Origin of the sequence: Streptomyces tibetensis, assembly GCF_040647715.1 — a bacterium.
Taxonomy (GTDB): domain Bacteria; phylum Actinomycetota; class Actinomycetes; order Streptomycetales; family Streptomycetaceae; genus Streptomyces; species Streptomyces tibetensis_A.
In genome coordinates, this window is the sequence record NZ_JBEZCR010000006.1 from 171,887 (window position 1) to 397,720 (window position 225,834).

209 protein-coding genes, 7 tRNA genes and 2 pseudogenes (2 of these 218 only partly in view) are annotated in these 225,834 nt (G+C 71.1%); 84 read left to right on the plus strand and 134 right to left on the minus strand.

Annotated elements, in window-relative coordinates:
• Window positions 1–97 carry the 3' portion of a hypothetical protein gene (locus AB0B29_RS17855; protein WP_362240325.1) on the plus strand. 110 nt of this gene lie to the left of the window's left edge, so the window shows 97 of its 207 coding nt (coding positions 111–207); its start codon lies off the left edge, out of view; its stop codon occupies window positions 95–97.
• 39 nt (window positions 98–136) lie between these two features.
• Here the strand turns inward: AB0B29_RS17855 and AB0B29_RS17860 are convergent, their stop codons facing one another.
• The 4 genes from AB0B29_RS17860 to AB0B29_RS17875 form a co-directional block, all read right to left on the minus strand.
• Window positions 137–2,308: an MMPL family transporter gene (locus AB0B29_RS17860; protein WP_362240328.1), complete on the minus strand. Its 2,172-nt coding sequence runs from the start codon at window positions 2,306–2,308 to the stop codon at window positions 137–139.
• A 5-nt stretch (window positions 2,309–2,313) separates the two neighbouring features.
• Complete coding sequence (locus tag AB0B29_RS17865) at window positions 2,314–2,586, minus strand: hypothetical protein (protein WP_362240331.1); 273 nt, start codon at window positions 2,584–2,586, stop codon at window positions 2,314–2,316.
• 147 nt (window positions 2,587–2,733) lie between these two features.
• Window positions 2,734–3,417 carry a response regulator transcription factor gene (locus AB0B29_RS17870; RefSeq protein WP_362241005.1) on the minus strand — a complete coding sequence of 228 codons (684 nt, stop codon included), beginning with the start codon at window positions 3,415–3,417 and terminating at the stop codon, window positions 2,734–2,736.
• 8 nt (window positions 3,418–3,425) lie between these two features.
• Window positions 3,426–4,616 (minus strand): sensor histidine kinase, encoded by a 1,191-nt coding sequence (locus AB0B29_RS17875; protein WP_362240333.1) that lies wholly within the window; start codon window positions 4,614–4,616, stop codon window positions 3,426–3,428.
• Between the two features lie 176 nt (window positions 4,617–4,792).
• On the opposite strand from AB0B29_RS17875, the gene AB0B29_RS17880 reads away from it, so the two are divergent.
• Entirely contained in the window at window positions 4,793–5,218 is a 426-nt protein-coding gene (locus AB0B29_RS17880) for a hypothetical protein (RefSeq protein ID WP_362240336.1), read from the plus strand.
• A 148-nt stretch (window positions 5,219–5,366) separates the two neighbouring features.
• Here the strand turns inward: AB0B29_RS17880 and AB0B29_RS17885 are convergent, their stop codons facing one another.
• The 7 genes from AB0B29_RS17885 to AB0B29_RS17915 all read right to left on the minus strand — a co-directional run bounded on the left by AB0B29_RS17885 (window position 5,367) and on the right by AB0B29_RS17915 (window position 13,225).
• On the minus strand, window positions 5,367–8,102 hold the full coding sequence (locus AB0B29_RS17885; RefSeq protein ID WP_362240338.1) for a Tat pathway signal sequence domain protein: 2,736 nt from the start codon (window positions 8,100–8,102) through the stop codon (window positions 5,367–5,369).
• 136 nt (window positions 8,103–8,238) lie between these two features.
• On the minus strand, window positions 8,239–8,829 hold the full coding sequence (locus AB0B29_RS17890; RefSeq protein ID WP_362240341.1) for a hypothetical protein: 591 nt from the start codon (window positions 8,827–8,829) through the stop codon (window positions 8,239–8,241).
• 7 nt (window positions 8,830–8,836) lie between these two features.
• Complete coding sequence (locus tag AB0B29_RS17895) at window positions 8,837–9,715, minus strand: carbohydrate ABC transporter permease (RefSeq protein WP_362240343.1); 879 nt, start codon at window positions 9,713–9,715, stop codon at window positions 8,837–8,839.
• Window positions 9,712–10,713 carry a carbohydrate ABC transporter permease gene (locus tag AB0B29_RS17900; protein WP_362240345.1) on the minus strand — a complete coding sequence of 334 codons (1,002 nt, stop codon included), beginning with the start codon at window positions 10,711–10,713 and terminating at the stop codon, window positions 9,712–9,714. The genes AB0B29_RS17895 and AB0B29_RS17900 overlap by 4 nt, the downstream gene beginning before the upstream one ends.
• The gene (locus AB0B29_RS17905; protein ID WP_362240348.1) at window positions 10,713–12,002 is read right to left on the minus strand and encodes an ABC transporter substrate-binding protein; all 1,290 of its coding nucleotides are present in this window, start codon (window positions 12,000–12,002) and stop codon (window positions 10,713–10,715) included. The genes AB0B29_RS17900 and AB0B29_RS17905 overlap by 1 nt, the downstream gene beginning before the upstream one ends.
• Before the next feature lie 646 nt (window positions 12,003–12,648).
• Window positions 12,649–12,720 (minus strand) — tRNA-Val (locus tag AB0B29_RS17910).
• A gap of 46 nt (window positions 12,721–12,766) precedes the next feature.
• A complete protein-coding gene (locus tag AB0B29_RS17915) occupies window positions 12,767–13,225 on the minus strand; it encodes a TIGR02611 family protein (protein ID WP_362240350.1) in 459 nt (152 codons plus the stop codon).
• A 191-nt stretch (window positions 13,226–13,416) separates the two neighbouring features.
• Here AB0B29_RS17915 and AB0B29_RS17920 point away from each other — a divergent pair, with 191 nt between their 5' ends.
• Window positions 13,417–13,830 (plus strand): SsgA family sporulation/cell division regulator, encoded by a 414-nt coding sequence (locus AB0B29_RS17920; RefSeq protein ID WP_004002642.1) that lies wholly within the window; start codon window positions 13,417–13,419, stop codon window positions 13,828–13,830.
• A gap of 353 nt (window positions 13,831–14,183) precedes the next feature.
• Window positions 14,184–14,744 (plus strand): CGNR zinc finger domain-containing protein, encoded by a 561-nt coding sequence (locus AB0B29_RS17925; RefSeq protein WP_362240353.1) that lies wholly within the window; start codon window positions 14,184–14,186, stop codon window positions 14,742–14,744.
• A gap of 114 nt (window positions 14,745–14,858) precedes the next feature.
• Here the strand turns inward: AB0B29_RS17925 and AB0B29_RS17930 are convergent, their stop codons facing one another.
• Window positions 14,859–15,077 (minus strand): hypothetical protein, encoded by a 219-nt coding sequence (locus AB0B29_RS17930; RefSeq protein ID WP_362240355.1) that lies wholly within the window; start codon window positions 15,075–15,077, stop codon window positions 14,859–14,861.
• A gap of 157 nt (window positions 15,078–15,234) precedes the next feature.
• Window positions 15,235–15,672 carry a hypothetical protein gene (locus AB0B29_RS17935; RefSeq protein ID WP_362240357.1) on the minus strand — a complete coding sequence of 146 codons (438 nt, stop codon included), beginning with the start codon at window positions 15,670–15,672 and terminating at the stop codon, window positions 15,235–15,237.
• A gap of 177 nt (window positions 15,673–15,849) precedes the next feature.
• Here AB0B29_RS17935 and AB0B29_RS17940 point away from each other — a divergent pair, with 177 nt between their 5' ends.
• Entirely contained in the window at window positions 15,850–16,374 is a 525-nt protein-coding gene (locus AB0B29_RS17940) for a DsbA family protein (protein WP_362240360.1), read from the plus strand.
• Between the two features lie 79 nt (window positions 16,375–16,453).
• Here AB0B29_RS17940 and AB0B29_RS17945 read toward each other — a convergent pair whose 3' ends face one another.
• Genes AB0B29_RS17945 through AB0B29_RS17955 form a run of 3 tightly spaced genes read right to left on the minus strand, consistent with a single transcriptional unit; the run spans window position 16,454 to window position 19,194 of the window.
• A complete protein-coding gene (locus AB0B29_RS17945) occupies window positions 16,454–17,278 on the minus strand; it encodes a GNAT family N-acetyltransferase (protein ID WP_362240363.1) in 825 nt (274 codons plus the stop codon).
• Window positions 17,279–17,332: 54 nt separating this feature from the next.
• Window positions 17,333–18,154 (minus strand): aminotransferase class IV, encoded by an 822-nt coding sequence (locus tag AB0B29_RS17950; RefSeq protein WP_362240365.1) that lies wholly within the window; start codon window positions 18,152–18,154, stop codon window positions 17,333–17,335.
• A complete protein-coding gene (locus tag AB0B29_RS17955) occupies window positions 18,151–19,194 on the minus strand; it encodes a chorismate-binding protein (protein WP_362240368.1) in 1,044 nt (347 codons plus the stop codon). Before AB0B29_RS17955 ends, AB0B29_RS17950 begins: the two co-directional genes overlap by 4 nt.
• 178 nt (window positions 19,195–19,372) lie before the next feature.
• On the opposite strand from AB0B29_RS17955, the gene AB0B29_RS17960 reads away from it, so the two are divergent.
• From AB0B29_RS17960 to AB0B29_RS17980, 5 genes are all read left to right on the plus strand, one after another.
• A tRNA-Gly gene (locus tag AB0B29_RS17960) sits at window positions 19,373–19,445 on the plus strand.
• A 37-nt stretch (window positions 19,446–19,482) separates the two neighbouring features.
• Window positions 19,483–19,556 (plus strand) — tRNA-Cys (locus AB0B29_RS17965).
• Window position 19,557: 1 nt separating this feature from the next.
• Window positions 19,558–19,629, plus strand: a tRNA-Val gene (locus AB0B29_RS17970).
• A 23-nt stretch (window positions 19,630–19,652) separates the two neighbouring features.
• A tRNA-Val gene (locus tag AB0B29_RS17975) sits at window positions 19,653–19,724 on the plus strand.
• Window positions 19,725–19,767: 43 nt separating this feature from the next.
• Window positions 19,768–19,839: transfer RNA gene (locus tag AB0B29_RS17980), tRNA-Val, on the plus strand.
• A 55-nt stretch (window positions 19,840–19,894) separates the two neighbouring features.
• Here the strand turns inward: AB0B29_RS17980 and AB0B29_RS17985 are convergent.
• The 4 genes from AB0B29_RS17985 to AB0B29_RS18000 form a co-directional block, all read right to left on the minus strand.
• On the minus strand, window positions 19,895–20,182 hold the full coding sequence (locus AB0B29_RS17985) for a zf-TFIIB domain-containing protein (protein WP_362240370.1): 288 nt from the start codon (window positions 20,180–20,182) through the stop codon (window positions 19,895–19,897).
• 79 nt (window positions 20,183–20,261) lie between these two features.
• The gene (locus AB0B29_RS17990) at window positions 20,262–21,200 is read right to left on the minus strand and encodes a phosphotransferase family protein (protein ID WP_362240373.1); all 939 of its coding nucleotides are present in this window, start codon (window positions 21,198–21,200) and stop codon (window positions 20,262–20,264) included.
• A 201-nt stretch (window positions 21,201–21,401) separates the two neighbouring features.
• Complete coding sequence (locus AB0B29_RS17995; protein WP_362240376.1) at window positions 21,402–21,611, minus strand: hypothetical protein; 210 nt, start codon at window positions 21,609–21,611, stop codon at window positions 21,402–21,404.
• Window positions 21,612–21,846: 235 nt separating this feature from the next.
• A complete protein-coding gene (locus AB0B29_RS18000) occupies window positions 21,847–22,086 on the minus strand; it encodes a hypothetical protein (RefSeq protein ID WP_362240378.1) in 240 nt (79 codons plus the stop codon).
• Between the two features lie 195 nt (window positions 22,087–22,281).
• Between AB0B29_RS18000 and AB0B29_RS18005 the strand changes: the two genes are divergently transcribed.
• A complete protein-coding gene (locus AB0B29_RS18005; RefSeq protein ID WP_362240380.1) occupies window positions 22,282–23,730 on the plus strand; it encodes a serine/threonine-protein kinase in 1,449 nt (482 codons plus the stop codon).
• A 228-nt stretch (window positions 23,731–23,958) separates the two neighbouring features.
• Here AB0B29_RS18005 and AB0B29_RS18010 read toward each other — a convergent pair whose 3' ends face one another.
• The 9 genes from AB0B29_RS18010 to AB0B29_RS18050 all read right to left on the minus strand — a co-directional run bounded on the left by AB0B29_RS18010 (window position 23,959) and on the right by AB0B29_RS18050 (window position 36,889).
• Window positions 23,959–24,777, minus strand: coding sequence for a TrmH family RNA methyltransferase (locus AB0B29_RS18010; RefSeq protein WP_104778730.1), 819 nt, complete (start codon window positions 24,775–24,777; stop codon window positions 23,959–23,961).
• Window positions 24,778–24,840: 63 nt separating this feature from the next.
• Window positions 24,841–26,082: a uroporphyrinogen-III C-methyltransferase gene (gene cobA / locus AB0B29_RS18015; RefSeq protein WP_362240383.1), complete on the minus strand. Its 1,242-nt coding sequence runs from the start codon at window positions 26,080–26,082 to the stop codon at window positions 24,841–24,843.
• Between the two features lie 222 nt (window positions 26,083–26,304).
• Complete coding sequence (gene cobT, locus AB0B29_RS18020; RefSeq protein WP_362240385.1) at window positions 26,305–30,726, minus strand: nicotinate-nucleotide--dimethylbenzimidazole phosphoribosyltransferase; 4,422 nt, start codon at window positions 30,724–30,726, stop codon at window positions 26,305–26,307.
• Window positions 30,727–31,105: 379 nt separating this feature from the next.
• Window positions 31,106–32,326: a precorrin-6y C5,15-methyltransferase (decarboxylating) subunit CbiE gene (gene cbiE, locus AB0B29_RS18025; protein WP_362240388.1), complete on the minus strand. Its 1,221-nt coding sequence runs from the start codon at window positions 32,324–32,326 to the stop codon at window positions 31,106–31,108.
• Window positions 32,327–32,471: 145 nt separating this feature from the next.
• On the minus strand, window positions 32,472–33,104 hold the full coding sequence (locus AB0B29_RS18030; protein ID WP_362240391.1) for a GNAT family N-acetyltransferase: 633 nt from the start codon (window positions 33,102–33,104) through the stop codon (window positions 32,472–32,474).
• 140 nt (window positions 33,105–33,244) lie between these two features.
• On the minus strand, window positions 33,245–34,063 hold the full coding sequence (locus AB0B29_RS18035) for a MetQ/NlpA family ABC transporter substrate-binding protein (protein WP_362240394.1): 819 nt from the start codon (window positions 34,061–34,063) through the stop codon (window positions 33,245–33,247).
• Window positions 34,064–34,125: 62 nt separating this feature from the next.
• Window positions 34,126–34,833, minus strand: a complete 708-nt coding sequence (locus tag AB0B29_RS18040; protein WP_362240397.1) for a methionine ABC transporter permease — start codon at window positions 34,831–34,833, stop codon at window positions 34,126–34,128.
• The gene (locus tag AB0B29_RS18045) at window positions 34,830–35,864 is read right to left on the minus strand and encodes a methionine ABC transporter ATP-binding protein (protein ID WP_362240401.1); all 1,035 of its coding nucleotides are present in this window, start codon (window positions 35,862–35,864) and stop codon (window positions 34,830–34,832) included. Before AB0B29_RS18045 ends, AB0B29_RS18040 begins: the two co-directional genes overlap by 4 nt.
• A gap of 374 nt (window positions 35,865–36,238) precedes the next feature.
• Window positions 36,239–36,889, minus strand: coding sequence for an HAD family hydrolase (locus AB0B29_RS18050; protein ID WP_362240404.1), 651 nt, complete (start codon window positions 36,887–36,889; stop codon window positions 36,239–36,241).
• A 69-nt stretch (window positions 36,890–36,958) separates the two neighbouring features.
• Between AB0B29_RS18050 and AB0B29_RS18055 the strand changes: the two genes are divergently transcribed.
• Window positions 36,959–37,318 (plus strand): hypothetical protein, encoded by a 360-nt coding sequence (locus tag AB0B29_RS18055; protein ID WP_362047885.1) that lies wholly within the window; start codon window positions 36,959–36,961, stop codon window positions 37,316–37,318.
• Window positions 37,299–37,727 (plus strand): hypothetical protein, encoded by a 429-nt coding sequence (locus AB0B29_RS18060; protein ID WP_362240406.1) that lies wholly within the window; start codon window positions 37,299–37,301, stop codon window positions 37,725–37,727. Before AB0B29_RS18055 ends, AB0B29_RS18060 begins: the two co-directional genes overlap by 20 nt.
• Before the next feature lie 70 nt (window positions 37,728–37,797).
• Here AB0B29_RS18060 and AB0B29_RS18065 read toward each other — a convergent pair whose 3' ends face one another.
• The 3 genes from AB0B29_RS18065 to AB0B29_RS18075 form a co-directional block, all read right to left on the minus strand.
• Entirely contained in the window at window positions 37,798–38,295 is a 498-nt protein-coding gene (locus AB0B29_RS18065) for a GNAT family N-acetyltransferase (protein WP_362241008.1), read from the minus strand.
• Between the two features lie 44 nt (window positions 38,296–38,339).
• Window positions 38,340–38,846 carry an RNA polymerase sigma factor gene (locus AB0B29_RS18070; RefSeq protein WP_362240408.1) on the minus strand — a complete coding sequence of 169 codons (507 nt, stop codon included), beginning with the start codon at window positions 38,844–38,846 and terminating at the stop codon, window positions 38,340–38,342.
• A gap of 92 nt (window positions 38,847–38,938) precedes the next feature.
• On the minus strand, window positions 38,939–40,108 hold the full coding sequence (locus tag AB0B29_RS18075; protein WP_362240411.1) for a glycerophosphodiester phosphodiesterase: 1,170 nt from the start codon (window positions 40,106–40,108) through the stop codon (window positions 38,939–38,941).
• Window positions 40,109–40,493: 385 nt separating this feature from the next.
• On the opposite strand from AB0B29_RS18075, the gene AB0B29_RS18080 reads away from it, so the two are divergent.
• Window positions 40,494–41,168, plus strand: a complete 675-nt coding sequence (locus AB0B29_RS18080) for a lysophospholipid acyltransferase family protein (RefSeq protein WP_362240414.1) — start codon at window positions 40,494–40,496, stop codon at window positions 41,166–41,168.
• Between the two features lie 176 nt (window positions 41,169–41,344).
• On the opposite strand, the gene AB0B29_RS18085 is transcribed toward AB0B29_RS18080, so the two are convergent.
• The 4 genes from AB0B29_RS18085 to argH form a co-directional block, all read right to left on the minus strand.
• Window positions 41,345–42,880: an MFS transporter gene (locus AB0B29_RS18085; RefSeq protein WP_362240416.1), complete on the minus strand. Its 1,536-nt coding sequence runs from the start codon at window positions 42,878–42,880 to the stop codon at window positions 41,345–41,347.
• Window positions 42,877–43,428 carry a TetR/AcrR family transcriptional regulator gene (locus AB0B29_RS18090; RefSeq protein WP_362240418.1) on the minus strand — a complete coding sequence of 184 codons (552 nt, stop codon included), beginning with the start codon at window positions 43,426–43,428 and terminating at the stop codon, window positions 42,877–42,879. The genes AB0B29_RS18085 and AB0B29_RS18090 overlap by 4 nt, the downstream gene beginning before the upstream one ends.
• Before the next feature lie 90 nt (window positions 43,429–43,518).
• Complete coding sequence (locus AB0B29_RS18095; RefSeq protein ID WP_362240420.1) at window positions 43,519–44,490, minus strand: aldo/keto reductase; 972 nt, start codon at window positions 44,488–44,490, stop codon at window positions 43,519–43,521.
• 169 nt (window positions 44,491–44,659) lie between these two features.
• The gene (gene argH, locus AB0B29_RS18100) at window positions 44,660–46,096 is read right to left on the minus strand and encodes an argininosuccinate lyase (RefSeq protein ID WP_362240423.1); all 1,437 of its coding nucleotides are present in this window, start codon (window positions 46,094–46,096) and stop codon (window positions 44,660–44,662) included.
• Between the two features lie 224 nt (window positions 46,097–46,320).
• Here argH and AB0B29_RS18105 point away from each other — a divergent pair, with 224 nt between their 5' ends.
• The 6 genes from AB0B29_RS18105 to AB0B29_RS18130 all read left to right on the plus strand — a co-directional run bounded on the left by AB0B29_RS18105 (window position 46,321) and on the right by AB0B29_RS18130 (window position 52,064).
• The gene (locus AB0B29_RS18105; RefSeq protein ID WP_362240426.1) at window positions 46,321–47,208 is read left to right on the plus strand and encodes a hypothetical protein; all 888 of its coding nucleotides are present in this window, start codon (window positions 46,321–46,323) and stop codon (window positions 47,206–47,208) included.
• Window positions 47,209–47,348: 140 nt separating this feature from the next.
• The gene (locus AB0B29_RS18110) at window positions 47,349–47,936 is read left to right on the plus strand and encodes a pyridoxamine 5'-phosphate oxidase family protein (RefSeq protein ID WP_362240429.1); all 588 of its coding nucleotides are present in this window, start codon (window positions 47,349–47,351) and stop codon (window positions 47,934–47,936) included.
• Between the two features lie 3 nt (window positions 47,937–47,939).
• On the plus strand, window positions 47,940–48,638 hold the full coding sequence (locus AB0B29_RS18115) for a L,D-transpeptidase family protein (protein ID WP_362240431.1): 699 nt from the start codon (window positions 47,940–47,942) through the stop codon (window positions 48,636–48,638).
• A gap of 127 nt (window positions 48,639–48,765) precedes the next feature.
• Window positions 48,766–50,148, plus strand: a complete 1,383-nt coding sequence (locus AB0B29_RS18120; RefSeq protein ID WP_362240434.1) for a ferredoxin reductase family protein — start codon at window positions 48,766–48,768, stop codon at window positions 50,146–50,148.
• Between the two features lie 40 nt (window positions 50,149–50,188).
• The gene (locus tag AB0B29_RS18125; protein WP_362240437.1) at window positions 50,189–51,268 is read left to right on the plus strand and encodes an FMN-binding protein; all 1,080 of its coding nucleotides are present in this window, start codon (window positions 50,189–50,191) and stop codon (window positions 51,266–51,268) included.
• Complete coding sequence (locus AB0B29_RS18130) at window positions 51,261–52,064, plus strand: FAD:protein FMN transferase (RefSeq protein WP_436845854.1); 804 nt, start codon at window positions 51,261–51,263, stop codon at window positions 52,062–52,064. Before AB0B29_RS18125 ends, AB0B29_RS18130 begins: the two co-directional genes overlap by 8 nt.
• A gap of 258 nt (window positions 52,065–52,322) precedes the next feature.
• On the opposite strand, the gene AB0B29_RS18135 is transcribed toward AB0B29_RS18130, so the two are convergent.
• From AB0B29_RS18135 to argC, 7 genes are all read right to left on the minus strand, one after another.
• Window positions 52,323–54,047, minus strand: a complete 1,725-nt coding sequence (locus AB0B29_RS18135; protein ID WP_362240440.1) for an acyl-CoA dehydrogenase family protein — start codon at window positions 54,045–54,047, stop codon at window positions 52,323–52,325.
• Window positions 54,048–54,124: 77 nt separating this feature from the next.
• The gene (locus tag AB0B29_RS18140; protein ID WP_362240443.1) at window positions 54,125–54,682 is read right to left on the minus strand and encodes a PadR family transcriptional regulator; all 558 of its coding nucleotides are present in this window, start codon (window positions 54,680–54,682) and stop codon (window positions 54,125–54,127) included.
• Window positions 54,683–55,020: 338 nt separating this feature from the next.
• A complete protein-coding gene (locus AB0B29_RS18145; RefSeq protein ID WP_362240446.1) occupies window positions 55,021–55,566 on the minus strand; it encodes an arginine repressor in 546 nt (181 codons plus the stop codon).
• 7 nt (window positions 55,567–55,573) lie between these two features.
• Window positions 55,574–56,773, minus strand: coding sequence for an acetylornithine transaminase (locus AB0B29_RS18150; protein WP_362240449.1), 1,200 nt, complete (start codon window positions 56,771–56,773; stop codon window positions 55,574–55,576).
• A complete protein-coding gene (argB, locus tag AB0B29_RS18155; RefSeq protein ID WP_362240452.1) occupies window positions 56,770–57,684 on the minus strand; it encodes an acetylglutamate kinase in 915 nt (304 codons plus the stop codon). The genes AB0B29_RS18150 and argB overlap by 4 nt, the downstream gene beginning before the upstream one ends.
• A complete protein-coding gene (gene argJ / locus AB0B29_RS18160; RefSeq protein ID WP_362240454.1) occupies window positions 57,681–58,832 on the minus strand; it encodes a bifunctional glutamate N-acetyltransferase/amino-acid acetyltransferase ArgJ in 1,152 nt (383 codons plus the stop codon). Before argJ ends, argB begins: the two co-directional genes overlap by 4 nt.
• Window positions 58,829–59,857 carry an N-acetyl-gamma-glutamyl-phosphate reductase gene (gene argC / locus AB0B29_RS18165; protein ID WP_362240457.1) on the minus strand — a complete coding sequence of 343 codons (1,029 nt, stop codon included), beginning with the start codon at window positions 59,855–59,857 and terminating at the stop codon, window positions 58,829–58,831. The genes argJ and argC overlap by 4 nt, the downstream gene beginning before the upstream one ends.
• Window positions 59,858–60,552: 695 nt before the next feature.
• Between argC and AB0B29_RS18170 the strand changes: the two genes are divergently transcribed.
• From AB0B29_RS18170 to AB0B29_RS18200, 7 genes are all read left to right on the plus strand, one after another.
• Window positions 60,553–62,781, plus strand: coding sequence for a hypothetical protein (locus tag AB0B29_RS18170; protein WP_362240459.1), 2,229 nt, complete (start codon window positions 60,553–60,555; stop codon window positions 62,779–62,781).
• Entirely contained in the window at window positions 62,778–63,203 is a 426-nt protein-coding gene (locus AB0B29_RS18175) for a hypothetical protein (protein WP_362240462.1), read from the plus strand. Before AB0B29_RS18170 ends, AB0B29_RS18175 begins: the two co-directional genes overlap by 4 nt.
• 342 nt (window positions 63,204–63,545) lie before the next feature.
• A complete protein-coding gene (locus AB0B29_RS18180) occupies window positions 63,546–64,772 on the plus strand; it encodes a hypothetical protein (RefSeq protein ID WP_436845855.1) in 1,227 nt (408 codons plus the stop codon).
• Entirely contained in the window at window positions 64,769–64,942 is a 174-nt protein-coding gene (locus tag AB0B29_RS18185; protein WP_362240467.1) for a hypothetical protein, read from the plus strand. The genes AB0B29_RS18180 and AB0B29_RS18185 overlap by 4 nt, the downstream gene beginning before the upstream one ends.
• An 84-nt stretch (window positions 64,943–65,026) precedes the next feature.
• On the plus strand, window positions 65,027–66,055 hold the full coding sequence (locus tag AB0B29_RS18190) for a TniB family NTP-binding protein (RefSeq protein ID WP_362240469.1): 1,029 nt from the start codon (window positions 65,027–65,029) through the stop codon (window positions 66,053–66,055).
• Window positions 66,056–66,069: 14 nt separating this feature from the next.
• A complete protein-coding gene (locus AB0B29_RS18195) occupies window positions 66,070–67,905 on the plus strand; it encodes a TniQ family protein (RefSeq protein ID WP_362241014.1) in 1,836 nt (611 codons plus the stop codon).
• Window positions 67,906–68,293: 388 nt separating this feature from the next.
• Window positions 68,294–69,118: a hypothetical protein gene (locus AB0B29_RS18200; RefSeq protein ID WP_362240472.1), complete on the plus strand. Its 825-nt coding sequence runs from the start codon at window positions 68,294–68,296 to the stop codon at window positions 69,116–69,118.
• 40 nt (window positions 69,119–69,158) lie between these two features.
• Here the strand turns inward: AB0B29_RS18200 and AB0B29_RS18205 are convergent, their stop codons facing one another.
• Window positions 69,159–70,274 (minus strand): helix-turn-helix domain-containing protein, encoded by a 1,116-nt coding sequence (locus AB0B29_RS18205; RefSeq protein ID WP_362240474.1) that lies wholly within the window; start codon window positions 70,272–70,274, stop codon window positions 69,159–69,161.
• 243 nt (window positions 70,275–70,517) lie between these two features.
• Here AB0B29_RS18205 and AB0B29_RS18210 point away from each other — a divergent pair, with 243 nt between their 5' ends.
• The 6 genes from AB0B29_RS18210 (at window position 70,518) to AB0B29_RS18235 (ending at window position 75,222) form a co-directional block, all read left to right on the plus strand.
• Window positions 70,518–71,426: an AAA family ATPase gene (locus tag AB0B29_RS18210; protein WP_362240477.1), complete on the plus strand. Its 909-nt coding sequence runs from the start codon at window positions 70,518–70,520 to the stop codon at window positions 71,424–71,426.
• 46 nt (window positions 71,427–71,472) lie between these two features.
• Window positions 71,473–71,892: a hypothetical protein gene (locus AB0B29_RS18215; RefSeq protein ID WP_362240480.1), complete on the plus strand. Its 420-nt coding sequence runs from the start codon at window positions 71,473–71,475 to the stop codon at window positions 71,890–71,892.
• Window positions 71,889–72,392 (plus strand): hypothetical protein, encoded by a 504-nt coding sequence (locus tag AB0B29_RS18220; protein ID WP_362240483.1) that lies wholly within the window; start codon window positions 71,889–71,891, stop codon window positions 72,390–72,392. The genes AB0B29_RS18215 and AB0B29_RS18220 overlap by 4 nt, the downstream gene beginning before the upstream one ends.
• A 24-nt stretch (window positions 72,393–72,416) precedes the next feature.
• Window positions 72,417–73,283: a CBASS oligonucleotide cyclase gene (locus tag AB0B29_RS18225; RefSeq protein ID WP_362240486.1), complete on the plus strand. Its 867-nt coding sequence runs from the start codon at window positions 72,417–72,419 to the stop codon at window positions 73,281–73,283.
• The gene (locus AB0B29_RS18230; protein WP_362240489.1) at window positions 73,280–74,248 is read left to right on the plus strand and encodes an S-4TM family putative pore-forming effector; all 969 of its coding nucleotides are present in this window, start codon (window positions 73,280–73,282) and stop codon (window positions 74,246–74,248) included. The genes AB0B29_RS18225 and AB0B29_RS18230 overlap by 4 nt, the downstream gene beginning before the upstream one ends.
• 296 nt (window positions 74,249–74,544) lie before the next feature.
• The gene (locus tag AB0B29_RS18235) at window positions 74,545–75,222 is read left to right on the plus strand and encodes a DUF6215 domain-containing protein (protein ID WP_362240492.1); all 678 of its coding nucleotides are present in this window, start codon (window positions 74,545–74,547) and stop codon (window positions 75,220–75,222) included.
• A 62-nt stretch (window positions 75,223–75,284) separates the two neighbouring features.
• Here AB0B29_RS18235 and AB0B29_RS18240 read toward each other — a convergent pair whose 3' ends face one another.
• Window positions 75,285–77,771 (minus strand): alpha-L-arabinofuranosidase C-terminal domain-containing protein, encoded by a 2,487-nt coding sequence (locus tag AB0B29_RS18240; RefSeq protein WP_362240494.1) that lies wholly within the window; start codon window positions 77,769–77,771, stop codon window positions 75,285–75,287.
• Between the two features lie 134 nt (window positions 77,772–77,905).
• On the opposite strand from AB0B29_RS18240, the gene AB0B29_RS18245 reads away from it, so the two are divergent.
• Window positions 77,906–78,352 carry a DUF6314 family protein gene (locus AB0B29_RS18245; protein WP_362240497.1) on the plus strand — a complete coding sequence of 149 codons (447 nt, stop codon included), beginning with the start codon at window positions 77,906–77,908 and terminating at the stop codon, window positions 78,350–78,352.
• Between the two features lie 59 nt (window positions 78,353–78,411).
• On the opposite strand, the gene AB0B29_RS18250 is transcribed toward AB0B29_RS18245, so the two are convergent.
• From AB0B29_RS18250 to AB0B29_RS18260, 3 genes are all read right to left on the minus strand, one after another.
• A complete protein-coding gene (locus AB0B29_RS18250; protein ID WP_362240499.1) occupies window positions 78,412–79,008 on the minus strand; it encodes a histidine phosphatase family protein in 597 nt (198 codons plus the stop codon).
• 73 nt (window positions 79,009–79,081) lie between these two features.
• Window positions 79,082–79,522 carry a GNAT family N-acetyltransferase gene (locus tag AB0B29_RS18255; RefSeq protein WP_362240502.1) on the minus strand — a complete coding sequence of 147 codons (441 nt, stop codon included), beginning with the start codon at window positions 79,520–79,522 and terminating at the stop codon, window positions 79,082–79,084.
• A 49-nt stretch (window positions 79,523–79,571) separates the two neighbouring features.
• Complete coding sequence (locus tag AB0B29_RS18260; RefSeq protein ID WP_362240505.1) at window positions 79,572–81,008, minus strand: PLP-dependent aminotransferase family protein; 1,437 nt, start codon at window positions 81,006–81,008, stop codon at window positions 79,572–79,574.
• Between AB0B29_RS18260 and AB0B29_RS18265 the strand changes: the two genes are divergently transcribed.
• The gene (locus AB0B29_RS18265; protein ID WP_362240507.1) at window positions 81,007–81,927 is read left to right on the plus strand and encodes a DMT family transporter; all 921 of its coding nucleotides are present in this window, start codon (window positions 81,007–81,009) and stop codon (window positions 81,925–81,927) included. The genes AB0B29_RS18260 and AB0B29_RS18265 overlap by 2 nt on opposite strands.
• A 92-nt stretch (window positions 81,928–82,019) precedes the next feature.
• A complete protein-coding gene (locus AB0B29_RS18270; RefSeq protein WP_104778697.1) occupies window positions 82,020–82,220 on the plus strand; it encodes a DUF1918 domain-containing protein in 201 nt (66 codons plus the stop codon).
• A 237-nt stretch (window positions 82,221–82,457) separates the two neighbouring features.
• On the opposite strand, the gene AB0B29_RS18275 is transcribed toward AB0B29_RS18270, so the two are convergent.
• Window positions 82,458–83,693: a glycoside hydrolase family 10 protein gene (locus AB0B29_RS18275; RefSeq protein WP_362240509.1), complete on the minus strand. Its 1,236-nt coding sequence runs from the start codon at window positions 83,691–83,693 to the stop codon at window positions 82,458–82,460.
• A 174-nt stretch (window positions 83,694–83,867) separates the two neighbouring features.
• Here AB0B29_RS18275 and AB0B29_RS18280 point away from each other — a divergent pair, with 174 nt between their 5' ends.
• Window positions 83,868–84,743, plus strand: coding sequence for a 3-hydroxybutyryl-CoA dehydrogenase (locus tag AB0B29_RS18280; protein ID WP_362240511.1), 876 nt, complete (start codon window positions 83,868–83,870; stop codon window positions 84,741–84,743).
• Window positions 84,744–84,766: 23 nt separating this feature from the next.
• On the opposite strand, the gene AB0B29_RS18285 is transcribed toward AB0B29_RS18280, so the two are convergent.
• A complete protein-coding gene (locus AB0B29_RS18285; RefSeq protein ID WP_362240514.1) occupies window positions 84,767–84,994 on the minus strand; it encodes a hypothetical protein in 228 nt (75 codons plus the stop codon).
• 221 nt (window positions 84,995–85,215) lie between these two features.
• On the opposite strand from AB0B29_RS18285, the gene AB0B29_RS18290 reads away from it, so the two are divergent.
• Window positions 85,216–85,473 (plus strand): hypothetical protein, encoded by a 258-nt coding sequence (locus tag AB0B29_RS18290; RefSeq protein WP_362240517.1) that lies wholly within the window; start codon window positions 85,216–85,218, stop codon window positions 85,471–85,473.
• 16 nt (window positions 85,474–85,489) lie between these two features.
• On the opposite strand, the gene AB0B29_RS18295 is transcribed toward AB0B29_RS18290, so the two are convergent.
• The 10 genes from AB0B29_RS18295 to infC form a co-directional block, all read right to left on the minus strand.
• Window positions 85,490–86,035, minus strand: coding sequence for an NUDIX hydrolase (locus AB0B29_RS18295; RefSeq protein WP_362240520.1), 546 nt, complete (start codon window positions 86,033–86,035; stop codon window positions 85,490–85,492).
• Between the two features lie 106 nt (window positions 86,036–86,141).
• Window positions 86,142–87,482, minus strand: a complete 1,341-nt coding sequence (locus AB0B29_RS18300; RefSeq protein ID WP_362240523.1) for a transcriptional regulator — start codon at window positions 87,480–87,482, stop codon at window positions 86,142–86,144.
• Between the two features lie 362 nt (window positions 87,483–87,844).
• Window positions 87,845–88,864, minus strand: a complete 1,020-nt coding sequence (locus AB0B29_RS18305; RefSeq protein ID WP_362240525.1) for a PP2C family protein-serine/threonine phosphatase — start codon at window positions 88,862–88,864, stop codon at window positions 87,845–87,847.
• A 222-nt stretch (window positions 88,865–89,086) separates the two neighbouring features.
• Window positions 89,087–91,600 (minus strand): phenylalanine--tRNA ligase subunit beta, encoded by a 2,514-nt coding sequence (gene pheT / locus AB0B29_RS18310; RefSeq protein WP_362240527.1) that lies wholly within the window; start codon window positions 91,598–91,600, stop codon window positions 89,087–89,089.
• Entirely contained in the window at window positions 91,600–92,727 is a 1,128-nt protein-coding gene (gene pheS, locus AB0B29_RS18315) for a phenylalanine--tRNA ligase subunit alpha (protein WP_362240529.1), read from the minus strand. Before pheS ends, pheT begins: the two co-directional genes overlap by 1 nt.
• A 166-nt stretch (window positions 92,728–92,893) precedes the next feature.
• A complete protein-coding gene (locus tag AB0B29_RS18320) occupies window positions 92,894–94,036 on the minus strand; it encodes a sensor histidine kinase (protein ID WP_362240531.1) in 1,143 nt (380 codons plus the stop codon).
• A gap of 53 nt (window positions 94,037–94,089) precedes the next feature.
• The gene (locus tag AB0B29_RS18325; RefSeq protein ID WP_362240534.1) at window positions 94,090–94,950 is read right to left on the minus strand and encodes a TrmH family RNA methyltransferase; all 861 of its coding nucleotides are present in this window, start codon (window positions 94,948–94,950) and stop codon (window positions 94,090–94,092) included.
• An 87-nt stretch (window positions 94,951–95,037) separates the two neighbouring features.
• Window positions 95,038–95,421: a 50S ribosomal protein L20 gene (rplT, locus tag AB0B29_RS18330; RefSeq protein ID WP_003989074.1), complete on the minus strand. Its 384-nt coding sequence runs from the start codon at window positions 95,419–95,421 to the stop codon at window positions 95,038–95,040.
• Window positions 95,422–95,519: 98 nt separating this feature from the next.
• Complete coding sequence (gene rpmI / locus AB0B29_RS18335) at window positions 95,520–95,714, minus strand: 50S ribosomal protein L35 (RefSeq protein ID WP_003977225.1); 195 nt, start codon at window positions 95,712–95,714, stop codon at window positions 95,520–95,522.
• A gap of 107 nt (window positions 95,715–95,821) precedes the next feature.
• Window positions 95,822–96,472 (minus strand): translation initiation factor IF-3, encoded by a 651-nt coding sequence (gene infC / locus AB0B29_RS18340; protein WP_344454850.1) that lies wholly within the window; start codon window positions 96,470–96,472, stop codon window positions 95,822–95,824.
• A gap of 395 nt (window positions 96,473–96,867) precedes the next feature.
• Here infC and AB0B29_RS18345 point away from each other — a divergent pair, with 395 nt between their 5' ends.
• Window positions 96,868–97,224 (plus strand): DUF1844 domain-containing protein, encoded by a 357-nt coding sequence (locus AB0B29_RS18345; RefSeq protein ID WP_062925865.1) that lies wholly within the window; start codon window positions 96,868–96,870, stop codon window positions 97,222–97,224.
• 20 nt (window positions 97,225–97,244) lie between these two features.
• Here the strand turns inward: AB0B29_RS18345 and AB0B29_RS18350 are convergent, their stop codons facing one another.
• The 3 genes from AB0B29_RS18350 to AB0B29_RS18360 form a co-directional block, all read right to left on the minus strand.
• Window positions 97,245–97,973 carry an SseB family protein gene (locus tag AB0B29_RS18350; RefSeq protein ID WP_362240537.1) on the minus strand — a complete coding sequence of 243 codons (729 nt, stop codon included), beginning with the start codon at window positions 97,971–97,973 and terminating at the stop codon, window positions 97,245–97,247.
• A 75-nt stretch (window positions 97,974–98,048) separates the two neighbouring features.
• Window positions 98,049–99,194, minus strand: a complete 1,146-nt coding sequence (mycP, locus tag AB0B29_RS18355; RefSeq protein ID WP_436845863.1) for a type VII secretion-associated serine protease mycosin — start codon at window positions 99,192–99,194, stop codon at window positions 98,049–98,051.
• A gap of 59 nt (window positions 99,195–99,253) precedes the next feature.
• Window positions 99,254–100,663 carry a hypothetical protein gene (locus AB0B29_RS18360; protein WP_362240539.1) on the minus strand — a complete coding sequence of 470 codons (1,410 nt, stop codon included), beginning with the start codon at window positions 100,661–100,663 and terminating at the stop codon, window positions 99,254–99,256.
• 747 nt (window positions 100,664–101,410) lie between these two features.
• Here AB0B29_RS18360 and AB0B29_RS18365 point away from each other — a divergent pair.
• Window positions 101,411–102,613 (plus strand): amino acid deaminase/aldolase, encoded by a 1,203-nt coding sequence (locus tag AB0B29_RS18365; protein ID WP_362240542.1) that lies wholly within the window; start codon window positions 101,411–101,413, stop codon window positions 102,611–102,613.
• A 75-nt stretch (window positions 102,614–102,688) separates the two neighbouring features.
• Here AB0B29_RS18365 and AB0B29_RS18370 read toward each other — a convergent pair whose 3' ends face one another.
• From AB0B29_RS18370 to AB0B29_RS18380, 3 genes are read right to left on the minus strand one after another with little or no spacing between them, the layout of a single operon-like run.
• The gene (locus tag AB0B29_RS18370) at window positions 102,689–103,474 is read right to left on the minus strand and encodes a 3-oxoacyl-ACP reductase (protein WP_362240544.1); all 786 of its coding nucleotides are present in this window, start codon (window positions 103,472–103,474) and stop codon (window positions 102,689–102,691) included.
• Window positions 103,471–104,844, minus strand: coding sequence for an aldehyde dehydrogenase family protein (locus AB0B29_RS18375; protein ID WP_362240547.1), 1,374 nt, complete (start codon window positions 104,842–104,844; stop codon window positions 103,471–103,473). The genes AB0B29_RS18370 and AB0B29_RS18375 overlap by 4 nt, the downstream gene beginning before the upstream one ends.
• Window positions 104,845–104,852: 8 nt before the next feature.
• Window positions 104,853–106,217: a glutamine synthetase family protein gene (locus tag AB0B29_RS18380; RefSeq protein ID WP_362240549.1), complete on the minus strand. Its 1,365-nt coding sequence runs from the start codon at window positions 106,215–106,217 to the stop codon at window positions 104,853–104,855.
• 98 nt (window positions 106,218–106,315) lie between these two features.
• On the opposite strand from AB0B29_RS18380, the gene AB0B29_RS18385 reads away from it, so the two are divergent.
• The 3 genes from AB0B29_RS18385 (at window position 106,316) to AB0B29_RS18395 (ending at window position 109,368) form a co-directional block, all read left to right on the plus strand.
• Entirely contained in the window at window positions 106,316–107,053 is a 738-nt protein-coding gene (locus AB0B29_RS18385; RefSeq protein ID WP_362240551.1) for a FadR/GntR family transcriptional regulator, read from the plus strand.
• A gap of 155 nt (window positions 107,054–107,208) precedes the next feature.
• Entirely contained in the window at window positions 107,209–108,654 is a 1,446-nt protein-coding gene (eat, locus tag AB0B29_RS18390) for an ethanolamine permease (RefSeq protein WP_362240553.1), read from the plus strand.
• 39 nt (window positions 108,655–108,693) lie between these two features.
• A complete protein-coding gene (locus AB0B29_RS18395; RefSeq protein WP_362241020.1) occupies window positions 108,694–109,368 on the plus strand; it encodes a gamma-glutamyl-gamma-aminobutyrate hydrolase family protein in 675 nt (224 codons plus the stop codon).
• A gap of 406 nt (window positions 109,369–109,774) precedes the next feature.
• Here AB0B29_RS18395 and AB0B29_RS18400 read toward each other — a convergent pair whose 3' ends face one another.
• Window positions 109,775–110,704, minus strand: a complete 930-nt coding sequence (locus tag AB0B29_RS18400) for a LysR family transcriptional regulator (RefSeq protein ID WP_362240556.1) — start codon at window positions 110,702–110,704, stop codon at window positions 109,775–109,777.
• 70 nt (window positions 110,705–110,774) lie between these two features.
• Here AB0B29_RS18400 and AB0B29_RS18405 point away from each other — a divergent pair, with 70 nt between their 5' ends.
• Window positions 110,775–111,926: a TDT family transporter gene (locus AB0B29_RS18405; RefSeq protein ID WP_362240559.1), complete on the plus strand. Its 1,152-nt coding sequence runs from the start codon at window positions 110,775–110,777 to the stop codon at window positions 111,924–111,926.
• Here AB0B29_RS18405 and AB0B29_RS18410 read toward each other — a convergent pair.
• Both AB0B29_RS18410 and AB0B29_RS18415 read right to left on the minus strand, forming a co-directional pair.
• On the minus strand, window positions 111,838–112,557 hold the full coding sequence (locus tag AB0B29_RS18410) for a helical backbone metal receptor (protein WP_362240561.1): 720 nt from the start codon (window positions 112,555–112,557) through the stop codon (window positions 111,838–111,840). The two genes, AB0B29_RS18405 and AB0B29_RS18410, sit on opposite strands and share 89 nt — an antisense overlap.
• Complete coding sequence (locus AB0B29_RS18415; RefSeq protein WP_362240563.1) at window positions 112,554–113,123, minus strand: helix-turn-helix domain-containing protein; 570 nt, start codon at window positions 113,121–113,123, stop codon at window positions 112,554–112,556. Before AB0B29_RS18415 ends, AB0B29_RS18410 begins: the two co-directional genes overlap by 4 nt.
• A gap of 443 nt (window positions 113,124–113,566) precedes the next feature.
• Between AB0B29_RS18415 and AB0B29_RS18420 the strand changes: the two genes are divergently transcribed.
• Together AB0B29_RS18420 and AB0B29_RS18425 are read left to right on the plus strand one after the other, a co-directional pair.
• Window positions 113,567–114,496, plus strand: coding sequence for a 5'-3' exonuclease (locus tag AB0B29_RS18420; RefSeq protein WP_362241023.1), 930 nt, complete (start codon window positions 113,567–113,569; stop codon window positions 114,494–114,496).
• A 122-nt stretch (window positions 114,497–114,618) separates the two neighbouring features.
• Window positions 114,619–115,461 (plus strand): siderophore-interacting protein, encoded by an 843-nt coding sequence (locus AB0B29_RS18425; protein ID WP_362240566.1) that lies wholly within the window; start codon window positions 114,619–114,621, stop codon window positions 115,459–115,461.
• Window positions 115,462–115,569: 108 nt separating this feature from the next.
• On the opposite strand, the gene AB0B29_RS18430 is transcribed toward AB0B29_RS18425, so the two are convergent.
• Entirely contained in the window at window positions 115,570–116,151 is a 582-nt protein-coding gene (locus tag AB0B29_RS18430) for a GNAT family N-acetyltransferase (RefSeq protein ID WP_362240569.1), read from the minus strand.
• Between the two features lie 80 nt (window positions 116,152–116,231).
• On the opposite strand from AB0B29_RS18430, the gene AB0B29_RS18435 reads away from it, so the two are divergent.
• Window positions 116,232–117,233: an RluA family pseudouridine synthase gene (locus AB0B29_RS18435; protein ID WP_362240572.1), complete on the plus strand. Its 1,002-nt coding sequence runs from the start codon at window positions 116,232–116,234 to the stop codon at window positions 117,231–117,233.
• Here the strand turns inward: AB0B29_RS18435 and AB0B29_RS18440 are convergent.
• The 17 genes from AB0B29_RS18440 to AB0B29_RS18520 all read right to left on the minus strand — a co-directional run bounded on the left by AB0B29_RS18440 (window position 117,227) and on the right by AB0B29_RS18520 (window position 134,684).
• Complete coding sequence (locus AB0B29_RS18440; RefSeq protein ID WP_362240575.1) at window positions 117,227–118,765, minus strand: cytochrome P450; 1,539 nt, start codon at window positions 118,763–118,765, stop codon at window positions 117,227–117,229. The two genes, AB0B29_RS18435 and AB0B29_RS18440, sit on opposite strands and share 7 nt — an antisense overlap.
• A gap of 66 nt (window positions 118,766–118,831) precedes the next feature.
• Window positions 118,832–119,452: a GTP-binding protein gene (locus tag AB0B29_RS18445; RefSeq protein ID WP_362240578.1), complete on the minus strand. Its 621-nt coding sequence runs from the start codon at window positions 119,450–119,452 to the stop codon at window positions 118,832–118,834.
• The gene (locus tag AB0B29_RS18450; RefSeq protein WP_362240580.1) at window positions 119,433–119,831 is read right to left on the minus strand and encodes a DUF742 domain-containing protein; all 399 of its coding nucleotides are present in this window, start codon (window positions 119,829–119,831) and stop codon (window positions 119,433–119,435) included. Before AB0B29_RS18450 ends, AB0B29_RS18445 begins: the two co-directional genes overlap by 20 nt.
• Entirely contained in the window at window positions 119,828–120,235 is a 408-nt protein-coding gene (locus AB0B29_RS18455; RefSeq protein WP_104778667.1) for a roadblock/LC7 domain-containing protein, read from the minus strand. The genes AB0B29_RS18450 and AB0B29_RS18455 overlap by 4 nt, the downstream gene beginning before the upstream one ends.
• A complete protein-coding gene (locus tag AB0B29_RS18460) occupies window positions 120,232–121,875 on the minus strand; it encodes a sensor histidine kinase (RefSeq protein ID WP_362240584.1) in 1,644 nt (547 codons plus the stop codon). The genes AB0B29_RS18455 and AB0B29_RS18460 overlap by 4 nt, the downstream gene beginning before the upstream one ends.
• Before the next feature lie 369 nt (window positions 121,876–122,244).
• Complete coding sequence (locus AB0B29_RS18465) at window positions 122,245–125,094, minus strand: DEAD/DEAH box helicase (RefSeq protein WP_362240587.1); 2,850 nt, start codon at window positions 125,092–125,094, stop codon at window positions 122,245–122,247.
• A 40-nt stretch (window positions 125,095–125,134) separates the two neighbouring features.
• Window positions 125,135–126,025, minus strand: a complete 891-nt coding sequence (locus AB0B29_RS18470; RefSeq protein ID WP_362240590.1) for a diacylglycerol kinase — start codon at window positions 126,023–126,025, stop codon at window positions 125,135–125,137.
• A gap of 31 nt (window positions 126,026–126,056) precedes the next feature.
• Window positions 126,057–127,019 (minus strand): twin-arginine translocase subunit TatC, encoded by a 963-nt coding sequence (tatC, locus tag AB0B29_RS18475; RefSeq protein ID WP_362240593.1) that lies wholly within the window; start codon window positions 127,017–127,019, stop codon window positions 126,057–126,059.
• Between the two features lie 47 nt (window positions 127,020–127,066).
• Entirely contained in the window at window positions 127,067–127,348 is a 282-nt protein-coding gene (gene tatA / locus AB0B29_RS18480) for a Sec-independent protein translocase subunit TatA (RefSeq protein ID WP_033311911.1), read from the minus strand.
• 260 nt (window positions 127,349–127,608) lie between these two features.
• Window positions 127,609–127,803, minus strand: a complete 195-nt coding sequence (locus AB0B29_RS18485; protein WP_362240595.1) for a hypothetical protein — start codon at window positions 127,801–127,803, stop codon at window positions 127,609–127,611.
• Window positions 127,804–127,860: 57 nt separating this feature from the next.
• Window positions 127,861–128,157 (minus strand): hypothetical protein, encoded by a 297-nt coding sequence (locus AB0B29_RS18490; protein WP_362240597.1) that lies wholly within the window; start codon window positions 128,155–128,157, stop codon window positions 127,861–127,863.
• 100 nt (window positions 128,158–128,257) lie between these two features.
• A complete protein-coding gene (locus tag AB0B29_RS18495; protein ID WP_362240600.1) occupies window positions 128,258–129,331 on the minus strand; it encodes a helix-turn-helix transcriptional regulator in 1,074 nt (357 codons plus the stop codon).
• A gap of 17 nt (window positions 129,332–129,348) precedes the next feature.
• Window positions 129,349–130,326: a helix-turn-helix transcriptional regulator gene (locus AB0B29_RS18500; RefSeq protein WP_362240603.1), complete on the minus strand. Its 978-nt coding sequence runs from the start codon at window positions 130,324–130,326 to the stop codon at window positions 129,349–129,351.
• Between the two features lie 129 nt (window positions 130,327–130,455).
• On the minus strand, window positions 130,456–130,827 hold the full coding sequence (locus AB0B29_RS18505; RefSeq protein WP_030243994.1) for an FKBP-type peptidyl-prolyl cis-trans isomerase: 372 nt from the start codon (window positions 130,825–130,827) through the stop codon (window positions 130,456–130,458).
• Window positions 130,828–130,883: 56 nt separating this feature from the next.
• Window positions 130,884–131,864, minus strand: a complete 981-nt coding sequence (locus tag AB0B29_RS18510) for an FKBP-type peptidyl-prolyl cis-trans isomerase (protein ID WP_362240606.1) — start codon at window positions 131,862–131,864, stop codon at window positions 130,884–130,886.
• 189 nt (window positions 131,865–132,053) lie between these two features.
• Entirely contained in the window at window positions 132,054–133,415 is a 1,362-nt protein-coding gene (gene pafA, locus AB0B29_RS18515; protein WP_104778656.1) for a Pup--protein ligase, read from the minus strand.
• A 9-nt stretch (window positions 133,416–133,424) separates the two neighbouring features.
• Window positions 133,425–134,684 carry an MFS transporter gene (locus AB0B29_RS18520; RefSeq protein ID WP_362240608.1) on the minus strand — a complete coding sequence of 420 codons (1,260 nt, stop codon included), beginning with the start codon at window positions 134,682–134,684 and terminating at the stop codon, window positions 133,425–133,427.
• A gap of 46 nt (window positions 134,685–134,730) precedes the next feature.
• Here AB0B29_RS18520 and AB0B29_RS18525 point away from each other — a divergent pair, with 46 nt between their 5' ends.
• Window positions 134,731–135,783, plus strand: a complete 1,053-nt coding sequence (locus AB0B29_RS18525; protein WP_362240611.1) for a LacI family DNA-binding transcriptional regulator — start codon at window positions 134,731–134,733, stop codon at window positions 135,781–135,783.
• Between the two features lie 206 nt (window positions 135,784–135,989).
• Here the strand turns inward: AB0B29_RS18525 and prcA are convergent, their stop codons facing one another.
• The 6 genes from prcA to arc all read right to left on the minus strand — a co-directional run bounded on the left by prcA (window position 135,990) and on the right by arc (window position 142,152).
• Window positions 135,990–136,730 carry a proteasome subunit alpha gene (gene prcA / locus AB0B29_RS18530; protein WP_362240614.1) on the minus strand — a complete coding sequence of 247 codons (741 nt, stop codon included), beginning with the start codon at window positions 136,728–136,730 and terminating at the stop codon, window positions 135,990–135,992.
• A 67-nt stretch (window positions 136,731–136,797) separates the two neighbouring features.
• Window positions 136,798–137,643: a proteasome subunit beta gene (prcB, locus tag AB0B29_RS18535; protein ID WP_362240617.1), complete on the minus strand. Its 846-nt coding sequence runs from the start codon at window positions 137,641–137,643 to the stop codon at window positions 136,798–136,800.
• Window positions 137,595–138,206: an endonuclease VII domain-containing protein gene (locus AB0B29_RS18540; RefSeq protein WP_362240619.1), complete on the minus strand. Its 612-nt coding sequence runs from the start codon at window positions 138,204–138,206 to the stop codon at window positions 137,595–137,597. Before AB0B29_RS18540 ends, prcB begins: the two co-directional genes overlap by 49 nt.
• A gap of 44 nt (window positions 138,207–138,250) precedes the next feature.
• On the minus strand, window positions 138,251–138,469 hold the full coding sequence (locus AB0B29_RS18545) for a ubiquitin-like protein Pup (RefSeq protein WP_031108679.1): 219 nt from the start codon (window positions 138,467–138,469) through the stop codon (window positions 138,251–138,253).
• A 178-nt stretch (window positions 138,470–138,647) separates the two neighbouring features.
• A complete protein-coding gene (dop, locus tag AB0B29_RS18550; RefSeq protein ID WP_344517937.1) occupies window positions 138,648–140,159 on the minus strand; it encodes a depupylase/deamidase Dop in 1,512 nt (503 codons plus the stop codon).
• A 226-nt stretch (window positions 140,160–140,385) separates the two neighbouring features.
• Complete coding sequence (gene arc / locus AB0B29_RS18555; protein WP_362240623.1) at window positions 140,386–142,152, minus strand: proteasome ATPase; 1,767 nt, start codon at window positions 142,150–142,152, stop codon at window positions 140,386–140,388.
• A 245-nt stretch (window positions 142,153–142,397) separates the two neighbouring features.
• On the opposite strand from arc, the gene AB0B29_RS18560 reads away from it, so the two are divergent.
• Complete coding sequence (locus AB0B29_RS18560; protein ID WP_362240626.1) at window positions 142,398–142,703, plus strand: ferredoxin; 306 nt, start codon at window positions 142,398–142,400, stop codon at window positions 142,701–142,703.
• A 59-nt stretch (window positions 142,704–142,762) separates the two neighbouring features.
• On the opposite strand, the gene AB0B29_RS18565 is transcribed toward AB0B29_RS18560, so the two are convergent.
• The 3 genes from AB0B29_RS18565 to AB0B29_RS18575 form a co-directional block, all read right to left on the minus strand.
• A complete protein-coding gene (locus AB0B29_RS18565) occupies window positions 142,763–143,341 on the minus strand; it encodes a hypothetical protein (RefSeq protein WP_362240629.1) in 579 nt (192 codons plus the stop codon).
• Between the two features lie 329 nt (window positions 143,342–143,670).
• Window positions 143,671–144,573, minus strand: a complete 903-nt coding sequence (locus AB0B29_RS18570; protein WP_362240632.1) for a tRNA (adenine-N1)-methyltransferase — start codon at window positions 144,571–144,573, stop codon at window positions 143,671–143,673.
• Between the two features lie 39 nt (window positions 144,574–144,612).
• Window positions 144,613–146,421 carry a site-2 protease family protein gene (locus AB0B29_RS18575; RefSeq protein ID WP_362240635.1) on the minus strand — a complete coding sequence of 603 codons (1,809 nt, stop codon included), beginning with the start codon at window positions 146,419–146,421 and terminating at the stop codon, window positions 144,613–144,615.
• 188 nt (window positions 146,422–146,609) lie between these two features.
• On the opposite strand from AB0B29_RS18575, the gene AB0B29_RS18580 reads away from it, so the two are divergent.
• Both AB0B29_RS18580 and AB0B29_RS18585 read left to right on the plus strand, forming a co-directional pair.
• Window positions 146,610–147,737 carry a RecB family exonuclease gene (locus AB0B29_RS18580; RefSeq protein WP_362240637.1) on the plus strand — a complete coding sequence of 376 codons (1,128 nt, stop codon included), beginning with the start codon at window positions 146,610–146,612 and terminating at the stop codon, window positions 147,735–147,737.
• A gap of 54 nt (window positions 147,738–147,791) precedes the next feature.
• The gene (locus AB0B29_RS18585) at window positions 147,792–148,463 is read left to right on the plus strand and encodes a response regulator (protein ID WP_020141342.1); all 672 of its coding nucleotides are present in this window, start codon (window positions 147,792–147,794) and stop codon (window positions 148,461–148,463) included.
• Window positions 148,464–148,534: 71 nt separating this feature from the next.
• Here AB0B29_RS18585 and AB0B29_RS18590 read toward each other — a convergent pair whose 3' ends face one another.
• The 4 genes from AB0B29_RS18590 to metH form a co-directional block, all read right to left on the minus strand.
• Window positions 148,535–150,118, minus strand: coding sequence for an ABC transporter substrate-binding protein (locus AB0B29_RS18590; RefSeq protein WP_362240640.1), 1,584 nt, complete (start codon window positions 150,116–150,118; stop codon window positions 148,535–148,537).
• Between the two features lie 107 nt (window positions 150,119–150,225).
• Window positions 150,226–151,830 carry an ABC transporter substrate-binding protein gene (locus tag AB0B29_RS18595; RefSeq protein WP_362240643.1) on the minus strand — a complete coding sequence of 535 codons (1,605 nt, stop codon included), beginning with the start codon at window positions 151,828–151,830 and terminating at the stop codon, window positions 150,226–150,228.
• Between the two features lie 409 nt (window positions 151,831–152,239).
• Entirely contained in the window at window positions 152,240–152,941 is a 702-nt protein-coding gene (locus AB0B29_RS18600) for an HAD family hydrolase (RefSeq protein ID WP_362240645.1), read from the minus strand.
• A 170-nt stretch (window positions 152,942–153,111) separates the two neighbouring features.
• Complete coding sequence (gene metH, locus AB0B29_RS18605; RefSeq protein ID WP_362240647.1) at window positions 153,112–156,627, minus strand: methionine synthase; 3,516 nt, start codon at window positions 156,625–156,627, stop codon at window positions 153,112–153,114.
• A gap of 304 nt (window positions 156,628–156,931) precedes the next feature.
• Between metH and AB0B29_RS18610 the strand changes: the two genes are divergently transcribed.
• From AB0B29_RS18610 to AB0B29_RS18635, 6 genes are all read left to right on the plus strand, one after another.
• Entirely contained in the window at window positions 156,932–157,705 is a 774-nt protein-coding gene (locus AB0B29_RS18610; protein WP_362240650.1) for an IclR family transcriptional regulator, read from the plus strand.
• A gap of 262 nt (window positions 157,706–157,967) precedes the next feature.
• Window positions 157,968–158,762, plus strand: a complete 795-nt coding sequence (locus AB0B29_RS18615; protein WP_362240653.1) for an MIP/aquaporin family protein — start codon at window positions 157,968–157,970, stop codon at window positions 158,760–158,762.
• 83 nt (window positions 158,763–158,845) lie between these two features.
• Window positions 158,846–160,384 carry a glycerol kinase GlpK gene (glpK, locus tag AB0B29_RS18620; RefSeq protein WP_362240655.1) on the plus strand — a complete coding sequence of 513 codons (1,539 nt, stop codon included), beginning with the start codon at window positions 158,846–158,848 and terminating at the stop codon, window positions 160,382–160,384.
• Between the two features lie 8 nt (window positions 160,385–160,392).
• Complete coding sequence (locus AB0B29_RS18625; RefSeq protein WP_362240657.1) at window positions 160,393–162,009, plus strand: glycerol-3-phosphate dehydrogenase/oxidase; 1,617 nt, start codon at window positions 160,393–160,395, stop codon at window positions 162,007–162,009.
• A gap of 123 nt (window positions 162,010–162,132) precedes the next feature.
• Window positions 162,133–162,804 carry a FadR/GntR family transcriptional regulator gene (locus AB0B29_RS18630; RefSeq protein ID WP_362240660.1) on the plus strand — a complete coding sequence of 224 codons (672 nt, stop codon included), beginning with the start codon at window positions 162,133–162,135 and terminating at the stop codon, window positions 162,802–162,804.
• Between the two features lie 160 nt (window positions 162,805–162,964).
• The gene (locus AB0B29_RS18635; RefSeq protein WP_352098228.1) at window positions 162,965–163,948 is read left to right on the plus strand and encodes a PAC2 family protein; all 984 of its coding nucleotides are present in this window, start codon (window positions 162,965–162,967) and stop codon (window positions 163,946–163,948) included.
• A 92-nt stretch (window positions 163,949–164,040) separates the two neighbouring features.
• On the opposite strand, the gene mshC is transcribed toward AB0B29_RS18635, so the two are convergent.
• The 4 genes from mshC to AB0B29_RS18655 form a co-directional block, all read right to left on the minus strand.
• Window positions 164,041–165,270: a cysteine--1-D-myo-inosityl 2-amino-2-deoxy-alpha-D-glucopyranoside ligase gene (gene mshC / locus AB0B29_RS18640; protein ID WP_362240663.1), complete on the minus strand. Its 1,230-nt coding sequence runs from the start codon at window positions 165,268–165,270 to the stop codon at window positions 164,041–164,043.
• Window positions 165,271–165,364: 94 nt separating this feature from the next.
• Complete coding sequence (locus AB0B29_RS18645) at window positions 165,365–166,195, minus strand: SCO1664 family protein (protein WP_362240665.1); 831 nt, start codon at window positions 166,193–166,195, stop codon at window positions 165,365–165,367.
• Window positions 166,159–166,746 (minus strand): DUF3090 domain-containing protein, encoded by a 588-nt coding sequence (locus AB0B29_RS18650; protein ID WP_248507471.1) that lies wholly within the window; start codon window positions 166,744–166,746, stop codon window positions 166,159–166,161. The genes AB0B29_RS18645 and AB0B29_RS18650 overlap by 37 nt, the downstream gene beginning before the upstream one ends.
• 78 nt (window positions 166,747–166,824) lie before the next feature.
• Window positions 166,825–167,511: a histidine phosphatase family protein gene (locus AB0B29_RS18655; RefSeq protein WP_362240668.1), complete on the minus strand. Its 687-nt coding sequence runs from the start codon at window positions 167,509–167,511 to the stop codon at window positions 166,825–166,827.
• A 61-nt stretch (window positions 167,512–167,572) separates the two neighbouring features.
• Between AB0B29_RS18655 and AB0B29_RS18660 the strand changes: the two genes are divergently transcribed.
• Entirely contained in the window at window positions 167,573–168,568 is a 996-nt protein-coding gene (locus AB0B29_RS18660) for a magnesium and cobalt transport protein CorA (protein ID WP_362240670.1), read from the plus strand.
• Window positions 168,569–168,578: 10 nt separating this feature from the next.
• On the opposite strand, the gene AB0B29_RS18665 is transcribed toward AB0B29_RS18660, so the two are convergent.
• Together AB0B29_RS18665 and AB0B29_RS18670 are read right to left on the minus strand one after the other, a co-directional pair.
• Complete coding sequence (locus AB0B29_RS18665) at window positions 168,579–169,367, minus strand: ferritin-like domain-containing protein (RefSeq protein ID WP_362240672.1); 789 nt, start codon at window positions 169,365–169,367, stop codon at window positions 168,579–168,581.
• Between the two features lie 266 nt (window positions 169,368–169,633).
• Window positions 169,634–170,689, minus strand: coding sequence for an LLM class F420-dependent oxidoreductase (locus AB0B29_RS18670; RefSeq protein ID WP_352098235.1), 1,056 nt, complete (start codon window positions 170,687–170,689; stop codon window positions 169,634–169,636).
• Window positions 170,690–170,899: 210 nt separating this feature from the next.
• Between AB0B29_RS18670 and AB0B29_RS18675 the strand changes: the two are divergent.
• From AB0B29_RS18675 to AB0B29_RS18685, 3 genes and pseudogenes are all read left to right on the plus strand, one after another.
• A pseudogene (locus AB0B29_RS18675) lies at window positions 170,900–172,000 on the plus strand (pectate lyase family protein); the annotation flags it as partial.
• 145 nt (window positions 172,001–172,145) lie between these two features.
• Window positions 172,146–173,132 carry an aldo/keto reductase gene (locus AB0B29_RS18680; protein WP_362240675.1) on the plus strand — a complete coding sequence of 329 codons (987 nt, stop codon included), beginning with the start codon at window positions 172,146–172,148 and terminating at the stop codon, window positions 173,130–173,132.
• The gene (locus tag AB0B29_RS18685) at window positions 173,129–175,528 is read left to right on the plus strand and encodes a helix-hairpin-helix domain-containing protein (protein WP_362240678.1); all 2,400 of its coding nucleotides are present in this window, start codon (window positions 173,129–173,131) and stop codon (window positions 175,526–175,528) included. The genes AB0B29_RS18680 and AB0B29_RS18685 overlap by 4 nt, the downstream gene beginning before the upstream one ends.
• A gap of 57 nt (window positions 175,529–175,585) precedes the next feature.
• On the opposite strand, the gene AB0B29_RS18690 is transcribed toward AB0B29_RS18685, so the two are convergent.
• Window positions 175,586–176,284: a hypothetical protein gene (locus AB0B29_RS18690; protein WP_362240680.1), complete on the minus strand. Its 699-nt coding sequence runs from the start codon at window positions 176,282–176,284 to the stop codon at window positions 175,586–175,588.
• Window positions 176,285–176,331: 47 nt separating this feature from the next.
• On the opposite strand from AB0B29_RS18690, the gene AB0B29_RS18695 reads away from it, so the two are divergent.
• Window positions 176,332–176,520 carry a DUF5703 family protein gene (locus AB0B29_RS18695; RefSeq protein WP_030244084.1) on the plus strand — a complete coding sequence of 63 codons (189 nt, stop codon included), beginning with the start codon at window positions 176,332–176,334 and terminating at the stop codon, window positions 176,518–176,520.
• 77 nt (window positions 176,521–176,597) lie between these two features.
• On the opposite strand, the gene AB0B29_RS18700 is transcribed toward AB0B29_RS18695, so the two are convergent.
• The 3 genes from AB0B29_RS18700 to AB0B29_RS18710 all read right to left on the minus strand — a co-directional run bounded on the left by AB0B29_RS18700 (window position 176,598) and on the right by AB0B29_RS18710 (window position 179,250).
• Window positions 176,598–177,404: a chaplin gene (locus tag AB0B29_RS18700; RefSeq protein WP_362240684.1), complete on the minus strand. Its 807-nt coding sequence runs from the start codon at window positions 177,402–177,404 to the stop codon at window positions 176,598–176,600.
• A 130-nt stretch (window positions 177,405–177,534) separates the two neighbouring features.
• Window positions 177,535–177,768, minus strand: a complete 234-nt coding sequence (gene chpH / locus AB0B29_RS18705) for a chaplin ChpH (protein ID WP_030608446.1) — start codon at window positions 177,766–177,768, stop codon at window positions 177,535–177,537.
• A 156-nt stretch (window positions 177,769–177,924) separates the two neighbouring features.
• Window positions 177,925–179,250 carry a M20/M25/M40 family metallo-hydrolase gene (locus AB0B29_RS18710; protein ID WP_362240687.1) on the minus strand — a complete coding sequence of 442 codons (1,326 nt, stop codon included), beginning with the start codon at window positions 179,248–179,250 and terminating at the stop codon, window positions 177,925–177,927.
• Between the two features lie 196 nt (window positions 179,251–179,446).
• Between AB0B29_RS18710 and AB0B29_RS18715 the strand changes: the two genes are divergently transcribed.
• Together AB0B29_RS18715 and AB0B29_RS18720 are read left to right on the plus strand one after the other, a co-directional pair.
• Window positions 179,447–179,531 (plus strand) — tRNA-Leu (locus AB0B29_RS18715).
• A 63-nt stretch (window positions 179,532–179,594) separates the two neighbouring features.
• The gene (locus AB0B29_RS18720) at window positions 179,595–179,969 is read left to right on the plus strand and encodes a YchJ family protein (protein WP_362240690.1); all 375 of its coding nucleotides are present in this window, start codon (window positions 179,595–179,597) and stop codon (window positions 179,967–179,969) included.
• An 85-nt stretch (window positions 179,970–180,054) separates the two neighbouring features.
• Here AB0B29_RS18720 and AB0B29_RS18725 read toward each other — a convergent pair whose 3' ends face one another.
• Entirely contained in the window at window positions 180,055–180,756 is a 702-nt protein-coding gene (locus tag AB0B29_RS18725; RefSeq protein WP_362240692.1) for a FadR/GntR family transcriptional regulator, read from the minus strand.
• Window positions 180,757–180,894: 138 nt separating this feature from the next.
• On the opposite strand from AB0B29_RS18725, the gene AB0B29_RS18730 reads away from it, so the two are divergent.
• The 4 genes from AB0B29_RS18730 to AB0B29_RS18745 are packed head-to-tail and all read left to right on the plus strand — an operon-like array spanning window position 180,895 to window position 184,690.
• Window positions 180,895–181,413 carry a gluconokinase gene (locus AB0B29_RS18730; RefSeq protein WP_362240697.1) on the plus strand — a complete coding sequence of 173 codons (519 nt, stop codon included), beginning with the start codon at window positions 180,895–180,897 and terminating at the stop codon, window positions 181,411–181,413.
• A gap of 55 nt (window positions 181,414–181,468) precedes the next feature.
• Complete coding sequence (locus tag AB0B29_RS18735; protein ID WP_362240699.1) at window positions 181,469–182,866, plus strand: GntT/GntP/DsdX family permease; 1,398 nt, start codon at window positions 181,469–181,471, stop codon at window positions 182,864–182,866.
• Between the two features lie 10 nt (window positions 182,867–182,876).
• Window positions 182,877–183,641 (plus strand): SDR family oxidoreductase, encoded by a 765-nt coding sequence (locus AB0B29_RS18740; RefSeq protein WP_362240701.1) that lies wholly within the window; start codon window positions 182,877–182,879, stop codon window positions 183,639–183,641.
• Between the two features lie 17 nt (window positions 183,642–183,658).
• Complete coding sequence (locus AB0B29_RS18745; RefSeq protein ID WP_362240704.1) at window positions 183,659–184,690, plus strand: L-idonate 5-dehydrogenase; 1,032 nt, start codon at window positions 183,659–183,661, stop codon at window positions 184,688–184,690.
• Between the two features lie 76 nt (window positions 184,691–184,766).
• Here the strand turns inward: AB0B29_RS18745 and AB0B29_RS18750 are convergent, their stop codons facing one another.
• The 4 genes from AB0B29_RS18750 to AB0B29_RS18765 all read right to left on the minus strand — a co-directional run bounded on the left by AB0B29_RS18750 (window position 184,767) and on the right by AB0B29_RS18765 (window position 188,733).
• Window positions 184,767–185,390 carry a cytochrome b/b6 domain-containing protein gene (locus tag AB0B29_RS18750; protein ID WP_362240707.1) on the minus strand — a complete coding sequence of 208 codons (624 nt, stop codon included), beginning with the start codon at window positions 185,388–185,390 and terminating at the stop codon, window positions 184,767–184,769.
• Complete coding sequence (locus AB0B29_RS18755) at window positions 185,374–186,123, minus strand: molybdopterin-dependent oxidoreductase (RefSeq protein WP_436845856.1); 750 nt, start codon at window positions 186,121–186,123, stop codon at window positions 185,374–185,376. Before AB0B29_RS18755 ends, AB0B29_RS18750 begins: the two co-directional genes overlap by 17 nt.
• 87 nt (window positions 186,124–186,210) lie before the next feature.
• The gene (locus AB0B29_RS18760; protein WP_362240709.1) at window positions 186,211–187,746 is read right to left on the minus strand and encodes an APC family permease; all 1,536 of its coding nucleotides are present in this window, start codon (window positions 187,744–187,746) and stop codon (window positions 186,211–186,213) included.
• Window positions 187,747–187,782: 36 nt separating this feature from the next.
• Window positions 187,783–188,733: a hypothetical protein gene (locus AB0B29_RS18765; protein ID WP_362240712.1), complete on the minus strand. Its 951-nt coding sequence runs from the start codon at window positions 188,731–188,733 to the stop codon at window positions 187,783–187,785.
• 364 nt (window positions 188,734–189,097) lie between these two features.
• Between AB0B29_RS18765 and AB0B29_RS18770 the strand changes: the two genes are divergently transcribed.
• From AB0B29_RS18770 to AB0B29_RS18785, 4 genes are all read left to right on the plus strand, one after another.
• Window positions 189,098–190,003 (plus strand): DMT family transporter, encoded by a 906-nt coding sequence (locus AB0B29_RS18770; protein WP_362240715.1) that lies wholly within the window; start codon window positions 189,098–189,100, stop codon window positions 190,001–190,003.
• 164 nt (window positions 190,004–190,167) lie between these two features.
• The gene (locus tag AB0B29_RS18775; RefSeq protein WP_362240718.1) at window positions 190,168–190,683 is read left to right on the plus strand and encodes an NUDIX hydrolase; all 516 of its coding nucleotides are present in this window, start codon (window positions 190,168–190,170) and stop codon (window positions 190,681–190,683) included.
• A 37-nt stretch (window positions 190,684–190,720) separates the two neighbouring features.
• Window positions 190,721–191,113, plus strand: coding sequence for a YidH family protein (locus AB0B29_RS18780; RefSeq protein WP_104778612.1), 393 nt, complete (start codon window positions 190,721–190,723; stop codon window positions 191,111–191,113).
• Complete coding sequence (locus tag AB0B29_RS18785; RefSeq protein WP_362240721.1) at window positions 191,110–191,445, plus strand: DUF202 domain-containing protein; 336 nt, start codon at window positions 191,110–191,112, stop codon at window positions 191,443–191,445. Before AB0B29_RS18780 ends, AB0B29_RS18785 begins: the two co-directional genes overlap by 4 nt.
• A 151-nt stretch (window positions 191,446–191,596) precedes the next feature.
• Here AB0B29_RS18785 and AB0B29_RS18790 read toward each other — a convergent pair whose 3' ends face one another.
• Window positions 191,597–192,547, minus strand: a complete 951-nt coding sequence (locus tag AB0B29_RS18790) for an NADP-dependent oxidoreductase (protein WP_362240724.1) — start codon at window positions 192,545–192,547, stop codon at window positions 191,597–191,599.
• 199 nt (window positions 192,548–192,746) lie between these two features.
• On the opposite strand from AB0B29_RS18790, the gene AB0B29_RS18795 reads away from it, so the two are divergent.
• The 3 genes from AB0B29_RS18795 (at window position 192,747) to AB0B29_RS18805 (ending at window position 195,415) form a co-directional block, all read left to right on the plus strand.
• Window positions 192,747–193,781 carry a phosphotransferase family protein gene (locus AB0B29_RS18795; RefSeq protein ID WP_362240726.1) on the plus strand — a complete coding sequence of 345 codons (1,035 nt, stop codon included), beginning with the start codon at window positions 192,747–192,749 and terminating at the stop codon, window positions 193,779–193,781.
• Between the two features lie 5 nt (window positions 193,782–193,786).
• Window positions 193,787–195,001: an acyl-CoA dehydrogenase gene (locus AB0B29_RS18800; protein WP_362240728.1), complete on the plus strand. Its 1,215-nt coding sequence runs from the start codon at window positions 193,787–193,789 to the stop codon at window positions 194,999–195,001.
• A 276-nt stretch (window positions 195,002–195,277) separates the two neighbouring features.
• On the plus strand, window positions 195,278–195,415 hold the full coding sequence (locus AB0B29_RS18805; protein ID WP_362240731.1) for a hypothetical protein: 138 nt from the start codon (window positions 195,278–195,280) through the stop codon (window positions 195,413–195,415).
• Window positions 195,416–195,435: 20 nt separating this feature from the next.
• Here AB0B29_RS18805 and AB0B29_RS18810 read toward each other — a convergent pair whose 3' ends face one another.
• The 3 genes from AB0B29_RS18810 to AB0B29_RS18820 are packed head-to-tail and all read right to left on the minus strand — an operon-like array spanning window position 195,436 to window position 198,492.
• On the minus strand, window positions 195,436–196,029 hold the full coding sequence (locus AB0B29_RS18810; RefSeq protein ID WP_362240733.1) for a TetR/AcrR family transcriptional regulator: 594 nt from the start codon (window positions 196,027–196,029) through the stop codon (window positions 195,436–195,438).
• Window positions 196,030–196,057: 28 nt separating this feature from the next.
• Window positions 196,058–197,722, minus strand: coding sequence for a class I adenylate-forming enzyme family protein (locus tag AB0B29_RS18815; RefSeq protein WP_362240736.1), 1,665 nt, complete (start codon window positions 197,720–197,722; stop codon window positions 196,058–196,060).
• Window positions 197,719–198,492, minus strand: coding sequence for an SDR family oxidoreductase (locus AB0B29_RS18820; protein ID WP_362240739.1), 774 nt, complete (start codon window positions 198,490–198,492; stop codon window positions 197,719–197,721). Before AB0B29_RS18820 ends, AB0B29_RS18815 begins: the two co-directional genes overlap by 4 nt.
• 244 nt (window positions 198,493–198,736) lie before the next feature.
• On the opposite strand from AB0B29_RS18820, the gene AB0B29_RS18825 reads away from it, so the two are divergent.
• Window positions 198,737–199,972, plus strand: coding sequence for an exo-beta-N-acetylmuramidase NamZ family protein (locus AB0B29_RS18825; protein ID WP_362240741.1), 1,236 nt, complete (start codon window positions 198,737–198,739; stop codon window positions 199,970–199,972).
• A gap of 105 nt (window positions 199,973–200,077) precedes the next feature.
• Here the strand turns inward: AB0B29_RS18825 and AB0B29_RS18830 are convergent.
• Window positions 200,078–201,044 (minus strand): annotated as a pseudogene (locus tag AB0B29_RS18830) (helix-turn-helix domain-containing protein).
• A 147-nt stretch (window positions 201,045–201,191) separates the two neighbouring features.
• On the opposite strand from AB0B29_RS18830, the gene AB0B29_RS18835 reads away from it, so the two are divergent.
• Together AB0B29_RS18835 and AB0B29_RS18840 are read left to right on the plus strand one after the other, a co-directional pair.
• On the plus strand, window positions 201,192–201,623 hold the full coding sequence (locus AB0B29_RS18835) for a YybH family protein (protein ID WP_362240744.1): 432 nt from the start codon (window positions 201,192–201,194) through the stop codon (window positions 201,621–201,623).
• Window positions 201,624–201,665: 42 nt separating this feature from the next.
• Entirely contained in the window at window positions 201,666–202,058 is a 393-nt protein-coding gene (locus AB0B29_RS18840; protein ID WP_362240747.1) for an MmcQ/YjbR family DNA-binding protein, read from the plus strand.
• 112 nt (window positions 202,059–202,170) lie between these two features.
• Here AB0B29_RS18840 and AB0B29_RS18845 read toward each other — a convergent pair whose 3' ends face one another.
• Window positions 202,171–204,969, minus strand: coding sequence for a penicillin acylase family protein (locus tag AB0B29_RS18845; RefSeq protein ID WP_362240750.1), 2,799 nt, complete (start codon window positions 204,967–204,969; stop codon window positions 202,171–202,173).
• Between the two features lie 264 nt (window positions 204,970–205,233).
• Between AB0B29_RS18845 and AB0B29_RS18850 the strand changes: the two genes are divergently transcribed.
• Window positions 205,234–205,836 carry a hypothetical protein gene (locus AB0B29_RS18850; protein ID WP_362240753.1) on the plus strand — a complete coding sequence of 201 codons (603 nt, stop codon included), beginning with the start codon at window positions 205,234–205,236 and terminating at the stop codon, window positions 205,834–205,836.
• 75 nt (window positions 205,837–205,911) lie between these two features.
• A complete protein-coding gene (locus AB0B29_RS18855) occupies window positions 205,912–206,628 on the plus strand; it encodes a 3-keto-5-aminohexanoate cleavage protein (RefSeq protein ID WP_362241027.1) in 717 nt (238 codons plus the stop codon).
• Window positions 206,629–206,679: 51 nt separating this feature from the next.
• Here AB0B29_RS18855 and soxR read toward each other — a convergent pair whose 3' ends face one another.
• On the minus strand, window positions 206,680–207,153 hold the full coding sequence (gene soxR / locus AB0B29_RS18860; protein WP_362240756.1) for a redox-sensitive transcriptional activator SoxR: 474 nt from the start codon (window positions 207,151–207,153) through the stop codon (window positions 206,680–206,682).
• A gap of 108 nt (window positions 207,154–207,261) precedes the next feature.
• Here soxR and AB0B29_RS18865 point away from each other — a divergent pair, with 108 nt between their 5' ends.
• Complete coding sequence (locus AB0B29_RS18865; protein ID WP_362240758.1) at window positions 207,262–207,723, plus strand: MaoC family dehydratase; 462 nt, start codon at window positions 207,262–207,264, stop codon at window positions 207,721–207,723.
• 71 nt (window positions 207,724–207,794) lie between these two features.
• Here the strand turns inward: AB0B29_RS18865 and AB0B29_RS18870 are convergent, their stop codons facing one another.
• The 3 genes from AB0B29_RS18870 to AB0B29_RS18880 form a co-directional block, all read right to left on the minus strand.
• The gene (locus AB0B29_RS18870) at window positions 207,795–208,430 is read right to left on the minus strand and encodes a TetR/AcrR family transcriptional regulator (RefSeq protein WP_362240761.1); all 636 of its coding nucleotides are present in this window, start codon (window positions 208,428–208,430) and stop codon (window positions 207,795–207,797) included.
• 70 nt (window positions 208,431–208,500) lie between these two features.
• Window positions 208,501–208,746 (minus strand): YiaA/YiaB family inner membrane protein, encoded by a 246-nt coding sequence (locus AB0B29_RS18875; protein ID WP_362240764.1) that lies wholly within the window; start codon window positions 208,744–208,746, stop codon window positions 208,501–208,503.
• Window positions 208,747–208,806: 60 nt separating this feature from the next.
• Window positions 208,807–209,958 (minus strand): acyl-CoA dehydrogenase family protein, encoded by a 1,152-nt coding sequence (locus AB0B29_RS18880; protein WP_362240767.1) that lies wholly within the window; start codon window positions 209,956–209,958, stop codon window positions 208,807–208,809.
• Window positions 209,959–210,040: 82 nt separating this feature from the next.
• Here AB0B29_RS18880 and AB0B29_RS18885 point away from each other — a divergent pair, with 82 nt between their 5' ends.
• The 3 genes from AB0B29_RS18885 (at window position 210,041) to AB0B29_RS18895 (ending at window position 212,647) form a co-directional block, all read left to right on the plus strand.
• Window positions 210,041–210,682 carry a TetR/AcrR family transcriptional regulator gene (locus tag AB0B29_RS18885; protein WP_362240770.1) on the plus strand — a complete coding sequence of 214 codons (642 nt, stop codon included), beginning with the start codon at window positions 210,041–210,043 and terminating at the stop codon, window positions 210,680–210,682.
• Between the two features lie 35 nt (window positions 210,683–210,717).
• Window positions 210,718–211,440 (plus strand): ArsR/SmtB family transcription factor, encoded by a 723-nt coding sequence (locus tag AB0B29_RS18890; protein WP_436845857.1) that lies wholly within the window; start codon window positions 210,718–210,720, stop codon window positions 211,438–211,440.
• 238 nt (window positions 211,441–211,678) lie between these two features.
• Window positions 211,679–212,647 carry a DMT family transporter gene (locus AB0B29_RS18895; protein WP_436845858.1) on the plus strand — a complete coding sequence of 323 codons (969 nt, stop codon included), beginning with the start codon at window positions 211,679–211,681 and terminating at the stop codon, window positions 212,645–212,647.
• Here AB0B29_RS18895 and AB0B29_RS18900 read toward each other — a convergent pair.
• From AB0B29_RS18900 to AB0B29_RS18940, 9 genes are all read right to left on the minus strand, one after another.
• Window positions 212,636–214,054, minus strand: a complete 1,419-nt coding sequence (locus AB0B29_RS18900) for an MFS transporter (protein WP_362240776.1) — start codon at window positions 214,052–214,054, stop codon at window positions 212,636–212,638. The genes AB0B29_RS18895 and AB0B29_RS18900 overlap by 12 nt on opposite strands.
• Window positions 214,055–214,245: 191 nt before the next feature.
• On the minus strand, window positions 214,246–215,328 hold the full coding sequence (locus tag AB0B29_RS18905; RefSeq protein ID WP_362240779.1) for a Zn-dependent alcohol dehydrogenase: 1,083 nt from the start codon (window positions 215,326–215,328) through the stop codon (window positions 214,246–214,248).
• A gap of 19 nt (window positions 215,329–215,347) precedes the next feature.
• Window positions 215,348–216,736 (minus strand): aldehyde dehydrogenase family protein, encoded by a 1,389-nt coding sequence (locus AB0B29_RS18910; protein WP_362240782.1) that lies wholly within the window; start codon window positions 216,734–216,736, stop codon window positions 215,348–215,350.
• 145 nt (window positions 216,737–216,881) lie between these two features.
• A complete protein-coding gene (locus AB0B29_RS18915) occupies window positions 216,882–218,225 on the minus strand; it encodes an ABC transporter ATP-binding protein (protein WP_362240785.1) in 1,344 nt (447 codons plus the stop codon).
• Between the two features lie 321 nt (window positions 218,226–218,546).
• Window positions 218,547–219,764 (minus strand): class F sortase, encoded by a 1,218-nt coding sequence (locus tag AB0B29_RS18920; RefSeq protein WP_362240787.1) that lies wholly within the window; start codon window positions 219,762–219,764, stop codon window positions 218,547–218,549.
• A gap of 454 nt (window positions 219,765–220,218) precedes the next feature.
• Complete coding sequence (locus tag AB0B29_RS18925) at window positions 220,219–220,806, minus strand: hypothetical protein (protein WP_362240790.1); 588 nt, start codon at window positions 220,804–220,806, stop codon at window positions 220,219–220,221.
• A 100-nt stretch (window positions 220,807–220,906) separates the two neighbouring features.
• Entirely contained in the window at window positions 220,907–222,229 is a 1,323-nt protein-coding gene (locus AB0B29_RS18930; protein ID WP_362240793.1) for an MFS transporter, read from the minus strand.
• A gap of 23 nt (window positions 222,230–222,252) precedes the next feature.
• Entirely contained in the window at window positions 222,253–223,704 is a 1,452-nt protein-coding gene (locus tag AB0B29_RS18935; RefSeq protein WP_436845859.1) for a CitMHS family transporter, read from the minus strand.
• Between the two features lie 135 nt (window positions 223,705–223,839).
• Window positions 223,840–225,834, minus strand: partial view of a molybdopterin oxidoreductase family protein gene (locus AB0B29_RS18940; RefSeq protein WP_362240799.1) — the 3' portion only. Its footprint extends 273 nt past the window's final position; the window shows 1,995 of its 2,268 coding nt (coding positions 274–2,268); its start codon lies off the right edge, out of view; the stop codon is at window positions 223,840–223,842.

A 225,834-nucleotide genomic window follows, 5' to 3' on the forward strand; every position in this document is an offset into this window, starting at 1 on the left:
GGCGGTGCTGGCCGGCCACGTGTGGCCGGTCGCGGTGAGCGTCGGAGGCGGAGTGGTGGCCCCGGCCGTCCTGTTCTTCAACCAGATCATCGACTAGTACTCCGGTCTGACTGTGCGATCTCCGGTCATCCATCGGTCAGCTTTCCAGTGGCACCTTCTTTTCCAGTGGCACCTTCGGCAGGTGGCGGGCCAGTGGGGCGGGCAGCCACCAGGCGCGGGTGCCGAAGAGTTGCATCACGGCCGGGACGATCAGGCAGCGGATCACCACGGCGTCGAGGAAGACGGCGACCGCGAGGCCGAGACCGAACTGCTGGAGCATGCGATCGGGGCTGATGACGAAGGCGGCGAAGACCACGATCATGATGGCCGCCGCGGCCGTGATGACCTTGCCCGTGGTGGCCAGGCCCTCGCGGACCGCGAGTGAGTGGTCGTGTGTCTCCTCCCATTCCTCATGGATGCGGGAGATGAGGAACACTTCGTAGTCCATGGAGAGCCCGAAGACGATCGCGAAGATCATCACAGGGATGAACGCCTCGACGGGTCCCGGCTGCACCCCGAACCAGCCGTGCTGGAAGACCAGAGTGATCACGCCGAGCGCGGCGGCGATCGCCAGGAGGTTGAGCAGGGCGGCCTTCAGGGGGATCAGGACGGAACGGAAGACCAGCATGAGCAGCAGCGCGGACAGACCGACGACGATGGCGAGGAAGAGCGGTATCCGGGCCGAGACGGAGTCGGCGAAGTCCTGGGCGGCCGCGGTGGGCCCGCCGACCAGGTAGTCGGCGCCGGTGCGTCCGGCGAGCCGGGGCAGGACGTCGTCGCGCAGGGTGTGAACGAGACCGGCTGTGCTCGCGTCCTGCGGTGAGGTCGTGGGGTAGGCGATGACGGTGAACACGGTGCCGTCCGTGGAAGGCAGCGGTGGGGTGGCGGCGGCGATGCCCTCGGTATCGGTCAGGGTGGTCCGCAGTTGCTCGGCGGCGTCGGTGTCGCCCCGGCTGACCACGAGCAGGGGACCGTTGAAGCCGGCGCCGAAGCCCTCGGCCAGCAGGTCGTAAGCCCTTCGGCTGGTGGACGACGCCGGGTCGTTGCCCGCGTCGGCGAAGCCGAGGCGCATGCCGGGAGCAGGGGCGGACAGGGCCAGGAGGGCCACGACGGCAGTAAGAAGGGCGGGCAGGGGGCGCCGCTGCACGGCGGAGGCCAGCCGCCGCCAGCGCCCGCCCTCTTCCCTGCCCTTGGCCCTCGCCTTGGCGGCGCGCGTGAGTACCTGTCGCTGGATGCGGTCGCCGAAGAGCGCGAGGAGAGCGGGCAGCAGCGTCAGCGAGGCGGCCAAGGTGACCAGGACGGTCAGCGCGACGGCGACGGCCACCCCTTGGAGGGAGCCGAGGCCCAGGGCGACGAGGCCGAGCAGGGCGACGATGACGGTGCATCCGGCGAAGAAGACCGTACGGCCCGCCGCATCGAGGGCGGTTCGGGTGGCGGTCCGCCGGTCCGCGCCGCGGGTGAGTTCGTGCCGGTAGCGGTAGAAGATCAGCAGCGCGTAGTCGACGCCGACACCGAGGCCGACCAGCATCATGATCGGCGGAGTGAAGTCGGCGACGGTGAAGACGTGGGAGGCCAGCGTGATCAGGCCGATCGCGCCGCCGACCGCGAAGAGCGCGGTGACCAGCGGCAGCGCGGCAGCCACCACCGATCCGAAGAGCAGTACGAGGATGACCAGGGCGGCGAGCATACCCGCGCCTTCGGCGCCCCCGCCGCTCTCCTCCTCCGCGCCGCGCACCGCGTCCCCGCCGAGCTCGACCCGCAGGCCGTCCTGGGCGGCCGACTCGGCGGTGTCGACGATCCGCGCGATGTCTCCTTCGGAGACGTCCTCGGCCTTGGCGTCCAGGACGACGGTGGCATAGCCGATGGTGCCGTCCTCGGAGACGGCGGAGGCGTCCGCGTAGGGGCTGCGGACGTCGGCGACGCCGGGCAGGCCGCGCACCCGGTCGAGGGTCCGCACGATGGCCGGGCGATCACCACTCAGCCCGTCGGTGTCCTGGAAGACGATCTGGACGCTGCCGCCCGCCTGCGCGGAGCCGTGCCGCTTCAACAACTCGGCGGCGGCCTGGGAGTCGGTGCCGGGCAGGGTGAAGTCGTTGCGGTAGGCGCTGCCCGCGCTCTGGGCACCGACGGCGACGACCCCGACGGCGAGGATCCACAGGAGCAGAGCGCTCCAGCGGTGACGCTGGGACCAGAGAGCCAGACGTCCGAAGACACCCGCGCGGTCGGCGGTAGGTCCGGTGGTCGCGATCACATCGCGTGCTGGTGACATGGGGTTCACCGGTCTCGGTGGTGCGAACGGCGGTTCTGCCCGGCGCGGCGGACGGCGATGACCGCACCGAGCACGGCGCAGATCAACGGCACGGCGACGAAGGCGGTCAGCAGCACGCCGCCGGTGCCGGCCACGTCGAGGGTGCGGCCGAGTACGAAGGCGGAGAAGGCGCCCACGGTCTCGGTCAGCAGGAAGCCGGCGGCGCCGCCGGCGAGGAGGCCGACGAGGGCGGCCGGGGCCTTGGCGGAAGGCGGGTGGGCAGGGGAGCGTGTACTCATGTCTCGCAGCGTCCGGCTGCGGCACGCGCCGGCGCATCGGCCTGCGGCGGGCACCTGCCCTACACCGCCGGTTGCGGTCCCGGCGCCCGGCCTACGCCGCTGGTGGTTGTCCCCCGCCGCGCTCCGCTCTCCCGGTGGTGGCGACGGCTATGCCAGTGGTGGCCGGCCGTTCAGCCAGCGCGGGCGGACCATGCCGGACTCGTACGCCAGGACCACCAGTTGGGAACGGTCACGGGCGTCCACCTTGGTCATGATGCGGCTGACGTGCGTCTTGGCCGTTGCGGGGCTGAGGACGAGGCGGGCGGCGATCTCGTCGTTGGTCAGGCCGGCGGCGACCAGCTCCATGACCTCCCGCTCGCGCTCGGTCAGGGCCTTGATGCGTGGGCCGGGTTCAGGTGCCTCGACCCGTACGGCGAACTCCGCGATCAGCCGACGGGTGACGGAAGGGCTGATCAGCGCGTCACCACGCGCCGCCACCCGTACGGCGTGCACCAGCTCCTCCGGCTCGGTGTCCTTGACCAGGAAGCCAGTGGCACCGGCGCGCAGCGCTCCGTACACGTAGTCGTCCAGGTCGAAGGTCGTCAGGATGACCACCTTGATGCCGTCGAGGCGTGGATCACCGGCGATCCGCCGGGTCGCCTGAAGACCGTCGACGCCCGGCATGCGGATGTCCATGAGCACCACATCGGGGTGCAGCGTGCGACAGGCGGTCACGGCCTGCTCACCGTCGCCCGCCTCGCCGACCACCTCGAAGTCGTCCTCGTCCTCGAGGATCGAACGGAACCCGGCACGCACCAGGCGCTGGTCGTCCGCCAGCAGGATCTTGATCATGGCCTGGGTCATGAAGGGGAACAGGCTCCGTTCGTGTGGGGGTTCGTGCAGGGAATCCGGCCCCGCACGGTGAATCCGCCGTCCGGCCCGGGCCCCGCGATCAGCTCGCCGCCCAGCGCGTGGGCCCGCTCGCGCATCCCGCGGATGCCGCTGCCCGGCGTTCCGCCGTCCGCGGCCGCCGGTCCATGACCATTGTCGGTGATCTCGACCGTGACCTGCCGCGCCTCGCGATGGATGCCGACGGTGACGGCTGTCGCGTGGGCGTGCCGGTTCACGTTGGTGAGCGCCTCCTGAATGATGCGGTACACGGCCAGGTCCACTTCTGTGGGCAAGTGCTCCTGCTCACCGCTGGACCGCACACGGACGTCGAGGCCGGTGAGCCGTGCGGATGCCACCAGCTCGCCGAGACGGTCCAGTCCGGCCGTGGGCGCGACGGGCGCCGTCTCGTCGACCTGCCGCAGCACCCCTAGGGTCGCCCGCAGCTCCCGCAGGGCGTCCCGGCTGGTGCCCTTGATCGCTCCCAGCGCTTCCTCCGCGCTCTGTGTGCCCTTGTCCGGGTGCTTGCGCAGGCGGCGCAGGGCAGCAGCGGACTGGACGTTGATGAGCGAGAGGTGATGGCCCACGACATCATGCAGTTCACGCGCGATCCGCAATCGCTCCTCACTCGCCGCGCGCTCCTCCGTCTCCCGGGCGAGGGTCAGGCGGTTGTGCCGCACCCAGCCGAGTGCGACCACTCCGACCAGCCATCCCGTCAGCATGAGCACGGCGACACCGTTGACGTCGTGGTTTCCCGCGAGTGTGCCGATGCCGGTCGCGATCACGGTCAGCGCCGCCAGGGCGGTGGCCGCCTGGAGGTGTCCCTGGGCGGCGACCATGTAGAGCGAAACGACGAACGCGACCATGAGAGGACCGTCGTAGACGCTGACGAGGTAGTAGGCGGCCGTGGCGGCCAGCACGAACGCGGCGACCACCACGGGACGGCGGCGGCCGAAGTACAGCGCCGTGCAGGCGGCGATGATCAGTGTCCAGCCGAGGACGGTCGCCGGCCAGGGCTCCTCCCGCTCACCGATGAGCGACCTCAGACTGCCCACCGCCACCGGCACGAAGACACCACAGGCCAGGGCGGCGTCTGCCGCACGGCCGCGCGGCGGGCGCAGCCGGAGACGTGAGACGACATCTGAGACAGCACCGAGGGCCATGCCGCCAGCGTAAGCAGCCGTGCCCCCGGCGCCCTCCTCCGAGTGGCGGAATCGCGTCGGGCGCGCCTCGCAACCACCGTGGTACGCCCCCGCACCGGAGCCACAACCCACGGGGTACGCCAGGTGTCCGCCGCAGACCGACGCCCGGACGGTATCCCTCCCCCGACGATGGAGTCGTGAACGCAGATCCCCGTCTCCCGATCGTCCGGCGCCTGCGCGGCGTGAACCGGCCGCTGGTAGCCGCCCTGACCGCCGTCGCTCTGGTCCGGCCGCTGTTCTCCATCGCCGGCTGGAGCGACGCGCTTGGGAAACCCCTCACCCCGGTGATCCTCACCCTGGCCATCACGCTGACCTGGATCCTCGCGGTCGGTCTCAGCCGGGTACGCGAACCGCTTCTGACCCTCGTGGTCACCGGCGTGGCGTACGCGCTGGCCGCCCTGGTCCTCAGCGCCGTCCTCTCACCACTCCTGACCGGAAAACTCCAGGGCCCCCTCGCCCAGCCCCTGGCGATCGTCCCGCTCTTCCTCGTCAACGCCGCCTGGGGCGCCTTCTGCGGAGCCTGCGCGATGGGGCTGCGCAGCGTGCGTGTCATCCGCTCCTGAGCGTGAGGCCCCGGACCGGGCAGGAACAACTGGACGGGGTCCGGCGCCTGCTCCAACCAAGGATTCCCCACCGGTTGCTGTGCCCCGTAGAGGCACAGCAAGCGGTCATGGAAGGCCGGGACCCTCGGGCTTCAGCCCGAGGGTCAGGTCAAGGCATTTTGTCACCGAGCAGCGCCAGGTTCTCGATGGCGGCGAGGCCGTACAACGCGGTGTCGTTCGTGGACACCCAGGTGGCCTCGCTGCCCGGCACCAGCGCGGCCGGGCCGCTCAGCTTCTCCGTCCGCCAGGGCGCCGACTCCTTGTAGCCGTCGGAGTTGTAGAACTTCTCCCAGGCCCGCGCCGCGAGCTTCTCGTCCCCGGTCTTGACGGCCGCGTACGCGTCCAGGCGTGAGTGGCCCTGGAACAGCAGGAGGCTGCCGAAGTCGGAGCCGTAGCGGGCCTTCTGTTCGGCCTTGGTGGCGTTGAAGTACCGGCAGTAGTCGAAGTACGCCTCGTTGAACTTCGGCATGTCGACGAGGTCGATGAGTTCGGCGCACAGCTCGTTGAGGCCGAACACGGCCGACAGGTGGGAGACGCTCACCACGGGCTTGTCCGCGACGGCGAACTTCCCGGTGTCCAGGTCGTAGAGCCCGGTGCCCTGGATGAAGCCGTTGGGCTGGGCGGCGATGGTCTCCATGGTGGACAGCACCCGCGCCTTGGCCTTCTCCCACTTCGGGCCCTTGCGTTCCCACTCCGTCAGCCAGGCCGAGACCAGGCCGCTCCAGTCCGTGCCGAAGCCGATCGACAGGGCGTGCCGGTCGGGCGTGTAGGGCTCGGTGCGGATCTTGCGGATCGGGTCGAGGACGAGGAACGTCTCGTCGGAGTCGACGTTGGCGTGCATGAGGTCGCCGACCCGTTCGTCCGCCGTGAGGAAGTAGTAGTAGCGCCGGTAGGTGGTGTTGGCGATGCGCTGCTGCTTGGCGCTGTCGGCGAAGTGCTGCACACCGTGCCGGGTGCCGAGGCCCGCCCACTTGCCCAGGTGGTAGACGTCGACCTCGCCGGTGTGCCGGGTCATGGCCTCGGCGAAGCGGAAGATGTCGGCGCGGCCCGAACGCAGGTAGGCGAACCAGAGCCAGAGGTCCGGCGACAGTTCGGAGTTGTCCCAGGCGTAGCCGCCGATGTCGTACCGCCACTGGTGCCGGACGGTGTCGTAGGTGTGCATGATGTCGCCGTAGTCCCAGAAGCCGTACCAGCGGCGCTGCTCCACCTGGTCCTTGTAGTAGGTGAAGAGGAAGTCGAGGTGGTCCTCGATCTTCGCCTTGGCGGGGGTGGAGCGGTCGGGCTCGGAGTACAGGCCCGGCCCGAAGACCTTGGCCTTGATGAGCTGCTTGGGCGGGGCGGCCAGTTGCGGCAGCACGCGGACGGCCTCGACCTGCTCGGCGAACCGGTCGGGGCTCGGGGTGGTCTCGTTGGCCCAGAAGAGGAGTTCGGAGGTGCGGGCGATGCCGTACGGGGTGCCGAACTCCGGCTCGTAGTCCTCGTAGGTGATGTTGAGGCCTTCGAGCTGCTCGGGGTAGGTGTCCTGGCCCATGCCGTCGTGGTAGAAGCGCATGTCCATGGGCTGTGCCTCGGGCGACCAGAGCCAGAGGGTCACCTCGGCCTCGTCGGTGTGGGCGTCCCGGATGTCGAGCTGGGCGGGGAACTTCTCCCAGAAGTCCCGCAGCCCGAAGGAGAACCCGCCGCTCGCCCCGCCGACGTAGCCGAAGCCGGAGGCGCGCCGGCCACCGCCCGCGGCGACCCAGCCGTGCCCCTTCTTGGTGCGCTTGCGCAGCGTGAAGCCGTCGGCGGACAGCTGCGAGAGGGTGTAGTCGCCCCACTCGGGGATGTACTGCAGCCGGGTCGTCACCCGCTGGTCCCAGGTGGCGGGGTCGGGCAGTTTGCGGCCTTCGAACTGGGCCGCCTGCACGGCCGCTCCGGGGTCCCGGCGCAGTCCGGTGATGCCCTTGACGGCTTCGCGGAGCAGTCCGGTGCCGTCGCCGCCGATGCGGATGTGGCGGTCGTACGACTCGTCCCGCAGGGGCACGGTGAAGCGGACTCCGAGGCCGCGGATGAAGTCGCCACTGGCCTTGCCCGGCTCCTGCGTGCCGTCGTAGGTGATGGTGTGCACCATGCGGAAGGAGTCGGCGCCGGCGTAGAAGTAGAGCCTGATCGAGAAGGGCAGCCAGCTGCGGCGGCCCTTGCGGTGCTTGCCGTCGATGCGGACGACCGCGCGGACCGGGCCCGCCTGCTCGACCTCGACCTTGGAGATCGCGCCGTCGAAGCGTTCGGTCCTGACCGCGCCCTGGTCCTCGTCCTCGATCTCGGGCTGGCGGATCAGCACGAGCCTGCCGTTCCTCGCGATCTCCGTCGAGCCGCGGGTGACGGACTTGACGAGGGTGGAGCCGGACGTGCCGATTCTGGCGGTGATGACGCCGGTGGAGATGTCGATGGTGCCGCCGCGCTTGACGACGGTGACCTTCTTCTCGGGTGCGGCGGGCGTTCCGGCGGCGAGGGTGAGCTTGCCGTCGCCCGAGGCGACCGCGTGCGCGGTCCACTTCAGGGAGCCGTCCGGCCAGTAGGCGATCGGCCAGGACTGCACGGGTACGGCCTTGCCGCCGGCGTCCGTCAGCGCGAAGGTCTGGTCCTTCTGGTACGCGCCCTTCGGCCAGGGCACACCGACGGTGGAGCCGGGCGCGGCGCCGAGGCCGCCGTCCTCCAGCCAGTCCAGGGTCACCGGCTCCGCGTCGGCGGTTTCGGCTCCGGGTGCGGCCTGGGCGTCCTGCGCACTCAGCGCCCAGCTGAACTGGGCGGCGGCTCCGGTGACGGCGGCCGCCTTGAGGAGGGACCTGCGGGGGATGGGAGACATGGCGATGATGCCTTTCCTTGTCCGTGCGGGAAGCGAATCCGTGCGCTGGTCAGGGGCATGACAGAGAGAGATGCGCCGGGGCGGCGGCCTGGAACACGGGAGGGGACCGCCGGTCGGCGCACGGGGGCGCCGCCGGTCAGCGGTGCGGGTACCGCTCCTCCACGGCGACGGCCGCCGCCGCCACCGCTCCGAGGACGGCGACCGCCAGCGGCGCGGCGAACCAGGCGGACACGGCCACCACGGCCAGCCCGCCGACGATCAGGAAGGACCCGGCCGGGTCGAGCACCGTGCGGCGCCCGGCGTGCGCGAGGAGCGTCCGCCAGTGTGCGCCCGGCTGCCAGACCGCCGCCGCACGCAGCCCGGCCACGACGAGCCCGATCAGAGCGACGACCCCGACGGAACCCACGAGCGGCCCGCCGGGGATCCCCGCCCGCGCCGCCTGTACGTCCACCCAGACCGCCGCCAGCGCCGCCCACCCGGCAAGCCCGGCGAGCCACCCGCCGCGCAGGGCCGCGCGGAAGTCGGCGACGAACTCCCGCCAGCCGCCGCCCTCATGGGCGGTACGGCGTCGCAGGTGTCGCGCCCCGGCGGCGAACGCGGCGGGGTAGGTGACGACCCCCAGTGAGGCCACCGCGATCCACACACCGGTCAGCAGGCACTCGGCGAACACCGCGAACCGCTCGGCCAGTGCCGACTCCCCCCGTGCCTTCACCCGTGTCCCGGCCATGCCCGCCTCAGCCCTTCAGACCCGACGTGGCCATGCCGTCGATGAGATGGCGCTGGAAGGCGAGGAAGAAGGCGAGCACCGGCAGCAGCGCGACCAGCGACATGGCGATCATGCCGCCGTAGTTGGCCAGCCCTTCCTGGTCGACGAACATCTTCAGGCCGAGCGAGACCGTGTACTTGTCGGGCTCGTTGAGGTAGATCAGCGGGCCCATGAAGTCGTTCCAGGAGTTGATGAAGGTGAAGATCGCACTGGTGATGAGGGCCGGCCGGCTCAGCGGCAGCACGATCGACCAGTAGATCCGCACGTGCCCGCAGCCGTCGAGGCGGGCCGCCTCGTCCAGTTCCTTGGGCATGCTGCGCATGAACTGCACCATCAGGAAGACGAAGAACGCCTCGGTGGCCAGGTACTTGCCGAGCAGCAGCGGCGTGTAGGTGTTGATCAGCTCCAGGTTGCGGAACAGCACGTACTGCGGGATCAGCAGCACGTGGTACGGCAGCAGGAGCGTGCCGATCATCAGCGTGAACAACAGATTGCGGCCCGCGAACCGGATCCTCGCGAAGGCGTACGCCGTGAGGGAGCAGGACACCAGGATCCCGATCACGGACCCCACCGCGAGGAAGAGCGAGTTGAAGAAGAACGTGGAGATCGAGATGTCGGCGATGCCGTCGGCGAGGCTCGTGTAGTTGGCGATGACCGGGTCGCCCGGGAAGAGGTCCAGACTCCCGACGATGTCCTCGCTCTTCTTGAAGGACCCGCCCACGACCCAGATCACCGGGTAGAGGATCACCGCGAGGACCAGCAGCGACCCGATGTGCCAGGCGAGGGAGCCGGGCAGTTTGTGCCGGAGCGCTCCGGCCGTCTTGACGTCGGTGGCCTGCGCACTCATCGGGCGCCCTCCTCGTAGTGCACCCAGCGCTTCTGGGACCAGAACAGCACCGCCGTCACCAGGGCGACCGCGATCAGCAGGAGCCAGGCCATCGCGGAGGCCAGACCCATGCGGCTGTTCTCGAAGCCCTGGACGTAGAGGTAGCAGGTGTACACCATCGACCCGTCGGCCGGACCGCAGGCGTTGCCCCCGGCACCGCCGCCGACGATGTACGCCGAGCTGAAGATCTGGAACGAGTGGATCGTCTCCAGCAGCACGTTGAAGAACAGCACCGGGGAGATCATCGGCAGCGTGATGTTCCAGAACCGGCGGAACCTGCCCGCTCCGTCGACCTCGGCCGCCTCGTACAACTCGCGCGGGACCTGCTTGAGACCGGCCAGGAAGATGACCATGGGGGCGCCGAACTGCCAGACCGTGAGCGCCACCAGGCTGTAGATGATCAGGTCCGGGTCGCCGGTCCAGCCGCCGACGTCGATACCGAAGAGCTTCTGCGTACGGTCGACGATCGCGTCGTCCGAGAAGATCGCCTTCCAGACGATCGCGACGGAGACGCTCGCACCGATGAGCGACGGCGCGTAGAAGGCGGCCCGGTAGAAGGCCTGCCCGCGCCTGCTCTGGGCGAGCAGCAGGGCCACACCCAGGGCGGCGATCAGCTTGAGCGGCGTGCCGACGGCGACGTACCAGAGAGTCACCTGCACCGAGTGGCGCCAGCGCGGATCGCCGAACATCTCCGAGAAGTTGTCGAGGCCGATCCACCGCGGGGCGTCGAAGAGGTTGTAGTCGGTGAAGGCGTAGTAGAGCGAGGCGATCATCGGGCCCGCGGTGAGCAGCAGGAACCCGGCGATCCATGGGGACATGAAGAGATAGCCGGCCAGGTTCTCCCGGCGCCGCCGCCGCTTGAGGGCGGCGGGGCGCTCGGGCTTCACCGGACCGTGCCGCGGCTCGGAGTCCTGGGACAGGCCCTCCATCGCAGGGGCGTGTGTCACGGTGGTTCCCATCAGGTGCCGAGAGCCGTCTTCGACTCGGTGAAGAACTGCTTGACGGCCTCGTCCACCGAGCGCTTGCCCAGGCCGAGTTCCTCGCCGATGCGCAGGAAGGCGGCCTCGCAGACGTCCGCGCCGTTCGGGTGCGGGGTGATGGGCTCCAGGACGCCCGCCTTGACGAGGGACTCCTCGTAGGCGGCGATCGCCTTGTTCACCTCGTCGCTCGGCTTGTACGCGTCGTACTGCGCCTGTGTCGCGGGCACGCCGCGGTCGTAGCCCATGATCTTGGCGACCTCGGGGTCGTGCACCATGAAGTCGATGAACTGGGCGACTTCCTTGGGGTGCTGGGTGCGCTTGGAGGCGCTCAGCATGAGGGAGCCGAGGTACTGTCCGGTCTTCTTGCCGTCCGTGGTCGGGATGGGGGCCAGGCCGTACTCGCTCTTGCCCTCGGAGGTGTAGCGGACGGTGAAGTTGTCCCAGGTGAACTCGCCGCCCGACAGCTCGCCGGCGACCGCCGACTTGGGCTTGATCTGGGCGACCTTCTTCTGGTCGGCGTAGCTGCCGTCCTCGACGCCTTCCTTGGCCTTCGTCCACCACTCCGTCAGGTCCGCCTCGGTGAAGCCGAGCGCGTCCTCGGTGAAGAACGCCTTGCCGTTCTGTCGCAGGTAGAGGTCGTAGAGGTACATGATGTTGTAGGGGCCGGTGTCACCGGCGCGCCCCGTCTTCTCGCGGATCTTCTTCATCGCCGCGTGGTAGTCGTCCCAGGTCCAGCCCTGCTCCGGCTTCACCCCGGCCCGCGTGTAGACGGGCTTGTCGATGACCAGGGCCATGGAGTTCGAACCGACCGGGACACCGAGGAGCTTGCCGTCCACCTCGCCGAACTTCTCGAGGCCCGCGCGGAATCCCTCCATCCGGAGGTTGCCGGCCTTGGCCTGCTCGCTCAGATCGAGCAGCACGTTCTTCGCGTCGTATTTCCGGAGGAAGCCGATCGCATTCTGGAACACGTCCGGCGGATTGCCGCCGGAGGCCTGGGTGTTGAACTTCTTCCAGAAGTCGAGATAAGGCTGGAAGTCCGTTTTCACCTTGATCTTCGGGTACTTCTTCTCGAAGAGCGCGATCGTCTTGTTGATTCGCTCGGCGCGGTCCTCCGCACCCCACCACGCGTAACGGATCGTCACGGTCCCGTCCGCGGAGGTTCCGCCGTCACCCCCGCAGCCGGTCGTCGCGGCCAGCCCCAGCGTGGCTGCCGTGGCTCCGGCCGCCTTCAGGATCGTACGTCTCTCAACATTCCTGCCGTTCACCACGGTTGGACCTCCCCGCACATCGTCCCGCTCGCATGAATCGTTTCAAGTAAGCGCTTGCTGGCACAAGGTACGGAGGGGCTGAGAGTGCGTCAATGATTCGGACAAGAATTTCTTACCGAGGCGGCGGGTGACGGAGCCGACCGTCGAGGTGGGGCCGCGCACCGGGCCGGGCGACGTCGCTGGTGACGACGATGTGGCCGAGGCACCGAACAGGAAGGGGCGATCCGGGTCGCTTTCCGGCGTGACCGAAAAGCGATGCCGGGCTCCTCGGACGGAGGGTGCGGGGTGTGGGCGCTTTCCGGCCAGGCGCCCCGGGACGTGGTGCTGCTCCCCAACGGGCGAGGTCCCTGAGCGGGGAACTCGGCGTCACCAGGGACCCTGGAGACGCCTCCGGCGCCCGTGCCGACGATCGGCGGGGGCGATGTTCAGCCATACCGCCCGACGGTCCGCCCGCCTCGGGCGAGGCTTCCCTCAACGCTCTCGCGACTCCGGCCTCCCGCCCGTCGGCCCGGGCAGGTGGACGGCCCTGCATCCTGCGGCACGGGCGGCGCCCAGCGGCAGCCCCGGTACGGAGGGGCGACGCCGCTCCGGCAGACACGACAACGGCAGCCCACCTGCCTGATCGCAGGTGGGCTGCCGGTCCGGGTGGGCGATACTGGGTTCGAACCAGTGACCTCTTCGGTGTGAACGAAGCGCTCTCCCACTGAGCTAATCGCCCGGGCGCAGGAAGAACATTACCCCATGTCAGGGGGTGCCTGTGACGCTCACTGGTCCTTGATCTTCCACGGCATGACGATGCCGAACTTCCACAGGTAGACACCGACCAGGACGCCCACGATCACCAGCCCGATCGACGTCAGGATGATGTTGCGGCGCCGCACCTTCGGATCGAGGGCCCGCTGGGCCGCCTCGGTGACCTTCCGCTTGGTCCAGCGGAGCACCAGCTGGGCCCAGACGAACTCCGTCGCCCAGATCGCCATGCCGCCGAAGATCACGACCCAGCCCGGCCCCGGAAGCGGCAGCATGATGATGCCGGCCACCACGACCGCGAGCCCGATGATGAAAACGCCGACCTGCCAGCTCACGTGCAGGGCCCGGCGCGCCTTGATGAATTCCGGCGCTCGCGAGCCGAGCTCGCGGTCCTGCTCGCCGTGCACCTCGCCCGGCCCCGTCCCGTCCGATGCCACGGCCACCTCGCCCGGCTCGTTACTCCCCGTATTCATACGGGGGAACACTACCCGAGCGAAACCAGTCACCGGAATGGACGCACGACACGAACGATCTCTCGGCCGGAAGAGTTACGTAAAGGCACGCAAAACACTCAGAGGGGTTTACAACGGCACCGTAGGTGGCATGTCGATTTCGCCGACGTGCGAATCCCCGAGCGCACACTGAGCGAAAGGCCCTGGCGCTTATGAACACCACGGTCAGCTGCGAGCTGCACCTGCGCCTCGTTGTGTCGAGCGAGTCCTCCCTGCCTGTCCCCGCAGGCCTGCGGTACGACACGGCCGACCCCTACGCCGTGCACGCCACCTTCCACACCGGAGCCGAGGAAACCGTCGAGTGGGTGTTCGCCCGCGACCTCCTCGCCGAGGGACTTCACCGCCCTACGGGCACCGGCGACGTCCGCGTCTGGCCGTCGCGCAGTCACGGCCAGGGCGTCGTGTGCATCGCCCTGAGCTCGCCGGAGGGCGAGGCCCTGCTGGAGGCCCCGGCACGGGCCCTGGAGTCCTTCCTGAAGCGGACCGACGCCGCCGTGCCGCCCGGCACGGAACACCGGCACTTCGACCTCGACCAGGAGCTCTCGCACATCCTGGCGGAAAGCTAGGGCGAGGCCCCCACCAAGCCGCCCGGCGCCGTCCACTCGGGGAGACGGCTCGGGCTCGGACAACCGCATACGGGATGACACCGGCGCCGATCCGCGGCTCACGCGGTCCGGCGCCGGTTCGCGTGTGCGCCCTCCCCGCTCGCCCGCACCCGCCGCCGACCGCTCGGGACCACACCAGCAGTGCGTCCCTCGGAATCCCCGCAGGCCCTGCGGCCCTCGGGAACCCCCGCGGGTCCTGCGGCGTTGTATTCGAAGCCATGTGCGGACATGTGGAGGGTCCGGCGGCGGCGGAGCCATTACCATCGGCCAGCATCGGCGGGCGTCCGCCCGACCCTCAGGCCAGGGAGCGAATCGTGCTGATCACCCACGACACCCGGTGCGCCCTCGACACCGTGGTCGATCTGGTGAACACCGCACCGGAGGACGACACGGCGGCGGACGGGCTGCCGGACGTGGCAACCCTCACGGACTTCGTGCGGAACCACGAGATCAGCGATGTCGGGGTGCTCTCGGACTTCGACCTCTCCGCCGTGCGCAAGATCCGCGCACGCTTCGCCGCCGTCTTCGCCGCCCCCGACGCCCGGACCGCCGCCGGACAGATCAACGACCTGGTCGCGGCCGCCGGCACCACCCCCCGGCTCACGGACCACGACGGCTACGACTGGCACGTGCACTACTTCGCCCCCGGTGCCTCCGTAGCCGATCACCTGGCCGCAGACTGCGGGATGGCGCTGGCGTTCTTCGTGGTCGCCGGGGAGCAGGAGCGGCTGCGGCGCTGCGAGGCGCCCGACTGCCGACGCGCCTTCGTCGACCTGTCCCGCAACCGCTCGCGGCGCTACTGCGACAGCCGCACCTGCGGGAACCGCCTGCACGTGGCCGCATATCGCGCGCGCCGCAAGGAGGCCGCCGGCTGACAGCCGTCGCCCGGCCGGAGACTGCGGGGGCGGTCGACGCCGGCGCGGACCATGCGCGGGGCCGTCGATGCCGACGCGGCCCCGGCGGGTGGCGCCGGGCACCGCGGGTCAGGCTCACAGCAACAGCAGATCGTGCAACGAGGCCATGAGCAGCAGGCTCCCGATCACCGCCAGGAAGATCATCAACGGTGGCTGGGAGAGGGCGAAGAGGCAACCGCGCGGCTCGTCCTCCCGGGGACGTGGCTCGTCCTGCGGGAGAAAGGGCTCGTCCCGCGGCGGACATGGTTCGTCCTGCGGCGGTGCGGGGTCGCTCTGTTTCGTCGTGTCCAGCATCTCGCGGCGATGATGACGCAGTCGCCCGGCCGAACGCGATCAATGCGCTCGTTCCGTGCGGGAGTGCGCCTATTGCGCGAGGTCCCGTTCGGGTTGTGATCACTTCCGCGCACCGGCGGACTCACTGTGACGATTCAGTCGCAGGCGGGGGCGGCCGTCATATGCCGTGCTTCTTGAGGATGGCCTCGATGTCGCTGAAGTCGTCCTCTGTGCGGGACGCCGAAGCGGGCCGGGACGCGGGGCGGGAGCTCTGCCCCAGGGCGGGTGCCTGGGCGGGTGCCACCGCGTCGGGCCGCTCGGCCGTCCGGGCCGCGGTCCTGCGCTCCTTGCGGGTGCCGCCGCGGCGCCGCTCCACGGCACGGGTGGTCATGAAGAGCACCCATGCGACGCCGAGCACCCCGAACCCGGCCCAGGCCGTCGGGCTGAACGCGGTGTCGGCCAGCCACTCGACGACCCCCGTCATCACCAGGCCGATCGGTACGAGGGAGTACGCGGCGACACGGACCGCGGTGAGGTAACGCTTGCGGTACGCCGTGACGACCGCGATGCCCAGGCCTGCCGCGGACACGGCGGAGCAGACGGTCTCGGCAATCATCCGGTCCTCCAGGCGTGGCACGGTCGGGTCGGAACGCTTCGTCGCTTCCATCCTGCACCCGCCGCACCCCGGCGGGCCATGCTCCGGGCCCGACATCGGGGACATCTCCGGGTCTCCTCCTCCGCAGGTGCCGATGCGGGCTGCGCTCCGGGGCGTACCTGCTGGAAGACTGTGGCCATGAGCGACTCCTCCTCCGACCGTTCCGCCGCCCCCGTCCTCGAGGTCTGGTGCGACCTCCAGTGCCCGGACTGCCGTACCGCGCTGGACGATCTCCGTGCCCTGCGCGCCCGCTACGGCGAGCGTCTGGAGCTGCGGCTGCGGCACTTCCCGCTGGAGAAGAACAAGCACGCCTTCGCCGCCGCCCAGGCAGCGGAGGAGGCGTGGGAGCAGGGCCGGGGATGGCCGTACGCGGAGGCCCTGCTGGGACGGGTCGAGGAGCTGGCCCGTAAGGGAGAACCCTTCCTGGTCGAACTGGCCCGCGAACTGGACCTGGACGCCGAGGAGTTCGACACCGCGCTGGTCGACGGCCGGCACATTCTGATCGTGGACGCCGACCAGGCCGAGGGCAAGGCGATCGGCGTGACCGGCACCCCGACGTACGTCATCGGCGGTGAGCGGCTCGACGGCGGCAAGAGCCAGGAGGGGCTGCGCGAGCGGATCGAGGAGATCGCGGACCGGCTGCTGGCCGGGCAGGAGCGCTGACTCCCTCGCCCGCTCCCGGCTCGCGGCTCCCCCGGGCCGGCTGCTCCCCCGGCTCGCGGCTCCCCCGGCTCGCGGGCCGCTAGAGCAGCGGCTTGTACATGGCGTACTGCTCGGTCTTGTAGCCGAGCGACTCGTACAGCCGCTCGGCCGGGGTGTTGCCGGAGAAGACGTTGAGACCGAGGGTCCGCCTGCCCTCCGCGATCGTCTGGGCCTCGGCCAGCAGCATCAGGGTGCGGCCGTGGCCCTTTCCACGGTGGGCGGCGTCGGTCTCCACGTCGAAGACGAACGCGCCGTCCGCGCGCACCGCCAGCCACAGCGTGCCCACCGGTGTCCCCAGATGCTCGACGACGCTGATCAGCATGCCCGGGGAGGCGAGGCCGTCGGGGAGCAGCGTGGCGTGGTCGCGCTCCGACTTGGCCCGGGCCTCGGCCTCCGGGACGCCCCGTTCGATCCAGCTGCGCGCGTAGTCCTCGTTGCCCTTCTCCAGCCAAGGGCCGAACTCCGCCTCGGTCATGGGCCGGGCTCGGCTGCCCTCGGGCAGCTCCGGCGGGGTGTCGCCGAGCTGCTTCTCCATGCCGCGGTTGCGGACGACGTAACCGAGCGCCGTGGCGAGCCGGACGCCCGCCTCGGACGTGGCGGGGACCGACGCCTCGATGCGGCGGCACCCCCAGCCGCGCGCCACCTCCTCCGCGGCGAGCGCCGCGACCGTGCCCCGGCCCCGTCTGCGGTCCGGCTCGTCGATGTGCAGCTTCGTGATCCGGGCCACCGCCCGGCCGAACACGGGATGCGTGCCCAGGTGTATCGCCCCCACGGGACGGCTGTTCACGCATACCTGGTAGCGGCGTGAGCGCGTCCCGTCGGCGTTCTGCTGAAGCGGCTCGGTCGGCCGCAGGGTCGTGGTCATCAGGGGTGTTCTACCCGTAACCACGGCCCTGTTCAGCCGAATTTCCGGGAGCTGTCAGGGGTCGAGGTCGTTCCCGGCCCGCTCCTCGAAGATCCGCATGGCCTTGGCGGTCACCGGGCCGGGGGCACCGGGCAGCTCACGGCCGTCGACGCGGTGCACGGCCTGCACGTCCCGCAGGGTGGACGTCAGGAAGATCTCGTCGGCCCGCTCCAGGACGTCCAGCGGCAGGTCGGTCTCCTTCGCGCCGGTCCATTCGGCCGCCAGTGCGCGGGTGATGCCCGCGAGGCAGCCCGAGGCGACCGGCGGAGTGTGGATCTCGCCGTCGAAGACGACGAAGACGTTCGACCCGGTGCCCTCGCACAGCTGTCCCACCGTGTTGGCGAACAGCGCCTCGGAGGCACCCTGTTCGCGGGCCCGGGCGAGAGCGACGACGTTCTCGGCGTACGAGGTGGTCTTCAGGCCGGTGAGGGCGCCGCGCTCGTTGCGGGTCCAGGGCACGGTGATCACGGCGGTGGAGTCGGGGCGGCGGGTCGTCTCGCCCACGGCGACGACGAGGGTCGGGCCCTGATCGCCGCGGTCGGAGCCGAGGGGGCCGTGGCCGCCGGTGTAGGTGATGCGCAGACGGCCGAGCGGCACGGGGTTGGCGTCGAGGACCGCGGCGCAGGCCCGGCGCACCTCCTCGTGGTCCGGGTCCGGCAGTCCCAGGCCGCGCGCCGAGCGGGTCAGCCGGTCGAGGTGCCGGGTGAGGGCGAACGGCCGGCCGTGCACCGCCTTCACCGTCTCGAAGATGCCGTCGCCCACGGTCAGGCCGTGGTCGAAGACGGAGACGCGGGCGGACTGGATGTCCTGCAGTCCGCCGTCGAGCCAGATCTTCACGTCAGGTCCTCTCCACTCACCTCATACGCCCCCGACGCTATCGCGAGCAGCCGGGACGCCTTCAGCTCGGTCTCCCGCCACTCCCCCTCGGGATCGGAGCCCCAGGTGATGCCGGCACCGGTGCCGAAGCGCAGCACGCCCGCGGCCCGGTCGATCCAGAAGGTACGGATGCCGACGGCCAGCTCTCCGGTCCCCCGGTCGGCGTCGACCCACCCGATCCCGCCGCAGTACGGCCCCCTGGGCGCCGTCTCCAGCGCGTCGATGATCCGCAGTGCGCTGGACTTGGGCGCGCCGGTGACCGAGCCGGGAGGGAAGGCGGCGTCGATCAGCTCGGCCCAGCCCGTCCCGGGGGCCAGCTCGCCGCGGACCGTCGAGACGAGGTGGACCAGCCCCGGGTGCTTCTCGACGGCGCACAGGTCGGGCACCGTCACGCTGCCCGTGGCGCACACCCGCCCGATGTCGTTGCGGACGAGGTCCACGATCATCACGTTCTCGGCGTAGTCCTTCTCCAGCAGGTCCGCCTCCGTCCTGCCGGTGCCCTTGATCGGCCCGGACTCGACGATGCGGCCGTCGCGGCGCAGGAACAGCTCGGGGGAGGCGGTGGCGATCTCGACGCCGTGCCCGGGCAGGCGAATCGTTCCCGCATACGGTGCCGGGTTGCCACGGGCGAGCAGTGCCGTGAGGGCGTCCACGTCGGCGCCGGGCCGGACGGGCGCCGACAGCACCCGGCACAGATTCGCCTGGTAGACCTCGCCGGCCGCGATGTGGTCGCGGATCCGCCGCACGGCGGCCGTGTACGCGGCGCGATCGAGTGAGGACGTCCAGTCACCGGCCGCCGGTCCGTGCCATGCGCCGGGCACGGGGGCGGGCACGTCCGCTGTCCGGATCTGCGCGAATCGTGCGCAGGTCAGCCGGCCCTCGAAGTCGGCGCAGACGGCCCAGAAACCGCTGGACTCCAGGGCTTCGGGGTCGTCGGTGACGTCGAGGAGCCCGGTGGCGACGCGGTCGCCGAAGCGGGCGAGAGGAGGGAGGTCGAGCACGCAGTCGAGTCTATGGTGGGTGTCTCGCGGGTGGCCGGGGGATGTCCCGTCGGGCGGCCCTGTGACGTCCTTGAGCAGGGGAAGCGCAGCACGCTGCACAAACGCGTTTTTGTACTGGCTCCGGAATCCGCTAGAGTTCAACACGTCGCCGGGCCGCGAGAGCGGACCGAAACGACAGGCGGACGTAGCTCAGTTGGTAGAGCGCAACCTTGCCAAGGTTGAGGTCGCGAGTTCGAACCTCGTCGTCCGCTCGAAGGAAGAGGGGGACTCCCGGTCCCCTACACTCCTGGTGGAGTGGCCGAGAGGCGAGGCAACGGCCTGCAAAGCCGTCTACACGGGTTCAAATCCCGTCTCCACCTCCAAGGACGATTAGCTCAGCGGGAGAGCGCTTCCCTGACACGGAAGAGGTCACTGGTTCAATCCCAGTATCGTCCACTGGATCCCTCAAGATCCCACCCGCGCGATTAGCTCAGCGGGAGAGCGCTTCCCTGACACGGAAGAGGTCACTGGTTCAATCCCAGTATCGCGCACGCAGTGCCCATGGACGGACACAGTCCGTACACATGGTCCCGAGGACGATTAGCTCAGCGGGAGAGCGCTTCCCTGACACGGAAGAGGTCACTGGTTCAATCCCAGTATCGTCCACATCACACAGGAGCCCCCGGCCGTTCGCGGCCGGGGGCTCCTGTCGTGTCATCACTCAGGACGAGAACAGCATGTGACCGAAGCTCTTGTGGCGGTGGTGTCCCTGGTGGCCGTGGTGTCCGTGGCCACCGTGCGGGGCGCCCCATGCCGGAGCCGGCGGGGCCGGGTAGGCCTGCGGGGCCGGCGGGGGCGGGGCCGGCTGGGACCATTGGGCCTCCAGGCGGGTCAGCGACTCCAGCTCGCCGTAGTCGAGAAAGATCCCGCGGCAGCCGCTGCACTGCTCGATCTGGACACCGTTGCGGTTGTACGTGTGCATCGGCGCACGGCACTTCGGACACTGCATGGTCGTTCAACTCCTCGCCGGTCAGTCCTGCTTCACATCTCGCCAGGACAGACTCTGTCCCGCTGCAGTCGGTTGCACCCTACTTCGTGTGCTCCTGCGCCAACTGTGGCGGGACGGTCGCCATTCGGTCACAGGCGTCCACGACCGACTGCTCCACCTCGTCCAGCGGGCGCCCGGCCGCGACCGCCTTGGCGACGGCCCGGGCCGCGGTCTGCGCGGCGAGGGCGCGGGCGGCGACGTCGAGAGCGGGCCAGGGGTCGCCCTCGACCGGGACGGCGGGGCCGCCGGCCTCGCGGTACGCGGCGAGGAACCGGGTCCACTCGTCGGGCGGGAGCAAGCCGCAGGCGTACCAGGCGGCGGGGCGGGCGAGGTCCCAGGCGGGGACGCCGGTGCCGAGGTCGTCCACGTCTATCAGCAGCCAGCGGCCGTCGGCGGGGCGGCGTACGAGCTGGCCGAGGTGGAGGTCGCCGTGGCAGAGAGTGCCGGTCTCCGGCATCGGGGCCTCGGCCCGGGCCCAGGGCGGGAGGGTGGCCCAGGCGCGCAGGACGGGGGCGGTCGCGGGATGCGGGGCGGCCTCGCGGAGCCGGGCCACGGCCCGGGCCGCCTTGGCCGGGCCACGCATGGGGGGCAGGCCGGGCGGGGCCGGCGTGCGGTGGAGGCGGGCGAGGAGGGTGGCGGCGGCCTCCCAAGGGGCGGCGTCCGGGTCGTCGGGATCTACAGGGGTGCCGTACGGCCAGAACGTCACGAGGCGGCCGTGCAGGGCGAGCGGGGTGGGGTTCAGTGGGGGCAGGAGGATGCCGGGGAGGCGGCCGGCCAGGGTGAGGCGGCCGGCGAGTTCGTCCGGGTCGCTGTCCGGCGGGTGGGCCTTCGCGACGGTGTCGGCGTGACGTACGACGATGCCGTCGGGGCGGTCCGCGAGCGTGGCCGCGCCGCAGGGACAGGCCGACGAGCGCGCGTGGGCGGCGGCTCGGGCTCTCGCGGCGAGGTCGGCCAGGAGAGGGCCGGAGTCGGAGTTCACCGGCTGAGAGTACGTGCGAACCAGGGCCCGGCCGCAGGGAACCGTTGATGAGGGGTGATCGGCACGGGGGGGGCAAAGCAATGCCGGCGCAGCTCCCCAGCTGCGCCGGCATCTGTGCCGTCCGCCGCACCCCCGTCCCCACGGGGTTTCATGGGTGTGATGTCCCCGCCCGGACCGCTCTTCCGGGCCTGGGGTCGCCGCTCAGCGCCCCAACATCTCTCCCACGGACGACGCCTGTGTGGCCACTGTCTCCCACCCGTCGAAGACGAGGAGGAGCAGGACCGCCAGGGGAAGGGCCATCAGTGTCGCCACCAGCGGGTGGCGGCGGCCCTGGCGGCGGGGGCGGAACACGGCGGCGTACGCCTTGCGTCCCTCCTCGCGGAGCAGTGTCCGCGGTGCCGTCTGGGCCATGGTCCCTCTCCTGACCGTTCTCAGTTGTCGTTGGCAGCGGCGGGCGTCTGACCTCGGGGGACGAGTGCTGCCACCCGCCGCTTGACTTCAAATCTAGGCTTCCGGACGCTCCCCGGCGTCATGCCCTCGTACCGATTGCCGGGCCTCCCCGAGGATGAGCCGCCACCTGCGACGTACTCCCCTGGGTGGAGACGGGGACGCCGGTCTCAGGGTCTTCCCCGACGGGTCGCCTGGATCATCCCTCTTTGTCCGAGCTCCCCTCCCGCGGAACGGGCTGTTCCACCAGGGCCAGCACCCGATTCGCCATGAAGCGGGCCGTACGCACGACCCTCCCGCTACGGGTGACTTCGCTCACTTCCACGACACCTCGCCGTACCGTCGTCTCCACCCTGCGTCCCGCTCTGCTCGCCACGACGTCGTACGTGCGCGTCGTGTCCCCCGCGTCCACGACTATCTCCACACGATCACCCTTCACAGGATCAATCCCCCTTCTGCGACGGGTGGTTGGGATCACCCGGCACGCGAAGTCCGCCTCTTCGCGCCCTCCCTGACCACCCTTCAAGTCTCCCACCCACCACTGACAATCCATCACGCCGAGAGGGCGCGGCCTCTGCGCGCGGGCGGCCGCGGAAACGTAAGCTGTGGCTCGTCACAGGACCGGGCAGCGGGGATGAACATGGCGATGATGCGCCTGAGGCGCGAGGACCCGCGCGTCGTCGGCTCGTTCAAGCTTCACAGACGGCTCGGCGCGGGCGGGATGGGCGTGGTCTACCTGGGCTCCGACAAGAAGGGGCAGCGGGTCGCACTCAAGGTCATCCGTCCCGACCTGGCGGAGGACCAGGAGTTCCGCTCCCGGTTCGCCCGTGAGGTCTCGGCGGCCCGGCGGATCCGTGGTGGCTGCACGGCCCGGCTGGTGGCCGCCGACCTGGACGCGGACCGCCCCTGGTTCGCCACGCAGTACGTGCCCGGCCCTTCGCTGCACGACAAGGTCGCGGCCGAGGGGCCGCTCTGCGCTGCCGATGTCGCGGCCGTCGGTGCCGCCCTTTCGGAGGGCCTGGTCGCCGTGCACGAGGCCGGGGTGGTGCACCGGGACCTGAAGCCGTCCAACATCCTGCTGTCCCCCAAGGGGCCGCGGATCATCGACTTCGGCATCGCCTGGGCCACCGGCGCCTCGACGCTCACCCATGTCGGCACGGCGGTCGGCTCGCCCGGCTTCCTCGCGCCGGAGCAGGTGCGCGGGGCCGCCGTCACACCGGCGACGGACGTGTTCTCGCTCGGCGCCACGCTCGCGTACTCCTCGATGGGCGACTCACCCTTCGGCCACGGCAGTTCCGAGGTGATGCTGTACCGGGTCGTGCACGAGGAGCCGCAGCTGCACGGTGTGCCCGACGCGCTGGCTCCGCTCGTCCGGGCGTGTCTGGCGAAGGACCCTGAGGAGCGGCCCAGCACCCTCCAACTGTCGTTGCGGCTGAAGGAGATCGCGGCCCGGGAGTCGCAGGACCTCGGCGGCGTCCGGCCGCCCGCGCCGCGCGGTGCCGACAGCGACCGGCCCGTCGACACCTACCCCGAGCGGGCCCGGCGTCCGCAGGGACAGCAGAGTGCCGGAGCGCAGCGAGGCCGGGGCACTCCCCCGCCCCGGGGTTCCGCTCCCTCCCGGGACGGCCACCCCTCGACGGACGGTACGGCCTCACAGACCGGTGCGCGGGGCGGAGCCCGGGCGGCCGGGGGCGGGAACCGGTCGACGGGGAGCGGAAACCGCGGCAGGACGCCGATGCGCGGGCCCGGTGCCTCGCGGGGCGGCACCCCGTCGCGGTCGGGGCCGCGGCCGACGCCCACCGGGCGTGACGGGACGCGGTCGGGCAGTGGCGGACGCCCCGCCCCGCACAGCGGCACCGGGCGCCCGGCGTCCAGGAACACGGGGACCAGGCTGCGGCCCGCCAATCCGCGGTTGTTGCGGCAGCGGCTGTTCGTGTTCGTCGTGGTGACGTTGCTGGTGGCGGTCGGTATCGCTCTGGTGCAGGGCTGCCAGGGACCGGCGCGGGGACTCGGCGGCGACGGGGGCGGCGTGCGGCAGGAGCGCGTCCAGCAGGACGACCTCCCGCGGGACTTCGAGCCGTAACGCGCGGGGCGCGGCTGCGGCCGCGTGGAGCGACGCCCGGCGTCGGCGGGGTGTCACAGATCCGGCAGGCCGGGCCGGGCGACGGGGTCGGACCGGTCTTCGCCTACGCCCGGGCGCCTCCGGCACCGGCGCTGTGGTGTGGACGACCCGGGCCACGCCGGATGGCGAGGAGGCGCCCGCCGCGCCGGAGCACGGCGACGATCGCCTCGCGCTGCTGCCCGGACGTCCCTAGGCCGTGGGCCGGCCGGTGGCCACGGCGTAGAAGGCCACGGCGGCGGCCGCGCCCACGTTGAGCGAGTCGACGCCGTGGGACATGGGGATGCGGACCCACTCGTCGGCGGCGACCAGGGCCTGGGTGGACAGGCCGTCGCCCTCGGCACCGAGCATGAGGGCCACGCGGTCCATGGTGTGCGGGGCGGCCTCGTCGAGGGACCGGGCCTTCTCGTCGGGGGTGAGGGCGAGGAGGGTGAAGCCCGCCTCGCGGACCGACTCCAGGCCCTTGGGCCAGGTGTCGAGGCGGGCGTAGGGGACGGAGAAGACCGCGCCCATGGAGACCTTCACGCTGCGGCGGTAGAGGGGGTCGGCGCAGTCGGGCGAGAGCAGGACGGCGTCCATGCCGAGGGCGGCGGCCGACCGGAAGATGGCGCCGATGTTGGTGTGGTCGTTGACCGACTCCATGATGACGACGCGGCGGGCGGTCCGGAGCAGGTCGGCGGCCGTGGGCAGGGGCTTGCGCTGCATGGAGGCGAGCGCGCCGCGGTGCACGTGGTAGCCGGTGACCTGCTCGGCGAGCTCCGGGCTGACGGCGTAGACCGGGGCGGGGAGTTCGTCGATGACGTCGCGCATGACGTCGACCCACTTGGCCGAGAGCAGCATGGAACGCATCTCGTAGCCCGCTTCCTTGGCCCTTCTGATGACCTTCTCGCCTTCGGCGATGAACAGGCCCTCGGCGGGTTCGCGCTTGCGGCGCAGCTCCACGTCGGTCAGGCCGGTGTAGTCGCGCAGACGCGGGTCGTCGGGATCCTCGACGGTGATGAGATCGGCCACAGGGTGATACTGCCTTGTCCTGGGTGCGGTGCCAACGGCTCGGGACGGGTTGGTTACCCGGGGTTACTCGGTTGTCGCCGGGGCCTGGGTGCCGACCTTGACGACCTCACCGATGACGATGACCGCCGGGGGCTTCACGTCCTCGGTCCGCACGGTCTGCGCGACCGTCGCGAGGGTGGCGTCGACGCGGCGCTGCGCGGCGGTCGTGCCCTCCTGGACGAGGGCGACGGGGGTGTCGGCCGGCTTTCCGTGGTGGACGAGCGTCTCGGCGATCTTTCCGATCTTGTCGACGCCCATGAGGATCACCAGCGTGCCGGTCAGGCGGGCGAGGGACGGCCAGTCGACCAGGGAGCGCTCGTCGTCGGGCGCGACATGGCCGCTGACCACGGTGAACTCATGGGCGACGCCGCGGTGGGTGACCGGGATGCCGGCCGCGCCCGGGACCGAGATCGAGCTGGAGATCCCGGGGACGACCGTGCAGGGGATGCCGGCCTCGGCGAGGGCCTGGAGCTCCTCCATGCCGCGGCCGAAGACGTACGGGTCGCCGCCCTTCAGCCGGACGACCGACTTGCCCTGCTTCGCGTGCTCGATCAGCGCGTTGTTGATGGCCTCCTGGGCCATGAAGCGGCCGTAGGGGATCTTCGCCGCGTCGATCACCTCGACGTGGGGCGGGAGTTCGGCGAGGAGGTCGCGCGGGCCGAGACGGTCAGCGATGACGACGTCGGCCTCGGCGAGCAGGCGGCGGCCGCGCACGGTGATGAGGTCCGGGTCGCCGGGGCCGCCGCCGACCAGGGCGACTCCGGGGGTGCGGGTGCGGTGGTGCGGGGCGACGAGTGTGCCGTCGCGCAGGCCCTCGACGACCGCGTCGCGGACGGCGGCGGTGTGGCGGGGGTCGCGCCCCTTGGCGTCGGTGGTGAGGACGGCGACCGTGACGCCCTCGCTGTGGCCGGTGGCCGGGGTCCAGGCCGTGGCCTTGTCCGCGTCGTCGGACCGGACGCACCAGACGCGGTGGCGTTCCGCCTCGGCCGACGCCCGGTTGTTCGCTTCCGTGTCGCTGGTGGCGATCAGGGCGTACCAGGCGTCCGCGAGGTCGCCCTCCCGGTACGGGCGCCTGTGCCAGGTGATCTCACCGGCGTCCGCCATGGCCTCGACCGAGGGGGTCGCCTCGGGGGACACGAGGAGGACGTCCGCGCCCGCCGCGATCAGTGCCGGGAGGCGGCGCTGGGCGACCTGGCCGCCGCCGAGGACGACCACACGACGGCCGGTGAGGCGGAGGCCTACGGGGTAGGCGGGATGTTCGGCCATGAGGTGCGGCTCCTGTTGCGGCGGTGTTCAGTGCCCTGACGTGCGGATTTTAGTGGGCGGGAGGGGAAGCGGCTCAGGTGGTCCAGTGGCTGGGCACCCTGGGGTGCCGCCGGTGGGCGGACCGGGGCGGGCCGGAGTGGCCGGGGCGGCCGGGAGCGGGCCGGGGCGGGCGCTTCGCTCTGCGGAAGGCCCGCCCACCGGCCACGGGGACGGCCGGGAGCCCTACTTCTCCGTCACTCCTGCCGAGTCGAACGTCGCCACCTCGTGCATCGCCCGGGCCGTGCTCTGGACCAGCGGCAGGGCGAGCAGGGCACCGGTGCCCTCGCCGAGCCGCAGGTCGAGGTCGACCAGGGGGCGCAGGCCCAGCTTGTTGAGGGCGGCGACGTGGCCCGGCTCGGCGCTGCGGTGGCCCGCGATGCACGCCGCCAGGACCTCCGGGGCGATGGCGCGGGCGACCAGGGCGGCGGCGCCGGCGCTGACGCCGTCCAGGATCACCGGCGTCCGCAGGGACGCGCCGCCGAGGAGCAGGCCGACGATGGCGGCGTGCTCGAAGCCGCCGATCGCGGCGAGCACACCGATCGGGTCGGCCGGGTCCGGCTGGTGGAGTTCCAGGGCCCGGCGGACGACCTCGGTCTTGCGGGCGAGGGTCTCGTCGTTGATCCCGGTCCCCCGGCCGGTGACCTCCGCCGGGTCCGCGCCCGTGAAGACGGAGATCAGGGCGGCGGACGCGGTGGTGTTCGCGATGCCCATCTCGCCGGTCAACAGGGCCTTGTTCCCGGCGGCGACCAGGTCGCGGGCGGTCTCGATGCCGACCTCGATGGCCTGCTTGGCCTCCTCGCGGGTCATCGCGGGGCCGGTCGTCAGGTCCGACGTACCGGCACGGATCTTGCGGGGCAGCAGACCCGGAGTGGCCGGGAGGTCGGCGGCGACGCCCACGTCCACGATGCACACCTCGGCGCCGACCTGGGTGGCGAAGGCGTTGCACACGGCACCGCCGCCCAGGAAGTTGGCCACCATCTGGGCCGTGACCTCCTGTGGCCAGGGGGTGACGCCCTGGGCGTGCACACCGTGGTCGCCCGCGAAGATGGCGACGGCCGCGGGCTCCGGGATGGGCGGCGGGCACTGGCGGGACAGACCGGACAGCTGGGCGGAGATGATCTCCAGCATGCCCAGCGCACCGGCCGGCTTGGTCATACGCTTCTGGCGCTCCCACGCCTCGCCGAGCGCCTTGGCGTCCAGCGGGCGGATCTGCGCGACGGTCTCGGCGAGCAGGTCGTGGGGTTCCTCTCCGGGCAGGGCACGGCGGCCGTATGTCTCTTCGTGCACGACCCACGACAGCGGGCGGCGCTTGGACCAGCCGGCCTGCAACAGCTCGGGCTCGTCCGGGAACTCGTCGACGTAGCCGACGCACAGGTAGGCGATGATCTCCAGGTGCTCGGGCAGGCCGAGGGCGCGGACCATCTCGCGCTCGTCGAAGAAGCTGACCCAGCCGACGCCGAGGCCTTCGGCGCGGGCGGCGAGCCAGAGGTTCTCCACGGCCAGGGCGGCCGAGTACGGGGCCATCTGGGGCTGGGTGTGGCGGCCGAGGGTGTGGCGGCCGCCACGGGTCGGGTCGGCGGTGACCACGATGTTCACCGGCGTGTCGAGGATGGCCTCGATCTTCAGTTCCTTGAACTGCTTCGCCCGGCCCTTGGGGAGGGACTTCGCGTAGGCGTCGCGCTGGCGCATGGCCAGTTCGTGCATCGCGCGTCGGGTGTCGGCGGAGCGGATGACGACGAAGTCCCAGGGCTGGGAGTGGCCGACGGAGGGCGCGTGGTGGGCTGCCTCGAGGACCCGCAGCAACACTTCGTGCGGGATCGGGTCGCTGCGGAAGCCGTTGCGGATGTCACGCCGCTCACGCATGACCTTGAGGACGGCCTCGCGCTCGGCGGGGTCGTAGCCGGGGGCCGCGGGGCCGGTGGACTGTCGGGCTTCTGCCACTGCGGCCGCGCTCTCTTCTCGGCGTTCCTGGTCGGCCAGGTCTTCCTGTTCGGCGGCCCGGGTGTCCAGGTCGTCGGCGTTCTGTGCGAGGTCGGCGTCGCCGTCGCGGGGTGCGGGGACGGTGACGGCGGGTACGGGGGACTCCGGCGCCCCGGGCGTCGCAGGCGGCGACTGCTGTGGGCCCTGCACCGGCTGTCCGGGCTGCTCGTCCGCGGCCGGGGCGGGGAGGACGACGGTGATGTCCTCGATGGATGCGGGAACGTCGGAGGCGGGGCCGGGCTCGACGGTCTCTGCGGTGGGGACGGCAGTGGCCGCATCCGGGGCCGGGGCCGGGTCTGCCTCGTCGGAGGTGGGGACCGTCGCGGCCGTGGCTGTCGAGGCGGCGGCAGGCACGGGTGCCTCGGGTGCCTGCGCGGATGCGGGGGCCTCGGCGGGTGTCGCTGCCGCGGAAGGCTGGGCCGGGGCGGTCGCTTCCGGGGTGGTGTCCGGCTCGGGGGCGGGGGATGTCTCGGCAGGCTCGGCGGCCGGGGTTGCCGGTTCCGGGGCCGGTGCCGGTGCCGGGGTGACGACACCGTCCGCTGCCGGGGCAGCGCCGCCCTCGGCGATCTGGGCCGGGCCGGGGGTGACAGCGGCCTCGCCGGGCGGAGCGGTTGCTTCCGGGCCGACCTGCTCGGTGGCCTGGGCGTCGTCGACCTGGCCGAGTGCCTCGGGGAGAGGGCCGGGAGGGGTGGCCTGCGGAGCCGCCGCCTCGGGGTCCTGCGCGGCCGACGCGGTGTCGATTACCGGCTGAGGCTGCGGCTGCGGCTGCGGCTGCGGCCCAGCGTCTTCTGCACCGACCTCCGGCTCCGACTCCACGGTCTCGGAGGCGGTGGCGTCCGCACCGAGCCCGGGGGCCTCGTCCGGGCCGGATGCGGCGGCGGGGGCGACGCCCGAGGCCGGCAGCTGCGCATCGGCCTCCGGGGCCGGGGCCGCTGCGTCGGGGACGGGCGCGGGCGCGGCAGCGTCCGGGACTGCCTCGCCCGGTACGTGGGCGGGGCCCTCTGCACCGGTGGACTCGGGCGAGGCGACGGCGGCGTGCTCCGGGGCAGCGGCGGCATCCGGGAAGGACACCGCTTCCGGGACCTGGCCGGCCTGCGGAGTCTGGCCGGTCCGCGGAACCTGATCAGCCTGCGGAGTCTGGTCGGCCTGCGGGGCAGGAGCCGGTGCGACGGTCTGCGGAGTCTGGTCGGCCTGCGGGGCAGGAGCCGGTGCGACGGTTTGCAGGCCCTGGTCGGCCAGCGGGGCAGGAGCCGGTGCGACGGCCTGCGGAACCTGGCCGGCCTGCGGAGCAGGAGACGCCACGGCCTGCTCGGCAGCGGACGTCGAGGGCTGTTCGCCGGAGGCGTCCGGCCCCGGAGCCTCAGGAGAGCCTCCGACTGCTTCACCGCTCTGCGCAGGGTCGTTCACGACCGGTCCCGGCTGCGATGCCGACGGCGCGACCGCTTCCGGGGCAGTCACGGTCCCCGCGTCGGCGGCAGTCACCTGGCCCGCGTCGAGTTCGGCACCGGCTCCGGCGGGATCGCCCGTGACGGATTCAGCCTGCTCGGGGCTCGCGTACCCGGCCTCGGTCACCTGAGCCTCGGTCAGCTGAACCCCTGCCTGAGCCTCTGCCACACCGGCGGAACCACCGGCAGCAACCAGGCCCGCTTGGGCGGCAGTCACGCGACCCACCGCCGCGTCCACGTCCAGGACCGCGGGGTCGGCCCCGTGCGCGGCCATGACCTGCTCCGGGCCGACGACTTGGGCCCCGTCCGGGTCGGCACCCGCGCCAGCGGGGACAGCCGCCCCGGCGGGAACCCCCACAGGAGCCTCACCGGCCTCGGCAGCGGCCGACGGGCCCTCCGCCGGTTCCGCACCCGGCACCGCGTCCGGAACCACGGGGTCACCTGTGGCGGCCGCGCCGGCCTCGGGGACGACCTGCTCGGGCTCGGCGGTCGCCAACGGCGTGCCCACGGGATGCTCGGCTGGGACGGGCTGCGCGAGTGCGGTCGGAGCCACAAGTGCCGTGCCGTTCGCCTCCGTCGGCACCTGGGTCGCAACCGCCTGGGCCGTGCCCATCGATTCCCCTGCCGGAACAACCGTTTCCGCTGGCGCCGCCCCGGCGCTCACCTGGGCCGGGTGCGGGGCCGGTACCCCCCAGGGCGTGGCGGGCGGCGTCTGCGCCTCGGGGGTGCGGGGGCCGTCGAGGTATTCGGGACCCGCCGAGGAGGGTGACGGCTGGCGTACCGGCGCGTCGGCGGGGCCACGGTCGGCGAGGGAGCGGACGGGGCTCGCCGAACTGTCGGGCAGCGGCGGGCCGAGGTGCAGGGGGCGGCGCGGGGTGATGGGCGGGATCGGCGGCGGGTCGGGCAGCCGGACGCCGCCGAGGTCGACCGAGCCGCTGTCGCGGCCGGAGATCTCGTGCGGGCCGGGCTGGTGCACGGCTTCCTGGACCGGCTCCGGGGCGGGCGGGGGGACCTCGTTGCCCCAGGCGCCCTGGGCGCCCGGCAACAGCAGCAGGTCTTCGTCCTCGGCGGTGGTCTCGGAGAGGTAGGGGTACGCGCCGGGCGCGGGGGCGTCCGGCTGCTCCACCATGCCTGCGCTCTCCGGCAGTCCCTCGCCCGGGACCTGGCCGGTGTCGGTCATGCGTACCCCTCGCCCATCGGTTAGTGCTCCTACGACCAGCTCGCCCGGAACGGCGCACCGACCGCCCCGCAGTGAAGAACGAGCGTGCGTCCCCAGCGGCACGAACGGTCCGCCCGGAAAAGGCGACAAAGCCATTCACTGGCATTGTCGCGGTCGAACCACCCCCACGGCAGCTTGATCCGCGACGGTTCCGCTGTGGACTGCGCCACGTTGCGCGTCCTCCCGTTCTGCCGTACCACACACACCCCAAAACGGGCGGGTTTTCCGGACATTGACCGACGAAGCGCCGGGCGTCCTTGTGCGGTGCAGCGATCGGCCAGCCTACCGCGCGCAGTACGACAAACCGATCACGGGGACGGTCGCGGGGGCGGTCGCGGGGTCAGGCGCCGCGCTTGGGCAGGACGCCGCTGAGCAGGAACGCGACGCTCCGTTCCGTCTCCGTCCAGGCCCTGGTGTCGAGTTCGACGGACTGCAGGAGGGCGCACTCGACGTTGTAGCCGTGCTCGGTCAGGTCGCGGCCGATGAGTTCGGCGGCGTCGCGGGTGGCGGCGTGCGTGACGATGCGCTGCGGGCGGCGGTCGGCGACCGCCGAGACGACGGCCGCTCCCCCGCCGCCGACGCGGACGACGTCCGGTTCGGGGAGGTTCTCCAGGATGTGCGGGGCGGTGCCGTGCACGATCTGGAGCTGGACGCCGAGGCGGCGGGCGGCGGCGTCGGTGCGGGCGCAGGCGGCCCGTTCGGCGTCGACGGCGAGGACGGCGGCACCGGCCCGGGCGGCCTCGACGGCGAAGGCGCCGCTGCCGCAGCCGATGTCCCACACGAGGTCGCCGACGCGGGGTCCGAGACGGGCCAGTTGGGAGGCGCGCAACAACTGGGTCTCGCCCTCGCCGAGGTCCGTGCCGTAGGTGTCGGCGGGCAGGGTCCAGCCGCGCGGTCCGGCGGACGGGTCGCGGCCGGAGATCCAGCCGCCGGTCTCCCCTGCCGTGTCCGGCCGGGCCGGGCCGCCAAGGACGATGACGACGTTGGGGTCGCGCCAGGTGTGGTCGGCGGCCTTGTCGGAGGTGACGACGGAGACGCGTTCGCGGGCGGTGCCCAGTTCCTCGCAGATGACGAAGGAGCGGTGGACTCCTTCGAGGAGCAGGCCGAGTTCGGCGGGGCCCGCGCCGGGTGAGGTGAGGACCGCCACCTTGGTGTGGGCGCGGCATACGTTGACCGCGCGCCGCAGGGTGCGGGGGTGGGCGACGACCACCTGTGCATCGTCCCAGGGCATGCCGGCGCGGGCGAAGGCGGCGGCGACGGAGGAGACGGCGGGGACGACCTCCACCTCGAGGCCGAACTCGGGGGCGCGCAGGGTGCGTACGACACCGAAGAAGCCCGGGTCGCCGTCGGCGAGGACCACGGCCGTGCCGCGGTGGGCGGCGATACGGCGGGCGGCGAGGGCGACACTGCCGAGGCGGATGCGCTCGGCGCCGGCGGGCACCTCGGGGAGCGCCAGGTGGTGCGCGGCGCCGGCCACCAGCGTGGCGGCGCCCAGGGCGGCGCTCGCAGCGGCGGTCAGCGGCGAACCGTCCCAGCCGATCACCGTGACGCGGTCGGCCATCGTCGTCAGTCTCCAGGGGTTTTCGCAGGTCGTCTGCGTGGCGTGGTGGGGAGCAGCCCGGGGGCGGGCTCCGTGAGGGTACCCGGTGGAGGCGAAGGGGGGAGTGCCGGTGCCGTTGTCGCCGGCGTCCTCCGGGTGGTTCCGGTCAGTTCCAGTCGCCGAAGGACGTGAAGCCGTCGCGGAGCTGGTCGCCGACGCCCTCCAGGTCCTCGGGGAGCAGGCTCCAGACGATGAAGTCGGTGCGTACGTCGGTCCAGGTGCCGTCCTCGGCACGGGTCCGGGCTATACAGGCGTTGCGCAGCACGCCCTCGCTGATACAGCCGATCTTCTGGGCGACCTGCTGGGAGGCGGTGTTGTCGGCCGCCGTGCGCAGTTCGATGCGCTCGAACTTCTGATCCCCGAAGAGCCACTGGGCGGTGGCCAGGGCGGCCTCGGAGGCGTAGCCCTCTCCGCGTGCCCAGGGGGCGATGATGTACGACAGTTCGGCGGAGCGCACGTGCCAGTTGGTCTTGCCGAGCTGGACGAGGCCGACCAGACGCTGGGTGAGGAACTCGGTGACGGCGAAGTCGATGCCGTGTCCCTCGGTGCGCTGCGCCGGGGCGTACTCGGTGATCCAGTGGCGGGCGCCGCTCTCCGTGAAGGGCTGGGGGACGGAGGTCCAGGCCGCCACCTGTTCGTCGTTCATCATCGCGGCCAGGGAGGCGACGTCGTCTTCGTCGAGGGGACGCAGCACCAACCGCTCCGTGCTGATGGAGATGTTGGGGAAGGTGCTCGTCATGCGCCGCTCCGTAACCTTCGGTGAACCTTCAGGGCATGCTGAACTGCCCAGCATGCAGCATGAAAGCACTGATCCGCACCACGGGGCCCTTCCCACCGGGTGGGGGGCAAGGGCCCCGTGCGCGGGTGCCGGGCAAGGGCTCAGAAGGAGGCGAGCACGGAGCCGGCGTACTTGTCCTGGATGAACTTCTTCACCTCGGGAGAGGTGAGGAGCTTGGCGAGCTTCTTCACGCGCGGGTCGTCCTCGTTGCCCTTCTTCACGGCGAGGAAGTTGCCGTAGGGGTTGTTCTTCGGGGACTCGAGGACGAGGGCGTCCTTGGACGGCTTGAGGTCGGACTCGATGGCGTAGTTGCCGTTGACGACGGCGGCGTCCACGTCGTCGAGGGAGCGCGGCGTCTGGGCCGCCTCCAGCTCCTTGAACTTCAGGTTCTTGGGGTTCTTGGTGATGTCGGAGGGGGTCGCCTCGTTGCCGACGCCCGCCTTGAGGGTGATGACCCCGTTGGCGGCGAGGAGCTTGAGGGCGCGGGCCTCGTTGACCGTGTCGTTGGGGATGGCGACGGTCGCACCGCTCTTCAGGTCGTCGGCCTTCTTGACCTTGTGGGAGTAGAGGCCGAGCGGCTCCAGGTGGACCGTGACGACGGGCACGATGTCGGTGCCGTTCTTCTTGTTGAAGTCGTCGAGGTACGGCTTGTTCTGGAAGTAGTTGGCGCCGACGGAGCCGTCCTGCGTCGCCGTGTTCGGCGTGACGTAGTCGGTGAACTCCTTGACCTGCAGGTCGAGGCCCTCCTTCTTCGCCAGGTTGTCCTTGACGAAGTTGAGGATCTCGGCGTGCGGGACGGGGCTGGCGGCGACGATCAGGGGTCCGTCGGTGTCCGAGCTGTCCGCGCCGCAGGCGCTGAGCCCGAGGGTGAGGGCTCCGGCGGCGAGTACGGCGGTGGTGATCTTGGCGGTGTTACGCACGAAAAGTGCCTTTCCTTATGACCTTGCGAGTGGTGCTGCCCCGTTGTGGGTGAACGGGGGGTTCAGGAAGCGGCTTTGAGCAGCCGCAGTTTGGGGGCGGGGCCCGAGTGGGCGCCGCGGCGGTGCAGCGAGCGGGCCGCGTAGTCGCCGGCGAACTGGATGACCGAGATGACGACGGCGAGGATCGCGACGGTGATCCACATCAGCTGGGTCTCGAAGCGCTGGTAGCCGTAGCGGATGGCGATGTCTCCGAGACCTCCGGCGCCGACCGTGCCCGCCATGGCGGAGTAGCCGATGAGGGCGACGATCGTGGTGGTGGTGCTGGAGATCAGCGACGGCAGGGACTCGGGGACGAGGACCTTGCGGACGACGGTCCAGGTGTTGCCGCCCATGGCCTGCACGGCCTCGACGAGCCCGTGGTCCACTTCGCGGACGGCCGTCTCGACCAGGCGCGCGAAGAAGGGGATGGCGCCGACGGCGAGCGGCACGATGGCGGCCTCGACACCGATGGTCGTCCCGGTGATCGCGCGGGTGAAGCCCATCAGCGCGACCATCAGGATGATGAACGGCAGGGAGCGGGCGATGTTCACGACCTGCCCGATGACCTTGTTGACGGCGAGGTTCTGCAGGAGGCCGCCACGGTCGGTGAGGACCAGCAGGATGCCGAGCGGCAGTCCGCCGGCGACGGCGATGAGCGTGGACCAGCCGACCATGTAGAGCGTGTCCCAACACGCCTGCTCCAGCAGGGGCTGCATCTCGGACCAGGTCACTTGGCACCTTCCTTCACCGGTTCGGAGTCGTGGCCCAGGAGGTCGATCTGGAGGCCCTTTTCGCGCAGGAAGCCGATCGGCACGACGTTGTCCTCGTAGCGGCCGGGCAGCTCGATGCGCATCCGGCCGACCTGGAGGCCGCCGACGGTGTCGATGGCGGCGCCGAGGATCGATATGTCGATGTTGTAGGTGCGGGCGAGCTGCGAGATGACGGGCTGGGTGGCGCTCTCGCCCTGGAAGGTGACGTCGATGACGGTGCGGTCCTCGCCGGAGGCCTCACCGCCGAGCGGGAACAGCGCCGAGGCGAGTTCCGAGCCGGGGGTCGCGAGGAGTTCGCTGACGGTGCCGGACTCGACGATGCGCCCGTTCTCCATGAGGGCCGCCGAGTCGCAGACCGACTTCACGACGTCCATCTCGTGGGTGATGAGCAGGACGGTCAGGCCGAGCTGCCGGTTCAGGTCGCGCAGCAGCGCCAGGATCGAGCGGGTGGTCTCCGGGTCGAGGGCGCTGGTGGCCTCGTCGGACAGCAGCACCTTCGGGTCGCCGGCGAGGGCACGCGCGATGCCGACGCGCTGCTTCTGCCCGCCGGAGAGCTGCGCCGGGTAGGACTTCGCCTTGTCGGCGAGGCCGACCAGGTCGAGCAGCTCCAGCGCCTTGCGGGAGCGTTCCTGTCCGGACTTCCCGAGGATCTCCAGCGGCAGTTCGACGTTGTCCTGGACGGTCCGGGAGGACAGCAGGTTGAAGTGCTGGAAGACCATGCCGATACGACTGCGCGCCTGACGGAGTTCCTTTCCGGCGCGGGGTCCGCGGCCGGCCAGGGCGGTCAGGTCCTGCCCGGCGACGGTCACGGTGCCGGCGGTGGGGCGTTCCAGCAGGTTGACGCAGCGGATGAGCGAGGACTTGCCGGCGCCGGACTGGCCGATGACGCCGTACACCTCGCCCTCGCGGACGTGCAGGTCGACGCCGTCCAGGGCGGTGACCTCACGGCCGCGTGCACGGTAGACCTTGGTCAGGCCCGAGGTGGTGATCACTGGGATTCCGTCACTGTCGAGTGCGCGGGCGTGGGTGTGCCCGGGCACAGGTGCATTCGGTCAGGGACGCGACACGGTTCTCGCTGGAGAGTGGAACCGGGGAGAACATGTGCGCGGGGCGGCTTCGGGTCACGCGACGCTCAGGGCGTGCGGACGGGCCGCGTCTCGCTTCGGGGCGCGAGCTCAGGGGTGGTGCAGGGGCCCTCTAGAAGGCGCACATTCGACACATACAACGAGCACCGGGCGTCATGGTCGCCTCGGTCGCGGGGGTGCGGTCGCTCGTCGTGGTCATGTCGTCAGTAAAACATGCGTACGGTCCTGACCGGCCCCCCGCTGTCCGAATGCTGGACAGCGGTGGACGGAGCCCGCGGTCGTCAGCCGCGTACGGAGATCTCCACGCCCTGTTCGGTGACCAGCGCGGACAGGGCCGACAGATTCTCGACCACGAGATCGGCGTGGAGTTCGTGGGCCTGGTGGGTTGTGGTCAACGCCACGGTGGTCATGCCGGCGGCATGGCCGGCCGTCAGGCCCGCCGGGGCGTCCTCGAAGACGACGCAGTGCTCCGGGTCGACGCCGAGCGCGCGGGCGGCGAGCAGGTAGGGCTCGGGGTCGGGCTTGCCGCGGGTGATGTCGTCGGCGGCGACGAGTGTCTTGGGCAGAATGCCGACGGCGTCGAGCCGGGCCTCGGCGAGGCGCCGGGTGGCGGACGTGACGACGGCCCAGCGCTCGGCGGGCAGCACGTCGAGGAAGGCCCGGGTGCCCGGCAGCAGGTGCACCCCGTCGTTGGGCACGTCCTCCACCTCCAGGTCCTCGATCCGCGCGACGGCGGCCGGCACGACCTCGGCGGGCAGCAGGTCGGCTGCTATCTCGGCGGCCGGACGCCCGTGCAGCTCGACGCGCGCGAACTCCTCGGCCGTGATCCCGTACTCCCCGGCCCACCGCGCCCAGCAGCGGTCCACCGAGGCGAGGGAGGAGACGAGGGTTCCGTCGTTGTCGAACAGCAGGGCCTGGGCGTGGATCGTCATGCCCTCGACCCTACGGTGCAGGCCAGGGCCGGAAGCAGGGGGCCTTTTCGGCCGTAATAAGGTCGCTGCATGCTGAATGCCCTGACGCTGGTGACCGGCGTCGCCGCGCTGCTGCTCGCCGCCTGGTGCGGCTGGGCGGCCTATCGCGACCAGCCGACGAAGGACTGGCACTTCATCGGGATGGCCGTGGTCACGCTGCTGTCGCTGGTCCAGCTGATCGTGGGGATCGTGCTGCTCGCGCAGGGCGAGAAGCCGGAGCAGGGGACGACGATCTTCGTGGCCTATCTGCTGGGGGCGTTCGCGTGTGTCCCGGCGGCGGGGTTCATGTCGCTGGCCGAGCGGACCCGGTGGGGTTCGGTGACGGTGGCCGCCGGCGGTGTGGTGCTGGCGGTGCTGGAGGTGCGTCTCTATGACATCTGGGGAGGCTGAGGTGAGTCGGCGCCGGCTGATCAGCGGGCCGGGCACGCTGCTGGTGTGGCTGTACGGCGTGATGGTCGTGGGGGCGGTGTCGCGGTCCGCGTTCCAGATCGCGACGGAGTTCGACCGGGCGCCGCTCGCCTACTCGCTGTCGGCCGTGGCCGGTGTCGTGTACGGGTTCATCACGTACTCGCTGGTGCGGGGTGGGGAGACGGCGCGGAAGGCTGCGCTGGCTTGCTGTGTCGCCGAGTTGGTGGGGGTGCTGACGGTGGGGACCTGGACGTTGGTCGAGCCGTCCGCCTTCCCGGATGCGACCGTGTGGTCGGACTTCGGGATGGGGTATCTCTTCATTCCCGTGATCTTGCCGGTGTCCGCCATTTACTGGTTGCGGAAGGGTGCGCCCAGGGGGGATGCCGCCTGAGACGCGTCAGGCGGCAGCGGGCCGTGTGTGGTTGCTCGCGCAGTTCCCCGCACCGCTGAAGGGGCGACGATCAAGCAGTCGCCGCGTAGGTGCTCGCCGGCTTCTCCAGGACGATCATCGGGACGCCGTCCGCGCCCTGGGACGTGCCGACCGTTTCGTAGCCGACCTTGCGGTAGAGGCGGAGGTTGCCCTCGCTGCGGTGGCCGGTGTGGAGGCGGAAGCGGGTGGCGCCGTGACGGTCGGCGAGGGCCGATTCGGCCGCCCTGAGGAGGCGGGCGCCGATGCCGTGGCCCTGGAGGCGGGGGTGGACGCAGAGCTTGCCGATCGCGGCGGCGCCGTCCTCCGTGACCGAGCCCCGGACCGAGCCGACGACCTCCTCGCCGAGCCGGGCCACGAAGACGCAGTCACGGGTGACCTCTTCGCGGACCGAGTCGAGGGTTTGGACGAGCGGGTCGATGCGGTAGTTCCCGTACAGCGCCGCCTCCGACTGGAAGCACAGGTACTGCAGCCTGAAGATCTGCTCCGCGTCCTGCTCGGTCGCCGCAGAGATGGTCACGCTCATGCCCATGTGCGCACGCCTCCCGCTCATCTGATCACCTGTCGTCCCCACTCCTATCCCCGTCCCCAGCGGGCCGCAACCTCCGGCGTCAGTAATCTCCTGAGACATCCCAGGCATCTGGAACGTTCCGGGCCAAGACTCCCCTGTGAGATACCCAACTCCCCTGCGATTTCCCGGTATGTCAGGTCCTCCGGCGAGAGCAGGGCCTCCATCAGCCGGGGGCAGCGGCCCGGGAGGCGGCGCACGGCCTCGCGCAGGGCCCGGCCGCGGGCCGCGGTGAGGGCGAGCTGTTCCGGGTCGCGGTCCCCGTCGTCGACCGGTTCACCGGCGTACGGCCGTTCGAGGCGGCTCGTGCGGCGGGTGCGGCGCACCTCGGAGCGGACGGCACGACGGAGCCATTGCTCGGGGTCGAGGGGCGGCCCTTCGGCGTCGAGCCGCTCCAGCAGGCGGAGCCAGACCGCCTGTTCCAGGTCACCCGGCTCGGTACCGGCGGAATATGCCTCGGCGGAGGCCTCGGCGGTGAGCAGCGGGCGCAGGGCGGCGACCAGGTCGTGCGTCATATGCGGAGCGACGCGGCCGCCCGGGCGGCGGGTTGCCCGGGCGGCCGAAGCTCACTCGACCGGGGGGTGTGAGGCCCGGCCGTTGACGCGGCTCAGCCGGTGAGGTCCGCGCGGGCCAGCAGACCCGTGTCGGGCTGGTCGGTGAAGACACCGTCGATGCCGGTCGCGAAGTACGCCTTGTAGGCGCCGAAGACGTCACCGTAGGCGTCCGGGTCCGCGCCCTTGCGGAAGTCGGCGGGCAGGAAGGGGTTCTCGTTGCGCATCGTGTAGGGGTGCAGGATCAGGCCCACCCTGTGCGCGTCGGAGACGAGCGTCGTCGGCTTGGTGAGTCTGCCCTGGGCGTCGCGCGGGACGACCAGGTCGAGCGTCGGGCCGATGCCCTGGGCGTAGGAGGCGATCTCGCGCAGGCCGGCCGGCTTGACCAGGTCGGCGACCGTGCGCGGGTCGCCGGTCTCCACGAAGTCCCAGGGGCGGGAGTCCGCCGAGGACAGCAGGACGACCAGCGGGTTGTCGACGAGCTTGTGCATGCGCTGGATGCTCGTCGGCTCGAAGGACTGGAGGATGACCGGGGAGGTGCGCCGGTCCTTGCGGTACTTGCCCAGCAGCTTGGCGACGCGCTCCTCCAGGGGCAGTCCCTGCTTGCGGAAGTAGGTGGGGTGCTTGAGCTCGGGGTAGATCCACACCTGCTTGCCGCGCTTGCGGGTCTGCTCGTCCTGCCACCTGAGGACCTCTTCGAAGGTGGGGATCTCCCAGCGGCCGTTGTAGAGCGTGTTGTGGGGGCGGTTGGCCGGGATGCGCTCCACCGCGCGCAGCGTCTTCAGCTCGGCGAGCGTGAAGTCCTCGGTGAACCAGCCGGTGGTGGAGACGCCGTCGAGCAGCTTGGTCTTCCTGCGGCCGGCGAACTCGGGGTGGTCGGCCACGTCCGTGGTGCCGCCGATCTCCGGCTCGTGACGGCAGACCAGGTGCCCGTCCTTGGTGGGCACCAGGTCACCCGCCTCGACGATGTCGGCGCCCAGATCGAGGGCGAGCTGGTACGAACCGAAGGTGTGCTCGGGGCGGTAACCGCTGGCGCCGCGGTGGCCGATGATCGTCGGCTTGGGCAGGCTCTTGAGTCCGCCGTGTCCGCCACCGTGCCGGGCACTGTCGGCGCCCGCCGGGCCGGCCAGGCCGAGGACCGCTCCGCCGGCGCCGAGCACCGCCGCGCCGAGCAGGGACCGCCGTCCGGTACCACTCGTTACTTCGTTCGACTCCCGCGTTCCCATGAGCGCCCTCTCTGCCGTTCGGCTCGTCCGTGCGCGCCGATCGTAGGGGCGCGTACATGACGAGTGGGAGACCTCGGGCGGAACACGCGGGTGACCGCGGATGTCGTAGTGGCTGGTGAGGAGGATGAGTTGACGGTCCGTCGGATCTGTTCGATTCGGCCCGGCCGTTCTGGGAACGCGTGCGGTGGGCTCCGGGGCGACGTGCGTCACAGCATGTCGGCCGCGTTTCGTGTCGTCGCCGGTGCGCCACCGCAGGTAAACGCGCGTCAACAGTGCGTAAGGCCTCGGTGAAGTCGCCGTGCCCGATGTGCGCGATGGCCGGGGCCACGAGTATCGTCCTCACCTGCACAGACTCATACAGAACCCCTTGACACCGGAGGGTCCGTTGTCCCGCTTCGTGCTCATCAAGGCAGTGCTCGGCCCGATCATGCGCCTGATGTTCCGCCCACAGGTGGAGGGTGCGGAGCACATTCCCGGTGATGGCCCGGTCATTCTGGCCGGCAACCACCTGACGTTCATCGACTCGATGATCCTGCCGCTGGTCTGCGACCGTCAGGTCCTCTTCATCGGCAAGGACGAGTACGTCACCGGCAAGGGGCTGAAGGGCCGGCTGATGGCCTGGTTCTTCACCGGCGTCGGCATGATCCCGGTGGACCGGGACGGCGGCCGGGGCGGTGTCGCCGCGCTGATGACCGGCCGGCGCGTGCTGGAGGAGGGCCGCGTGTTCGGCATCTACCCGGAGGGGACGCGGTCGCCCGACGGGCGGCTTTACCGGGGGCGGACGGGGATCGCCCGGCTGACGCTGATGACGGGTGCGCCGGTGGTTCCGTTCGCCATGATCGGCACGGACAAGCTGCAGCCGGGTGGGGCGGGGCTGCCCCGGCCCGGCAAGGTCACGGTGCGGTTCGGTGAGGCGATGGAGTTCTCCCGGTACGAGGGGATGGACCGGGATCGCTACGTGCTGCGGGCCGTGACGGACTCGGTGATGGCCGAGGTGATGCGGTTGTCCGGGCAGGAGTATGTGGACATGTACGCGAGCAAGGCGAAGGAAGCGGCGTAGTTTTGCCGCCGGGCGCGGGCGGGGTCGGGCTGTCGGGGTACGTGGGCGGCTGCGGGTGGTGGGGGCTTGTCGCGCAGTTCCCCGGGCCCCTTTGGGTGATCGGTCCCAGGGCGTTGTGAGGTGGGGGCCCGTGCCCGTTTCGCGCAGTTCCCCGGGCCCCTGTCGGGCGTGAGCCCTCATGCGTGTTTTGTTGTGCTGTCTTCCAGCTTCTGGTCCCTCAGCAGGAACCATGCCGCCACCGCCGCCGCCAGGAGGACCGCCGCGCCTGCGCCTGCTGCCAGGGCCAGGCCGTCGACGAAGGACGTGCGGGCCGCGTGCAGCATCGGGGCGGCGGTGTGGGCGGGCAGGTGTGACGCCGTCTCGAGGGCGCCGCCGAGCGACTCGTGGGCCGCGGCCGGTGTGCCCGTGGGGCCGGTGAAGTCGCGGTAGACGCCGGTCACGATGGAGCCCAGCGCGGCGATACCGAGCGCGGCACCCAGTTCGTACGCCGTCTCGGACACGGCGGACGCGGAGCCCGCCTGTTCCTTGGGCACACTGGAGAGGATCACGTCGGCGGTCACGGTGAACGAGAAGCCGGCGCCGACGCCGACGACCAGCAGCGCGGCCCCGAGCAGCGGGTAGCCGGTGGACTGGTCGAGCACCGTGAGCGCGGCCAGAGCCAGGCCTATCGCCGCGAGGCCGCCGGAGACCACGGTCCGTACCGAGTAGCGCCGGGCCACGCGCCCCGCGATCAGTCCGGCCACCACCGCGCCGATCGCCGCGGGCAGCTCGGCCAGTCCGGCCTCGAACGGCCTCCTGCCCTGGACGAGTTGCAGGTACTGGGACAGGAAGAACACCAGCCCGGACAGGCCGAGGACGGTCAGCAGATCGGCGAGCACCGCCCCGCTGAAGCCGCGGTGACGGAACAACCGCATGTCCAGCAGCGGCGTGGGCAGCCTGAGCTGACGGCGTACGAAGCCGTACAGGGCGGCCGTGCCCAGCAGACCCGCGGCCAGGGCGCTCCACGCGAATCCGTGGGTGGCGACCTCCTTGATCGCGTACACCACGCCGATCATGCCGACCAGCGACAGGACGACGCTGACCAGGTCCCATGGGCCGGGGTTCGCGGTGCGCGACTCGGGCAGCAGTTTGATCCCGACGAGGACCAGGACGGCCATCACGGGCAGGTTGATCAGGAAGACCGAGCCCCACCAGAAGTGCTCCAGCAGGAAACCGCCGACGATGGGCCCGACCGCCGTACCGGCTGAGGCGGTGGCGCCCCAGACGCCGACGGCGAGGCTGCGTTCGCGCGGGTCGTGGAAGAGGTTGCGGATCAGGGCGAGCGTGGCCGGCATCAGGGTCGCTCCGGCGACGCCCAGCAGAGCCCGCGCGACGATCATCATCTCCGGTGTCGTGGCGTAGGCGTTGATCACGGATATCGCGCCGAACGCCGTCGCACCGATCAGCAGGATCCGCTTGCGGCCGATCCGGTCACCGAGGCTGCCCATGGAGACGAGCAGACCGGCGATGACGAACGAGTAGACGTCGCCGATCCACAGCAGCTGGGTGCCGGAGGGCTTCAGGTCCTCGCTGATGTAGGGGGTCGCGAGACCGAGGACGGTCGCGTCGACGGCCACCAGCAGCACGGCGAGCACGAGGACGCCGAGCGCGAGCCAGCGGCCCGGGCGCTCCCCCGTCTCCGTCGTCTTCGCCGGCTGCAGGGTGCTGGTCATGATTCCTCTCTCCTGAGTGCGCCGCCGAGCAGCAGCTCGACGATCATGTGCTGGAAGTCCTTGGGGGCGCCCTTGCCGCTGTACACCAGCCAGGCACCGGAGGCCATCAGGCCGTACAGCGCCTCGGTGAGCCAGGCGGGCGTGAGGTCGATGCGGAATTCACCGCCGAGCTGGCCGCGCCGGAACAGCGCGGAGATCCGGTCGTCGATCGTGGCCCAGCCGGCGTTCTGCTCCTCGCCCTCGAACAGCTGGTTCTCGGTGTAGAGGAACGCGAGCAGTCCGGCGGCGGGTTCGATGGCCCCGACCAGTCGGCGCACGGCCTCACTCGCCGGGCCCTCGTCGAGCCGGGCCTCGTCCAGAGCGGCTTCGCACTCCGCGATGCCGAGCGCCTCCAGCGCCCGGACGAGGGCGTCACGTCCGGCGAAGTGCCGGTGCAGCGTGGCCCGGCTGATTCCGGCGGCCTTGGCGACCTCGTCCATGGTCGCGGTGGATTTGCGGGTCAGCAGAGCCGCGGCGGCGCGCAGCACATGCTCAGGATCGACAGCCATGAGACAAGCATAGACCGGGTGAGACATGTCTGTCTCATATGGGGCGTGCGTGACTCACGGCCGCCGTGTCGGTGCGGCTTACAGGGGTGGTCAGTGCCAGGGCAGCCGCGCGCGCCGCTCCCAGTACGCGTGGGGCTCCTCGACCAGCGTGGCGAGGCGGGTGAGCTGCTCGTCGTCCAGGTCGACGACCGCCGCGTGCAGGTTCGAGGCGAGCTGGTCGGTGGTGGCCGCGCCGGACAGGACGACACCGGCCCAGGGCTGCCGCAGGATGACGGCCAGGGCGACGGCGTCGCAGCCCAGCCCGGTCCGCTCGGCCACCTCCCGTACCACGTCAGGGGCGTGCGGCCCGGCGAGCCGGCCGTTGGCCATGCCCTCCTTGACGATCACGGTGAGTCCGGCGTCGTGCGCCTCGGCGAGGGCGGGGCCCGCGGAGGTCTCCAGCGCGTTGTACGTGGACTGCACGGTACGGAAGAGCGGCTCGCCGTCGACCGTCACGGCGAGGGCGGCGCGGATGGCGTCCGCCTGGGCGGGGCCGCTGGTGGAGAACCCGACGGTGAGGCCCCGCGCGGCGGCTTCCGCGAGCTTCGCGTGCAGTTCCTTGTCGGTCAGGGCCGGGCTGTCCGGGGTGACCGAGTGGATCTGGTAGAGGTCGAGCCGGTCGCCGAGCAGGGCGTCGCTCTCCGCGCGCTGCCGTTCGTAGGTGGCGAGGGTGTGGTCCTTGACCTCGTGCTTCTCGGCGTCGGTGGACCAGTCGGCGGTGTAGGTGTAGCCCCACTTGCTGCCTACGACGATGTCGTCGAGGCCGGGCCTGTCCTTCAGCCAGCCTGCGAGGAACTCCTCGGAGCGGCCGTAGGAGCGGGCAGCGTCGAAATAGCGGACACCCTGGGCGTAGGCGGCGTCGAGGAGTTCGTGGGTGCGGTTGCGCAGCGTTTCGACGCTGCGGTCCTCTCCGAGGTCTTCGTCCCGGCCGAGGTTGATGTAGCCGGGGCGTCCCACGGCGGCGAGGCCCAGTCCGATGTGGCAGGTGGGGGTCGTTGCGGTTGCCAGTCGCGCGAAGGGCATCGCGGGCTCCGTTCGGTCGGGTCCGGTACGGCTTCCGACCAACGTACCCGCGATGACCTTCGGCGCTCGCGATCAGAGCTCGGTTCGAGCGGTGGTTCGGCGCGTGCGGGTTCGTCGTGGCTTGTCGCGCCTACGCGGCGGAGCCGCACATCGATACAGCCCCGCGCCCCTAGAGGGCGCTTCCCTTGGCCACCGCCCACTCGTGCTGGGCCGCCACGTCGGCCTTCACCTCTGCCAGCTGCACGGCCACGGCGCTCGGGGCCGTGCCGCCCCTGCCGTTGCGGGAGGCCAGTGCGCCGGGGACGTTGAGGACCGTGCGGACCTCGGGGGTGAGGTGGGCGGAGATCTTCGCGAACTGCTCGTCCGTGAGCTCGTCCAGCTCCTTGCCCTCGGCCTCGGCGACCTTCACGCACTCGCCCGCCACCTCGTGGGCCACGCGGAACGGCACGCCCTGCTTCACCAGCCACTCCGCGATGTCCGTGGCGAGGGAGAAGCCGGCCGGGGCCAGTTCCTCCATGCGCTCGCGGTGGACGGTGAGGGTGGCCATCATCCCGGTGAAGGCCGGGAGCAGGATCTCCAGCTGGTCGATGGAGTCGAAGACCGGCTCCTTGTCCTCCTGGAGGTCGCGGTTGTACGCGAGCGGGAGAGCCTTGAGCGTGGCCATCAGGCCGGTGAGGTTGCCGATCAGGCGGCCCGACTTGCCACGGGCCAGCTCCGCGATGTCCGGGTTCTTCTTCTGCGGCATGATCGACGAGCCCGTCGAGAAGGCGTCGTGCAGGGTCACGAAGGAGAACTCCTTCGTGTTCCAGATGATGACCTCCTCGGCGATCCGTGAGAGGTTCACGCCGATCATCGCCGTGATGAAGGCGAACTCGGCGACGAAGTCCCGGGAGGCCGTGCCGTCGATGGAGTTTCCGGCCGAGCCGTGTTCAAATCCGAGGTCCTTCGCCACCGCCTCCGGGTCCAGCCCGAGGGAGGAGCCGGCCAGGGCGCCCGAGCCGTAGGGCGAGACCGCGGTCCGCGCGTCCCACTGGCGCAGCCGCTCCGCGTCCCGGGACAGGGACTGGACGTGGGCCAGGACGTGGTGGGCGAAGAGGACGGGCTGGGCGTGCTGGAGGTGCGTGCGGCCGGGCATCGCCACGTCGGGGTGGGCCTCGGCCAGACCGATCAGCGCGTCCTGGAGCTCGGCGATCAGGCCGCCGACGATCCGGGCGTGGTCCCGCAGGTACATGCGGAAGAGGGTCGCGACCTGGTCGTTGCGGGAGCGGCCCGCGCGCAGCTTGCCGCCGAGGTCGGCACCGAGGCGCTCCAGGAGGCCGCGCTCCAGGGCGGTGTGGACGTCCTCGTCGGCGATGGTGCCCACGAAGGAGCCGTCGGCGACGTCCGCCTCGAGCTGGTCGAGTCCCGCGATCATGCGGGTCAGCTCGTCCTCCGTGAGCAGGCCCGCCTTGTGCAGCACGCGCGCGTGGGCACGCGAACCGGCGATGTCGTACGGCGCGAGCCGCCAGTCGAAGTGGACGGACGCGGACAGCTTCGCCAGGGCCTCGGCGGGACCGTCGGCGAAACGTCCGCCCCAGAGCCGGACGTCACCGCTGTTGCTGCTCACCTGCGCGCTCCTCAAGGGGTGTGGATGTGCCTCACCTTCATGCATGAGTATGCAGACCACTGCATGATTCGTCAATTCGGCGGGGCCGACGGGCGGTTTCCGGCCACGTCGAAGGAATTTGAAGATCCCTTGAACGCGGGAAACCGCTTACCCGTACCTCTCGCCGAACGCAGGCGCCGCGTTACGACACCGACCACACTCCGACCCCCTAGTGAGGCATCCGCATGTCCAGGGCTCTTCCGAAGTACAACAAGCGTCGCGTCACGTTCATCGGCGGCGCCGCCGCGGTGGCTCTGTCCGGCACGGTCATCGCCGGTTTCGCTCTCGCCGGGGAGTCGCCCGACAACGGCGCCAAGAACGCCCGGACGCTGGCGGGCCCGGGCACCATCACGTGCCCGGACGTCCGCTCCAAGCTCCCGGCTGTTCCGGCCTCCGCCAAGGCCGAGGTCGACCGCAACCTCACCCTGCTCAACACGCAGATCCAGGAAGCCAACAAGCGCCTGGTCGACACCGTGGGCCAGGGCGGCCCCAACTTCGTCCAGAACGCCATCCTCGGCCCCCTCAAGGACAAGCGCGTCTCGACCGTCAACCGCATCGCCACCGCCATCGGCCGCACCGCCGCGAAGCCCCAGGGCCTGGACGCCCTGGCCGGCTGCACGCTGAACGGCGCGGGCACCAACGCGGGCGGCGGCGCGGCCGGCAAGCCGCAGGCGGGCGGCAACGCGGGCAATGCCGGGAACACGGGCAACGCCGGCAATGCGGGGAACGCGGGCAATGCAGGGAACGCGGGCAATGCAGGGAACGCGGGCAACGCCGCCGCCGGCACGATCACCTGCCCCGACGTCCGCTCCAAGCTCCCGGCCGTTCCCGCCTCCGCCAAGGCCGAGGTCGACCGCAACCTCACCCTCCTCGACACCCAGATCCGGGAAGCCAACACCCGCCTGGTGAACACCGTGGGCCAGGGCGGCCCCAACTTCGTCCAGAACGCCATCCTCGGCCCCCTCAAGGACAAGCGCGTCTCGACCGTCAACCGCATCGCCACCGCCATCGGCCGCACCGCCGCGAAGCCCCAGGGCCTGGACTCCCTGGCCGCCTGCACGCTCAACAAGTGAGGTGACAGGCGCTGTGGCCGCCCCGTGGGAGCGCCGGCCGGGGCGGCCACGGCAGACGTCCGCGCGCGGGGTCCGGCAGAGGTGACCGGACCCCGCAAACTCTTAGACGGTCGAAAGATCTGCGGCCATAATCGTTCAACATGGGAAAGACTTATGAGCGCATAGACGGCCGGCTCCGCACGTTCATCGAGGCACAGCCGGTCTTCTTCACCGCCACCGCGCCCCTGGCCGCCGACGGCACCGTCAACCTCTCCCCCAAGGGCCTCACGGGCTCCTTCGCGGTGCTCGACGAGCTCACGGTGGCCTACCTCGACTTCGCCGGGTCCAACGCCGAGACCATCGCCCATCTGCGGGAGAACGGCCGGATCACCCTGATGTGGTGCGCCTTCCAGGGCCCGCCGAACATCGTCCGCGTGCACGGCAGGGGCGAGCCGGTCTTCCGTGACGATCCCCGCTTCCGGGAACTGCTCACGCACTTCCCGGACATCGACCCGGCACGGCACGGCCTGCGCGCGATCATCGTCGTCACCGCCGAACTCGTCCGCGACACCTGCGGTTACGGGGTCCCCTTCATGGCGTACGAGGAGGACCGGGACCTGCACGGCAAGCGGTTCGCCCGGGAGGACGACGCCTCGCTCAGCGCGTACTTCAGCAAGAAGGAGCACATCGCCACCAGCCTGGACGGACTACCCGGGCTGCCGTTGCCGCTGCCTCCCTCTACCGTCTGAGACATGCGCCCCGGTGCCCTCGCCCTCGCCGTCTCCTCCCTGATCGTGCTCGGCGCCGGTCCGGCCGCCCCCTCGCCGCCATTGCCGGCCCGGATGGCCCACACCGGCGGCGGCACCCAGCTGATCACCGCGGTGGCCCCGAAGCGGGCCTCGACGACCGGCACGGTCACCTGGTGGGACCGCGAGGACGGGCGCTGGGTGAAGAGGGGCTCCGCACCCGCCCGTTTCGGAGCGAACGGACTCGCCCCGGGCGCCACCCGCAAGCAGGGCACGAACACCACACCCACCGGGCTCTACGGCCTGCCGTACGCCTTCGGCATCAAGGCCGCGCCGCGCGGGACGGCGTACACCTACCGCCGGGTGCACCGGGATTCCTGGTGGTGCCAGGACAACGACTCCCGCTCCTACAACCGCTGGAGCGAACCGCGTGCGGCCGACTGCCGGGCCGCCGAGTCCGAGCACCTGATCACCTACGCCGTGCAGTACGCGCACGCGCTCGTCATCGGCTTCAACTACGAGCGGCCCGTGCGGGGCCGCGGCGCGGGCATCTTCCTCCATGTCAACGGGCGCGGGGCGACGGCCGGTTGTGTCTCCGTGTCCGAGAAGGCGATGCGGCGGATCCTCGGGTGGGCCGACCCCGCGCGGCGGCCGCACATCGCCGTGGGGACGCGCAGCGGGAGCACGGCCGTCACCCGTCTGTGAGCGGGGCGGGGCCGTGCGAGCGTGACCAGCGGTCACTCCCGTCCGCACGCGACTCGGTGCACGACTGAACACTCCCGTGTCGCGGTGCGTATCTGTGGGCCAAGGGTCAAGTCCCCACGGAGGAACCGTGACCACCACGCTCGCAGGCGGACGTGCCGCCCGCCGCCAGACGATGCGCCGCATCCGCCCGCGCCGCTCCCCGGCCGTTCCGCTGCTGATCGCCCTGTGGGCCGGTGCGGCGGCCGTGCTGTGGCTGTGGTGGGACAACACACCGTCCCTCGCCGACGACACGAGCAAGATCCTGGCCGCGGGCCGGATCACCGGTCTGCTCGCCGGCTACCTCATGGCGCTGGTGGTGCTCCAGATGGCCCGGGTGCCCGCCCTGGAGCGCCGGGTGGGCACGGACCGGGTCGCGCGCTGGCACGCCATGACCGGCCGTTACACGCTGTGCCTGGTGCTGGCCCACGTCTTCCTCACCATGTGGGGCTACGCACTCCAGGCGGGCAAGAGCCTCGGCGACATCGTCCAGCAGACGACGGACTCCATCAACCAGCTGCCGGACATGGGCAAGGCCGCCATCGGCACGGGCCTGCTGTTCCTCATCGGGATCCTGTCGATCGGCGGGGTGCGCCGCCTGATCGGCTACGACACCTGGTACCACGTGCACCTGCTCACCTACGCCTCGGTGTACATGACGTTCTGGCACCAGATCACCACCGGCAACGAGTTCGCCGTCGAGCCGGCCGCGAAGACCTTCTGGTACGGGCTGTACGGCGTGGTGACCGCGCTGGTCGTCTGGTACCGGATCCTCACCCCCATCCGGCTGAACCTGCGGCACCGCATGCGCGTCGCGGCGGTCATCGAGGAGACGCCAGGGATTGTGTCCGTGCTGATCAGCGGCCGCAAGCTGCACCGGATGGGCGCGGAGGCCGGGCACTTCTTCCGCTGGCGGTTCAAGGCACCGGGCATGCGCTTCAGCTCGCATCCGTACTCGCTGTCGGCGGCCCCCCGCCCGGACATGCTGCGCATCACGGTCAAGGCGATCGGTGACCACACCTCCCGGCTGCGGGACCTCGAGCCCGGCACCAAGGTGTGGGCCGAGGGCCCGTACGGCGCGATGACCGCGCAGCGCCGCAGCCGCGGCAAGGTCCTGCTCGTCGCGGGTGGTGTCGGCATCACCCCGATGCGGGCGCTGTTCGAGACGCTGCCGGGCGCGTCCGGCGACATCACCCTGCTCTACCGGGCCAACACCACCCAGGACCTGGCCCTGTGGGGCGAGCTCGCCAAGATCGCCGACGAGCGCGGTGCCCGGCTGATGTACGCGGTCAACAGCCCGCAGGGGGAACGCCCGGACATCTCCGCGGAATCCCTCCAGCGGAAGATCCCGGACATCGACAACCACGACGTCTTCATGTGCGGGCCGCCCGGTTTCGCGCAGTCGGTCTACGAGGCACTGCGCGGAGCGGGAGTGCCCGCCCGCCGCATCCATCACGAGTCGTTCGAGATGTGAGCGACGGGACACCAACGGCCCTTCAGGAGTTTGGGAAACGATGAGGAAGTCTCACCCCGTCCGGCGTGCCGTGCTCGCCGGCGCAGCCACCGTCTCCGGGATCGTGCTGCTGCTGTCCCTGAAGCCGGCCTCCGACCCGGGGTCCGCCCAGGCGGCGGGGCAGGCACCGCCCGCGGCGGCCGGGCAGGCACCGCAGGGCGGCGTGAACGGCGCGGTCACCGGTGACGCGGCGCAGACGCAGTACGGCGCGGTGCAGGTCCGCCTGACCATGAGCAACGGCAAGATCACCCAGGCTGAGGCGGTCCAGGCCCCCAAGGGCGGCCGCAGCGACCAGATCACCGCCAGCTCGGTGCCGCGCCTGAACCAGGCCGTGGTGGCGGCGCAGAGCGCGGAGATCGACGCGGTGTCCGGGGCGACGTACACCAGCGCCGGCTACAAGAAGTCGCTCCAATCGGCGCTGGACAAGGCCAAGACGTCGGCCGGAGGGCAGCAGGGTTCGGGCGGCGCGCAGACGCTGACCGGCGATGTCGCTCAGACGCAGTACGGGCCGGTGCAGGTGCGGGTGACCGTCGCCGGCGGGAAGATCACCAAGGCCGAGGCGGTCCAGGCCCCCAAGGGCGGCCGCAGCGACCAGATCACCGCCAACTCGGTACCGCGCCTCAACCAGGCGGCCGTGGCGGCCGGAACCGCGGACATCGACGCGGTGTCCGGTGCCACGTACACCAGCGCCGGGTACAAGAAGTCCCTCCAGTCGGCGCTCGACAAGGCTCCGGCCGGGAGCGGTTCCTCGCAGGCGGCGGGTTCCGGGGGCGGCCAGGCGGCGGGTTCCGGGGGCGGCCAGGCGGCGACGCGGACGCTGACCGGCAGCGTGGCGCAGACGCAGTACGGGCCGGTGCAGGTGCGGGTGACCGTCGCCGGCGGGAAGATCACCAAGGCCGAGGCGGTCCAGGCCCCCAAGGGCGGCCGCAGCGACCAGATCACCGCCAACTCGGTACCGCGCCTGAACCAGGCGGCCGTGGCGGCCGGAACCGCGGACATCGACGCGGTGTCCGGTGCCACGTACACCAGCGCCGGGTACAAGAAGTCCCTCCAGTCCGCGCTGGACCAGGCCGGTGGCTGACACGGTGGCCGACTCCGCACAGGCTCCCGCCGCGGTACGTCATGCCGAGGAGACGATGGGGACCGTCTTCTCCTTCGACGTCCGCGGCGGGGAACCGGCCGCCGTGCGCGCGGCCCTGGACGAGGCCGTCGCCGGGCTGCACCGGGTCGACGAGGTGTTCAGCACGTACCGCGAGGACAGCCAGATCTCCCGGCTGCAGCGCGGGGAAGTGACTGTCGCCGAGTGCGATCCCGAGGTCGCCGAGGTGCTGGAACTGGCCGCCGAGGCCGAGCGGCTGAGCGACGGCTGGTTCAGCACGTCGTACCGGGGCCGCCTCGATCCGACCGGCATCGTGAAGGGCTGGGCGGTCGAGCGGGCGGCACGGCTGCTGGCGGAGGTGCCCGGAGTGTGCGGGGTGAACCTGAACGGCGGCGGCGATGTGCAGCTGCTCGGGACACCGGGTGGGCAGCGGCCGTGGCGCGTGGGGGTGGCCGACCCGTTGCGTCCGGGGGGACTCGCGGCGGTCGTCTCGGCGGCCGGGGTGGAGGAACTGTCCGTGGCCACGTCCGGGACGGCGGAGCGCGGAGACCACATCGTCGACCCCCGTACGGGACGTTCCGCCGTGACCGACCTGGTCGCCGTGACGGTGGTGGGCCCCCGGCTGACGTGGGTGGACTGCTGGGCGACGGCCGCGTTCGCGATGGGCTCGCGGGAGGGCCTGGCGTGGCTGGAGTCGCTGCCCGGGGTGGAGGCGCTGCTGATCACGGCAGGGGACGAGGTGCGGTGTACGGGGGGCCTGGCTTCGAGGCTGGGGTGAGCTGTGGCTGGGGGCGGGTGGGTCCGCAGCCCGGCGGCGCGGGGACCTTGCCAGACCTGCGGGGGCGTCACCCGGAGAAGGGGGCGGGGCGCTCGGCCCGACGTCCTCCGCGATGACGGCGCGGCGCATCACCTCTGTGCTACGACCCCGCCTGGTCGTGATCACAGTCCTCGACTCCGCTGAAGCATGTGGCTGCCTCACGGGGTACGGGCGGTCGCCCGTACCCCGTGGCGGTTCGTCCGAGGCCGTGCCGAGGCCTCAGGGCATCATCTCGTACGCCCCCGACAGCGCCTCGACGCGCTGCCAGACGCGTTTCGAACGCGCCTCGTCCACCGCCGGGCGCCGGACGGCGCCGAGGGCCCAGAGCTGCTGCTCCTCGGTTGCGGAGTCCTTGCCGTGCAGCTCGACGGCATGCGCGGAGAAGTCACGTACGAGGACGGCGAACAGTTCGTCGAGGACGTCCTCCTCGACGCCGGCCTGCGCCGCCTGCTCCAGGACCAGCTGCCCGTGGACGACCAGGGCGAAGAGCTGTCCGACGGCGAGCAGGAGGTCGAGGTCCCGGCTCTGCTCCTCGTCGGGGGCGGCCGTGCGGACGAACTCGCACAGCGCGTCGGCCTGTTCCCGGAACCGGGCGACGTTCGGCAGGTGGGCGTAGGTGTCGAAGGCCGGCCGCCAGTCGTGGAAGCGCACCGAGCCGAGGCCGCGGGCCGGGCCCTGGCGGAAGAGGAAGTCGTCGTCGGCCGCGTCGAGACGGGTCGGGACGGGCTCGTACGCGACCGGGTCGAGGAGGTGGTTGCGCATGAACTTGAGGATCAGGGCGAGGTTGACGTGGACGGTGCCCTCCAGCTTCGGCAGGCCGCGGATCTCGACGGCGGCCTGGGCGAAGTAGTTGTCCTTCTCGAAGCCCTTGGCGGCGATGACGTCCCACATCAGGTCGATGACCTTCTCGCCCTCGGTGGTCACCTTCATCTTCGTCATCGGGTTGAAGAGGAGGTAGCGGCGGTCGTCGGGGCCTGCGGTGCGGAAGTAGTCGACGGCGCGGTCGCTGAACAGCTTCATTCCGACGAGCCGGACATACGCGTCGGCGAGCTCGCGCCGCACGTGCGGGAAGGCGGTGACGGGGCGGCCGTAGAGGATGCGGTTCCGCGCGTGGGTGACGGCCTCGTACATCGCGTGTTCGCAGATGCCGATCGAGGCGGTGCACAGGTTGAACTTGCCCACGTTGACGGTGTTCAGGGCGGCGTCGAAGGCTGCTCGGCCGGTGTGCAGGACGTCTTCGGCAGCTACGGGGTAGCCCTCGAGGCGGAACTCGCTGACGTACTTCGACGAGTCGACGACGTTCTTGACCAGGTGGTACGCCGGGTGACGGCTGTCGGCGGCGAAGAAGACGTAGCCGTCGGGGCCCTCGATGTCGGTGCGGCGGCCGAAGACGGAGACGAGCCCGGCGGCGTTGCCGTTGCCGATGTAGTACTTGGAGCCGGTCGCCCGGAAGCCGCCTTCGCCGTCAGGCTCCAGGAGCATGTCGGTGGAGTAGATGTCGGCTCCGTGCGCCTTCTCGGACAGGCCGAAGGCGAACACCTCGCCCTGGGAGAGCAGTTCGGCGGCGCGAGCACGGGCGGCGGGGTTGTCGCTCTGCCAGACGGGGCCGAGTCCGAGGATGGTGACCTGCCAGGCGTACCAGTAGTCGAGGCCGTAGAAGCCGAGTATCTCGTTGAGGGCGGCGATGCGGGCGGTGTCCCAGCGCTTGTCGCCCTCGCCCTCCGCGGCGGCGGACGCGGGGGTGAGGAAGGTCGCGAAGAGCCCTTCCTTGGCGGCGAAGGCGAGGAAGTCGCCGAGCCAGGCGCGGGTCCGGTAGTCCTCGATCAGCCGGCGCTTGCCGCGCTCTTCGAACCAGTCGACGGTGGCGCGCAGCAGCCTGCGGGTCTCCGGGTCGAAGTGCGCGGGGTCGTAGGTGCGCGGGTTGAAGAGCAGCGCGTCGGTCACGGGTGCCGCCTTTCGGCTGGGATGGATGAGGGTGGGTCCGGGCACGGTCACGGTCCGGTGAGGGCCCGCTCGGCAGGTCAGTGTTCGGCGTCGAAGCGGGCGAGTGTGGCGAGGACGTCGTCGAGCCAGGCGATCATCATGCGTTCGTACGCGATGCCGCCGCGCAGCACGACGTGCTGGAGTTCCCGCTCGGCGTCGAGCGGACCGTCCGCCGAAGGCTCCCCGAAGTCACGGGCCTCGCCCGCGAGGTAGTGAGCGAGGCGGCCGGTGTGCGCCTGCCGGTGCCGCTCGACCTCACTGATCAGGGCTGCCGGATCGTCGAAGGCGGCTCCCCGGATCTTGACGGCCAGGTCGTGCCGTACGCTCTCCGGCTCGGTTGGTTCGCTCAACCACAGGGAAAGCGCTTCTCGTCCGGGAGGGGCGACGGAGTACTCCTTCTTGTCCGGGCGCCCGTACTGCGGGACGTCCCGGACATCGACCCAGCGATCGCTCTCCATCCGCCTGAGCACGCGGTAGATCTGCTGGTGGGTGGCGGTCCAGAAGTATCCGATGGACCGCTCGAACCGCCGGGCCAGCTCATATCCGGAGCCCGGCTTTTCCAGCAGGGAAACGAGGATCGCGTGCTCGAGCGCCATGCAGCGATCCTGCTATGCACCTCGTTGCATAACAACGCTTCCGCCATGAGACACGGCTCACCCGGGGCAGGTCGCGCAGATCATTGCCGCCGGCTGCGTGCCGGGGCGGGGAAGGGGTGTGACCGGGATACGCGCCGACGGGGCAACGGGGTGAAAGCGGGACCTACCGGCGCATCCTCGACGCCGGCCACCCCGTCCTGGCCGTCCACGACACCGACCCGGGCAGTGCCGCCGAGCAGTTGCGCGCCGACCTGGACCAGTCTGGCGCGCCGACCTGGACCAGTCTGGCGCGCCGACCTGGACCAGTCTGGCCATGAGGCAGGCGGAGAGGCCTGGGCCTAGTGGCCGTTCTGCGCCAACCTCAGCAGATGATCCGCCAAGGCCTGCCCACCCGTCGGCTCCCGGCTGATCAGCAGCAGCGTGTCGTCCCCGGCGATCGTCCCCAGAATGTCGTGCAGCTCGGCCTGGTCGATCGCAGAGGCCAGGAACTGCGCGGCCCCCGGAGGGGTACGCAGCACCACGAGATTCGCCGAAGCCTCCGCGGAGATCAGCAGCTCCTGAGAGAGCCGCCGCATCCGCTCCTCCTTCGCCGACCCGCCGAGCGGCGCCCGGGGCGTACGGAACCCGCCCTCGCTGGGCACCGCGTAGATCAGGTCGCCGTCGGCGTTGCGGATCTTCACCGCGTTCAGCTCGTCCAGGTCCCGGCTGAGCGTGGCCTGCGTGACGCTCAGCCCGTCGTCGGCGAGCAGCTTCGCCAGCTGGCTCTGCGACCGGACCGGCTGCCGGTTGAGGATGTCCACGATCCGGCGGTGGCGGGCGGTGCGGGTCTGCGGCACGGCGGGCCCGTTCACCCCTGGCTGCTCGTGGTCCTGCGCCTGACTCATCGTCGTCTCATTCCCCGGATCGTCCGTCCCCGCCGGCTGCCTGGAGGATGCCGGGCAGCGCCCCGAGGAACGCGTCCACCTCGTCGTCGCGCAGGTTCAGCGGCGGCATCAGCCGTACGACGTCGGGGGCGGGCACGTTCACCAGGAATCCGGCCTCCTGAGCCGCCTGGCGCACCTGGGGCGCGAGCGGCTCGGTGAGCACGATACCCAGGAGGAGTCCCGTACCCCGGACGAAATCGATCAACCGATGGCCGAGGCCCTCGATTCCGTCCCGCAACCTCTCGCTCTGCCGCTTGACGTTCTCCAGCAACCCCTCGTTCTCGATGGTGTCGAGGACGGCGAGCCCGGCGGCGCAGGCCACGGGGTTGCCGCCGAAGGTCGTGCCGTGCTGGCCGGGCTGGAGCAGGTCGGCGGCCCGTCCGAAGGCGACGGTCGCGCCGAGCGGCAGTCCGCCTCCCAGCTGCTTGGCGAGGGTGACGACGTCGGGCAGGACGCCCTCGTGGGCCTGGTACTCGAACCAGTGCCCGGTCCGGCCGATGCCGGTCTGCACCTCGTCGAGGACCAGCAGCGCGCCCTTGGCCGCCGTGATCGCCCGGGCCGCCTTGAGGTAGCCGGCCGGGGGCACCACCACGCCGTTCTCGCCCTGGACGGGTTCGATGAGGACGAGCGCGGTGTCCTCGGTGACCGCGGCGGCCAGGGCCTGGGCGTCGCCGTACGGCACATGGGTGACGTCACCGGGGAGCGGCAGGAAGGGGGTCTGCTTGGCGGGCTGGCCGGTGAGCGCGAGGGCGCCCATGGTCCGGCCGTGGAAGCCGCCCTCGGTGGCCACCATGTGGGTGCGCCCGGTCAGCCGGCCGATCTTGAAGGCCGCCTCGGTCGCCTCGGCGCCGGAGTTGCAGAAGAAGACCTTGCCGTCCCGGCCGAAGAGCTGGAGCAGCCGCTCGGCGAGGGCGATGGTCGGCTCGGCCATGAAGAGGTTGGAGACGTGGCCGAGGGAGGCGACCTGGCTGCTCACGGCCTCGACGATCGCCGGGTGGGCGTGGCCGAGGGCGTTGGTGGCGATCCCGCCGACGAAGTCGAGGTACTGCCTGCCCTCGCTGTCCCAGACCTTGAGTCCCTCGCCGCGCACGAGAGGGAGGCACGGGGTGCCGTAGTTGTTCATGAGCGAGCCCTGCCACCGCTGGGTGAGCTCCTGGTTGGCGGTCATACGGCGTCCCCCTCGTGCTCGTCGGGCACGACCATCGTGCCGATGCCCTCGTCGGTGAAGATCTCCAGCAGGATCGAGTGCTGGACCCGGCCGTCGATGACGCGGGCGGTGGTGACGCCGTTGCGCACGGCGTGCAGACAGCCCTCCATCTTCGGCACCATGCCGGACGACAGGTCCGGCAGCAGCCGCTCCAGCTCGGTCGCGGTGAGGCGGCTGATCACCTCGTCGCTGTGCGGCCAGTCCTCGTAGAGGCCCTCGACGTCCGTGAGGACCATGAGGGTTTCGGCGTCCAGAGCAGCAGCGAGTGCCGCAGCCGCCGTATCAGCATTGACGTTGTAGACATGTCCGTCGTCCTGGGAGCGGGCGATCGAGGAGACGACCGGGATGCGGCCGTCGGCGAGCAGGGCCTCGATCGCGCCCGTGTCGATCGCGGTGATCTCACCGACGCGCCCGATGTCGACCAGCTCGCCGTCGATCTCGGGCTGGTGCTTGGTCGCGGTGATGGTGTGCGCGTCCTCGCCGGTCAGGCCGACGGCGAGCGGCCCGTGCTGGTTGAGCAGCCCGACCAGTTCGCGCTGGACCTGCCCGGCCAGCACCATCCGTACGACGTCCATGGCGTCCTCGGTGGTCACCCTCAGGCCGGCCTTGAACTCGCTGACGATGCCGTGCTGGTCGAGCGCCCGGCTGATCTGCGGGCCGCCGCCGTGCACGACGACGGGCTTGAGGCCGGCGTGGTGCAGGAACACCACGTCCTGGGCGAAGGCGGCCTTGAGGTCCTCGTCGATCATGGCGTTGCCGCCGAACTTGATGACGACCGTCTTGCCGTTGTGCCGGACCAGCCAGGGCAGGGCCTCGATGAGGATCTGCGCCTTCGGCAGCGCGGTGTGCTTACGCGTGGATCCACTGCTCATGACGAGTACGCGCTGTTCTCGTGGACGTAGTCGGCGGTGAGGTCGTTGGTCCAGATGGTGGCGGTCTCGGACCCGGCGGCGAGGTCGGCGACGATGTGCACCTCGCGGTAGCGCATGTCGACCTTGTCGCGGTCCTCGCCGACCCCGCCGTTCTTGCAGACCCAGACGCCGTTGATGGCGACGTTCAGCCGGTCGGGCTCGAAGGCGGCGGAGGTGGTGCCGATGGCGGAGAGCACCCGGCCCCAGTTGGGGTCCTCGCCGTGCAGGGCGCACTTGAGGAGGTTGTTGCGGGCGATGGAGCGGCCCACCTCGACGGCGTCGTCCTCGGTCGCGGCGTTGATCACCTCGACCTTGATGTCCTTGCTGGCGCCCTCGGCGTCCCGGATGAGCTGCTGTCCGAGGTCGTCGCAGACCTGTCGTACGGCCTCGGCGAACTCTGCGTACTCCGGGGTGACTTCGGCCGACCCGGAGGCGAGCAGCAGCACGGTGTCGTTGGTGGACATGCAGCCGTCGGAGTCGACCCGGTCGAAGGTGGTGCGGGTGGCGGCCCGCAGCGCCTTGTCGAGCACCTCGTCGTCGAGGGCCACGTCGGTGGTGAGGACGACGAGCATGGTGGCGAGGCCGGGGGCGAGCATGCCCGCGCCCTTGGCCATGCCGCCCACGGTCCAGCCGTCCCTGGTGACGACGGACGTCTTGTGGACGGTGTCGGTGGTCTTGATGGCGATGGCGGCCTTCTCGCCGCCGTGCTCGCTCAGGGCCGCGGCGGCCGTCTCGACGCCCGGGAGCAGCTTGTCCATGGGGAGCAGGACACCGATGAGGCCGGTGGAGCAGACGGCGACCTCGACGGCGCCCCGCCCGAGGACCTCGGCCACCTTCTCGGCCGTGGCGTGGGTGTCCTGGAAGCCCTTGGGACCCGTGCAGGCGTTGGCGCCACCGGAGTTGAGGACGACGGCGGACACCTGGCCGCTCTTCAGCACCTGCTCGGACCACAGGACCGGCGCGGCCTTCACGCGGTTGGAGGTGAAGACGCCGGCGGCGGCACGGCGGGGCCCGTTGTTGACCACCAGGGCCAGGTCCGGGTTGCCGTTCTCCTTGATCCCGGCGGCGATGCCCGCCGCCGTGAATCCCTTGGCTGCCGTCACACTCACGGCGCAACTCCGATCGTCGTCAGCCCGGTGGTCTCGTCGAGACCCAGGGCGATGTTCATGCTCTGGACGGCACCGCCCGCGGTGCCCTTGGTGAGGTTGTCGATGGCGCTGATCACGATGATCCGTCCGGCGGCCGCGTCGTACGCGACCTGTACCTGAACGGCGTTCGAACCGTGGACCGACGCTGTGGCGGGCCACTGGCCCTCGGGCAGCAGGTGCACGAACGGTTCGTCGGCGAAGGCCTTCTCGTAGGCCGCGCGCAGGGACTCGCCCGTGACGCCGTCGGCGGCCTTGGCGCTGCACGTGGCGAGGATGCCGCGGGGCATCGGGGCGAGGGTCGGGGTGAAGGACACGGAGACCGGCGCGCCGGCGGCCGCGCTGAGGTTCTGGGTGATCTCGGGGGTGTGCCGGTGCACACCGCCGACGCCGTAGGGGGACATCGACCCCATGACCTCACTGCCCAGCAGGTGCGGCTTGGGCGCCTTGCCCGCGCCGGACGTGCCGGACGCGGCGACGATCACGGCCTCGGGCTCCGCGAGTCCGGCCGCGTACGCCGGGAAAAGGGCCAGGGAGACGGCGGTCGGGTAGCAACCGGGCACCGCGATGCGCTTGGACCCCTCCAGCGCAGCGCGGGCGCCCGGCAGTTCGGGAAGGCCGTAGGGCCAGGTGCCGGCGTGCGGCGAGCCGTAGAACCGCTCCCAGGCGGCGGCGTCCGTCAGACGGAAGTCGGCGCCCATGTCGACGACGAGCACGTCCGGGCCGAGCTGCTCGGCGACGGCGGCGGACTGTCCGTGCGGCAGCGCGAGGAAGACGACGTCGTGGTCGGCGAGGACCTCCGGGGTGGTCTCCTGGAGCACTCGGCCGGCCAGGGGCAGCAGGTGCGGCTGGAGCGCACCGAGCTTCTGCCCCGCGTTGGAGTTGCCGGTCAGGGCGCCGATCTCGACCTCGGGGTGTGCCAGGAGCAGACGCAGCAGTTCTCCGCCCGCGTACCCACTCGCTCCGGCCACTGCCGCACGTACCGCCATGGAACCTCCTCCTAGAGGGCATGACTATACGTTTCGCTGCACGTTTATGCAATCCCATTCATGGGTTGCGCACCCGTCACTGCGACCGAGAGTTTTAGTTGGCGGATGAACACGCTAGTTGGCGGATCTTGGCCCCGTAACACTGTGTTGCTGTGACGGAGCGCTTCAGTTAGCCAGTCAGCGGTCGAGGTGGCGCTTGAGCGTTCGCGAGGACCTGGGTCTTACGGCAGGGGCAGCTGACTGAACAGCTCACGGGGTCTCCGAACCGCGGGCATCGACCCTGCCCTCGACCCCCACCCAGTCCGCCCGCCAGCTTCGGAAGACAGGGCACGAAGCGTCACACGGGCTCAACGGCCGCAAAAGGCTGCAGCGTTGTCGACGGCCCCTGTACGCTCGATGACAGCATTCGGCTCCATGCCGTGAGTTTTCCTGAACCCTCAGTGGCCCGTCCGGGGGGCGTCCGCAGTGACCGTCGGGTCACGCGATCTTCGGATCGTGATGACCACCGCGTCGCGGCAGAGGGGACGACAAGCGGACGGGTTCAGGCGCTCATATCGCGTATGCGTGCGGCGGCTGAGACTGATGACCCCCGAGAAAGTGCGGGTGTCCGGGCGCCTTCGTGCTCTGCCCGGACCGGCCGGCCCAGGCAGCCGCATGGCGCCCCAGGCGCCGTATCCCCATCTCGGGAGGCAGTCATGAACGCCGACGTCATCGAGGACTACGAGTCCGACGAAGACCACCCTCAGAGCAATCCGTTCCCGGGCTCCGACAAGGTCACGTGGACGCGCATCTTCTCCGTCGCGCTGCACCAGGCCACCGGGCTCCCCCTGGAGATCACCGACGGGCTCGCCCCCTACATTGTCCGCCCCAAGGACTACCTCCTCCGGCAGCGAGGCGACGACGGAACCACCGAGTACCGGATCAAGCCCGGAGTGATCAACCGCGACCCGAGCACCGGCCTCGACATCATGGAGGTCAACGTCCACGGGTTCGCTGGCAGCCCCGGCGAGTACAACGAGCGCATCCGCGGCTCCTTCGACTCTCCCGTGCGCCGCAACTCCGACCCGGCCCGGATGCTTCCGCGTCTGGTGACAGGACGGCGTGAAGACGGGCTGCCGGCGGCGTTCCTGACGACCGCGGAACCGGTGGACGGCCAGTTGCTGAGCGGGCTGACCGGCACCATGACCGACGCTCTCGATCAGGCCGACGGGGACCGCGGATACAAGCTGATCGACGACATGCAGGTCTACGGGCAGAACGAGACCACCTTGCACGCCCTACTGCTGCGACAGGTCCGGGAACCGGTGAAGGAACTGGGCGGCGCCATCACCACTCAGGTGCGGCGGGTCCTCGACCCCACGGCCATCAAGGGCGCTAACCGCAGCCGGGCCCGCCTTGCGCTCCATGGCCTGATGCCGAAGGACGTCGTCTTCGGTATCGATCGCGGCATCCTCGGACTCGACGGCGCCGATGGCGTGCCCCCGAAGGTGGCCGATCCCGCGGTATGGGTTCCGGCGTTCGCGGATGCACTGCGCGTGGCCTTCGACGACGAGCGCCACCGCCTGCACGACCAGGCGAGGCGGGCCGCCAAAGTCGCCACGGTCAGGATGCAGATCATCGTGGGGACTTCCGCCCCGGAGGACTTCCACAACGTCGTCTTCGACCCGAACCGCGCCGACCACCGGCGCCCGCCCCTGAGCTACACCCTGGTCGAGAAGGCGGCCTCCGACCTGCGTGCCGTCCTGCGGGATGCAAAGCAGCGCGGGTGGATCAGCGACGAGGAGAGGGCCTGGCTCGCCGGGGAGGGTCCCGACCCCGAACCCCGTCCCAGCGAGGACATCGTCACCGCCCGCGACCGACGCGACCGCGCCCTGTACGCCGTGGTCTTCCCCAAGGATCCGGCCCGGGCCAGCGCCGTGCGCCGAGTGCTGGGCGAGCCGGCACGCACCGCCACGCAGAAGGACCACGTCTGGCACCGTCTGCGCATGGTCTCCTCGGTGATCGGCGAGGGGTACAGCTTCCGCTGGAACCCCCGCGTCCTGGACGGCCTGCTGAGCAGCACCTTCATCAAGTTCGGCGGGCACCTGGCCGAGGAGCCCGCCTGGAATGAGGTGATCGGAGACGCCAGCACCGCCGGCCAGCCGCTCGACCCCGAGACACTGGACCGCTTCCTGGCGACCCGCGGCATCCACTGGCTCGCCGAGTGCAAGATCATCGAGGCAGACCGCGGCTCGATCGGAGCCCAGAGCGGCGGCGGGGAGACCGACAACGGCGAGACTGTCGCCGACAAGAAGATCCGCCGGAGCACGATCAACGCGCGCAAGGCCATGCTCAGCCAGCCTCGACGCACGATCGGGCTGATGAACGAGCTCGCTAGGGCGACGGCCAAGAACACCGTGCCCCGGCAGGTGGACCCCGAGGGTCTTCCTATCGAGGGCACGAAGGCTGACAAGTCCTGGTTCGACATGTCCTTCCCGAAGGCCCAGACCAAGCGCACGTCGACGTCCACGACCCGGGACAGCAGCACCGACGGGAAGACCCCGCAGCCTCCGGCCCCGACTCCGCTGGAGATTTTTACCGACACCCGCGGCCGCTTCTACGACGCCGTCACCGACGAGCTGCCCACGGCCGTGGTCGAGGTGCTCAGGACGGCGCGCTCCCTTCTGGCCGACGCGCAGGCGGCCGGCCAGACGCCCCTGCACGGAGCCGTGGAGCAGGAAATTGCCGCTCTGCATCGGGCACTGGCCGTTGTGCAGGGCGACGTAGTCATGCTGAAGTCGGCCGTCATCGACATGCAGTACGGCCACGCGACGATCGAGGAGTCCGCGTCGGAGAAGTTCCTCACGGAGGCCAGCGACTCGGACGAGGGCGACGACCTGGCGGAGTTCGAGGAGGAGTTTGCTGAGGAGGGGGACGTCCTGTGACCATCACTCTGCCGGTCGGGCCGGTGCTGACCGACGGCCGTCTGGGGGCCCTGCCCAGAGCAGCTGGCCGGTACCTCGACGAGGTTCTCTTCCGCCCTGTGCCATGGTCTGAGCGGTGGCGGTACGAGGAGTTGGACATCACCACCGCGATCTACCTGGTCTCGGACACACAACACCGTCTTCGCTGGCTGGGGCAGGCCAACCGTACGGACGGTCTGCTTGGCCGGCTGGACGGGCATGGCAACAACCCGGCGAAGCGCAGGGTGTTCGCCCGGGTCCGTGTGCTGCGGCTCACCGATCACACGCCGCCGGAGGCGGTGGACGTCATTGAGGGCCGGTGCGCCGACGTCCTGCGGATCCGGGATGTGATGCGGCCGCGTAGGTGGCCGCCTGCCGACGACTGGTTTGCACTCGTTTCCTGACGTGTGTGCAGTGACGCCCCCGGTAACCCCAGGGGTGTCACTGCCGCTGATTGGTTAGCTCCCTTCGTGCGCTCAACTGGCCAACTGAAGCGCTCAGTCACAATTGCGATCAGATCCGAAGAATGGTCTCCGTTGCCGGTCGAATGGTGCTGTTGTGTGTGAGTGGGCGAGGTAGCGAGGGCGAAGATCCGGTCGGATTTAAGTCACCTGGACCAGCTGGTCACGGAGTACGACGGGGATGCCCGGCTGCGGGATCGGCTGCGGCTCGGGGACGGCTGGTCGCGTCGGTGGAGTTCGACGTGGCAGGTGGGTGCCGGCGAGGTCTGCTGGCCCGTCCGGGATATGGCTCACGTGCCGGTGCTGTCCTCCCGGCCGATGCGGGGGTTCACGTGGCGGGCGAAGCAGCGGCATCGGCCCGGGCTGGAGGTGATGGCGTCGACGGGCCGGAAGCACGGCTTCGAGTCTTTGGAGGAGATGCGGCTGCTGGTCGCACTGGACTTCCTGAGGGCATCGGAGGTGCTGTCGCAGCCGTTCAGGCTGGACTTCGAGTACGTGGGCGGGCAGGCCTGGCACATCCCGGACTTCCTGGCCGTGCTCGGCGGCGGGATGTGGCTGATGGACGTGCGCCCTATGGAGCTGATCAAGGACGATGACGCGCTGAAGTTCGCGGCGGCCAGGGAGGTGGCGGCGGCATGCGGCTGGCGGTACTCGGTGATCGCGGGCTGGCGCCCGCATGTCTGGAGCGTCCTTGATCACTTGTCCTCGCGGCGTCGGCCGGCGAGGGATCTGCTGGGCATGCGCGACCAGCTGCTCGCCGCTATCAGCGGGCAGCAGGGTCGGGTGATGACGTTCTCCGAGCTGGCGGACTCGACCAGCGTGCCTTCTGTCGGCCGGGCGAACATCGTCCGGCTGCTCTGGCAACGCGAGCTCGGCGTTGACCTGGGCAGTCCCTTGCGCGACAGCGGCAAGCACGCGGGCCAGTGGGTGGTCCGCAGTGACCGCAGGGACCGCCGGCAGGTGTTCTTCCAGGACCCTGCCGACCATGAGACCTGGCACATCCTGCGCTGGCGAGGACTGCCTCCCGAAGGCGAGATCCCCGCCTTCTCGGACAAGACCGCCCACGCCCTCCTAGCACAGGTGAAGGCGAACAACATCAGGATCCACTCCGAGAGCGAGCTCCTGGAGCACCTGCTGGGAATCCTCGGCTCGGTCACCCCCGTCGACCAATGGCCCAGCCAGGCCAAGAAGAAGACCGGGAAGAAGCAGCGCGTCGCCCAGGCCCGCGAAGTCACCCGCGCACAGGCCGCGGCCGCCGACCGCCCCGCCACACCGGCCTCCGCGCCCGAGCCGGCTCCGGCCGAGATGCCCGCGGCCTGGGCCGAGCACGCCCGCACGATCGACCGCGCGGTCGACACCGACCGACGCCGACGGCGCGAAGAAGCACTCGCCGGAACCAGACCCGTCGCCCCGCCGACGCTGCACGAGGCCCTGAGGCGGCGCCCCATGTTCCTGCTTCCGCCCCGCGACGACTCAGAAGCCGACACGGCTGTCGGGGAGAAAGAGGCGTGACCAAAGCCCTGTCCCAAGACGATCCGCTGGAGAGTCTGCCTCCACGGGCCAGGATCGCCGAGTTGATCCTGGGCGGTCACCCGCCCCGCGACACGTACGTCGGCTGGCAGCACTACCGCACCCACTGCGGCCTGCTCGTCCCCGCCCCGGTGATCTCGCCGCGGCAGTGACCGCTGATTCCGGAGAGCCGCCGGGCCGACTACGACCTTTACCGGCAGTTGACGAACGCGAACCTTCCGCTGCAGGACACACCGATGCACGACAAGGTCGGCAAGCTGATCCGGCGCCGGCTGCGCGGCAACACGATGAAGCAGGACGATCCGACGCGGGCCGGCGTCATGATCAGTGGCTGGGGCAACTACGGCAAGACGGCGTCCGTCTGCTCCGCCGGGGCCGTGTTCGAAGACCAGTGGCTGGAACTACACAGCTATCTCAACCCCAGCTCCCTGCCGGGCACGCGTGATCTTCACGCGCCGGTCGTCTATGTCTCGACGCCGGTGACAGCGACCCCGAAGAGCCTTTGCGCGTCGATCCTGGGCTTCTTCCGGGCCTCGACCCGCAGGTCGGCCACGCTGCCGGAACTGGTACGGCAGGTCGCCGACTCCCTCCACGACCATGGCGTCAAGGCTCTGATCCTGGACGACATCAACCGACTACGGATGCACAGAGCCGACGACCAGGACGTCCTCGACCTGATGCGGGCCTTCATGAGCCTGGACGTCACCCTAATCCTGACCGGCGTCAACATCTCCGGCATCGGGCTGCTGCGCGAGGCCAAATGGAACAAGAAGACCCGGCAGTGGGAGATGCCACCGCTGGAGTCGACCCGCATCCACGGCCTGGAGATCACCCAGACCGAGCATCGCTTCGAGCTCATCGAACTCGACCGCTTCCGCTACACCACCCCGAAGCAGATCCAGGCCTTTGTCGACCACCTGGAGGGAATCGAGCAGCACCTGCGGCTGCTGAACGCAAAGGCGGGCATGCTAACCGGCGGTGTGATGCCGGAGTACTTGATGCGTCGCACCGGTGGCGTCGTCGGCCTGCTGGGACGTCTACTCGAGGACGGCGCCCAGGAGGCTATGGAGTCCGGGAAGGAAACGATCGACGAGAGCCTCCTGGACGAGATCGTGCTCCGGCGAGACGAGCCCGAGCAGGCGCCAGACGAGCCTGTGATCCCTGCAGACCCCCATACCGCTGGCAAGAAGACCACGCGATCGAAGCGATCCCGGAATACCGTCTTCGATGACCGCGGCCCGGCTGCCGCACACACGGGCTCGTGAGGGATGAAGCCGTGATGCATCCGCTACCCCGGAGCCTCGAACCCGTGGCGGGAGAATCCGTGATCAGCTACCTGCTTCGGCTCGGGCACCGCCTCGACCTTTCGCCTCTGCACCTGGTACGTGCAGCGGGCTGGAGCAACAACGACGTCCCCGGCAGTGTGCTGCTGGACCTCTCCAGGCCACAGGCCCAAGCGCTCGCCCGGCTGACGAAGCAGACGGCAGAGGAAGTCTCCGCCCTCACACTGACGCAGTGGCGAGATCGATATCCGCCAATCGCCCGTTCTATGACTAGCCCGGGACGGTTGAGACCAGACGCATGGCTCTACTTTGGCTCACCGCGCTTCTGCCCCTCCTGCCTGGCGGGCGACGGCACCCCGACCCAGCAACTGCATGGAGGGCCCTGGGACAAACTCTGGCACCTACCCGTCGTCTTCGCCTGCGTCGAGCATCAGACTTACCTGGAAACTGACTGCCCGCACTGCGGCCGGCCACACGACAGGCCAGGACATCTGATTCAGCGGGCCAATGACCACACTCTCCATCCAGCACAATGCCGGTGGACGATCGACGCTCGGATGCCGAAGAGGAAATCCTACGCCTGTGCCGGCCGACTCGACGATCGGGCTGCTTTTGCCGACGTTGGTCGGCCACAACCGACTGCCGAAATTCTCGGTTTCCAGCAGTCCCTCCTTTTCCGCCTGGCGCCGTTGACTCCAGCCAAGGATGCATCCGAGTACTTCACTGATCTCCGGCTAGCCGTCGCGCTGATCAGTACAACCTGGCCGCATGGCTGCAACCTCTTCGACGCTGACACCTCTGAGCAAATCGGCTCCTATTCACGGAACCTGAACGGCGATAGGAGCGAAAGGAACTACCACCAATGGGTCCGCGACACGCCACCGCGGGATCCCGTCGCCTGCGGAGTCCTGCTGATGGCCGCAGATCGGCTGCTTTCGAGGCGCGATTTCCCTGAACTGCTTTCAGATCTCACACACGCCGCCTTCGCCACCTCCAACCAGCCTCGAAGCCGAACACCATGGGTCGTTGTCTACGACCGGCACGAGAACAACTGCTCTGAGCGACTCCGCCAGGCGGCCAATCCTGTGACACGCCTTTTCCGCCGGGCGCCCACTCGAGCACCCCTCCGAAGCGGCTACCAGCCCGAGCACATCCCGGCATTCCTAGAGCCGGAATGGTATCAGCGTCACCTGGCCAGTGCCGCGGGCGCGGCATCCAAGATCGTACGGAGGACCGCCGCCGTCCGTCTCGTCCAGTGGGCTATGGGCGGATCTCTCGACGACGCCGCAAAGTTCCTAGGGATCCCACTCATCCAGACAAGCAGTTTCTCAGGACGAGATGCTCGGTGGCCGCTGAGGAGTGGCTGCAACCCTGTTGAGTTTGACAAGGCTCTCCGTGCTCTCGCCTCAGAACTGCACTCACCACGCCAACCGCTGATTGACTACCGGCACAGGCGGCATGCTCTTCACGAGTGGGTAATCAGCCCTGACGCTTGGAATGCGCTGCTCCAGGGCCTTCATCGGCCCCTCCATGCCACGCAGATCGGCCTCGGCGATCGAAAACGTCAAGCGGCATCCGTCTACGTATGGACGCTCATCACACAGGGCGAGCACCTCTTCGCTCCACGGCCACTCGAAGCCGCACAACCTCCCGAAGTCCGCCAGCAATGGGCTCGGCGTCGGAACACAACTTGGTTCCAGCTCACTCGTCCCGATCCGATGAGTCACTATGCTGAAATGCGTCGAATTCTTGCCGAATATGCCCAACAGCTTGCCCGGGACATCGACTCAGGCGTTGAGCAGACCAGGCACCCCGAAAGTCACACACAGTGAGCACCCACCCCTGATTCACCAACCATCTCAAGGTTGGCCATCAAAAATTCTCCATCACCACCTGACCTGCACAGCTCAGATCGAATTTGCCAACAAATACTCTCATCCGCATCTCTATGGCCGGAAGCGGCAACTTGCCGGAGCAGAGCCGGACCTCGACGTATCGGGTTACCGGCCCCCTGTGGCATCGAGCTGACGCAGCCGCCAGGCTCAACGGTCGCCCGTAGTGAGCCGGGCCTAAGAAAGCGCCAGCTTGACCTCGCAGGCATAACATGGAACGGCACCTGCGTGCCATCAGCGGTTGGGAGACCTCATGCAAAAGCCGTTCTCGTGCCCATTTTGCGGATTGCAGGGCAAGTCGAGTAAAGAACACGTCTGGGCTCAATGGATGCACGCCACTCCAGCGGCGAAAGATCTCCTCGCGGGGACATTTGGAGAGCGGATTTCCGTCGGTCATGCCGAGATCACGGTAGACGAAAACGGAAAATACCGAATAGAGACTTCACAATCTCGGAGCGTCAATAAGTATCTTCCGCAAGTACAGGTCCGCGTCTGCAAGACTTGCAATGAAGGGTGGATGGGCACCCTGGAGGAGGAAGCGAAGAGGATCCTCAAGCCTATCATACTGGAGGGGCAGGAAAATTTGGATCTCGACGCCGAAGATTTGACACTTCTTTCAGCATGGGTGACTAAAACATGGATGGCGTATGCCTTGACGCGCTCGCCACTGAATAACCCCTTCACTGAGGCCGAGTACCACAGCCTAGCCTCAGAACACAGGCCACCGCACAGCGATATTATTCTGCTGATGCATTCGGCCGAGCCCATCACCCAGGCAGCTATTGAAATATTCTCTTCCTACTACGGAATAGCGCCACCTACGGCTTCAGATGCGGACAATGGCGGCCTCTTCTACTTCGCCGTGAATAACGTCGCATTGCTCATGTTCCGGTGCCCGCCTGAACTGGAAGAGTTCCGAAGCATACTCCTTCAGAGTCTGACAGAGTCCCCGAATGTGCAGCGGGCATGGCCATCCCCCGAGTCGTGTACATTCCCGTCCGGTTTCCTCTCGGAGGAAGCCCTCGCGACGTTCCTCCGCGACTACGTGGAAACTCAGCAGACCATCGCCCTACCCTATGATGGATTGAGCCCAGATGAAGCACAACGAGCCATGGAAGAGTTTCTGAATGGAGAATTCCCCGAATTCTATTAGGGGGAGGTTCCCTTCAGACCCAACGACTGAGTGAGGTAGGTCAGAACTCCACGCGAGGCCGTTCGATGATATCCCGGCCAAGCAGGGTTCGAATGTCGGATTCTGGAAGGCCGGAACGATTGATGAAATCGCCGAAGGAGACACCAGTTGTTTCCGTGAGCTCCAGTGCCCGACGCAAGAGGACCGGAGCTTCTGGATTACCTAGAGAACCTGGCTCTACTTTCCTCCACCCTCGGACGGACAACGCTTTCCATCCTTGCGCGTAGGTGTTTTCGCTCATGACGCCGAGTGTTTTTGCTCGGACGAGGAGAGCAGCTAGCGAGACGTGCCATTTCGCCTTCAAGCGAAGAAGTGCCGGCCAGTCGAGCCGTTCCGGAAGTTCTGATTTGATGTCGCTGGCAGGCATGAGGAACGCAGCGGCGAACTCGTGAGCTTGACTCTCAGTAGCCTTGTCGCCAATTTTTCCAGTAACACCATGCAAGACCAGATGGCCTAGCTCGTGGGCCGCATCGAAACGGGAACGGTCGCGCAGGCCCTTGTCGGCCCCAAGAGCAACCACGGGCCTGTCGGAGAAGTCAACGCAGAATGCATCGACCTTTTCGAGGCCAACGCGGAAGCGGACAACAATAATTCCGTTCATTTCCAGCAGTCGCACAACGTCTTGGACCGGACCGCGTGGGACTTTCCAGTGGCCACGGACCTGGGCTGCCGCTTGTTCGATATCAGCGGACCGGAGAGGCTGCCCTTCTTCGATTGGCACGCGCGGCAGATTGAGTTCGGGCAACGCAACGTGTTTTTCGAGCTCAAGCGTGAATTCCCGCGCGAGGTGTACGTAGGCGAGAGCTTGTTGGCGGTCTCGGGGAGTGGTGGATCGAAGACTGCGGAAGAAGCCGTTGACCTGCTCTTGGGCGGGGGGACGGGCCGGAGCGGCGAAAAACGACGTCGGAACCCGCAACGCGACCGCGAGCCGACGAAGCGTCGATGTGGCGGGCTTGGTGTGTCCGTTCTCGAACTGGCTGATCGAGGCTGCGGTGACGGAGCCCACTTCCCTGGCCAGTTGCACCTGGGTGAGCCCCCGCAGTTCGCGTGCCATTCGCAGCCGGGCGCGATCGAACAGGGCCGCGATGTCGCCGGGGTCCAGTTGTGGGTCGTTCACGTCGCTCGCCTCCCGGCCAGTCGACGTCCGCTGATCAGCGGACGCTTCTCGATCTTGAATACTCCGCTCGCATCTTAGGCACACCTTGGTTACCGGTCGGTCAAATCGCTCAGCTCCGGCTGGACGCGCCCGAGTGAAGTGTGTCGAGTTGCATCTCCACCCCGTCATGTACTCTACCTACCGCACGGAAGATGATGTTCAAATCTGAGGTGACCTGCCATCGGTGGGGGGGACGGAGCTGAGGTGCTGAGAGTTCAGGAGTGCGTGCTGTCCAACGAGGTGATCACCGCCGACTCGGCGGAGACCGCCTTGTGGGACGCCATCGTGGTGCCAGAGGGGATCAAGGAGCGGTTGCGCAACCAAACCGTGTTGTCGCTGCTTGTGCGGCCTGACCTGCCGTTTGCGGTGACGGCGCTGCACGGCCTGTGCACGCTCTACGGTCCTCCTGGTACCGGCAAGACGACCCTGGCGCGGGGTCTGCCGGCGCAGGTCGCCCGCTACGTCGGTGGAGGCGCGGTCCGACGGATCGAGATCAACCCGCACGGGCTAATGAGCGCCGAGCACGGGCAGTCGCAGCAGCGGGTCAGCGAGCTGCTCGGCGAGTACGTTCCGGGCCTCGCGTCGGATGGCGTGCCGACCGTGGTGATCCTCGACGAGGTCGAGTCGATGGCGGTGGCCCGCTCGGCGGCGTCGCTGGCCGCCAACCCGGCCGATGTCCACCGCGCCACGGACGCGGTGCTCACTGCCTTGGATCTCAACGCCGCCGAGCACCCGCACCTGTTCTTCGTCGCGACCAGCAACTTCACCACCGCCCTGGACGAGGCGTTCCTCTCCCGCTCCGATGCCGCCATCCTCGTCCCGCTTCCCGAGCCGGAGGCGCTGCGGAAGATCCTGGCCTCCACGCTGCTGATGCTGGCCCACAAGTACCCCGCCTTGGGCGAGCTTGCGCGCTCCTCGGGGGTGGAGCGCATCGCCGAGGCGGCTCACGGACTGGACGGCCGCCGTACGCGCAAGGTGGTCTTCGAAGCCCTGGCTCAGCGGCTGGACACGGTGCTGGACCCCGGCAGCCTGACCGAAGACGACCTGGCCGCCGCGGTGCACAACGCCGTCGCGGAGACGGGCCAGCCGGAGGTGTCCCGTGCGGCGCGCTAGGCAGGTGGCGGCCTCCCCCACGCGCAGCGCCAGCGGAACCTGGGCGGTGATCTCGGACCTCGTGGCGGACACCGTGGCGCAGTCCTCCGCGCTGTCCCGCGACGAGGCGGTGCAGGCGATGTCGGCCGCCGAGGCAATCGGGCGGATGCTGATCGCGGCAGGGCACCTGCAGCAGCACCCGATCACCCTGGTGGCCGGCAAGATGCACTGCGAGATCACGACGGTGTCCGGCACGGCGGCGCTGACGTTGGAGGAGAACCTCAACCCGGTCCCCGGCGCGGCGGGCGCCGACGATTTCACGATCCACCTGCCGTCCCCGACCCCGCTCCAGGAGCAGGTGAAGGCAGTCGTCGATAGTCACGCCCGGTTGTCCGACGCTGTCCCGCCCGCTCCGGAGACGAAGGCGGCCAGCTCCGGTCCGCTGGTCGACCGTGAGGCTCTGCGCCGGGCGGTGACCCAGCGATGACCTCCACCTATACCTACAGCTACACCCGGACCCACACCGCCACGCACCTGACCGACATCATCCTCGGCACCATCACCGACATCCTCGCCGACCTGGGGATCAACATGGACCGGCTGCATCGCGACTGGGTGCAGAACGAGAACGCGATCAAGGCGTGGATCGAGGAGGGCTCACTCGACGCGGTCGTCCTCGAGTGCCACCAGCCCTCGGGCGCCGTGGCACCGGTGATCGAGTTCCCGGTGTCCTACACCACCGCCGGCGACGGCAACGCCGAGTTCACCGCCTCTCGTGCCCGAGCCGCCCGGTTCCGGGCCAAGTTCGACCAGGTGCCCGCGGGCACCACCTACCGGCTGTTCTGCACCTTCAACGGGCCCCGCACCCCACAACCGGGTTGGGGCCCCGGCCAGCGGGCGAGCACCGACGGCCTGCGCGGCATCACCTTCGGCACCCTCGGCTCCGCCCCACACGCCTCGACCGGCATGCGGTACTACCACATCTGAGGCCACGAACAGGAAGACACCGCTATGGGATACATCGACGACGCCTTCACCAAGCTCAAGCACAACCTGGAGATCACCCAGACCGAGCAGAACCTGGCGAAGGCAAGGCACGAGGCCATCCGCGATTTCGTCCGGTCGCACTGGGACCTCGCCGACGACTTCCTCACCGGCAGCTACCGGCGCGACACCAAGACGAAGCAGCTCAAGGACATCGATATCTTCGTGGTCCTCGACGCCAACGGCTCCCAGGCCGGCTTCCGCGAACAGGCGCCCATCCAAGTGATCAACGCCCTGGAGACCCTGCTCCGTCAGAAGTGGAGCGCTGCCGCCCGCGACGGCATGGCCGTCGTCATCCCCTACGGCCCCGACGACGAGGTCATGTCGATCGACGTGGTCCCCGCCTTCAAGCGAGACGAGGGCGGCTACTACATCCCCAATCCCTCGGCAGGCGACTGGATCGCGACCAACCCCAAGCGCCACCACGAGCTGAGCATCGCCAAGAACGCCGACTGCGACGGCAAATACGTGCCCTTCGTCAAGATGGTCAAGGGCATCAACCGCGAACTCGGTGAGCCCGTGTCGCCCTCCTTCCTGCTGGAGGTCATGGCCCAGTCGCTGGTGAAGCCGCCGATTGGGCGCTACCAGGACGAGATCGTGCTGTTCTTGGCCACCGCCGCCGAACGCATCGGCGACGAGTGGCCTGACCCCGCCGGCCTGGGCGGTGACGTCAACGCCGTCATGAACGCGACTCAGAAGCTCGCCGCGGCCAACGCACTCACCCAGGCCCGCGCCATCGCAGAGCGGGCGGTCGACCTGGAGGACGAGGGCCAGGAGCGCGCCGCCTACGACGAGTGGAAGAAGCTGTTCGGGAACAGGATGACCAGGCCATGAACCTCTCCACAGACCCCGGCGGCGTTCACGGGATACCGCCTCGGGCTATCCACGAGCGGCAGCTCGACGACGACATGTTGCTTCTCCAGCGCGCCGCGTCGGCAAGCCACCAACGCGGCCAGCTCCTCGAAGCTGTGCGCGTCACCGCCGCCGTTCTGCTCGCCGCTGCCGGTGTCCTGATCACGCTGTCCGGCCACGGCCGGACAGTCGTTTCGATCGTCGGGTTCTTCTGGTTCGTCGTCTCCGCGTTCCTGCTCAAGGGCCTCGCCGGGAGCACCGCCCGCCAGGGCGCCCTGCTCCAAGAGATGTTCGACGTCGCCCTGTTCCACTTGCCGTGGCGCGCCACCGTTGCAGGCGACCCCATCGCCGAACCCGACGTCCGCCGTCTCGCGCGCAAGCTCCCCCGAGGCGGCCCGAAGGACAAGCGCATCACCGACGGCTGGTACGACCCCACCCACGACGTCCACCACCCCTACGACGTGTTCATTGCTCAGGAACAGAACCTCGCCTGGGACGCTCGTCTTCGCCGTCGCTATAGCTACGTTATCGCTGCCGTTGCGATGCTGTGGGCCGCCATCGGTTTCCTCGCCGGCTTGGTGGTCGCGGACGCCACTCTGGGCGACACTCTCCTCAGCTTCTTCGTCCCATCCCTGGCGGTCTACCAGATCGCTTACGAAATCTGGTCCGGCCAACGCAAAGTGGCTGACGAACGCGACCGACTCACCAAGGTCGTCAACACCGAGCTACACAGCGGACGCCCAGGCCCCGTCCCTGACGACGAATGGCGCCGCCTTCGAAGCGTTGCACGGGACGTGCAGGACGGCGTACTCCGCACCCGCCTGGACAGCACCCGAGTACCCGAGTGGTTCTACAAGCGTTTCCGCGACGACGACGAACGCGACTTCGGCGACACTGCAGAAGGCCACCGCGTCCGCCTCGCCCAAAACACACCCCCACCCGCGTAGTTCGTTGGGCGGGATACTCCCAGCCCGCCCAACCGACCCACCGCGACTAAGAGCGGCGCACACGCTCACGCACAGTGAACACCGAAATCTCAAGGTCCGCCAACTAGGCCTCTCAAGATCCGCCAAACAGAATTCTCCACGCGCTCCTGACCTCTGCATCCCAGAACATGATCCGCCAACTAAAGATCTCGGTCACAGTCACGACGACGGTGCCCGCCGAAACCGGTTTTGTCCTGACCATGACGACAGGTTAAGGTCCGCGGGCACATTTCAGGGGATCACAGCAGGCGGGGGAAATGGCCGAGGACATCGACGCGCCCATGAAGGGCGCGAACGCGTGGGGGCAGGCGCTCGCGGCGGTGGTGCTGGTGGGGGCGCTCGCCGCCGGTTTCTGGGGGCTCGCGAAGACCTCGGCCGCGGAGAGCGAGCCGAAGCCGGCCACCTGCTCCGACGGACAGACCCCGGCCGCCAAGGGCAAGCACCTCTCCGGGGCGCAGTTGTGCGAGGCGCTGAACCGGTCCGACCTGGCCGCACTGCTGGGCACGCCGACGGAGATCGCGAAGACCGCCTCCGGCAGCGACAGCTCCATCGGGAAGATCGCCACCCCGCAGGCACAGGTCGAGTTCGAGACGTACACCGTGACGCTCTCGGCGACCTACGACGACCTGCCGGTGGCCGGGTCGCAGGCTCTCCTCGGACCCGACGCCCGCCCGCGGAAGACACTGGGCCGCCCGGGTGTCCTCTACTCGACCCGCACCATCAGCATCAGTTTCCGGCTCGACGGCGGCGACGCCGACAGCGGCCCCGGCGTTCCGGCCCGGGCCCTGACCGTGGCGCAGGACGCGAAGGACCGCGGCGGCTCCCTCGACGTCACCCTGTGGCGCGCGGACGGAGTGGTACCGGACGACGCGGTGCTGCTGCGTGTCGCGGAGAAGGTGCTGCCGACGGTTTCCGGATGGAAGTCCGGCGCGTGACAGTCACGCGGTGACGGCGCTGTGCGGCCGCCGCCCCGGGGCGGCGGCCGCACAGCGGGATGTCACCTCTGCTTGATCCGCAGGAACGTCACGGAGTTCGCGGGGAAGGTGTAGGTGAACTCCTTCGCCACGCCCCGGAACGTGGACGTCACCGGCGTGACCGGGGTGTCCGTCTCGGTGTTCACGGCGTCCTCGTCGGCGGCCAGCGTGGTCACGCGGGCGGTGGACGCGACCTTCGCGCCGCCCAGGTCGACGGCCGTGCGGGCCTCGGCGGGCTGGGCGTTGACGACCTTGACGATCAGGTCACCGGTCTTCGCGTCCTCGGTGACGACCTGGCGGAACGGCTCGGCCGGCTTGTCGTCCTTGAAGCTGCCCCACTCCTTGCCGTCGAGGAAGAGGGTGACCTGGCGGCCGCGCACCTTGATGTCGATGTCGTAGGCGCGGCCGGTCTCGACCGACCCGGGCTTCGTCATCAGGGTGCCCTTGCCGCCGTCCACGGCCTGCTCGATCGCCGACTGGGTGTTGTTCCAGCCGCCCAGGTTCCACCAGTAGTAGTTGCCGGTGTCCTTGACGCCGAAGGCGACGAGGAAGCCCTCCTTGCCGGACTTCTTGGTGGCCTTCACATGCAGGTCGTAGTCCTTCCAGGCCGGGTCGCCCGCCGTGACCATGGTGTTCTCGGCGGCGGTGTCGGTCTGGACGTAACTTCCGTCCTGGACGCTCCAGCTGCCACGGCCGCTGGTCGTCCACTTCGAGGCGTCACCGGAGAAGTCGTCGCTGAGCAGGGTCGAGCCGTCCGCCGAGGTGACCTTCACGTCGTCGTACGCGGCGCTGGTCGCCCAGGTCGACAGGCCCACGGCGCCGGTGATGGGGCCGCTGACGTTCGGGGTGGTGGTGGCCCTGGACGGCACGACACGGTCGCCGACGTTGTTCATGAACAGCTTCTGGACCTCGTAGTTGGCCGAGTTCCAGGAAGCCCGGTTGTTGAACCAGATCAGGTCCGGCCGCCACTGCACGTAGTCCTCGTTGGCGAGCAGCGGGGCGTACGAGGCGAGCTTGACGACGTCAGCGTTGCGCTCCAGGCCGGTCATGAAGGCGGCTTCGGACAGGCCGTTCTTCCAGGCGTTGCCCTGGGAGGCGTACTCACCGAGGAAGACCTTGGGGCCGCTCCGGTCGTAGGAGTCGTAGCGGTCGTTGTTCTGCAGGAACCAGTTCGGGCTGTTGTAGTAGTGCTCGTCGACCATGTCCACCTTGGCCTCGCGGTTGAGCTGCCAGGCGGTGTCGAAGGTCGAACCGGCGTCGTCGGGACCCGAGTTGGAGATGACGGTGATGCCCGGGTACTTCGCCTCGACGGCGGCCCGGAACTGCTGGAAGCGGGCGAAGAACTCCTTGGGGAGGTTCTCCTCGTTGCCGACCTCGATGTGGGTGAGGTGGAAGGGCTTGGGGTGGCCCATCCGCGCGCGGACCTTGCCCCACGTCGAGGTCGCCGGGCCGTTGGCGAACTCGATGAGGTCCAGGGTGTCCTGGATGTGCCGCTTGAGCAGCGCCTCGTCGTCGGTGGCCTTGTTCTGCCCGCAGCCGGTGACCAGGGCGGGGACGACGGGCAGCGGCATGGCGCCGATGTCCTCGGAGAAGCGGAAGTACTCGTAGTAGCCGAGGCCGTAGCTCTGGTTGTATCCCCAGAAGTTGGCGTTGGTGGCGCGCTCCTCGACCGGGCCTATGGTGTCCTTCCACTGGTAGCTGCGCTTGCGCTGCCAGTTCGAGGCCGCGCTGTAGTCCTCCATGGAGCCGGTGTTGACCAGGCAGCCGCCGGGGAAGCGCACGAAGCCCGGCTTCAGGGCGGCGATCTTCTCGGCGAGGTCCTTGCGCAGGCCGTTCGGCTGGTTCTTGTACGTCTCGCGCGGGAACAGCGACACCTCGTCGAGCGCGACGGCACGCGTGGAGGCCACGGCGAGACGGCCGCGGTTGCTGGTGCGGGACGCGGTGAAGCCCGCCTGGTACTTGGCCCAGCCGCCCTTCACGGCGACCTGGCGTGCGGTGGCGAGGCTTCCCGCGGCGTCCTTCAGCGAGACGGTGAGGGTGCTGCCGCTCTCGGCGCGGGCCCACACGGAGAAGTCGTACCGCTTGCCCTGCTCCACGTGGATGCCGGTGTTGTAGCCCGCGTTCGTGACGGACGAGCCGGCGCCCAGGGAGAGGTAGTTGCGGTTGCGCTCGTTGAGGCGGCCCGAGTCGTTCACGACCTGGGCCGTGCCGCCGACCGTCCACGAGGTCAGGGGCGTGTAGGAGCCGTTGTCGGCGGTGGAGTACTCGAAGGATCGGTTCTGCACGAGTTCGGCGTAGAGACCGCCGTCGGCGGCGCGGTTGATGTCCTCGAAGAAGACGCCGTACATCGTGTCGTCGATCTTCGCGCCCTGGGCGGACGGGTCGACGTTGATCGCGTAGTCGGTCACGCCCTCGGCGTGCGCGGGGGCCGGTACGAGGGCTGCTGCCGTCAGGAGGGCGGTGGTCGCGAGACCGAGTCTCCATCGGGTGCGGGCGTCGGTGGTTGGCATGGGGGTTCCGCGGCTCTCTGCTAGAGGTGTTCGATATATCAGACACTGATCAGCAGTTCGAACGGCAACATAGGGAGGGGGCGGATGTGCGTCAATGGGTCGCACGCGACGGCCGGGACGGAGAGCGAGACAGGATGGGCGAGTTCTGGCCAGTACCGGACGTATTGGCGTTCCTGGCCGGGCGCTGGCGGGTGTCGCGGTCGGTGCGGGACCTCTCGAGCGGCGCGGAAGGGGAGTTCACCGGAACAACCGAGTTCCGTGCGGACACCGAGAGGCCCGGCGGGCTGCTGCACCACGAGTCCGGCACCTTCGTCTGGCAGGGCGTCGCCCGGCCCGCCGAGCGGACCCTGCGGTTCCTGCCCGGCCCGGGCGGCACCGCGGACGTGCGGTTCGCCGACGGGCGGCCGTTCCACGACCTGGACCTGACGTCCGGCCGGCATGTCGCCGACCACCCTTGTGCGGCGGACCTCTACCGGGGCGAGTTCGCCGTCCGAGACAGCGACCACTGGCGGACGGTGTGGCGCGTCCGCGGCCCCGCAAAGGACCTGGTCCTGCGGACCGACTACGCGCGCGAAGGCTGAGCCGCCGCCTCGTCGTCGAGCTACGCGCGCGAAGGCCGAGCCGCCGCCCCGCCGTCGAGCTACGGGCGCGAGGGCTGAGCCTGCGCCCCGCCGTCGAAGCGCAGGTTCCAGCGGCCCGCCCGGCCCGTCACGGCGGTCGTCGACAGCGGGCGGACGTCGATGTTCCAGTACGTCGACGGAGGGGCCTTCAGGGCGTACACCAGGGCCGCCCGGATCACCGAGGGCTCGGCCACCGCCACCACCCGGCAGCCGTCCTCGACGGGCCGGGTGTCGAGCCAGCCGCCGACGCGGCTGATGAAGTCGACCAGCGACTCGCCCCCGTGCGGTGTGGCGCGGGGGTCGGCGAGCCAGGCGTCCACGGCGTCCGGCTCCCGGGCCATCGCCTCACCCAGGGTCAGCCCCCGCCACCGTCCCATGTCGCAGTCGCGCAGGCCGAGCTGCACCAGCGGCGCGTACCCGAGCCCCTCCCCCGTCGCCCGGCTGCGCGGAGTCGGCGAGCAGTAGCGCAGTTCGGCCGCGGCGAGCGGCAGCAGTTCCCGGGCGGCGCGCTCCACCTCGCCCCAGCCGGCCTGGTCCAGCGGCCGTTCGTCCTCGAAACGCTCGGCGAGCAGCGGGGAGCTGCGCGCGGCGGCGACGAAGGTGACCCGAAGTGGCATGCGGCGATCGTGGGCGCAGCAAGTACGCAGGTCAAGACCTGTTACCTACGAGTTACCCAGGGTGTCCCGGCCCTCACCGGCCGAAGATGAGCGCCATCCAGTGCTCGGGCCGCTCCAGCGGGGCGAATCCGAGCTTGGCGTACACCCCGTGCGCGTCCTGCGTGGCGAGCAGGACCCGGCGCACCCCGTAGGACCGCGTCTTCTCCCGCACCGCGCCGACGAGTGCGCTGCCGACGCCCTTGCCGCGCACGGACGGATCGACGTACACGTCGCACAGCCAGGCGAAGGTCGCCCGGTCCGTGATCACCCGGGCACAGGCGACCTGCTCCCCGGACACCGTGTCGTACACACCGAAGTTGAGCGAGCCCTCGATCGCCAGGTCCTGCTTCTCCCGGGGGCGCCCCCGTGCCCAGTAGGCGTCGGTGGACAGCCAGTGGTGCACGCGCTCGCGGTCGACGCGGGCGGGGTCGGTGGAGATCTCGTAGCCCTCGGGCAGGCTCGGCGTGTCGGTCATGTCCGCGATGCTCGCAGGCCGCCCGAAGGCGCGTCGAGCGGTTATGCGGTTATCCCAGCACCTCGTCACAGGCCGCACGCAGCCGCCGTACGCCCTCCGCGACCTCCCCGGCCCCGGCGACCGCCGCGAAGCTCAGCCGGACGTGCGCGGCCGGGGGTTCGGCGCTGAAGTACGGGCGGCCGGGTGCGAGGGCGACGCCGGCGCGCAGGGCCGCGGAGGTCAGGGCCGACTCGTCCGTGCCGTCGGGCAGGCGCGGCCACAGGTGGTAGCCGCCGGAGGGGACGTGCGGCAGGGCGAACTGCGGCAGGTGCAGGGCGAGGGCGCCGGTCATCGCGTCCCGGCGCGCCTTCAACTCCGCGGAGACGGCCCGCAGATGACGCGGCCAGGCGGGCGAGCCGACGAGTTCGAGGGCGGCCTCCTGGAGGGGGCGCGGCACGAAGAACGTGTCGACGACCTGGATCGCGCGCAGCCGTTCCAGGACCGGACCGCGTGCGGCCAGGGCACTCACCCGGAAGCTCGGCGAGGTCGCCTTGGTCAGCGAGGAGACGTGGACGACGACGCCGTCGGGGTCGTCGGCGGCCAGCGGGCGCGGCAGCGGCCCCGCGTCCTCGTGCACGAGCCGCCGCACGAAGTCGTCCTCGACGACGAACGCGCCCGCGTCCCGGGCGATGCGCAGCACCTCGGCGCGCCGCTCGGGCGCGAGCACCGCGCCCGTGGGGTTCTGGAAGAGCGGCTGGCAGACGAAGGCCGGGGCGCCGGTGGCCCGGAACGCGTCCGCGAGCAGCTCCGGACGCACGCCGTCGGCGTCCACCGGGACGGGCACCGGACGCAGGCCGGCGGCGCGGGCGATGGCGAGCATGCCGGGGTAGGTGGGCGACTCGACCAGGACGGGTGCGCCGGGCGGGGCGAGGGCGCGCAGAGCGGTGGTGAGCGCGGACTGCCCGCCGGCGGTGACCAGCACCTCGGCGGCCGTGACCGATCCGCCGATGCTCCGCGCGAACCACTCGCGCAGCTCCGGCAGCCCCTCCATGGGCGGTCGCCCCCAGGCGCCGGGACGGCGCCCGGCCCGCGAGAGGGCGGCGGCCATCGCCCGCTCGGGCTGCAGGGACGGGTGCAGATAGCCGCCGTTGAACTCGATCACGCCGGGCGGCGGGGCGGCCAGCGACGCCAGCACCCCGGAGGCGTCCACGGAACGCGGCACGAGGTCGGCGGCGCCGTCCGCGCTGAGCGCGACCTCCTGCCAGGAGGTGTCACCCGCGGGAGCCGGCGCGGCACGGGTCTGCGCGCGGAAGGCGCCCGCGCCGGGCCGGGTGACCACCAGACCCTCGGCCGCGAGTTGCGCCAGGGCCCGCGACACCGTCACCGGGCTCACCCGGAACCGCTCGACCAGGGCCCGGCTCGACGGCAGCTTTCCACCGGGTGAGTAGCGGTCGAGTTCCCGCCGCAGCAGTTCCGCCAGCTCACCCACGCTGCTACGCTCTTGCATGAGAGCACAGAGTAGCGCTACTGCGCCGCCCGCGATAGCAGTCGCCACCCCGGGCCGGGAAGACCGCGGCATCGGCACCCTCCAGGCGGCCCTCGGCGTCGTCGCCTTCTCCCTCACGTTCCCCGCGACCGCCTGGGGACTGGAGGGGTTCGGGCCCTGGTCGCTCGTCGCCGTGCGGAGCGTCCTGGCCGCCGTGATCGCGGGCTCGGCCCTTCTGGCGCTGCGGGTGCCGTTGCCCGCCCGGCGGCACTGGCCGGGCCTCGCGGTCGTCGGAGCCGGCGTCGTCCTCGGCTTCCCGCTGCTGACCACGCTGGCGCTGGAGACCTCCACCACCGCGCACGCGGCCGTCGTGGTCGGCCTGCTCCCCCTCACCACGGCGCTCTTCTCGGCCCTGCGCGTCGGCACCCGGCCCTCGCGCACCTTCTGGATCGCCGCCCTCGCGGGCGCGGCGGCGGTGCTGGCCTTCACCGTGCAGCAGAGCGGCGGCGCCCTGACCACCGCCGACCTGTACCTGTTCGCCGCACTGCTGGTCTGCGCGGCCGGCTACACCGAGGGCGGCCGGCTGGCCCGGGTCATGCCGGGCTGGCAGGTGATCGGCTGGGCGCTGGTGCTGTGCCTGCCGCTGACCGTGCCGGTCGCCTCGGTCGCCCTGGCCCACGAACCGGTGCAGCTGACCGCGCACAGCGTCACCGGTCTGCTGTGGGTCGCGGCGGGGTCGCAGTTCGTCGGGCTGGTCGTCTGGTACCGCGGCATGGCGGCCATCGGCATCCCCAAGGCCAGCCAGTTGCAGCTCGCCCAGCCACTGCTCACACTGGTGTGGTCGGTGCTGCTGCTGGGCGAACACCTCACGGTCGCCGCCCCGCTGACGGCCGCGGCGGTGCTGGTGTGCATCGCCGTCACACAGCGATCACGCGGCTGAGCGGGGAGCGTGCACGGCCACTGCCGACCGGCGCACCCCGCCGTGGACTCAAGGCCACGGACCGCTGCTCCGCACACGTGAGGAGGCCCCAGATGCGCGCAACCGTGGGCGACCAGCTTGTCCAGCACGGCAGGGTGGTCGGTCAGCACGACAAGATCGGCGAGATCGTCGAAGTGCTCGGCCAGGAGGGCAACCCCCCGTACCGTGTCCGGTTCGAGGACGGGCACGAGGGCGTGTGCTCCCCGGGCCCCGACACGGAGATCCGGCACAGGGAAACCATGACCGGGCCGTGACCGGGCCCGGGAGCGGCGCGAACCGTCCGTAGGGGGCGGCGACCAGGCGCGGGCGAGCCTCCGCCGTGCTCTGCGCGAGGCGGTCAGGCGGTCAGGCGGTCAGGCGGTCAGGCGGTCAGGCGGTCAGGCGGTCAGGCGGTCAGGCGGTCAGGCGCAGGGTGCCACGCCCTCCCCGGCTCCTCCGGGCCAAGCGGGTCGGCGTCGGCGGCCTCCGGTGGCACCTCGGCGCGGCGCAGCTCAGCGTGGGGGCGGCGCCGGCTTGCCGTAGTGGTCGGCGACCACTCGTGCCATCGCCCCGATCCGGTCGGCCGCCACGTCCCGGGCTGCGAAGTAGACGTGTCCGCGCACCTGCGCGTACGTCCCGGCCAGCGTCAGATGCCGGGACAGTTCGGCCGTCTCCTGCCACGCCGCGGGCTGCGCCGGGTCGCCGGCCTTGTACAGCGCCTCCCCCACGTACAGCTGCGTCGGGCTGTCGCGCGCGACCTTCGCCCACCAAGCCACCAGCTTCGCGTAGTCGGCGGCGGCGAAGCCGATGTTCCAGTACAGCTGCGGGACGATGTAGTCGATCCAGCCCTCGCGCACCCACGTGCGGGTGTCCGCGTGCAGATCGTCGTAGGTCTCCACACCGGCCCGGGTGTCCGAACCGGCCGGGTCCGTCGAGGCGTTGCGCCACACGCCGAACGGGCTGATGCCGAAGTGGGCGCTCGGCCGCACCTCCTTCACCCGGTCCGCGGTCTCACGCACGAGCCGGTCGATGTTGTCCCGCCGCCAGGCGGCCCGGTCCGGGAAGCCGTCGCCGTACTCGTCGTAGGCTTCGTCGTCGTCGAAGCTCTGCCCCGCCACGGGGTAGGGGTAGAAGTAGTCGTCGAAGTGGACGCCGTCCACGGGGTACTTCGCCACCGCGTCGAGCATCGCGTCCTGCACGAAGGCACGGACCTCGGGCAGCCCCGGGTTGTAGAAGAGCTTCCCGCCGTACGTCACCACCCAGTCCGGGTTCATGCGCGCCGGGTGGGAGGCGGCGAGCCGGGCCGGGTCGGCGTGTGCGGCGATCCGGTACGGGTTGAACCACGCGTGCAGCCGAAGACCCCGGGCATGCGCCTCCTTGACGGCCGTGCCCAGCGGATCCCACCCGGGGTTCTTGCCCTGGGTGCCGGTGAGGTACTGCGACCACGGCTCGTACGGTGAGGGCCACAGGGCGTCCGCCGTGGGACGGACCTGCAAGAACACGGTGTTGAGCCGGTTGCGGACCGCCGTGTCGAGGTGGGTGAGCAGTTCGGCGCGCTGCTGCGAGGCGGTCAGCCCCGACGTGGACGGCCAGTCCCGGTTGGCCACGGAGGCGATCCAGACGCCCCGCATCTCGGAGTCCGGCGCCCCGCCCCGGCGCCCGCTCGCGGCCGACGCCTGAGGCATCATCGTGAAAGCCGACAGCGCCGCGACCGCGAACGCCCTGCGTGAGACTCGTCCCATCCGCATGCCCCAAAAAGCCGCGGATCCGCCCGGTCGCGGATCGCTCCGGGGCCAGCATGCACGATGGAATCCCTCCCCCCGCGATCGATCATCGATACTTCGGAGTAACGTGCACGAACGGAGCAGGCGCCGGGACCCGGCCGGTCTGCCCGGACGTAGATCAGCAGCGAAAGGGACGATGTGACGGACATCCCAGCGGGAGACATTGCACGCGTCGGAGTCGTGGGCTGCGGTCAGATGGGCGCGGGCATCGCCGAGGTGTGCGCCCGGGCCGGCCTGGACGTCATGGTCGCCGAGACCACCGGCGAGGCTCTGGAGATCGGCCGCACCCGGCTGTTCACCTCCCTGGCCAAGGCAGCCGAGCGCGGCAAGATCACCGAGGAGGAGAAGGAGGCCACCCTGGCCCGCCTGAGCTTCACCACGGATCTCGGCGAGTTCGCCGACCGTGACCTGGTGATCGAGGCCGTCGTCGAGAACGAGCAGGTCAAGACCGAGATCTTCCAGGTGCTCGACCAGGTCGTGACCCGGCCGGACGCGATCCTGGCCTCCAACACCTCCTCGATCCCGCTGGTGAAGCTGGCGGTCGCGACCTCGCGCCCCGACCAGGTCATCGGCATCCACTTCTTCAACCCGGCCCCGGTACAGAAGCTCGTCGAGCTGATCCCGGCGCTCACCACGTCCGAGGGCACGATCAGCCGCGCCCAGATGTTCACCGAGAAGCTGCTCGGCAAGCACGCGATCCGCGCCCAGGACCGCTCCGGCTTCGTGGTCAACGCGCTGCTGATCCCGTACCTGCTCTCCGCGATCCGGATGTTCGAGACGGGCATCGCCAGCCGCGAGGACATCGACAACGGCATGGAGATGGGTTGCGCCCACCCGATGGGCCCCCTGAAGCTGTCCGACCTGATCGGCCTGGACACCGTCGCCTCGGTCGCGCAGTCCATGTACGAGGAGTACAAGGAGCCCCTGTACGCCGCTCCCCCGCTCCTGCAGCGCATGGTCGACGCGGGCCGGCTGGGCCGCAAGACGGGCTCGGGCTTCTACACGTACGCCTGACCCGTCCGGCCGGCACGGCCGTCTCAACGCCGCCGCTCCTCCGGCCACGGCCGGGCACGGCGGCGTCCCCATTCCTGCGCCTGCTCGGTCATGCGCCGGCGCAGCCACCCCATCCAGAACGCGAGCGGTGTGATCACGAGCGCGATCAGCAGCGCCGTTCCCCACTCCTCCCCCGAGGAGAAGCGGAGCATCACGACCACCAGTGCGTAGAGCGCCAGCGTGTACGCCGCATTCTTCTGCCACGTCGTCATGACGTCCCGGGTACCCCCCCGCGGCCGGTTACGGACGGTCAGATTTCGGCCAAGCGGCGGGCCCGGCACCGGGTCGGGTGCCGGGCCCGCGGCATTCACACACCGTGTGCGCGCCGGGCTCGCATATGCCCTACGCACACTCTCCCCAGGCACCCACCAGGCGAGTTGACTCCACCTGCGCATGCAAGGGATGTGAAACGACTACGGAAAGGAGCGGACTCGTGACCGTCGAGCCCGAGCATCCCGTTGTTCAAGGAGAACTCGCAGAGTTACGGCGCCGCCTCGATGTGGCCTACGCCCGCGTCGAGGGCGGACTGGCTCTGCTCAGCCACCGCACCGAGGAGACCGCCAAGGAACTCGACGAGCTCAACACCCGGATCAACTCGCTGGAACACGCGCGCTGGCCGCTGCCCGCGGTCGCCGCCCTCACCGCCGTGGGTGCCCTCGTCGTGACGATCTGGCAGGCACTGGGACGCTAGCCGCAGAGCCACTTGATCAGGGCAACGTGTCCTGACCGAGCCTGAGATGGTGCAGCAGGAGTAACGCGGCCGCCATGTTGGCGGCCGGGACCTCGCCGCGGGCGACCATGTCGGGGACGAGCTTGAGGGGCACCCATTCCCGGCGGTCCGACTCGAAGTCGTCCACGGGGTGCCCGACGTACTCGCCCTCGCCGGCCCAGTACACGTGGTGCCGGGCATCGGTGAGCCCGTTGGACGGCTCCACGCTCATGAGGTGGCGCAGGGGTCCCGGCCGCCAGCCGGTCTCCTCCTCCAGTTCCCTGGCGGCCGCGCGGGCGATGTCCTCGCCGTCCTCGACCACTCCCGCCGCGAGTTCCCACCCCCAGCTGTCGGTGATGAAGCGGTGCCGCCAGAGCAGCAGCACCTCGTTGGCCTCGTTGACGACCGTGGCCACCGCAACGGGCCGCAGCCGTATGAGGAAGTGATCCAGATGCCTGCCGTCGGGCAGTTCGACATCCGCGAGATTGACGCTGAACCAGCGGTTTGAGTACACATTTTGCTCGTTGTGTTTCGTCCACTGCACGGTTCTGCCACCTTCCGTCGAGTAAGTGGCAATATCGCAGCAGGGACGGATGCGCAGCAGGCGCACGGGAAGCGCCTCGGAGCGATCCGGGCACCCGGGCCCGGATCTACAACGGTACGCGCAGTGCTCCGTCGATGAGTTCGGCGGCCTCGGAGGTGCCCGCGCAGCCACTGCGCACCAGGTGCTCCCGCACCGCGCGCAGCCGGTCACGCAGCCGCTGGGACTCCATGCCCCGGGCCTGCTCGGCCATCTGCACGGCGATGGCCACCGCCTTGTCGGCGTTGCCCTGCCGCAGCTCGATGGTGCTGAGCATGGCCAGCCGGTGCACCCGGCCGCGGTCGTGCGCCGGGTTGTCGACGGCGGCCGCGGCGTGTTCCCCGGCAGCCGCGATCTCGCCCAGGCTCAGCAGTGCCTCCGCCACCTGGACGTTCACGAGCCCGGGCTGGACGTAGCCGGTCTCGTCGGGCTCGTAGCCGCGCCGGATGCGCTCGGCCGCCTGCTCGGCCCGCCGGATGCGGGACAGGGCGCTCGTGCCGTCGCCGAGATGCGCGTACGCCTTGGCCTGCATCGCGTACAGGTCGGAGGCGAGCGCCGGGGTGATGTGCTTGCCGGCGGCCCGCAGCGCGGCCTCCGCGAAGGCGACGGCCTGCCGGTACTCCCGCATGAACAACGACTGGTTGACCAGCAGGGCGATGACGTACGCCCCGAGTCCCCGGTCGCCGCTGGCCTTCGCCAGCCGCAGCGCCTGGTGGAAGTAGCGCTGGGCCAGCCCGTGCGCGTCGGAGTCGTAGGCGCAGATGCCGGCGACCGCCACCAACCCGCCGGTGGCCCGGTGCAGTTGGCGGCCGGTCTCGTCGGTGTAGCTGCCGCGCAGCAGCGGCGCGGCCTCGGCGTTGAGGAAGCCGACGATCCGGGCCCGGGTGGCGATGCCCCCGGCCTTGCGGTACATCTGCTCGTAGTGCGTACGGGCGGCCCGGAGCATCTCCAGGTCGCCCGCCGTGACCCGGTGTCTGCCGCCCCGTGAGACGTCCACGTCCTCGGGCGGGTTCTCCCACTCCCACACCGGCATCACCGCGGGCGTGCCGGTGAGGGCGGGCGCGCCCAGGATGTGCGGGCGCTGCTGCTGGTCGGAGCGCCACAGGGCGGTGGCCCGTTCGACGAACCCGGACAGCGTGCCGGTGTGCGGGGCGGACGGCTCGCCGGGCACGCCGAGGCCGATGTCGTCGAGGGTGACGTGCCGTTGCAGCCGGACTGCGAGCACTTCGCAGATCAGGTCGGGCACTTGGCCCCGGGGGCGTTGTCCCTTCAGCCACCGGGCGACGGCGGTGTGTTCGTACCTCAGGGACAGGCCACGGGCCCGCCCTGCCTGGTTGACGTGTGCGGCCAGCCCCGCGTGCGAGATCCCGGCCTCGTCCAGGATCGCGTCGAGCAGAGTGTTGGGCTGCATGTGGGCCCCCCGGTGGCTCGGTGCCGACAGAGTAGTGGTTCCGCGTTCACACGGGGTGTGAACGGAGTGCCCGAATCCGCAGGGTGCGCGCACTGTCGCTCTCCGTCGCGGGCCGGTTGACTGAACTGCCTCGAAAGAGGCCGGCCGGGCCGCCGGCTCCCCCTCGTACAGTGCGGCGGCCCGCTACCGCCGTCCGCCCGGCTGCCTGCCCGACACTCCGTGGCGGGGCGGACGGCATCGCCGGCGGTGCGTCGTGGTGTCCAAGGTGCCGTGGTGTCCAAGGTGCCGTGGTGTCCAAGGTGCCGTGGTGTCCAAGGTGCCGTGGTGTCCAAGGTGCCGTGGTGTCCAAGGTGCCGTGGTGTCTAAGGTGCCGTGGTGGTCTGCGGGTACGTCGTCGTGCTTGTCCGCGCGGTTCCCCGCGCCCCTGACGGCACCGCCCCGCTGTTCGTGAGCACGAGCAGCGCGATGTCGTCCGGCGGTTCGCCGCGTGTGTGGTGGAGGAGAGCGGCCGAGATCCTGCCGACGACGCCCTGCGAGGAGAGCGGGCCGTCCCCCGCGATACCGGTCAGCGCGCTCCCCAACGGGAAGAACCGGCCACGGGCGTCCCTCGCGTCCAGCGCGCCGTCCGTGAAGAGGAACACCGCGTCCTCGGGCGCGAGGTACCCGAGGGCCACCGTCGGCAGGACGGCGGGCAGCGGGAACAGGCCCAGGGGCGGCTGCGGATCGCCAGGAGCCAGTTGCTCGACCCGGCCACCGCTCAGCCGGTACGGCCACGGGTGCCCGCAGTTCAAGGCGCGCATCTCCCCGTCGGGGCGGATCTCCAGGAGCAGCAGCGTCACGAACTCCTCGGCGGCGCTCGCGGGATGCTCCTGGCGCAGATGGCGGTCCAGGGCCCGTTCGAGCCGGCGCAGCACCCCGCCGAGGTCCTCCTCGTCGTGCGCCGCCTCGCGGAAACAGCCGAGCATGGCGGCGACGGTCCCCAGCGCACCGATCCCGTGCCCGCGGACGTCACCCATCACGGCCCGGACGCCGTGCTCGGTGGCGACGACCTCGTACAGGTCGCCCCCGACCGCGGCGCCACGCTCCGCCGACACCTGGACGGCCGCCACGTCCAGCCCGTCGACCCGCGAGGGCAACGGCCGCAGCAGTGCGCGCTGCGCAGCACTCGCGACCCGGCGCATCTGCCGCAGTTCACGCATCAGCCCGTGCCGCACCTGGAGGATCAGCCCGGTCCCGACCGCGAAGAACACCGCGCTGGAGACGATCCGCGCCCGGAGATCGGTCTCCTGGGCGAGCGGACAGGCCAGCTTGTACGCGACGGCCGCCGCGCCCCACACGATGGGAAGACCGAGGCTGCGTACCCGGCCCCTGACGCGGATCATGCCGATGGCCCCCCAATAGGCCCTGACACACAGAATCGGACCGGCCCGAGAAGGCCGGTCCGATTCTGTCGACAGCACGCTGGGTTTGGGGGAGATCACCCACCTTTACCACTCAAACGAGTGAGGTGACCCGACCCGCTCCTGGGGGCGCGGGGAACTGCGCGAGCGACCACGACGAACCCGCAGCCGCCGGCACAGGGCAGCTCCCCGCCCCTTGGGCACTCAGCTCCGCAGTTCGGCGCCCACCCGCTCGCCCGCGAGGGCCACCGCCGCGTCCCGGGCCGCGGACGCCTCGTCCACGGTCAGCGTCCGGTCGGTGGCGCGGAACCGCAGCGCGTACGCCAGCGACTTGCGCCCCTCCCCCAGCTGCTCGGCGTTCTCGTACACGTCGAACAGCCGGATGGACTCCAGCAGTTCCCCGGCACCGTCCCGCAGCGCCGCCTCGACGTCCACGGCCGGTACGAACGCGTCGACGACCAGGGCGACGTCCTGCGTGGCCACGGGGAACGTGGAGATCCGGGGCGCCGCGGCCGTGGCGTCACCGGCGGTCTCCACCGCGTCCAGATCGATCTCCATCGCGCAGGTGCGCGCGGGCAGCCCGAGGGCCTTGACGACCCGTGGGTGAAGCTCGCCCGCGTGCCCGACGACCCGCTCGGCACCGTCCACGGTGACCGCCAGCTCGGCGCACCGACCCGGGTGCCACGGGCCGTACTGCCCCTTGCGGATGACGAGCTCGGCTCCGGCCTCACGGGCGACGGAGCGGGCGGCCTCGACCGCGTCGGCCCAGTCGGCCGGGCGGCCCTTGCCCCACCAGCCGGCCTGCTCGCGGGCACCGGCGAGGACCACCGCGGCGTGGCGCGGCTGCTCGGGCAGCGCCGCGTTCAGCTCGGCGAGCTCCTCGTCGGTCGGGCGGCGGTCGACGGGCAGCACGGCCGCGATCCGCTGCTCCTCACGCGGCCGGAAGACCAGACCGGTCTCGAACAGCGCGAGGTCGTGCGAGCCCCGGCCGTCGTTGCGGCGCAGCGCGGCGAGCAGACCCGGCAGCAGCGAGGTGCGCAGCGCGGGCTCCTCGTCGCTCAGCGGGTTGCTGAGCTTCACGACACGGCGGGCCGGGTCGTCCTTCTCCAGGCCGAGCTGGTCGAAGACCTGCTCGCCGATGAACGGGTAGTTCAGCGCCTCGACGTAGCCGGCACCGGCCAGGGCCCGGCCGACCCGGCGGTGCAGCCGCTGCCGGTCCGTCAGGCCGAGGCCCGCCGGCGGCTTGGGCAGCGTGGAGGGCAGGTTCTCGTAGCCCTCCAGCCGGATGACCTCTTCGGCCAGGTCGTTCGGGTCGGTGAGGTCGGGCCGCCAGGACGGCACCGTGACGACCAGCTCGTCCTGCCCGGACACGTCACAGCCGACCTCCTGGAGGCGGCGTACGACGGTCGCGCGGCCGTAGGCCACGCCCGCGACCTTGTCCGGGTGGTCGGCCGGGATGGTGATGGTGCGCGGCGCGGACGGGGCGAGGACCTCCGTGACACCGGCCTCCGCGGTGCCGCCCGCGAGCAGCACCAGCAGGTCGACGGTGCGCTGCGCGGCGGCAGCGGCGGCCTGCGGGTCCACGCCGCGCTCGAAGCGCCGGGACGCCTCGGAGGAGAGCTTGTGGCGGCGGGCGGTGCGCGCGATGGAGACCGCGTCGAAGTGGGCGGCCTCGATGACGACGTCGGCCGTGGTGTTCTCCACGTTGTCGTGGTCGGCGATCTCCGTGTTGGCGCCGCCCATGACACCGGCGAGTCCGATCGGGCCGCGGTCGTCGGTGATGACCAGGTCCTCGGCGTCCAGCGTGCGCTCGACACCGTCGAGGGTGGTGAGCTTCTCGCCCGCCTCGGCCCGGCGTACGCCGATCGTGCCCTGGACCAGGCCGCGGTCGTAGGCGTGCAGCGGCTGGCCGAGCTCCATCATCACGTAGTTGGTGACGTCGACGGCGAGGGAGATCGGGCGCATGCCGACCTTCTGCAGCCGGCGCTGGAGCCAGATCGGGGAGCGGGCCTCGGCGCTCAGGCCGGTCACCGTGCGGGCGGTGAAACGGTCGCAGCCGGTGGGGTCGGAGATCTGCACCGGGTAGCCGTAGGCGTTCGGGGCGGGCACGTCGATCAGGGCCGGGTCGCGCAGCGGCAGGCCGTAGGCGATGGCCGTCTCACGGGCCACGCCGCGCAGCGACAGGCAGTAGCCGCGGTCGGGCGTGACGGCGATGTCGAGGACCTCGTCGACCAGTTCCAGCAGCTCGACGGCGTCCTTGCCGACCTCGGTCTCCGGCGGCAGGACGATGATGCCCTTGGTGCCGTCGTCGCCCATGTTCAGCTCGTCGCTGGAGCAGATCATGCCGCGGGACATCTTGCCGTAGGTCTTGCGCTCGGCGATCTGGAAGTCGCCGGGCAGGACCGCGCCGGGCAGGGCCACGACGACCTTGTCGCCGACGGCGAAGTTGCGGGCGCCGCAGACGATCTCCTGCGGCTCACCGGTGCCGTTGGCCTGGCCGACGTCGACGGTGCAGAAGCGGATCGGCTTCTTGAACTCCGTCAGCTCCTCGATCGTCGCCACCCGGCCGACGACCAGCGGACCCTTGAGGTCGGCGCCGAGCTGCTCGACGGTCTCGACCTCCAGACCGGCCGAAATGAGCTTGGCCTGCACGTCACGACCGGTCTCCGTCTCCGGCAGGTCGACGTACTCCCGCAGCCAAGAAAGCGGGACCCGCATCAGATCTCCATCCCGAACGGCCGGGTGAACCGGACGTCACCCTCGACCATGTCTCGCATGTCTTCGACGTTGTGGCGGAACATCAGCATCCGCTCGATACCGAACCCGAAGGCGAACCCGCTGTACCTCTCGGGGTCGACGCCGCAGGCGGTGAGCACCCGCGGGTTGACCATGCCGCAGCCGCCGAGCTCGATCCAGCCCTCGGAGGAGCAGGTGCGACAGGGGCGGTCGGGGTTGCCGATGGACTCGCCCTTGCAGACGTAGCAGAGCATGTCCATCTCGGCACTGGGCTCGGTGAACGGGAAGAAGTTCGGCCGCAGCCTGGTCTTCATGTCCGCGCCGAACAGGGCCTGCACCATGTGGTCCAGGGTGCCCTTGAGGTCGGCCATCGTCAGGCCCTCGTCCACCGCCAGCAGCTCGATCTGGTGGAAGACGGGCGTGTGCGTGGCGTCGAGCTCGTCGGTGCGGAACACACGGCCGGGGCAGACGATGTAGACCGGCAGCTCACGGTCGAGCAGCGCGCGGGCCTGCACCGGAGAGGTGTGGGTGCGCAGCACGACACCGGAGCCGGACTCGTCGGTGCCCTTGGGGCCCTGGACGAAGAAGGTGTCCTGCATCTGCCGGGCCGGGTGGTCGGGCAGGAAGTTCAGGGCGTCGAAGTTGAACCACTCCGCCTCGGCCTCCGGCCCCTCGGCGACCTCGTAGCCCATGGCCACGAAGACGTCCGCGACCCGCTCCATCATGGTGGTGAGCGGGTGCCGGGCGCCGGCCGGTACGCGGTCGTACGGCAGCGTGACGTCCACCGCCTCCTCGACGAGCACACGCGCGTCCCGCTCGGCCTCGAGCTCCACCTGGCGGGCGGCGAGGGCCTTGTTCACGGCGCCTCGGGCCTGGCCGACGCGCTTGCCGGCCTCGGCCTTGGCGTGCGGGGGCAGGGCGCCGATCTCGCGGTTGGCGAGGGCCAGCGGGGAGGTGGGGCCGGTCTGGGCGACCTTGGCCTCGTGGAGCGCGTCGAGGGAGTCCGCGGCGGCGAAGGCGGCGAGCGCCTCGTCCCGCATGCGCTCGATCTCTTCCGGTTTCAACGTCTCGACCTCGACCGGGTCGTACGACTTATTCGGTGCCGACATCTCTTCCCGTGCTTCCGATTGGCTGGCTGGAGGTCCCCGTCTCCGACTCGGACGGCCGCCTGAAGGGACACAAAGGTGCCAATGGCCGAGTCTAACGGGGTGGAGGGTCCCTCCAGGACGCCCGGTCCGGGAGGGGTTCCTCGGGTAAAGGAATGCGCCCGCGGGCTCAGGCGAGGTAGGCCGGAGCGCTCACGGGCAACGTAAATCGGAACTCGGCGCCGGCGCCGGGGGCGCGGCCGACCGTGATGGTGCCGCCGTGGGCCTCGACGATGCCTTTGACGATGTAGAGCCCGAGGCCCGTCCCGCCGCGCTTGCTGCCCCGCCAGAAGCGGGTGAAGACGCGGTTCATGGACTCCTCCGGGATGCCGGGCCCCTCGTCGCTCACCGTGACCGACGTACCGGTGTCCTCGCCCTCACGGGGGGACGCCGTGGCCGTGACGTCGATCGTGACAGTTCCCTCGCCGTGCCGCACGGCATTTTCGAGCAGGTTGCTGAGCACCTGGTCGATCTTGTCGGGGTCGGCCCACAGGTCGGGCAGCGGCTGCTGGACGCGCAGCAGGAACCGGTCGGCGGGCTGTCCGGCGGCGACGTAGGCCTGGATGTGCCGTCCGACGGCGGCGCCGATGTCGACGGGCTGGCGGCGCACCTCCAGGCGGCCGGAGTCGATCCGGGAGATGTCGAGCAGCTCGGCGATGAGCCGGGTGACCCGGTCGGCGTCGGCGTCGACGGTCTCCAGCATCAGGCGTTTCTGGTCGTCGGTGAAGCGTTCCCACTTGGCGAGCAGCGTGGCGGTGAAGCCCTTGACCGAGGTGAGCGGGGAGCGCAGTTCGTGGGCGACGGTGGCGATCAGCTCGGCGTGGCTGCGCTCGGTGCGGCGGCGGGCCTCGGTGTCGCGCAGGGTGACGACCAGGCGCCGGACGGGTCCGGTGGGCCGGGTGCGGACGTAGCGCGCGGAGACCAGCACCTCACGGCCGCCCGGCAGGAGCAGGTTGCGCTCGGGCTGTCCGACACGGATGGCGAGGCCGCCGTAGGGGTCGGTCAGCTGCCACCAGCGCCGGCCCTCCAGGTCCTCTAACGGCAGGGCCTTCTCCAGGCGCTGCCCGAGGGCGTCCCGGGCGCGGACGGCGGTGATGCGCTGGGCGGCCGCGTTGAAGCAGATGACACGGCCCTCCTCGTCGGCGACGACGAGCCCGTCGGGCAGCTGGTCGGGGTCGATGCCGAGGCCGGCGTGGTCACCGGGTGGCCGGGACGCGGCGGGCGGGCTCCCGGCGTCCTGGGCTCCCGGTGCGCTGCTCGTGCCGACGGTCATCCCCGTACCCCACCTCCAAGGCTCGCAGAGGGGTCCCTGAGCTGGTCACCCTACTAGTTCCCGGTGACGGAGCGGCACCCTCCGGAGGCGCGCTGTGCACGCGCCGACGCATAGAGACATACGGCGGCGGCGGTGGCGAGGTTCAGGCTCTCGGCCTTCCCGTGGATCGGAACGCGCACGACGGCGTCCGTGAGGGCGCGGGTCTCCTCCGGCAGGCCCCACGCCTCGTTGCCGAAGACCCAGGCGGTCGGCCCGCCCATGGTGCCCTTGTCGAGCTCGTCGTCGAGGTCGCGGTCGCCCGCGCCGTCGGCGGCGACGACCCGGACGCCGGCGTCCCGCAACCGGTCGACGGCCTGCTCCACGGGGACGCCGACGGCGACGGGCAGGTGGAACAGGGAGCCGACGGAGGCGCGGACGGCCTTGGGGTTGTACACGTCGACGGAGGCGTCGGTCAGCACGACGGCCTCGGCTCCGGCGGCGTCGGCGCAGCGCAGCACGGTCCCGGCGTTGCCGGGGTCGCGGACGTTGGCGAGGAGGGCGACGAGCCGCGGTCGGGCCGCGAGGACCTCCTCGAAGGGCGTGTCCAGGAACCGGCAGACGCCGACGAGGCCCTGCGGGGTGACGGTGGTGGAGATGTCGGCGATGACCTGCTCGGCGGCGAGGTGCACGCGGGCTCCGGCGTCCCGGGCCGCTCCGACGATGTCGGCGTAGCGCTCGGCGGCCTCCAGGGTGGCGAACAGCTCCACGAGCGTCGCCGCGTCCCCGGCCCGGTGCCCGGCGGCTTCCCGCACGGCCTGCGGTCCCTCCGCGAGGAACAGCCGGTCCTTCCCCCGGAAGTTTCGCTTGGCCAGCCGCCGCGCGGCCAGCACGCGGGGAGAGCGGGGAGAGATGAGCTCGGGGGTGGCGGGAGACATCCGGTTCGCTTTCTCGGTAGCTGCACAGCAGGACCCGCAGACCGTCCGGCCTGCGGGTCCTTCAGTCACATCGGCTTCGAGCCGGCGTCACGCAGCCTTCGGCGCGTTCACGTCGCTCGGCAGCGCCTTCTGGGCGACCTCGACGAGGGCGGCGAACGCACCGGCGTCGTTGACGGCCAGCTCGGCCAGGATCTTGCGGTCGACCTCGACGTTGGCGGCCTTCAGACCCTGGATGAAGCGGTTGTAGGTCATGCCGTTGGCGCGGGCAGCGGCGTTGATGCGCTGGATCCACAGCTGACGGAAGTCGCCCTTGCGCTTCTTGCGGTCGTTGTAGTTGTAGACCAGCGAGTGGGTGACCTGCTCCTTGGCCTTGCGGTACAGGCGCGAGCGCTGACCGCGGTAGCCGGAGGCCTGCTCGAGGATCGCCCGGCGCTTCTTGTGGGCGTTGACTGCCCGCTTGACGCGTGCCACTTGTTAACTCCTTGTAGCGGGGTCGTGGGGGTGCTCACACGACCCGAAATCGATTGGGTCCCGGTCTGACGTGCGTCCGGCGCTCGCGCGCCCGGACGTCACTTGCCGAGAAGCTTCTTGATCTTCGCGGCGTCGCCCGGGGCCATCTCGGCGTTGCCGGTGAGGCGACGCGTCACGCGGGACGACTTGTGCTCGAGCAGGTGGCGCTTGCCGGCGCGCTCGCGCAGCACCTTGCCGGAGCCGGTGATCTTGAAGCGCTTGCTGGCACCGCTGTGCGACTTGTTCTTCGGCATAGCGCCGTTCTCTCCTCGTCGGTGGCGCTCCGGTGCCCGGTCGCGAAACCGGGCACGGTGGAGCGTCGTCTTGTATCGGTTGCTTCCTGGGACTGGCGTCCCGGGAGTCACGCCTCGGCGGGCTCCTCGGCAGGCTCTTCAGCCGGCGCCTCGTTCTCCGCGGCGTTCTGCGACTTGCCGGGGTTGGCCTTCGCGTCCGCCTTGCGGGCTTCCTGCGCCTGGCGAGCCTCGGCCATCGCCTCGGTCTTCTTCTTGTGCGGACCGAGAACCATGATCATGTTCCGGCCGTCCTGCTTCGGGTTCGACTCGACGAAACCGAGGTCCTGGACGTCCTCCGCGAGACGCTGCAGCAGTCGGTAGCCCAGTTCGGGACGGGACTGCTCGCGACCACGGAACATGATCGTGATCTTGACCTTGTCGCCCTGCTTGAGGAACCGGACGACGTGACCCTTCTTGGTGTCATAGTCGTGCGGGTCGATCTTCGGCCGGAGCTTCATCTCCTTGATGACCGTGTGCGCCTGGTTCTTGCGCGCCTCACGGGCCTTCATGGCCGACTCGTACTTGAACTTCCCGTAGTCCATGAGCTTGCACACGGGCGGACGGGCGTTCGCCGCGACCTCGACCAGGTCCAGGTCGTACTCCTGCGCAAGCTCCAGTGCCTTGGCCAGGGGGACGATGCCCACCTGCTCGCCACTGGGACCGACAAGTCGCACCTCGGGAACGCGAATCCGGTCGTTGATGCGGGGCTCGGCGCTGATGGATCCTCCTCGGTAGCACCACGCGACGGTCTGGCGGACGGCCGCGTAACGTCTTTTATCGATAGACCTAACCGCGCCGAAGCAATAAAAATGCCCCGGACGATCCCAGGCGGGGCTCCTCGAACTACCGGAGCACCGCCGCGGGGGGCCGCGGGGCGCGCTATCGGACGGATCGCCGCCTCCGGGACGGGACCGCCTGACCGGTGACCCGCCGCCCTGAGGGTGATCGGGTGGGAGTTCGAAAGCCTCCACTTGTGGGTCGGTCCCGCGAGCTGTGAGGCACACGTGTCCGACCGGTCGTTACACGAGATTACCAGCAGTGGCCAGGAACGGCCAATTGGGGCGTGCCGGGGCCACGTGGGGGCCGGCCGCGCACTGCGCCTATCGTGTGGGGCATGAGTGAGACCCCTCCTGAGTCCCCCGACTTCGACGCCATGGCCCGTGACATCGCCGAGGTCCCCGCGGTCGAGGTGATCGTGACGGTCGCCGTCAACCTGATGAGCGCCGCCGCCGTGAAGCTCGGTCTGACCGAGGAGGGCGAGAAGCACAAGGACCTGGACGAGGCCCGCAAGCTGGTGCACGCCCTGGCCGGTCTGCTGGACGCGACGGCCACCGAGATCAGTTCCTTCCACGCCGCTCCCCTGCGGGACGGCCTGAAGTCGCTGCAGCTGGCGTTCCGCGAGGCCTCGCTCGTCCCGGACGAACCGGGCCAGGGGCCGGGCGAGAAGTACACGGGCCCGGTCTACGGCTAGAGCTCGTCCCAGCGCGTCCCTCAGCGCACGAACAGGGGCTCGCCCGGTGGCGTCGCCTCGGCCGGCAGCAGTGCCAGGTCGAGACCGCGCACCAGGCGGGCCCGCAGTGTTTCGTCGTCCGCGAGCCGCCGGGCGACCGCCCGGGCGGCCTCAGCCGGGACCGCGGCCGGGTCGAGGACCAGGGCTAGGGTGCCGTCGGCCTGCCCCGGCCCCAGGTGGGCGCGCACGACGGCGGGCTCGGCGGCGACGGCGTCCCGTACGGCCCCGACGACGGCCGGGTCGGCGAGCGGGTCGGTGCTCGCCCGGCCCTCGGCCAGGGCGAGCAGGGCGGGACCGGTCAGCTCGAAGGGCACCGGTCCGGCCAGGTCGAGCACGATCGTGTCCGCCTTCTCGTGCGCGGCGGCCTGCAGGGCCTGGTGCAGCGGTACGGCGACGGGGCGGGCCTGCGGGTCCCAGCGGCCGAGGGAGTCCGTGGAGGTGAAGGCCGGCAGGGCGGTGCGGTCGCCGGCCTTGAGGGTGGGCACGGCCATGTCGCTGGTCTTCTCGCGGCGCAGCCCGTTCTCGTCCTCCTCGACCTCGCCTAGCACCGCCACGACGGGCACGAGCAGCCGGGCGTCCTTGAGGGCGGCGAGGACCGGGCCCACCGCGCTCCGGTCCTGCGCCCAGGCCTCGAGTGCCGCGCTCAGCCGGGGGTCGGCGGAGCCGTCGTCGTCGGAGAAGCCGGAGTCCGGGATGTTCTTGTTCGCCACGCGTCGACCCTATCCGCCGGGCGCCGCGCTCCCGGCGGCGCCTCAGAAGTCCGCGGCTCCTGTGGCTGCGGCGCCTCAGAAGTCCTCGCGGCTCCTGCGGCTGCCGCGCCACAGGACGACCGCCGCGACCAGCAGCACGCCGCCCGCGCCGCCCGCGAGGGGGGCGGCCCAGGCGGCGGTGCCGTCGCCGGAGGCGTCGTCGTCCGGTCCGCTGCCGAAGTACTCGGTGCCGTGGGACGCGGACTGCAGGTTTTCGGGCTTGAGCCGGGCGGCCGCCTTGATGGCGGCCGCCGGGTCGATGAAGCCGTAGCCCCGGGAGTCGTCCCGGCCGCCGGTGGGGGCGTTGCGGGCGGTGTCCTCCAGGAGCGATTTGATCTGGGCCGGGGTCAGGCCGGGATGGGCCGCCTTGACCAGGGCGGCGGCGCCGGACACGAAGGCGGCGGCGGCGCTGGTGCCCCAGCCCTCGTAGTACTTGTGGTCGGGGTCGGCGATGACGACGTCGACACCCGGGGCGCTGACGGTGGCGTACCAGCGGCGGGTGGAGAACGAAGCGCGGGTTCCGGCGCGGTCGACGGCGGTGGCGGCGATGACGCCCGGGTAGGCGGCCGGGTAGGAGATGTGGTCGCCCTTCTCGCCGCCGTTGCCCGCGGAGGCGACGACGACCACGCCTTTGCCCAGGGCGTACTGGATGGCCTGGTCCTCGGCGGGTTCGGGGTGCGCGGAGGCGGAGTCGTCGCCGAGGGAGAGGTTGATGACGTCGGCGCCGTGGTCGGCGGCCCAGCGGATGCCCTCGGCGAGGGCGTTGCCGCGGGTGCTGCGGGCCTTGGCCCGGTCGGGGTCGGCGTCCTCGAGGATCACGCGGACGGGGAGGATCTTCGCCTCGGGGGCGATGCCGATGACGCCGTCGGCGTCGCCCGGGCCGTGCCCGTGGCCGGCGATGATCCCGGCCATGGCGGTGCCGTGCCGGGCCCAGGCGCGGTCTCCGGGTTCGGCGCCGAAGCGGACCAGGTCCTTGCCGGGCAGGACGTTGCCGATCAGGTCGGGGTGGTCGGCCTCGACGCCGGTGTCCAGGACGGCGACGGTGATGCCGCGGCCCTTCGTGGTCTGCCAGGCCTCTTGGGTGTGCATGGCCTCCAGGGCCCACTGCTGGGCGCGGATGCCGTCGGCGTGGGCGGTGGCGGCGGGCAGGAGGACCAGACCGACGGAGAGCAGGGCGCCCAGGGCGGCGGCTTTGCGGGACGGCCTGCGCGGGTGTTTCCCGGCCGGGGCGTGCACGGCGGTCACGACGGTTGCTCCGAGGCCGAGCGGACGTCTTTGCGGAGGTCGCGTTCGACGCGGTCGGCGAGGCCCTGCGCCTCGTTGCCGAGGCCGGCCTGGGCGGCTGCGGTGGTGGCGTCGGCCTGCATGGCGTCCCCGGCGGGCTGCGGGTCGTCGACGGTGCGGCCGTCGGCCCAGCCGGAGACGGCGAAGACGACGACGGGGGCCTCGGTCAGCACGGAGACGGTCCAGGAGGCACGCTGCCGGGCGCCGAAGCCGGCGGCGGGCGTGCCCTGCGCGGCGTACGGCAGGGGCATCAGGTCGCTGCGGCGGTCCAGGCGTTCCTTGCGGAAACGGTTCGCGAGGGCGGTCATGCCGGGGGCGTCGGCCGTGGTGAAGAGCAGACCGACGGTGGTCACGTAGCTCTCGGTGGCGTCGGTGTAGGTGGCACGCAGGAGGCGCTCGCAGCCGACGGGGGCGAGGGCCTTGCGCAGCAGCGGGTCGAAGGCGTCCTTGCAGCCGCTGTCCGGGGCGACGGCTATCCGGGTCCAGGTGCGGTCCGCTCCGCCGGGGCCGGCGCCCCGGCCCTGCACGGTGGGCGGGAACAGCTGGTCGACCGGGACGCTGTGCCAGAGGTTCTGGGCCGCGGCGAAGGCGCTGGGTGAGCCCTCGTCGCCGGAGCCCCCGACGAGCCAGCTGCCGGTGACCGCGCCTGAGATGAGCCCCATTCCGAGCACGAGGCAGGCGGCGGCCGCGGCGGCCCTGGGCGCTGCGCGCCGGCCGAGCGGCCGGGGCCGTGCGTCGCCGTCGTAGCCCTCGGGCTCACCGAAGGACACCACGGGGCGCGTGGCGCTCCAGGAGAGCGCGGGGTCGGGAGAGACGGGGGTGTTGCGGGGTGGCGGTGCCAAGGGGGCGGGCCGCCGGGTGGGCGCCGGGGGCACACGCAGGTCCCGTCCGGCGCCGGTGCGCGCTCCGGCCGGTATCGGCGGCTCGGGCGCGGGCCGGCCGGCGGTGGCACCGGTGCCGGCCGGTGCCGACGGCTCGTGTGCGGGGCGTGGTGGGGTGGCGGGGCGCGCGGATCCGGGGCGGGTTGCCGTGGTCCGGTGCGCGGCAGAGCGGCCGAAGGGCGCGGCGGGCTCGTCCGGTGCCGGTTCCGCGGGGGCGGGGCGCAGGCGTGCGGTCGTTTCGGACGCGTGGTCACCGGGGGCGGCGGGACGGCGGGGCGGGGGCAGGCGGAACGGCCGACCGGTCGACTCCGCGGCCGCACCGGCCGCGGCGTCGGTACGGCCGGGCGCGGCGAGACGGAAGGGCCGGCCGGAGGATGGCGAGGAGGTCCCGTCCTGAGCGCCGGAAGCCGCTGTCCGGCCGGTGGTCTGCGACGAGGCCTCGTCCCGGGTTCCCGGATTCGCTGCCCGGCCGGAGGACTGCGGCATTGTCCCGTCCTGGGTGCGCCAACCACCCTCTGCGCCCGAGGAGTCCGGCGTGGGCAGGTGACGCGGCCGCGACGGGGGCTGGGGTACTCCGGATCCGGGGCGCGCCTCGCGGCCGACACTGGGCGGCTTGTCCGGGAAGCGCGTGGAGGCGCGGGGCGGGGGCGGTGAGGCGGAACCGGCGTGCTGGGGGGCGGTGCCACCGGGGACCGGGGCACCGGGGTTCCGGAAGCGTGGGCGGCCCCCGTCGGACGGTTTCGTCGCTGCTCCTACCGCAGGAGCGGTGACCTCCGGTCCCGTGCCGGGATCGGTGGACGTGCCCGGGGTCTCCCACTCGCCCTTCGGCGCATCCTGCGGCGGCTCCTCGGGGGAATCCGCAGCCGGGTCCGTCGCCGAGTCCTGCGGCGTGGCCGGCGGGTGTGGCGGGCGGGGCGGGGCCGTGGGTCGTGGGGGGAAAGAGGCGCGTCGCGCTTCCGTGCTCATGCACCCCCCGTTTCCGCATGCCCGGGCCGCTCGTCTCGCGCGGGCCGGTGTCGTCCTGCCCGAGCCCGGCACACAGTCGTCCCGGGCACACCTACCCGTACGGAGGGAGCGTCATCCCGGCGCGGATCCCCGGCCGGCATCATCCGCCGTACGTGCGCGTCACTCTACGGCTTGTTCCTGGGCGGACGGGAACCAGTCCACAACGGCGGGGCATCTGCCCGGAACGTCCCCCTACCCTGCGGTAATCCGGTCTGGCAGGCTGCGTTCATGACTGCGCGCGCCTCCGACCGGGCCCGTTACGACCAGGCCACCGCCCATCTCGACGCCCCCCTCGCGATCGTGGACCTCGAAGCCTTCGACGCCAACGCCGCCGACCTGGTGCGCCGCGCCGGGGGCAAGCCCGTCCGGGTGGCCAGCAAGTCCGTGCGCTGCCGGGCGCTGCTGGAGCGCGTCCTGGCCCGCGACGGCTTCGCGGGGATCATGTCGTTCACCCTGGCCGAGTCCCTGTGGCTGGCCCGCTCGGGGTTCGACGACGTGCTGCTCGCGTACCCGTCCGCCGACCGTGCCGGGTACGCCGAACTGGCCGGTGATCCCAAGCTCGCCGCCACCGTGACCGTCATGGTGGACGACGTCGCCCAGCTGGACCTGATCGACGCCTCCCGGGGTGGCGGGCGTGAAGTGGTGCGGGTGTGCCTGGAGTTGGACACCTCGTTGAAGCTGCTCGGCGGGCGGGTGCGGGTCGGGGCCCGGCGTTCGCCGCTGCACTCCCCCGCCGAGGTCGCCGAGGTGGCACGGGCGGTGACCCGGCGGCCCGGCTTCGAGGTCGTGGGGATCATGGCCTACGAGGGGCATGTCGCCGGTGTCGGTGACGCGGTGGCGGGACGGCCGCTGCGGTCCCGCGCCGTCCGGCTGATGCAGGCCGCCGCGAAGCGTGAACTGGCCGAGCGGCGTGCGGAGGTGGTGCGCGCGGTGCGGGCCGTCGTGCCGGGACTGGAGTTCGTCAACGGTGGCGGTACCGGTTCGGTGCAGCACACGGCGGCCGAGGAGGCGGTGACCGAGATCGCCGCCGGGTCGGGTCTGTACGTGCCGCGCCTGTTCGACAACTACACGTCGTTCAGCGCCCGTCCGTCGGCCCTGTTCGCCCAGCCCGTCGTGCGGCGGCCCGGTGTGGGCGTCGTGACGGTCCTGGGCGGTGGGTATCCCGCCTCGGGTGCGGCGGGTGCCGACCGGTCGCCGGTGCCGTATCTGCCCGAGGGGTTGCGCTACGACCCGCAGGAGGGCGCCGGTGAGGTGCAGACGCCGCTGCTGGGCTCGCCCGCCGACGATCTGTTGATCGGCGACAAGGTGTGGTTCCGGCACGCGAAGGCCGGTGAGCTGTGCGAGCGGTTCGACCGGCTGCACCTGGTCGAGGGCGACACGGTGACCGCGACGGTGCCGACGTACCGCGGCGAGGGGCACACGTTCCTGTAAGGGGTCGTTCGGCCGGGCCCGTGCACGAGGACCGGCGACCGGACGTGCGTCCGGCCCCGGTCCCTCGGCCAGGTTCTACACGGGCGTGACGTACGCCCCCGCGATTCCGCCGTCGACCAGGAAGTCGGTGGCGTTCACGAAGGAGGAGTCGTCGCTGGCGAGGAAGGCCACGGCGGCGGCGATCTCCTCGGCCTCGGCGAACCGGCCCAGCGGGATGTGCACCAGGCGGCGCGCGGCCCGCTCCGGGTCCTTGGCGAACAGCTCCTGGAGGAGGGGGGTGTTGACCGGTCCCGGGCAGAGGGCGTTCACGCGGATGCCCTCGCGGGCGAACTGCACGCCCAGTTCCCGGGACATGGCGAGGACGCCGCCCTTGGAGGCGGTGTACGAGATCTGCGAGGTGGCCGCGCCCATCCTGGCGACGAAGGACGCCGTGTTGATGATCGAGCCCCGGCCCTGGCGCCGCATGTAGGGGATGGCGGCCTTGCAGCACAGGTAGACGGAGGTGAGGTTGACCTCCTGGACGCGCTTCCAGGCCTCCAGGCCGGTCTCCAGGATGGAGTCGTCGTCGGGCGGGGAGATGCCGGCGTTGTTGAAGGCGATGTCGACGCTGCCGTAGGTGTCGTAGGCGGTCCTGAAGAGGGCCTCGACCTCGTCGGGGTCGGTGACGTCGACCTTCACGAAGGTGCCGCCGGTCTCCTCGGCTGCTGCCTTGCCGCGGGCCTCGTCGACGTCACCACAGACGACGTGGGCGCCCTCGGAGGCGAGACGGCGGGCGGCGGCGAGGCCGATGCCGCTGCCGGCTCCGGTGACGACGGCGGTACGGCCGACCAGGCGGCGGCAGATGTTCTCCTGGGCAGTCACTGTGCGGGGCCCTCCGTGCTGATGAAGACGTTCTTGGTTTCGGTGAAGGCGGCCAGGGCGTCGGGGCCGAGCTCGCGCCCGACACCGGACTGCTTGTAGCCGCCGAACGGGGTCCAGTAGCGGACGCTGGCATGGGAGTTGACGGACAGGTTGCCGGCGCGGACGGCCTGGGAGACGCGCAGGGCACGGCCGACGTCCCGGGTCCAGATGGAGCCGGAGAGGCCGTAGGGGGTGTCGTTGGCCAGCCGGATCGCGTCCTGCTCGTCGGTGAAGGGCAGGAGCACGGCGACGGGGCCGAAGATCTCCTCGCAGGCCGCCGCCGAGTCGGGGCTCTCGCCGGTGAGGACGGTGGGCGGGAACCAGAAGCCGGGGCCCTCGGGTGCGCTGCCGCGCAGGGCCTCGGCGGTGTCGGGCACGAAGCCGCGGACCCGGTCGAGCTGCTGCCGGGAGATCAGCGGGCCCATCTGGGTCTTCTCGTCGGCGGGGTCGCCCACCACCACGTCCGCCAGCAACTTCGCGAGGAGTTCGCGCACCTCGTCGTAGACCTGCTCCTGGACCAGGATGCGGGTGCGGGCGCAGCAGTCCTGGCCGGAGTTGTCCAGGAAGGAGAAGGGGTCGACGGCGGTCTTGAGGTCGGCGTCGGCGAAGACGACGTTGGGGCTCTTGCCACCGAGTTCGAGGGTGACGGGCTTGACCTGCTCGGCGCCGAGGGCCGCGACGCGGGTCCCGGTCCGGGTGGAGCCCGTGAAGACGATCTTGGCGACGCCGGGGTGGCGGACCAGGGCGTCGCCCGTGATGTCGCCGCGTCCGGGCAGGACCTGGAAGAGGTGCTCCGGGAGCCCGGCCTCCAGGGCGAGTTCGGCCAGGCGCAGCGCGGTGAGCGGGGTGGTCTCGGCCGGCTTGAGGAGGACGGCGTTGCCGGCCGCGAGGGCGGGTGCGCTGCCCCAGGCGGCGATCGGCAGGGGGAAGTTCCAGGGCGCGATCACGCCGACCACGCCGAGCGGTTCGAGCATCGTGACGTTCAGGCCGCCGGGCACCGGGATCTGCCGGCCGGTGAGCCGCTCCACTCCCCCGGCCGCGTAGTCCAGCAGGTCCCGGACGTTGCCGGCTTCCCAGCGGGCGTTGCCGATGAGGTGGCCGGCCTCGCGGACCTCCAGGCGGGCCAGTTCCTCCAGGTGCTCGTCGACGGTGACCGCGAAGCGGCGCAGCAGCCGGGCGCGGTCCGCGGGGGGCAGGGCGGCCCAGATCCGCTGTGCCCTGCCGGCGTGGGTGACGGCCGCGTCGACGTCGGCGGGGCTCGCCCCGGCGACGGCGGCGACGACCTCCTCGGTCGCGGGGTTCAGTACTTCCAGAAGGTGCTCGGAAGACAAGAGGGACCTCACATGCGTTCGAAGGAGCGGCGCAGCTCCCAGTCGGTCACCGCGGCGTCGAAGGCGTCCAGTTCGACGCGCGCCATGTTGCGGTAGTGCGCGACGACCTCGTCGCCGAAGGCGGCCTTGGCGATGGGGCTGTTCTCCCAGAGCTCGGCGGCCTCGCGCAGGGTGGTGGGGACGTGGTCCAGATCGGCGGCGTAGGCGTTGCCGGGACAGGGTTCGGGCAGCTCCAGCTTCTGCTCGATGCCGTGCAGTCCGGCCGCGACCAGTCCGGCGACGGCGAGGTAGGGGTTGACGTCGCCGCCGGGCAGGCGGTTCTCGAAGCGCAGGGAGCGGCCGTGGCCGACGACCCTGAGCGCGCAGGTGCGGTTGTCCTGGCCCCAGGCGACGGCGGTCGGGGCGAAGGAGCCGGGCTGGAACCGCTTGTAGGAGTTGATGTTGGGGGCGTAGAGGAGGGAGAAGTCGCGCAGTGCGGCCAGCTGCCCGGCGAGGAAGTGCCGCATGACCTCGGACATGCCGCCTTCGAGATCGCCGGCCATGGCGTTGGTGCCGTCGGCGTCGGCGAGCGAGAGGTGGATGTGGCAGGAGTTGCCCTCGCGCTCGTTGTACTTGGCCATGAAGGTGATCGACATGCCCTCCTGGGCGGCGATCTCCTTGGCGCCGGTCTTGTAGACCGCGTGCTGGTCACAGGTGACCAGGGCCTCGTCGTAGCGGAAGGCGATCTCGTGCTGGCCGGGGTTGCACTCGCCCTTGGCGGACTCGACGGTGAGACCGGCGCCGGCCATCTCGTTGCGGATGCGGCGCAGCAGGGGCTCGATGCGGCCGGTGCCGAGGACCGAGTAGTCGATGTTGTACTGGTTGGCCGGGGTCAGGCCCTTGTAGCCGGCGTCCCAGGCCTGTTCGTAGGTGTCCTTGAAGACGATGAACTCCAGCTCGGTGCCGACCTGGGCGGTGTAGCCGAGTTCGGCGAGGCGCTCCAGCTGGCGGCGCAGGATCTGGCGGGGGGCGGCGACGACCGGGGAGCCGTCGTTCCAGGCGAGGTCAGCGTGGAGCATGGCCGTGCCCTCGTTCCAGGGGACGCGGCGCAGGGTGGTCAGGTCCGGATGCATGGCGAAGTCGCCGTAGCCGCGGTCCCAGGAGGACATCGCGTAGCCGTCGACGGTGTTCATCTCGGTGTCGACGGCGAGCAGGTAGTTGCAGCCCTCCGTACCGTGCTGGAGGACCTCGTCGAGGAAGAAACGTGCGGCGAACCGCTTGCCCTGGAGCCGCCCTTGCATGTCGGGGAAGGCCAGGACGACAGTGTCGATCTCACCGCCGGCGACGAGGGCGTGCAGTTCCTCGACGCTCAGCGGGGGTGTGCGGTCTGCCACGGGAAGGCCTCCTAGGCTCCTTGGATCCGCTGCCTTGGATCCGCCGGGAGCCATAAGGTATTGCCGAGAACCATTGCTTGGGAAGGGGGTACGGCCACATGCCGGAGGAAGCTGGGGGCGGCGAGGTGCGGGACGGGCTGACGCCGGTGCTGCGGCCGGTGCGCGCGGGCAACGGCTTCGAGGAGGCGCTGGAGCAGGTCCTGCAGGTCGTACGGCTGGGTCTGGTGCCGGGGGGCGAGCGGCTGCCGGCCGAGCGGGAGCTGGCGGAGCGGCTGGGGATCAGCCGGGTGACGCTGCGCGAGGTGCTGAAGGTGCTCCAGGACCAGGGCCTCGTCGAGTCGCGGCGCGGCCGGTACGGCGGAACGTTCGTGCTGCCGCGCGCCGACGCGGTCGGCGAGGACGAGCTGCGGCGTCGGGTCGCCGAGGTCGACATCGAGGACGTGCTGCGGTTCCGGGAGGTGCTGGAGGTGGGCGCGGCCGGGCTGTGCGCGGCGCACGGGCTGGAGGAGAAGCAGGCGGGCCGGCTTCGCGAGGCCCTGGCGCGCACGCACGACGCGCCGCTCGCCGAGTACCGCCGACTGGACACGCTGTTGCACCTGACGATCGCCGAGCTGTCCGGCTCCCCGACGCTCACCGCCCAGTACGCGGCTGTCCGGGCGACCGTCAACGACCTGCTCGACTGCATCCCGCTGCTGGTGCGCAACCTGGAACACTCCCAGCGGCAGCACACCGCCCTGGTGGAGGCGGTGATCGAGGGCGAGGCCGACCAGGCGCGGGAGATCATGCGCGAGCACTGCGGGGGCACGGCGGCGCTGCTGCGGGGCTTCCTCGGCTGAGCCGGGCGGCGGTGTCGTCGCCCGGTGAGGATTTACGGGCGATTAACGCACGGGTCTTGCCATCCTCGGCCGGCGCCGCAAAGGTATGGCTCCATTCCATTGAGCTCAGCCCGCTCGACCCCGTGAACCGCCGCCGCCCCGTCGGGAGTCTGCTTATGTCCCAGGAACCCACGCTCACACCCGCCGCCCAGGAGGGCGACGACTATCTGGAGCGCAGAGCGCTGCGCCGCGGCAGCGCCGGCTGGGTGCTGCTGACCGGTCTCGGCGTCGCCTACGTCGTCTCCGGCGACTACTCGGGCTGGAACTTCGGCCTGGCCGAGGGCGGCTTCGGGGGTCTGGCGATCGCCATGGTGCTCATGGGCGCGATGTACGCGTGCATGGTCTTCGCCCTCGCCGAGCTGTCGTCGATCCTGCCCACGGCGGGCGGCGGCTACGGCTTCGCCCGGCGGGCGCTCGGCCCGTGGGGAGGCTTCCTGACCGGCACGGCGATCCTGATCGAGTACGTCCTCGCGCCCGCCGCCATCGTCATCTTCATCGGCGACTACGTCGAGTCGCTCGGCCTGTTCGGCCTGGAGTCGAGCTGGCCGGTGTACCTGGCCTGCTTCGTGATCTTCCTCGGCATCCACCTGTGGGGCGTGGGCGAGGCGCTGCGCTTCAGCTTCGTCGTCACCGGCATCGCCGTGGTGGCCCTCATCGTGTTCGCGCTGGCGGCGCTGCCCGACTTCTCCTTCGCATCGCTGGACGACGTCCCGGTGGACGCCTCCGCCGCGGGGTCGAGCTCCTGGCTTCCGTTCGGCCTGCTGGGCATCTGGGCGGCGTTCCCCTTCGGCATGTGGTTCTTCCTCGGTGTGGAGGGCGTGCCACTGGCGGCCGAGGAGACGAAGGACCCGGCCCGTACGCTGCCGAAGGCGATCCGCTGGTCCATGGGGATCCTGGTGGTACTGGCGGTGGTCACGTTCTTCGCGGCGGCCGGGGCGCGCGGTTCCGCCGCGATCCAGGGGGCGGGCAACCCGCTGGTCGAGGCACTCCAGCCGAACGGCAAGGCGACGCCCCTGAGCCGGATCGTGAACTACGCGGGCCTCGCGGGCCTGGTGGCGTCGTTCTTCTCGCTGATCTACGCGGGCTCGCGCCAGCTGTTCGCCCTGTCCCGCGCGGGCTACCTGCCCCGGTTCCTGTCGCTCACCAGCCGCCGCAAGGCGCCGTACCTGGGCCTGCTGGTGCCCGGCACGATCGGTTTCCTGCTGGCGGCGGTCTCCGGCAACGGCGCGCGGATGCTGAACATCGCCGTCTTCGGCGCGACCATCTCCTACGCGCTGATGTCCCTGTCACACATCGTGCTGCGCCGCAGGGAACCGGAACTGGAGCGGCCGTACCGCACGCCGGGCGGGGTGGTGACCTCGTCGGTCGCCCTGGTGCTGGCGTGCGCCGCGCTGGTGGCGACGTTCCTGGTGGACGTGACGGCGGCGCTGATCGCCCTCCTGGTGTACGCCGTGGCCGTCGCCTACTTCGGCCTGTACAGCCGCAAGCACCTGGTGGCGAAGGCGCCGGAGGAGGAGTTCGCGGCGCTGGCGGCCGCCGAGGCAGAGTTGGCAAGGGACTGAGTCGTCCGCGAGCGTGAGGGAGTCGTCGTGACCAGGCCGTTGATCGGTGTCAGCACCTACCTGGAGTCCGGTGCACGCTGGGGCGTGTGGGAGCTGGAGGCCGCGCTGCTGCCGGTCGGCTATCCGCGGCTGGTGCAGCGGGCCGGCGGCCTGGCCGCGATGCTGCCGCCGGACGACCCCCGGCACGCCGCGGACGCCGTGGCCCGGCTGGACGGGCTGGTCATCGCGGGCGGTCCGGACGTGGAGCCGGTGCGGTACGGGGCCGAGCGCGAGCCGCGGACGGGGCCGCCGGCGCCGGAACGGGACGCGTGGGAGCTGGCGCTGATCGAGGCCGCGCTGGCGGCGGGGCTGCCGCTGCTGGGGATCTGCCGGGGCATGCAGCTGCTAAACGTCGCTCTCGGGGGGACGCTGCTGCAGCACATCGAGGGGCACGCGGAGGCCGTGGGCGTCTTCGGCGGGCATGCGGTGAAGCCGGTGCCGGGGAGTCTGTACGCCGGTGTCGTGCCGGAGGAGACGTTCGTCCCGACGTACCACCACCAGGCCGTGGACCGCCTGGGCGAGGGCCTGGTCCCGTCGGCGTACGCGTCGGACGGCACGGTGGAGGCGGTGGAACTGCCGTCGGCCGACTGGGTGCTGGGGGTGCAGTGGCATCCGGAGATGGGGGAGGACGTGCGGGTGATGGGGGCGTTGGTGGAGGCGGCGACAAGAGGCTGAACCCCAGGGGGCTCGGCCCCCTGGACCCCGGCCTTTGCCCACCCACCACCCGAATCGGTCGGCCAAAAGGCCCGGTCGCGCTTCCGGACCGCCGCCGAGACCCACTCCTGCCCGCCCGGCGCTTCCAGACCGCCGAGGCACCATCCAGCCCGCCCGGCGCCTCCAGACCGCCGAGACCCACTCCTGCCCGCCGAGACCCACTCCTGCCCGCCCGGCGCTTCCGCACCGCCGAGGCACCATCCAGCCCGTCCGGCGCCTCCGCACCGCCGAGGCACCATCCAGCCCGTCCGGCGTTTGAGGACGAGGCCGTTCAGGCCGAAGCGGGGGTCTGGGGGCGCAGCCCCCAGCGGGGGCGAGGGGGCAGCGCCCGGGGATGGGACGGGTAGGGGCGGCGGGGGCGAGGAAACTAACCCCGCGTCAGCGACAGCAGGTCCCGCGCCGGCCCCGTGGGGCGATGGCCCGTCGGCCACACCGCCCTCAGGTCCCGCGTCAGGGCGACCCCCTCCACCGGCACCGGCACCAGCCGTCGCATCGCCAGCTCCTCCCCCACCGCCAGTTCACTCAGCACCGCCGGACCCGCACCGCTCACCGCCGCCGCCTTCACCGCCGTCGTGGACGACAGCTCGATCAGCGGCCGGGCCAGCCCGCCCAGCGCCGCGTCCAGCACCTGCCGCGTCCCCGACCCCTTCTCGCGGAGGATCAACGGCGTCGACGCCAGCTCCCCCGCAGCCAGCGACCGGCGCCGCCGGGCCCACGCGTGCCCGGGCGCGGTCACCACTATCAGCCGGTCATGGGCGATCACCGCGGAGTCGAGTCCGGCCGGCACCGACACCCCCTCCACGAACCCCAGATCCGCCTCGTCCGACAGCAGTCGCTCCGCCACCACGGTCGAGTTCCCCGCGTGCAGCGACACCGCCGTGTCGGGCCGCTGCGCGCGCAGCGCGAGCAGCCAGCCGGGCAGCAGATACTCCGCGATCGTCATGCTCGCGGCCACCCGCAGCCGGGAGTCACGGCGCACGCGCAGCGCCTGCGCCCCCACGTCGAACGCCTCCGCCGCCGCCACGATCCGCCGCGCCCAGTCCGTCACCAGGGCCCCGGCGTCCGTGAGCCGCGACCCGCGGGGCGATCGGTCGACCAGCGCCACACCGAGCTGCCGCTCCATCGACCGGATGCGGCTGCTGGCCGCGGGCTGGGTGATGCCGAGTTCCCGCGCCGCGCCACCGAGGCTGCCGAGCCGCGCCACCGCCAGCAGCAGCTCCAGGGCGCCCAGATCCGGTACCCGGTGCGCCAGGGGCCCGGCGACCTCCGGCCCGGCGTGCTCATCCGCGTTGCTCATAAACCCAGCTTATGTCGCCATAGAGGCATGGTCCCTGGTGGTGCGCCGCACCCGCAACCATCGTGGAGCCATGGTCACCGCAGCCCGGTCCCTCGGGCACCCGCTCTCCGTCCGTCGTCTCGGACCCAACTGGTACGCCACCGTGATGGGCACCGCCGTCGTCGCCACCGCCGGGGCCGCCCTCGCACCGCACGTCCCGGGGCTGCGCGGGGTCCTCGCCGGGGTGTGGGCCCTCTCCCTCGTCCTGCTCCTGGCGCTGCTCACAGCCCGGACCGTGCACTGGACCCGGCACGGGGACCGGGCCCGCGCCCACCTCCTCGATCCGGCGACGGCGCCCTTCTACGGCTGCCTCGCCATGGCCCTGCTGGCGGTGGGCGGCGGCGCCCTGACCGTCGGCCGGGACTGGATCGGCCTGCGGGCGGCCGTCACGCTCGACGCGGTGCTGTTCACCGCGGGCACCCTGACCGGTCTCGCCGCGGCGGTCGCGGTGCCGTACCTGATGGCCGTACGCCATCGCGTCGAGCCGGGACAGGCCACGCCGGTCTGGTTGCTGCCGCTCGTCGCGCCCATGGTGTCGGCCGCCGTCGGGCCGCAGCTGGTGCCGCATCTGCCGCCCGGTCAGGCCCGGGAGACGCTGCTCCTCTTCTGCTTCGCGTTGTTCGGGCTCAGTCTGCTCGCGACCCTGGTCATGCTGCCGCTGGTCTTCGCCCGGACGCTCACCGGCGGGCCGCTGCCCCTGTCCCTCACCCCGACCCTGTTCCTGGTGCTCGGCCCGCTCGGGCAGTCCACCACCGCCGTCGGCGCCTTCGCGGACGTCGCCCCCGGGGTCGTACCGGAGCCGTACAGCGAGGGATTCGGGGTGCTCGCCGTGCTCTACGGCGTGCCCGTGATGGGGTTCGCGCTGCTGTGGGCCTGCCTGGCCGCCGCCCATGTGCTGCGCGCCCGGCGGCACGGGATGCGGTTCTCGATGACCTGGTGGTCGTTCACCTTCCCCGTCGGGACGTGTGTCACGGGCACCGAGGCGCTGGGGCGGCACACCGGGCTCGTCACCTACGCGGGTCCGGCGGTGCTGCTGTACGGGGTGCTGGTCGCGGCGTGGGGCACGGCCGTCGCCGGCACCCTGCGCGGGCTGCTCAGGGGCGAGCTGCTCGCAGCGCCCGCTCCAGTACCCGCGGCGCCTCGGCCAGTGACGGTCCGTACCACGTCAGGTGCCGTCCGCTGACGAGCGCGCAGGGCAGGCCGGAGAAGGCCTCGGGGCCGTCGTCCGGGGTGAAGCGGTACGGCTCGTCCGGCAGCACCACCACGTCGGGTGCCGCGGCGCGGAGTTCCTCCAGCGGGACGCGCGGGTAGCGGTCCGGGTGCGTCGCGTGCACGCGGTCCACGCCGAGGCGGGCGAGGACGTCCCCCGCGAAGGTGTCGCGGCCGAGGACCATCCACGGGCGACGCCAGATCGGCACGACCGCCGTCAGCCGCGTCCCGGGCTCCGGCAGGGCCGCCCAGGCCTGCTCCGCGTCGTCCAGCCAGTGCGGGCGGGACCTCACCCCGCAGGCGTCCAGCACGCGAGTCAGTTCCCGGAAGGCCTGCGGCACGTCGCGGATCTCCGTCACCAGGACCTCGACGCCCCCTGCGCGCAGGGCCGCCAGGTCGGGTGCGCGGTTCTCCTCCTCGTTGGCGATCACGAGATCGGGCGCGAGGGACAGGATCCGGTCGGTCTTCGGGTTCTTGGTACCGCCGACGCGTACCACGTCCAGGTCAGGGGGGTGGGTGCACCAGTCGGTGGCCCCGGCCAGGGTTCCCGGCGCGGAGCGGGCCACGGCCTCGGTCAGCGAGGGGACCAGCGAGACGACCCTCACCGGCGTGGCCGGTCCCGGACCGCCTCGATGTGCTCGGCCACGGCGACGACGATCACACGGGTGTCCGACTCCGCCGCCCGCCAGCGATGCCGTACACCGCCGGTCAGGTACAGGGTGTCGCCACGGCCGAGGCGGTAGGCGCGGCCTTCCGCCTCGATCTCCACGGCGCCGTCGGCGACGTACATCAACTGGTCGTTGCGGTATTGGAATTCACGGCCGGCGTCATGGTCGCCGGTGAACTCGGAGGCGTGCATCTGGTGGTGGCCGCGGACCAGGGAACGGGACCGGGGCAGGACGTGCGGCTCGGTGTCGTCACCGCGGACGACGTCCACGCTGCACGCGGGGTCGGCCGCGGCGAGGAGCTCCACGGCGGTGGTGCGCAGGGCGTCGGCGACCTTCTCCAGGGAGCTGGTGCTGGGCCGCGCCCGGTCGTTCTCGATCTGGCTCAGGAACGGGACCGACAGGCCGCTGCGCGCGGCCACGACGGCGAGGGTGAGCTCCAGGGCGCGGCGCCGCCGGCGCACGGCCGCGCCCACCCGAAGGGGTTGCTCTTTGTGGTCGCCCATCGCTCCGGCTCCCTCCTTCGCCCGTCGATCCGCTCCCCGTGCGGCGGTGTCCCGCGCACTGCTTCTGTTGAGTTGTGTGCACCCTACGCATGTTCGGCAAACCGTTGCAGGCGGCCGTCACATCGCTGTCATGCGGGACAGCTCGACACCTCACGTTTCGCGCCAGGCGATCCGCCGCCGAAGGGGACGGGGGCAGGTCGCCCAGCGGCTGGGGGACAGGCGGAGAGAGGGGGTTCAGGGGGTGGCGTTGCGCTCTGTGGTTGTCCGGATCCGGCCGGGGCCGGGGGCGGGACGCGGCGTGTCGCGCGTCCCACCCCGGAACCCTACTGCGGAGTCATCCTCCGCACCATGTCCGGGCTGCCCGAGCCGGTCGGCCGGGAGAGAGCGAGGACAAAGCTCAACGCGTTGCGCTGCGCCGAGGGCTGTCGGTGCGGTACGGCATGATGCGTGGCGTGACCGGACGACTGATGCTCCTCGACACCGCTTCCCTGTACTTCCGCGCCTACTTCGGCGTCCCGGACTCGGTCCGGGCCCCCGACGGCACGCCGGTGAACGCCGTGCGCGGGCTGCTCGACTTCATCGACCGTCTGGTCAAGGACCACCGGCCGGACCTGCTGGTGGCGTGCATGGACGCCGACTGGCGGCCGCAGTGGCGGGTGGAGCTGATCCCCTCCTACAAGGCCCACCGCGTCGCCGAGGAGCACGCCGTCGGCCCGGACGAGGAGGAGGTGCCCGACACCCTGTCGCCGCAGGTGCCGGTGATCGAGGCGGTGCTGGACGCGGTGGGCATCGCGCGCGTGGGCGTCGCGGGCTACGAGGCGGACGACGTGATCGGCACCTTCACCGCACGGGCGACGGGCCCGGTCGACATCGTGACGGGCGACCGCGACCTGTACCAGCTGGTGGACGACGCACGCGGGGTGCGCGTGCTGTACCCGCTGAAGGGCGTGGGCACGCTGCAGCACACCGATGAGGCGGTGCTGCGTGAGAAGTATGGGGTCGACGGCAGCGGGTACGCGGATCTGGCCCTGCTGCGCGGCGACCCCAGCGACGGCCTGCCGGGCGTGCCGGGCATCGGAGAGAAGACGGCCGCCAAGCTGCTGGCCCAGTTCGGGGACCTGGCCGGGATCATGGCGGCGATCGAGGACCGGGGGTCGAAGCTGACGCCGACGCAGCGCAGGCGGCTCGACGAGTCGCGTCCGTACCTCGCGGTAGCCCCCAAGGTGGTCCGGGTCGCGGACGACGTCCCCCTGCCGGACGTCTCCACGGCCCTGCCGCGCACACCGCGTGACCCGGCGGCCCTGGAGGCGCTGGCGGCCCGCTGGGGACTGGGCGGGTCCCTGGAGCGACTGCTGACGACGCTCGCGACGTGATTCCTTGGCCAAAGAATGCGCAAGAGAACGACGTGACCTCCCGGCACGAGAGGTATGAAGCGAGAACAAGGTGCTAACTTAGGTAAGCCTAACTATGCGATAGAGCGATACAGGAGGTCCTCATGGCAGAGCGACCGGGACGCCAGCCGCGCAGGCTCCACTCCGCGCAGGTGGTCCGCACCGAGCGGCTGACCCCGCACATGCAGCGCGTGGTGCTCGGCGGCGAGGGCCTCGCCGACTTCTCGGCCGGTACCTGCACGGACCACTATGTGAAGCTGCTGTTCCCGCCGGCGGGCGTCAGCTACCCGGAGCCCTTCGATGTGGAACGCGTGCGGGCCGAGCTGCCGCGCGAGCAGTGGCCGGTGACCCGGACCTACACCGTCCGCCAGTGGGACGCCGAGCACCGCGAACTGACGCTGGACTTCGTCATCCACGGTGACGAGGGCCTGGCCGGTCCGTGGGCCGTGCGCGTGCAGCCGGGCGAGACGGTGCACTTCATGGGACCCGGTGGGGCGTACGCACCCGATCCCGGCGCCGACTGGCATCTGCTCGTGGGGGACGAGAGCGCGCTGCCCGCGATCGCCTGCGCCCTGGAGGCGCTGCCGCGCGGAGCCCGGGCCCACGCCTTCGTGGAGGTCTCCGGCCCCGAGGAAGAGCAGAAGATCGATGCGGACGTGGAGGTCGTCTGGCTGCATCGCGGGGCCCGGCCCCTCGGCGAGGCGCTGGTCGACGCCGTGCGGGCCCTGGAGTTCCCCGAGGGCCGTCTGCACGCCTTCGTCCACGGCGAGGCGCACTTCGTCAAGCAGCTGCGCCATCTGCTCCGCGTCGAGCGCCAGGTCCCGCGCGAGGCCCTCTCGATCTCCGGCTACTGGCGCCGCGGCCACAACGAGGACGGCTGGCAGGCGTCGAAGCGCGAGTGGAACGCCCGGATCGAAGCGGAGCAGGAGAGCGCGTCAGCGGCCTGAGGCCGCCCGGCCCACCGGCTGCAGGGGCGCGGACCGGCCCACCGGGCGCAAGGACAAGGACGGCGCCTCTGCCCGCCCGGACGTGCCTCAGCCCCACCGGGCGCCGCCTCAGGCCTCCCGCACCCGGGCGTGCAGATGCATGTCGTGCCATCCGTCCGGCTGCCTGATCGCACTGCGCTTGGTGCCCTCCAGGCCGAAGCCGGTCCTGGTGGCGACGCGGCAGGACGCCTCGTTGCGCACGGCGTGCAGAAGCTCCAGGCGGTGGAATCCCGCCTCGTCGAAGGCCCACCGCGTGAGCGCGGTCGTGGCACGGGCGGCCACGCCCCGGCCCCGGGCCTCCGGGACGGTCCAGTACGCCACCTCGCCCATCCCGTCGTCGAGCCGGAGCTCGCGCAGCGCCACCCGGCCCAGCAGCGCGTCGGAGACGGCGTCGGCCACGGCCCAGTGCGCCTCCCGTTCCGCCTCCCACGCCTGACGCCACGTGCGGATCCAGTCACCCACCTCCGCGACGGAGTCGGCGGACCGGGCGTGCCACTGGTGCATCAACGGGTCCTGGAAGACCTCGTACACCGCGGGCGCGTCCCCCTCCCGCCAGGGGCGCAGGACGAGTCCGCCGTCGGCGGGGAGAGTCGGCTGGGGGCGGCGCGCGAGGGCCCCTGCGGTCAGGACAGGGCTGATGAGGAACGGCATGCCCGCATCCTGGCAAGCGCCCGCCGGGTGGTCCCAGTGGTTTTCCGCCCCACCGCACCCGCCTCGTACGCTGGGCCGCGATGAGACGCAAGACCCGCATCCCGCCCTCTCCCCTGCCGCAGCGCCACGGCGTGGACCCGGTACGGGTACGGCTGCCCGCCAAGGGGCCGTGGGGGACGGTGCGCGACCACCTGGTGGAGCGGCTCTCCGGGGCGGGCGCCGGAGTCGTCGACGGCATGCTCGACGCGGGCCGGATCGTCGGGGCGGACGGACGGCCCGTCGCGGCGGACACCCCCTTCGAGCCCGGCCTGTTCGTGTGGTTCCACCGGGATCTGCCCGACGAGGTGCCGGTGCCCTTCCCGCTCGAGGTCGTGCACCGGGACGAGCACATCGTCGTGGCCGACAAGCCCCATTTCCTCGCCACCACTCCGCGCGGCGGCCATGTCGCCGAGACCGCGCTGGCCCGGCTCCGCCGCGAGCTCGACTGCCCGGCGCTCAGCGCCGCACACCGGCTGGACCGGCTCACGGCGGGGCTCGTGCTGTTCACCGTGCGCCCGGAGGAGCGCGGCGCGTACCAGACGCTGTTCCGTGACCGCCGGGTCCGCAAGGAGTACGAGGCAGTCGCCCCCTTCGACGCCGGCCTCGTCCGGCCCCGGACGGTTCGCAGCCGGATCGTGAAGGAGCGCGGAGTGCTCATCGCCCGGGAGGTCCCGGGCGAACCCAACGCCGTGAGCCGTGTCGAGCTCGTCGAGCACCGCGACCGGCCCGGCGGGCAGGGCAGCCCCGGCGGGCTCGCCCGGTACCGGCTCGCGCCCGCCACAGGGCAGACGCATCAGCTGCGCGTCCACATGACCGCGCTGGGCGTGCCGATCCTCGGCGACCCGCTCTACCCGGAGGTGACCGCCCCCGTACCGGCCGGGGACTTCCGCCGGCCGCTGCAACTGCTGGCGCGCTCCCTGGAGTTCACCGACCCGGTCACCGGCGAGGAGCACCGGTTCCGCAGTGGCCGGACGCTCGCGGCCTGGGCGTCGTACGACCGTTGGGCCGCCGGGTCGTACGACGGCCCGTCAGACGGTCAGTAGCCGCGCCACCAGCTCAGGAACCGCTGCCAGACGCCCCTGCGGCGGGGCGCTTCCGCGACGGCCGGTTGCGGAGGCACCGGCTGGGGCTGCACCTGGGCCGGCTGGGGCTGGGGCTGCACCTGGGCCGGCTGCGGCTGCGCGACGACCGGCTGGGACGGCGCCACGGCCGGTGCGGCCGCCGGTGGCTGCACGATGCCGATCTGCCAGTCCGAGCGCTGCGCGGCGACCGGCTTGTGGTGGGGCACCTCCTGCACGTCCTGCGGCGGCCTGGGCGCGAATTGCACCGGCAGCTCCACCAGGTGCCGGGAGGCGATCGACGCCGTCCAGCGCAGCTCCTCCTGGTCGCAGTCGAGTTCGACGTCCGGCAGCCGCATCAGCAGCGCGTCGACGCCCACGTCGGCGATGGAGCGGCCGATGTCCTGCCCGGGGCACTCGTGCGGGCCGCCGCCGAAGGCGAGATGGGAACGGTTGCCCTGCATGCTGGCCTTCAGGTCGGGCCGCACGCGCGGGTCGACGTTGGCCGGCAGCGGCGCGAAGAGCAGCCCGTCACCCCGGCGGATGCGCTGCCCGCCCAGCTCGGTCTCCTGCTTGGCGAAGTACGCGAAGACCGTGCTGAACGGAGGCTCGTTCCACAGGGACTGCTCCACCGCCTCCGGCACCGTCATCTGGCCGCCGTTGAGCTGGGCCCGGAAGCGCGGGTCGATCAGCACCGTGAGCAGCACGTTGGACAGCAGGTTGGTGGTGGCCTCGTAGGCGGCGAAGAGCACCAGACGCAGGTGCTCCCGGACCTCGTCGTCGCTCAGCCGGGCCGGGTGCGTGATCAGGTAGCTGGCGAGGTCCTCCTCCGGCCGGGCGCGGCGGGTGGCGGTGAGCCGGCCCAGGGCGTCCATGACGAAGGAGTGGCTGGCGAGCGAGGTTTCGGTGCCCTTCAGGGCGTCGCGGGCCGCCTCGACGAGCCGGTCGCTGTACTCGTCGGGCATGCCGAGGATCTCGCACATCACCGCCATCGGCAGGTGCTCGGTGAACTGGCCGACGAGGTCCGCCTCACCCGCCTCGCAGAACCGGTTGACGATCACCTGCGTACTGCGGTTGATGTAGCGGCGCAGGCTGCGGAAGTCGATGGTGGAGATGGCGCCCATGACCGCGCCGCGCAGCCGCTTGTGCTCGTCACCCTCGGCGTGCGAGGCGATGGGCTGCCAGGCGATGTGCGGCATCAGCGGGTGGTCGGGCTTGACCAGGCCCTCCCTGAGCGGGGTCCAGATACGGCTGTCCCGGCAGAACTGCGAGGGCGAGCGCACCATGTGCAGGTTCTCGGCGTGGCCGAGGACGATCCACATCGGCACGTCGTCGTGGAGCAGCACGGGGGCCACGGGACCGTGCTGGTCCCGCAGTTGCTCGTACAGCGCTCCCAGGTCCTCCGCCTCGTGCAGCCGGTGCAGTCCCCCGGGCCCGAGGCCGTGCGCGGGGCAGCCGGGGGGCGGGCCGGGCGGGAGGTCGTCCGTGCTGGTCGGGGCGTGGGATTCAGGCGTCACAGTGATCGCTCCGAAACTGAGGTGTTCTCAGGTGTCTTGGGGGGAAGTGCGAACACGTCGCACGGGTCAGGCGCGGGAGCCCGTCATGGCGAGCGAGTGCAGGAAGCGCATGAGGGTCATCAGCACGTCACGGCTGGAGGCCCGGCGCCGCGCGTCGCACTCCATGATCGGGATGTCCGGCGTGAGGTCGAGGGCGGTGCGCAGCTCCTCGACGGCGTAACGGGGGGCGTCGGGGAAGGAGTTGACGGCGACCACGAACGGTACGCCGCGTTCCTCCAGGCGCCCCATGACGTCGAAGCTGACCTCCAGCCGTCGGGTGTCGACCAGCACCACCGCGCCGAGCGCGCCCTCGAACAGGCCGTTCCACAGGAACCAGAAGCGCTGCTGGCCGGGCGTGCCGAAGAGGTACAGCACGAGCTGGTCGGTGATGCTGATCCGGCCGAAGTCCATGGCGACGGTGGTGGCCGTCTTGGACGCGGAGCCGAAGTTGTCGTCGACACCGATGCCGGCCTGCGTCATGGTCTCCTCGGTGGTCAGCGGTGTGATCTCGCTGACCGAGCCGACCATGGTCGTCTTGCCGACGCCGAAGCCACCCACGATCACGATCTTGGCCGCGGCCTGTGCCGTGTGGGGCAGCTGGTCCTCGGCCCGGGGGCCCGGGATGGTGTCAGAGCCGTTGAAGTCCATTCATCACCGCTTCGAGGAGGGAACGGTCGGAGCGCGCCTTGCGGACGATCGGGGCGCGCGCCTGTACCAGTTCCGCCGTCAGCAGCTCGGTGAGCAGGACGCCCATCGCGCTGAACGGCAGGTGGAGGTAGGCCGACAGCTCGGCCACGGACAGGGGGGCGGCGCAGAGCCGGAGCAGCGCCGCCTGCTCGGGAGAGGCGGAGGGCGGCGGGTCCGTGGCACGTGCCACGATCAACGTCACCAGGTCGAGCTCGGCCCGTTCTCCGTCCGGGCCGGCCACCACGTACATCCGCTCCGGGTTCCCGGGTTTGCCGTCGCCCTCCTGGGGCGTGGGCGGCTCCGGGACGAGGTCGCGCCTCTGGCGTTGCGGAGGCGTCATACGATCTGCCCGTTCCGCCGGGGCGGACTGGTGAGATGGCCACCGATCCGGACGACCAGGTCGCGCATCATGGCGCTCATCCGGCCGGGTTCGCACCGCACGTCGGAGAGCACGGCGAGGAAGGCGTTGGCGCCCGCGTCCATCAGGTAGAAGTAGCCCTGGTCGATCTCGATCATGACGAGCTTCATCTCGCCGTCGCCGACCGTGAGTTCCTGACACACACTGCCCGCGAGGGACTGCAGGCCGGCGCAGGCCGCGGCGACCCGGTCGGCCGCGTCCGGCTCGCCGCCGTAGCGGGCGATGCGCAGCCCGTCGGCCGAGAGCACCACGATCATCTCGATGCCCGGCACTCCGTCGGCGAGCTGCTTGAGCATCCAGTCGAAGTTGCCTCGCTGCTGGATCACTTGAGGTCCCCCTCGTCGTCGGCCTCCGTGGGGGCCGGGTCGTTGATCAGGTGCAGGTACTTGTGCGGGTTGCGGATGAAGTCGGTCGGGTGGGTGCCGGGTTCGATGCCCTGCTTGAGCCCCTCCCAGAAGGCCTCCAGGCCCTTGCCGGGGGCGTCGGGCGCCGACATGTCGCGCAAGGGCTTGGTCTCGGGCTCCTGCGTGGCCGCCCAGGGGTTGTACTCACCCCGCTCCTCTGCCTCCCGGTCGGCCTTCTCGTTGGCGGCCTGCTGGGCGAGGCGTTCGGCGAGGGGCATCTTCACCTTGCTGCGGCGCTGCGGCAGGCCGTTCGCGGTCCACTCGGTGACCTCGGGGACGTCGTCGTCCTCCAGGGAGACCGTGGCGGGGATCTTCGGGCTGGTGGGACGGCGCCGCTTGGGAGCGCGCTTGGGGCCCTCGGGGATACCGACCGTCATGGGGATGCCGGTGGCGCCGATGCCGTGGGCGAGTCCGACACCGGGCTCGTGGGTGATCATCTCGCTCGGCACGATGAGGATGGCGCGGACGCCGCCGTACGCGGAGGCGCGCAGCGAGACCTGCATGTTGTAGGCGGTGCACAGCCGGCCCACGACCGCGAGGCCGAGGCGCGGGTGCTCGCCGATGTCCTGGAGGTCGACGCCCGCCTTGGCGGCCTCCAGCATGCCCTCGATGCGGGCGCGTGCCTCCTCGTTGAGGTTGACACCGCCGTCCTCGATCTCGATGCAGACGCCGGTCTGCACCTCGGTGGCGGTGACGTGCACCTTGGTCTGCGGCGGCGAGTAGCGCGTGGCGTTGTCGAGGAGCTCGGCGGCGGCGTGGATGACCGGCTCGACGTAGATGCCCTTGACGCTGATCTTGGCGATGGAGGACAGCTGGATGCGCCGGTACTCGAGGATGCGGGACATGGCGCCGCGCAGGGTGCTGTACAGGGACACCGGCGCGGGCCACTGGCGACCGGGGCGGCCGCCGCCGAGGACGGAGACGGAGTCGGCCAGGCGGCCGATCAGGGCGTTGCCGTGGTCGATGCGCAGCAGGTCGTCGAAGACCTCGGGGTTGCGGCCGTGGTCCTCCTCCATCTCCCGGAGCTCTTCGGCCTGCTGGTGGATGATCGCCTGGACGCGCCGGGCGACACTGACGAAGGAGCGCGCGGCGGCGTCGCGCATCGTCACTTCATAGTCGACGATCTTGAGCACCGTCAGCAGCGTCTCCGCCTGCGGTTCGGGCAGGTCACGGAACGCCGGCTGGGCGAGACCGAGCTTGCGGATCACCTCCCTGGGGGATTCTCCGGTCCGCAGCAGGTCGAGCGCGGCGGGGATGATCTCCCTCGAGAAGTGGACCAGCTCGCTCTCGTGGGCCGCGATCCGCTGTTCCAGGTGTGCGCTGTACCGGGCGTGCTCGGCACGCTGGTTGCGCAGCGCACGGCCGCGGCGCACCGCCTCGGCCGCCGTCGCGAGCACCAGCGCGGTGGCGATGGCGCCGCACCAGCCGACGGCGCCCCGGGCCGGCTCCGTCACCAGCGCGACGGCGGCTCCGGTTGCCGCGGCCATGACTATGGCCGGGAGCAACAGCACGCGCGCGTAGGGGAGTTCACGATGACCGGGCGGGGATTGAACACTCACCATGTGGGCCTTCTGACAGGAGTCGACTGAGGTTCGGGGGGACGTGCAGGGGGTAGGTCATGAAGCTGTCGGGAGCTTCCACACATTGGGGAACAAGCGCACGAATTCACCTCAAGCCGGTGCGCTGCGGGCGAGCTTAGTCCGACCGGATCATCGCTGTGTCATATTCAGCAACTGCCGGAAACCGGACGCGAAGGGATAGTACGCTCGGTCGTTTACACGCTGCGACATCGTTCGAATGCGCTACGTGACGGCGTACGGGCATACGAAAGTCCCCCACCGTTTTGAGTGAGGGACTCTCGGAACAGCGCCCTCAAGGAGCGCGGGGAACTACGCGGGCAACCACGAACTACCCGCACCCGCCCAACGAGCTCACCCCACCGACGAGTAGGCGACCACGCCCCGCAGCAACAGATCAACGGCCTTGCGCGCGTTCTTCACCACGGAAGACCCCTGCGGAGCAGCCGCCGCGATCTGCCCCAGCACGTCGATGACCTGCTTGCACCACCGCACGAAGTCCCCCGCCGGCATCTCCGCCTCACGCAGTACCTCGTCGAGCCCCTTCCCGGAGGCCCACTCGTACGCGGCCCAGGCGAAGCCGAGATCGGGCTCGCGCTGCCCGACCCCCTCGGTCTGGGTGATCCGGAACTCCTCCTCCAGCGCGTCCAGCCGCCCCCAGATCCGCACCATCTCGCCCAGCGCGGCCTTGGCCTTCCCGGACGGCACCTTCGGCGCCATCGCGTCGTCCGCGACACGCGACTCGAACACCAACGCCGACACACAGGCAGCGAGTTCGGCCGGGCCAAGGCCCTCCCAGACACCCTCGCGCAGGCACTCGCTGGCGAGCAGGTCCAGCTCGCCGTACAGCCGCGCCAGCCGCCTGCCGTGCTCGGTGACCTCGTCGGCGCGCAGATAGTCCAGCTCGGTCAGCAGGGCCACGATACGGTCGAACGTCCGGGCGATGGTGTTCGTCCGGCCCTCGATCCGCCGCTCCAGCTGCGAGGTGTCCCGCAGCAGCCGGTGGTACCGCTCGGCCCAACGGGCGTGATCCTCACGGTCGTTGCAGCCGTGGCAGGGATGCGCGCGCAGCGCGGTCCGCAGCCGGGAGATCTCGCGGTCGTCGGCCGCCTGGGAGCGCCGCTTGCGGTGCCGCTCGGCCGGGATGTGCCCCGCCTTGGTGCGCAGCGCGGACGCCAGGTCCCGACGGGACTGCGGGGAGCGGGGGTTGAAGGACTTCGGGATCCGCATCCGGTCCAGCGGCTCGACCGGCACCGGGAAGTCCATCGACGCCAGCCGCTTCACCTGCCGCTCGGCGGTCAGCACCAGCGGGCGCGGCCCGTCGTGGTGGTCGAAGCCGCGGTGACCGTTCGAACGGCCCGCCGGCAGGCCCGGGTCCAGCACCAGCGCCAGGCCCGCGTACTTGCCGGTGGGGACGTGGATGACGTCACCGGGCTTCAGCTTCTCCAGCGCGACGGCGGCCTCCGCGCGCCGCTGTGCCACGCCCTGCCGGGCGATCTCGTTCTCCCGGTCCTTCAGCTCGCGGCGCAGCCGCGCGTACTCCTCGAAGTCGCCGAGGTGACAGGTCATGGAGGCCTTGTAGCCCTCCAGACCCTCCTCGTTGCGCTGCACCTGCCGGGAGATGCCGACCACCGACTTGTCCGCCTGGAACTGCGCGAACGACGTCTCCAGCAGCTCGCGCGAGCGGTGCCGCCCGAACTGCTCGACCAGGTTGACCGCCATGTTGTACGACGGCTTGAAGCTGGAGCGCAGCGGGTACGTGCGGGTGCCGGCCAGGCCCGCGAGGTGCTCGGGGCTCAGGCCGCGCTGCCAGAGCACCACGGCGTGGCCCTCGACGTCGATGCCACGCCGCCCGGCCCGGCCCGTCAGCTGGGTGAACTCGCCCGCGGTGATGTCCGCGTGCTGCTCGCCGTTCCACTTGACGAGCTTCTCCAGCACCACCGAGCGGGCGGGCATGTTGATGCCGAGGGCGAGGGTCTCGGTCGCGAACACGGCCTTGACCAGGCCGCGCACGAACAGCTCCTCGACGACTTCCTTGAAGGTCGGCAGCATGCCCGCGTGGTGGGCCGCGATGCCCCGCTCCAGGCCCTCCAGCCACTCGTAGTAGCCGAGGACGTGCAGGTCCTCCGTAGGGATGGACGCCGTGCGCTCCTCGACCAGGGCGCGGACCCGCTCGCGCGCCTCGTCGTCGTTGAGCCGGAGCCCCGCGTACAGGCACTGCTGGACGGCGGCCTCGCAGGCGGCGCGGCTGAAGATGAAGGTGATGGCGGGCAACAGCCCCTCGGCGTCGAGCCGCTCGATGACCTCGGGCCGGCTCGGCGTCCAGATCCGGGACCGCTGGCGGCGCTCGCGCTCACGGTCGGCCTCGCGCATGGACCGGCCGCGCCGGCGGTCCTGGTACGACGGCCGGCTCGCCTCCATGCGCGCCATGCGCGTGAGATCGGGGTTGACGGCCTTTCTGTTGCCCTCCCCCTCCTCGAACAGGTCGTACATCCGCCGCCCGGCCAGCACGTGCTGGAACAGCGGGACGGGCCGGTGCTCGGAGACGACCACCTCGGTGTCGCCGCGGACCGTGTCCAGCCAGTCGCCGAACTCCTCGGCGTTGGACACGGTCGCCGAGAGCGAGACGAGCGTGACCGACTCGGGGAGGTGAATGATCACTTCTTCCCACACGGCCCCGCGGAACCGGTCGGAGAGGTAGTGCACCTCGTCCATGACCACGTAACCGAGGCCGAGGAGGGTCTGGGACCCGGCGTACAGCATGTTCCTCAGTACCTCGGTGGTCATCACCACCACCGGAGCCTCGGAGTTGACGCTGTTGTCGCCGGTCAGCAGGCCCACCTTGTCCGTGCCGTAGCGGCGGCACAGATCGGCGTACTTCTGGTTCGACAGGGCCTTGATGGGTGTCGTGTAGAAGCACTTCTTGCCCTGCTGGAGGGCGAGGTGGACGGCGAACTCGCCGACGATCGTCTTGCCGGAGCCGGTGGGCGCGGCGACGAGCACGCCCTTTCCCGCCTCGAGCGCCTGGCAGGACTCGATCTGGAAGGGGTCGAGGCCGAAGTCGTACATCTCGCGGAAGGAGGCGAGCGCGGTGGCCTGCTCGGCAGCGCGCTTGCGGGCTGCCGCGTACCGCTCGGCCGGGGAGAGATCCTCTGTCATCGTGCCTTCGAGCGTACCGGGCCGCACTGACAACAGGACGATCATTATCCGGATCCGTTGCTGTGAAACCTCGGATCCGCGCAGCTCAGGGGCCGACGACCCGCACGCCCCCGCGCACACAGCGCGCGCTCAGCGGCAGCGGGCCGAGCGGCTCCCCGTCGGCGTAGCCGGTGACGCTCTCGGCGGCGATCTCCACCCGCGCCGCCCGCCACACGGTCACCTTCGGATGCTCGACGTGCGTCCCCCGGTACACCCGCGGGAACACCCGCAGCAGCGTGCCGCGGCCGCAGTCGCCGACCACCGTCACGTCGAACAGCCCGTCGGTCAGATCGGCACCGGGACAGATCCGCATACCGCCGCCGTACGAGGAGCCGTTGCCGACGGCCACGAGGGTCGCCTCGACCTCACGGACCTCGCCGTCGTCGAGCCGGATCCGGTACGGCACGGGCCGGAACCCGGCGAGTTCGGCGATCATCGCCAGGTCGTACTTCAGGCGGCCGGTGGGCCATCGCATGCGGTTGCCGCGGTCGTTGACGCGGGAGTCGAAGCCGGAGGCGAGGACGGTGCCGAACCGGCGGTCGCCGACCTGCCCCAGGTCGATGTCGCGGATCCGGCCGCACTTGAGGGCGTCGGCGATCATGCGGCCCGCGGCGGCCGGCTCCCGCACGGGCAGGCCGAGGGCGCGGGCGAAGTCGTTGCCGGTGCCGACCGCGACCAGGCCGAGCGGGGTGCGGGTGCCGGCGAGTGCCTGGAGCGCGAGGCCCGCCATCCCGTCGCCGCCGACGGCGATCAACGCGCCCGTGCCGGACTCGACGGCCGCACGCGCGCGGACGAGGGCGTCCGCGGCGTCCTCCCCGAGGACGGTACGGACCGAGAAGCCGGCCGCCCGCAACGCGGAAGCGGCCGGCTGCGCCGCGCGGGCGCCCCGGCCGCGGCCCGCGGTGGGGTTGACGAAGAGGGTGATCTCGCTGGTCACGGGACCGACCCTACGAGCTGTCCGCCGGTCTTCAGGTCACGTCGTCATAACCGTTGACCCGGTCCGTGCGTTCCGAGCTCGCCTGCTCGGGCAGCGCCGCGCGGCTGGTCGTCACGGGCTCGATCTCGCCGATGTCCTCGGGGGTGAGATCCAGCTCGGAGGCCTCGTCGTCGGCGGGGCCGAGGGCCTCGCGGCGGGCCTTGCGGCGGTCGTTGAGCAGGGAGAAGGCGACGGCCGCGAAGTACAGGACCCAGATGGGCGCCGCGAGCGCCAGCATGGTCAGCGGGTCGGTGCTGGGCGTGGCGACGGCCGCGAAGACCGTGATGGCCATGATCATGCCGCGCCACCAGCCGAGCATGCGCTTGCCGGTGAGCACCCCGGTGAGGTTGAGCATGACCAGCAGGAGGGGCAGCTCGAAGGAGAGGCCGAAGACCAGCACCATCCGCATGACCAGATCGAGCAGATCGTCCAGCGGCAACAGGTTGGACGTGCCGCCCGGGGTGAACTCGAGGAGCACCTTCGCCGTGGTGGGCAGGACCGTGTACGCGAAGTAGGCGCCGACGAGGAACAGCGGGGCGCCGGTGCCGACGAAGGCGTAGGCGTACTTCTTCTCGTGCCGGTGCAGGCCCGGTGCGACGAAGGCCCACAGCTGGTAGAGCCAGATCGGCGAGGCGAAGACGACGCCGGCCATCAAGGACACCTTCAGCGCCAGCGTGAAGGGGGTGAGCAGGCCGTTGATGGTGATCTGCGCACAGGGCTTCGCGCCGGGCTGCGACCTGGCCAGTTCCGCGAAGGTCTTGTCACAGCCGACCGAGTCGAGGATCGGCTTGGTGATCAAGTTGATGATGTCGTTGTAGAAGAAGGCGGCGACGACCGTGACGAGGACGATCGCCAGCATCGCCTTGGCGAGCCGGTTGCGGAGCTCGCGAAGGTGCTCCGCGAGGGGCATGCGCCCCTCGGGATCCCTCTCCTGCTTGCGGGCAGACTTCAGCAACCCACGTTCCCATCTCGTGCGGCGGGCCGGAGGTCACCGGCCCTGCGTCAGCGCTTGGTCGTGTCCGTGGGCTCGTTGACCGGGCGCGAGCTGGTCACGTCACCGGGCGCTGCCTGGATCGTGCGCTGCGAGGGCTCGTCGTTGTTGGGCGGGCCGGCCGGGGTCGTGGACGACTTGTTCTCGTCCTTCATCGCCTTGGCCTCGCTCTTGAGGATGCGGGCCGACTTTCCGAGCGACCGAGCCATGTCCGGAAGCTTCTTCGCGCCGAACAGCAGGATGATGACGACGAGGATGAGAATGATCTCGGGGGCTCCGAGCCTTCCGAACATAAGTCTTTACCTTCTCACCGAGGCGGCTGTGGTGGGGGTGCTGTCCGACCGGTCGGACACTTGTCCGAACGGCCGTGCTGGCAGCGATCGTAACGCCCGGGGGTAAACGTGGGGCAATCCCTGTGCATCCCGTGTGCGCACGCCCGTCCGCGACCAGTGCCTCGTTAACCGGGCCGCGACCAGCAGCGTACCTGTACGAACCGCCGACGTGACAGGGCGAAGTGTCCCGAAACGCAACTCACAGCCGTCCGCCGGGCACCTCACAGAGCGTCGACGGAACGGGCCGCGCTCTGCGCCGACCGCTCCAGGTCCTCGGCGGCCCGGTTGATCCGGCGGGCGGAGTCCGCGACCTGCCTGCCCAGGCGCTCCGCCTCGACGAAGACCCGCACGGCGAGCACCCCGAGCACGACGAGACCCACGAAACCCAGCGCTACCGCGAACATCGGCCAGAACATGACGCCGAGCCTAGACCTTTCCGGACGGCCGGAAATCCCGCCCCACCCGCCGGCCCACTAGACGGTGGAGTGCAGCCGCAGGGTCCGTACACCGCCGCCGGTGAGCAGCTCCACGATCCGCTCCCCCGCGGGCTTGCGGACGGACGCGCCGCACTCCGGGCAGGTGAAGGAGTAGAAGGTGGTGCGGCTCGTGGCCCCGATGGCCAGGCGCAGCGCGCCCGCGGCGAGCTCGCAGTGCTCCCGGCAGTCGGGGCAGCCCGCCCGGAACACGACCGGGGTCACGCTTCTCATCCCCGCGAACGCGGACTCCACCGTCATGCCCCCGACACCACCGGACGTCAACGACTCGCTCAAGCCCTCGCTCCTCTTCCTGGGGTCGTACGCCTCAGGGGTGCACGACCGGTGTCGCGGTCCGGCCGTGGCCCGGCCGTGGACCCCCGAGGGCGTCTGTGGCTCACGCCGGTCCGTCGCCCGGCCCGTCCGGGACGGTCCGCACCGCGTGCGGTCCGCGCACGTCCTGCGCGACTCCGGCCGTCCGCGCCGCCTCGATCCCGTCGTACGCCGCCAGCGCCTCCCGGGCCGCCCGCCGGGCGCTGTCGGCGAGCTCCGGCGGCGAGACGATCCGGCCGTCCCGCCCGAGCCGCAGCGCCAGGCGCCGCAGCGACGCCGGGTCGGGGGTCCGCAGAGTGATACGCAACCCACCGTCCGGGAGCTCATCCGCACTGTCGTGCGGGTAGTACTCCGCGACCCATCGGCCGCCGGGCCCTACCTCGATCACGACCTCCGGGTCCTCGGCCGCCGGCTGCACCAGCGCCTCCGAGAGGTCGCGCAGCTCGATCTCGGGCGGCGCCGACGGCTCGTCGAGGATCTTGATCTCGGCGACCCGGTCGAGCCGGAAGGTACGGCGCGCCTCGGAGCGGCGGCACCAGGCCTCGACATAGGTGTGCCCGACGCTGACCAGGCGAATGGGGTCGATCTCCCGCTCGGTGACCTCGTCGCGCGCGGGCGAGTAGTAGCGGATCCACAGTCGGCGGCGCTCGGCGATCGCGCGGTCGACGTCCGCGAAGACGCCGCCCTCGGACTCGAAGGTCACCGAAAGGCGCGAGCTGGCACCCGCCGCCTCACCGGCCGCTGTCTCCACCTTCGCCGTCGCCCGCAGCAGCGCCTGCCGGTCGCTCTCGCGCAGGCCGGGCAGCGTGGACACCGCCCGGGCGGCGACGAGCAGCGCGGTGGCCTCGTCGGCGGCGAGCCGGAGCGGCTCGGCGGCCTCCGCCGCGAGCGCCGCCGGGTTGTGCCACCAGATGCGCTCGCCGTCGGTGTCGATGTCGAGCAGGTCGCCGCCGCGGAAGCTGGTGCCGCACATGGGCAGCACGTCCAGGTCGGAGACCAGCTCGTCCTCGCTGATGCCGAAGGCACGCGCGACATCCTCGACCCGGGCCCCGGGACGCTCCTTCAGATACGTCACCAGCGAAAGCATCCGACGGGTCTGGTCGATGGCGTTCACGGGCCTGACCGGTTTGCCTGCCACTGTCTTTCCGCTCCCCCTCAGCCCTTGGCCACGGCCCGCAGCCGGTCCACCACGTCGGCCCGCAGCTCGGCGGGCTCCAGGACGACCACGTCCGGCCCGAACTCCACCAGCCAGGCGTCCAGCCCGTGACCGTACGGAATCTCCAACTCGTCCCAGCCGTCGCCGAGTTCCCGCACGGAGGTGGCCTTCGCCCGAAGGGGGTACCCCGCCCCCGCCCGCAGCCGGATCCGCGCCGAACGGTCGGCGACCTCCCCGGCCCAGCTCGCCACGGTCTCGCGGACGGTGACGACGTCCGGCACCTCGGCGGTGTAGCGGCCGCCGCGCGAGCGGACCTTGCCGGTGATCCGCGACAGCCGGAAGACCCGCTCGGCGCCGCGGTCGCGGTCCCAGCCCGCCAGGTACCAGTGGCCCCGCCAGCACTCCAGCGCCCAGGGCTCCACGTGCCGCTGCTCGGGATGGGCGGCGGTGGCCTTGCGGTAGTCGAAGGCGACGGGCCTGCGGTCCCGGCAGGCCAGCATCAGCGGCTCGAACGCCGCCTCGTGCACCGGGATGCGCGGCTCCAGGGCGCCGTGCGACCCGTAGGGGTCGACGTCCTCGGGGAGGCCGGCCGCGCGCAGCTTCTGCAGGGCGCCGCTGGCCGCTCCGGCGAGCCGGGCCTGCTGCCACACCTTGGCGGCCAGCCCGAGGGCGGCGGCCTCCTCGGCGTCCAGGGTGATGGGCGGGAGGCGGTTGCTGTCACGGCGGGCCAGGTAGCCGATCTCGCCCTCGAGGCTCTCGACGGTCTCGATGACCAGCCCCAGTTCGCGCAGGTCGTCCTTGTCGCGCTCGAACATGCGGTTGAAGGAATCATCGGAGCCGGTCGTGCCGTTGCCCGGCCCGAAGGCCTCGACGTAGGCCTCGATGGAGTCGCGCAGCTCACGCTTGCTGAGCGGGCGCCGCGTCCCGAGCAGACACAGCGCCAGATTCATCAGCCGCTCCGCCTTGGCAATGGCCATCGACGCGCTTCGCCTCCCTATGGTGCTTACGAGCGATGACCGTACCGCCACACGGTGGCACGGCAAAAGCCGAGGGCCCATGCCCGAACAGGCATGGGCCCCACGTGATCGAGTCTGTCCGGAGCTTGCTCAGACTCCGAGCAGGTCGACCACGAAGATCAGCGTCTCGCCGGGCTTGATCGCCGGAGTCGGGCTCTGGTTGCCGTAGGCGAGGTGGGCGGGGATGGTCAGCTGGCGACGGCCGCCGACCTTCATGCCCTGCACGCCCTGGTCCCAGCCCTTGATGACCCGGCCGCCGCCCAGCGGGAAGCGGAACGGGGTGCCGCGGTTCCAGCTCGCGTCGAACTCCTCGCCGGTGCTGAAGGAGACACCCACGTAGTGCACGGTGACGGTCTGGCCGGCCTGCGCGACCGGGCCGTCGCCCTCCCAGATGTCCTTGATCTCGAGGTCCGCCGGGGGCTCGCCGCCCGGGAAGTCGATCTCGGGCTTGTCGATGCTCACTTCATCTCTCCTTGTTACGTGACCTTCGTCGGGAACAGTCTCACAGACCGGCCGGGTCAGACCGTGCCGAGGATGTCCACCGTGAAGACCAGCGTGTTCTTGGACAGCTCGCTCTGCGGGCTCGCGCCGTAGCCGAGCGAGGGCGGGATCACCAGCAGCACCCGGTCGCCCACGTGCTTGCCGACGAGGCCCTTGTCCCAGCCTGCCACCACGGAGCCGTTGCCGATCTGGAAGGCGGTGGCGCCGCCGTGGTCCCAGGAGGAGTCGAACTTCTTGCCGTCCTCCCACTTGACCCCGGTGTACTGGGCGATGAGGCCCTGGCCCGCCTCGACCTTCTTGCCGTCGCCCTTGATCAGCACCTGTTCCTTGAGGTCCTTGGGAGCCTTCTCACCCTTGGGGACGGTGATGACCGCGGCCTTCTGGGAGGGCGACTTCACCTCGGGCATGCCCGGCTCGGAGGGCGCCTGCTCGCCCTCGGCCTCGGCCTTGGTGTCGACGCTCGCGGCACCGACCGGGTCGACCACCCAGATCAGCACGTCCTTCGCGGAGACACCGGAGGACGTGTTCAGGCTCTGCCCGATCAGATCACCCGCGGTGCCCTGCACCAGGACACGGCTGCCGGGCTTCTTGCCCTTCACCGCGTCGAGGACCTTCTCGGGGAGCTGCTGGCTCGGCTTGCCGATCTGCTCGATGGACTGCCGCCGGGGCGCCTTGTCACCCGTCGACCCCGCGGCCCAGGTGCCGCCCAGCTCCTGGCCGCCGCCCCACTTCTCGACGGTCCAGTCCAGGCGGACGAAGTCCGAGCCCTTGATCGGGGCGCCGGTGCCCGCCGAGAGCGTCTTGACCACGGTCTTGTCGGACGGCTTGCCGTCCTTGGGAACGGAGATCTCGGGCTTCGCCCCGACTTCCCCCTTGACCTCGGCGACGCCTCCCGCCGTATCGCCGTTGTTCCCGTCGTCCGATCCGCACGCGGCGGTGAACAACAGGGCGGGAACGGCCAGCAGCGCGGCCACGAGTCGTTTCGTGTTGTAGTTCATCAGTCCAACTGGGATCGGAGGTGGGGGGCAATGCCAGCCACTCTACGGCGTGCCCGCTCCGCACTCCTCATACCGCGCGACACGACACCGCCCCGGCCGCTCCCGCACGAGCCGGACCGGCGAAGAAAAGCCGGTGCCCGAAGGCACGAAAACCTTCGGGCACCGGCTTCCCGGACGGCCGGATGCGGCTCACATTCCGGCGATCAGCTTTTCCACCCGGTCGTCCACGGAACGGAACGGGTCCTTGCACAGCACGGTCCGCTGAGCCTGGTCGTTGAGCTTGAGGTGGACCCAGTCGACCGTGAAGTCACGGCGCTGTTCCTGGGCCCGCCGGATGAAGTCGCCGCGCAGCCGGGCGCGCGTGGTCTGCGGCGGGACGGACTTGCCCTCGAAGATCTTCAGATCGTTGCAGATACGGGCCGCCTGGCCCTTCTTCTCGAGCAGGTAGTACAGGCCACGACGGCGGTGGATGTCGTGGTAGGCGAGGTCTATCTGGGCGACCCTCGGGTGCGACATGGTCATGTTGTGCTTGGCGCGGTACCGCTCGATGAGCTTGTACTTCATGACCCAGTCGATCTCGGTGCCGATGCGGTCCAGGTCCTCGGACTCGATCGCGTCCAGCGTGCGGCCCCACAGCTCCAGGACCTGCTCGACGGTGCCGGTGCGGATGCCCCGGCGCTCGCAGAAGTCCAGGGCCTTCTCGTAGTACTCGCGCTGCACCTCCAGGGCGGAGGCCTCGCGTCCGCTGGCCAGGCGCACCTTGCGCCGGCCGGTGATGTCGTGGCTGACCTCGCGGATCGCCCGGATCGGGTTCTCCAGGGTGAGGTCCCGCATCACCGTGCCCGCCTCGATCATGCGCAGCACCAGGTCGGTGGCGCCGACCTTGAGCAGCATGGTCGTCTCGGACATGTTGGAGTCACCCACGATGACGTGCAGGCGACGGTAGCGCTCGGCGTCCGCGTGCGGCTCGTCACGCGTGTTGATGATGGGCCGGGAACGGGTCGTCGCCGAGGAGACGCCCTCCCAGATGTGCTCGGCGCGCTGGCTGACGCAGTACACGGCGCCCCGCGGAGTCTGCAGCACCTTGCCCGCACCGCACAGCAGCTGGCGGGTGACCAGGAACGGAATCAGAATGTCCGCGAGACGGGAGAACTCCCCGTGCCGGGCCACCAGATAGTTCTCGTGGCAGCCGTAGGAGTTGCCCGCCGAGTCGGTGTTGTTCTTGAAGAGGTAGACGTCGCCCGCGATTCCCTCCTCGTGCAGGCGTCGTTCGGCGTCCACCAGGAGTCCCTCGAGAATGCGCTCGCCCGCTTTGTCGTGGGTGACCAGTTCGGTCACGTTGTCACATTCCGGTGTCGCGTATTCCGGATGCGATCCCACGTCGAGATAGAGGCGGGCGCCGTTTCGCAGAAAGACGTTGCTGCTTCGGCCCCATGACACGACACGGCGGAAGAGGTACCGCGCCACCTCGTCAGGAGACAGGCGGCGCTGTCCCCTGAACGTGCACGTGACGCCGTACTCGTTCTCCAGCCCGAAAATGCGGCGGTCCATGAGGGAACATTACGCCCGATCCCCCGAACTGAAACGGGGTTCGACGGCACGGTTCGGATCATTTTCCGAACCCGTCGCAACAACCGCTCCCTGGCCGGGAGCTGCGACTACCCGTCCCGTGACCGTCAAAACCAGCAAGGACACGCCACCTGCGACAGCCGGCACGGCGAAGCCCCACAAGGCCCCGCCCGCTTCGACGACCGGCCCCGCGACGCCGGTTCCGACCGAGTGGCCCACGGTGAACGTCGTCACCAGCCAGGAGAACGCCTCGGTGACCGTGCCGCGCGGGGCGTGCCGGTCGACCAGGACGAACGCACAGGCGATGGCGGGGGCGAGGAAGACCCCGGCGAGCGCGGTCAGCGCGACCATGGCGACCGCGTCCGGCATCAGCATCAGCGGCAGGTAACACACCACCAGAAGCGCCACCAGCACCCGCAGTCGCCGAGCGGGCTCACCGGCCCACTGCCGGGCCCCGTAGACCGCACCGCCGACCAGCGCCCCGAACCCCAGGGCGGCCATCAGCCAGCCATACACCGCATCCCCGCCGTGCTCGTCCGCGTAGGGCACGGAAGCGACCGTGATGGACCCGAGCGCCATCCCGATGAACAGGAAGGCCGCCAGCAGCGCGAGCAGCCCGGGCGAGCGCAGCGCGCCGAGCCAGTGCGCCTCACGCGGCGCCGACCGCCACGCGCGCGAGGGCTCCGACACCACCACGGACAGCGCGCCCAGCACCCCGACCGCGTTCAGCACGAGCAGCGCGGCCTGGGTCGACCACAGCGACACGCACAACGTCACCAGCAGCGGCCCGACGGTGAACATCACCTCCTGGGCCACGGCGTCCATGGCGTACGCCGTGTGCACCTGGTCCTCCCTACGCAGCACGGAGGGCCACAGCGCCCGCAGGCCGCCCTCCAGGGGCGGCGTGAAGAGCCCGGCACCGGCCACCGCGGCATACGCGAGCGGCAGCGACCCGATGCCGGCGAAGGCGAAGACGGCCATCGCCAGTGCGGAGAGGACGGCCGCGGGCAGCTGCACCCGCGGCTGCCCCCGCAGGTCCACGATCCTGCCCAGCACGGGCTGCCCGACGGCGTTGGCGACTCCGTAGACGGCCGCCAGCGCCCCCGCCAGGCTGTAGGTACCGCCCTCCGCCCGGACGAACAGCACGATCGCGATGGCGGCCGTGGCGTTGGGCAGCCTGCCCACCAGCGTGCCGACGAGCAGCCGGGCGGCATGTCGCGCCCGAAGGATCTCCAGGTATCCCGTGGCCATGTCCCGCCCTCAGGTTTTACGTATAACGTCGGATCTCATACGTACCATGGCCGCTGTTCACGAGTCCAGACGAAAGAGCAGGCCGACGGTGGCACGAGGCAGCACCCGACCCACGAGCCGGGACGTCGCCCAGGCCGCCGGCGTCTCCCAGGCAGCCGTCTCCCTGGTCCTCGGCGACAAGTGGCGCGGCCGGGTCTCGCAGGCCACCGCCGAGCGCGTCCGCGAAGCCGCCCGCGACCTCGGCTACCGCCCGAACCTGGCCGCCCGCAACCTGCGCCTGGGACACACCCGCACGGTCCTGCTCGTCGTCCCCGCCCTCACCACGGAGTTCTTCGCCGGCGTCTACACCGGCGCCGCCCGCATCGCCGCCGAACACGGCTTCGGCGTGGTCCTCTACCCCTCCCCCGAAGGCATCGGCCCGGCCCGCGACCCCTTCGCCTCCGCACAGGCCGCACTGGACGGCGTGATCGCCTCATCCATGGCCGCCGACGCACTCACCGCCATCCGCGGCGAGGCACTCCCCCTCGTGATGCTGGACAGCGACCCGGACGGCAGCCTCGGAGCGGCGACGGTCAACCTCGACATCGCCGACGGCATCCGGCAGGCCGCGCAACACCTGCTGTCCCTGGGCCACCGCCACTTCCTCCACCTGGCCGCGGACGTCCCCTCCTGGACCTTCGAGGTACGCGCGCAGGAACTGGCGGCCCGGCTGGCGGAAGTACCGGACACGACGGTGCGCACGGCCCGCTCACCGATCTCCATCGAGGGAGCCCTGGCCGCCGCCGAAGCCGCACTCTCGGCTCCCGGCGCCCGCCCCACCGCCGTGATCTGCGACGACGACCAGCTCGCGGCTGGCACGTACAAGGCGGCCCGCCGCCTGGGGTTGCACATCCCCGACGACCTGTCGGTCACCGGCGTCGACGACCTGGCCCTCGCGACGGCCATGGACCCCGAACTCACGACGGTCCACCTCAACGCCGAGCTGTTCGGAGAGCGGGGCATGCGGGCCCTGCTGGCCGTCCTGGAGGACCGCACCCCCGAGAGCGGGAACATCCCGGTACAGCTGATGGTACGAAGCTCCACGGCCCCACCGCGTTGACCGTGCGGGCCCTTGCCGCAGGGGCCGGGTGGGACCGCAGCCCGGCGTAGCGGGGTGCCTCCCCCAAGCTCTCGACTTCGCTCGAACAGGGGGGACCCCCACGCCCACCCGCGCCGCCCCAGCGGCACGACTGCCCGCAGCTGCGCACACAGCGACGCGCCCCGGCCACGATCACACTGCCCGGAGCGCGTCACACCACGTCAGAACTACTCGGCGTCCTCCGAGGCCCCCTCGGAACCGCCGGCGGCACCCGCAGCGAGCAGACGGGACAGCTGAGGCCCGCTGATCCGCTTGAACTTGCGCTTCTGCGGACGCGTACGGTCCAGCACGGCGACCTCCAGCCGCTCCGCCGGGATCTCCCGCTCGCTGCCGTTGGTGTCACGGGACAGCGCCTGCACCGCCAGCTTCAGCGCCTCCGCGAGAGTCATACCCTCCTCGTGACGCTGGTCCAGATAGCTGCTGATCTGCTCGGCATTACCGCCCACCGCGACCGAGCCGTGCTCGTCCACGATGGAACCGTCATGCGGCAACCGGTAGATCTGGTCACCCTCGGGCGTCTCCCCGACCTCCGCGACGACCAGCTCCACCTCGTACGGCTTCTCGGCCGCGCTCGAGAAGATCGTGCCCAGCGTCTGCGCGTACACGTTCGCCAGGCCCCGGGCCGTCACATCGTCCCGGTCGTAGGTGTAGCCCCGCAGATCGGCATAGCGCACACCACCGATCCGCAGGTTCTCGTACTCGTTGTACTTGCCGGCAGCCGCGAAGCCGATCCGGTCATAGATCTCGCTGAACTTGTGCAACGCACGGGACGGGTTCTCGCCGACGAACACGATGCCGTCAGCGAACTGCAGCACGACCAGGCTGCGACCACGGGCGATGCCCTTGCGGGCGTACTCCGCCCGGTCGGCCATGGCCTGCTGGGGTGAGACATAGAACGGCGTCGACACCGGTTATCCGTCCCTCTCTTGAAGATTCCGTCGGTTCACTGGACCACCTCCACGAAGACGAACGCCGCTACAGCAGCGCGGCCCGCGGCCCGTCAGGCTGCTCCAGCCGCCGCTCCAGAATCGAGCGCGCGATCTCGGACGCCTCGCTCTCGGTGAGCCGGCGGAACCCGTCGTCGGTGATCACGGTGACGATGGGATAGATCCGGCGGGCGACATCGGGACCACCGGTCGCCGAGTCGTCGTCTGCCGCGTCGTAAAGAGCCTGTACCACGAGCGTCGTGGCCTCGGCCTCACTCAGGTCGTCCCGGAACAGCTTCTTCATCGCACCCCGCGCGAAGATCGACCCGGAACCGGTGGCCGCGTAGTTGTGCTCCTCGGAGCGGCCGCCCGTGACGTCGTAGGAGAAGATCCGGCCCTTGCCGCGGTCCACGTCGTACCCGGCGAACAGCGGCACCACGGCCAGGCCCTGCATGGCCATGCCGAGGTTGGAGCGGATCATCGTCGACAGCCGGTTCGCCTTGCCCTCCAGGGACAGCTGCGCACCCTCGACCTTCTCGAAGTGCTCCAGCTCCAGCTGGAACAGCTTCACCATCTCCACGGCCAGGCCCGCCGTGCCGGCGATGCCCACCGCCGAGTACTCGTCGGCCGGGAAGACCTTCTCGATGTCCCGCTGCGCGATGACGTTGCCCATGGTGGCCCGCCGGTCACCGGCGAGGACCACACCGCCGGGGAACGTCACGGCGACGATCGTCGTCCCGTGCGGTGCCTCGATCACGCCCTGGGTGGGAGGCAGCTGCCGGTTGCCGGGCAGGATCTCCGGCTGGTGTTCCGACAGGAAGTCCATGAAGGAGGAAGACCCTGGCGTCAGGAAGGCAGCTGGTAGACGCCCGGTGCTACGAGTGTTGGCTTCCACGCGATTCCTTCCACATAAGCGGCAGCCCGCCTTATGGCATCGGGCCGATCCTTGAACTGCCCCAGCGCGGCGTTGCAGCTGAAGCACAGTACGCCTCGGACCCTACCCGTCTTGTGGCAGTGATCCACATGCTCGGGCACGGCCGACAGACAAATACAACACACGCCTCCCTGGGAGGCGATCAGACCGTCGCGTTCGGCTTCTGTGATTCCGTACTGGCGCTTCAGATGCCCCTGCCGACCCTGTACCGCCCGGCATGCCTTGCAGCGCGTTGACAGTCCGTCGGAAGCGGTGGCGTTGCGGTGCCACTCGCTGTGAGGCTTGATCTCGCCACACGTCCGACAGAGCTTGTACCCAGCCGGAACGTCAACCTGCTCCCGGACCGGCTTCCCCAGCGCCTCCCGGCGGCGCCGGCAGTGCGCAGCGCTGTACTTCGCCACGCACTCCCGGCAGTGCACCTGGAGGCCGTCACGCCGATTTCTGTCACGGGCAAATGCAGCAAGAGGCAGATCGCGCCGACACTTCCTGCACTGCTTCGCGTTCGGCTCGCTGGCCGCTTCCATCCCCCGCCACCTTCAGATCAAAGGCTAGAGCGCGCCATCCGCCTTTACTGCCCACCTTTTTGCACGAAGCTCCGAACGAAATCCTCGGCATTTTCCTCGAGTACGTCGTCGATTTCGTCCAGGACGGAGTCCACGTCGTCGCTCAGCTTCTCCTGACGCTCCTTGAGGTCCTCGGAGCCCTGCGCGTCCTGCGCCTGCTCCTCGACCTCCTCGGTGGACCGGGTGGCCTTCTGCTGTCCGCCGCCGGTGTCCTTGGTCGCCATATCCCTCACCCCGCTCGGTTCGCCCGACACAGTTGCTCGGTCAAGATCAGACCCTACTCGCCGGGTCCGACCATGTCCCCGCAGTTGCTCCAACGTACGGGGACCACCTCGATGATTCCCGGACCAGGGATTTTCCACCCTGTCCGGCCGGTTCCCGACGAGTACCCGCTCAACGCGGTCACCCGCCCGACAGGACCCTGACCAGGTCTTCCGCGGTGCGGCAGCGGTCCAGGAGCTCCTTGACGTGATTACGCGTTCCGCGAAGCGGTTCCAGGGTTGGGACGCGTTGCAGCGAATCCCGGCCCGGCAGGTCGAAGATCACCGAGTCCCAGGAGGCCGCGGCGACGTCGTCGGCGTACTGCTCCAGGCAGCGGCCGCGGAAGTAGGCCCGGGTGTCCTCAGGCGGCACCGTACGGGCCCGCTCCACGTCCGCGTCGGTCAGCAGTCGCTTCATGCGCCCGCGGGCCACCAGACGGTTGTACAGGCCCTTCTCGGGTCGTACGTCGGCGTACTGGAGGTCGACGAGGTGCAGTCGCGCCGCGTCCCAGTCGAGGTTGTCCCGGCGACGGTAGCCCTCCATGAGCTCCCGCTTGGCGACCCAGTCCAGCTCTCCGGCCAGACTCATCGGGTCGTGCTCCAGACGGGTGAGGGTGTCCTCCCAGCGCGACAGGACGTCCTTGGTCTGGTCGTCGGCGTCGGCCCCGAACCGCTCCTCCACGTACTTGCGCGCCAGCTCGTAGTACTCCATCTGCAGCTGGACCGCCGTGAGCGTGCGGCCGCTGCGGAGTGTGACCAGGCGCTTCAGTGACGGGTCGTGGGAGACCTGGTGGAGGGTGCGGACGGGCTGGTCGACGGCCAGGTCGACGGCGATGAATCCGTCCTCGATCATCGACAGCACCAGCGAGGTCGTGCCCAGCTTGAGGTAGGTCGAGATCTCGGAGAGGTTCGCGTCGCCGATGATCACGTGCAGGCGCCGGTACTTCTCGGCGTCCGCGTGCGGCTCGTCGCGGGTGTTGATGATCGGGCGCTTGAGCGTCGTCTCGAGGCCGACCTCGACCTCGAAGTAGTCGGCTCGCTGGCTGAGCTGGAAGCCGTGCTCGTGGCCGTCCTGGCCGATGCCGACGCGGCCTGCTCCGGCGAAGACCTGGCGGGAGACGAAGAACGGCGTCAGGTGGCGCACGATGTCCGAGAAGGGGGTCTCCCGCTTCATCAGGTAGTTCTCGTGCGTGCCGTAGGACGCGCCCTTGTTGTCGGTGTTGTTCTTGTACAGGTGGATCGGCTGGGCACCGGGGAGCTGCGCGGCCCGTTCCGCGGCCTCTGCCATGATCCGTTCGCCGGCCTTGTCCCAGAGGACGGCGTCCCGGGGGTTGGTCACCTCCGGTGAGCTGTACTCGGGGTGTGCGTGGTCGACGTAGAGCCGTGCACCGTTGGTGAGGATGACGTTGGCCAGGCCGATGTCCTCGTCGGTGAGCTGGCTGGAGTCGGCGGCCTCGCGGGCGAGGTCGAAGCCTCGTGCGTCCCGCAGCGGGTTCTCCTCCTCGAAGTCCCAGCGAGCCCGGCGGGCCCGGTGCATCGCCGCCGCGTAGGCGTTCACGATCTGGGACGAGGTGAGCATGGCATTGGCGTTGGGGTGGCCGGGGACGGAGATCCCGTACTCCGTCTCGATGCCCATTACTCGCCGTACGGTCATGCGGCCCTCCTTGCCCGGCGGCGCCCTCGGTCGTGGGCGCCACTCAGATACCGCTGGCGCTCGGTTGCGTGTGCGGTGCCCGTCCCCGCACTGCGCGACTTGGCGGTACGCAAGAGCCTAGAACGCCTTTGCGCTGGTGGGGAGATCATTTGCATCCTCGCGAGCGTTCGCCTGAAAAACAGTCGGCTGCGGGTACCCGCCGAGGGCACCCGCAGCCGCCCTGCCTTTACAGGTACTGACCGGTATTCGCCACCGTGTCGATGGAGCGTCCGGTGTCCGTGCCCTGCTTTCCGGTGATGAGCGTACGGATGTACACGATCCGCTCGCCCTTCTTTCCGGAGATGCGGGCCCAGTCGTCCGGGTTGGTGGTGTTCGGCAGGTCCTCGTTCTCCTTGAACTCGTCCACGCAGGCCTGGAGGAGGTGGGAGACGCGGAGGCCCTTCTGGTTCTTCTCGAGGAAGTCCTTGATCGCCATCTTCTTGGCACGGCCCACGATGTTCTCGATCATGGCGCCGGAGTTGAAGTCCTTGAAGTAGAGGACTTCCTTGTCACCGTTGGCGTAGGTGACCTCCAGGAAGCGGTTCTCCTCGGATTCGGCGTACATGTGTTCCACGGCCGTCTGGATCATGCTCTGGACGGTGGTGGCCTTGGAGCCGCTGTGTTCGGCGAGGTCGTCGCCGTGCAGCGGGAGGCGCTCCGTGAGGTACTTGCCGAAGATGTCCTTGGCCGCCTCGGCGTCCGGACGCTCGATCTTGATCTTCACGTCGAGCCGGCCGGGCCGCAGGATGGCGGGGTCGATCATGTCCTCACGGTTGGAGGCGCCGATCACGACCACGTTCTGCAGGCCCTCCACGCCGTCGATCTCGGCGAGGAGCTGCGGGACGATGGTGTTCTCCACGTCCGAGCTGACACCGGAGCCACGGGTGCGGAAGAGCGACTCCATCTCGTCGAAGAAGACGATGACGGGTGTGCCTTCGCTGGCCTTCTCGCGGGCCCGCTGGAAGACGAGGCGGATCTGCCGCTCCGTCTCACCGACGTACTTGTTCAGGAGCTCGGGGCCCTTGATGTTGAGGAAGAAGCTCTTGCCGGCGGCCTGGCCGGTCACCTCGGCGACCTTCTTGGCGAGCGAGTTGGCCACGGCCTTGGCGATGAGCGTCTTGCCGCATCCGGGGGGCCCGTACAGCAGGACGCCCTTCGGCGGCCGCAGTTCGTGCTCCTTGAACAGGTCCGGGTAGAGGTAGGGGAGCTCGACGGCGTCGCGGATGGCCTCGATCTGGCCGCCGAGACCACCGATCTGCTCGTAGCCGATGTCGGGGACCTCTTCGAGGACGAGCTCCTCGACCTCGCTCTTCGGTACGACCTCGTAGACGTAACCGGAGCGGGGTTCGAGCAGGAGGGCGTCGCCGGGGCGGATGGTCACGTCCAGCAGCGGCTCGGCGAGCCGTACCACCCGCTCCTCGTCGGTGTGCCCGAGCACGAGGGCCCGCTCGCCGTCCTCGAGGATCTCCTTGAGGGTGACGATGTCACCGACGCGCTCGTACTCCATGGCCTCGACCACGTTGAGCGCTTCGTTGAGCATTACTTCCTGGCCGCGTCGGAGCTCGTCGAGCTCGACGCTGGGGCTGACGTTCACCCTGAGCTTGCGGCCGCCGGTGAAGATGTCGGCGGTGCCGTCCTCGTTCGCCGTCAGGAAGACCCCGAAGCCGGCCGGCGGCTGTGCGAGCCGGTCGACCTCCTCCTTGAGGGCCACGATCTGGTCGCGTGCCTCACGGAGCGTGTTGGCGAGTCGTTCGTTCTGCGCGGACACGCCGGCCAGGTTGGTCTGCAGCTCGACGATCCGCTCTTCGAGAATCCTCGTGTGTCGCGGAGAGTCGGCGAGCTTGCGCCGCAGGACGGCGATTTCCTGCTCAAGGTAAGCGATCTGCCCGGCCGGGTCGTCGGACCCGCGTCCCGGGCGGATGCCGCGGTTCATGTCGTCGTCGTGGGCTGCCACGGTCCTCACCTCCTCCAAGGGGAGCTGGACGCTTCCAGACCCTACCTGGGCGGGTGTCGATTGAAACCCCTAGATCACAAAGACGGTCGGGGTGTGTCCGATCTTCACCCTTGCGCTCTCCCTCACGCCAGGGGAATACCCAGCGAACATGATTGGAACCCAGGCGAAGGTAGGGTCGAACTGTTCAACACCCGCCGGAGCTGGCCGGATTCCTGGCCCGGCTCGGCGGAGAAACGGCAGGAGAGATGAGCGTGCAGCAGGTGGCCGGGGCGGAAGGCGAGGAGCTGGAGGTCTGGATCGACCAGGACCTGTGTACCGGCGACGGCATCTGTGCCCAGTACGCGCCCGAGGTGTTCGAGCTGGACATCGACGGTCTGGCCTATGTGAAGAGCGCCGAGGACGAGTTGCTCCAGGACAAGGGGGCGGCAACGCCCGTTCCGCTGCCGCTCCTCACGGACGTGATCGACTCCGCGAAGGAGTGTCCGGGCGAGTGCATCCACGTGCGTCGGGTTTCGGACAGGGCCGAGGTCTACGGTCCGGACGCAGAGTGACTGCTTCCGTACGTTGCGTCACGGCCGTCTGATATCTCACACGGGCTGTCGCAGGTGCCTCACACGCTTCGGGCTCCGGCGGGTGTCGAGCGGACGAACGAGTCGCCCTGCCAACGCCATTTCGCGTCGCTCTTCCTGTCGGGGCAGCAACGCGGCACGTCGGACGACGAGTAGCCGAGGAGCGTGGCCGTCACGGCGCCGTCGTGCACGGCGAAGTCGGTGACGGTGGTGCCGTCCTTGGGGTCGAGCAGGGTGGCCACGACGCGGGGTGTGCCGGCGTCGGCGTCGCGCGTCAGGACGTAGACGCCGTCCGGTGGGGTGCCCATCGGGGAGTCGCAGTGGACGACGGCCACGGTTTCGGGCCGGCCGTCGCCGTCGAGGTCTCCTGAAGCCCGTTTCTGCACCACGGCCTTCACGGGGCCGCATTCGATGGGGAAGGCCACTGCGGCCGGGTCGGGCGGGGTGAGGTGCGCCGGAGCGCTCTTGGTTTCGGGGGCGGCCGGCTGGGCCGCCGTCGCCGCGCCGGGCTGCAGGATGGTGGAGAGGGCCACGACGCCGGCGACGGCCGTCGCGGTGGCGAGCCAGTGGATGGGGCGGGTGTGGGTGTGGGCGAGCTCCGGGACGGCGGAAGACTGCACTAGGAGGGTCTCCTGAGGCTGTGCCGGTGGGGTGGCCAGCATGGTGCCACACGTCACAGCCCGGGGGAACGGCGGGGTGTGCGTGTCCTGTGCCGGGGAAGTCTGATGGGTTGCGGTTCCTGCCGCTGTGTCAGCGGGCCCGTGGGGCAGCGCCCCTGCCGTGCCCGGCCCACTGCGCGTCCTCGGGCGTCTTGGCGGGTGCGGCAGGTCAACGGCGTCGGGCGGGGGTTCACCCCGGGCGGCAACGAAAGGGCGCCGTGGCGGAGTTCCGGTGCGGATCCGGGAACTGCGCCACGGCGCCGTTGCGTTGCACGCGGTGACGGGCCGCTTCAGCGGGCGGTGCCGCCGTCGGCGTTGGGCCCCGCGTAGTCCTCGCCGTAGGCGCCCTTGGCGGGGCGGCGGCGGCGCATGGGCGGCTCGACGCCGTCGGCGAGGCGGCGGGCGGTGAGCAGGAAGCCGGTGTGGCCGATCATGCGGTGGTCCGGGCGGACGGCCAGGCCTTCGATGTGCCAGTTGCGGATCATCGACTCCCAGGCGCTCGGCTCGTTGAAGCAGCCGATCTCGCGGATGGACTCGACGGTCCGGGCGAGCTGGGTGGTGGTCGCCACGTAGCAGCACAGGATGCCGCCGGGGACGAGCGCCTTGGAGACGGCCTCCAGGCATTCCCAGGGGGCGAGCATGTCGAGGATGACGCGGTCGACGTCGGCGTCGGACAGGTTGTCCTGGAGGTCGCCGACGGTGAGCTGCCAGGCGGGGTGCGGTCCGCCGAAGTAGCGCTCCACGTTCGCCTGGGCGATCTCGGCGAAGTCGGCGCGGCGCTCGTAGCTGTGCAGCATGCCCTGGTCGCCGATGGCCCGCAGCAGGAAGCTGCTGAGGGAGCCGGAGCCGACGCCCGCCTCCACGACGCGCGCGCCGGGGAAGATGTCGGCGAAGGCCAGGATCTGCCCCGCGTCCTTGGGGTAGACCACGGCGGCGCCGCGGGGCATGGACAGGACGTAGTCGGGGAGCAGGGGGCGCAGCGCGAGGTAGGCGACGTTCCCCGTGGTGCGGACAACGCTGCCCTCGGGAGCGCCGATCAGTTCGTCGTGCGGGAAGGAACCCTTGTGGGTGTGGAAGTTCTTCCCGGCCTCGAGCGTGAACGTGTAGTGGCGGCCCTTGGGGTCGGTCAGCTGAACCTGGTCCCCGACCTTGAAGGGCCCGCGCCTGCGGGCGGCACCGGTCGGTTCGGACATGTGACCAGCCTACCGGTCCCCGAGGGGGGCTCCGACCACTCAGCTGGGCCTGGCCATCGCCTTCACGAAGGCGCGTTCCACGTCGGCCGCCGACAGCACGCCGTAGATCTCGCCCGTCTCCTCCACGACCAGGTATTCGGTCGCGGGGGTCGCCCGGAGCGCGTCGAGAAGCTCCTCGCCGGACAGTTCGGCCGAGACGCGCATGCCGTCGGTGAGGTCCTGGGCGAGGCCGCTGACGGCGACCCAGGGGCGGCGGTGCTCGGGTACGCCGACGATGGCGGCCTCGCGGACGAGGGAGAGGGGTTTGCCGTCGGCGTCGACGACGACCAGGGCGCGGGCTCCGGCGGCGTTGGCGCGGCGCAGGGCCTCCGAGAGCGGGGTGTCGGTCTCGACGGGGACGGCGCGGCGGGTGAGGGCGCGGGCGCGCAGTTCGGGGAGGTGCTCGCGCAGGCGGGCCATGCGCAGGCTGTTTCCGGCGCCGGTCCAGATGATCGCGGCGAGGATGGCGGCGAGCAGGGCGTCGAGGACGGTGTCCATGCCGACGTTGTCGACGGCGTCGGTGCCGAGGGCGCCGGACTGGGTGAGCAGCGGCAGCCCGATGAGGACGGAGACGGCGAGGGCGCGGCCGACCCAGGCGGCGGCGATGGTGCCCGTCATGGGCTTGCCGGTGATCTTCCAGACCACGGCCCGGAGCATGCGGCCGCCGTCGAGGGGCAGGCCGGGCAGGAGGTTGAACGCGGCCACGATGAGGTTGGAGATCATCAGGCCGGCGAGCAGGACACCCGGGACGGTGCCGGGTTCCACGGCGAGCAGGGCGGCGTAGAAGGCGCCGGCGAGGATCAGGGAGAGCAGGGGTCCGACGAAGGCCAGCACGAACTCCCGGCCGGGGGTCTCGGCCTCCTTCTCGATCTCGGAGACGCCGCCGAAGAACTGGAGCTGGATGCGGCGGACCGGGAGTTTGAAGCGGAGGGCGGCGACCGTGTGGGCCAGTTCGTGGACGAGCACGGAGGCGTAGAAGGCGACGGCGAAGAAGAGGGAGACGAGGTAGCGGGCGGCGCCGAGCTCGGGCAGCACGCGCTCCAGCTGGCCGCCGAACACCCAGGTGATCAGTGCGGCGACGAGGAACCAGCTCGGCGCGACGTAGACGGGCACTCCGAAGGGCCGTCCCATGAGCAGGCCGCCCCGGGGCTCGGGCCGCTGGGGGGCGGGGCCTTTGCCGTCGGCGGAGTGCGCGAGGGGGCGGTCGCCGTGGGCCGGCGGGGCGGGATGGTGGTTCGGGTGGCCGGGGCCCGGGGCGGGGGCCGAGGGCTGCTGCGGGCGGTTGCCTTCATCGGAGCCGGGGGCCGGGGCGGGTACCTTGTGCAGGCGGTCCGTCGCGGGCCGGCCGGCGACGGGTGCCGAGTGCGGGCCGCTGGCGTAGGCGCGGTCGGGGTGGGTGTCGCCCTCCGGCGCGACGCCGCCTTCGCGCTCGCCGGGGGCGGGCGGCGTCTGCGGTGCGTCGGCGGGGGCCGTGTTCGGGGCCTCGGCGTCGGCGCGGCCGGGGTGTGGGGCGCCCTCCGGAAGACCGTTCGCGTCGGGCTCGGCGGGGGTGGCCTCAGCCCGTGTCGGGCGGTCCGCCGCCGAGTCGTCCCGCATGGCGTCCGCGGGGGTCGCCGGGGTGTCGGCGGGCGCGGCCGGGTCGTTCGGCTCCGGTGCCGGGGTGGGCTGTTCAGGGGTGGAGCGGTGCTCGTCCGTGGGGCGTTCGTCGGCGGGGGCCGGGTCGGTGGCCCGGACCGGAGGTCCCGCGTGGTGCTCGGCCGACTCGTCGTTGCCGGACCGCGGCCGCCCGCGCCCGCCGCTCTCGTCCACCGGTGTCCCCTCGATCGAAGCGTCTCCCGCGCCTGCCGGACGGGAGGGTCTCGAGTCGATGGTATGCGTCCGTCGTGGTGCGTTTCGCCCCGGCACCCCTGTGTTTCCCGTACGTCGACCTCCTCTCCCGGCTTCCCCCACGGAACACGGCCGGGTCACTGTCAGTGGCGGGCCGTAAGGTCTGGGGCATGGAGACGAGCACCGAGGGCGCGGCGCAGCCCGACAGCAGTCCGGCCGCGGCGGTGGATTCGCCGGTCCCGGCCGGGCCCGCGGAGCCGGCAGTGGGGACGCCGGCAGAAGCGCAGACGACGGAGGAAGTCCAGCCGGTGGCGGCGGCGGAGGCAGGTACGGAGGCCGAGGCCTACCCAGTGCCGGCGGGGGACGCGCAGACGGAAGCAGAGGCCCAGTCGGTGGCTGAGGCAGCGGCCGAGACTGCCGCCGTGAGCGCCCTGGTGGCCGGGCCCGCCGCCGTGCCGCCCGCCTCGCTGTCCCCCTCGCGTGCCAGTGACTTCATGCAGTGCCCGTTGCTCTACCGCTTCCGGGTGATCGACCGGCTGCCGGAGAAGCCGAGCGAGGCCGCGACCCGGGGCACCCTGGTGCACGCGGTCCTGGAGCGGCTCTTCGACGCCCCGGCGGCCGAGCGCACGGCGCCCCGGGCGAAGTCGCTGATCCCCGGCCAGTGGGACCGGCTGCGCGAGACGCGGCCGGAGGTGGTGGAGCTGTTCGCCGACGACCCCGAGGGCGAGCGGCTGGCGCGCTGGCTGGGCGAGGCGGAGCAGCTCGTGGAGCGCTGGTTCACGCTGGAGGATCCCAGCCGTCTGGAGCCGGCCGAGCGGGAGCTGTTCGTCGAGGCCGAGCTGGAGTCGGGGCTGCGGCTGCGCGGCATCATCGACCGGGTCGACGTGGCGCCCACGGGCGAGGTGCGGATCGTCGACTACAAGACGGGCAAGGCGCCGAGGCCGGAGTACTCCGAGGGCGCCCTGTTCCAGATGAAGTTCTACGCCCTGGTGGTGTGGCGGCTGAAGAACGTGGTCCCCCGGCGGCTCCAGCTGGTCTACCTCGGCAGCGGCCAGGTGCTGACGTACGACCCGGTCCTCGCCGACCTGGAGCGGGTGGAGCGCAAGCTGCTGGCGCTGTGGGAGGCGATCCGGCTCGCCACCGAGACGGGTGACTGGCGGCCGCGCCCCACGAAGTTGTGCGGCTGGTGCGACCACCAGGCGCACTGCCCGGAGTTCGGGGGCACTCCCCCGCCGTATCCGCTGCCGGTGCGCGCGTCGGGGCTTGCGGTGCAGCCGGTCGCCGGTGAGGGCGCCTGAGCCGGTCGGGCCCCCGCAGGGCAGAATGGGGCCGGACTAGCGAAGGAGACTTACGTGGCCATCCGCGTCCTACTGGTCGACGACCAGCCGCTGCTCCGTACCGGCTTCCGGATGATCCTGGAGGCCGAGCAGGACATCGCGGTCGTCGGGGAGGCCGGTGACGGACTGCAGGCACTCGACCAGGTGCGTGCGCTACAGCCCGATGTGGTTCTGATGGACATCCGTATGCCGCGGATGGACGGTGTGGAGGCGACCCGGCAGATCACCGGGCCGGGGCGGGACGGCCCGGCGAAGGTGCTGGTGCTGACCACCTTCGATCTCGACGAGTACGTGGTGGAGGCGCTGCGTGCCGGTGCCAGCGGGTTCCTGCTGAAGGACGCGCCCGCCAACGAGCTGGTGCAGGCCATCCGGGTGGTCGCCGCGGGCGAGGCGATGCTCGCGCCGAGCATCACGCGCCGGCTGCTCGACAAGTACGCCACGCATCTGCCGTCGGGGGACGAGCCGGTGCCGGACACGCTGCACACGCTCACCGACCGCGAGGTCGAGGTGCTGAAGCTGGTGGCGCGGGGGCTGTCCAATGCGGAGATCGCCGCCGACCTGTTCGTCAGCGAGACCACCGTCAAGACGCATGTCGGGCATGTGCTGACGAAGCTGGGCCTGCGCGACCGGGTGCAGGCGGCGGTGTACGCGTACGAGAGCGGGCTGGTGCGCCCGGGCGCGCAGTAGCGAGCGCGAGCCGACGAGTGAGGAAGGGCGCCCCCCGCCGAGCGGGGGGCGCCCTTGTTGACGTCGGTGCGTCAGGCGTCCTTGCTGAGCTCCCAGAAGCGGAACACCGTCGATGCGTCGAGGCAGTACTCGAGGCCGTAGACGCCCTCGCGGACGACCGCGTACTGCTTGGCCTGCCACACCGGCAGGACGGGGAGTTCGTCGGCGACGATGTCCTGCAGCTCGCCGAACTCCTTGTCCGTGGAGGCCCGGTTGGTCAGGGCGGCGGTGCGGGGGATGAGCGAGCCGGTGATCGTGCTGTTGTCGTAGTTGTTGTTCAGCACGTTGCCCTTGCCGAAGAAGGGGGCTGTGAAGTTGTCGGCGTCCGGGTAGTCCGGCACCCAGCCCTTCACGTAGACGCCGTACTTGCCGGCGGCGATGTCCTTTTCGTACTGGCCGAAGGGGACGCTCTTGACGCTCGCGTCGAACAGGCCGCTGGCGTTGAGCTGGCCGGCGATGGCGTTCAGTTCCTGGTCGGTGGCGGGGCCGTAGCGGGAGGGGGTCGACCAGAGGGTGAGCTTCACCTTGCCGGTGATGCCGTCCTGGCGCAGCGCGGCCTGGGCCTTGGCCCTGGAGGGGCGGGCGCCGTAGGTGTCGAAGAAGGCCGTGTTGTGGCCCGCGATACCGGCCGGGATGATCGAGTACAGGGGGGTGGCGGTGCCCTGGTAGACGTCCCTGATGAGGGCTTCGCGGTCGATCAGGTGGGCGATGGCCTTGCGGACGCCGAGCTTTCCGGCGACGGGGTCGTCCATGTTGAACACCAGGTGCTGGACCTCGGCGCTGCTGCCCTCGACGACCTCGGTGCCGGTGCCGTCGTCGGCCTTCTCCATGTCGGCGACGTCGCCCGCGGTGAGGCCGCGGTAGGCGATGTCGACCTCCTCGTCCTGGATGGCCTGCTTCAGGGCGGTCTGGTCGCCGTCGAAGAACTTCAGCGTCACGCCGGTGTTCTTGACCTTGGCGGTGCCCTTGTAGTTCTCGTTGACGGAGAAGACGGCCTGGTCGTCGTCGATCGAGTCGAGCTTGTAGGGGCCGGAGCCGACGGCCTCCCGGTCCTTGCGCAGCTTGCCCGCGTCGTACTCGTTGTGGTCGACGATGGAACCGGCGCCGGAGGCGATCTTGCTGGGGAAGGTGGCGTCGGACGTGTTGAGGTGGAAGACGACCGTGGTCTCGTCCGGCGTCTCGACCTTGTCGAGCGTGGGGAACATGATCGCGGGCCCGTCGGGGTCGTTGATCTTCAGCATCCGGTCGAAGGAGAACTTGACGTCCTCGGAGGTGAGGGCGTCACCGTTGCTGAACTTGAGGCCGTCCTTGAGCGTGCACCTGTAGACCGAGCTCTGCGTGTCCGTGAAGGCGCAGCTCTCGGCGGCCTCCGGCTGGGGCTCCGTGGCGCCCTTGGGGAAGCTCAGCAGGGATTGGAAGACGTTGTTGAACAACAGCCAGGAGCCGGGGTCGTAGCCGGAGGCCGGGTCCGTGGCCAGGACGTCGTCGGACATCCCCACCACCACGTTGGAGCCGTCCCCCGCGGAGTCTCCGCTCTCCGTGCCACAGCCGGTCAGCAGTCCGGAGGCGAGGCCCGCCACGATGGGCAGGACCGGCCACTGGTTGCGTAGGTTCACGTGTGTGCCTTGTCGTCGGTTCTCGAGAACTCCCGGAGCCTGTCCCCGGCTCCGGGGCACGGTTCCCCGGGGCCGCGGTCAGGGGCCCCGGTAAACCAGCGGGTGCGTCAGCCGCTCACGCCCCGCCCGAGCTCCCACAGCTGGAGCGTCGAGGCGGAGTTGAGCGCGTACGCGGTACCCGTGACGTCGTCGCGGGCGGCGACGTACTGCTTGCCCTGCCACAGCGGCAGCACCGGCACGTCGCCGGCGACGATGTCCTGAATGTCCGTCAGGCTGGTGGAGGCGGACAGCCGGTCCGCCTCACGGCGGGACTCCGGGATCAGGGTGTTGCGGATCTGGCTGTTGGCGTACGGCGAGCCGAGCGTGTTGTCGGCGTCGAGGAACGGCGCGAGGAAGTTGTCGGCGTCCGGGAAGTCCGGGAACCAGCCCATGCCGTAGACGTCGTAGTCGCCCTTCTTCTCGGCCGGGCGGAACGTGTCCCAGGGGGTGCCCTTGATGCCGACGTCGAACAGGCCGCTGGAGTTCAGCTGGTCGCGCAGGACCTGGAACTCCTTCTTGGTGGCCGGGCCGTAGTGGTCGGTGGTGTAGTGCAGCGTCAGCTTCACCGGGGTGGTGATGTTCGCCTGGTTGAGCAGGGAACGGGCCTTGGTGACGTTCGGCTCGCCGTACTTGTTGAAGAACGAGTTGGAGTGGCCGGTGACGCTGGCCGGGACCAGCGAGTACAGCGGTTCGGCCTGGGAGCCGTAGACCTTGGAGACCAGCGCGCTGCGGTTGACGATCTGGGCCATCGCCTGGCGTACGGCCTTGGACTTCACCGTCGGGGCGTCGGTGTTGAAGCCCAGGTAGCGGATTTCCAGGCCGGGCATCTCGACGAGGTCGATGTCGGTGTCGGCGTCGCCCGAGAGCTTGCGGATCTGGTCCGGCGACATGGCGCGGGTCATGAGGTCGATGTCGCCCTTGTTCAGGGCCTCGCCCATGGCGTCGGCGTCCTTGAAGGACACCATGTCGACCTTGTCGTTGTTCACCTTGAGGGTCCCCTTGTAGTCGGGGTTCTTGGTGAACTCGGCCTTGACCAGCTCGTTGTTCTCGACGTCGGCCTTGAGGGTGTACGGGCCGGAGCCCTCCAGGTCGAAACCGTCGCGCAGCTTGTTCTTCGGGTAGTCGTCGGGGTCGACGATGCCGGCGACCGGGGTCGACAGCTTGTACGGGAAGGTCGCGTCGGCGGTCTTGAGGTGGAAGACGACCTCGCGGTCGCCCTGGGTCTCGATGGTGTCGATGGTGGACAGCAGCGCGAACACGCCGCTGTCGGCCTTGAGGGAGCGGGCGCGGTCGATGGAGTACTTCACGTCGGCCGCGGTGACAGCGTTGCCGTTGGAGAACTTCAGGCCGTCGCGCAGGGTGCAGGCGTAGCGCTCGTTGCCGGTGTCGGTGAAGCCGCACCGCTCGGCGGCCTCCGGTACCGGCTCGCCCTCGCCGCGCGGCTGGATCATCAGGGTCTGCACGGTCTGGCGCAGGATGTTCCAGGTGCCGACGTCGTAGGCGTAGGCCGGGTCGAGGGGCGCCGGGGCGTCCTTCGAGGCGGTGAACCGGTCCGTGGTGCCGACAACGATCGCGTCGCTGTCGCTGCTCCCGCTGTCGGACCCGCCGCAGGCGGCGAGCACCGGCGCGAGCAAGCCGATCACGGCCGGCAGCACCAAAGTCTTGCGGTTCATGCTCGAGTTTCTCCAGAGCTGTCGACTCCGTGTACCCGGCATGCAGGGGTGGCGCAGCGGATCACGGGGGTGGGGCGATGTTCTCGCGACGAGGTTAGTCCGGGCCGGCAGGAGGGTTCGCAGCCACCGGAGTTGAGGACCCATCACGCTGTGGAACCGGGCGCGGACAGACCGAATATCCGACAGCGGAAGCTTTGGTGCAGCGTCCCATCAATCGGGACACAAGGGCACGCCGACGGCCCCCTGGAGGGGGCGCGCAGCACACGCCGGACCGAGTGTCGACCCCGGAATGGGTGGGGAACGTCACATGCGTAAACGGGTTCGAAGGTACGGGAATTCGATCGCGGGGAGGGTCTCGAATTCGCCTTCGGAATTGCCGTGCTAACGACGCTGCACGCTGGGTGAACGCCTAGCGCATTTCCGTCATCAAGCCGTGCAGAAATGTCAGGTCGACCTCTTCGAGGGAGGTGACGACCGTGCGGCGCAGGGCGGGGGCGATGGGCGCCACGGAGGGCACGGCCACGACCTGGCAGCCCGCGGCCTCGGCGGCGGCGACCCCGGTCGCGGTGTCCTCGATGACGGCGCACCGGGCCGGGTCCGCGCCCAGTCCGGCGGCGGCGGCCAGGTACGGATCGGGGTGGGGCTTGGTGCGCGGCACCTCGTCACCGGCCACCGTCAGGCTGAAGTGGTGGGCGCCGAGCGAGGTGAGCACCCGGTCGATGATGCGCCGGTGCGAGGCGGAGACCAGGGCGGTGGGGATCTCGTACTCGTACAGCTCGGCGAGCAGCCGGCCGGCGCCCGGCATCAGCGGCAGGGCGCGGCCGATGCGGTCCTCGAAGCCGTCGTTCAGGAGCACGGTGAGCTCGTCGAGGGTGATGTCGGCCCCGGTGGCCTCGATGAGGAACCCGGCGCTGCGGGTCATGGGACCGCCGACGACGACGTGGCGCCAGGAGTCGTCGAGCGTGTGGCCGAGGGAGGCGAAGACCTCGACCTCGACGTCCCACCAGAAGCCCTCCGTGTCCACGAGCGTGCCGTCCATGTCGAGGAGCACGGCCTGCAGGGCCGACCCTTCGGCGGACCGGGTACCGAGTGCGGGGACCGTACTGGTCATCCACGTACCTCCTTGAGGGGCGGTCAGGCCGGCTCCCACGAAGGGAACCGGCCTGCGGTGGACCGACCAGTCTACGTCGTCCGTGAGTGAAGTGCCTCGTTCAGCGGCTGTGCCCCCGGGCACACCCTGGATGCGCCGGGGGCTGTTGTGACGTACGCCGGTGGGGCCGCTCAGCGGGCGTTGAAGTACTTCGCCTCCGGGTGGTGGATCACGATGGCGTCCGTGGACTGCTCGGGGTGCAGCTGGAACTCCTCGGACAGCTGGACGCCGATGCGCTCCGGCTGGAGCAGGTCGGCGATCTTGGCGCGGTCCTCCAGGTTCGGGCAGGCGCCGTAGCCGAGGGAGAAGCGGGCGCCCCGGTACTTCAGCTCGAACATGCCCTGCATCTCGTCGGGGTCCTCGCCGGAGAAGCCGAGCTCGGAGCGCACGCGCGCGTGCCAGTACTCGGCGAGTGCCTCGGCCAGCTGCACGGACAGTCCGTGCAGTTCGAGGTAGTCCCGGTAGGCGTTCGCCTCGAAGAGCCGTGCGGTCTCCTCGCCGATGCGCGAGCCGACGGTGACGACCTGGAGGCCGACGACGTCGGTCTCGCCGGACTCCTCCGGGCGGAAGAAGTCAGCCAGGCACAGGCGGCGGCCACGGCGCTGACGCGGGAAGGTGAAGCGGGTGCGCTCGTTGCCCTGCTCGTCCAGGATGATCAGGTCGTCGTCCTTGGAGACGCACGGGAAGTAGCCGTAGACCACGGCCGCCTCCAGCAGGTTCTCCGTCTGGAGCCGGTCCAGCAGGCCGCGCAGCCGGGGCCGGCCCTCGTTCTCGACGAGCTCCTCGTACGACGGGCCCTCGCCGGTGCGGGCCTGCTTCAGGCCCCACTGGCCCTTGAACAGGGCGCCCTCGTCGAGCCAGCTCGCGTACTCCTTGAGCTGGATGCCCTTGATCACGCGGGTGCCGCTGAAGGGCGGGGTGGGCACGGGGTTGTCGGTGGCGACGTCGGAGCGGACGTGCCCTTCCTCGGGGCGTTCCTCGACGGCGGCGGGCGCGGCGGCCCGCACCCGGCGCTGCTTGAGCTCGGGCAGCTTCGCGCCGGGCACGCCCCGCTTGACGCCGATCAGGGCGTCCATCAGGCGCAGGCCCTCGAAGGCGTCGCGGGCGTAGCGGACCTCGCCCTCGTAGATCTCGTGCAGGTCCTGCTCGACGTAGGCGCGGGTGAGGGCGGCGCCACCGAGGATGACGGGGAAGTTCGCCGCCAGGCCGCGCTGGTTCAGCTCCTCCAGGTTCTCCTTCATGATCACGGTGGACTTGACCAGGAGCCCGGACATGCCGATCACGTCGGCCCGGTGCTCCTCGGCGGCGTCCAGGATCGCGGAGACCGGCTGCTTGATGCCGAGGTTGACGACGTTGTAGCCGTTGTTGGACAGGATGATGTCGACGAGGTTCTTGCCGATGTCGTGCACGTCGCCCCGCACGGTGGCGAGCACGATGGTGCCCTTGCCGGCTTCGTCGGTCTTCTCCATGTGCGGTTCGAGGTGGGCGACGGCCGACTTCATGACCTCGGCGGACTGGAGCACGAACGGCAGCTGCATCTGGCCGGAGCCGAACAGTTCGCCGACGACCTTCATTCCGTCCAGCAGGGTCTCGTTGACGATGTCGAGGGCGGGCCGCTCCTTCAGGGCATCGTCCAGGTCCGCTTCGAGGCCGTTCTTCTCGCCGTCGATGATGCGGCGCTTGAGGCGTTCGTCCAGCGGCAGGGCGGCCAGTTCCTCGGCCTTGCCGGCCTTGAGGGACTTGGCGGTGGCGCCCTCGAAGAGCTGCATGAGCTTCTGCAGCGGGTCGTATCCCTCGGCGCGGCGGTCGTGGATGAGGTCCAGGGCCGTCTGCACCTCCTCCTCGCTGAAGCGGGCGATGGGGAGGATCTTGCTGGCGTGCACGATCGCCGAGTCCAGGCCCGCCTTGACGCACTCGTCGAGGAAGACGGAGTTCAGCAGGATGCGGGCGGCGGGGTTGAGGCCGAAGGAGATGTTGGACAGGCCGAGCGTGGTCTGCACCTTCGGGTGGCGACGCTTGAGCTCGCGGATGCCCTCGATGGTGGCGACGCCGTCCTTGCGGGACTCCTCCTGGCCGGTGCAGATGGTGAAGGTGAGACAGTCGACGAGGATGTCCTCCTCGTGGATGCCCCAGTTGCCGGTGAGGTCCTCGATGAGCCGTTCGGCGATCTCGACCTTCTTCTCGGCGGTGCGGGCCTGGCCCTCCTCGTCGATGGTGAGCGCGATGAGGGCGGCGCCGTGCTCCTTGGCGAGGGCCGTGACCTTGGCGAATCGGGACTCGGGGCCGTCGCCGTCCTCGTAGTTCACCGAGTTGATCACCGCGCGGCCGCCGAGCTTCTCCAGGCCGGCCCGGATGACGTCGACCTCGGTGGAGTCCAGCACGATCGGCAGGGTGGAGGCGGTGGCGAAGCGGCCGGCCAGTTCCTCCATGTCGGCGACGCCGTCCCGGCCGACGTAGTCCACGCACAGGTCGAGCATGTGCGCGCCCTCGCGGATCTGGTCGCGGGCCATCTCCACGCAGTCGTCCCAGCGGCCCTCCAGCATGGCCTCGCGGAACTTCTTCGAGCCGTTGGCGTTGGTGCGCTCGCCGATGGCCAGGTAGGAGGTGTCCTGCCGGAACGGCACGGACTGGTAGAGCGAGGCCGCGCCCGGCTCGGGCTGCGGGCTGCGCTCGGCCGGGGCCATGTCCCGGACGCGCTCGACCAGCCGGCGCAGGTGCTCGGGGGTGGTGCCGCAGCAGCCGCCGACGAGGGAGAGACCGTAGTCCTGGACGAAGTTCTGCTGGGCGTCGGCCAGGCCCTCGGCGTCGAGCGGGAAGTGCGCGCCGTCCTTGGTGAGGATCGGCAGACCGGCGTTCGGCATGCACAGCAGGGGGATGCGCGAGTGGCGCGTCAGGTAGCGCAGGTGCTCGCTCATCTCGGCCGGGCCGGTGGAGCAGTTCAGGCCGATCATGTCGATGCCGAGGGGCTCCAGCGCGGTCAGGGCCGCGCCGATCTCGGAGCCGAGGAGCATGGTGCCGGTGGTCTCGAAGGCCATCGAGCACAGCAGGGGCACCTCGACGCCGGTGGCCTCCATGGCGCGGCGGGCGCCCAGGATGGAGGCCTTCGTCTGGAGCAGGTCCTGGGTGGTCTCCACGAGCAGCGCGTCCGCGCCGCCTGCGAGCAGGCCCTCGGCGTTGGCCTGGTAGCCGTCGCGGATCGCGGCGTAGGTGACGTGGCCGAGCGTGGGCAGTTTGGTGCCGGGACCGACCGATCCGAGCACCCAGCGCGGGCGACCGTCCCGGGCGGCGTAGTCGTCGGCCACCTCGCGGGCGATCCGGGCGCCCGTCTCGGACAGCTCGTGCACGCGGTCGGAGATGTCGTACTCGGCGGCGGCGGTGTGGTTGGCGCCGAAGGTGTTGGTCTCGACGCAGTCCACACCGGCGTCGAAATACTCGGCGTGGACCGAACGGACGATGTCCGGCCGTGTCACGTTGAGGATCTCGTTGCAGCCCTCGAGGTTCTCGAAGTCCTCGAGCGTGGGGTCCTGCGCCTGGAGCATGGTGCCCATGGCTCCGTCGGCCACGACCACTCGGGTGGCCAGGGCTTCTCGGAGCGCGGACACACGGGCCCGGCTGTCTGCGGAAGGGGTCGGCGGCAACGCGGCCATGAAAGAGGCTCCCTCGGATGCGACGGCTGTCGGCTTTGCGGCTTCCCGGACAGCCAGGGGGCATCCGGGGAAGGGCGCACCGCGCCAGCGTAACCGCCCGTGGGCTTGGATGGGCAGCGCGTCCACGGGGCGGACTCCGGTGGCTTCGGATCGGCCGTCCGGGTGACGTGCCGGTCGGTGCGGCGCAACAAATGGCGCCCAGCCATTAGCGAGAGGTCGACATCGACCGGTAGTGTTCGACATTGCCGAACGAGGGCTGTGGTGACGCCCGTCGGTGGTCGAAGGGGACGGAGGCGGTACGGCGATGGCACGGAACATCCAGTCGCTCGAACGGGCGGCCGCGATGCTGCGGCTGCTCGCGGGCGGCGAGCGGCGGCTCGGCCTGTCGGACATCGCCTCGTCGCTGGGCCTGGCCAAGGGCACCGCCCATGGCATCCTGCGCACCCTGCAGCAGGAGGGCTTCGTCGAGCAGGACGACGCCTCCGGGCGCTATCAGCTGGGCGCGGAGCTGCTGCGCCTGGGCACCACCTACCTGGATGTGCACGAGCTGCGGGCGCGCGCCCTGGTGTGGGCGGACGACCTGGCCCGCTCCAGCGGCGAGAGCGTCTACCTGGGCGTGCTGCACCAGCAGGGCGTGCTGATCGTGCACCACGTCTTCCGGCCCGACGACAGCCGCCAGGTCCTGGAGATCGGGGCCATGCAGCCCCTGCACTCCACGGCCCTCGGCAAGGTGCTTTCCGCCTACGATCCGGTGGCGCACAGCGAGGCCCTGGAGGCCGACCGCAAGGCGTTCACCGACCGGACGGTGTGCGAGCCGGAGGGCTTCGAGCACATCCTCGACGTCACGCGCGCGCGGGGGTACGCGGCGGACGTGGAGGAGACCTGGGAGGGCGTGGCCTCCATCGCCGCCCCCATCCACGACCGGCGGCGCATGCCGGTGGGCTCGGTGGGCATCACGGGCGCCGTGGAGCGGCTGTGCCGGCCGGACGACGAGGGAGCACTGCGGCCCGAGCTCATCGCGGCGGTACGGGACTGCGCCCGCGCGGTCTCGCGGGACCTGGGCGCCGGGCGCTTCTGAGGGCACACGAGCGGACCGGGGCGCCGTACGGCGTTCCGGTCCTCGGCATGTCCGCGCTCACCTGCGGCAAAGATCACCGGGTCCGGGGCGATCAGTAACGATCAGATTTTCGAGTCCACAGCCCTTGACGTGCTCGTAACGCCGAAGCAAGACTCCCGTCCATCGGTCGACATTGTCGAACAGCTACCGGCAATACGCGCTAGAGTGTGACAACGCCAGGCCGGTATCGAACTTCCCTGGACGTAGGACAAAGGAGTCGCGGGTGTCCAGCTCCGACATCTTCATCGGCGAGACCATCGGTACCGCCATACTCATCCTCCTCGGCGGCGGCGTCTGTGCCGCCGTCACGTTGAAGGCCTCCAAGGCACGCAACGCCGGCTGGCTCGCCATCACCTTCGGGTGGGGCTTCGCGGTGCTCACGGCCGTCTACACCTCGGCGCCGCTGTCCGGCGCCCATCTGAACCCGGCCGTGACGCTGGCCATCGCCATCAAGGACGGCGACTGGAAGAACGTCCCGGTCTACTGGGCCGGACAGCTGCTCGGCGCCATGATCGGCGCGGCGCTGGTCTGGGTCGCTTACTACGGTCAGTTCCACGCGCACCTCACCGACCGCGAGATAGTCGGCGGCCCGGGTGCGCAGGACACCGAGGTGAAGGCCGTCGAGGCCCAGGAGAAGGGGGCCGGCCCCGTGCTGGGCGTCTTCTCCACCGGCCCCGAGGTCCGGATCGCCTGGCAGAACATCGCGACGGAGGTCATCGGCACCGTCGTGCTGGTGCTCGCCGTGCTCACCCAGGGCCTGAACGACAAGGGCAACGGCCTGGGCAACCTGGGCGCCCTGATCACCGCGCTGGTCGTGGTGTCGATCGGCCTGTCCCTCGGCGGCCCGACGGGGTACGCGATCAACCCGGCCCGTGACCTCGGTCCGCGCATCGTGCACGCCCTGCTGCCACTGCCCAACAAGGGCGGCTCCGACTGGGGCTACGCCTGGGTCCCCGTGGTGGCTCCGCTGATCGGCGGCGCCATCGCGGCAGGCATCTACAACGTCGCATTCGCCTAGGAGCGATTCCCCGCCCTGTCGGGAAACTTCCAGCACGCGCCGTACGTAAAGCCCCATAAACCCGGAATTACCAGGAGCACACAGTGACCGACGCGCACACCGCCGGCCCGTTCATCGCCGCCATCGACCAGGGCACGACCTCCAGCCGCTGCATCGTCTTCGACCGCGACGGCCGGATCGTCTCCGTCGACCAGAAGGAGCACGAGCAGATCTTCCCGAAGCCGGGCTGGGTCGAACACAACGCCAACGAGATCTGGACCAACGTCCAGGAGGTCGTCGCCGGGGCCATTCAGAAGGCCGGCATCACCCGCGACGACATCAAGGCCATCGGCATCACCAACCAGCGCGAGACGACCGTGCTGTGGGACAAGAACACCGGTGAGCCGGTCCACAACGCCATCGTCTGGCAGGACACCCGCACCGACGCCCTCTGCCGCGAGCTCGGCCGCAACGTCGGCCAGGACCGCTTCCGCCGCGAGACGGGCCTGCCGCTCGCCTCCTACTTCGCCGGCCCGAAGGCCCGCTGGCTGCTCGACAACGTCGAGGGCCTGAAGGAGCGCGCCGAGGCGGGCGACATCCTCTTCGGCACCATGGACACCTGGGTCATCTGGAACCTGACCGGTGGTGCCGACGGCGGCAAGCACGTCACCGACGTCACCAACGCCTCCCGCACGATGCTCATGAACCTGCACACCATGCAGTGGGACGAGAAGATCTGCGAGTCCATCGGCGTCCCGAAGCAGATCCTGCCCGAGATCCGCTCCTCCGCCGAGGTCTACGGCGAGATCACCGGCGGGAAGCTCGGCGACCTGCTCGGCGGCATCCCGGTCGCCTCCGCGCTCGGCGACCAGCAGGCGGCCCTGTTCGGCCAGACCTGTTTCGCCGAGGGCGAGACCAAGTCGACCTACGGCACCGGCACCTTCATGGTGATGAACACCGGTGACAAGATCATCAACTCCTACAGCGGCCTGCTGACGACGGTCGGCTACAAGATCGGCGACCAGAAGACGGTCTACGCCCTGGAGGGCTCGATCGCGGTCACCGGTTCGCTGGTGCAGTGGATGCGCGACCAGATGGGCCTGATCTCCACCGCCGCCGAGATCGAGACCCTCGCCCTGTCGGTCGAGGACAACGGCGGCGCCTACTTCGTGCCGGCCTTCTCCGGCCTGTTCGCCCCGTACTGGCGCTCCGACGCCCGCGGTGTGATCGCCGGCCTCACCCGGTACGTCACCAAGGCGCACCTCGCGCGTGCCGTCCTGGAGGCCACCGCCTGGCAGACGCGGGAGATCGCCGACGCCATGACCAAGGACTCCGGCGTGGAGCTGACCGCCCTCAAGGTCGACGGCGGCATGACCTCCAACAACCTGCTGATGCAGACCCTCGCCGACTTCGTGGACGCCCCCGTGGTGCGCCCGATGGTCGCCGAGACCACCTGCCTCGGCGCCGCCTACGCCGCCGGTCTCGCCGTCGGCTTCTGGAACAGCACCGACGACCTGCGCGCCAACTGGCGCCGGGCCGCCGAGTGGACCCCCCGCATGGACGCGGAGACCCGCGCCCGTGAGTACAAGAACTGGCTCAAGGCCGTCGAGCGGACCATGGGCTGGCTCGAGGACGAGGAGTAAGAAACAGCATGACCACCAAGTCCACCCTGCAGTCCGTGCCTGCCCTGGGGACGCACCCGGCCTCCGGCTCGAACCCGAGCCGAGCCGAGACCAGGGAGCAGCTCTCCAAGGCGTCGTACGACCTTCTCGTGATCGGCGGCGGCATCCTGGGCATCTCCACCGCCTGGCACGCCGCGCAGTCCGGCCTCAGGGTGGCTCTGGTGGATGCCGGCGACTTCGCCGGCGCCACGTCCTCCGCCTCCTCCAAGCTGCTCCACGGCGGCCTGCGCTACCTGCAGACCGGCGCGGTGAAGCTGGTGGCGGAGAACCACTTCGAGCGCCGTGCGGTCTCCCGCCAGGTGGCTCCCCACCTGGCGAACCCGCTCACGTTCTACCTCCCCGTGTACAAGGGCGGGCCGCACGGCGCCGCGAAGCTCGGGGCGGGCGTCTTCGCCTACTCCGCGCTCTCCGCGTTCGGTGACGGCGTCGGGCACCTCCTGTCCCCGGCCAAGGCCGCGCAGGACGTGCCCGAGCTGCGCACCGACAACCTCAAGGCCGTGGCCGTCTACGGCGACGACCAGATGAACGACGCGCGCATGGCGCTGATGACGGTCCGCGGGGCCGTCGAGGCCGGCGCGGTCGTCCTCAACCACGCCGAGGTGACGGGCCTGCGCTTCACCCAGGGCCGGGTCACGGGCGCCGAGCTGAAGGACCGTCTGTCCGGTGACGAGTTCGGTGTCAGCGCCCGGCTGGTGCTGAACGCGACCGGCCCGTGGGTCGACCACCTGCGCAAGATGGAGGACCCGAACGCGGCGCCCTCGATCCGCCTGTCGAAGGGCGCGCACCTGGTCCTCAAGCGCACCTCCCCCTGGAAGGCCGCGCTCGCGACCCCGATCGACAAGTACCGCATCACCTTCGCCCTCCCCTGGGAGGACATGCTGCTGCTCGGCACCACCGACGAGGAGTTCGAGGGCGACCCGGCGGACGTCTCCGTCACGGAGAAGGACATAGCCCAGATCCTCGACGAGGCCGCCTTCTCGGTCCGTGACCAGCAGCTGAGCCGCGACCTCATCACCTACTCCTTCGCGGGCCTGCGGGTGCTGCCGGGCGGCCCCGGCGACACCTCCAAGGCCAAGCGTGAGACGGTCGTCACCGAGGGCAAGGGCGGCATGCTGTCCGTCGCGGGCGGCAAGTGGACCACGTTCCGCCACATCGGCCGGACGATCATGAAGAAGCTGGAGGCGCTGCCGGGCCACCCGCTGGGCGACGACTTCGAGCCGATCAGCGCGCTGCCGAAGAAGCTGCCGCTGCCCGGCATAGCCAACCCCCGCGCGGTCGCCCACCGGCTGCTCACGGACCGGCCGGCGCCGGGCCCGCGCATGGCGGCGGACACGGCCAGGCACCTGGCCACGCACTACGGCTCGCTGGCCTTCGACATCGCCCGCCTGGCCAACGAGAGCCCCGAGCTCGCCGAGCGCGTCCACCCCGACGCCCCGGAGATCTGGGCGCAGGTCGTCTGGGCCCGGGACCACGAGTGGGCCGAGACGCAGGACGACGTGCTGCGCCGCCGCACGACGCTGACGATCCGCGGCCTCGCCACGGACGACGTGCGCGCCAAGGTGCAGGACGTACTCGACAAGAAGTAGGCGCGGGTACGGGACCCCATCCCCGCAGGGGCGGCTCCACGCCGACGGAGCCGCCCCTGCCGCGTTCCCACACCCGCATAATGACCTGATACGTCGGAGGTCTTGAGCGCAAGGGAGGCCGCCATGGCAGTCACCGACGAGGCGATCGAGAAGATCAAGGGGATGATCGTCTCCGGCGCGCTGCGCCCGGGCGACCGGCTGCCCAAGGAGAGCGAACTCGCCGCCGGCCTCGGATTGTCGCGCAACTCCCTGCGGGAGGCCGTGCGCGCCCTGTCGCTGATCCGGATCCTCGACGTGCGCCAGGGCGACGGCACGTACGTCACCAGCCTCGACCCGCAACTCCTGCTGGAGGCGATGAGCTTCGTCGTCGACTTCCACCGCGACGACACCGTCCTGGAGTTCCTGGCCGTGCGCCGCATCCTGGAGCCGGCGGCGACCGCCATGGCGGCGCTGCGGATCAGCGAGCAGCAACTGGACGCGCTCGGCGCCCAGCTGGACAAGCTCGGCGACACCCCGTCCGTGGAGGATCTCGTCGCCTGTGACCTGGAGTTCCACCGGGGCATCGTGCGGAGTTCGGGCAACTCCGTGCTGTGCTCGCTGCTCGACGGTCTGTCAGGCCCCACGACCCGGGCCAGGATCTGGCGCGGTCTCACCCAGGAGGACGCCGTCGCCCGCACTCTGCGCGAGCACCGGGCGATCCTGGCCGCCCTGCGCGACCGGGACGCCGAGGCGGCGCGCTCGTGGGCGACCGTCCACGTCGCCAGTGTGGAGCAGTGGCTGCGCTCCACGCTGTGACCAGGGCCTCACGGACTGCTCGGATGCGTCCGGGGTGTTCAGCGAGGCGGATCACGGGGCAGTGATGGGGTCACTCCCCCTGCGAGGGGGCTGCGGGCGCCCCCGCGGCACGCCGTAAGGTTGGGTGGTCAAGCGAGGGCACGTCGGAAGGAGGCGCTGGGTGATCGAGCTCGAGGGGGTTCCCGAGCTGGTCGACCCGGTCATGGTGGCCGCGTTCGAGGGCTGGAACGATGCCGGCGACGCCGCCTCCACCGCGGTCGCGCATCTGAACCGGGAATGGAAGGGCGAGGTGTTCGCGGCGCTGGACGCCGAGGACTACTACGACTTCCAGGTCAACCGCCCCACGGTGTTCATGGAAGCGGGCGTCCGCAAGATCACCTGGCCCACGACCAGGCTGTCGGTGGTCCGGGTCGGCGGTGAGAAGCCGCGCGACCTCGTCCTCGTCCGGGGCATCGAACCGTCCATGCGGTGGCGTTCGTTCTGCAACGAACTGCTGGGCTTCGCGCACGAGCTGGGGGTGGAACTGGTGGTCGTCCTGGGCGCCCTGCTCGGCGACACCCCGCACACCCGTCCGGTTCCGATCAGCGGCACGACGTCCGACCCGGACCTGGCCCGCCGCATGGACCTGGAGGAGACCAAGTACGAGGGCCCCACGGGCATCGTCGGCGTCCTCCAGGAGGCCTGCACGCACGCGGGTGTCCCGGCAGTCTCGCTGTGGGCCGCGGTGCCGCACTACGTGTCGCAGCCGCCGAACCCCAAGGCCACCCTGGCGCTGCTGAACCGCCTGGAGGACCTGATCGACGTGCGCATCCCGCTGGGCGAGCTGCCCGAGGACGCGCGCGCCTGGCAGGTCGGCGTGGACCAGCTGGCCGCCGAGGACAGCGAGGTCGCCGAGTACGTCCAGTCGCTGGAGGAGGCCCGGGACACCGCCGAGCTGCCGGAGGCCTCCGGCGAGGCGATCGCCCGGGAGTTCGAACGCTATCTGCGGCGTCACGACGGCGGCGGACCGCCCGCGCCCGGCGGCCACGCCACGGCCGACGGCAGCGACAGCACCTCGTACCTCCGGGACAACCCCAGCGGCCGCACCCGCCCGCCGAAGCCACCGAAGCCGGGCACGGACGACGACGAGTCGTCGGAGGACTGAGGCGACGCACCGCACTGCGACGCACGCATGTCACAGGGGCGTCTCCCGGCCGGGAGACGCCCCTGTTGTTGTCCGTTTCGGCGGCGACAGCGCTACAGCGCCACGCCCAGCAGCGCGTCCACCGCCCGGGAGACCACCCCGGGCGCGCCGATGTCCGTGCCGCCGTCGCGCTCCTGGAGCGCGACCCAGCGGTCGACCGCGGCGAGCGCGGCCGGGGCGTCCAGGTCGTTCGCGAGGGCCTCGCGGATCTCGTCGACGAGCGCCTCCGCCGGCGGCCCGTCGGGCCGGGACACGGCGGCCCGCCAGCGGCCGAGCCGTGCGACGGCGTCCTGGAGGACCTGGTCGGTGTACTCCCAGTCGGCGCGGTAGTGGTGGGCGAGCAGCGTGAGCCGGATGGCGGCCGGGTCGACTCCGTCGTGCCGGAGCCTGGAGACGAAGACCAGGTTGCCCTTGGACTTGGACATCTTCTCGCCGTCCAGGGCGACCATGCCGGCGTGCACGTACGCCTTGGCCATGGGGAATTCGCCGGTGAGGGCCTGGGCGTGCGAGGCGCCCATCTCGTGGTGCGGGAAGGCCAGGTCGGAGCCGCCACCCTGGATGTCGAAGCCCATGCCGAGGTGGTCGAGGGCGATGGCCACGCACTCGATGTGCCAGCCGGGGCGTCCGCGCCCGAGCGATCCGCCGTCCCAGCTGGGCTCGCCCTCGCGGGCCGCCATCCACAGCATCGGGTCGAGCGGGTTCTTCTTGCCGGGGCGGTCGGGGTCGCCGCCGCGCTCGGCGGACAACAGCCGCATCGCCGCGGCGTCGAGGTGGGAGACCTTGCCGAAGTGCGGATCGGACTCGACGGAGAAGTAGACGTCCCCCTCCAGTTCGTAGGCCGCGCCGATGTCCCGGAGCCGCTCGACGAGCGGGACGATCCCGGGTATGGCCTCGACGGCGCCTATGTACTGCCGGGGCGGCAGCATCCGCAGGGCCGTCATGTCCTCGCGGAAGAGGGCCGTCTCCTTCTCCGCGAGAGCGGCCCAGTCGACGCCGTCGCGCTGGGCCCGCTCCAGGAGGGGGTCGTCGACGTCGGTGACGTTCTGGACGTAGTGGACCTGCCGCTTGGTGTCGAGCCACACGCGCTGCACGAGGTCGAACGCGTTGTAGGTCGCCGCGTGTCCCAGGTGGGTGGCGTCGTAAGGAGTGATGCCGCAGACGTAGATACGGGCGACGGGACCGGGGTCGAGGGTGACGAGGCCGCCGGTCGCGGTGTCGTGGATCCTCAGGTCGCGGCCCTGACCAGGCAGGGCGGGGACCTCGGAAGCGGGCCAGGCATGCATGCCTTGAGCCTAACCGGACTGGAGTTCCGTATACGAATGGGAGCGGTCCACACGGCCGAGAAGGCGCTCTTGCGGTCCTCCGGCGACTGTGCTGCTACACGGGTGGCCAGGGAATCGCCGGCCATTCACCGCTCGGCTCGGGGTGGGTACCCGTGGCCAGCAGTGCGCCGACCCGCGCGCGGGTGGCGTCGATCTCGGCGCCGGTGAGCAGGGGTTCGAGCCGCGCGGCGAGCGTCCCGCCCTCCGCCAGATCCTTCCTGAGCCCTTCGAGGACACCAGTGGCCTCCTGGGTGAGGGGCTCGCCCGCCCAGCCCCACAGCAGGGTCCGCAGCTTGTTCTCGGCGTTGAACGTGACCCCGTGGTCGATGCCGTAGAGGTGTCCCTCACCGGTGGGCAGCAGGTGTCCGCCCTTGCGGTCGGCGTTGTTGATGACCGCGTCGAGGACCGCGAGCCGCCGCAGCCGTTCGTCGTCGGCGTGCACGAGCAGCGCGGTGCGGCCCTCGCCGACCTCGGCGAAGCCGATCGCCTTCCAGCCCGGCTCGGGTTCCTCGCCGTCGACCAGGGCGAGCAGTTCCGCCTCGGGTGTCACCTCGACCCACAGCTGGCACATGCCCTCGCCGTAGGGGCCGTCGCGCAGCACGGTGGGCGGCACCAGGCTCCAGCCGGTCGCCTCGGAGACCTCGTACGCGGCGACCTCGCGCTGGGCCAGCGTCCCGTCGGGGAAGTCCCACAGGGGCCGCTCCCCCGCGACCGGCTTGTAGACGCAGGCCGCGTCCTCGCCGTCGTAGGACACCGTGCAGTACAGGGCCGCGTTGGAGGCCTCGCGGATGCGTCCGCGTACGGTCAGTTCGCCGCGGGCGAGCAGCTCGGCGGCGTTCGCGGGGGGCGTCACGCTCCGCGGCGGTATCCGTTCTGGCGCGGACATACGTGTCCTTCCGGGTCGAGCGGGAGGCTGCACAGCGGGCACGGCGGCCGTCCGGCGTTGACGACGTCGAGAGCGCGCTTGGCGAAGGCCCTGGCCTGCGTGCCGGTGAGCCGGACCCGCAGCATCGGCGGGCCGTTCTCCTCGTCCTGGAGCAGCCGCTCCTCGGCCTCGGCGAGGTCCTCCTCGGATTCCGCGTCCAGCTCCACGAGCGCCTGCGCCTCGACGATCATGAGCTGCTCGTCACCGTCCCAGGCGAGCGCCATGGTGCCGACCCGGAACTCCTCCTCGATGGGGGTGTCCAGCGGGGCGGTGTCGGTGTCCGAGGGGGCGACTGCGGGGACGTGGGCGCTGCCGCCGCTACGGCGTACGACCTCGTCGAGCAGTTCGTCCATGCGCTCGGCCAGGGCGGCGACCTGGGTCTTCTCCAGGGCCACGCTGGTCACCCGGGAGCCGGCGGAGGCCTGGAGGAAGAACGAACGGCGCCCGGGCAGTCCGACCGTGCCGGCCACGAAACGCTCCGGATGGTCGTAGAGGAACACCTGACGGGACACGTCCTGTCTCCATTGGAATCGTGGGAACCGTGTGACCACGGCAGTGCTGCGACCGCTTCACCCTACTGCGGCGAACGATCACGGTGCGCCCGCACCACCCCCGACTTCGGCCTCGCCGCCCGGCGCTTCCTCGCGCGGCACCAGGGACGCGAAGTCGCCGGTGTCACCGAGCCGTACGAGAAACGGCCGCAGTCGTGTGTAGCGGATCGCGGTGACGGAACACGGTTCGACGGAGATCCGCTGGAAGAGGTCCAGGTGAAGCCCGAGCGCGTCCGCGACGAGCGACTTGATGATGTCGCCGTGCGAGCACATCAGGTAGACGGCGTCGGCGCCGTGGTCGCGCTCCACGCGCGCGTTCCACTCGCGTACGGCCTCGGCGGCACGCGTCTGCATGGACCGCATGGACTCCCCGCCGGGGAAGGCCGCCGCGGAGGGGTGCGCCTGCACGACCTCCATCAGGGGCTCGTCCCCCAGCTCGGCGAGCTTGCGTCCGGACCAGTCGCCGTAGTGGCACTCGCCGATGCGCTCGTCGGTGTGCGGGCTCAGCTGCGGCCGGGCCTCGAGAAGGGGCTGGATCGTCTCCTGGCAGCGCTGGAGCGGGCTGGTGACGATTTCGGAGAGGGGCACGTCGGCCAGCCGCCCGGGCAGCGCGGCGGCCTGCGCGGCGCCGCGCTCGTCGAGGGCGACGCCGGGCGTCCAGCCGGCGAGCAGTCCCTCGGTGTTGGCGGTGGAGCGTCCGTGCCTGACCAGGATCAGCGTGGGCATGCGCTCCAGCGTAGGCGCACGCGCGCGTGCGGTGTCGTTCGAGTGACGGGAGACTCGTTTCGTGATCGTCGACTGTGCCATCTATCGCGACGGACAACGGACGGAAGGTCCCGAGGACCTCTCCGACGCCCTCGGGGAAGCCCGCACGGCGGGCGGCTTCGTCTGGATCGGGCTGCACGAGCCGACGGAGGACGAGTTCGACCATGTGACCCGGGAGTTCGGGTTGCACCCGCTGGCCGTCGAGGACGCCCTCAAGGCCCATCAGCGGCCCAAACTGGAGGTGTACGACGACTCGCTCTTCGTGGTGCTCAAGCCGGTGGCGTACGAGCCGCAGAGTGACACCGTCTCCTCAGGCGAGATCATGATCTTCCTGGGCGACTCGTTCGTGGTGACCGTCCGGCACGGCGAGGGCTCCCCGCTCAAGGCCGTACGCCACCGGCTGGAGCAGGAGCCGGAGCTGCTGGGCAAGGGCCCCACGGCCGTGCTGTACGCGGTCGCCGACGCCACCGTCGACCACTACTTGGACGTGGCGACCGAGTTGCAGACGGACCTGGAGGGTCTGGAGGCGGAGGTCTTCTCCCCGGACGGCGGGGGCTCCCGGAACACGGCGTCGCGGATCTACGACTTCAAGCGGCAGGTGCTGGAGTTCCGCCGGGCGACCGGGCCGCTGGCCCCGCCGATGAGCCGGCTGGCGGGCACGGCGTCGGCCGGCGTGACCGTGCCGTTCGTGGACGACCGGGCCCGGCCGTTCTTCCGCGACGTCAGCGACCACCTCACGCGCGTGAACGAGTCCGTGGAGAACCTGGACCGGCTGGTGTCGGACATCCTGTCGGCGCATCTCGCGCAGATGAGCGTCCGGCAGAACGACGACATGCGGAAGATCTCCGCATGGGCGGCCATGGCCGCGATCCCCACGATGTTCGCGGGGATCTACGGCATGAACTTCGACCACATGCCCGAACTGCACTACATCTGGTCCTACCCGGCCCTGATGGCCCTGATGGCCGCCTTGGAGGTCATGGTCTTCCGGCTGTTCAAGCGCCGCGGGTGGCTGTAGCCGGGCCGGCTCAGGCGAACTCGGGTTCCGGGGTGGCGGGGCCGCCGAGGGCGTTGCGGCGCTCGGGCGGCGTCAGTGAGACCATCCGGCGCCAGCCGCCCAGGCGTTCGTACGCGTACATCGCGTGGATGCCGGCCGCGAGCACGGCCGACCTGGCCTTGGACCAGCCGAGGATGCGGCCCATGTGCGCCATCACGGCGAGGCTCACGTCGCGGTAGATACGGATCTCGGCCAGCGCGCACTCGCGCAGGGTGCGCTGGATGACCCGGCCGTGGCCCGCGTAGGCGAAGCGCAGCAGTTCCTCGTGGCAGTAGGCGAGGTGGTTGTCCTCGTCGTGGGAGATCTGCTTGACCGCGCGGCCGATGTCCGGGTGGTCGGCGAAGTGCTTGCGGAGCAGGTCCATCTGCTCGGAGGCGCGCTGCTCGGTGACCCTGCTGTGCGAGAGGTAGGTGACGATGTCCCGGACCGCGAGCGGCTCGTCGCGCCGCAGTTGGTCGTGCGCGAGGCCGATGCCGTTCTTCTCCAGGAGCATGGTGTAGTCGGTCTCCGGCGGGACCGAGACGGGGTCGAGGCCGCGCTTCTTCATCAGGGCGTTGAAGATCCGGCCGTGCTTGTCCTCGTCGGCGCCGTGCCGGCTGATCTTGGGGGCCAGTTCTCGCTCCGTCTCGGGCACGAGGGCGGCGATACGGGCGTTCTCCCAGCCGCCCTGGGTCTCGCCGCTCGCGGCGATGGAGCAGAACAGGGCGAAGGACTCGTCGTCGTCGAGGATCTCCTGGAACAGACTCTTGGCCGAAAGCATCGTGGGCACCTCTCCCGCGCGCGTGGGCGTACTGCGACATTCCGCAGGGGTTCCGCGAACAACGAGTCAAGTGCGGGGTGGAGGGCGCTGCAACAGGTGTGAGGGACAACTCCGCCGAATGGAGGACGCGCAGGGCGCGGGGCCGGGCGGAGAAGAGGCCGCGGTGCCGTAACCGCGGGCGGCCCCGGCGCGTTGTTCCGCGTGACGGCCGTGGCGGGGAAGACCCCCGAGCCCCCACCACGGCCGCTGAAGACTCCCGGTCGGGTTCAGGCGAGCCCAGCGCGCTCCAGGGCCTCCGTGCCGGCCCGCAGCGATGCGAGCCGCTCGTCGAGCGTGAAGCCCGCCGGTGCGAGGGACAGGGTGGTGACCCCGGCCGCGGCGTAGGCCTTCATCCGGTCCGCGATCCGGTCGACGGAACCGAGCAGGGTCGTCTTGTCGATCAGGTCGTGCGGCACGGCGGCCGCGGCGCCCTGCTTGTCGCCGGAGAGGTACTTGCTCTGGATCTCGGCGGCCTGCTGTTCGTAGCCCATGCGCTGGGCGAGCTGGTTGTAGAAGTTCTGCTTGGGGCTGCCCATGCCGCCGACGTACAGCGCCGTGTAGGGGCGGAAGGTGTCGGCCAGCGCGGCCACGTCCTTGTCGTCGCCGACGGCGAGCGGCAGGGTCGGGCAGACGTCGAACCCGTCGAGCGTCTTGCCGGCCTTCTCGCGCCCGGCGCGCAGGTGCGTGATCGTGGTGTCCTCGAGGTGCTCGGCGGACGGGAAGATCAGCAGGGCGCCGTCGGCGATCTCGCCGGTCTGCTCGAGGTTCTTCGGGCCGATCGCGGCGATGTACAGCGGGATGTGCTCGCGCTGCGGGTGCACGGTCAGCTTGATCGGCTTGCCCGGGCCGCCGGGCAGGGGCAGCGTCCAGTGCTGTCCCTCGTAGGACAGCCGCTCGCGGGTCATGGCCTTGCGGACGATCTCGACGTACTCGCGGGTGCGGGCGAGCGGCTTGTCGAACTTGACGCCGTACCAGCCCTCGGATACCTGCGGGCCGGAGACGCCGAGGCCGAGGCGGAAGCGGCCGCCGGAGAGGGAGTCGAGGGTGGCGGCGGTCATGGCCGTCATCGCGGGCTGGCGGGCCGGGATCTGGAAGATGGCGGAGCCCACGTCGATGCGCTCGGTCTGTGCGGCGACCCAGCTCAGCACGGTGGCGGCGTCGGAGCCGTAGGCCTCTGCGGCCCAGCAGACGGCGTACCCGAGCCGGTCGGCCTCCTGGGCGACGGCCAGATTGTCCGCGTCCATTCCGGCACCCCAGTAGCCGAGGTTGATACCGAGCTGCATGCCACATCCCCTTACTGATCAGTAACGTGCCTGTCCGGGCACCTTAGCGCGCGGGCCGGGGGAGGTACACGGCCGCAGCCACTCCCACCGTCCAGATCCGTGAACAGAAATCATGGTCGCGACCATTGACGCGTTCACGGCAGGTTCCTACCGTCGTTGTGGAAAGCGCTTTCCATCACCCACCTTCCGACGACGGACGGAGAGGCAAGGATGAAGCGAGCACTCCCTTCACGACTCCCGGCGGTGCTGGCCGCATTGGCCCTGGCGGCGACGGCGGGCACGCTCGTGTCGATGCCCGAGGCCTCGGCCGCGACCGGCAGTGCCACCGGTTACGCGTCCCAGAACGGCGGGACCAACGGCGGAGCCGGAGGCCAGACCGTCCGGGCGACCACCGGAACGGCGATCCACCAGGCCCTGTGCGGCCGGGCGAGCGCGAGCACCCCGATCACCATCGAGATCACCGGGACCGTCAACCACGCCAACACCAAGAAGGTGTCCGGAGGCAGCTGCGACACCGCGGACGGCGTGATCGAGCTCAAGAAGGTCAGCAACGTGACCCTCGTCGGAGTCGGCAGCGGCGCGCTCTTCGACCAAGTGGGCATCCACATCCGCGAATCAACCAACATCATCGTCCAGAACGTGACCGTCCGGAACGTCAAGAAGTCGGGCTCGCCCACGTCCAACGGCGGAGACGCCATCGGCATCGAGCGCAACGTGCGCAACGTCTGGATCGATCACACGACTCTGGAGGCGTCGGGCGGCGAGTCGGAGGGCTTCGACGGCCTGTTCGACCTCAAGGACAACACCCAGTACGTGACCCTGTCCTACAGCGTCCTGCGCAACTCCGGCCGGGGCGGCCTGGTCGGCAACAGCGAGAGCGACCGCTCGAACGGCTACATCACGTACCACCACAACCGCTACGAGAACATCGACTCGCGCGCCCCCCTGCTGCGGGGCGGCATCGCGCACCTCTACAACAACCACTACGTGCGTCTCAACGAGTCCGGCATCAACTCCCGGGCCGGCGCCCGCGCCAAGGTGGACAACAACTACTTCGAGGACTCCAAGGACGTCCTCGGCACCTTCTACACCGACGAGGCCGGCTACTGGCAGGTCGGCGGCAACGTCTTCGACAACGTGACCTGGTCCCGCCCGGGCAGCGAGAACCATCCGGCCGGCCCCGACCCGAAGTCCACCACCACGGTCACCGTCCCGTACTCCTACCGTCTCGACGCGGCGGACTGCGTGCCCGCCGTCGTGAGCCGGACCGCGGGCGCGAACAAGGGGCTTCAGGTGTCGGACGGCACGTGCTGAGCGAGGAGGAGGGGGTGCGGCCGGCATCTACCGACCGAGGACGACGGGCTGCGGCCGGGTCGGGGCGACCGGTCGGCCGCCCCGGGAAATCCGTCGACCGCGGCCACCCACACGTAGGTTCTGGCCAGTAATCTCGGCGTTCATGGAGCAGAGGCATCTCGGCCGCACCGGCCTTCGTGTGTCCCGCATCGGGCTCGGCACCCTGACCTGGGGGCGGGACACCGACGAGCACGACGCCGCGGACCTGATGAAGACGTTCTGGGAAGCGGGCGGGACCCTCGTCGACACCGCGGACGTGTACGGGGACGGTGAGGCCGAGTACCTGCTCGGCAGGCTCATGGACGGGCTGGTGCCCCGCCGGGACCTGGTCATCTCCACCAAGGCCGGCAGCGTGCCGGACCCCGACCGCCGGTTCGACGGCTCCCGCGGTCATCTGCTCTCCGCGCTGGACGCCTCGCTCGCCCGGCTCGGCACGGACCACGTCGACCTGTGGCACGTGCACGCCTTCGACCCGGACACCCCGCTGGAGGAGACCCTCCAGGCCCTCGACCTGGCGGTCTCCAGCGGGCGTGCCCGGTACGCCGCCGTCTCCAACTTCTGCGGCTGGCAGCTGGCCAAGGCCGCGACCTGGCAGCTGGCGGCCCCCGGCATCCGGACCCGGCTGGCCGGTACGCAGCTGGAGTACTCCCTGTTGCAGCGCGGTGTGGAGCGGGAGGTGCTGCCGGCCGCGCTGGACCTGGGCATAGGACTGCTGCCCTCCTCGCCGCTCGGGCGCGGCGTGCTGACGGGCAAGTACCGGGGGGACACGGTGCCGCCGGACTCGCGGGGCGCCTCGGAGCACCTCGCGCCCTTCGTCGCGCCGTACCTGGACGACACGGCGAGCCGCATCGTGGACGCCGTGGCGACCGCGGCCGACGGGCTGGCGGTGACGCCGCTCCAGGTGGCCCTGGCGTGGGTGCGCGACCGGCCCGGCGTGGCCGCCCCGATCGTCGGGGCGCGCAACGCGCAGCAGCTCACGGCGGCATTGTCAGTGGAGACCCTTAGTCTTCCTGACGAGATCTGCCGGGCGCTCGACGATGTGTCGGTGCCCGTGCACCGCTATCCCGATCACGACTGGAGCACGCTGTGAGCACGGAGCCCGAGACCACGGAGAACGCCGAGCCGGGGACGCCGGGCGCCGAGGTCACACCGGCCGACGGTGCGGCCGGCGCCGAAGAGACCGATGCCGGGCAGGTGTCCGGTACCGGGGGCGGTGAGGCGGGTGCCGGGGAGATGACCGAGGCGGAGGGCGGCGACGTGGGCGTCGGGGCCGACACCGAGGGCGGTGACGCCGTTGCCGGGCCGGACGCCGAGGGCGGGGACCGGGACGCTGGGCAGGTGTCCGAGGCGGAGGGCGGTGACGCCGGTGTCGGGCAGGTGTCCGAGGCGGAGGCCGAGCTTCGGGCCCAGCAGGTCGAGCGGGAGCGTATCGAGCAGCGCAAGGCAGAGAAGAAGGCGCCGATCGAGAGCGGCACCAAGCTGAGCGGCAAGGCCGCCGATCTGCTCGCCGCCGTACGAGCCGTCGAGAGCGGTGAGAAGCCGACGGCCACGGTGTTCGAGGAAACCCGGTCCGCCCCCCGGCGCCCCGCCCCCGAGCCGGAGCGGCGGCCCCAGCCGGTGGCTCCAGAGCCCGTCGCCACGTCGGCGGCCCCCGCGCCGGAGACGGTGCGGGCCGTCCGGCAGGCGCTTGGCGAGGGCGGTGCGCCGGAAGCGCTCGCACCGCAGGTCGCCGCGGCCCTCGGCGAGGGTGCGGACGTACAACTGCGCGCCGATCCCTGGCAGTTGCTGCGGATCGCCGGCGTGCGTCCCGAGCAGGCCGACGGTTTCGCACGGGCCCTGCTCGGCGCCGAGTGCGGTCCGGACGACGAGCGGCGCGGCCGCGCCCTCACCGGCTGGCTGCTGGAGCAGGCGGCGCTGGCCGGGCACACCGCCCTGGAGATGCCCGCGCTCCTCGCGGCCCTGGCCCAGCGGGGTGTGCCGGATCCCGAGGGCGCGGTGCAGGGCGCGATCGCGGAGGGCGAGGCGCTGGTCTTCCAGGACGCCCTGGAGGAGGCCGGTACTCCGGCCCGGAGCGACGAGGACGGCGCGGAGGAGGACGAGGAGCGTCCGGTCCGTGTCCTGGTCGGGCTGGAGCGCTACGCGCTGGCGGAGGAGAGCCTCGCCGACGGCCTGGCCCGGCTGGTCAACTCGGTTCCCAAGCAGGACGGTTCGGCCGCGGACTGGGAGCGGGCCGCCGCCGCGGCCCGGGGGTCCACCGCGGAGCTGATCCGCGCGGTGGCCGGTCAGGGCCTGGTGCTGCACACCGGCGGGGAGGCGTCCCTGGCCGAGCCCGCGGCCCTGCTGAACGCCGCGCGCTCCCTCGGGCTGCGGGCCTGGGCGGCCACGCACGGCCCGATCGGCCGCGACCGTTTCGCGGCTCTGCTGCGGAGTGCAGGCGGGCCGGCGGGCGAAGCGGCCGACGCCTCCCTGCAGTCCGGTGCGGCCGCCGGGGACGTGCCCGGGGGCCCCGCGGCCGGCGCCCCGGGCATCGACGTCCCCGTCGCCACCGTCTCCGGACTGCTCGCCGGTCTCGAAGGGCCCGGCCGGGACGCGGACGGGGCTCTCGATCTCGATCTGCTCGTGGTGCTCGACGCACCTCAGCTGGACGTCGAGACGGCGGCTCTGCTGACCGAGTCGATGCCGGACGGGGCACGGCTGGTCCTGGCGGGGGATCCGGCGGTGCTGTGGTCCGTGGGGCCGGGCCGAGTGTTCGCGGACCTGCTCGCGGCGCGGATCTGCCCCCAGGTGGCGTCGCGACGGCCGGACCCCGGACCGTTGGGCGAGCTGGTCTCCGGTATCGGCGTCGGCGAGCTGAACAAGGTCGAGGCTCCTGGCAAGGAGCTGGTGATCGTGCCCGTGCGGGATGCGGGCGAGGCCGTGCACCGGGCGGTGCAGCTCGTCGTGGACTCGGTGCCACGGGCGATCGGCGTGCCGGCCGAGGAGACCCAGGTGATCACGCCGGGGCACGGCGGTGCCGTCGGGACGCGGGTGCTCAACGCCGCGCTGAAGGAGCGGCTCAATCCGGGCCCGGGCCGCTTCGGCGGCTTCGACCCCGGTGACCGGATCGTCCACTCCCCCGTGCCGGGGCGTGCGGTGCCCGGCCGGGTGGTGACGGCCGACGCCGACGGGCTGCATCTGTCGTGCGAGGGCGAGACCGTCGTCGTCCCGAAGGAGCGGGTGGAGCAGTCGGTGCGGCACGGGTGGGCGCTGACCGCTCACCAGGCCGTGGGGAGCCGGTGGCCCGCGGTGGTCGTGGTGCTGCCCGGCGATGCGGCGCAGGCGCTCAGCCGGCCGTGGGTGTACACGGCGTTCGGGCGGGCCGACCGGCATCTGTCCGTGGTGCACGGGGTGGAGCAGGCACTGCCCCGTGCCGTGGCCGAGGTTCCGGCGAAGCCGCGCACAACCCGGCTTCCGGTGCTGCTCGCACCCCAGGTCAGCGGTGCGTGAGGGGGGTGGTCAGAGGCCCGGCCTCTGACCACCCCCCCCGGTCTCCTACGGGTGCGCTCAGCGGCGGTCCGCGTCCAGCGGCTCCAGGTCCTCGTCCTCACCCAGGTCGCCGCCGAGCTCGTCCTCCAGACCGTCGCCGTCCTCGTCGTCGTCGATCTCGTCGTCGAAGACCGCGCTGACGTCGAAGCGGCAGACCACCTGCTGCGGGTCGACCTGCTCGAAGGGCGCCTCCAGCCACTCGCCGGGATCGGCCGGTTCGTCCGCCGCCGTCACCCAGAGCGTGGAGTCACCCTCCTCCAGCCCGAACTCCTTGTGCCGGGAGGCGATCTCGTCGGGCTCGAACTCGCCGAACAGCAGCCCGAGCGCGCCGTGCACCGTCCCGGAGGCCGGGGAGCCGTCGTCGCCCTCCGCTGCCTCGATCCGCTCGGCCTGAGCCAGCAGGCGCTGCGGTTCGGAGACGGCGTAGTCACGACGGATCAGTACGCTCAGCGCGTTGGGTTCCTCGGGGCCCGTGTACGGGGGCAGCGCGTCCTCCGCACCGGGGATCTCGAAGGGTGTGACCTCGTCATAGCGGTCGTAGAGCAGTTCGTCGTACACCTCTGCGGCCGCGGCCAGCTGGTTGAACGCCTCGAACACGGCCGGGTCGTCCTCCCCCGACCTGCGTTCGACCGCGGCCAGGTGGCGGTCGAGCGCGGTCTTGACCGCCTCGGCGGCGGCGCGTACCTCGGCAGCGGTGGGCTGCGCAGCATCAGACATAGTGCAGACGCTATCCGTAGCGGGGCCCAGCCCGCACAATAGATGCGATGCCGGAATACGAATTTGTCGACGTGTACGTGCCGCGCGGGGTCTCCCGCAAGGAGACGGCGCGTCTGCTGACGGACCACGCGGAGTACGGACATTGGGAGTTGTACCGCCTGAGCCTGCTGCGTGACGGCAGCCGCAGGGTGCGGTTGCGCCGGCGGATCATCCGCCAGGTGCGGGCCACGTGGTGAGCGAGGACGGGGCACGGGAACGAGGCACATGACGGAACGGGCCCCGCGTCTGCGGGGCCCGTTCCGTTTGCCGGGCGTCAGGCCGAGGCGCGCGCCTTGCGGTAGAGGACCGCTCCCGCGAGCAGCGCGCCCGCGCCGGCCGGCAGGACCAGGCCGAGCGGCAGGTCGCTGCCGGTGCTCGCGAGCTGGGACTCGCCGTGGGGCTGGGTGATGAACCGGCCGCCCGGCTTGTCGCCGTGCGAGGAGCCGCCCGGGTTCTCACCGCTCGTGGAGGGCGGGGTGTGCGGAGTGTGCGGAGTGCCCGGGTTACCGGGGTTGCCCGGGTTACCGGGGTTACCGGGGTTGCCCGGGTTACCGGGGTTGCCCGGGTTACCGGGGTTTCCAGGATTCCCCGGGTTGCCGGGGTTGCCCGGCTGACCCGGCTTTCCGTGGCCGCCGCCACCGTTCGAGCAGTCGTTGCCCATGCTGGGGTTGGCGACGCCGATGACGTCGACACTGTTGCCGCAGACGTTCACCGGCACGTGGACCGGCGCCTGGACGTGGTTGCCGGAACCCACGCCGGGCGAGTCGGTGGCGTGCCCGCCGGCGTGGGACCCGCCGTGGCCGCCGTGGCCGCCGTGGCCGCCCGATGACGATCCACCGCCCTTGTTGGCGCACGAGTTGCCGACCGACGGGTTGAGCACACCGACGACGTCGACCGTGTTCCCGCACACGTTGACCGGCGCGTAGACCGGCGCCTGCACCGAGTTGCCGGAGAGCACACCGGGCGAGCCCGACGCGGAACCCTGGGCGCCCGAGTCGGCGTGCGCGGCGCCGCCCGCGGCGGCGATCACGCCGGTCGCGGCCGCCACGGTCATCAGACCCTTGCGGGTGACCTGTCGCATTTACTGAATACCTGCCTTCGACCCTGTCTCGAATTCTTCTCGAATTCCGCGAAAGAAGCGTTCGGTCCCGGAGCGCATGGCACGCGCTCCGGGACCGATGGCTTTGACTCCCCTCAGCGAGGGGGAAGCATCACTTGTTGATGCAGGTGTTGCCGAAGGCGGGGTTCAGCAGCCCGATCACGGAGACCGTGTTGCCACAGACGTTCACCGGGACGTGAACGGGCACCTGGACAACGTTGCCGGACAGGACGCCCGGGGAGTGCACGGCGGCACCCTGAGCACCCGAGTCGGCGACGGCCAGGCCCGCGCCCGCGAGAACCAGCCCACCGGTGGCAGCCGCAGCAGCGACGACCTTCTTGATCATTATTCCTCCTAGTTGGCAAAGCGACCCATCTTGCGATCGCATTACCTGTAACGAGGAGGGAGTAATGAGGCTACGAGCTTATGGTCGCATTCACTCTTCCCAGTCGATTTCGTACGCGCGACCGAATATCGGCTATCGGTGTTTCGCCAGGGTGGTTCAGGACAGGTCGATGAAGCGGTCGAGCACCCGCACGCCGAACTGCAGACCCTCCACCGGCACCCGCTCGTCCACGCCGTGGAACATGCCGGCGAAGTCCAGCTCCGGCGGCAGCTTCAGCGGCACGAACCCGAAGCCCCGGATGCCCAGGTCGTCGAAGGACTTGGCGTCGGTTCCGCCGGAGAGCATGTAGGGGATCGCCTTGGCGGTCGGGTCCTCGGCCAGCAGCGCGGACTGCATCGCCCCCACGAGCGCCCCGTCGAAGGTGGTCTCGACGGCCTTGTCGGCGTGGACGTCCTCGCGGCGCACGTTCGGGCCGAGGATGCGGTCCAGGTCGGCGAGGAACTCCTCCTCGTGGCCCGGCAGGAACCGACCGTCGACGTGGGCGGTCGCCTCGCCCGGGATGACGTTGACCTTGTAACCGGCGCCGAGCTGCGTCGGGTTGGCCGTGTTGCTCAGAGTCGCGCCGATGAACTTGGCGATGCCGCCGAGCCTGACGAGGGTCGACTCCATGTCCTCCGGGTCGAGTTCCATGCCGAGCGCGTCGCCGAGCTCGTCGAGGAAGGCCCGGGTGGTCTTGGTGACCCGCACCGGGAACTTGTGCCGCCCGAGCCGCGCGACGGCCTCCGACAGTTCGGTGATCGCGTTGTCCCGGTGGACCATCGATCCGTGCCCGGCGGTGCCGGCCACGGTGAGCTTCATCCAGTGCATGCCCTTCTCGGCCGTCTGGATCATGTAGAGCCGCCGCTGCTCGCTGACGGTGAACGAGAACCCGCCCACCTCGCTGATCGCCTCGGTGACGCCCTCGAACAGCTCGGGGTGCTTGCGCACGAGGTGTTTGGCTCCGTAGGTGCCACCCGCCTCCTCGTCGGCGAGGAACGCGAGGACGATGTCGCGCGGGGGCTTGCGCCCGCTGCGCAGCCGGTCGCGGACGACCGCGAGGGTCATCGCGTCCATGTCCTTCATGTCGACGGCCCCGCGGCCCCACACGCAGCCGTCGGCGACCTCGCCGGAGAAGGGGTGATGGGTCCAGTCGTCGGCGTTGGCCGGGACGACGTCGGTGTGGCCGTGGATGAGGAGGGCGGGCCGGGAGGGGTCCTCGCCCTCGATCCGGGCCACCGTGGAGGCGCGGCCCGGGTGGGACTCGAAGATCTGCGGTTCGAGTCCGACCTCGGCGAGCTTCTCGGCGACGTACTCGGCCGCCTTGCGCTCGCCCGGACCCGAGTGGTCGCCGTAGTTGCTGGTGTCGATCTGGATCAGCTCGCGGCAGAGGTCCACGACCTCGTCCTCGCCGGTGACGCTCCTGGCCGTGTCCGTCTCGCTCACGTGCTTCCTCCCGGTGTCACTGCTGGTGGGTCCCCCTCATCCTCTCTCTCCCCGGCCCGCACCCCAAGAGCGCTCCCGGCCCGTCACACGCCGTTCACGCCCCACCGGGGTGCGGACGGGGGGTGATCGGCCACCCCGGAAAGCCTGGTAATGTTTACGTCGTCGCCGCGGGGAGAACCCACGCGACAGACACCTTGTCCGGGTGGCGGAATGGCAGACGCGCTAGCTTGAGGTGCTAGTGCCCTTTATCGGGCGTGGGGGTTCAAGTCCCCCCTCGGACACATGAGGCTGAGGGCCGTGACCGCGAGGTCACGGCCCTCAGGCGTTTCCGCGGAAAGGTGACCATGACCAGGCGTTCCTGCCCGTGCGGGCTCCCCGAGGCCTACGAGGTCTGCTGCGGCCGGTTCCACTCCGGGGCCGCAGCCGCGCCGACCGCCGAGGCGTTGATGCGGTCGCGGTACTGCGCCTTCGTGAAGGGGGACGCGGCCTACCTGCTGCGGACCTGGCATCCGCGGACGCGGCCCGGGACGCTGGAGCTGGATCCGGGCATGCGGTGGACCGGGCTGGAGATCCTGGGCGCGAGCGGTGGTTCGGCGTTCCACACCACCGGGACCGTGGAGTTCCGGGCGTCGTACCGGGGCGGGTCGCTGCACGAGCGGAGCCGGTTCGAGCGGGTCGACGGGGCCTGGGTGTACGTCGACGGGGAGTTCCCGGCGTAACGGCGACTACGACGGCTACGGCGACTACGACGGCTACGACGGCTACGACGGGACGACGGAGAGTGAGAGTGACGGCGTCACGGGGCTACGGCGCCAGGATGTCGAGTTCCTGGAGGGCGCCGACCGTGATCTCGCGGGTCAGTTGCTCCGCGCGGGCGGCGTCGCCCGCGCGGACCGCCTCGGCGACCTGTACGTGCAGGGTGACGGCGGCCGGGTCGGGGTCCTCGAACATCACGTCGTGCTGGGTGCGGCCGGTCAGGACCTCGGCGACGACGTCGCCGAGGCGGGCGAACATCTCGTTGCCGGAGGCCTCCAGGACGACGCGGTGGAACGCGACGTCGTGCAGGAGGTAGCCCTCCAGCTTGTGGCCGCGTGAGTGGGCGACCATGCCGAGGGCGCACTCGGTGAGTTCGGCGCACTGCTCGGCCGTGGCGTGCCGGGCGGCGAGGCCGGCCGCGACCGGTTCGACGGCCGAACGCAGCACCGTGAGGGACCGCAGCTGCCGGGGCCGGTCCGCACCGGCCAGGCGCCAGCGGATGACCTGCGGGTCATAGACGTTCCACTCGGACCTCGGGCGGACCGTCACGCCGACGCGGCGGCGGGACTCGACCAGGTACATGGACTCCAGGACGCGGACCGCCTCCCGCATCACGGAGCGCGACACGTCGAAACGCTGGGCGAGCTCGTCGGTGCGCAGGACGCTGCCCGGCGGGTACTCACCCGCCGTGATCTCGGGGCCGAGGGTGTCCAGTACATGGCCGTGCAGCCCCCGGCCCGGTGTGCTCATGCACTCAGCGTACGGGGTAGATCACGGAGACAAAAAGTCAGACTTATTGATGACGGGCCCTTGAATTCGTCGTACCTAATGGGTTTCAGTTGCGTCGACATCACGTGTCGACCTCGGACAGCAGACAGTGAGGCAGCGATGAACACCCCCCACGTCGTCGTGGTCATGGGCGTAGCGGGCACCGGCAAGACCACCATCGGTCCCCTGCTCGCAGCCCGGACCGGCGTTCCCTACGCCGAGGGCGACGACTTCCACCCCGAGGCCAACATCGCCAAGATGTCGGCCGGCACTCCGCTCACCGACGAGGACCGTCTGCCGTGGCTCGACGCCATCGGCGCGTGGGCGCAGGGGCGGGCCGGGCTCGGCGGGGTGGTCAGCTGCTCGGCGCTGAAGCGGTCGTACCGCGACCGGCTGCGGGCCGTCGCACCCGGTGTGGTCTTCGTGCACCTCGCCGGTGACCGCGCGCTGATCGAGGACCGGATGTCGCACCGGCAGGGGCACTTCATGCCCACGGCGCTGCTCGACTCCCAGTTCGCCACGCTCCAGCCACTGGAGGCGGACGAGGCGGGGGTCGAGGTGAACGTCTCGGGCAGCCCGGAGGAGATCACCCGGCGGGCCGTGCTCGCCCTGGAGGACCTCCCCGAACCCGTCCAGTAGCCCCTGGCGGCCGCTTCCCCTCCCCTACTCCCCCCAACGCAAGGGAACCCACCCCGTGACCAGACTCAGCGTCGAGATGCTGGCAGCGGACGCACCCGAGCCGATCACCTCGGCCGGCCACGCTCAGCTGGGCATCGCCGTCCTGGCGGGCATCGCCGTCATCGTCCTGCTCATCACCAAGTTCAAGCTGCACGCCTTCCTGTCCCTGACCATCGGGTCGCTGGCGCTCGGCGCGATCGCCGGGGCGCCGCTGGACAAGGTGCTCACCAGCTTCAGCGCCGGCCTCGGCACCACGGTCGCCGGCGTCGGTGTGCTGATCGCCCTCGGAGCGATCCTGGGCAAGATGCTCGCCGACTCCGGAGGCGCCGACCAGATCGTCGACACCATTCTCGAGAAGGCCGGCGGGCGGTCGATGCCGTGGGCGATGGTGCTGATCGCCTCCGTGATCGGACTGCCGCTGTTCTTCGAGGTCGGCATCGTGCTGCTGATCCCGGTCGTGCTGATGGTCGCCAAGCGCGGCAACTACTCGCTGATGCGCATCGGCATCCCGGCGCTCGCGGGCCTGTCCGTGATGCACGGCCTGGTGCCGCCGCACCCCGGTCCGCTGGTCGCGATCGACGCCGTCGGGGCCGACCTCGGTGTGACGCTGGCGCTCGGTGTCCTGGTCGCCATACCCACCGTGATCATCGCCGGCCCGGTGTTCTCCAAGTACGCGGCCCGCTGGGTCGACGTCCAGGCCCCCGAGAAGATGATCCCGCAGCGCCCCTCCGAGGAGCTCGACAAGCGCCCCGGCTTCGGTGCCACGCTCTTCACCGTGCTGCTTCCCGTGCTCCTCATGCTCGCCAAGGCGCTGGTCGACATCGCCGTGGACGACCCCGGGAACCCGGTGCAGCGCGTCTTCGACGTCATCGGCGCCCCGATGATCGCCCTGCTCGCCTCGGTGCTGGTCGGCATCTTCACACTGCTGCGGCCCGCCGGGTTCTCCAAGGAGCGGATCTCGCCGCTCGTGGAGAAGGGCCTCATGCCGATCGCGGGCATCCTGCTGATCGTCGGCGCCGGCGGTGGCTTCAAGCAGACGCTGATCGACACCGGTGTGGGCCAGATGGTCCTGGACATCTCCAAGGACTGGGCCATCCCCGCGCTGCTGCTGGCCTGGCTGATCGCGGTGGTGATCCGCCTGGCGACGGGCTCGGCGACGGTGGCGACGGTCTCGGCGGCCGGTCTGGTCGCCCCGCTCGCGGCCGACATGTCGACCACGCACGCCGCCCTGCTCGTCCTCGCCATCGGCGCCGGCTCGCTCTTCTTCAGTCATGTCAACGACGCCGGATTCTGGATGGTGAAGGAGTACTTCGGGCTGAGCGTCGGCCAGAACATCAAGACCTGGTCCGTGATGGAGACGATCATCTCGGTGGTCGCCGGCGGTCTGGTCCTGCTGTTGTCCCTCGTGATCTAGGAGTACGGCGATGACGGCTCACTCCCTCTTCGACATCGGCGGCCGTACGGCCCTGGTCACCGGCTCCAGCCGGGGCATCGGACTCGCCCTCGCGCGCGGTCTGGCGGAGGCCGGCTGCACGGTCGTGCTGAACGGACGCGACGAGGACCGGCTCGCCGAGGCCGCCGCCGGGCTGCCCGGCGACCGGGTGCACACGGCCGCGTTCGACGTGACCGACGGGTCATCGGTGGCCTCGGGGGTCGCCGAGGTCGAGGAGCGGGTGGGCCCGCTCGACATCCTCGTCAACAACGCGGGCATGCAACTGCGGGCCCCGCTGCTGGAGTTCGGGGAGTCCGACTGGCACCGGATCCTGGACACCAACCTGACCAGTGCCTTCCTGGTCGGCCGTGAGGCGGCGCGCCGGATGACGGGACGCGGCCACGGGAAGATCATCAACATCTGCTCGCTGCAGAGCGAGGTGGTACGGCCCGGGATCGCGCCGTACGCGGCCACCAAGGGCGCGCTGAAGATGCTCACCAAGGGCATGTGCGCGGACTGGGGACCGTACGGGGTCCAGGTCAACGGCCTGGGCCCGGGCTACATCGAGACCGAGCTGACCCGGCCGCTGGTGGAGGACGAGGAGTTCAGCTCCTGGGTGCGGCGGCGCACCCCGGCCGGGCGCTGGGGGCGTACGCAGGACCTGGTGGGCGGGGTGCTGTTCCTCGCCTCCCCCGCGTCGGACTTCGTCAGCGGGCAGGTGCTGTATGTCGACGGCGGTATGACGAGCGTGCTGTGACCTGCCGGGAGGCATCCATGCTGGGTTGTGTGATCCACGGTCAGGGCGATCTGCGGGTGGCCGAGCTGCCGGTGCCGCAGCCCGGGCCGGGGCAGGCGCTGATCGCCGTGCGGTACGGCGGGGTGTGCGGGTCCGATCTGCACTACTGGCGGCACGGCGGCGTCGGTGACTTCCGGCTGCGGGAGCCGATGGTGCTCGGGCACGAGGTCGTCGGGACGGTGGTGGAGTACGGGCCCGGCGGTGCCGGTCCGGCTCCGGGCAGCGCGGTCGCCGTGCATCCGGCCACTCCGTGCGGGGTGTGCCCGGAGTGCGCGGCGGGGCGGCGCAACGTCTGCCGCGACACCCGGTACCTCGGGAGTGCGGCGCGGTTTCCCCATGTGCAGGGGGGTTTCGCGGGGCAGGTGGTCGTGCCCTCCGGGCAGGTGCGGGCGCTGCCCGGCGGGCTGGAGCTGCGGCGGGCGGCGCTGGCCGAGCCGTTGGCGGTCGCTCTGCACGCGGTACGGCGGGCGGGAGCGGTGGCGGGGCGGCACGTGCTGGTGACGGGCGCCGGGCCCATCGGGTGTCTGGTGGTCGCGGCGGCGAAGGCGGCCGGGGCCGCGCACGTGACGGTCTCGGATCTGCTTCCCGAGGCGTTGGAGTACGGGCGGATCGCCGGGGCGGGGACGGTCGTACGGGCGGATGATCCCGATGACCGTGGATGGCCGGGCGAGGTCGACGTGGCCGTCGAGGCGTCCGGGGTGGCCGCGGGGCTGGACGCGTGTGTGCGGAGGGTGCGGCGGGGTGGGGTCGTGGTGCAGCTGGGGATGTTGCCGGCGGGGCACAGTCCGTTCGCCGGGAACCTGGTGGTGAGCCGGGAGATCGAGCTGCGGGGGGCGTTTCGCTTCGACGGTGAGTTCGATGAGGCGTTGGCGTTGCTGGGCGGGGAGTCGGCGTTCGACGGGCTGATCAGTGCGGTGGTTCCCGTGGGGGAGGCCGAGTCGGCTTTTGCCCTGGCGGCTGATCGGAGTCGGTCGTGCAAGGTGCTGTTGGATTTCGCGGCTTCGTCGTAGGGGCGTGCGTCGGTGGGCGGGTGCGGGTGGGTTGTGGTTGTTCGCGCAGTTCCCCACGCCCCTGGGGGCAACGGGTCTACTGGCGCCACAGAGGGTGCTCCCGGTCTGCCCACTCTCTGCTCACCCTGCCCGTGCGCATGCCCCTCCTGGACTCCGGGTCCGCCAGGGCCATGCCGATGTGGCCGGCCAGGACGATGCCGATGGTGAGGGCCAGCCAGTCGTGGACGAACGTGGCGCTGGTGCGCCAGAGCAGGGGGGTGAGGTGGGTGAACCACATCAGCAGGCCCGTGGCGAGCATGACCAGGGTGGCGCCGGCGATCCAGGCGGCGTAGAGCTTCTGCCCGGCGTTGAACTTGGCCGCCGGGCGGGACGCGGTGCGTTTGTCGCGGTGCAGGGCGGCGCGCAGCCAGGTGCGGTCGTGCGGGCCGAAGCGGTTGAGGCGGCCGAGGTCGGCACGGAAGGCGCGGGAGGCCAGCGCGGCCAGGACGGGGACGGGCAGGGCGAGACCGGCCCACTCGTGCAGCGTGACGACCAGGGCGCGGCGGCCGACGAGTTCGGCGAGCTGGGGGATGTAGAGGCAGGCCGCCGTGACGACGCAGACACCCATCAGCGCGGCGGTGGTGCGGTGGGTCCAGCGCTGCAGCGCGGTGAAGCGGCGTACGCGGGCGGTGTCCGGGGGTGTGTCAGCTCGTAGGATCATCGTCGCGTCCGTTCGAGCGGCCCACCCAGGCGTCGACGTCGTAGCCGCGCTCCTCCCAGTAGCCCGGCCGGACCTCGTCGGTGACGGTGATGCCGGAGAGCCACTTGGCGGACTTGTAGAAGTACATGGGCGCCACGTAGAGGCGAACCGGGCCGCCGTGGGAGTGGCCGAGGTCCTTGTCCTGCATGCGCAGGGCGACCAGGACGTCCGCGCGGCGGGCCTGGTCGAGGGTGAGGCTCTCGGTGTACGTGCCGTCGAAGCAGGTGAAGCGGAGGGCCTTGGCCGTGGGGCGGAGTCGGGCCGCGTCCAGAAGCCTGGACAGGCGTACGCCCTCGAAGGGGGTGTCGGGGACGCGCCAGCCCGTGACGCACTGGACGTCGCGGACCATGCGGGTCTGGGGCAGGGCCCTCAGCTCGTCGAGGGTGTAGGTCGCGGGGCGGTCGACCAGGCCGTCCACGGTGAGGCGGTAGCTGCCGGCGTTCTTGCGCGGGACGGACGAGGCGACCGAGTAGTAGCGGAAGCCGCCGCCGTTGGGGAGCAGGCCGGTCAGCCCGGTGGGGTCCTTGTCGGCCGCGCCGCCGAGGAAGCGCTCCAGGCCGCGTTGCAGCGGGGGCGCGGCGACCACGCCCGCGGCCCCCAGGGCGAGGGTGCCGAGGAAGACGCGGCGGCCGATCGGGGTGCCCCGTTCTTCGGGGTGTTCGCCGCTCACACCCTGGGGTACGTCCTCGTTCACGTACTCATTCGAACACCCGCGGCCCCGGTATGACAGGGAGCGCGGGTGCTCGTCAGACTTCCGTAACCACTTCTTACGGGAGCCTCCTCAGGAGGAGGCGGCCTTGTCCAACTGGAACGCCTCGTTGCCGAGGCCGATCCGGCCGTGCTTCTCGGGGGCCCGGGCGCGCAGCACCAGGCCGAGGGCCACACCGGCCAGTGCGGCCAGGCCGATGATGCCGGGCAGCACCCAGCTCAGTGAGGAGTCGGGGCCGGCGCCGACGAGCACCTCGAAGTCCTTCACCGTGTAGCCGGCGATGACCAGCAGGGCGATGCCCGCCAGCGTGGACGTGACCAGCCGCCAGGCCTGGGCACCGGCGGCGCCGCGGCGAACGAAGAAGACGACGACCGACAGGGACGCCGCCGCCATCAGCACGATCACGCCGAGGGCGCCGACGTTGCCGAACCAGGTGAACAGTTGCAGGACGGGCGCGGTCGGGTCGCCGACCGGCTTGTCGTCGGCGAGGGCGAAGGCGGCCACGACCACCACGGCCACGACGGTCTGGAGCAGCGAGCCGGTGCCGGGGGCGCCGCTGCTGCCGCTGGTGCGGCCGAAGGCGGCGGGCAGCAGGCCCTCGCGGCCCATGGCGAAGGCGTAGCGGGCGACGACGTTGTGGAAACTGAGCATCGCGGCGAACATGCCGGTGACGAACAGGACGTGCAGGACGTCGGTGAAGGTGCCGCCGAGTCGGGATTCGGTGAGGAAGAACAGCAGCCCGGCGCTCTGCTTCTGGGCGGTTCCGACGATGGCGGCGGGGCCGGTGGCGACGGTGAGGGCCCAGCTGCTGAGGGCGAAGAAGACGGCTACGCCGCCGACGGCGAGGAACATCACGCGCGGCACCAGGACGTGCGGGCGGCTGGTCTCCTCGGCGTACACGGGGGCCTGTTCGAAGCCGAGGAACGCGGCGATGCAGAAGCACAGCGCGGTGCCGACACCGGCTCCGGTGAGGGTGTCGGGGTTGAAGGCGTGCAGCGACAGACCCTCCTTCCCGGGGTCGGCGAGGGCGGCCACGTCGAAGACGACGACGAGGAGCACCTCGATGACCAGCAGCACACCGAGCACGCGGGCGTTGACGTCGATCTTGAGCCAGCCCAGCAGCCCGACGGCGAGCGCGGCCACGAGCGCCGGTATCCACCAGGCGATCTGCAGGTCGGCGTAGGTGGCGAGGAGCCCGGAGACCTCGAAGCCGAAGATGCCGTAGATGCCGACCTGGAGCGCGTTGTAGGCGACGAGGGCCACCAGGGCGGCACTCGCGCCCGCGGTGGCACCGAGGCCCCGGCGGATGTAGGCGTAGAAGGCGCCCGCGTTGTGCACGTGGCGGCTCATCTCGGCGTATCCGACGCTGAACAGGATCAGGACGACGCCGAGGACGACGAAGAGCAGCGGCTGGCCGACGATGCCCATCACCGCGAATGTGGTGGGCATGACACCCGCGACGACCATGAGCGGGGCGGTCGCCGCGAGGACGGAGAGCAGCAGTCCCCCGGTGCCGAGCCGGTCGGCGCGCAGGGCGCGCTCCTGCCCCTTGAACGTACTGATGCCGCCGGGGGCGGAGGTGGTGGTGTCCGGACTGTCCGTGGTCATCGGGGTGGCGTCCTCACTCTTCGGGTCGGGGGGGTGTCAGGCCGTGCCGAGCGCGGCGGCGCGGGCGGCGGCGAAAGCGGTGTGCGGGTCGCGGTCGGGGTAGGACCAGGGAGCCGGTGTGGCGTGCCGGCCGATCCGGTGGAAGAGGGCGGCGGCCTCGGCACCCCGCCCCTCGCAGAACTTGGCGTGAGCGAGGAAGTTCAGGTCGATCAGCCGTCGCGGGTGCCCCTCCAGCTCCCATTCCAGCCACCAGTCGAAGGCGGCCTTCATGACCTGCCGGGCACGGCGGCCCGTCCAGTGACCCGAGGCGGCCGGGTCGGCGGGTTCGTGTCCGGCACCGGCCAGCACCCGGTAGCGCTCGGCGTGCGCGATGACCGGCAGGATCGCGAGCGGTGAGTCGGCGGGTGCCTGTTCGGCGGCCCAGTTGGCGAAGTCGTAGACCTCGTGCAGCGGGTCCGGGCCGGCCTCGGTGCGGCGGGAGGCGAGCCGGGCGACCATCAGATGGTGGGCGTGGTGGTGGTCGGTGTACCGGCCGCGGACCGCCTCGAAGCTGCGGACGGCGTCCTCGTCGCCGCCGAGCGCGCACTCCAGCATGAGCAGGCCCAGCCAGGGGGTGGGGTCGGCGGGAATCCGGGCCGCGGCGGCCCGGCACGCCTCACGGGCCCGGTCGGGTTTGGTCTTGCCCTGCAGGGCGCGCCGGACCTGGGCGAGGGCGAGCAGCACGGAGGCGTCGGCGGACTCGGGTTCGGCGAGGAGCCACTCCCGGGCCCACGCGGCGCAGGAGGACTCCCGGGCGAGGACGGTGACGCGGTGGCCGCGCCGGTCCCAGTCGTCCCCGGTGCGCACGAGCAGGGAGCGGGCGTTCTGCCAGCGGCCCTGCGCCAGTGCGGCGCGCGCGGCCACGAGATCGGCGTCGTCGAGGGCCTCGTCGAAGGCCTGCGCCACACGTCTGCGGCCACGGCCGAGGGGAGGCGGGGGTGGGGACACCGCGGGACTTCCTCACGCGCTCTTCTGGTGTTTCGGCTCACGGCGGCAGAAGGAGCGCGTATGTGCGCATCGCCATGAGCTGATCACGCACAGCAAACCCCCAGCCAATGGTCGGCGTCAAGGGCCGCCAGGGCGTTACACGCGTCAACTGCCGTTACTCGTGAGCGTTTTGTGACCATGGAGGCCAGAGAGGCAGCGGTGATCCGCATCCGATATTCCCGTTACGTCCTATGTGACGTACGTCATAGCGTGGACTACCGCCGCCCCGGACGATGGCAGGACGTACGGGCGCGCCGGGTGGAGCCGGCCGGTACAGTCGGCCCCTACGCAACCGTGACCCGACCTGACGATCGAGGTACACCGCGTGTCGGTTCTAGTCCTGGCGCTCGCCCTGGGTGCCGCCTGCTGTCTCGGCTTCGGCTTCGTCCTCCAGCAGAACGCGGCCCAGCGGGCCCCGCTGAGCGATTTCCTCTCCTTCCGGCTGCTGCTCGACCTCGTGAAGGTGCCCCGCTGGCTCGGCGGCATCGCGCTGATGGTGGCCGGCATGGGCCTGGGCGCCGCCGCGCTGGGGCAGGGTGAGCTGTCCCTGGTGGAACCGCTGCTGGCGACGAACCTCCTCTTCGCACTGGCGCTCTCCCGCAGACAGAGTCGGCAGCCGCTGGGCCGCCAGGGCTGGGCGGGCCTCTTCCTGCTGGCCGGCGGGGTGACCGCGTTCATCGTGGCGGGCCGTCCGGAGGGCGGTGCGGCGACGGCCGATCCGGTGCGGCAGTGGCTGATCATCGGGGTCATGATCGGGCTCGCCCTGCTGCTGACGACGCGGGGCAAGCGGTCCCGGCTGAGCTCGGGCCCGGTGCTGCTGGCCCTGGCCGCCGGGCTGCTGTACGGCGTGCAGGACGCGCTGACCCGGGTCAGCGGGCAGAAGGTCACCGACGGCGGCCTCGCCGAGCTGCTCACCGGCTGGGAGCCGTACGCGGTGCTCGCGCTCGGGGTCACGGGGCTGATCCTCGTGCAGAGCGCGTTCGAGACCGCGTCCCTGCGCAAGTCGCTGCCCGCCCTGACCGCGGCCCAGCCGCTCGCCGGGATCGTCTGCGGCGTCGGCTTCCTGGGCGACCGGCTGCGCACCGACGCGGTGGCCCTGAGCTGGGAGGCCGGTGGCCTGCTGGCCGTCGTCGCCGGGATCGTCCTGCTGGGCATGCACCCGGCGATGCCGCACGGGGCACCGCAACGAGCCCGTGTGCACACACCCGCGGTGAGCCCGGCCTCACCCTGAGGGGCCCCGGCCGCGCGGATTCGTACCGACCCGGCCCGTGAGGGCTCCCCCCGACCGGCCTTCGCCCCGTGAGGCTCCCCCTCCCGGTCCACCCCCACCCGGAAGCCGTCTCGCCGGGAACGGCCCCGTCCCACCGGCCTTCCCTGCCCTGCTTGGATGAGGGCATGAGCGCTGCTGACGAGATCCTCGACATCGTCGACGAGAACGACCGGGTCATCGGGCAGTCCCCGCGCGGCGAGGCCTACGCCCTGGGGTTGCGTCACCGTTGCGTCTTCGTCCTCGCCCGGGACGCCGAGGGCCGGATCTTCGTGCACCGGCGCACCCCGACCAAGCTGGTCTTCCCCTCCCTGCACGACATGTTCGTCGGCGGAGTCGTCGGCGCCGGTGAGTCCTACGACGCGGCGGCCCTGCGGGAGGCCGAGGAGGAACTCGGCGTGACCGGCCTGCCGCAGCCGCGGCACCTCTTCACGTTCCTGTACGACAACGGCTCCGGCCGGAGCTGGTGGTCGGCGGTCTACGAGGTCCGCTGCACACTCCCGGTACACCCCCAGGCCGAGGAGGTGGCCTGGCACGACTTCCTGCCCGAGGTCGAGGTCGAGCGACGCCTGGCCGACTGGGAGTGGGTGCCGGACGGGCTCGCGGCGTACGAGCGGCTCAAGGCGTTCCGGACGGCCGGCTGAAGAGGGCCCGGCGGAGGTCCCGGGTAGGGTCGCTCACGTGATCGAGTTCGTACGGAACGTCCGGTTGTGGTTCGCGCCCGCAGAGGTCAGGGAGGACGGCGAGACGCCCGACTACCGGTTCTCACTGGCCAACGAACGCACGTTCCTCGCCTGGCTGCGCACCGCGCTCGCACTGATCGGCGGCGGTTTCGCCGTGGACCAGTTCCTGCCGGACCTGCGCTGGGGATGGCGGGTCGGGCTCGCGCTCGCGCTGCTGGCCGCGGGCGTGCTGTGCTCCCTTCGGGCGGTCAACCACTGGGTGCGCTGCGAGCGGGCCATGCGCCGCGGCGAGGACCTGCCGGTGTCCCGGTTCCCGGCGCTGCTGAGCCTGGTCGTCGCGGTCGTGGCCGTCGCCATGGTCGTCGTGGTGCTGGTGGGGTGGGAGGGATGAGTGGGACAGCCGCCCGGCAGCGGGACCCCGACCGAGACCCCGGACTCCAGCCCGAGCGGACCCGGCTCGCGTGGCGGCGCACGACGCTGTCGGGCACGGTGGTCGCCGTGCTCGCGGTGAAGACCGTGCTGCACGGCGGTGCCTCTGCCACCGGGGTCGTCGCCTGCGCCATGTGCTGTGTGCTCTGGCTGGGCTTCCTGAGGGTCGCGCACCGGCGTATCCGCACTCTCGCGACCACCCCGAGCCCTGCGGCGTTCGCACCCCGGCACGCGGCGGCCGCGGTGCTCTGCACGGTGGCCATGGCCCTGTGCGGAGCCGCCCTCGTGCTCTAGCCCGAGCCGCTCAGGCGCCTCCCCTCGCGCTCTGGCCAGAGCCGCTCAGGCGCCTCCCCCTCGTGCTCCGGCCCGAGCCGCTCAGGCGCCTCCCCTCGCACTCAGGGCCGAACCGCTCAGGCACCTGCCCCACCCCTGCGGGCCGAGCCGCTCAGGCTTCCTCGCCCTCGCTCTCCCAGTCCACCGTCACGACGATCTTGCCGCGGGTGCGGCCCTCCTGGTTCAGCCGGTGCGCGTCGGCGGCCCGCTCCAGGGGGAACGTCTCGTCGACGTGCACGCTGACCACGCCCTGCTCCGCCAGGTCGGCCACGCGCTGGAGGTCCTCGGCGTCGGGGCGGACGAAGTAGTAGCGGCCGCCGTAGGTCACGACGTCGTTGTCGGCGATCGACGCCAGGCGGCCCTCGGGCGCCAGCAGGTTCGCCGACACCTTCAGAGCGTCTGAGCCGACGGTGTCGAACACCGCGTCCACGCCCTCCGGGGCCAGTCCGCGCACCCGCTCGCCCAGGCCCTCGCCGTACACCACCGGCTCCCCGCCCAGGCCCCGCACGAAATCGTGGTTGGACTCGCTCGCCGTACCGACCACCCGGGCGCCGAGGTGGACGCCGAGCTGGACGGCGATCGAGCCGACGCCGCCGGCCGCGGCATGCACGAGCACGGTCTCGCCCCGCTTCACCTGGAGCACCTTGACCAGCATCTGGTAGGCGGTGAGCCCGGCCAGCGGCAGCCCGGCCGCCTCCTCGAAGGAGAGGTTGCGCGGCTTGCGCGCGAGGGTGCGCAGGGGCGCGGCCACGTACTCGGCGAAGGTGCCGCGGGAGAGGAAGTCCTCGCGCACGTACCCGATGACCTCGTCCCCGACGTCGAACTCCGAGACGGCCACACCGGGCCGTACGACGACGCCCGAGACGTCCCAGCCGGGCACCACGGGGAAGACGGGGGCGAGGATGCCGTCGAGGTACCCCTCGCGGCATTTCCAGTCAACGGGGTTCACGGCCGCCGCCCGCACCTTGACCAGCACGGCGTCGGGGCCGACCTTCGGGTCGCGCACCTCCCCGAACGCCAGCACCTCGGGACCGCCGTACCGTGAGTAGCTGATGGCCTTCATGGCTCTGACCTTCCGGGCTCGTCGCGGGGCACGCAAGCCGGATGGCCTGAACGAACCGGCCGAAACCTCCCCGGGCGCCTCGCGGGAGGTGTCACCGGCCTATCGTGGCTCCGATCACGTTTCGGTCCCGCTCTGGACGACATACCGACCGGTCGGCATCATGAGTCGGGAACTGTTCACCTGCCCGTAGGAGCGACGCATGAGCCCCGACCATCCGCCCGGACTGGATCTCGAACGGTTGCGCGACCTGCTCGACCGCGAGCGGCCCGGCCTGGTGAACGGCCCGCTGTCCGGCCGGCTGATCGAGGGCGGACGGTCGAACCTCACCTACGCGGTCTCCGACGGCGCCTCCCGCTGGGTCGTCAGACGGCCCCCGCTCGGTCACGTCCTGGCCACCGCGCACGACATGAAGCGCGAGCACCGGGTGATCAGCGCGCTGCACCCGACCGCCGTGCCGGTGCCGCGGCCGGTGCTGCTGTGCGAGGACGAGGAGGTGCTCGGTTCGCCGTTCTACGTCATGGAGTTCGTCGACGGCACCCCTTACCGCACCGCCGACCAGCTCGCCCCGATCGGCGCGGAGCGGACCCGGGGCGCGGTGCTGAACCTCGTCGACACGCTGGTGGAGCTGCACGCGGTCGACCCGGGCGAGGTGGGCCTGGCGGACTTCGGCCGGCCCGAGGGCTTCCTGGACCGGCAGCTGCGGCGCTGGGGCAAGCAGCTGGACGCCTCCCGCAACCGGGACCTGGACGGCATCGACGAGCTGCACGCCGCCCTCGGTCGCGAGCTGCCCCACTCCCCCGCCCCGGCCGTGGTGCACGGCGACTACCGGCTCGACAACGTCCTCATCGGCGAGGACGACCAGATCAAGGCGATCCTCGACTGGGAGATGTCGACGCTGGGCGACCCGCTCACCGACCTCGGCCTGCTGGTCATGTACAGCATGCCGCTGGCCATGCCCGACTCCCCGGTCTCCACCACCGCCGAGGCCCCCGGGCATCCGGCACCGTCGGAGCTCATCGAGCGGTACGCCGCGCGCTCGGGGCGCGACGTCTCCGCGGTCTCCTGGTACACGGCGTTCGCCTGGTTCAAGCTCGCCGTGATCCTCGAGGGCATCCACTACCGCTACACGCTGGGCCAGACGGTCGGACGCGGCTTCGACCGCATCGGCGACCTCGTCCCCGTCTTCGTCCGGCACGGACTGACCACGCTCCACGAAGGCCTCCAGGAGGGCTGATCCACATGGACTTCGCTTATGACGCGCGCACCGAAGAGCTGCGCGCCAAGCTCCTCGCCTTCATGGACGAGTACGTCTATCCCGCCGAGGCGGTCGCTCACGAGCAGCGCGAGCGGCTCGCCTCCCCGTGGGAGACCGTGCCCGTGGTGGAGGAGCTGAAGGCCGAGGCCCGCAGGCAGGGCCTGTGGAACCTCTTCCTGCCGGACTCCGAGTACGGGGCCGGGCTCACCAACCTCCAGTACGCGCCGCTCGCCGAGATCATGGGCCGCTCCCCGCAGCTGGCGCCGACGGTGACGAACTGTGCGGCGCCCGACACCGGGAACATGGAGGTGCTCACCCAGTTCGGCGACGAGCAGCAGCAAAAGCAGTGGCTGGAGCCGCTGCTGGCCGGCGAGATCCGCTCGGCGTTCGCGATGACCGAGCCGGACGTGGCCTCCTCGGACGCCACCAACATCACCACGCACATCGAGCGCGACGGCGACGAGTACGTCATCACCGGCCGCAAGTGGTACATCTCCGGGGCGATGCACCCCGACTGCAAGATCTTCATCGTGATGGGCAAGACCGACCCGGACGGGGAGGACATCCGCCGCCAGCAGTCGATGGTGCTGGTGCCGCGCGACACCCCGGGCGTCACCGTCAAGCGGGCCATGCAGGTGTTCGGGTACGAGGACCACTACCACGGCGGTCACGCCGAAGTGATCTTCGACCACGCGCGCGTGCCGGCGTCGAACCTGGTCGGCGAGGAGGGCGGTGGCTTCGCCATCGCGCAGGCCCGGCTCGGTCCCGGGCGGATCCACCACTGCATGCGGCTGATCGGCATGGCCGAGCGGGCGATCGAGCTGATGTGCCGGCGGGCCGTGTCCCGGAACGCGTTCGGCAAGTCGCTGGCGCAGCAGGGCGTGGTGCACAACTGGATCGCGGACGCGCGGGTGACGGTGGAGCAGCTGCGGCTGCTGGTGTTGAAGACCGCGTGGCTGATGGACACGGTGGGCAACCGCGGTGCGCACACCGAGATCCAGTCCATCAAGATCGCCACGCCCCGGGCCGTGGTGGACATCCTGGACCGGGCGATCCAGTTGCACGGTGCCGGTGGGGTGAGCCAGGACTTCCCGCTGGCGGAGCTGTACGCGGGGGCGCGGACGCTGATGATCGCGGACGGTCCGGACGAGGTGCATCAGCGGTCGCTGGCGCGGCGGGAGCTGAAGCGGTACGTGTGACGGCCGTGTGCGGCGGGGCCCGCCCCCGCCGCATCGCCCGTCGCTCATGGGCCGAGAGCCGCGCGGGGTTGTGGGGTGTGAAACGTCGCACGGTCTCGTGAACGGCCGTCTGGGTAGGGCGGCCGTTTCGCGGGGTTTGCCGCCCCCGGCTCGCTCTGCAACGCGGCCCGGGCGAGTCCGGGTGGTTGCACCACACACCCGGACTGCGTGACTGTGCACGAGACAGTCCTCGTCCGTCTTCGCAGGGTGAGGTGTGGGTCACGCGTAGGGGCCCAGGTGGACGGCGTCGCCTTCCACCTGGGCGACGTCGGCCCGGCGCTGCGGCGCCTGCTCGAACTCACCGGCACCTACGAGTATCTGACGACTCCCCAGCGGTCCGAGCCGCCCGCGGAGAGCCGCCGGGGCCGCTCCTGAAACGCAGGGCGGTACGGCTGCTACGGGCGCAGGGCGCGCAGCAGCAGATCGGCCAGGTGGTCGGCGACCTGCTGGGGTGTGAGGGGGCCGTCGGGGCGGTACCACGTCGACAGGTGGTGGACCGAGCCGAAGTGGTAGTCGACCACCAGGTCCGCCGGGGTCACCGCGGAGAAGACGCCGGACTTCTGGCCCTCCTCCACGAGCGCGCGGAAGCGTTCGTGGTAGCGGCGCCGCTCGGAGCGGACCTGCTTGTTCTTCTCGGGGCTGAGGTGGTGCATGGAGCGCCAGAAGATCATCGCGTCGTCGAGGTTGTCGATGGTGGTCACCACGACGTCCGCGGCTGCGGCCCGCAGCCGCTTCTCGACCGGCTCGTCGGCGCCGGCCACGGCGTCCAGCCGCTCCTGCTGGATGCGCAGCACGCGCGCGTACACCTCGTGGAGCAGGTCGTCCTTGGAGCCGAAGTAGTGGTACAGCGCTCCCTTGGTGACGCCGGCCGCCTCGACGATCTCCTGCACCGAGGTGCGGTCGTAGCCCTGCTCGGCGAAGAGCCGGGTGGCGGCGGCCAGGAGCCGCTGAGGCACGGGCGTGCCGTCCGAGTCCGTGGTCCTGGGCACTGCCGCCACCTGCCTTTCCGTTCTGCTGTCAGTTGCCTTGCGTACGGGAACGCAGTTCCCGCCGGAGGATCTTCCCACTGGCCGTCTTCGGCAAGTCCGGCAGGATCTCCACCTGGCGCGGATATTTGTAGGCGGCCAGTCTCTCCTTGCAGTAGGCGGCGAGTGCATCCGGGTCGGTGTCGGCGTCCGGACGCAGGCTGATGTAGGCCTTGACGGTCTCCCCGCGATACCCGTCGGGCACCCCGACGACGGCGGCCTCGCGCACCGCCGGGTGCGTGTAGAGGACGTCCTCGACCTCGCGCGGCCACACCTTGAAGCCGGACGCGTTGATCATGTCCTTCTTGCGGTCGACGACGTACAGCCAGCCCTGCGCGTCCATGAACCCGATGTCGCCGGTGCGCAGTTCGCCACCGGGGAAGGTCTCGGCGGTGGCATCGGGGCGGCGCCAGTAGCCGGGCACGACCTGCGGTCCGCTGACGACGATCTCGCCCTGCTCGCCGAAGGGCACCTCCGCACCGGCCTCGTCGACGATCCGCACGACCGTGTCGGGTCCGGGCAGTCCCACGGCGAGGGTGCCGGAGACCGGGTCGACCGGCGCCTCCAGGCCGGGCGGCACCGAGGCGCAGGGCGCGGTGCACTCGGTCAGCCCGTAGCCGTTGCGAATGTACGGCCCGAATCCGGCCCGGAACTTCTCCACGAGCGCGGGCGGCAGGGGGGCGCCGCCGGAGGAGATCACCCGGAAGGAGGAGAAGTGGTCGCGTGAGACGGAGGGGTGGGCGGCCAGTGCCATGAAGGCCGTGGACGGCCCCACCGTGTAGTGCGGACGGTGCTCGGCGAACGCGTCCAGCACCACGCCCGGCTCGAAGCGGTACGCCAGCACCAGCGTGCCCCCGCTGGTCAGGCAGGCGCCGAACTGGCACACCATGCCGGTGATGTGGAACAGCGGTGCCAACGCGAAGTAGACGGGCCGCTGCGGCAGTCCCAGGCCGGTGCGCTGCCGCTCGGCGTTGTACATGATGTTGCCGTGCGTGTTGGTGGCGCCCTTGGGCGTGCCGCTCGTGCCCGAGGTGTAGCTGATCAGCGCGATGTCCGAGGGCCCGGGATCACGGTCCTCGGGTGCCTTGTGGCCGGCCCGCGCCACGGTCACCAGGTCGTCGGCGTCCGGGGCCTGCGGCAGGCGCTCGAAGGTCAGCACGCGCGTGTCGCCGCGGCTCTGCAGGTCCAGCTCGCACCCGGTGAGCACGATCCGCACGGGCGAGTCGGCGGCCGTCTCGCGCAGATACGACTCCCAGGCCCGGTCCGAGCAGATCAGCGCGGCGACCTCGCCGTCCCGCAGGACGTGCGCCACCTCGCCCGACTTGTACATCGGGTTGACCGGCACGACGACCGCGCCCGCCTTCCACGCGCCCAGCAGGGCGAGCACGAAGTGCGGGGAGTTCTGCAGCAGTACCGCGACCCGGTCGCCGCGCCGCAGACCGCGCTCCGCGAGGTGCCCGGCGACGGAGTCGCTGAGCTCGTCGACCTGCCGGTAGGTCAGCCGGCCGTCGAAGTAGGCCAGGAAGTCGCTCTCGGGTGTTTCGGCCACGACCCGGCGCAAGGCGTGGACGAGGGAGTCCGCGGGGCTGATCGCGCCCTTCTGGGCGTCGTCGAGCAGGGCGAGCCAGGGCTTGGCGGCGTAACGGGAGTCGGTCACCGGGCCTCCTCCCACTGCTGCTGGATGCGGTTCATGCCGGACAGCCACCGGTCGGGGTCGCCGGCCCGGGCCTGATGGTAGGCGGCGACCTCGGGGTGCGGCAGGATCAGGAACCTGTCCTCCTCGATGCCCTTCAGCAGGGCGTCCGCCACGGCCTCCGGCTCGATCGCCGTCGGGTGGAGCACGAGGTCGCCCGCGCTGCCGGTGGCGGCGAGCATGTCGGTGCGCACGCCCTGGGGGCAGATGGCGTGGACCTTCACCCCCCGGTGCCGGTACGTCAGCGACAGCCACTCGGCGAAGGCGAGCGCACCGTGCTTGGTGACGGCGTAGGGGGCGGCCCCGATCATGGTGAGCAGCCCGGCGGCGGACACGGTGGAGACGAACCGGCCGCTGCCGCGCTCCAGCCAGCCGGGCAGCAGTTCCTGCGCGGCCCGCACATGAGCCATGACGTTCACGTCCCAGGACAGGGCCCACCCCTTCTCGTCCAGTGGCTGCCCGGGCTCGATGCCGTCGGCGGCGACACCGGCGTTGGCGCAGTAGACGTCGACGGTGCCGCCGAGTGCGTCCCGGGCGTCCTCGACGATCGCGGAGGCGTCACCGGGCACGGCGATGCCCCCGACCTCGTCCGCGACCCGCTCGGCCCGCCCGGCGTCCAGGTCGTTGACGACGACCCGGGCTCCCTCGGAGGCGAACCGCCGGGCCAGCGCTGCCCCGATCCCGCCGCCGCCCCCCGTGACAACGACTCCGGCGTCTTGAAAGGCTCCCACCATCGGTCTCCTCAGTCGCGGCTCTGCAATGCGGCCAGACTAACCGGTCGGTATGTACCAGGGAAGGGGCACCGACAACGCCCCCGAAAGGGAGCCGGGAACGCCCCTGAAAGGGACGCGGGGCTGCACCGGTCGTGCGGCTCCGACGCGGGGCGCGACAAGCCACCCCCGCCCCGCAGCCTCCCCACGACCCGCGGGAGCGCATACCGTGCCCATGCCGACCGTCCCCGCTCAAGGAGGTCACCGCATGCGCCCTTCCAGACGAGCCGTCATCACCACCGCCACGGCGGCAGCCGTGTCAGCGACATCGACCGCGTCCGCCGCCCAGCGCCGCAGGCACCCGCGCACCGGCTTCGAACGCCTCGCCCACGACGGCTACACCCTGCTCGACGGCCAGAAGATCGGCATCGTCACCAACCCCACCGGCATCACCCGCGACGCCCGGCACATCGTCGACGTCATGCACGCCGACGACCGCGTCGAGCTGACCGCCGTCTTCGGCCCGGAGCACGGCTTCCGCGGCACCGCCCAGGCCGGCGGCTCCGAGGGCCGCTACGACGACCCCGCGACCGGCCTGCCCGTCTACGACACGTACCTCAAGAGCGGCCGGCCCCTCGCGGACGTCTTCACCGCCTCCGGCGTCGACACGGTCGTCTTCGACATCCAGGACGTCGGCGCCCGCTTCTACACGTACATCTGGACGCTCTACGACTGCATGGAGGCCGCCCAGCTCGCCGGCAAGCGGTTCGTCGTGCTGGACCGGCCGAACCCGGTGACCGGCCGGGCGGCCCTCGGCCCGGTCCTGCACAAGGAGTTCGCCACGTTCGTCGGGCGGCAGCCCATCGCCCAGGCCCACGGGATGACCGTCGCCGAACTGGCGCGGCTGTTCAACGGCGAGTTCCTGACCGGCCCCGTGCCGCTCGAGACGGTGACGATGTCGGGCTGGCAGCGCTCGGAGTTCTACGACGCCTCCGGGCTGCCCTGGGTGCCGCCCAGCCCGAACATGCCGACCCCCGAGACGGCCCTGGTGTACTCGGGAACGTGCCTGTTCGAGGGCACGAACCTGTCCGAGGGGCGTGGCACGACCCGGCCGTTCGAGCTGCTGGGCGCGGAGGGCGTCGACCGGCGCTGGGCGGCAGCGGCGAACGAACTCGCCCTGCCCGGCGTGCGGTTCAGGGAGGCGTACTTCGCGCCCACCTTCTCGAAGTTCCAGGGGAAGACGATCGGCGGTGTGCAGGTCCACGTGCACGACCGGGCCGCCTTCGATCCGGTCCGCACGGGGATCGCCCTGCTCGTCACCGCCAAGCGGGTCTGGAGCGGTTTCGCCTGGCGCCCGGACAACTGGATCGACAAGCTCACCGGCTCCGCGCGGGTGCGGACGATGATCGACGCGGGTGCGGACACCGAGGAGGTGGTGGCCGGGTGGCAGGAGGACCTGGCGGCGTTCCGCAGGACGCGGCGGAAGTACCTTCTGTACCGCTGAGCCGCCGCCCGTGGTGCAGGGCCCGGCTCCCCCGCGGCAGGACGATGCGCGCGAGGAACCACGGGAAGTCTCCATGCTCGCGCTGCACTTGTCCGGGACGGCACCTCAAGGACGCGCACCCGAGCACGGTCCGGGTGTGCTGTCCCGGTGTTCCGCCTGGGCCGCCCAGGCGGCGGGGGCGAGGCCGGTGTGGTGGCGGAAGAAGCGGCCGAAGTCGGCGGGGCCGGGGAAGTTCAGGTGGTCGGCGACGGCGCGGGCGGTCCAGCCGGCGGGGCCCAGCAGGCGGCGGGCTTCGAGGAGGCGGCGTTCGTCGATCACCTGGCGGGCGCCGTCATGGCCGGCGTCCTGGGCGGCGCGGGTGAGGGTGCGGACCGAGCAGTCGAGCAGCCGGGCGTAGTCGTCCGCGTGGTGCAGTTCGCGGAAGTGGAGCTCCAGGGCGTCGAGGAACCGCTGCCGGCGCGGCGCGGTGGGTGGTGGGCGAGGGGGCGGCCGGGGCGCCCGGGCTGTGGGCGAGGCGCAGCAGGAGGGCTTGGAGGAGGTTGCGGCGCAGCGCGTGGTGGAGGTCGAGGGGGCGTCGTCCCAGGGCGCGGTGTTCGTCGAGGAGTTGGTGGGCGGTGCGCTCGGCCCAGGGGGCGTCGTCCGGATGCGGGGTGAGGACGGCGGGCGCGTGGTGCGCGGTGGCGGGGGCGAGCAGGCGGGCGGTCCCGGCCTCCAGGACGTCCGGTTCGAAGAGGATGAAGGGTCCGGTGGCGGTGGAGGGCGGGTGCCAGCACTGGGTGTGTCCCGGGCGCACCCAGAGCCATTGGCCGGGGTTGACGGTTCGGGTGGTGTGGTCGACGTCGTGTTGCAGCACCCCGGACGTCACGAGGATCAGGTAGTGGAAGGTGGCCCGGCCCGGGCGGGGCGGGTTCCACGGCCAGTCGTCGTGGTCGGCGTGGAAGTCCTCGATCGTGGTGACCTCCAGGCTGTACGGGGTACCGGCCGGCGGCTGGAAGCCGTAGAGCGGGGTGAGTGCGCCCGGGGCGGGGCCGGTGGTCCCGCCCGCGCCGGGCTGTCCGCTGGTGCCCATCATGTGTCCGCAGTTTAGGACCGTCGACGGGCGGGCCGGGGAGAGAGTGGTTCCCGAGTCCGCACGGGCGGGCCGCCGGTGCCGGCCGGTACCGGGAGTTCACACCCGCCTGCGGACACGACCGTCCGCGGCGTCCGCGAAGGGACACACATGAGCGTCGACACCGCAGCGATCAGCAAGACCGTTCCGGAGCTGGAGAAGGCCTTCAACGAGCGGTGGAGCGCCGGTGACAACACCGGCTACCTCGACAACTACGCCGAGGAGATCAGCTACTTCGACCCGGTCCTGAAGGACGTGATCGTGGGGCGCGACAAGGTGATCGCCCACATCGATTCGCTCTACTCGAACCCGCGCATCGTGCGCAGCGAGTACCTGAACCCCGTCGTGCACGTCAGCGACGGCGGCGACTTCGCGGTCCTGGCCTACCACCTCGACACGTACGTGCTCGACGGCGACGGCGACGAGCGGCAGCTGCGGGCCTGGAACGCCACGGAGGCCTACCGGCTGGTCGACGGCGAGTGGCGGATCGTGCACTCCAACTGGGCGTTCAGCCAGACGGCGACCGAGGCGATCGCGTCCTGACCGGGGGCGGGGCCCCGTCGCAGGAGAAGGGAGACTGATGTCGTGGACGGCACAGAGGTGCAGCGGCTGGCCGCCGAGTGCGCCGAGGGTTTGCCCGGCGCCGTGCTGGAGCACCCTTTCGGCCCTCAGTGGGATGTGCACAAGGTGCGCGGCAAGGTGTTCATGCTGGTCACCGAGGTGACCGGGGAGCCGATGGTGATCCTCAAGTCCGCGCCGGACGAGGCGGTGGCGCTGCGTGAGCAGTATGCGGAGATCACCCCCGGCTACCACATGAACAAGAAGCACTGGATCACTCTGCACGGCGGCGCCCTGGACCACGGCCTCGTCGAGGAGTTGGTCACCGACTCCTACCGGCTGGTGGTCGCGGGCCTGCCGAGGGCGCAGCGGCCGGTGGACCCGGCGTCGTACGCTCGGCGCGCCGGGGACGGGCGGTGACCCTCACCGGGGACCGGCCGGAGCGGGCGGCGTGCGACATCCGGCACGCGGCGCCGGCCCTGCTGGTCCTGGCGGCGGGCCGCGTTCGCCGATCCGCCGCCGGGACGGTGCCTCACCGGTGTGAGGTGAACTCCACGACCTGCTGGTAGGTCGGCCGGTTCTGCCAGCTGATCCTGCCGTGCTTGATGCCGCCGAGGGTGCGGTGGTTGATGGAGTCGGCGCACCACTGGTCGCCGGCCGAGCACACGTCGTCGCCGGGGTAGACCTGAGCCGCGGTCTTGCCCGCCGCCTCCTTCAGGGTGCCGAGGAGGGTGTCGCGGCAGGCGCCGAGGCTGCCGTCGCCGCAGTACTTCCTGGCGAGCGGCCCCTTCACCTGCTCGCCGAGCACCGCGCGGACGTCCTTGTCGACGTAGCTCCACCAGCCGTACTGGAAGGAGCTCCCCGCGTGTGAGCCGGTCGGGCCGTGCGCCGCCGACGGGGACTCGTCGACGGGGAGGTTGGCCGTGACGGCTTCGTACAGCTCGCTGCCGAGGCCCGGTTCGAACTCGGCCTTGACCAGGAGCGGCCACCAGGCATCCAGGATGCGGATCGCGTCGGCGTCTGCGTACTTCTTGGAGCCGGCCGCGGTCTCGGTGCGCTTGCCACCTGCGGCGACCCAGGCCTGGAGTTTGCTCACGGCGGCCGCGGCGGCCGGATCGGTCACGGGTGAGGCGGTGACGACCTTGAGGAGCCCGGGCAGGACGTCCTCGGCCCGGAGGTCCGCCAGCCCGGCGTCGGCCATGGCCTTCACCAGGGCGGCGCGGGTCACTCCGCCCTGCTGGACCAGCTTCTTCACCCGGTCCTCCAGGAGGTTGCCGCGGTGCACCGAGCCGTTGCCCCAGGGCGCGGTCGTGTAGTCCCGGGCCTGCTTGTTGTTCCAGGAGACGTAGTAGTCCTGGTCGATGGAGTTCGGGTGGGCGGAGGGCGGGGTGTAGTCGGCCGTGTTGGTAGCCGGGTCCCAGCCGCGCCACTCGTAGGCCGGCCGGGCCCATGCCGGGAACTCGGAGTCGACGCCGGCCGCGCGCACCGGGTTGTCGCCGCTGTTGTAGTACGCGGTGTGCTCGGAGTCGGCGTAGAACCAGTTGAAGGTGTAGTTGATGTGCTGGACGGCCTTCTGGAAGGAGTCCGGGCCCTTGACGTAGTCCGGGTCGTTCAGCATCTGGAAGCCGATGATGGAGTCGGCCTCGTGCAGGAAGGACGAGCGCAGCGTGGTGTAGGCGACCTTCTTGCCGCCGACCGTCGCGCGGTACTCGACGGGGCCGTACTTCGTGCGCCAGACCCGCATGGTGTACGAGCCGGCCGCGGTGCCGTCGGCGGTCGTGGGCTTCCAGGCGTTCTTCTGCTCGATCTTCTCCATCGGCGTGCAGGTGCCGCGGTACAGGTAGTGGTAGTCGTCCTGGCACAGCTCGACCGCGTAGGAGTCGATGATGTCCTGGCCGGAGGTCGTGGCGCTCCAGGCGTAGTCCTGGCCGCGGCCGAGCTCGACGTACATGCTCAGGCCGGCGAAGGAGGCGCCGCGGGCGCTGATGCCCGGGCCCTGGATCTCCTGGAGCAGGAGCAGCTGGGGGGCGAAGTAGCCGGTCTGCGGGCCGAACACGGCGACGGGGTGGCCACTGGCCGTGTGCTTGCCGCTGACCACGAGGGCGTTGGACATGCCGCGCCTGGCGGACGACGTGGCGGTTTTCGCGGCCTGACCGGACGCACCGGTGGCACCGGCCGTGGTGGCGCTGCCGGTGCGGTCGTACACGAGCGGCTCCGGCTGCACCGAACCGGCGTCGGGCAGGGCGGTGCCCTGCGGGTCGGCCGGCTTGGTGCCGTAGGGGAAGCTGCCGTCGTGCTGGGTGAGGACGGCCTCCGGGTCGTTGCGCATCCGGAAGGAATCCCAGACCTTGGTGCCCTCGGTGACGCCGTACTTCTCCTGGGCGGCCATGAGCGAGAGGGCGTTGTTCACCTCGCCGCCTCCGCCCGAGCCGAACAGCGCGCCGATGACGGAGGCCAGCGCGACCAGGTCGGTGACTTTGAAGTGCTCGATCGTCCCGGCGTTGGTGACTGAGTCCTTGTGCCCGGTGAGTACGTACTCACCGGGGAAGTAGCGCCCGCTGTCGGAGGCGTCGATGTAGGAGTTGATGCCGTCGAGGTAGGCCTTGACGTCCGCGAGGGCCTGCTGTCCGCGTTCGCCGCTGGTGGCGACGGCGTTGTCGATCTGCGCCTGCAGATCGGCCTCGCTGTACGGGGCGTGCCGCCAGAACTGCTGCTCGAGGCCCTGGTTGGAGGGCGCACCGCCCGCGAAGGAGGTCAGCTGACCGCGACCGACGTGCCGGAAGACGTCCATCAGCCACAGCCGGTCCTGCGCCGCCGCGTATCCGGCACCGAACTCCGTGCCGTATCGGGTGGTCCCCGTGATGTGCGGCACACCGGTCTTCTTGTCCCTGACGATCGTCACGTCACTGCGTCCGGCGGGTTTGACGCTGGAGGCGACCTGGTCGGCGGGTACTCCGAAGGAGGCGTCGTTGAAGAAGGTGTTGATCTTGTCGTTGGTGAGGGCGGGGTAGCCCTTGGCGAGGTTGGCATAGGGCCCGAGCTGGTCCTCGGCGTGCTCGGGCTGGGTGCCGAAGGCCTGGTTGAGGAGGATCTGGGCGAGGGTGGCGTTGCCGTTCTGGCCGGGCGGGAGGATGTCCGAACACTGGTTCCCGCAGTGGTCGTTCGCCACGGCGGTGGCCTGCGCGGTCACTGTTTCCGATGCGGCAGCCGGGGCAAGCGGCGACAAGAGACCTGCGATCAGGGTGCATACGGATGCTGTCTTCAGGAACCCGGGGATTCCGCTGGGAGTTCTCATTCTGTCGAGAACGGTGCGTGGGGCACGCCGTGGCATGGGGGGCTCCTCCCGACGGGGGTGGGCGGGATGTTACCGCCGGTATCCCCCGGCTTGAAGATGAACAAGCGTCACTTTTTGAATTCGGCACAACAGACACACGGACCACGGCAGTCGACCGGCGAGCCTCTTGGGGCCGCTTATGGAGGCCATTTGAAATCGGATGGAGCCGATTCGCTTGTCGATACGTCTATTCGGCGACGTCCGTACGACGACGCCGAAGTGACCGGATTACAGGTGCAGGTGTGACGGAGGTGCAGGACGATGGCCGGTTTCCGGAGTCTGGCGAGACAGGTCCGCGATCCGCGGTGCGATCTGGCCCTGCGGCGCTATTCGCTGCGTAAGTGCCTGGAGAGGTTCGCCCCTTACGGGCACAGGGCGACCTGGGACCATCTCTGCTCCCGGGCGGGGTTCGGTCCGGAGGACCGCTCCCCCGATCCGGTGCGGCTCGTGGCCGCACTGGAGGAGCTGGAGGAGGCGCGGGCGGTCTGGCTGGCCTACGAGGTCGAGTTCGCCGAGCGCCGCAAGAAGGAGAAGCACGACGGACTGCGCAGGCCGGGCAGTGTGGACGACTGGCACCGGCTGACCTGGGGCGGTTTCGGCGTGGCCTGGTGCGACGACCCGGCGGTCCACCCCCGTGAACCGCTGGCCGAGGTGCTGCGCCGGCTGATCGCCGCGCTGGAGCGCGAACCGGGCTCGGCGTGCCCGGTCTGCGGCGGCGAGCAGCTCTACTGGAGGTACGACCTGGACCACGAACCCTCGTCCGGTCCGGTCTGCGCGGACTGCGGAATCCTGGTGCCGCGTCCCGTGCTCACGCCCGAGGCCCTGGCCTACGCCAGGCGGACCAGGTTGTTGGTGTCGGCTTGACGGATGCGGGTGCGCGGGGGGTGCGCCGGGGATGCCGCACCCCCACTGTCGGTGGTGAATGACACCATCGACGGCATGATGCAGGGATGTCTGAACGGTTCGCGGACGGCCGCCGACGGTGTGGCCGTGCCGCTGACACCCGAGTCGATGGCCGACTCGGCGGCCGGTGCCGTGGCCGCCGGGGCGACGGACCTCCATGTCCATCCCAAGACGCCCTGCGGACAGGACACGTTGTCGCCGCGGGTGCTCGCGACGACGCTGTCGGCGATCCGGGCGCGCGTGGCGGTGCCGGTGGGTGTGACGACGGGTGCGTGGGCGGAGCCCGACCCTGCCGCCCGGCTGGAGCGGATACGCGGCTGGACGGTGCTGCCCGACCACGCCTCGGTCAACTGGCACGAGCCGGGGGCGGAGGAGACGGCTGCGCTGCTCATGGAGCTCGGCGTGGGCGTGGAGGCCGGTATCTGGTCGGGCACGGACGGGGCGGAGCGGTTCGCGGCCTCGCCCCTCGGGCCGAAGGTGCTGAGGGTCCTGGCGGAGGTGACGGACCCGGACCCGGTGAGCGCGACCGCTTCGGCACGGGGGCTGCTGTCCGACCTGGGGTCCGCGTACGGCCGTCCTGTGCTGCTGCACGGACAGGACGGGGGCGCGTGGCCGGTGCTGCGGCTCGCGGGGCGGCTGGGGTTGGATACCAGGGTCGGGCTGGAGGATGTGCTGCTGCGGCCCGACGGGGTGCGGGCGCAATCCAATGCGGAGTTGGTCGCGGTAGGGCTGGTGGAGTACGGACGGCCGTGAGGTGACCGGCTTCGACGAGTCACGCGTGCCCTGAGGCGGTCACCTACGCCCTCAGCCCTGACCTCGACGGCCCCGTTCCACCAACAGGCGGGAGCCCACGAGTCGTTCGCCGAACGTGTCGTCGGGGTTGGACAGGACGCAGGAGTCGAGGGAGAGGCAGCCGCAGCCGATGCAGTCGGCGAGGTGATCCCTCAGGCGGTTCAGCTGCTTGATGCGTTCTTCCAGTTCGGCGCGCCAGGCTTCGGAGAGGTGCGCCCAGTCCTCCCGGGTGGGCGTGCGCTCCTCGGGGAGTTCTGCGAGCGCCTCGCGAATCGTCGCCAGCGGGATGCCGACCCGCTGCGCGGCCCTGATGAACGCGACCCGGCGCAGCGTGTCACGGGAGTAGCGGCGCTGGTTGCCCGAGGTCCGGCGGCTGCTGATCAGGCCCTTGGACTCGTAGAAGTGCAGGGCGGAGACGGCGGCGCCGCTGCGCGCCGCGAGCTGGCCGACCGTGAGCTCGTGGATCTTCTCTGGAATCCGGTGCACCCCGCGAACCCTACCGAGTCCGTTGACACAGCCACCGCGGCCGACCATGCTAAGCAGTCGCTTAGAGATGAGCGCGCAGACTCCCCGCACACGAGAGGCCTGGACGACATGGCAGAGCCGAGGATCTTCACGTCCGTCGACGACCTGAAGTCGGCGGTGGGCGAACAACTGGGGTACACCGACTGGCTCGACGTCGACCAGAAGCGGATCGACCTCTTCGCGGAGGCCACCGGTGACCACCAGTGGATCCACGTCGACGCGGAGAAGGCCGCCGCGGGCCCGTTCGGCACCACCATCGCGCACGGCTACCTGACCCTGTCCCTGCTGCCCCTCTTCGGGCCGCAGCTGATCGCCGTCGAGGGCGTGAAGATGGGCGTCAACTACGGCACCAACAAGGTGCGTTTCCCCGCTCCGGTCCCCGTGGGCTCCCGGCTGCGCGCCACCGCGACGATCAGCGGCGTCGACGAGGTGCCCGGCGGCGTCCAGGTGGCCGTCGCCTTCAGCGTGGAGCGCGAGGGCGGCGACAAGCCGGTCTGCGTCGCCGAGTCCGTGGCCCGCTACTACTTCTGAGACCGGGGCCCGTTCCGAGGCCAGGGCCGCTCCGGGACCGGGGCCGGCCCCGAGGCCCGGCCCGGCACCCCTCAGGCCGTCCGGCCCCGGGCTCCCACCATCCGCAGCACGAGGTCGGCGTACAGCTCGCCGACCTCCTCCGGCGTCCGGGGCCCGCCGACGTTGAACCACCGCGCCACGTCGATGCAGAGGGACAACACGGCCAGCGTCGTGCCGTGCACGTCGATGACGTCGAACTCGCCCGACCGCACGCCCTCCTCGATGATCCCGCGCACCTCACCGTCGACCTCGCGGCGCAGCGCGAGGATCTCGGCTCGGGCGTCGGGACCCAGCGATTCGAGTTCGTACTGCACGACGCGGGCGGTGGTGCGGCCGCCCGCGTGCCAGCGCACGAAGGAACTGACCGCGTCGGCGAGCCGCTCGGTGGGGGTGCCCTCCCGCCGGGACGCCACCTGCAGGATCTCCAGGGCCTTCTCGTGCCCGATCCTGCTGATGCGGTGCAGCAGTTCTTCCTTGGTCTTGTAGTGGATGTAGAGCGCGGCCGGGCTCATCCCGGCGCGGCCCGCGATGTCGCGGGTCGTCGTGGCGTGGTAGCCACGCTCGGCGAAGGCCTCCACCGCGGCGACCAGCAGCCGCCGCGCCGCGTCGGGCGTGACCTCGCCCCACGCCTGCGCCTCGCCGCCGGCCGTCTCCTCCGCCGTACTCATCGCTCGCCCCTCTCCTCTGGCAGGAGCAACACCATACCGCCGAAGGTGAGCGAGCGCTTAGTGTGGCCGCTCAGCGCTTTTCGAAGGGGGTGTACGACGGAGCCGCCCCCTCCTGCCGGTCCCGGATCACCTTGGCCAGGGTGAAGGCGGACGTGACCAGGTACAGGACGGCGATGGCGAGGAAGGCCCGCACCCAGGCGTCGGCGCTCAACTGGTAGATGCCGATGGCCGTGGCCGCCATGGCGACGGCGAAGGAGGCGACGGCCTGGCCGTAGAAGGCGGCCGTGTTCTGCTGCTTGCCCGGTGTGTCACTCATGGGGGAAAGCATCGGCGGACGTGGCCCGCGCCACATCCGCCGAGGTACTCAGACACGTACTCAGAACGCCGACACGCCCGTCAGCGCCCGCCCGATGACCAGCTTCTGGATCTGGCTCGTGCCCTCGTAGAGGGTCATCACCCGGGCGTCCCGCAGCAGCTTGCCCACCGGGTACTCGTCGATGTAGCCGTAGCCGCCGAACACCTGGAGCGCGTTGTTCGCGGCGCGGACGGCCGCCTCCGAGGCGAACAGCTTGGCCTTGGACGACTCCACGGCGAACGGCCGCCCCCGGTCGATCAGGTCGGCGACCCGCCAGGTCAGCAGCCGGGCGGCGTCGACGTCCAGGGCGATGTCGCTGAGCAGTTCCTGGACGAGCTGGTGGTGGGCGATGGTCCTGCCGAACTGCTCCCGCTCCCCTGCGTACCGCACGGCCGCGTCGAGAGCGGCCTGGGCGATGCCGACGCAACCCGCGGCGACGGACATCCGGCCCTTGGCGAGAGCCGACATGGCGATCGAGAAGCCCTTGCCCTCCTCCCCGAGCAGGGCGGAGGCCGGTACGCGCACGCCCTCCAGGACGAGTTCGGCGGTGGCCTGGCCGCGCAGGCCGAGCTTGCCGTGGATGGTGCGGCGGGTCAGGCCGGGCGTGTCAGTGGGGACGAGGAAGGCGGAGACGCCCTTGTGACCGGGGGCGTCCGTGGAGCGGGCGAAGAGCAGGACGACGTCGGCCCAGGTGCCGTTGGTGATGAACATCTTGGTGCCGTCGAGGACGTAGTCGTCGCCGTCCCGCACCGCCCGGGTCGCCAGGTTGCCCGCGTCCGAACCGGTGCCCGGTTCGGTGAGGCCGAAGCAGCCGACCGCGGCGCCGGACGTCAGCCCGGGCAGCCACCGTCGCTTCTGCTCCTCGTTCCCGAAGGCGGCGACGGTCTTGGCGACGAGTCCGAGGGAGACGGAGACGATGCCGCGCACGGACGAGTCGCCCCGGCCCAGCTCCTCCGTGACCAGGCAGTACGCCAGGTGGTCGCCGCCGGATCCGCCGTACTCCTCGTCGATCGTCAGACCCAGGAAGCCGACCTCGCCGAGCTTCTTGACGATGCCCCGGTCCACCTCCTCGGCGCGGTCCCAGGCGACGACGTGCGGGGTGATCTCGCGCTCCACGAAGTCCCGCGCGAGCTGCCGGACCGAGCCCTGCTCCTCGCTGAGCTCCAGATTCACCACAGGCCACCCCATTGAAAGTCGTAAGTGTAGATTTAAATTAGCACTGCTAGTTTCCTGGTGCAGCCCTACTATGTGCGGCATGGCCCGACCGCGCAAGCCCTTGCTCAGCACCGACCGGATCGTCGAGACGGCCCGCGCGCTCGTGGACGCGGAGGGGCTGGCCGCCGTCTCCACGCGGCGGCTCGCCGCCGAACTGGGGGTCAGCGGGCCCTCGCTGTACAACCACTTCCGCACCAAGGACGAGATCCTCGAGGCGGTCGCCGACTCGGTGAGCGGCCAGGTGGACCTGTCGATGTTCCAGGACGGCCGGGACTGGCGGACCGCGCTGCACGACTGGGCCGTCTCCTACCGGGCCGCGCTGCGCGACCACCCCAACATCGTCCCGGTGCTGGCCCGCGGCCCCGGCCGCCGCCCGGCGGGACTGCGCCTCGCGGACGCCGTCTACGGCGCGATGGTCGCCGCGGGCTGGCCGCCGGCGCAGGCCACGTCCATCGGCGCACTGATGCGGTACTTCGTGATGGGCTCCGCGCTCGGCTCGTTCGCCGCGGGCTTCGTCGACGACGCGAGCGCGTACGACCCCGCCGACTACCCCCACCTCCAGCAGGCGCACCTCCTCGCCGAGAAGCAGGAGAAGATCGACGAGAGGGCCTTCGAGACCGGGCTGACGGCCCTGCTGGACGGCCTGGCGCGGCAGTACGAGCAGGTGCGGCGCACGGCGTAGCGACGCTTCGGCACCGGCCGAACCGTCCGTGTTCCATGCTGGACGGCATGACGACGAGGGATCCGCGGGCGACGGCCCTGGCACGGCTCGCCGCGCTGTTCGCGGACGAGACCCGGGCCGCGTGCCTGCTGGCGCTGCTCGACGGACGGGCCTGGACCGCGAGCGAGCTGGCGCGGCACGCGGGAGTCGCCGCGTCGACGCTGAGCGAGCACCTGAGCCGGCTCGTCGGGGGCGGACTGCTCGCCGAGGAGCGGCAGGGCCGGCACCGGTACGTCCGGCTGGCCGACGCGCGGGTCGCGCAGCTGCTGGAGGACCTGGCCGCGCAGGTCGCGCCCGGCGCGACCGTACGGCCGCGCTCCCTGCGGGAGTCGAGCGCCGGCTCGGCGATGGCCCGGGGCCGCACCTGCTACGACCATCTCGCAGGGCGGCTCGGCATCGTGGTCACCGACGCGCTGACGGCACGCGGGCTGCTGGCGCAGGAGACGGGGTTCGCGCTCACCGACGCGGGGCTGGCGTGGTTCGCGTCGGCCGGGATCGGCCTCGAACGCCGGAGCCGGCGGCCGTTGGCCCGGGGATGTCTGGACTGGACCGAGCGCCGCCCCCATCTGGCGGGCGTGGCGGGCGCCGCGCTGTGCCGGCACGCTCTGGACGCGGGGTGGTGCGTGCGCATCGGCTCCGAGCGGGCCGTGAAGGTGACGACGGCCGGCGAACGGGCCCTCTTCGACCTGCTGGGCGTGACGGCGACGGCCCTGCGCTGAGCACCCGGAGCCGGCCCGAACCCGCCCCCGGCCGGCCATCCCCTGACCGCCCGGTCCGGAACCTCCGCGACACCCCGCCGGACAGTCCTCACCGCCCGAACGGGAACCACCACGACACCCCGCCGGACAACCCTCACCGCCCGAACCGGAACCACCACGACACCCCACCGGACAACCCACACCACCCGGTCCGAAAACCGCGGGCGTTCGGCCTGCCCCTCCCCCTAGCCTCGGAGGCATGATGAACAGCTCCCCCCTCCCTTCCGCCCGCCGCGCGGAGCTGCTCGCCGCCGGTGCGGCCGCGGTGACCGTCGTGCTGTGGGCCTCCGCCTTCGTCTCGATCCGCAGCGCGGGTGACGCGTATTCACCCGGAGCGCTGGCGCTCGGACGGCTGCTGGCCGGGGCTCTGACGCTGGGGGTGATCTGCCTGCTGCGGCGGGAGGGGCTGCCGCCGCGTTCGGCCTGGCGCGGGATCGCGATATCGGGCGTGCTGTGGTTCGGCTGCTACATGGTCGTCCTGAACTGGGGCGAGCAGCAGGTCGACGCGGGCACGGCCGCCCTGGTCGTGAACACCGGGCCGATCCTCATCGCGCTGCTCGGTGCCCGGCTGCTCGGCGACCCGATGCCGCCGCGGCTGCTGGCGGGGATGGCCGTGTCGTTCGCCGGTGCCGTGACGGTGGGCCTGTCGATGTCGGGCGAGGGCGGTTCCTCGGTGCTCGGGGTGGTGCTGTGCCTGCTGGCGGCGATCACGTACGCCGCCGGTGTCGTGGCCCAGAAGCCGGCGCTGGGCACCGCGAGCCCGCTGCAGGTGACGACGTTCGGGTGCCTGGTCGGCGCGGTGCTGTGCCTGCCGTTCGCCGGGCAGCTCGTGCACGAGGCCGCCGCGGCGCCCGCCACCGCGACGCTCAACATGGTGTATCTGGGCGTCTTCCCGACCGCCCTCGCCTTCACGACCTGGGCGTATGCCCTGTCCCGGACGACCGCGAGCCGGATGGGCGCGACGACGTACGCGGCGCCCGCCCTGGTCGTGCTGATGTCCTGGCTGTTCCTCGGCGAGGTGCCTGGGCTGCTCACGCTGGTGGGCGGTGTGCTGTGCCTGGCGGGCGTGGCGGTGTCCCGGTCCCGGTCGCGCGCGGCGGCCCGGACAGTGACCCCGGTGGCGGTGCCGGAGCCACTGCCCGAGGAGGTCGGGGACTCAGCCCGCTGACTCGGCCTGCGTCTCCGGCTGGGCCTTCGTCTCGCGCAGGGCATTCGTCTCCGGCTGGGCCTTCGGCTCCGGCGCGGCCTGTGCGCTTTCGGCCGCGCCCGCCCGGGCCGCGAGGATCCTGATCGACACCAGGGCGATGACCGAGAGCAGCACGATGTAGCCGGACACGGCCATCGAGGTGCCGGTCGCCTCCAGCAGCAGCACCATCATGAAGGGCGCGAGCCCGCCGCCCGCCACGGCCGCGATCTGGTAGCCGAGGGAGGCGCCGGTGTAGCGCATCTCCGGCGTGAACAGCTCGGCGAACAGGGCGGCCTGGGGGCCGTACATGATGCTCAGGAAGCAGCTCGCGACGAACGTGCCGACCGCGAGCCACAGCAGCGAGCCGGTGTCGATCAGCAGGAACAGCGGCACGGCCCACAGGGCGATGCCGGCCGCTCCGAAGGCGTAGATCCGGATGCGGCCCACGCGGTCGGACAGCGCCGCGGCGGCCGGGATCAGCACCAGCTGGGTGAGGCTGACACACAGCGAGACCATGAGCACCGGGCCCTTCTTCATGTCCAGTTCCCGGGTCGTGTAGTCAAGGACCCCCGTGATGAGGATGTAGAAGGTGGCGGTGTTCACCGCGAAGGAACCGCCGGCCAGGAACACCGTGCCCAGGTGGCCGCGCAGGATGGTGCGCAGCGGTGAGTTCTGCTCGGCCCTCTCCTTCTCGGCGAGCGCCCGTTCGGCCTCCCGGAACGCCGGGGTCTCCTCGACGCGGGTGTGGATGTACCAGGCGAGGGCGAGCACCAGCAGGCCGACCAGGAACGGCACCCGCCAGCCCCAGGCGGCGAACGCCGAGTCGCTGGTGAGCGCGCCGGCCAGCAGGAAGACGGTGTTGGCGGTGACGACGCCGATGGGGACGCCCAGCTGGACGACACTGCCGTAGACACCACGCTTGCCCTCCGGGGCGTACTCGGTGGCCAGGAGCATCGCGCCGCCCCACTGGGCGCCGACGGCGACACCCTGCGCGACCCGGAGCAGGACGAGCAGGATCGGGGCGGCCACGCCGATCGTGTCGTACGTCGGCAGCAGGCCGATGGCCGTGGTGGACACGCCCATCAGCGTGAGGGCGAGGACCAGCATCGGCTTGCGGCCGCGCTTGTCGCCGAGGTGGCCGGCGACGATGCCGCCGATGGGCCGGGCGAGGAAGCCGACGGCGAAGGTCGCGAACGAGGCGAGAACGCCTGCCGTGGCGCTGCCGGCGGGGAAGTAGAGGTCGCCGAGCACCAGGGCGGCGGCGATGCCGAAGACGAAGTAGTCGTACCACTCGACGGCCGAGGCGAGCGCCGCCGCGGTGGCCACCCGGCGTCGGTTGCCGACGGCGGGCGTGGTGGTGACGGGCTGAGCGGAAGGTGCCGTGTCCATGCGGTGCACGCTCCGGTGGGTGCGGGGACGGAACGGGGGGTGGCTCGAGTTCCGGGGAACGTACTGACCGGACGGTATGGACGTCAACGGGTCGTGCACCAGGAGTTTTGCCTGTACTTGGCATGAACCGGGGGCCAGGACATGCCGAAGGCCCCGGCCTCGCAGGAGGCCGGGGTGGCGGGGAGGCGGGGCTAGAAGACGACCAGGGCGCGGCCCCCCTTGCCCGCCAGCATGTTCTCGAAGGCCGCCGGAATGCCCTCCAGGGAGATGCGCTCGGTCACCAGCGTGCTCAGGTCGAGGCGGCCCGCCCGGATGTGTTCGGCCAGGACCGGGAGGTCCTGAGCCGGGTCGGAGTTGCCGTAGACGCAGCCGGAGAGGGTGCGGCCCCAGTGGAAGATCTCCAGGGCGTTGAAGGTGACCTGCTGGTCCTTGCCGCCGATGCCGACGACCGTGGTGCGGCCGCCGCGGCGGGTGGAGTCCCAGGCCGTGCGGATGCTGACCGCGCGGCCCGCGCACTCGACGGCGACGTCGACGCCCTGCTTGCCGGTGAGGCCGCGGATCTCGCGGGCGGTGGTGTCCGAGGCGACCACGTAGTCGGTGGCGCCCGCCGTCCTGGCCAGTTCCTCCTTCCCGGCGGACACGTCCACCGCGACGATCTTCGACGCGCCCGCGATCCGGGCCGCCTGGAGGGCCGCGAGGCCCACTCCCCCGACGCCGAACACCGCGACCGTCTCACCGGCCCGGACCCGGGCCGAGTGGTGGACGGCGCCGTAGCCGGTGAGGACGGCGCAGCCGAGGAGGGCCGCGTCGGTGAGCGGGACGCCGTCCGGGACGGGCAGGACGCAGGACGCGGAAACGACCGTCTCCTCGGCGAACGCGGCGACGTTCAGGCCGGGGTGGAGGTCGGTGCCCTCGGTGGTGCGGGCGTAGACGTCGGCGGCGCCGCTGAGGGCGTTGGCGCACAGCCACACCTCACCGAGCGAGCAGGCGTGGCAGGAGCCGCAGGACGGGGCCCAGTTGAGGACGACTCCGTCGCCGGGCGCGACGTGGCCGACGCCCTCGCCGACGGCGACGACGGTGCCGGCGCCCTCGTGGCCGAGGACGGCGGGGACGGGCACGCGCATGGTGCCGTCGGACAGGGACAGGTCGGAGTGGCACACCCCGGCCGCGGCGAGCCGGACGCGGACCTGGCCGGGTCCCGGGTCGGGCAGGTCGATGCCGGTGATCTCCAGCGGGGAGCCGATGGCGGGCAGGACGGCGGCGCGGACAGCCATGACGGAAGGGACTCCCTGACTAGAACTGGAGGGACTTGGTCTGGAGGTACTCGGCCAGGCCGTGCACGCCGAGTTCGCGGCCCACGCCCGACTGCTTGTAGCCGCCGAAGGGCGCGAGGGGGTTGAAGCGGCCGCCGTTGATGTCGACCTGGCCGGTCTCCATCCGGCGCGCGAAGGCCACCGCCTCGGCCTCGTCCCCGGCCCAGACGGCGCCGGCCAGCCCGTACACGGTGCCGTTGGCGATACGCAGGGCGTCCTCCTCGTCCTCGTACTTCAGGATCGACAGGACCGGGCCGAAGATCTCCTCCTGCGCGATGGTCATGTTCTCGGTGACGTCGGCGAAGACGGTCGGGCTGACGAAGTAGCCCTCCTCGCGCGGGGCTTCGGGGCCGCCGGCGACCAGGCGGGCACCCTCCGCGACGCCCTTCTCGATGTAGCCGCGGACCCGTTCCTGCTGCTTGGCGTTGACGACGGGGCCGATCCGCTCGCCGTACTTGGCGGCGGCGGCCGCGGCGAGCTCGACGGCCTCGTCGTACCGGTCGCGGTGGACCAGCATCCGGGTCCAGGCGCTGCACGTCTGCCCGGAGTTGGACATGACGTTGGCGACCCCGACGTTGACCGCCTTGGCCAGGTCGGCGCTCGGGAGGATGACGTTGGCGGACTTGCCGCCCAGTTCGAGGGCGACCTTCTTGACCTGTCCGGCGGCGATCGAGGCGAGCTGCCGGCCGACGGCGGTGGAGCCGGTGAAGGAGACCAGGTCGACACCGGGGTGCTCGGCGAGGGCCTGGCCGGCGACCGGGCCGAGACCGGTGACCAGGTTGAAGACGCCCGCCGGGATGCCCGCCTCGTGCACGGCGTCCGCGAAGAGCCGGGCCACCAGCGGGGTGTCCTCGGCGGGCTTCACCACGATCGTGCAGCCCGCTGCGAGGGCCGGGGCGACCTTGGCGACGATCTGGTGCAGCGGGTAGTTCCAGGGCGTGATCGCACCCACGACACCCACCGGCTCGTGGTGCACGACCGAGTTGCCGGTCTTCTCCTCGAAGGCGTACGTCGCCGCCAGCTCGGCGTAGGAGCCCGCCACCGCGATGGGTACGCCCGCGTGGACGGCCTGCGAGAACTTCAGCGGGGAGCCGAGTTCGGCCGTGACGGTCTCGGCGATCTCGTCGGCGCGGGCCACGAGCACGTCCCGCAGGGCGGCCAGGCGGGCCGCGCGCTCGGCGGGCGGGGTGGCGGCCCAGTCCGCGAGGGCGGCGCGGGCGGCCCGTACGGCGGTGTCGACGTCCTGGGCGGTGCCCGCGGGGACGGTGGCGATGACCTTCCCGTCCACCGGGTTCACGACCTCGATCACGTCCTGGCCGGCGGCGGGGCGCCAGGCGCCGTCGATGTACATGCCGTCGTGTGCCTTCATCGTGCTTCCTCCGGTGCGGGGCGTCGTCGTCCGACACATAAACTAGCGGCGATAGTTTTCTGACGCCAGACGTCCCGGGGTGCCGGGACCCGGAGGCCGCGGGCCATCACAGCACGGCGCGGGTCCCGTCCGAAGGTGCGGTTCCTCACTCCCCCAGGTCGGGCAGCCGCGCCGGATGCGGGCAGATGCGGTCGCCGTGCCGGTCGAACACGAAGAGGTGGGCGAGGTCCACGAGGAGCGGCACCTGCATGCCGTGGCGCAGCGCCAGGTCCGGAGTGGTGCGGACGATCAGGTCCCCGGGCAGGCGGGCGTCGGCGGTCGCGGTCCCCTGCGCGTCCTCGGGGTGGTCGAGGGCGATCACGGGCCCGGCCCGTCCGGCCCGTACCGGTCCGGACCGCTCGCGCAGCCGCGTGAGGACCGAGCCGTCGCGGCGCCGCCGGGCAGGGCGGCCTGTGCGGGGGCGCGGGGCCTCCAGTTCGGGGACGACGGCCGGGCTGGAGCCGGTGTTGAAGTGGACGAGGATCTCGTGCCCCTGGAACTCCACGTGCTCGACCAGGCCGGTGATCGGCACTTCGCCGGGGCGGGCAGAGCTGTGGGCGGCGATCCGGACGGCCTCCGAGCGCAGGCCGACGATGACCTCGCGGCCCTGCTGGACGCGCAGCAGCTGGTGGTCGAGGGAGAGCGGCTCCGGCAGGCGCAGGAACTGCTTGCCCAGGCTGATGGTCATCGCCCCGTCCAGCGGAGCGCGCACCAGGCCGCGCAGCAGGTTGATGCGCGGGGTCCCGATGAACGCGGCGACGAAGACGTTGGTGGGCAGCGCGTAGACCACGCGGGGGCTGTCCACCTGCTGCAGCACACCGCCGCGCAGCACCGCGACCCGGTCACCGAGCGACATGGCCTCGGCCTGGTCGTGGGTGACGTAGATCGTGGTGACGCCCAGCTCCTGGGTGAGCCGGGAGATCTCGGCCCGCAGATGGGTGCGGAGCTTGGCGTCGAGATTGGACAGCGGCTCGTCCATCAGGAAGGCGGAGGGGTGGCGGGAGATGGCCCGGCCCATGGCGACCCGCTGGCGCTCACCGCCGGACAGCTGTCCGGGCAGGCGGTCGAGGAGGTCCTCGATACCGAGCATGCGGGCGGTGGCGTCCACCCGGGGGCGGTGGTCCACGCCCGGGGACTCGATGCGCAGCGGGAAGCCGATGTTGTCGCGGCTGGTCATGTTCGGGTACAGGGCGAAGTTCTGGAAGACCATCGCCATGTCCCGGCCGGAGGGCGGCAGGTCGTTGGCGTACTGGCCGTCGAGCAGCAGCCGGCCCTCGTCGATCTCCTCCAGTCCGGCGATCATCCTGAGCACCGTCGACTTGCCGCAGCCGGACGGGCCGAGCAGCACGACGAACTCGCCGGGCGTGATGTCCAGCGTCAGCCGCTCCACCACGCGGGGGCCCCGCGGGTAGGCCTTGCTCACGTCGTGCAGGGAGATGGCGCGTGTCATGAGGGGCCCCCGAGGGGTCATCAGGGCGATGGTGCTCCGCGGTCGGAAGCCCCGTCCGGGTCGTACGGGGCTGTGGGTCACGGAAGTTAACGGAATGTGCGCGGCCAGGGGAAGACGTCTGGCGGGATCGGGGGCTTCGGTCCATCTGGTGAGAAGGCGGACGGCCGGTCCGGCCGTTCGAGCGGACCGGGCTTCGGGCGGACCGGGCTTCGGGCGGACCGGGCTTCGGGCGGACCGGGCTTCGGGCGATGTCGCGAGGGGGCCGAGGGCCGGGCGAGGAGGCGGACGGCCGATCCGGCCGTCGGGCGGGGCCGGGCCGGGTCAGCGGATGCCGGTGAGATGGGCGAAGACGACGAGGTTCCCGGAGTAACCCTTCCTGCGGTCGTAGTTGCCGCCGCAGGTGATCAGCCGCAGCTCGGGTCGACCCCGGGCGCCGTACACCTCTTTGCTCGGGAAGTGAGCCTTCTCGTACGACTTGATCCCGTCGACTGTGTAGACGGCGATCCGCCCGTCCGCGCGCCGGGCCTTGATGATCCGGCCCCGCTTCAGCTCGGTCAGCCCCGCGAAGACGGCGGGCCCGCTGTCCGTGTCCAGGTGCCCGACGGCCACGGCGGTGCCCTGCTCACCGGGGGAGGCGCCGTGCCGGTACCAGCCGACGAGCCTGGGGTCGTCGTCCGGTGGTGCGGTGAGACGGCGGTCGCGGTCGAGGCCGAGGTCCATGACCGGGGCGTCGAGGTCGAGGTAGGGGATGAGCAGGCGAGTGGCCCGGGAACGGGGCAGGGGGCGAAGGCCGGCCGGCGGGCGGGGCTTGCGGACGGCGGGGGCGGCGGGCCTGGGAGCGGGGCGCGGGGTGGCGGCCGCGGGTCCGCCGGGGGGCGTGGCGGGCTTGGCTCCGCGGAGTCCTGGTGCGCCGGTTCCTGTGCCTGTGGCGCGGGCCCCGGGGGCGTCGGCCTTGGAGCTGGCGGGGCCCGGGGCGCCGGCTCCCGGGGCCCGGCCCCCGGGGGTGGCGGAGCCGGTAGTACGGGGGGACCCGGGAGGGCGGGCCGGTGTCGTGGCGGACGCCGGCGCCTCGGCCGGGCCGGTCCGGCGGCCGGGGGTCGGGTTGGCGGGGCCGGCCGGGAAGGCAGCGGTGCCGGGGGCTTTGGGCACGGCGGCGTTGCCCGTGCCGGATGTGCCCGGCCGAGCGGGCGTGCCGGAGCCGGCGGGGTGGGCGGCCGTGGTGAAGTCCGGCGGCAGTGCCGTGGCCGCCGTCGCGCCGGGCTCTTCGCCCCGGTCCCAGCAGACCCCGGCCACCACCAGCAGCGAGAGGGTCATCGCGATCGTCCGTGTCAGCCGGAAGGCACGTGTGCGGTACCAGGGCCTGCGCGCGCGCCGGGGCCATCCCCCGGGCACGCCGGCGGGCGCCGCGTACCGTCTCGCCGGGACGGCGTAGGTGCCCGAGCCGGAACCGCGCCGGACCACCGGAGCCGCGGCCCGCCCGCCCCCGCGCCCGAACTCGCGGACGTCGTCATGGCCGGTACCGCGCCGTCCCGACGGCACGCGAGCGGGGCCTCCTGCCCCGCCCCTGCGCCGAACGGCCGGAGCGCCGGCAGGCCCGGAGCGGGTGCGGGCTCCGAGGCCGGCTCCGGAGCCCCGTCGGCCCCCCGGATCCGCTCCCGACCCGCTACCGCCCCCACGCCGCCTCGACGGCACGCCGACAGACCCGGAACCAGCTCCACGCCGCCCCGACGGCACGCCGACAGAACCGGAACCAGCCCCACGCCACCCCGACGGCACCTCGACGGAACCGGCACCGGCACCACGCCGAACCGCCGGGCCGACGCCTGACCCAACACCGCCGGGCCGACGCCTCACCGCCTCACCGCCTCCCCGCCGCCTTGACGCCCCGGCATCGGACCCGGCACCGCCTCCCCGCCGCCTCGACGCCCCGGCATCGGACCCGAGCGGGCCCCCGCCCCGGCCCAGCGGGGCGGAGCCATCCGTGGAACCCGGCCTACGCGGCGCCATGGGGGCGGCGACGGAGGCGGAACCAGACCGTCCCGGCGACGGCGGCCAGGCCGACCGCGGCCGCGCCGGTGACCGGCGTGAAGGCCTCACCGCGGGCGATGCCGCCCCCGCCCGCGGGCGGGCCGCCGAGCGGCGTCGCCGGCTTGGAGGTGGGGCAGTCGACCTTGAACACCTTGAACTTGCCGGCGCCGTGGGCCAGGTTGGTGAGCCACGTCAGTTTGTACTGCCCGTTGGGCAGATCGACGGCCTCGGTACGGCCCATGCCGGTCGGGTCGGCGACGAAGCTGCCCGTGCGCGTGGCGCCGCCCGGGACCTCGGGCTGGGTCTGGATGGTCCAGTTGACCTGCTCACCCGCGTCGAAGTTGAACGCGGCGAGGTAGAAGTCGCAGACCTTCGGGTCGTTGCGCTGATTGACCGCGGCCGTCGTGCTGGCGTGGATCTTGACGTCTCCGTTGTCCCCCGGGAGGGGAGCGGCGACGGCGGACACCCCGCTCAGGGTGGTCCCTGCGATGGTGAGGGCGGCGAGGACGGCGGTGCGGGCGCCGGCGCGACGCGCGAGGGGTACGACGGGCATGAACATGCCTCCAAGTCAGATGATTTACATACAAACACCTCGTCACCTGACTTTCTGGCACCTCACCGCCGAAAAGACCGCAGCACCGCCCAACGAGGCATCAGATATCGCTCTTCCGGCGCAGCGGCACCCCGCGCCCGAGACCCCTTCGCCCCCCGCGGCCGTCACCATCCGGCTCACCCGACTGACCCGGATCACCACGCTGCTCCGGTTCACCCGGCTCATCACGCTGATCCGGCTGATCCGGCTGATCCGGCTCCCGAGGCGACCGCACGGCGACCCCGGAGGACAGCAGCAACAGCACCCCCAGCATCACGAAGGGCGCCGCCACACCCGCGACGCCGGCGATCAGCCCGGCCGCGGCGGGCGCGGCGACCTGGCCGAGCCGGTTGCCGGTCAGGCGCAGGGCCAGGGCCGTGGAGCGGGCGTCATCGGGGGCGGCCTGGACGACCGTCGTCATGGACAACGGCTGACCGACCCCGAGGCAGAAGCCGAGCGTGACCAGCAGCACTCCGAGCGCCCACACCGGCACCGGCAGGGCGACGCCCGCGCACAGCAGCGCCGCCAGCAGGCAGGTGAGCGTCAGTAGCCGGGGCCGACCGAGGAGCCGCAGCAGGGGCGTCAGCACCAGGCGGCAGGCGATCGTCGCACCGGCGCGCAGGCTGAGCAGGACGCCGATCACGGACGGCGCGATGCCCCGGTGCTCGCCGACCACCGGAAGGTAGGCGGTCAGGATGTCGGTCGCGGACAGCACGGCCAGGCTGATGAGAATGCCCGCGGGCACCCCACGGGTGCGCAGGATGCCGCGGACCGGAACCCGTGCCCCCTTGTCCGTGCCGGACGGCGACCCCGTACGGCGATGCTCGATGCGCCACAGCGAGGTGAACGCCACGGCCGCGGTGGCGCCCGCCACGATCAGGGCGAGCGCGCTGCTGCCCGCCATGTCCTCACCGCCGATCAGCGCGCCCGCGGCGAGGGGGCCGACCAGCTGGCCGAGGGCGGCGCCGATGGTGAAGTGGCCGAAGTTGCGGTCCTGTTCGTGCGGCGCGGACTGGCGCGCGACCAGGGACTGGGAGCCGATGACGAAACAGAGGTGCCCGAGGCCCATCACCCCGCTCCACACGGCCATCGTCCACAGGGAGCCGGCCACGCCGCTCAGGGCGCAGCCGCCGGCTATCAGCACCACGCCGACCGGCAGCAGGGGCGCGCAGCGGCCGTGGTCGGTGCGGCGGCCCAGGGGCACGGCGGCGAACAGGGGCAGCAGCGCGTACACACCGGCGATGACACCGACGGCGCGCTCGTCGGCGCCCAACGCCAGGGCCCGGTAGGAGACGGCGGGCCGGGCCATCGACACCGCCCCCTGCGCGAAGCCGAAGGCGATGACGAGGCGGAGCAGCCAGCCGCGGTTCCCACCGGGCCTCACGATGACGTCCTCCATGAAGTGGCTCAGATGATCCCGAACAGCATGCCCGCACCGAGGATGACCAGGCAGGTGAGGGCGGCCCACTTCACGACGAACTTGGTGTGGTCGCCGAACTCGACCTTGGCCATGCCGACCAGGACGTAGACGGCCGGGACGAGCGGGCTGGACATGTGCAGCGGCTGGCCGACCAGCGAGGCGCGGGCCATCTCCAGCGGGGTGACGCCGTGCGCGGCACCGGCCTCGGCGAGGACGGGCAGGACACCGAAGTAGAAGCCGTCGTTCGACATGAAGTAGGTGAGCGGCAGGCTCAGGACGCCGGTGACGAGGGCCATGTGCGGGCCCATGCTGCCGGGGATGACGTCCACCATCCACTTGGCCATGTGGTCGACCATGCCGGTGCCCTGGAGGACGCCGGTGAAGACGGCGGCGGCGAAGACCATGCCGGAGACGTTCAGGACGTTGTCGGCGTGGGCGGCCAGGCGGGCCTTCTGGTCGGGGATGTGCGGGAAGTTCACGGAGAGGACGAGCGCGGCGCCGATGAGGAACAGCACCGGGATCGGCAGCCACTCCATGATCATGGCGGTGAGCAGGCCGACCGTGAGCAGCGCGTTGAACCAGTACAGCTTGGGGCGCAGGGTGGGCCGGTTCGGGTCGAGGCCCTGGAAGGTGTCGTCGTCACCGGAGGCGTTGGGGTCGGCGGAGGCGGCGGAGCCCGAGCCGCCCGCGGGGGCGTCCGTGCCGGAGCCCGCGGCGGCCGCGGCGCCCTTGCGCATCGAGACCTTGCCGTCGCCGGAAGCACCGGAGCCGACGAGGACCGTCTCGGTCTCCTTCTCCTCCTCCAGCACCTCGTCCAGCGTCAGCACGCCGAGCCGCCGGCGCTCGCGCACACCGAGCACGTAGGACAGGACGAAGACGAAGAGCAGGCCCACCAGGAGCGCCGGGATCATCGGGACGAAGATGTCGCTGGCGTCGAGCTTCAGCGCGGTCGCGGCGCGGGCGGTCGGGCCGCCCCAGGGGAGCGTGTTCATCACGCCGTTGGCCATGGCGGCGACACCGGTCATCACGACCAGGCTCATCTTCAGGCGCTTGTACAGCGGGTACATCGCCGAGACGGTGATCATGAAGGTGGTCGAGCCGTCGCCGTCCAGCGACACGATGGCGGCGAGCACGGCGGTGCCGACGACGATCCGCATCGGGTCGGCTTTACAGAATTTGAGGATTCCGCGGACGATCGGGTCGAAGAGACCGACGTCGATCATCACGCCGAAGTAGACGATCGCGAACATGAGCATCGCCGCGGTGGGGGCGAGGTCGGTCACGCCGTCGAGGACGTAGTCACCGAGCTTGGCGCCCTTGCCGACGAACACGCAGAAAAGCGCGGGAATCAGCACGAGCGCCGCGATCGGCGACATCTTCTTCATCATGATCAGGACCAGGAAGGTCGCGATCATGGCGAAGCCGAGGATGGTCAGCATGAGTGGATACCTAACGTTCGCCCTTGAACATCCCACCAGGGCCGGCGGTGTCCGAGACGTTAGGTGCGTTCAAGCAGCGTTAACAAGACGTTGACGTGCGAGCAATAAGCGCAAAACTGCTGGTCACAGCTTTGCTCAGGTCAGAGCGGTGAGCTTTTCGGTCACTGCGGGGGATTCCGGCGCGGCTCCGGGGGCGACCTCGACGGGTACGCCGTTGAGGACCGCGTTGCCCGACAGCGGGTCGAGCAGACGGCCGTCGAGGAGCTGGTTGACGTTGACGCCGGGGTCGGCGGAGGCGTGGCTGAGGCGGGTGCCGGGACGGTCGTGGCCCCAGCCGTGCGGCATGCTCACCACACCCCGGCGGACCTCGTCGGTGACCTCGGCCGTCACCGTCACCTCTCCCCCGGCGCCCTTCACCCGTACCGGCTCGGCGTTCTGCACGCCCAGCCGCTCGGCGTCCTCGGGGTGGATCTGCAGGGTGCAGCGGTTCGAACCGCCGGTGAGGGCGGGCACGTTGTGCATCCAGCTGTTGTTGGAGCGCAGATGACGGCGGCCGACCAGGACGAGTCCCTCGGGACGTTCGGCGAGGGCCGCGCGCAGGCGGGGCAGATCGTCCGCGATCGGGCCGGGCAGCAGTTCCACCCGGCCGCTGCGGGTCTTCAGGGGCTGCGGCAGGCGGGGTTGCAGCGGGCCGAGGTCGATGCCGTGCGGGTGCGCGAGCAGCTTCTCCAGGTTGAGTCCGTCCGGTCGTACGCCGAAGCCGTCGCCGTAGGGACCGAGGCGCAGCATCAGGTCGAGCCGTCGCTCGGGGCCGGTGTCGCCGGTGAGCCGGCCGGCGAGCTCGCGCGGGTCGCCGCCGTGGACCGGCGAGTGCGGCTCCTTCACCGCCTTGCCGAGGGTCTGGTCGATGACCATGTGGTCGACGGCCGCGGGGTCGGCTCCGTCCATGCCGGTGACGGCGAGGATCAGTCGGGCCAGGATCTCCGTCTCCGCCATGCGGCCGGGTTCCAGGGGGATCGCGGGACGGGTGTAGCGGACCTGGTTGCGCACGGCGAGGGTGTTGAAGGCGAAGTCGTGGTGGGGGCTCTGGGAGGGCGGGGGCGGGGGCAGGACCACGTCGGCGTGGCGGGAGGTCTCGTTGAGGTAGGGGTCGACGCTGACCATGAAGTCGAGCGAGTCGAGGGCCTTGTCCAGCCGGTCGCCGTCGGGTGCGGACAGCACGGGGTTGGCGGCGACCGCGATCAGCGCGCGGACCGGTTCGCCCTCTTCGGTGGCGGTGTCGATCTCCTCCGCGAGGGCCGACAGGGGCAGCTCGCCCTTGGCTTCGGGGTGTCCGCTCACCCGGGAGTACCAGCGCCCGAGGGCGAAGCCGCGGCCTGGTCCGGCGGGTCGGGGGGTCTTGTCGGTGGCGGCCTGCGGGAAGAGCGCGCCGCCGGGCCGGTCGAGGTTGCCGGTGAGGATGTTCAGGACGTCGACGAGCCAGCTGGCGAGGGTGCCGTGCGGGACGGTGCAGCTGCCGATGCGGCCGTAGACGGCGGCGGTGGGGGCGGCGGCCAGGTCGCGGGCGAGGGTGCGGATGACGTCGGCCTCGACGTCACAGGCCTCGGCGACGGCCTCGGGGCTGAACTCCGACAGTTCCGCGGCGAGTTCCTCGACGCCCTGCACGTGCGGCGTCGGCTCGACGAGGCCCTCGTCGAAGAGCACCCGTGCCATCGCCGCCAGCAGCAGCGCGTCGGTGCCGGGCCGGACGGCGACGTGCCGGTCGGCGAGCTTCGCGGTGCGGGTGCGCCGGGGGTCGATCACGACCAGGGTGCCGCCCCGGGCCTTGAGCGCCTTGAGTTTGCCCGGGAAGTCGGCGGCGGTGCACAGGCTGCCGTTGGACTCCAGCGGGTTGGCGCCGATCAGGAGCAGATGGTCGGTGTGGTCGAGGTCGGGAATCGGGATGGCGTTCGCGTCGCCGAAGAGGAGGCCGCTGGAGACGTGCTTGGGCATCTGGTCGACCGTGGAGGCGGTGAAGACGCTGCGGGTGCCGAGCCCGGCGAGCAGGACGGCCGGGTACAGGGCGCCGGCCATGGTGTGCACGTTGGGGTTGCCGAGCACCACCCCGACGGAGTTCGGGCCGTGCCGCTC

Bases quoted from the DNA above. Each gene is read 5' to 3' on its own strand.
- AB0B29_RS17860 (WP_362240328.1), bottom strand. From the start codon at position 2,308: ATGTCACCAGCACGCGATGTGATCGCGACCACCGGACCTACCGCCGAC.
- AB0B29_RS17865 (WP_362240331.1), bottom strand. From the start codon at position 2,586: ATGAGTACACGCTCCCCTGCCCACCCGCCTTCCGCCAAGGCCCCGGCC.
- AB0B29_RS17870 (WP_362241005.1), bottom strand. From the start codon at position 3,417: ATGATCAAGATCCTGCTGGCGGACGACCAGCGCCTGGTGCGTGCCGGG.
- AB0B29_RS17875 (WP_362240333.1), bottom strand. From the start codon at position 4,616: ATGGCCCTCGGTGCTGTCTCAGATGTCGTCTCACGTCTCCGGCTGCGC.
- AB0B29_RS17885 (WP_362240338.1), bottom strand. From the start codon at position 8,102: ATGTCTCCCATCCCCCGCAGGTCCCTCCTCAAGGCGGCCGCCGTCACC.
- AB0B29_RS17890 (WP_362240341.1), bottom strand. From the start codon at position 8,829: ATGGCCGGGACACGGGTGAAGGCACGGGGGGAGTCGGCACTGGCCGAG.
- AB0B29_RS17895 (WP_362240343.1), bottom strand. From the start codon at position 9,715: ATGAGTGCGCAGGCCACCGACGTCAAGACGGCCGGAGCGCTCCGGCAC.
- AB0B29_RS17900 (WP_362240345.1), bottom strand. From the start codon at position 10,713: ATGGGAACCACCGTGACACACGCCCCTGCGATGGAGGGCCTGTCCCAG.
- AB0B29_RS17915 (WP_362240350.1), bottom strand. From the start codon at position 13,225: ATGAATACGGGGAGTAACGAGCCGGGCGAGGTGGCCGTGGCATCGGAC.
- AB0B29_RS17920 (WP_004002642.1), top strand. From the start codon at position 13,417: ATGAACACCACGGTCAGCTGCGAGCTGCACCTGCGCCTCGTTGTGTCG.
- AB0B29_RS17930 (WP_362240355.1), bottom strand. From the start codon at position 15,077: ATGCTGGACACGACGAAACAGAGCGACCCCGCACCGCCGCAGGACGAA.
- AB0B29_RS17935 (WP_362240357.1), bottom strand. From the start codon at position 15,672: ATGATTGCCGAGACCGTCTGCTCCGCCGTGTCCGCGGCAGGCCTGGGC.
- AB0B29_RS17940 (WP_362240360.1), top strand. From the start codon at position 15,850: ATGAGCGACTCCTCCTCCGACCGTTCCGCCGCCCCCGTCCTCGAGGTC.
- AB0B29_RS17945 (WP_362240363.1), bottom strand. From the start codon at position 17,278: ATGACCACGACCCTGCGGCCGACCGAGCCGCTTCAGCAGAACGCCGAC.
- AB0B29_RS17985 (WP_362240370.1), bottom strand. From the start codon at position 20,182: ATGCAGTGTCCGAAGTGCCGTGCGCCGATGCACACGTACAACCGCAAC.
- AB0B29_RS17995 (WP_362240376.1), bottom strand. From the start codon at position 21,611: ATGGCCCAGACGGCACCGCGGACACTGCTCCGCGAGGAGGGACGCAAG.
- AB0B29_RS18005 (WP_362240380.1), top strand. From the start codon at position 22,282: ATGAACATGGCGATGATGCGCCTGAGGCGCGAGGACCCGCGCGTCGTC.
- cobA (WP_362240383.1), bottom strand. From the start codon at position 26,082: ATGGCCGAACATCCCGCCTACCCCGTAGGCCTCCGCCTCACCGGCCGT.
- cobT (WP_362240385.1), bottom strand. From the start codon at position 30,726: ATGACCGACACCGGCCAGGTCCCGGGCGAGGGACTGCCGGAGAGCGCA.
- cbiE (WP_362240388.1), bottom strand. From the start codon at position 32,326: ATGGCCGACCGCGTCACGGTGATCGGCTGGGACGGTTCGCCGCTGACC.
- AB0B29_RS18030 (WP_362240391.1), bottom strand. From the start codon at position 33,104: ATGACGAGCACCTTCCCCAACATCTCCATCAGCACGGAGCGGTTGGTG.
- AB0B29_RS18050 (WP_362240404.1), bottom strand. From the start codon at position 36,889: ATGACGATCCACGCCCAGGCCCTGCTGTTCGACAACGACGGAACCCTC.
- AB0B29_RS18055 (WP_362047885.1), top strand. From the start codon at position 36,959: ATGCTGAATGCCCTGACGCTGGTGACCGGCGTCGCCGCGCTGCTGCTC.
- AB0B29_RS18060 (WP_362240406.1), top strand. From the start codon at position 37,299: ATGACATCTGGGGAGGCTGAGGTGAGTCGGCGCCGGCTGATCAGCGGG.
- AB0B29_RS18065 (WP_362241008.1), bottom strand. From the start codon at position 38,295: ATGGGCATGAGCGTGACCATCTCTGCGGCGACCGAGCAGGACGCGGAG.
- AB0B29_RS18070 (WP_362240408.1), bottom strand. From the start codon at position 38,846: ATGACGCACGACCTGGTCGCCGCCCTGCGCCCGCTGCTCACCGCCGAG.
- AB0B29_RS18075 (WP_362240411.1), bottom strand. From the start codon at position 40,108: ATGGGAACGCGGGAGTCGAACGAAGTAACGAGTGGTACCGGACGGCGG.
- AB0B29_RS18085 (WP_362240416.1), bottom strand. From the start codon at position 42,880: ATGACCAGCACCCTGCAGCCGGCGAAGACGACGGAGACGGGGGAGCGC.
- AB0B29_RS18090 (WP_362240418.1), bottom strand. From the start codon at position 43,428: ATGGCTGTCGATCCTGAGCATGTGCTGCGCGCCGCCGCGGCTCTGCTG.
- AB0B29_RS18095 (WP_362240420.1), bottom strand. From the start codon at position 44,490: ATGCCCTTCGCGCGACTGGCAACCGCAACGACCCCCACCTGCCACATC.
- AB0B29_RS18105 (WP_362240426.1), top strand. From the start codon at position 46,321: ATGTCCAGGGCTCTTCCGAAGTACAACAAGCGTCGCGTCACGTTCATC.
- AB0B29_RS18110 (WP_362240429.1), top strand. From the start codon at position 47,349: ATGGGAAAGACTTATGAGCGCATAGACGGCCGGCTCCGCACGTTCATC.
- AB0B29_RS18115 (WP_362240431.1), top strand. From the start codon at position 47,940: ATGCGCCCCGGTGCCCTCGCCCTCGCCGTCTCCTCCCTGATCGTGCTC.
- AB0B29_RS18125 (WP_362240437.1), top strand. From the start codon at position 50,189: ATGAGGAAGTCTCACCCCGTCCGGCGTGCCGTGCTCGCCGGCGCAGCC.
- AB0B29_RS18140 (WP_362240443.1), bottom strand. From the start codon at position 54,682: ATGGCGCTCGAGCACGCGATCCTCGTTTCCCTGCTGGAAAAGCCGGGC.
- AB0B29_RS18145 (WP_362240446.1), bottom strand. From the start codon at position 55,566: ATGAGTCAGGCGCAGGACCACGAGCAGCCAGGGGTGAACGGGCCCGCC.
- AB0B29_RS18150 (WP_362240449.1), bottom strand. From the start codon at position 56,773: ATGACCGCCAACCAGGAGCTCACCCAGCGGTGGCAGGGCTCGCTCATG.
- argB (WP_362240452.1), bottom strand. From the start codon at position 57,684: ATGAGCAGTGGATCCACGCGTAAGCACACCGCGCTGCCGAAGGCGCAG.
- argC (WP_362240457.1), bottom strand. From the start codon at position 59,857: ATGGCGGTACGTGCGGCAGTGGCCGGAGCGAGTGGGTACGCGGGCGGA.
- AB0B29_RS18170 (WP_362240459.1), top strand. From the start codon at position 60,553: ATGAACGCCGACGTCATCGAGGACTACGAGTCCGACGAAGACCACCCT.
- AB0B29_RS18180 (WP_436845855.1), top strand. From the start codon at position 63,546: ATGGCTCACGTGCCGGTGCTGTCCTCCCGGCCGATGCGGGGGTTCACG.
- AB0B29_RS18190 (WP_362240469.1), top strand. From the start codon at position 65,027: ATGCACGACAAGGTCGGCAAGCTGATCCGGCGCCGGCTGCGCGGCAAC.
- AB0B29_RS18195 (WP_362241014.1), top strand. From the start codon at position 66,070: ATGCATCCGCTACCCCGGAGCCTCGAACCCGTGGCGGGAGAATCCGTG.
- AB0B29_RS18200 (WP_362240472.1), top strand. From the start codon at position 68,294: ATGCACGCCACTCCAGCGGCGAAAGATCTCCTCGCGGGGACATTTGGA.
- AB0B29_RS18220 (WP_362240483.1), top strand. From the start codon at position 71,889: ATGACCTCCACCTATACCTACAGCTACACCCGGACCCACACCGCCACG.
- AB0B29_RS18225 (WP_362240486.1), top strand. From the start codon at position 72,417: ATGGGATACATCGACGACGCCTTCACCAAGCTCAAGCACAACCTGGAG.
- AB0B29_RS18230 (WP_362240489.1), top strand. From the start codon at position 73,280: ATGAACCTCTCCACAGACCCCGGCGGCGTTCACGGGATACCGCCTCGG.
- AB0B29_RS18235 (WP_362240492.1), top strand. From the start codon at position 74,545: ATGGCCGAGGACATCGACGCGCCCATGAAGGGCGCGAACGCGTGGGGG.
- AB0B29_RS18240 (WP_362240494.1), bottom strand. From the start codon at position 77,771: ATGCCAACCACCGACGCCCGCACCCGATGGAGACTCGGTCTCGCGACC.
- AB0B29_RS18245 (WP_362240497.1), top strand. From the start codon at position 77,906: ATGGGCGAGTTCTGGCCAGTACCGGACGTATTGGCGTTCCTGGCCGGG.
- AB0B29_RS18250 (WP_362240499.1), bottom strand. From the start codon at position 79,008: ATGCCACTTCGGGTCACCTTCGTCGCCGCCGCGCGCAGCTCCCCGCTG.
- AB0B29_RS18255 (WP_362240502.1), bottom strand. From the start codon at position 79,522: ATGACCGACACGCCGAGCCTGCCCGAGGGCTACGAGATCTCCACCGAC.
- AB0B29_RS18265 (WP_362240507.1), top strand. From the start codon at position 81,007: ATGAGAGCACAGAGTAGCGCTACTGCGCCGCCCGCGATAGCAGTCGCC.
- AB0B29_RS18260 (WP_362240505.1), bottom strand. From the start codon at position 81,008: ATGCAAGAGCGTAGCAGCGTGGGTGAGCTGGCGGAACTGCTGCGGCGG.
- AB0B29_RS18270 (WP_104778697.1), top strand. From the start codon at position 82,020: ATGCGCGCAACCGTGGGCGACCAGCTTGTCCAGCACGGCAGGGTGGTC.
- AB0B29_RS18275 (WP_362240509.1), bottom strand. From the start codon at position 83,693: ATGCGGATGGGACGAGTCTCACGCAGGGCGTTCGCGGTCGCGGCGCTG.
- AB0B29_RS18285 (WP_362240514.1), bottom strand. From the start codon at position 84,994: ATGACGACGTGGCAGAAGAATGCGGCGTACACGCTGGCGCTCTACGCA.
- AB0B29_RS18300 (WP_362240523.1), bottom strand. From the start codon at position 87,482: ATGCAGCCCAACACTCTGCTCGACGCGATCCTGGACGAGGCCGGGATC.
- AB0B29_RS18305 (WP_362240525.1), bottom strand. From the start codon at position 88,864: ATGATCCGCGTCAGGGGCCGGGTACGCAGCCTCGGTCTTCCCATCGTG.
- pheT (WP_362240527.1), bottom strand. From the start codon at position 91,600: ATGCGGGTCCCGCTTTCTTGGCTGCGGGAGTACGTCGACCTGCCGGAG.
- pheS (WP_362240529.1), bottom strand. From the start codon at position 92,727: ATGTCGGCACCGAATAAGTCGTACGACCCGGTCGAGGTCGAGACGTTG.
- AB0B29_RS18320 (WP_362240531.1), bottom strand. From the start codon at position 94,036: ATGACCGTCGGCACGAGCAGCGCACCGGGAGCCCAGGACGCCGGGAGC.
- AB0B29_RS18325 (WP_362240534.1), bottom strand. From the start codon at position 94,950: ATGTCTCCCGCCACCCCCGAGCTCATCTCTCCCCGCTCTCCCCGCGTG.
- rpmI (WP_003977225.1), bottom strand. From the start codon at position 95,714: ATGCCGAAGAACAAGTCGCACAGCGGTGCCAGCAAGCGCTTCAAGATC.
- AB0B29_RS18345 (WP_062925865.1), top strand. From the start codon at position 96,868: ATGAGTGAGACCCCTCCTGAGTCCCCCGACTTCGACGCCATGGCCCGT.
- AB0B29_RS18360 (WP_362240539.1), bottom strand. From the start codon at position 100,663: ATGCCGCAGTCCTCCGGCCGGGCAGCGAATCCGGGAACCCGGGACGAG.
- AB0B29_RS18365 (WP_362240542.1), top strand. From the start codon at position 101,411: ATGACTGCGCGCGCCTCCGACCGGGCCCGTTACGACCAGGCCACCGCC.
- AB0B29_RS18385 (WP_362240551.1), top strand. From the start codon at position 106,316: ATGCCGGAGGAAGCTGGGGGCGGCGAGGTGCGGGACGGGCTGACGCCG.
- eat (WP_362240553.1), top strand. From the start codon at position 107,209: ATGTCCCAGGAACCCACGCTCACACCCGCCGCCCAGGAGGGCGACGAC.
- AB0B29_RS18400 (WP_362240556.1), bottom strand. From the start codon at position 110,704: ATGAGCAACGCGGATGAGCACGCCGGGCCGGAGGTCGCCGGGCCCCTG.
- AB0B29_RS18405 (WP_362240559.1), top strand. From the start codon at position 110,775: ATGGTCACCGCAGCCCGGTCCCTCGGGCACCCGCTCTCCGTCCGTCGT.
- AB0B29_RS18415 (WP_362240563.1), bottom strand. From the start codon at position 113,123: ATGGGCGACCACAAAGAGCAACCCCTTCGGGTGGGCGCGGCCGTGCGC.
- AB0B29_RS18420 (WP_362241023.1), top strand. From the start codon at position 113,567: ATGCGTGGCGTGACCGGACGACTGATGCTCCTCGACACCGCTTCCCTG.
- AB0B29_RS18425 (WP_362240566.1), top strand. From the start codon at position 114,619: ATGGCAGAGCGACCGGGACGCCAGCCGCGCAGGCTCCACTCCGCGCAG.
- AB0B29_RS18430 (WP_362240569.1), bottom strand. From the start codon at position 116,151: ATGCCGTTCCTCATCAGCCCTGTCCTGACCGCAGGGGCCCTCGCGCGC.
- AB0B29_RS18435 (WP_362240572.1), top strand. From the start codon at position 116,232: ATGAGACGCAAGACCCGCATCCCGCCCTCTCCCCTGCCGCAGCGCCAC.
- AB0B29_RS18445 (WP_362240578.1), bottom strand. From the start codon at position 119,452: ATGGACTTCAACGGCTCTGACACCATCCCGGGCCCCCGGGCCGAGGAC.
- AB0B29_RS18450 (WP_362240580.1), bottom strand. From the start codon at position 119,831: ATGACGCCTCCGCAACGCCAGAGGCGCGACCTCGTCCCGGAGCCGCCC.
- AB0B29_RS18460 (WP_362240584.1), bottom strand. From the start codon at position 121,875: ATGGTGAGTGTTCAATCCCCGCCCGGTCATCGTGAACTCCCCTACGCG.
- AB0B29_RS18465 (WP_362240587.1), bottom strand. From the start codon at position 125,094: ATGATCGTCCTGTTGTCAGTGCGGCCCGGTACGCTCGAAGGCACGATG.
- tatA (WP_033311911.1), bottom strand. From the start codon at position 127,348: ATGTTCGGAAGGCTCGGAGCCCCCGAGATCATTCTCATCCTCGTCGTC.
- AB0B29_RS18485 (WP_362240595.1), bottom strand. From the start codon at position 127,803: ATGTTCTGGCCGATGTTCGCGGTAGCGCTGGGTTTCGTGGGTCTCGTC.
- AB0B29_RS18500 (WP_362240603.1), bottom strand. From the start codon at position 130,326: ATGGCCATTGCCAAGGCGGAGCGGCTGATGAATCTGGCGCTGTGTCTG.
- AB0B29_RS18510 (WP_362240606.1), bottom strand. From the start codon at position 131,864: ATGAACTACAACACGAAACGACTCGTGGCCGCGCTGCTGGCCGTTCCC.
- pafA (WP_104778656.1), bottom strand. From the start codon at position 133,415: ATGGACCGCCGCATTTTCGGGCTGGAGAACGAGTACGGCGTCACGTGC.
- AB0B29_RS18520 (WP_362240608.1), bottom strand. From the start codon at position 134,684: ATGGCCACGGGATACCTGGAGATCCTTCGGGCGCGACATGCCGCCCGG.
- AB0B29_RS18525 (WP_362240611.1), top strand. From the start codon at position 134,731: ATGGCCGCTGTTCACGAGTCCAGACGAAAGAGCAGGCCGACGGTGGCA.
- AB0B29_RS18540 (WP_362240619.1), bottom strand. From the start codon at position 138,206: ATGGAAGCGGCCAGCGAGCCGAACGCGAAGCAGTGCAGGAAGTGTCGG.
- AB0B29_RS18545 (WP_031108679.1), bottom strand. From the start codon at position 138,469: ATGGCGACCAAGGACACCGGCGGCGGACAGCAGAAGGCCACCCGGTCC.
- dop (WP_344517937.1), bottom strand. From the start codon at position 140,159: ATGACCGTACGGCGAGTAATGGGCATCGAGACGGAGTACGGGATCTCC.
- AB0B29_RS18560 (WP_362240626.1), top strand. From the start codon at position 142,398: ATGAGCGTGCAGCAGGTGGCCGGGGCGGAAGGCGAGGAGCTGGAGGTC.
- AB0B29_RS18570 (WP_362240632.1), bottom strand. From the start codon at position 144,573: ATGTCCGAACCGACCGGTGCCGCCCGCAGGCGCGGGCCCTTCAAGGTC.
- AB0B29_RS18580 (WP_362240637.1), top strand. From the start codon at position 146,610: ATGGAGACGAGCACCGAGGGCGCGGCGCAGCCCGACAGCAGTCCGGCC.
- AB0B29_RS18595 (WP_362240643.1), bottom strand. From the start codon at position 151,830: ATGAACCGCAAGACTTTGGTGCTGCCGGCCGTGATCGGCTTGCTCGCG.
- AB0B29_RS18600 (WP_362240645.1), bottom strand. From the start codon at position 152,941: ATGACCAGTACGGTCCCCGCACTCGGTACCCGGTCCGCCGAAGGGTCG.
- metH (WP_362240647.1), bottom strand. From the start codon at position 156,627: ATGGCCGCGTTGCCGCCGACCCCTTCCGCAGACAGCCGGGCCCGTGTG.
- AB0B29_RS18610 (WP_362240650.1), top strand. From the start codon at position 156,932: ATGGCACGGAACATCCAGTCGCTCGAACGGGCGGCCGCGATGCTGCGG.
- AB0B29_RS18625 (WP_362240657.1), top strand. From the start codon at position 160,393: ATGACCACCAAGTCCACCCTGCAGTCCGTGCCTGCCCTGGGGACGCAC.
- AB0B29_RS18630 (WP_362240660.1), top strand. From the start codon at position 162,133: ATGGCAGTCACCGACGAGGCGATCGAGAAGATCAAGGGGATGATCGTC.
- mshC (WP_362240663.1), bottom strand. From the start codon at position 165,270: ATGCATGCCTGGCCCGCTTCCGAGGTCCCCGCCCTGCCTGGTCAGGGC.
- AB0B29_RS18645 (WP_362240665.1), bottom strand. From the start codon at position 166,195: ATGTCCGCGCCAGAACGGATACCGCCGCGGAGCGTGACGCCCCCCGCG.
- AB0B29_RS18655 (WP_362240668.1), bottom strand. From the start codon at position 167,511: ATGCCCACGCTGATCCTGGTCAGGCACGGACGCTCCACCGCCAACACC.
- AB0B29_RS18665 (WP_362240672.1), bottom strand. From the start codon at position 169,367: ATGCTTTCGGCCAAGAGTCTGTTCCAGGAGATCCTCGACGACGACGAG.
- AB0B29_RS18670 (WP_352098235.1), bottom strand. From the start codon at position 170,689: ATGCAGCTCGGTATCAACCTCGGCTACTGGGGTGCCGGAATGGACGCG.
- AB0B29_RS18680 (WP_362240675.1), top strand. From the start codon at position 172,146: ATGGAGCAGAGGCATCTCGGCCGCACCGGCCTTCGTGTGTCCCGCATC.
- AB0B29_RS18690 (WP_362240680.1), bottom strand. From the start codon at position 176,284: ATGTCTGATGCTGCGCAGCCCACCGCTGCCGAGGTACGCGCCGCCGCC.
- AB0B29_RS18695 (WP_030244084.1), top strand. From the start codon at position 176,332: ATGCCGGAATACGAATTTGTCGACGTGTACGTGCCGCGCGGGGTCTCC.
- AB0B29_RS18700 (WP_362240684.1), bottom strand. From the start codon at position 177,404: ATGCGACAGGTCACCCGCAAGGGTCTGATGACCGTGGCGGCCGCGACC.
- chpH (WP_030608446.1), bottom strand. From the start codon at position 177,768: ATGATCAAGAAGGTCGTCGCTGCTGCGGCTGCCACCGGTGGGCTGGTT.
- AB0B29_RS18720 (WP_362240690.1), top strand. From the start codon at position 179,595: ATGACCAGGCGTTCCTGCCCGTGCGGGCTCCCCGAGGCCTACGAGGTC.
- AB0B29_RS18725 (WP_362240692.1), bottom strand. From the start codon at position 180,756: ATGAGCACACCGGGCCGGGGGCTGCACGGCCATGTACTGGACACCCTC.
- AB0B29_RS18730 (WP_362240697.1), top strand. From the start codon at position 180,895: ATGAACACCCCCCACGTCGTCGTGGTCATGGGCGTAGCGGGCACCGGC.
- AB0B29_RS18740 (WP_362240701.1), top strand. From the start codon at position 182,877: ATGACGGCTCACTCCCTCTTCGACATCGGCGGCCGTACGGCCCTGGTC.
- AB0B29_RS18745 (WP_362240704.1), top strand. From the start codon at position 183,659: ATGCTGGGTTGTGTGATCCACGGTCAGGGCGATCTGCGGGTGGCCGAG.
- AB0B29_RS18750 (WP_362240707.1), bottom strand. From the start codon at position 185,390: ATGATCCTACGAGCTGACACACCCCCGGACACCGCCCGCGTACGCCGC.
- AB0B29_RS18760 (WP_362240709.1), bottom strand. From the start codon at position 187,746: ATGACCACGGACAGTCCGGACACCACCACCTCCGCCCCCGGCGGCATC.
- AB0B29_RS18775 (WP_362240718.1), top strand. From the start codon at position 190,168: ATGAGCGCTGCTGACGAGATCCTCGACATCGTCGACGAGAACGACCGG.
- AB0B29_RS18785 (WP_362240721.1), top strand. From the start codon at position 191,110: ATGAGTGGGACAGCCGCCCGGCAGCGGGACCCCGACCGAGACCCCGGA.
- AB0B29_RS18790 (WP_362240724.1), bottom strand. From the start codon at position 192,547: ATGAAGGCCATCAGCTACTCACGGTACGGCGGTCCCGAGGTGCTGGCG.
- AB0B29_RS18795 (WP_362240726.1), top strand. From the start codon at position 192,747: ATGAGCCCCGACCATCCGCCCGGACTGGATCTCGAACGGTTGCGCGAC.
- AB0B29_RS18800 (WP_362240728.1), top strand. From the start codon at position 193,787: ATGGACTTCGCTTATGACGCGCGCACCGAAGAGCTGCGCGCCAAGCTC.
- AB0B29_RS18820 (WP_362240739.1), bottom strand. From the start codon at position 198,492: ATGGTGGGAGCCTTTCAAGACGCCGGAGTCGTTGTCACGGGGGGCGGC.
- AB0B29_RS18825 (WP_362240741.1), top strand. From the start codon at position 198,737: ATGCGCCCTTCCAGACGAGCCGTCATCACCACCGCCACGGCGGCAGCC.
- AB0B29_RS18835 (WP_362240744.1), top strand. From the start codon at position 201,192: ATGAGCGTCGACACCGCAGCGATCAGCAAGACCGTTCCGGAGCTGGAG.
- AB0B29_RS18845 (WP_362240750.1), bottom strand. From the start codon at position 204,969: ATGCCACGGCGTGCCCCACGCACCGTTCTCGACAGAATGAGAACTCCC.
- AB0B29_RS18850 (WP_362240753.1), top strand. From the start codon at position 205,234: ATGGCCGGTTTCCGGAGTCTGGCGAGACAGGTCCGCGATCCGCGGTGC.
- AB0B29_RS18855 (WP_362241027.1), top strand. From the start codon at position 205,912: ATGATGCAGGGATGTCTGAACGGTTCGCGGACGGCCGCCGACGGTGTG.
- AB0B29_RS18865 (WP_362240758.1), top strand. From the start codon at position 207,262: ATGGCAGAGCCGAGGATCTTCACGTCCGTCGACGACCTGAAGTCGGCG.
- AB0B29_RS18870 (WP_362240761.1), bottom strand. From the start codon at position 208,430: ATGAGTACGGCGGAGGAGACGGCCGGCGGCGAGGCGCAGGCGTGGGGC.
- AB0B29_RS18875 (WP_362240764.1), bottom strand. From the start codon at position 208,746: ATGAGTGACACACCGGGCAAGCAGCAGAACACGGCCGCCTTCTACGGC.
- AB0B29_RS18885 (WP_362240770.1), top strand. From the start codon at position 210,041: ATGGCCCGACCGCGCAAGCCCTTGCTCAGCACCGACCGGATCGTCGAG.
- AB0B29_RS18890 (WP_436845857.1), top strand. From the start codon at position 210,718: ATGCTGGACGGCATGACGACGAGGGATCCGCGGGCGACGGCCCTGGCA.
- AB0B29_RS18895 (WP_436845858.1), top strand. From the start codon at position 211,679: ATGATGAACAGCTCCCCCCTCCCTTCCGCCCGCCGCGCGGAGCTGCTC.
- AB0B29_RS18900 (WP_362240776.1), bottom strand. From the start codon at position 214,054: ATGGACACGGCACCTTCCGCTCAGCCCGTCACCACCACGCCCGCCGTC.
- AB0B29_RS18905 (WP_362240779.1), bottom strand. From the start codon at position 215,328: ATGGCTGTCCGCGCCGCCGTCCTGCCCGCCATCGGCTCCCCGCTGGAG.
- AB0B29_RS18910 (WP_362240782.1), bottom strand. From the start codon at position 216,736: ATGAAGGCACACGACGGCATGTACATCGACGGCGCCTGGCGCCCCGCC.
- AB0B29_RS18915 (WP_362240785.1), bottom strand. From the start codon at position 218,225: ATGACACGCGCCATCTCCCTGCACGACGTGAGCAAGGCCTACCCGCGG.
- AB0B29_RS18925 (WP_362240790.1), bottom strand. From the start codon at position 220,806: ATGCCCGTCGTACCCCTCGCGCGTCGCGCCGGCGCCCGCACCGCCGTC.
- AB0B29_RS18935 (WP_436845859.1), bottom strand. From the start codon at position 223,704: ATGCTGACCATCCTCGGCTTCGCCATGATCGCGACCTTCCTGGTCCTG.